The following is a 230,686-nucleotide window of genomic DNA, read 5'->3' on the forward strand; positions in this document are numbered from 1 at the left end:
CGCTGAGGATCGCGCCGTCGCCTGGGCTGTAACTCCGGTCGGGCTACGCCCTCCCTGCGTCACAGCCCAGGCGACAACTCTCTCATCCTGATTGACGCTCCACTGTCACCTTGATTGCCGCGCCGCACTGAAGAGATCGGACTGGCCGATTTCGGCAGACCAGGCAACTATTTCGCGCGTCAAGTCGATCGCTGGACCAAGCAGTATCGAGCCTCCGAGACGCAATTTATTCCCGAAGTCGAGAAGCTGATCGAGTGGCTGCCGAAGAACCTACCCGAGGAGAAACGCCACTCGATCGTCCATGGCGATTACCGAGCCGCGGGTGATTGCCGTGCTCGACTGGGAATTGTCGACGCTTGGCGATCCCATGGCAGACTTCACGTACCTTTTGATGCAGTGGATCATGCCCGGTCTGGAGGGCGTGGATTTGAGGCGGCTCAATATCCCGAGCATGGAAGAGGCTGCGCGTATTTATTGCAATTGCGCTGGGACTCAGCTTCCGGATCTGAACTGGTACTTCGCCTACAATCTCTTCCGACTCGCCGGCATCACCCAGGGCATAGCGGGGCGCATCCGAGACGGCACCGCGGCGAGCGCCAAAGTCGTCGAATACGCCAGGCGCACAGTCCCACTTGCCAAAGCATCGTGGGATTATGCGCAGAAGGCGGGGGCGGCGTAAACAAGTAAGCTGTCCGACTGCGAAGTCCAACGACCAGAGCGGGTTGTTTTGGCGCGAAATACTGGATTTTGCTCTGCGCGCGGCGCCACTCCCGCTGTTGATGCCGCGATTGATCCAGACCGCATTGATCCTGCCCGATACCATCACCCAAGTACACGTTCTCGGATGGCCCAAACGCGCATCCCAACGAATCGGCCTACCACATGACAGGAGAAGAAGATGACATTGTTTGACATGACTGGAAAAGTGGCCGTTATCACTGGCTCCTCGCGTGGCCACGGTCGCGCGATCTCTGAGCGCATGGCCGAACTCGGCGCGAAAGTCGTCATCTCCTCGCGGAAAAAGCAGGCCTGCGACGAAGTGGCGAACGCAATCAATGCCAGGGCTGGCAAGCGGGTGGCGTTGTCGATCGCGGGGAATATCTCGGTCAAAGAAGATCTGAAGAACTTGGTCGAGGAAACCAACCGCAGTTTTGGCAAAATCGACGCGCTGGTGTGCAATGCTGCTTCCAATCCCTATTACGGACCGCAAGCAGAAATCTCCGACGGGCAGTTCCGAAAAATTTTGGATAACAACATTGTTGCCAGCACTAGGCTGATCAATCTAGTTGTGCCGCAGATGATTGAGCGTGAGGACGGCAGCATCATCATGATCTCATCGATTTGTGGGTTTGTGGGCTCGACTGTCCTCGGCGCGTATGCGATCTCCAAAGCCGCAGACATGCAGCTCGCGCGCAATCTTGCTTGCGAATACGGCCAGCACAACATTCGCGTAAACTGCATTGCTCCCGGTCTGATCAGAACCGATTTTGCGAGGGCGTTGTGGGACAATCCAGAGCAGCTGAAAGCATTCACTGAACGCACGCCCCTGCTTCGCATTGGCGAGCCTGACGAGATCGCGGGTGCTGCGGTGTTTCTCGCGTCAAAGGCCGGCAGCTTCATCACCGGCCAGACTATCGTCATCGACGGCGGTGCGACGATCGGCTGATGTGCTCTCTTAGGGCGGGTGGGTGCAAGCATCGCTCGCCGCGGCGACTTAACCTATCGAAGGTCGTCCGTTAGGGAGCGCAGTCAAGCGGCTTCGAGTCAAATAGCCGGACCCGCACGGGCGCTACTCCTGAGAGCGGATTCGGTTACGCTCGAAGGCCACCTCAAGCTTCGGCCAGCCTGTGGTCCTGTGGCGCAAGTCACGAATCAAGCGGCCGAGCCGTCGGCAAGCGAAGCTTCCTGCGACCTGCGATTGAACTGCTTGGCGGGGACTTTCTCAAGCTTTCGGCCAGCAAAAGCTCCAGCTTGTACCCGAGCCGCTTGCGACCATGGATGCTGGAAAAGTCAAAGCCGGCGAAGTGCGAGAAATATGGGTCGTACACCCAGCGCTCCCCGACGCCCTCGTCGGACAAGCAGTAGATGCTCGGCAACAGCAGCGTGAGGACAAAACGGCTCTCGATCCTTGGCCGGGGCCTTCGCGGTGTAGAGCGGGCGATCTCGAAAACGATCCAGTGCCATTTGATCTTGGCGCCGAACTGCGACTGCTTCGAATTGATGATCTGCTTCAGCTTGGCGCGAAACAGATCGCCTTCCTCCGTTGCCTCAGGCCTCTTTGGTCACATCGCTCGCCTCTGCTACGACGAGGAATAGCAACCGGCGATTCGATCAAGATTGCGAGCTTTCGGGGCCTCGCCCCTCGAAAGATCGCGACTAAAACCGCAGCGGTGCTCCTTGATGATGCCCGACCGAAGTGGCCTATAATAGCCCCTCAACAGGGCTAGCCCATCCGTTTGTCTCGGTTGCATGCCAATTTGCGATGGTCCGCTTCGCCGCGAGTATCTCTTTGACCTCTAGACCGCTTAGGTCGCAGTAATCCCATTCATGCTGCGGCCATTGTCCAAGTTTTACGGAGCCCTTGCCGAGCTTCTGCTCGAGCATCTCATAGTCAGGTGACGTGTCGCGCTTGAGAAGCTCGACAAAGCTCATGCCGGGTTTGTCCGCCTTCGGAAGCATGCGTAGCAGGTAGTGCGGCGCAAGCTTAAGAGGCGTTTGCAGCGATACGGGCACATCTCCCGGCTTCCAGGCCAGTGTCATGATTTCCTGACGACCCAGAGTCACCTTGACGTCGGCCGAACCGTCATCCTGCATGTCAAAGGAAATGTCTGCGACCAGCTTTGGGTAGCCCCACTTTTCGCGACCACCCAGGACCAGCCGATTACTGGTTTCGAATTCAATGAGCGGATGCCCGCCCAGTTGCCCATTATATTCAACCGGAGCAATCACCATAACGTCGATGAACGGCACAACCTTGTTTTTCCTGAAGTCAGTCGCGGAAATCTGAATCCGGTCGCCGACGGGGCGAAAAGGTGTATCGGCCAAGTTCTTTGCCAACCAGGTCGGATCCACCCGGCAGTCGAAGCTGATGTCGGTTTGCCCAAGACATTGGCTGGGCACAGTCGTCCCGTATGGTAAACGTTGGTATAGGCGAGCCGGGTCAAATTTTTCGGGCATTCTCCGCTCCATTGGAAGGCCTTCCGATAAGCAAATTCCCGCAGATTGGCTTCACTTGAGCTCGATCTCTGCGCGCACCTTCCGCTTCATCCGCTTAAGGGTGCCAGAAAAAGTGAACAGCAGCCGCTCGCCGGACTTTAGCTGTCCACGGACGAAGATGAGGGAACTCCCGGCGCGAGTGACCTCGCCGGTTCCCTCGATCAACTCACCATCGCGCGCCGCATCAACGAAGTCGCCCGTGATCGAGATGGTAACCGCGTCGCAATCCAGCACCGGGCTAGCGATGGCAAACAGGCAGTAGTCGGCGAACGTCATCAAGCAGCCGCCATGGACATAACCGGCACCGTTAAGGTGCTGCTGCTCGACGCGAAACGCGCATTGCACTGGTACATCAGGCTCTACACGGTGCCAAAACGGGCCGGAATAGGTCGCGAAACGGTCAAGCATCCAAGTGTACCAGCCCTTGAACTCCCCCTCGGTTGCTTGACGCCGGTCAGGACGACTGAGCAGGGCTGATCTGCTGAAGTCTACCAAGGAAATACACCTCCAGTTGCGGGGACTAAGCCCATAGAGCGGTGTCTCCACACGACAGCCTTCGCTCGCGTGATGATCATCAAGACTACTTTGTTCCAGCAATGCGCAATGTAGTGTACCCCAACGGCATTGATAGTCGGAAAGCGAATCTAGCCGCCGACCGGATAAGGCCCAACATTTGCATTCTGCGAATGGTTACCCGACATGAGATCTTATCGACCAAGTGTCGTCGCAAACTGAATCACTCGAAGCTGTTTCCGTGCTTGGCGAATTTCTCAAACCTTCGCGATTGGCGGTTACGCCAATCCCCAAAGAAGCTCTAGCTAAAACTTAGCTGCCTTCCATGTCGGATGTCAATACGATATATTACGATGAGATATATATCCCAAGATTAGCGGTCTTGCTGACCCTTCCCGCCTTCTCGACGTAACGTCGGTCTGGATCACTGCGGGAGGACCCGCCAGCTTATGCCGGCAGTCACGAGAAGATCTTTTCGTTCTGGAAGTCCAGCCTCAAATTAGCAGGATACTCCAATGTCGTGGTCAAGCTCGGAGGGAGCCCGCGCTTCGATTGCTTTCGCGCTGCTGCGTTCGCTGGAGATCGGGCTTTTCCAAAACTCGCGGCGCCTCCGCTCTATCGGATGTCACCGATCAGCGCTTGCGAGCTTTCCAAGCTTCTCTCTGGCTAAGGCAAACGCACCTAGCTGAATTGACGGAGAAGCATCCCTTCGCGCCCGGGCCCTTCTCAATCCAGGGGGATACGTTTGCTTGCAAGTCGACCGGCAATATGTAATATTACAATGAAATATATTGTTCTGTAAGGGGGTGGAGCGTGAATCGTCGAGATGTTTTGAAGGGCGCTTTGAAGGCCAGTGCGGCCGTCTCTCTGGCGGCTCCGTTTATCGCGCCTCGTGGTGCTCAAGCCGCTACAACAATTTCGTACGTGGGTTGGGGCGGACCTTACGGAGACTTCGTGAAGGAGTATTGGATCAACCCCTTTACGGCTGAAACCGGAATTTCCGTGGAGTTAGTCAATGGTCCGGACTTGGCGAAAGTGAAGGCCCAAGTCGCAAATAGTGACGTTCAGTGGGATGTATTCGAGGCGAGCACCCAGATCTATGCGGGTGCGAAGGACGATCTTTGGGAGCCGATCGATCCCAAGATCATTGATCCAGCGCGATTTGCTAGGACGCCCCCCGCTTTTGCTGTGCCGACGTGCGTCTGGGTGGGCGGTGTCGCATACAATCCGAGCCGAACAGCGCGTCCGGCGCAGGATTTCTCGCAGCTTTGGGATGTCAAAAACTTCCCTGGCCGTCGCGCGCTTCTTTCCTACCACGCAGCCGAGTTGTTCGAGATTGCGTTGCTTGCGGAGGGGGTTGCGCCCCGCGAGCTGTACCCTCTGGATGTGGCCCGTGCGTTTAAGGCGTTAGATCGGATCAAGCCGGATATCAAGAAGTGGTTCGCTGAGCCTCAGCAGGGGGTGACGCTCATTCAAGCCAATGAGGTCGACTACAGCTACTCCTATGCGACCCGAGTTAAGAAGGCAAAAGACGCGGGCGTTCCGATCGGGTTCTCGTCGGCTCAGTGTTTTGCCGGACTGGTTTACTGGGCCGTGCCGAAAGGTAGCAAGCGGAAGGAAGCCGCGATGCGATTCCTTGAGTTTGTCACCAGGTCGGATCGCCAAGTCTTGCAGGCCAACAAATATGGGCTCGCGTCGCTGACAAAGGGTGTTGACGAACAGATAGACGAGAAAATGCGCCCTTGGATGTTCGATATCAAGAACCCAAAGAATGCATTGATAGACGATGAGTACTGGGCCAGTCACTACGTGGAGCTCGATAAGAAATTCAAGGAGTGGCTCCTCGCGTAGCGATATCGCCTGCAGCTTGCCTCCCGATCTGAGTGCTTCCATGGCAGTCGTGCAACGGAGAATGCCGGGGCAGAACATTCGTCGCGACCGCGAATATGCTCTTTGCCGACTTGGCCGATTTCGCAGACCGCAACGCCGATAGAATCGGGCGCTGGACAATGGTCATGGTGCTGACCGAGGCGGTTTGTTGTCGCTCTGGGTTCGCAGGGCGTGGTGGCTCTGGCGTGTCCCTTGCTGGAGCTCTTGGTGAGCCGAGGACATCGGCACGGCCTGGGAGCAGCAACCGCAGTATCGTGCGCGATCTCGTTGCCTCCGTCGAACACAAGGTTGGGGACCTCGAGACGTCGGCGAAATAGGTGTCGTTTGCGAATTAGGAGCGTAGCGAAATTGACCATCCGGGACGGCGCCCCTGAAGAGCTGAGGGCATCATTGTGCGCGATCTTGGACTGCATTGATTGAGATGAGAAACAGTGTGGCTGGACGGTACAACAGTCTGATCGCGGCTGCGAAAGAGTGGTGCCAGATTTCCGGCCGCAAAATCGGAGAGAATTAAGTGGACATTTATCAAAACTACATCGCAGGACGTTGGGTTCCCTCCGCAAAAACCTTGGACGTAATCAACCCGTCTGACGGTTCAAAGATCGCCGAGATAGCAAGGGGCGGAGCATCCGAGATCGACGCTGCAGTTGCGGCCGGGCATGCCGCGCGTAAAGGTTCGTGGGGAAAGATGGATGCCGTCTCGCGAGGTCGGCTCCTGTTCAAAATGGCCGAACTCATTCGTCGCGACGGCGAAAGACTTGCGAAGCTAGAGAGCGAAGACGTTGGAAAGCCGATGAAGGTAGCGCTCGCGGACGTCGCCGGCTGTGCTCGATATTTTGAATACTATGGCGGCGCGGTCGACAAGGTCTATGGTGAGACCATCCCACTGCAAAATGGCGTCATCGCGATGACTCTCTACGAACCGCATGGCGTGACCGCGCACATCGTTCCCTGGAACTACCCGCTGCAGATAACCGGCCGCTCGGTCGTGCCGTCGCTCGCTATGGGCAACTCGATTGTTCTCAAGCCAGCTGAGGACACGTCACTCACAGCACTGGCTTTGGCGAAGCTTGCCGAGGAGGCGGGTTTCCCGCCGGGTGTCTTCAACGTCGTTACGGGCCTCGGCGAAGAAGCTGGCGCAGCACTATCGACGCATCCCGGAATCGGTCATATCAGTTTCACCGGATCCCGTGACGTGGGCAGGCTAATTCAGGTCGCGGCCGCCAAGAACACCATTCCCGTCACGCTCGAACTGGGAGGGAAGTCACCCCAGGTGGTCTTCTCCGATGCGCCCCTCGATGAAGCAGGCGCCACGATTGTCAGGAGCATCGCTCATAATTCCGGTCAGACTTGTAGTGCAGGCTCGCGGGTGTTGATCCAAGACGAAATCTACGATCAATTTACGAGCCAGCTCGCCAAGCGATTCAACGCGCTGCGTGTCGGCTCCGCAAGTCAGGACCTCGATCTCGGCCCTGTAGTTAACGCCGCGCAGCAGAGTCGGATCGAGAGCTATCTCGATATGGCGCGACGAGACAGATTGCCGATTCTGGGAGAAGGTTCATTTGGGACCAATCTGCCTACGGGAGGATACTACGTCAAACCGACGTTCATTGCGGACGTTCCAGAGGACCACGCTTTGGCCCAGGAGGAGATCTTCGGACCCGTGCTGGTCGCGCTGCGGTTCCGTAACGAGGATGATGCCATACGGATCGCGAACGACACGCCTTACGGACTTTCAGCTGGCATTTGGACATCGGACCTCGGTCGATCCATGCGCCTTTCCCGCAGTATTGAGTCGGGTCAGGTATTCGTGAACAACTATGGCGTGGGCAGCGGCGTTGAGGTGCCGTTTGGGGGCGTGAAGGGATCAGGCTTCGGCCGCGAAAAAGCGATGGAAGCGCTCTACGGTTTTGGCGTTCTGAAGACAGTGGTGATTCGGCACGACTCTTAAACCGAGGCTGCCCGACATTTCGAACGCAAAGCGTGTAGATGACGTAATCTGAGGAAGATTGCGCAACTTTACCGAGTCGCTGGAATTTGCGCTCACGAAGCCTGTCGATGTCGTTCCCGAACGCAATCGCCCTGACGATCGTGCTGCGCGAGAACCATTGCTATTCCGCGAATATGAAAAGATATTGACATGCGAAATGATGTATTGTTATTCACTACGGTCAGCTCGGTTAAGGCTGTGGAAGCAGAAGGTAGGAAGTGGCGACACCAGCAAGCTCGCATTCAGTACGAGCTTTGTTCGGCGAGCCCCTTGCGACTCAGCGACGCGTCGCCATTGCACTCGAGATGACCAGCTTCCGCTTCGGTGAGCACACATGTGTCACCACCTCGATTCGAGACACGTCGTAATGACTTTTGACCGGAGAAGCTCATGTCACCGCCGCTCACCCGCATAGCAAGCGACGAACGCCTGCCGACACAGGTCGATGTCGTCGTCATCGGTGGTGGTGTCATCGGCGTTTCGGCGGCTTATCATTTAGCCAAAAAAGGGCATTCCGTTGCGTTGGTGGAGAAGGGGAATGTCGGTGCCGAGCAGTCGAGCCGAAACTGGGGTTGGTGCCGCCAGCAGGGCCGGCCGCGCGCCCAAATCCCACTTGCCCGCGAGGCGCTGCGGTTATGGGAGGACATGCAAAAGGAGGCCGGTGTCGACGCCGGGTTTCGGCGTACCGGCGTCCTGTTCTTGACCAAGAATCCGCAAGAGTTGGCGGAGTGGGAGAAATGGGTCGCTATCGCGCGCGAACAGCAGGTCCATTCGTCAATCCTGACACCTGCCGAGATTGCCGAACATGTGCCCAGCAACGTCGACACTTGGATCGGAGGTCTGCACACGCCCAGCGACGGTCGCGCGGAGCCGTCCATCGCGGTGCCTGCGCTTGCAGCGGCTGCCCGCAAGCAGGGCGTGACTATTCACCAGGGCTGCGCGGCTCGCGGGCTTGAGACCCAAGCCGGACGGGCGAACGCGGTCGTCACCGAGAAGGGGACCATTCGCGCGCAGTCCGTGCTCCTTGCAGGCGGGGCGTGGTCATCACTCTTCTGCCGTCGTCATGGGATCGAGTTGCCGATCGGGCTGGTCGACGGGACTGCATGCCGAACCACACCGGCACCAGAAATTACGGCCGGTGCTCTCGGGACGGAGAGCTATTGCATCCGCCGCCGCGACGATGGTGCCTTCACGCTTGCCTTCCGTGGTCGTGGCACCGTCGAACTGACGCCCGATCTTCTTCACTATGCACGGAATTTTTGGCCGAGTTACAAGTATCGTCGCAGCGGTGTGAAATTATCGTTCCGAAAGTCGTTCTTCAGCCAGTTGTTGCGTGGGACGAACTGGAGCTTCGACCAGCCGTCGCCGTTCGAGGCCGAACGCGTGCGCGACCCTGTTCCAGACATGTCGCTTGTCAATTTGGCGCTTGCCGCGCTTATCAAGTCAACCCCTGAGCTGAAGAACATCAAAATTGAAGAAGCTTGGGCCGGCACGATGGATTGCACGCCGGACAATCTTCCGGTGATCTCGTCCGTCGATGCCATGCCGGGTTTCTTCCTTGCCACTGGATTCAGTGGAACCGGTTTCGGCATCGGTCCGGCGGCCGGCAAGCTTGCCGCCGATATCATGACGGGCGCGACGCCGGAGGTCGAGCCCGCAGCCTACAGCTATGAGCGTCTCATCGATGGCCGGCAGCTTGTGCCCGTCGGTCTGCTATAAGCTTGTTGGGTCGAAGCATATGGCGCTTGGCCTCGACTACTCAAGTCAGAAACGAAAGATTAGATCCATACGCTTAATGAGCAGCCCATTTGGTGATTGAATATCTGCTTCCTGTTGCGCAGTTCTCCGATACTCCAGCACAGTGGGCGCGACCACCTCAGCCGCCCGGTTGCTCGCCCCTGTCATGGAGCACTTGAGCGCCTGCCTAAAGTAGGAGCAGGATTGGCGTAGCCAATAGCTCATGCAGCCGTAATCGTCGTTTGGCTAAGAGTAAAGCAAGGATCGGAGAAGCGAGAGCGTGTCACGTCTCTGCGCTCGCGCTCAGCGATGACATCGGGCTCGCTATTTCGGACCGGAGCTGGACATGAGGGGTCATCTCGTCAACCAGATCGTCCCTTCTTCCAAACAGAAACTTGGCGCGAGCGATCGCGTGCTTTCGGCGGATAGCAATTTCTCCCGAAGGAAAATTGACCAGGAAAGAAGAGATGAGATCCGACCGGTGGAGAGTGAATCTGAGAGAAGACTGTGTGGTTCCGGCCCAAGTAACTAGCGCGTCTCACGCAACAACCACAACAAGCAAGTGACATCATGAAGGCTATCGAGATGACGGCTTCGAAAGTTTCCACGGGTCCTCTGAAGGGCGTTCGAATCCTTGACCTAACGACTGTAGTTTTTGGCTCTCTCGCGACCCAAATACTGGGAGATTGGGGCGCCGACGTAGTTAAGGTCGAGACTCTGAGTGGCGATGTTTTTCGGTATCATGGCGTGGCTCGCAATCGTGGCATGAGCGGGCTATTCATGTCGATAAATAGGAACAAGCGAAGCGTTGCTGTTGATTTGAAGTCCGAGGCCGGCAAATCAATCGTGCACCGGTTGATGAGATCAGCTGACGTATTCGTCAGCAATATACGGCCAGCTGCCCTAAAGCGGCTGAAACTTGGCTACGACGAATGTAGAGCGGAAAACCCACGGCTGATCTATGCTGCGGCAACTGGCTATGGCCAGGATGGTCCTTGGGCTAGCCGACCGGCCTATGATGAAATTATACAAGCAGCCTCGGGGCTCGCGTCTTCGATCGGAACGGATGACCGGCCACAATTTGTACCTAGCCTGATTGGTGACAAGCTCTGCGGGCTTGTTCTAGCGTCCGCAATTTCGGCCGCGCTCTATGGACGGGAAAAAAGCGGAGAAGGTCAATACGTCGAGGTACCGATGCTAGAAACCATCGCCGCATTCAACAGCTTTGAGATGCTCGGCGGCCACAGCTTCGTTCCTCCGGAAGGAGTTCCTGGGTATCCGCGACTCAAGGCACGAAGACCTATTCAAACAAAGGACGGCTGGATTTCTCTGCTGCCATATTCAGGCGAAAGCTGGCGCCGGTTTCTCGAAGCGGTTGGCCGCTCGGAATGCTTTGAAAAGTATTCCGTCTCCGATCCGGTTGCGCGCGATAAGAATGTGGAGCAGCTATATGAGGTGATGCAAGAGGAGATCATCAAGCGTACCACGGCGGAATGGGAGAAGCTTCTTCTGGAAATAGACATTCCTCACGCGGCGTTTGCCAAGATGTCTGAAATATCCGAGCAGGAGCATCTTAAAGCGGTAAATGCGTTTCCGGAGGCAGATCACCCCTCCGAAGGAAGAATACGCTATGCAAAACCGATGGTTCGCTTTTCTGCCGATCCGGCGGGAGTTACTCGACTCGCTCCGCGGCTCGGGGAACACACGCGTGAAGTGCTTACGGACGCTGGGATAAGCCGCGCTGAAATCGACGGCCTGATAGCGCGTAAAGTTTTAGGGGCGGAGTGAGCGGCTTGGACACCGTCAGTTCGCAGAGTAGACGCGGTCATGCTGAACGCCGCGGTTGTGGTGTTGGCAGACGGACGAGCGCAATCCCGCGCTCACGCCTTGCTGATCGCGTGCTCGCCGCGACCGATCAAGAAATCAAATCATGATGCAGATCGGGCTCACCGGAACAGACGACTTCAAAGAAGACGTCAAAGCGATGACGGAACGGCGCATTGCGAACTTCGATGGGGTGAGACATTTGGCTATCCACTCCGTGATGCTAGAAAGGCGCGTGGCTCCGCAATACACAAGCCCTATCCTGCGTTGTTGCCTGTTTGTGGCTGGCCGGCGGCAACTGGAAGCTCGGGCGTGATGAGAATTCAGCAGGTGCGGCGCTCGAGCGCCTCTTGAGTATTGCCAACTGAAGCTGGATGCAGAGAAGTCTCCGGACCGTCACGCGCAAGCAGGTCAACTCGGGCAGTCATGTTTGTAAACACAACGTCGCATTTGGTCATATTGAGGACGCGTGTCGTCAAGGGCGCTTGGCCTGCTATGCGTAGGTGTGACTCAAGATCACCACCCGGCGCACAAGGATGGGCGATCGAACAATCGCCCAACTTCTTCAGCGCCGGGCGGAAATGGTTCGAGAGTTGAATCTGCACCATCTCATCCCATGGCGAACGGGCGCCCCAGGACGCGATGGCGAAAAGGCATGACGAAGAATCTGAACACACGTCTTTCTATTGACACGAGCATCGTTGAGATCTCCCGAGATTTCGTCCGCCTAATGCTCTCGGAGCAGATGAGGTGGAACGAGTACCACAGAGCTCTCATATTTGCGACTTTGTCTCAGTTCGCGTTACTGGATATGTCGAACGTTTCGACAACGTTAATTAACAACGGATGTCGAAGACGAGATTCTGTTGTATCAGGCGATCCTGTTTTGCCCGGTATGTTTGCCTCTACATCCACAATGGCGACGATTCAGGCTTCGGTTGCAAACGCGGCTGAGTTCTTCAACAGCCTGCTAGAACCGAGATTGCGGACTTGTCGGTGTTTTTGAGCCCGAGAACGTGTTAAAAGGTTTTAGGCCGCAGTCGTCTGGACCGCTAGACGGAGCTATTTTCGCCGTACGACAAGCGCATCGACAATGGTCACGCCCTGGCCTTCCGGATGAACTAGCACGGGGTTGAGCTCAATTTCGCCGATTTCGTTAGCGTGACGCGCCGCAAGCAGCGAAACCTGCGAGATGAGTTGCGCGAGCGCAGGGATGTCAGCTTTTGGAGCCGCTCGAAATCCTGTCAACAAAGGTGAGGCCCTGAGCTCATGCAGCATTCCCAATGCCTGGAGCGTGCTGACTGGTGCTGGTAAATAGATCACATCACGGAACAGCTCGGTAGTGAAGCCTCCGAGTCCAACCATAATTAGCGGCCCGAATGTCGCATCCTGCAGAGTACCGATGATAATCTCCACCCCTCGCTTGGCCATGGGGCCAACCAGGACACCCTGGATCGCAGCCTCGGGACGATGAATGCGCGCGTTCTTCAGCAACTCTTCATACGCGTGCAACGCATCTTCCTTGGTCGTGATGTTGAGCCGGACGCCTCCCACCTCGCTCTTATGCTCAATGTCAGGGGACTGAATCTTCATTGAGACTGGCAACCCGATACGTGCGATCGCTCCGTCGAGCCCGCTTTTGTCCTGGACCAGCGCTTCGTCGGGGAGGGCAATACCGGACTCGCGCAACAGCGCCTTGCTATCGGCCTCTGAGAGCGAGGGCGATTTCAAATAGGCAGACAAGTCGCGCGCGGGCTGCTCCTCTGCATTGGCAACGGGCGCAATTTTGAACTTCGCAAACTCGACCAGCCGACGCATAGCGATGCTGACATGAGTTATGCTTGATAGGATGACAATGCCAGATGCACCGAGCTCCCTGCGGGCGAAATCGGATGGTAGCGTGTACGAGCACAGCACGATCGGCTTCTTCTGAGCGTCGATTACAGGTTTCAGCTCGTCTTTCTTAAATGGCATCCAGGTTTCACTGGAGTGCGACGAAATAACCAGAATTGAATCGACCTCGTCAGACGCGCTGAGCAGCTCGATGCTGCGCTGCCAGACATCCTTCTGGCCCTGCGCGGTGACGTCGATCGGATTGCGCGCGGTCCCGTAAGACGGCAGGAATTTCTTGATCTCGGTCTGGATCGACGCCGATAGTTCCGGCACGCGCAGCCCCTGCAATGATACGGCGTCGGCGCCCCAGATGCCGGCGCCGCCCGACACGGTGAGCACCGCGACACGATCCCCCTTAGGCAGTGGGCTGGTAGTCAGGACCGCCGCAATTGTGATCGCTTCGTCGACGTCGTTGGAGACGATGAAGCCGTATTTCGCGAATACCGCATCGTAGGCGGCCGACCAGCCGGCCATGCTGGCGGTGTGAGACGCCGCGGCGCGCTCGCCTGCGCCGGTCCGCCCGACCTTCACGACGATGACAGGTTTGCGAAGCTCCGCGGCGCGCTGGGCTGCAATAAGGAATTTGCCGACATCGCGGATGGCTTCAACAAACAGCAGAATCGCATCGGTCGATGCGTCCTGCACCATGAAGTCCAAAAACTCGCCGATACCGAGGTCGCTTTCGTTGCCGGAAGTCACGACGTAGCTCGTCGCAATGCCGAGCGTCTTCGCGCGATCGTGAAATGCAAAACCGATCCCACCGCTTTGAGCGACGATGGCGATTCGGCGTGCTGTTGCTGCCAGTCGCGTCTGGCCCGGCTTGACATCGACGACCGGGCTAAACGTCGCGGCAACCCTCTGCACCTCACTATAGAAACCTTCGGCGTTGGGTCCAGAGATGCGCATTCCGGTTCGTTTGGCGAGCGCTGAAATTGTTTCCTGTTGGGCTGCGGAATGGCCCCCCTCTTCCGCGAAGCCCGAGGAGATGATCAATGCATTCTTCACGCACACGGTTGCGCATTCTTCAAGCGCTGCTAAGACCGTGCGCGCCGGAATAACAACGATGGCGAGATCGATGGGTGCGCTTATATCCTTGATCGACTTGTAGCACTTCAGGCCATCAATCTCGTCACAGTTCGGATTGACAGGATATATTTTGCCGGGGAACTCGTTGTTGCGTAGAAACGCGAGCAGCCGACCCGAAATCTTTCCTTGATCGCGCGAGGCGCCAATCACTGCGATGCTTGCCGGTTTGAAAAAGGAGTCGAGTGGATGTGGCACTTTGCCTCGCCTATTTGTTATTCCGAAAGACGTTCTATCTGGCCGTCACAACCCGTCGCCTGCACCGATCGCCGCCTCTAGCCTACGATCGAGTGATCCCACCAGATCAACCCAGAATCGCCATACCATTACTCACTACGGTAGCGCCGCGCGCTCTAACTTTGGCCTCAAACGAGATCAGGTTCCCATCCTTCCACATCTCAACTGTTAATGTCTCACCGGGATAAACTGGCGAGGAAAAGCGAGCTGCGTGTCGCCTGAAGGCCGTTGGATCGTGATCGGCATAGGTCTGCAGGATGGCGCGGCAGGTAATCCCATAGGTGCACATCCCGTGCAGGATCGGTTTTGGGAAGCCGGCGCGGCGGGCAAATTCGGGATCCGAGTGTAGCGGATTGCGGTCGCCACAGAGCCGGTAGACCAGTGCTTGGTCGGGCCGCGTTGTGATGTCGATGGTCCTGTCAGCGGCGCGCGTCGGTACCTGATGCGGTTTGGCCTGGCACCCGGACGGCCCGCCAAAGCCACCATCGCCCCGCGCAAAACGCGAGATAACCAGCGTTGCCAGCAGATCGCCTTCTGTATCCTTCAGCGCAGTCTGGTAGCGGATCACCGCGCCCTTGTCCTTGCCTTTATCAAACACCGCAAGAACGGAGGAATCCGCGACGACATGCGCCAGGGTCGACAGAGGCTTATGAAATGTGATGTCGCGCTCGCCGTCAACCGACATGACGCGGTTGATGTTCATCTCGCCGGGCGCCGCCCCGAGTGCCGCCACAGACGCAAACGTCGGCACGACTTTCAGAGGGCGTGGGGTCGCCGTGGCGTCGTTGACGAAGGCAAGTTCTCTTTCGTCCAGCGGATCGGCACCCATGCCGATACCGTAGGCGTACAGCATCACATCTCGTTCAGTGTAGCTATATTCCTGGCCGAACTTTTTGAGGGCCATCAGCTCTTCGTATTTGATTGGCATTCTCTCCGTATCCCCCGCCCCTAACATGCTTTGATGAGAAGCCAAATTGCTATGCGTTGTGCTCGCGACGAAGTCCCACGCAAGAGACCAGCCAGCGTCCCCTTCGGTAGTCCTGTCGTCCAGCAATAGGCATCCAATTCCCTTGCGCGCTGCACAATTCAAGCCGCGGGGCCGAGCGTTATGCAGATGCTCGTTAGTCAGACCGCGGCAATTCCGGGTTTGGTGGTCCCCTTCAATATAGCCCGATAAACCTAACGGAAATCTGGTGTCAATATAAAATATTGCATTCCAAGACATTATATCGTAGTCTACCGACGGAATGGCGTCGTCTCCTAGACTCATGCGGACGGACGGGTGTTCATTATCGGGTGCACGAGCCATATCGTTGCTGATTTGCTCCGACGTGCTGACTGAGGATGCATGCGAGTGGCGAAGAGAAAAAATCTTCCACTTGATGGTGTGACTGTCATCGACCTTGGCCAGGTCTATCAAGATCCGTACGCAACACTCCTGATGGCGAAGGCCGGTGCAAATGTCGTCAAGATTGGGCCCCTACGGCGAGCCGGTTCGGCAGCGCCAGTCGATCAGTAAGGGCGCCGCTGTGCCGTTCGCGATGCTCAATGCTAACAAACGCGGCGTCTCGTTGAACTTAAAGAGCGAGCGCGGCCGCGATCTCCTGAAACAACTAGCTGCCAAAGCCGATGTGTTGCTGGAAAATTATGCACCGGGTGCGATGGACAAGCTTGGAGTCGGTTGGTCGGTGTTGTCGGTCATCAACCCGAGGCTAATTTACGCATCTGGCTCCGGATATGGGATTTCGGGACCGGATTGGTACAATCTTGCCATGGACGTCACAGTTCAGGCGGCGTCGGGCATGATGAGCGTAACGGGATTTCCTGACGGGCCGTGGGTACGCTTATCACGAGCCTGGGCGATGACACTTCCTACGGTCTGCGGAGATGGTATCACGCGGGATCGGCGAACGAGGTTGGTGACGTCGGACTAGAAGTTTCCGGCGTCCCCGGGGCGCCCGCCGAATGCATTTCAAGTAAATGCGCGGCTTCCATCGATCTCACACGTGGTTCAATGTGAGTTTATGGATACCGCGTACTTGTCGGTGTTCTCGATGCATCCTGAAGCGGTCTCGCTCAGAAGGCCTGCGGTTGGGCGAGCCATAGGAGTCCAGTTTTCGTGCTGTTGTAGGGAAGCAACTATCACATCGACAGCCATACGGTGTATTCCAGAGTACTCATCTGATCTGCAGACAGCTGACACCCACCAACGGACCGGCGAATCTTCCAGAGGCTTCCAGACAAATTCTTTGGATCCGGTCTCGGCGCGCCACTCAAGGAGCCGCTCTGCGATGAGTATCACCGCTCCCTCTGTTTTGAGCAACGCGGCCGTCATTCTTCCCCCGCGCAAATGTAGAATTTCCGGTGGAGTGTAGCCTCCGGCACGGCAAGAATGTAGCAGTTCGTCGTAAAGACCGGGGGCGAAGTGGCGCTCAAAGAGCACGAGCGAATACGGGCTCAAGTCGGGAAGACGCACTTTCTTTAGTTTTGCGAGCGGATGTTCGGCGTCAATCATGACGCCCAAGGGCTCCGCAAGCGGCGTAGATACCCAAAGTCCCCTTTCATCGAACGGATGACGAAGAACGCCGACGTCTATGTCTCCGGCCGCTAGGAGCTGTTGTTGCTCAGGATTAGATCCCTCGATAACGTCTATACTCACTTGCTCCCGCTGCAGGCGTCTTACGACGTTCGACAGCGCATTGCGGGAAGTTTCGAGGGGGAGTGCGATCCGAAGACGTCTTGATTGGCTCGGCGACAGCAGCCGTGCTGCGCGCAGAGCATCGTCAAGCGCTTGCACCACGTTACAGGCTCTCGGCAGCAACGACTCGCCAGCTGACGTGAGCTCGACCTTCCTCTTAGTACGGTTGAACAATTTTAGACCCAACTCTCTTTCCAGGTCGGCAATGCGGATCGAAAGGGCGGGCTGGCTGATGTTCAGATTGCGAGCGGCTTTGGCGAAACCGAGGGCCTCTGCCACTGCCACAAAATAACGGAAGTGTCTGATCTCCATCTATCGTCCTTGAAGGTCCCAAAACCCGCCATCAACTACACGCTATCGGGCGAGAAAGGCACGGTCCCTTGCGATTGTCGGGCCGACGTATTCTGCGTCGCCAAAATCGCAGCGCAGCCTTTATGTGAACGGTACCAGATATCAGCCATCTGCCAAGCCATTTATTTAGGTTCGTTATTATTTCGGCGAGACTTGGTATTGGCGATCTTCGAAACGCGGAGGTAAGCGGGAGAACGCCAGCTTACCATTGGGAAATCAGGAAAGGGTCCATGCTCAGGGTTGGGATCGACATCGGCGGCACTTTCACCGACTTTGCCATCTGGCGCGACGAGGCCGACGGATACCGGCAGATCGAAGGAGAGAAGATTCCAACATCGCGTCCACAATTCGCGCGCTCGGTAATCGAAGGCTTGGAACGTATTATCAAGCGCCACGGCGTTCGGGCGGAGGACTCAATAGTAGTCGTGCATGGCACGACCGTCGGCACAAATGCAGTCATCGAACGATCCGAACCGCCGATAGCGCTGATCACAACGCAGGGACATCGGGACGTCCTGAACATCGCTAGGCTGCGTCTACCCAAGCCAGTGGATATGTTCAATTCCCGGCCGGCGCCTCTGGTGCCACGGGCGATGGTGTTTGAAGTTAATGAACGCTTGCGCGCCGACGGTGCCATCGAAACGCCACTGGATGGGGGCTCCGTCGAGACTGCCCTTGCGCAGGCACAGGAACGCGGCGCCGCCGCAATAGGCGTATGTCTTCTGCATAGCTACCGCAATCCGATCCACGAGGCGCGAGTGCTGGAGATTGCCCGCACCAAGTTCCCCGAGCTCGAGATCATGGCGTCGCACGAGATCTGGCCGCAGCAATCCGAATATGAGCGGGCGGTTCTCACGCTCCTGAATGTCTATGTGAAGCGGATCATGGCCGGTTATATCGGCGAAATCGACGATTTCCTTCGTCGCCGCTTGCCGAACGCGCGATTGCTAGTGACCAAATCGAATGGCGGTGTGATGTCCGCGGCCGAGGCCCGTCACCTTCCGGTGCACACCTTGTTGTCCGGTCCCGCCGCCGGCGTTACCGCCGCGCGCGCGCTCGCCGAATGGACGGAGAACACCAGCGTTCTGACCATGGATATGGGTGGCACATCGACCGACGTGGCGCTGGTCCAAGTCGGCCGACCAGCCCTTACCGCGCAAGCGGAAGTGGGCGATTTCCCGCTGATCTTGCCTGTGACCGCTATCGAGGCAATGGGCGCCGGCGGTGGCTCCATCGCTTGGCTCGACGGCGAGGTTCTGAAGATAGGACCCCGGAGTGCGGGTTCGAAACCGGGGCCCGCCTGCTACGGTGCCGGGGGCACCGCCCCGACGCTGACCGACGCGTATCTGCTCTGCAATTACCTATCGCCCCGGGGTCTTCTTGGTGGAAGTCTCCCTTTGTCGCGCGAACTGGCCGAGCAAGCGATGGCGCCCATTGCGAAAGCGGGCGCCGAGGATGCCGTTACTGCCGCGGAAAGCTGCATCGCGGTCGCCACAAGCAATATGCTGGCGAAGGTGCTGCCGTTTCTCGCGCGGGCCGGCGTTGCTCCCGCCGACCTGACGCTGATGATTTTCGGTGGCGCGGGCGGTATCCATGGCCCGCTCCTGGCTGAGGAGGTGGGCATTAAGCGTATGCTCGTGCCGCGTCTTTCTTCCGTTTTTTGCGCATTTGGCGGACTAGCTGCGGATTTAGTGCATGATTCGGTACGTAGTACGGCCGGCATGTCCGTCGACGCCGGCGCTATGGCGCGAGTCTTCGAGGAGCTGGCGCAGTCGGGGCGCGATTGGGTCGCAAATCAAGCAGCGCGCGGAGAGGTCGGACAAATCGATGCGTTATATCTGGCAGAAATGCGCTACGCAGCCCAATCCTTCACCATCACGGTCGATTTGACGGACGCCTTGCGGATCGGCAGCGGCATGACGGCGGTTGCTGACGCATTCCATGCCGAACATCAAAAGTTGTTCGGCTATGCCAGTCCTGGTGCGCCGATAGCGGTTAATGAACTCATGGTGCGTACCTTTGGCCGGCAAGCGAAGCCCAATGCGCTACCGGATTTGAAGCAGACGACCCGTTCAGTCAAACCCCGGTCTTACCGCGATTTGCGGTTCCAAAAGCGCTGGTGGCAGGACTGCCCCGTGTTTGCTCGCTCTGAGCTCGACGCGGGCTGGGCCCAAGTTGGCCCGGCTCTGATCGAGCACGATTTGGCAACCGTTCTGGTACCACCGAAATTCCGCGCGACGATTGGTGCGTTAGGTGACGTCATGCTGAACAACGAGGACTGAGATGGACCTTGCACGCACTGAAATCATGAAGAATCGTTTTTCTGCTATGGTAGAAGAAGCGGCGGTGCTCGCTCAGCGCACCGCGCACACCACGTTTATGAAGCAGACCCAGGACTTCGGGGTTGCGTTGGCGAGGACTGACGGCGAGAAGCTGGCCCTTCCAATGTTCACCGGCGTTACCGTGGGCGCTGAGAAGTCGATCGCTGGGCTTATTGAGCATTTTTCGGATTATGCACCCGGCGACGTGGTGATCTCTAACGATCCCTTCAATACCGGCGGGCTCATCACGCATCAGATGGACATCCATCTGGCGCAGCCATTGTTTTATCGCGGCGAGCTGATCGCGTTTGCCTGGTCGTTTGTGCACGCGACCGATATCGGGGGCGCCGTGCCCACTAGTATTTCGCCCGAGCTGCACGAATGCTTTCAGGAAGGATTTCGTATCCGCCCCACCAAGTTGAAGCGATCTGGAGACCTCAACCGGGACGTGGCGAATTTCGTGAAGGACAACTCCCGTGTCGGCGACGATGTGTGGGGTGATTTAGAGGCGATGATGGCGGCGATGCGTCTGCTTCAGGAGCGGGTTAGCACCTTGTGCGATCGTATCGGGATCAATGCGTTCTTTCAAGGAGTGGAGGACGTGATGGACTATGCGGAGGCAAAGGCACGTTCAGTAATCGCCGGATTGCGCGACGGAGAATATGAGTTCTCCGACTACCTCGAAGGCATCAGCGCGCCAGTGCACATTCACTGCCGGCTGCGCATTGCAGGTGACGAGGCGGACATTGACTTTGCCGGCAGCGATCCACAGGTGAACGCCGCCTTGAATTTTAATTGCGGCGAACACGGGTCCGGCGTGCTTTGCGTGGGGCTGATCAACTACATCCAGACGATGGAGCCCTCTACGCCCATGAATGGCGGTGTATTGCGGCCGATGCACGCTCGAGCGCCATACGGGACCGTGATGAACGCGGAATTTCCCGCGGCAATGGGCAATCGCTTCATGACAATGATGCGCTGCTACGATGCGCTCGTGGGCTGCTTGAACCAGGCGACCCCGGGCGGACTCACCGCCTGCGGTGCCGGGCAGGCGGGGATTATCGCCGTGTCGTGGCCCGATGCCGCTACGGGGCGCACGCGTGTGGCAACGGTTGAGCCCTTCTGCGGCGGTTCTGGAGGGAGGGTGCGGGCCGAGGGCGTGGATGCAATGGATACGTTGCTCGGCTCCTTGAAAAGTTCGCCCATTGAGCATGTGGAAACCGAAACCCCACTGCTGGTTTGGCAACATGCACTAGTGCCTTCTAGTTTCGGACATGGCCATCATCGTGGCGGCGCCTCCGTGTGCATCGAACTGGAATCGCTAGGCGCCGCCGAGGCAACAATGACCGTGCGCGGCCTAGAGCGGTTGCGCTTTCAGTCTTGGGGCGTGCTGGGCGGACAGCCGGGTCGTAGTGGCGAAACGTGGTTGCGCCGGGGCGGCGAGGAAACTGCCCTTGGCCGCGTTGGCCTGCTTACCATGCAGCGGGGTGACGTGCTGCGGATGATCTCTCCATCGGGAGGCGGTTTTGGCGATCCGTTGACGCGCCCAGCCGCGCTGGTGATGGAAGACGTAGTGAATGGAATGTTGGATAAGGCGGAAGCTGAAGAGAAATATGGTGTGGTTATCGTCGACGGGGTGCTCGACGTCGCTGCGACGGCCCGGCGGCGTACGGAAGTCACCGAGCATCGGCCTGGGACGCCGTTCATAATGCACGGAAAAGCGCGGATTGAGTACGAGGCGTTATGGCCGACCGAAGCCAGCGTTGCCTTTGCAAATGCCATACTGGAGGCGCCACGCGGATTGCGTGCCGCGGTGCAGCGGGAGGCCCGGGCGACGCTTACAGCAATGCGGGTACCGCTCAATTCTGCCATCGCAAGCGATACAGTTGCTTCCGTGGTCCGGCAGATGCAGGCGCCTAATGGCTTAATTGAAGCCTCTTCTGGGCGACAATCAAAACAGCAGGGGAAGAGCGTGCCGCAACAAGTTTGAGACAGCTGAACGGCCGGGAGGTTTTGATGAGGCCCCGCGGAGCCAGGCATGACGTTGCCTGTGTGCACGGTCCACCTGTGGACTTGATCTGCCGCAGCAATTGTGTGCGCGGGGTGGAAGCTTAAATGATCCTCCGAAGGGATTCTACGCCTTCGCGGGACCTGGCAGAAAAAGTGCCGAGCTCAATAGAGCTTAAAGGAAGCGATCCTGATGGAATGATTTGCTGCAGGATACAACTGCTTTCCTGTTGATGAGGATAATGAGGATGACTACTTGGACTTTGGGCGCCGTAGGCGATGTCTTCGTTAATCGCGACAATCCGACGGACGCCTTTTTGGGATCTGGCGATTTGCTGCGCAAGATCGACCTCGTGTTCGGCAATTGCGAGGGCGCCTTCACCGATCACCCGCATTTTGCACCGGGTCAGAACTGGCGGGTCGTTGCGCCGAAATTGAACGGAAGTGGGCTTGCCAAAGCCGGGTTCGATGTGATGTCGGTCGCGAACAATCATATCGTTGATGCAGGACATGAGGGGTTGATCGACACCTTGGACCTGCTGCGTTCGCAGGGAATTAAAACGGTCGGCGCTGGTGCCAGCCTCTCGGAAGCTACGGCAGCGGCGATCATCGAGCAGCAGGGCATGAAGGTGGGCTTTCTCGGCTTCGCTTCTGTCTATCTGCCGGGCTACGAGGCTCGCAGTTCGATACCGGGGCTCGCCGCCATGCGGGTCCATTCGCACTACTATATCCCTGAATGCTCCTATGGCCTTATTGAGCCAGGGTGCGCCCCTGCGGTTCGCACTTTCCCGTACCCCGAGGACGTAGAGCTTCTTGGGTCGTTAATCCGGAGCCTGCGCGGCAAAGCAGATGTCGTCGTGGTCAGTCATCATTGGGGAAAATGCAAGCCAGCCGATGTGACCGAATATGAGCGGGTTCTAGGGCATGTGTCGGTCGACGCCGGCGCCGACGTAGTTTTAGGCCATCATCATCATTTCATGCGCGGCATCGAAATTTACCGCGGGAAACCGATTTTTTATGGGCTCGGCCATTTTGTATTTGACCTGCCCTGGTTCGACGTCGTTCAAAACAGTGATCGGCTAAAGGAGCTTAAGGCGACCGGGGAATACGCGATCTACCCGCGCGACGGCTATCCGCTGTTGCCATTCCACGCCGACGCACGCATGACAATGATCGCCGCCTGCGATTTTGATGGAAGCGATATAAGGTCGGCCGGCTTCTTTCCGTGTCTCATCAACAAAGAGAACCACGCCCTTCCTTTGAAGGAGGGTGATCCTCGAGCTCAGGAAATCGTCGATTATATGTCGAGGATCAGCGCTGAAGCCGGCCTGCCAACCTCTTATGCCCCCGTCACGGAAAGACTCGGCTTCGCCTATTCGCGTGTGCGGATGACAGCGCGTGCCGAAGTCTAGAGCCGCAGCGAGCGACGATCCTACTTTTGTGACGACCGCAGAAGCACGCAAGCTGACAGAAGACCAGATAATGCGAGCTTCATGCGTTCGTGACTGGCTGTATAACGCGAGTGGTTGGCTATCGTTATAAGCGGATACTATGGGATACCATGGCAGAGGCGGCCGATAATATAGCGCTCTGCGGCTCCTGCCGCCTGCCGCAACCTGGGTGGGACCTGCTGGCATCGCCCAAGTAGGCGAGCAGGGAACCACGTCGTAAGTTCTGGAAGAGGCATTCGATCGAGCAGTATGCCCTTGCTTGGCCGCTTCGTGATTTGCAAGATCAGATCTGACGCAAGCTACTTCCGCCAAACCGCTTGACCTGCTCGAGACTTCCGAATGCGCGCATCACATTGCGAGCAGGCGTTGCCTGCGTGTGCAAAAGCGACGGATTACGACGTCTTAAAGCAACCACCAGCCGTCTAGGGCCTCAGGGAAGGTATTACGGCAATCGCCGAACGATGTCTGAATATAAGAAATTTCAATCGCGATAGGAACGCGTTTGATGCGGGAGTTGAGTTAATGTCTCGGCTTATTCAACAGTAAAATTCGGCTTTCGCTTTTCGAGGAAATGCGCCGCACCTTCCCTGAAGTCAGCCGTGCCTCGACATCTATTGATGTCTTCATCGGCGAGTTGGGTGGCCTGCTCGAGATCCTGAAAGGGTGGGAGTGCAAGTTGACGCTTGATGATGCGCATGGAGCGCGGGGAGGAAAGATTTGCAAGGTCGGATGCGATGGCGTGAACAGCGAATCTAAAGCCCTCGGCGGGAAGCACCTTGACCAAGCCCATGTACTCTGCCTCCTCCGCCGTAACGGGCCTTGCCGATAAAAGCAGATCGGAAGCGTTCATCGGACCAACAAGCCTGCTGAGCATCCACGCGCTGCCATGCTCGGCTACAAGACCGCGGCGTGCGAAGGAGGTCGAGAGTTTGGCACCGGCCAGCATGTAGCGGAGATCGCAGTAAAGCGCGATGCAGAGACCCACCCCAGCAACGGGGCCGTTGATCGCGGCAATGATGCTTTGGCGTCTCAAGCAGATAGCTATAGCGCTGGTTGAAATTGCCGGTGCGGCACTCAGGCGAGTCCGTGGCGGCGGATCTGTTTGAGCTTTCAGCTAATTTGTTTATCTGAGCGCCAACACAAAATCCGCGGCCCGAACCGGTCAATACAATTGCCCGGACGGAATCATCCGAAGCGGCTGCCATGACACAGTCGCGCAGAGCCACCTCTAACTCCGGGCTCCAAGCGTTCATACGATCGGGATGATTGAACGCCAGTGTCGCGACGCGGTCCCTAACTTCGAGCAGTATTTCGGTTTGCATCGACTCGTCCGGGAATGTTGCCAAATGGACTTATCAAATTCCACCTCGGCCGCAAAGTCCTTCACGCATGAATCTAACTGGGTTTGTTTCGCGTGGGGCAAACAGAGGAACAACAGTCCTGTCGGAGGAAGCGGATCTAATATTTCTATGCCTGAAACGAAACTGCAGCGTGATTGCAGCGGCGGGGAGGAGAACCTATGAATAGGAGGGACGTTTTGACCGGCGCGGTGAAGCTGGGTGCGGCCTTGTCTGCGCGATCGACGCAGGTGCGGACGTTGTGCTCGGTCATCATCATCATTACTTGCGCGCGGGGGAAATCTACCGTGGTTAGCCCATTTATTACGGTCTTGGCCATTTCGTGTTCGATCTACGCGGGTTGGAGGATGTGATGAAACTGCCTGATGATGCAAAAAAATGTTGAATGGAGAACAAGGCGCGGCGAAACAGCTTGCGATGGAGTCTCTCGTGAAATTTGGCGATGGCGGGGGAAGCGTTGACGGCCGCACGAGGCGCTATCCCAGCGGACGCGCCCGCCAAGCGCATGGCGCTGATCAATGGCGTGATCGGCCTTGAGAACGTCAGGGGGCGCCGACCTTATCGTCGAGGCGGCGTTTGAGGCCATGGCGGTCAAGAAGAAGATTTTCAAACAACTTGACATGTACGCCAAGCCGGATGCGGTCCTCGCGTCCAATACCTCCTATCTTAACATCGACGAGATCGCCGACCAAACAGAGCGTCCTCAAGACGTCTTGGGGATGCACTTCGTCTCGCCGGCCAATGTGATGAAGCTATGCGAGATCGTGCGCGGTCCGCGAACCGCACCGGATGCGTTGGCGACCGCAGCATCGATTTCGCGCAAGATCGGTAAAGTCCCTGTGGTCGTTGGTCTCTGTCATGGATTCGTCGGCAACCGCATGTGGGATCAGAGCGATAATCAGAGGCAAAGGTTGCTTCTGGAGGGTGCGCTGCCGCAGCAAATCGACGCAGTGGTGACGAAATTCGGGATGCCGATGGGACCGTTTGCGATGAGCGATATGGCTGGCATGGATGTGGGCTGGCTGTCGCCCAAGGACCAAGGGATCAAGTCGGAAATCGCGGACGCGTTGTGCGAAGCGGGACGCTTTGGCCAGAAGACCGGAAAGGGGTGGTACAGATATGAAGGCGGCTCGCGGACACCCATACCGGACCCCGAGGTCGAAAGACTGATCGATGAGACCTTGGCTCGGCTGGGGCGCAAGCGCCGCGTGATTGGCGACAAAGAGATTCTTGAGCGACTAAATTACCCGATGGTCAACGAGGGCGCTCGAATACTTGAGGAAAGAATCGCGTCGAGACCCTCCGATATCGACGTCGTTTGGCTCTATGGCTTTGGATGGCCAATCTACCGCGGTGGCCCGATGTATTGGGCCGACCAGGTGGGATTGAACCACATCGCCGATCGCTTGAACTTTTACGCCAAGGAAACCAACGATCGCTCACTCGAGCCGGTACCGCTGCTCACACGGCTGGTCGCGGAAGGAAAGGGTTTTGCCTCGCTGGCCGCAGCTACTTCAAAAGCGGGTTGATCGTGGCGGTACTTGAGCCCCTTTTATCGCAGGCCAGATCGGCCAATGGAGGGCGGAGGCAAGCCACTTGCCCTGCTCAGCGAGGTGTCTATGGCGCTACGCGCAACACTTCACGCTGTCGGACATTTCGTGCTGTTGGCTGCCGCTGACCTCATCATTTGCGTGGCTACCCAACCTGTGTACTTCAGGAAGGCGCGGATGCTGGCGCGTTGGCAAAGGCGACATTGGGCCAAGACCCGATGGAGAGCGTGGCGACGGTCTTCCGTGTGGAAAACTCATTCGCGCGATATCAGGGATTGCAGTGCGATACAACGATGCGATATAAGCTTTACCGCTCAAGCAGCTTTCGGGTCGGCGCCAGTGGCGCATTGCCGCCGCTTCATGATCGACTGAAGGCTCTCAATTCATAGAGGGAACTTGGTGATGGACTTGCTCCAATCTCTTGCTACGACAACACTCGGCAAGGGCGTTGTTTCGAAATGCTCTAGCGAGAATCTTCTCGGCGGCGACCCGACTTTTACCAGTTGGAATCAGGTTGAGAGCAAAGGTGGAAAAGTCTACTCGGGGGTATGGGAGAGCACGCCCGGCATCTTTAAAGTGAAAAAGGGGGAGCGCTTTGAATTCTGTTTCGTTCTGGAAGGCGAGATGGAGTTGACCGACGACGGCGGCGAGACCAAGCGCTATGTGGCAGGCGACGCCTTCGTCATGAAGCCTGGTTTTACAGGAACTTGGAAAACCATAAGAACGCTTCGCAAGGCGTACGTGACTGTCGACTGATTTGGCAAAACGTCCGACATATTTGTATTGTCGAACACGCTCACGAACCTTGAAAAAGGATCGAAGATGAAAACCGTTGATCGCGACGCGCTGGATTGCGTTCGGGGAGTGACGGGTTTTGCGCGGCGGGCGGTTGATGAGGTCGGATTGGGTTCAATGACCACAGCGGCGCACAACGTCCCCATGGTCAACCACGAGATTGTCATCCGCGATGCTCGTCCAATCGAAGAGGAGCTCTCTCTCGACCGCGAGGGCTTTGTGCTTGTCAAGCACGAAGCACGGTCGCTCTCTGAGGTTGATCGGGAGACTAAATGCGACAGGTATATCGAAGAATTGACGCCATTTATTAAAGAGTATCTAAAGGCTTCCTGGGTCGTTCCGCGCCGGCGCGGTGTTATCTTGCGCGACCGAAGTGTTGAAGCGATTCCGCGCGATTTCACTCGGGTCGGCGGCCCTGCTAACTACGCCCATATGGACTATTCGCCAATCGCCGGTCCGATGATGGCTGCGCTGGCAAATGAAGAGCAGGGAACCAAGACCCGCTCGTACTCTCGGCTTATGATCATTCAGACGTGGCGTGCCTTTTCGCCACCGCCTCAAGATTTCCCTCTCGCCCTATGCGATGCCTCCTCGGTATCGGGTGGCGATCTTTTGCAAACGGACTATCAAACTCGCGGGATCGTACAAAAGTATTGGCTGCCTTATTACAATCCCAATCATCGTTGGTACTATTTTCCAAACATGATGCCCAACGAGCTCTTGCTCTTTAAGGGATATGACTCGGAACGCCACTTTGAGCCCGCGACGGCTCACACGGCCTTCGATAATCGACCCGCATTTCCAAATGCGAATCCACGGGAGAGTATTGATGCCCGGTTCTTCGTTTACTTCGATTAGGATTGCTTCACAGAAGGCAGAGCGGTCATGCTAGGGGTGCAATTGAGGGCTGGATTTCGGCGAACGTGATCTCGCAAGATAACGTCGCGGCCGGCGATTAGAACCGATATGAGGTCAGCCGACTTCTTTCCGTGTCCCATCAACAAAGAGGACCACGCCCTTCCTTGAAGGAGGGTGTTCCTCGACTCAGGAAATCGTCGATTATATGTCGAACATCAGCGACGAAGCCGGCCTGCCAACCTCTTATGCTCCCGTCATCACCACGTGCTTTGGCCGCGTCTCATCGATGGCCGGCGGCTTGTGCCCGTCGGTCTGCTATAAGCCTGTGGGGTCGAAGCATGGCGCTTGGCCTCTGCTACTCGAGCCAGAAATGAAAAAGTAGATCCCCGAGGCGCAACTTAGAGAAGATGTGTCGTGACTCTGATTGCCTGTCGAGCTGTATTGAAGTTTTTTGAACCCGCAGAAGCGTGGTCTGATTTGAACACGCTACCCGACAATGCCTACGGCGCAGATGGATGAGCACTTCTTTGCGCCTTGCGACAGAGGTTTGGATTTGAATATCCACTCTATTGTCCATCGCCTCGGTTTGGCACTTGCGGTCGGCCGGCAGCCGGCTTTGCCAAACGGCTGATGCCGGTGAGCAAGGACAAGTTTTTTGCGCGCGTGGTCCGACGCCGCAGCCGTTCGCCCGTCGATCCTCTCGGGTCATCGGCATCGATAACTGGCCTGGCGGCCCAATCATTGCTGCTCCAGCATCACCTGCAATCTGGAAAGGCGCGGGGTCGTCAGCTTGCTGCCAGATCAAGAGCCAGCGACCGCGCAAGCCTGCCTGGTTGCTTATCCAACGATCCCGGTCGTCGCCCGCGGATCCTGGCGGGGATATCGCGAAGCGACAGCACAGGCGCTGCCGCACACGGTGGTGATCCGCGTTCCCGCATAAAGATATCCGCTATTGCCATGTCATTCCGACGCACGCATGACTTTGGTCGCAGCCTGCGGTTTCGAAGGGACGACGATGCCTCGGCTGGAGTTTCCTGTGCCTCATCAACGCGGAAAATCGTAAGCGCTTTGCCGCTACCCAATGGACGCAGGCTTGACGCTTTGCGGAATCGCCACGGCATGAGGTCTTCGATTCTGCTATGGGGATGGCCGTCGATAATGGCCTCGAGTGTTTCGGCGATGTAGGCGGCCGGGTTGACGTCGTTGAGCTTGCAGGTGGCAACGATCGACGCAAGCAAGGCCCAATTGTCAGCCCCGACCTCATGCCCGGCGAAGAGAGCAGTTTTTCTGGTCAGGCAGACTGGCCGGATGGCGTTCTCGACAGGGTTCGTGTCGAGCTCGAGGCGCCCGTCTTCGAGGAAGCGGGTCAGCCCTTGCCAGTGATTGAGCGCATAGCGGATATCCTCGGCGAGCGTCGAACCGCTGGAGATCATCGACAGCTGTTTCTCGAACCACGGCTTCAACGCCTTAACGATGGCCAGCGAATGCTCCTTGCGCGCGGCCAGCCGGATGTCCGGCGATGCGCCGCGTACCAGGCCCTTGCGGTCGAACGACTTCGGTCAGCCGGTCATAACCGTCAGCTTCTCGGACTTAGCGCCGAACTTCTCGCGGCGCAATTCGCCGAGGATGACCTCCAGCCGACGCCGCGCTTCCTCCGACGCCGCCAGCGCCCCTGATGCTCGCTCAAGGCCGCCTGCGTTTGCGCCAAAAGCGCTTTCAGTTGTTCATTTTCGTCGCGCAGCGCCGCGATGCTCATGCGCTATTTCGAGCACATCGCCGCCGCACGTGCCACGTTCAAAATAGCTTCCGAGTCATTCTGCCGCAGGTAGCCAGCCGCCTGGGGACGCCGCGCTGCTTCCGGGCGGACCAACCTCCAATCCAGTCCCTCGAACAGGGCTGCGAACATCGCCGGCGATATGCGCATCACGCCGTCTGCGATCGTTGGCCAGACGAACTTGCAACCTTCGAGACGCTTGTGCACTAACACCAGGCCCGTTCGATCCCAGACTAAAATCTTGATCCGGTCCGCACGTTTCGATCGGAACACGAAGGCTGCACCGCTGAACGGGTCGAGATGAAGCATCTCCTGCACCTTCGCCGCAAGCCCATCGTGGCCACAGCGGAAGTCGATCGGCCGCGTCGCGATGTAAATCTTCAGATCGGCACTGGCCGCGATCATCGTGACGCTCGCACTGCGCGGATCATCCGGGACAGCTGCTCGCCATCTATGGTTGTGTCCGTCCGCAGCACGACATCGCCGATCGCGATCTCAAGCTTGATCGCCGGAACGTGACGCTCCTCCAACGCGCTTTCCACGACCAGCGGTGCGAATGTTGACTGCGATGCCTCGCACGGCGCCAACATGCCTCGCTGTCGAAAGCGTCGTCGCCAATCGTAAATCTGCCAGCGCGTCGCTCCGTGCTTGCGTGCCACCTCGGACACCTGGGCACCGGGTTGCAGACTCTCGGCGACGATCCGGGCTCTCTCAGCCTCCGAACGCACACGGCGCCCCGACGGTCCTTCGAGGACCTCCAGCCGGCTCACCGGCCCTACCGGTGAGACGTCCAAATGGACGTCCTTTTTGCTGTCCAATCCCATCCAAACCTCCGTTCCAAGCCGGAGGCTTCTTCGCACATTTATTCTAACTCTGAAGCCAGGGTATCGGCTTCGCGCTTACGGAAAATCACGCCATGCCCTCGGATGCGGGTGATTCACGTGCTCAGGAAATCGTCGACTATATATGTCGCAGATCAGCGGCCAGGCCGTCCAGCAAACTTCGTACGGTCCGATTTCGGAGAAGCTCGGGTTCGCCTATTCTCGCGGGGCGGCGGCTTCTCGCGAAAACTGCTGACGTCAAGCGATTTGCACATCTTGCCGCGCCTGTCGACGCTTCGGCACTGAGTGGATTTGTGAACGTCAATTCGGCGCTCCGATTGTTGGCTTACCGCTCAAGGCCGAGCCCGAATGTAGGTGGACTTCGAGGCGTGCCTCCATGTGGGCGGATCTCGACGACACAGTGCCAAAAAGCAACCAGTCATGAACAAGGTGTTTGGGGTGGCTACACGAACAACGAATGCATCGACCAAACTGCCCTGGAACGAGCTCTGGCAGCTTTCAGGTGGCTCTCGGCAAGTTACCGATTGCGATTTGCCCTGGATCACTCGCCGGTGAAGTCCGGCGTTCGCTTTTCTAGGAAGTGCGCCACGCCTTCTTTGTAATCAGCCGTGCCAAGTGACTTGTTTAACTCCTCCTCCGCCAGTTGGGTGGCCTGCTCAAGGTTCTGAAAAGGGGCGAGCGCTAGTTGATGCTTGATAATCCGCGTCGAGCGCGGTGAACACAGATTTGCAAGGTCAGACGCAATCGCGTGAACTGCGAGTCTAAAGCCTTCCTCGGGCAAGACCTTTACGAGCCCCATGCATTCCGCCTCCTCCGCCGTAATGGTCCGTGCTGATAACAGAAGGTCGGAAGCGTTCATTGGACCGACAAGCCTGCTTAGCATCCACGCGCTACCGTGTTCGGCTACGAGGCCGCGCCGCGCGAAGGACGTTGATAGCTTGGCGCCAGCCAGCATGTAGCGCAGGTCGCAATAGAGCGCGATGCAGAGACCTATGCCTGCGACTGGACCGTTGATGGCGGCAATTATCGGCTTGGGTACGTTGAGCAGGTAACTGTAGCGTTGGTTGAAATTGCCAACGCGCCGCTCAGGGACGATCGCTCTCGTCGTTCCGCCCTTGTCATCAGCCGGCTTGTTCATCTGGGCGCCGACACAAAATCCGCGCCCTCCGCCAGTCAATACTATTGCTCGAACCGAGCTGTCCGAAGCCGCTGCCGTGACACTATCGCGCAGCGCGACCTCTAGCTCCGGGCTCCACGCGTTCAAGCGTTCGGGGTGGTTGAACGTCAGTGTCGCGACACGGTCCTTCGCCTCGACAAGTATCTCATTTTGCATCGCATCTCCTCCGACTGTGTTGGGATCAAGTATCAATCCCTGCCTAGATATCGATTCCTACGATTTGGGATGCAGTACGCCGCCATTAAGTGCAAGTGTGAAATTCTGATATCAAATGCGGGGCATCAAGATGGGCCGTTGTTGTCCAAGGTGCTTTGCTTGCGTAGGGATCGGCTCGGCTAATTCTGATCGGCGCGGCGATAAGATCGTTGAATTAATGGAGGACCATTAACGCCGAGATGAAACGCAGCCAGGGTCCAAGAGAGTGCGCTTATGGGGCGGAGGAGGACCGCCTGCGTTGCTGTCCGCAAGCAGGCCAGCGCGGCAGAGGTAAGTCGCCACGTCGCAATGTCGCATCTGGTCAAATTAGCGACGCATGCTGTCAAAGAGGCTTGGCCTGCTTTGCAATAGGTATGACGTCAGCTCACCCGCCCGGCCTAAAAGGTCTTGGATTTTGGCTCCAGGAAATACTGGGCGACTTGGCATCATCACGATTGGATTCTGTTGCCTCCCGCTGAAGCGGTTCGGGAACTGGATCTGCAACATCTCGTCCCTGTGGGGACCGGCGCCTGACGGCGAAAGGCACGACCGAGAATCTGAACACACCGTTTCTTCCCCTTGAGATGAACGTTTTACGGGTGTCACGCGAATGCCTTCGTCCCATACTTGAGCAGCAGATGAGGTGGAGCGAGTGCCACAGAACACTAATATTTACGACTTTGTCCCTGCTGGGGCTCTTGGACATGTCAAACGTTTCGACAACTCTGATCACCTCGCGCGGGTTACGCGTCAGTATCAAGCGGCCGAGTGTGGAACTAGAAATCCCTGTCGGGCGTATTTCGCAATAGCGAGAATGGGCTCGAATTGCAGTCTGAAATCTCTTACTCGCCTCTGGCCTGCAACAATTCGTAGCCACCGCCGGTAAAGTCATCACAACTAAGACAAACCAAACGCCGTGGCGCTTCGCTCATGGCTGAGAGCTTTCCAACCGGTCGATCGACTTCCCAGGGAATCAATCATGAGTGCTATCCTAATTGATGGAAAGGCCATCGCCAGCGAGCTTCGGGCTCGCGTTGCGCGTGATGTGGGCCTGCTCCAGGCCGAATTCGATGTCGTCCCGGGTTTGGCCGTGGTGCTGGTCGGCAAGGATCCGGCCAGCTCGGCTTACGTAAGGACAAAAGCCAGAGAGGCGCAAGCGATGGGGTTCAAGTCACAGCAACTATTGCTGCCAAGCAGTGTCAGCGAAGCCGAGCTGCTGAGATCGATCGAGGAGTTCAACGTCGACAATTCCATTGATGGCATCCTTGTTCAGCTTCCGCTTCCGGGACACATCGACCGTTGGCGGGTGCTGGAGGCCATCGATCCAGCCAAGGATGTGGACGGCTTCCACCCATATAATGTTGGACGATTAGCGGCAGGTCGGCCCGCTCTTACTCCCTGCACCCCGCTCGGCGTCGTCCATTTAATTAGGACTGTCGTGAGTGATTTGAACGGGCTCGACGTTGTTGTTGTTGGTCGCTCGAACATCGTTGGCAAACCCTTGGCGGTTCTTCTTGGAGATGCCGGATGTACCGTAACTGGCGCACAGATTCAGACGCGCAACCTGCCTGAACTCTGCCGAACAGCTGATATCATAGTTGCCGCCGCCGGCTGCGCGGGTTTGGTCCGTGGCGACTGGATCAAGTCAGGGGCGATCGTGATTGATGTAGGGATCAATAGAGTGATCGACTCGAGCGGCAATACAAAACTTGTGGGAGACGTCGCGTTCGCAGAAGCAAGCAAGCGCGCGGGCTACATCACGCCCGTGCCGGGCGGCGTTGGGCCAATGACCGTTGGCTATTTGCTAGCCAATACGATTGATGCGGCTGTCACTCGACGCGGGGTGTCCCTGACAAGGCGCTCAGACGAATATCCACGATTGCCACGTCTGGCCGTCGCCGAGGCGTCCCTCTAACGGCTGAGCCGGGGGCGGTGGATTAAGTCCACGCTAGCGAATACTACGATCATCGTCTCGCGGTACCTCCGACGTCTTGCATAACTGTCAGGCATGCGAAAGCTGCCCGGAGCGGGCTCGGAACGCGAGGCTAAGAAGTCATCCGCTAGGCCAGCACCAACGGGCGGCGCTTGTGCCAGTCGGTTTGCTGCTGATAAGCGTCGGCCACTCTGAGCAGGTCAGCCTCGGCGAAGGGGCGCCCGACGAAGGAGAGGCCTATGGACAGCCCATTTGGGTCGAAGCCGCAGTTCACGCTGATCGACGGCAACCCCAAGTAGTTGAAGAAAGCGGGTGTTGGTGCCCAACAACAACGTGGGCTCGGCCTCAACCAGAGTCGGTACGCAGGTCCGGATCGTAGGCGTGGCCAGCACGTCGACGCGGCCGAACACCTCTTTGACGAACTCGGCTAGGAGCGGTCCGCGCCGCGACAAGGCTTCGACATAGTACGTCGCGGGGATAGCGTAGCTCGCATAAAGCCGGCTCGAGATTTCCTGGCCGTAATCCTGCGGACGCTTGCGCATCCACTCGGCATGTATGGCAGCCGCTTCGACCCTGGCCACGAAGCCGGCATAGGACAGGATCCCGTCGACAAAGAGCAGCGCGATGGGTTCGACCTTGGCGCCCCGTTTGGCCAGCCCCCTGAGCGCCTCCTCAAACGCGAGCGCAACTGGCTGATCGGCATTCTCAAGGAAATGCCTCGTGGGTACGCCGATCTTGAGTCCCCCGACCTTACCGTTGAGGGCCGACGTTCGGCACCTTCTCGGTGGAGCTGGTGGGATCCAGAGGATCGTGCCCTGCGATGACTGAGAGAATGCGCGCGCAGTCGCGGGCAGTGCGGGCAAGAGGGCCAGCAGTGTCGATAGAGAAGGAGAGCGGCATGACGCCGGCGCGGCACCTGCGGTCCGCGAATCCGCAAGGATTTCGTGCCTGACGTGACTGCGACCGTTCTCGCACGCATGGAGGTGGCGGGCGCCTACAGTTTCGGCGGGCTCCACATGGGCGAGTTCGCGATGGGCGGGAGTGGGCACAACAGGGAATTCGGCGACTGTCGCAATCCGTGGGCGGAAAACTCACGGCTGATTTATGCTGCGGCAACTGGCTACGGTCAGGATGGTCCTTGGGCTGGACGACCCGCTTACGATAAAATTATCCAACCGGCCTCAGGGCTTGCGTCTTCGATCGGAACGGACGACCGGCCACAATTTATACCCAGCCTGATCGGTGATAAGCTCTGCGGACTGGTTCTGGCGTCCGCAATCTCAGCTGCGCTCTATCCGACAATCACGCGAATCCCGCTGAACTTGTCAGGGTCGATAAAGAGAGAATGGGTCTGCCGATGGCGTCTGCGGTTCGGTCAAGATGACATCGTGCGCGCTCACTCATCGCGCCTTTCCCTTGGCCTAGATGCGCGTGGGGGCAAGGGTCTACCCCCCCCCCGCTCGGTGGCGCGGCTTCAGTTTCTTCGAGCATGGCAAGCAGATTGCCTTGCTCAAGGCGGACATCACCGTGCACGCTTCCGGCCCCGTTCGCAATATTCACTGACGCGGCCCCCGTGATCGGCCGGTGCAGGGCCGTGCCAGAGTCTTCCTAACACAATGTCGTAGGTTTAGCGCCTCCCTGAACGGCGGTTGCCGCGGCTGTCCTCACTTGCCGCGATCCTGGGCCATCCTTTGTTCATTATTGAGCACCAACAGACGAGCTTCCGACGAATACCAGCGGAAACTGAGATTCGAGAGCTACAACATTGCAAATTCGGAAGCGAGCAGGAAGCCGGTATGAGCGATGGGCTTGCTAGGGCTGTCGTTTCCAGACAGTCGGAGGTCGCTAGCGATCATGCCGGAGAAGCTGTGCCGTTCAATGTGGCGCTAGACAAGCGGGACTTTCACGGTTGCTGCTACCATTTGGGCCCACCGATGCGCTATTCCATTTTCTCTCTGATTGCCCAAGCCGTGAAGGGGCATACTGGTTGGCAGCCCGCTTGGCGCGATGCTGCACCCAAACCCGCGTACGACGTCCTGATCATCGGGGGCGGCGGTCACGGTCTGGCCACAGCTCACTATCTTGCGAGCCGATACGGCATCAACAACGTCGCAGTGATCGAGAAGGGCTATATTGGTTCCGGTAACGTCGGCCGCAATACGACGATCATTCGCTCGAACTATCTCCTACCTGGAAACACCCCCTTCTACGAGTTGTCGATGAAGCTCTGGGAGGGCCTCGAGCAGGACCTGAACTACAACGCGATGGTCAGCCAGCGTGGGGTGCTCAACCTCTTTCATTCAGATCCGCAGCGTGACGCCTTCGCGCGTCGGGGCAACGCGATGTGCCTCGCTGGCGTCGATGCCGAACTCCTCGACCTTGATCGGGTGCGTACCATGCTGCCCTTCCTTGACTATGAGTCAGGTCGATTTCCCATTCAGGGCGGGTTGTTGCAGCGGCGGGGCGGCACTGCTCGCCATGACGCAGTTGCCTGGGGTTATGCGCGCGCAGCTGACAGTCGCGGTGTCGACATCGTCCAGAATTGTGAGGTGACCAGATTAGCCATCGCGGATGGCCACATCACCGGCGTTGAGACCACGCGTGGTCCAATCAAAGCCAAGAAGGTTGCGCTCGCGGTCGCCGGTAACTCGTCGCGTCTCGCCGCAATGGCCGGGATGCGGCTGCCGATCGAAAGTCATGTGCTGCAAGCATTCGTTTCTGAAGGGCTTAAGCCTCTGATCGATTGCGTCGTGACTTTTGGCGCAGGTCATTTGTACATCAGCCAGTCAGACAAGGGTGGCCTCGTCTTCGGTGGCGACCTCGATGGGTACAATTCCTATGCTCAACGCGGGAATCTCCCGGTAGTCGAGGATGTCATGGAGGCGGCGATGGGATTGTGGCCCAGCCTGGGCCGGGTGCGAATGCTGCGACACTGGGGTGGCATCATGGACATGTCGATGGATGGCTCGCCGATCATCGATCACACGCCGATTCAAGGACTCTATCTCAATGCCGGTTGGTGCTACGGGGGGTTCAAGGCGACGCCAGCCTCAGGCTTCTGCTTTGCACATTTGATAGCCAAGGACGAGCCGCATCCTATCGCGGCTGCCTACCGACTCAATCGCTTCGCCGCCGGTCGCCTGATTGACGAAAAGGGCGTAGGCGCCCAACCGAACCTGCACTGATAGCCCGCTGACCAAATGCGCATTCCATGTCCTCATTGCGGCCCACGCGACGTTCAGGAATTTGCCTATCTGGGCGATGCAAGCCGGCGTCGCCCCGATGGCCTCGCTGCGACTGAAACTGCGATGTTCGAATACGTTTATCTACGCGACAATCGGCGCGGTTTTCATGACGAGTTCTGGTATCATAGCGCCGGCTGCCACGCTTGGCTTGTTGTGCGCCGTGATACGTTGACCCACAGGATCGAGACGGTGCTACCGGCAAAGAATAGAATGGCCGGAGCAACAGCATGAGTACGCAACCCTTTCGTCTCGCCAGCGGAGGTCTAATCGATCGCGCCCGGACGCTCTCCTTCCGCTTCGACGGCAAGACCTACGAGGGGCACGCCGGCGACACGTTGGCCTCGGCACTGCTTGCCAATGGCGTGCGGCTCGTTGGTCGCTCTTTCAAATATCATCGACCTCGCGGCGTCCTCTCGGCTGGCTCTGAAGAGCCCAACGCGCTGGTCGAGCTGCGCGACGGCGCGCGCCGTGAACCAAACACGCGAGCGACCGCCGTCGAGCTGTTCGATGGGCTTGATGCAGCGAGCCAAAACCGCTGGCCGTCGCTCGCTTTCGATTTGCTGTCCGTGAATGGTCTCGCTGCGCCCATGTTGGTCGGCGGCTTTTACTACAAGACGTTTATGTGGCCTGCGGCATTTTGGGAAAAGCTCTATGAGCCGCTGATCCGCCGCGCCGCGGGCCTAGGACGCGCCGCGGCCGTCGAGGATCCCGACCACTATGAAAAAGCCTTTGCCTTCTGCGATGTCCTCGTGATCGGTGGCGGGCCAGCGGGCTTATCCGCAGCTCTCACAGCGGGCCGTAGCGGTGCGCGCGTCATTCTCTGTGATGATGATTTTCGGCTCGGCGGGCGTCTGCTCGCGCAGAGGCGCGAGATAAACGGAAATCCCGCCGCCGATTGGCTGGCCGATACCTCGGCCGAGCTCGCGAGTCTTTCCGAAGTCCGCATCATGCCGAGAACCAGCGTTTTCGGGCTCTACGACCACGGCATTTTTGGTGCGGTTGAACGTGTCAACGACCACCTGATCGTGCCACAAACACATCAGCCGCGCCAACGGAGCTGGCGAATCTACGCCAAACGCGCGATCCTCGCCTCTGGCGCGCTTGAGCGTCCGATCGTGTTCCCGGACAACGACCGCCCGGGCGTCATGCTCGCCGGTGCCGTAAGCGCATACGTTAACCGTTTTGGTGTCCTGCCCGGTCAGGAGGTGGCCGTCTTTACGGCCGGCGATAGCGGCTGGGCCACGGTCCGCGATCTCGTCGCGGCCGGCGGACGCGTGGCGGCGATCGTCGATTCTCGCAGCGAGATCCGTCCTGAGTTCAGAGCGCTCGCCCAGCGTATCGGCGCACCGCTGTTCGCCGGAGGCGCTGTACAGGCGACTCATGGCAGGCATCATCTGCGTGGCATAACCGTCCTTGATTGCTTCGGCAAACGCGCCGTCCTGGCCTGCGACCTCCTTGCGGTCTCAAACGGGTGGAACCCGACACTTCACCTCGCCTCCCACCAGAACGGCAGACCAGTTTGGGACGAGGCGATCCAAGCCTTCGCGCCTGGTGCTGTGCCTGAGGGACTCACTATCGCTGGCGGCGCTGCCGGCCATTTCACGCTTGCTGAGGCATTGGAAGATGGGGCGCGCCTCGGCCGCAATGCGGCGATCGAGGTTGGTTTCGCGCCGGCCGCGTCGGAGCCAGCGCCCGCGACTGATGCCGAGACGACCGGAATTAAGCCGATTTGGCGCGTGAACGGCAGAGGCAAAGCTTTCGTCGACTTGCAGAATGACGTTACCGTCAAGGATGTCGAGATTGCCGCCCGCGAAGGCTTCCGGTCGGTTGAACACCTCAAGCGCTACACCACGCTCGGCATGGCGACCGATCAGGGTAAGACCTCAAATCTTGCTGGGCTCGCCATCCTTGCTGAGCAAGCGGGCAGGGCGATTTTCGAGACCGGTACTACCATTTTTCGTCCGCCCTACACGCCGGTCGCCATCGGCGCGCTCGCGGGGCATCACCGGGGCAAGGATTTCCGCCCCGTACGTCTAGCGCCGACCCATAATTGGTCCCGCGAGCAGGGCGCGGTCTTCGTCGCCGTGGGCCAATGGTCGCGGGCGCAATACTACCCAAAAACTGGTGAGAAAGATTGGCTGACCACGGTCAATCGTGAGGTCATTGCCGTACGCACCAGCGTGGGCGTTTGCGATGTCTCGACCCTCGGTAAAATCGACATTCAGGGTGTAGACGCAGCCGAATTCCTCGAGCGCGTCTACATCAACGGCTGGAAGGCGCTACCTATTGGCAAAGCCCGGTACGGACTGATGCTGCGCGAGGACGGCTTTGTCATGGACGACGGCACGACGTCCCGGCTTGGCGAAAATCGCTTCCTAATGACCACGACGACCGCCAATGCAGGCAAGGTGATGCAGCATCTCGAATTCTGCCATCAAGTGCTTTGGCCGGAGCTCGACGTGCGGATGGTCTCGGTCTCCGAACAATGGGCGCAGGTCGCGATCGCAGGGCCGAAATCGCGAGATGTTCTGCGTGCTGTAGTTGACTCAGAGCACGATATTTCAAACCAGAGTTTCCCTTACCTTGCGGCGGGCGAACTTACAGTTGGGGGAGGGATTCCAGCGCGGCTGTTTAGGATTTCCTTTTCGGGCGAGCTGGCCTACGAGCTCGCGATCCCGGCCGATTATGGCGAGGCGATGATGCGCGCGCTTATGTCGGCGGGTGAACCTTACAATATCACTCCTTACGGAACTGAAGCACTCGGCGTTCTGCGTATCGAGAAGGGACATGTCGCCGGCAACGAGATCAATGGCCAGACAACGGCCCGCGATCTCGGCCTCGGTAGGATGATGTCATCCAAGAAGGATTTCGTTGGACGATTGATGGCCAAACGAGAAGCGCTGATTGAAGCCGATCGCCCGAGCTTTGTCGGATTTAGGCCAGTCAATTTCGAACAGCGCCTTCGGGCTGGTGCGCATCTCATAGGGATCGGTCGCGCGGTGAACACGGCGAACGACGAAGGCTACATCACGTCCGTAGCCTACTCACCCAACCTTAAGCACTGGATCGGTCTGGGTCTTCTTAAGGACGGGCCAAGCCGGATCGGCGAGCGCATCCGTGCCGCCGACCCTCTCCGTGGCTGCGAGGTCGAAGTGGAGGTTTGCTCTCCCGTCTTCCTCGATCCAGAAGGTGCCCGTCTGCATGGCTGAACAACCTACATCCGTTTGGCGTCCCTGTGGCGCCTGGGCTGGTGTCGCCAAAGCTGGCCAGTTCGGAGACCTTGGCAAGGCCGGTGTCACTACATTCATTTTGGACAATATGGGCTTTGCGACGCTAATCGCGAAAGCCAAATCGGCTGACCTGGACCGCGCTACCCAGCGCTTGCTCGGTCTCGATCTGCCGGGAGCAGGATCGGCAGTGCTGTCGAGCACTCATGGGGTGGTCTGGTCAGGACCGGATCAGTGGCTACTCCTTGCGCGACAACGAGCCGCCTTCTCAGATCTTCTCGCATTGTTTTCGGATCATGCTGCTGTCAGCGACCAGAGTCACGCTCGGGCGGCGCTACGCGTGTCAGGGGAGAAAGCGAGGAATGTTCTCGAGAAGGGAGCGATGGTGGATCTTCACCCTGCCGCCTTTCCGATCGGCGCGACCGCGTTAACGAGCTTCGCGCATGTCGGCGTGCAATTGTGGCGAGGCGAGGATGGGCCGAACGGCGCTGTCTTCGAAATCCTAGTGCCGCGCAGCATGGCGAGCAGCTTCTGGTCCTGGTTTACCGCTTCTGCAGCGGAGTTCGGCTGTCGCGTCATGGCTGGTCGAGCTTAACCGTATGCGTTGCGCTCCCTTCACCTGCTATTTTTCAAACGCAGCTTAAGAGGGCCGCCATCTGGCGGTGACTGATATGTCTGATCGTTCCATGATTCTGGTTCTTTCTTGTCCCGATCGTCCCGGTATTGTCTCCGCGGTTTCGAATCTTCTGTTCGAAGCTGGTTGCAACATTCTCGACGCTCAGCAGTTTGACGACACCGAAACCGATCGCTTCTTTATGCGCGTTGTGTTCGATCGCCTCGAGCAGGCGAAATCACAAGCTGAAGTCGCTGCTTCGATCGAGGACCTCGCCAAGCGCCTCGCCATGACATTCACTCTGCGGGTGGTTTCCGCAAAAAAGCGCGTAATGTTGTTGGTCTCAAAGTTCGACCATTGTCTGGCTGATTTGCTCTATCGCTGGCGTATCGGCGAATTGCCAATGGAGGTGACGGCGATCGTATCCAACCACGCACGGGATCACCTGGCCAGCACCGATCTTTGCGACCTGCCGTTCTACCATTTGCCCGTAACCAAGCAGACCAAGATGGAGCAAGAGGCGCGAATTTGGGAGCTCGTGCAGGAGACCAATACGGATCTCGTTGTTCTAGCGCGCTACATGCAAATCCTGTCAGACGGCTTTTCAGCCAAGCTGTCGGGGCGTTGCATCAACATTCACCACTCTTTTCTGCCTGGCTTTAAGGGCGCCAAACCATACCACCAGGCCCATGAGCGAGGTGTCAAATTGATCGGTGCGACAGCGCATTACGTGACCTCCGATCTCGATGAGGGACCCATCATTGAGCAGGATGTCGAAAGAATCTCCCATCGCGATACGCCGGACGATCTTGTTCGCAAAGGCCGCGACATTGAGCGGCGCGTACTCGCTCGCGCTGTGCGCCATCACTTGGAGGATCGCGTGGTTCTGAATGGCAAGAAAGCCGTCGTCTTTACCGGCTGAGTATGCTCCGATCGCAAGGTGGATTTGCTTTAGAGATCGGCGAGATCCACGATGCTCAAAGTGTTGGGCGGACCGAGCAATTGGCGAGCTACCCGATCCCTGAAGAGGTCGGAATGCCGCCAGGCAATCTGGTCCGCCTCGTCTGGGTTGCGCTGTTCGATCGCGGTGAAAAGATCACGATGGTCAGCCACGATCTGTGAAATATGCGCCTCGAACTGGTCGGTCGTATTGTCCCCAACTTCGAAGCATTGACGAGAGAGTCGCATCGCTTCGAGCTGGAGGTCCGAATAGGTCCGGTCCAGGAAGGCAGAATCGGCGGCGTGCGCAATCTCTCGATGGAAACGATAATTGGCTTCGTTCATGATCGCATCGTTTCCTGCCTGGATGCTCTTCTCAAACGTGAACATCTCCTTATGGATCTTCTCGAGCTGCGCAGGAGTCCGCCGAATGGCAGCCAAGCGATGCAATGCTCGAGACAGGAGGCGATTTGCTTCGAAAAATGGCCGAAGCTGGCCGACTTCGAATGATGAGACGCGAATTTGCCGACCATCGCGCCGCAGTAACCCTTCCGAGACCAACCGGATGACAGCTTCTCGCACCGGCGTGCGGGAGACACCGAGTTCGCTGACGATCCGGGCTTCATCAAAAATCGAACCGGGGATCAGCTCTAGGGACAGAATCCGCTGACGCAGATCCTCATAGACGCGGTCACCGTCACGGACCGCAGCATCTGCCCCAATCACCGGACCCATCGACACCTCCTGTCACTCGAATACTCGCCGAAATATCGAACCCATCCTCGGTTGACAATGTGTCCAATTTGGATATTTAATGTATCCAAATATTCGACGGGGCGTCGGTTGGAGGGCCGGCCTCAGGCGGGAGCTTATGCTCCAGCTGCAAAGCGGTCCTCCACATTTGATCGCCAATGTTCCCGGCTTGAGAAGACGTCCGGCGGCATTCGTCGCCGTGGCGACCAAAGCCGCAGGCATTTGAACGCCCCTCGAAGGCGGTTTGCGGAAAGCGCGATGGAGACCAAAGCATGAAGCCAGCGGCGAGGGCGTATCAGGGAATCGTCACGGCAACCCCAACGCCCTTGGACGAGCGAGGGGATGTAGACACCGCATCGGTGAAAAAGCTTGCCGAGCATCTCGTTTCGAACGGCGCCGCTGGAATTGCTCCCGTTGGGGGGACCGGCGAGTATGTGTCGCTCGCTCCCAAGCAGCGACGCCAGATGGTCGATGCGACGCTGGAGGCAGTCGGCGGACGGGTGCCGGTCATTCCGGGAGTGCTGTCGCCGGGATTTGGCGAGTCGGTGGCGACTTGCCGCGAGTTTGCTTCGGCCGGAGCTGACGCGCTGCTTGTCGTAACGCCTTACTATGCGCGCCCCTCGCAGGAGGGGATCGTCGACTATTTCAAGAAGCTTTCGGATGTCGTCGACGCCGACCTAATGCTCTACGAAATCCCATATCGGACGGGAGTATCGCTCAATCCCGAAACGGTTGACGTTCTGGCGCGTCAGACGCGCATCATTGCCATGAAGGCTTGCAATCAGGACCTATCGGCTCAGTTGCGCGCTGTAGAGCTGGCAGGGGCCGAGATCTCGATCCTCACAGGCGAAGAGAATGTGTTCCCGATTCACATCGCCATGGGAGCGCGTGGAGGTTTGTTAGCTACGTCATGCCTATTCCCGCGAATTTGGAACGAGCTATATCGGCTTGCTTCCGCGGGACAGCTTTCGCAAGCGAGGGCGCTGCATGCGGAGATTATGCCCACGATCAACTTGCTGTATCGAGAGCACAACCCGGGGCCACTTAAAGCGGCACTGGCCATGTCCGGTTTCCCCTCAGGCGAGGTGCTGGCGCCGCTCCTCCAGGTCAGTGATGAAACTCGACAGCTGTTGGTGAAAGCGCTGCCGGTCACTTTCGAGCGGGAAAAAGGATTGGCGACTCTAGACTTTAGGGAAACCAGCTTTTCATCCAAAACGTAATCGCGAGAAGGAGGGGGCATGTCTGGACTCAAGAACGGCCGAAGTGGAATCCATCTGTCGCGCCGTCGCTTGCTCGCCGGTATGGGCGGAGGCGCTGCACTCAGCCTAACCACTCCGTTCGTGCTCCGGCACGGCAGAGCAGAGGCCGCTTCTAAGAATCTGGTTTTCGTGACCTGGGGCGGCACCTACCGCAAGTCAATTGAAGAAGGGCTCGTCAAGCCTTTCGTGACTGAGACGGGCATCAACGTCACAGTGCTCGACACGCCGGACCTTGCCAAGGTCAAGGCTCAAATCATAAGCGGCAATGTCGAATGGGACGTGTTTGATGCGCCTGGAGCGTTGGGCACTTCGGGTTCGAAGGCAGGATATTGGGAGCCACTGAATTCGTCGCTGTTCGATACCTCCGACTTATCACTACCAGCGACGAAGGACCTCGTTCCCTTTTTGACTTTTGCAGGTGGAATCGCGTACGACCCGAAGCGCTATCCCGAGGGTAAGTATCCCAAAAACTTCGCTGAATATTTCGACGCAAAAGCCTTTCCGGGGCGTCGAACCTTTCGGGATCGTCCGAGCGAAACGCTTGAAGCTGCGCTCTTGGCCGATGGCGTGCCTCCTTCCAAAATCTATCCACTCGACGTCGATCGAGCCTTCAAGGCTCTCGATCGGATCAAGCCGAGTGTAGCCAAGTGGGTCGAAGCCACGCCACAGACAGTTACTCTGCTGCAGACGAACGAGGTCGACTTCAGCTATACTTACGCTTCGCGCGTGCGGACGGCTGCTGAAGCGGGCGCCAGCGTGGCCTTCTCTTCGGCCCAAACCCTGAATGGGCTGGAATATCTAGCGGTGTTGAAGAACTCGCCCAATAAGGACAATGCTCTAAAATTCGTCTCTTACGCTCTTCAGCCCGCGCGGCAGGCGGCAGTCATGGACCTGCTCGGTCTTATGCCGAACAGCAGGAAGGCGTATTCAATGCTCTCGCCCGAGACCCGCAAATGGTTGCCCGACATGACGTCCGACCAGAACGTCGTAATGGACGAGTGGTGGTGGTCGGAAAATTTCGAAAAGCTGAGCCGCCGCTTCAAGGAATGGATGCTCGGATGATGAACTAAGAAATCGCAATCGTATGTCAGTTTGAGCGGCGTGAAGAACCATGAGCGGTGATAGCCTACGTATCGCTTGCGACGAATGGTCGTTCGCGATCGCGGCGCTGCAGTTACCAGTCAATTGCTTCACCGGCTTGACCGGTCGAGGACGCTCGTCCGCGGCTCGCAAAAAGCTCCTGTCGAGCAGCGCGCGACCGGCCCCGTCTGACTTGGGATAGGGTCGACAATATCATTCTGATTGGTTGAGGGTCATGTCTGAGACATTTCTAAACGCCCTGCGCGTGATGACGGATTCGCTGCTCGTTGAGGAGCCGACGGCGATGGAGCCGCATCTGATTGATTGGCGCAAGCGTCATGCGGGCTCCGCATTGGCCGTTGCGTTGCCGGAGTCAACCGGGGCCGTTTCCGAGATCATCAAGCTTTGCGCCAATCACAGCGTGCCAATCTATCCGCAGGGCGGAAATACCAGCGTCTGTGGCGGATCTGTTCCGGATATGCGGAGCGGTGGGCTCGTCGTCAACTTGCGTCGAATGAATAAGATCCTGTCCCTCGATCCTCAAGACAATTCGATGACCGTTCAGGCCGGCTGCGTACTGGCCAACGTACAGGACGCCGCTCGGGCGGCGGACCGGCTCTTTCCGATGAGCCTGGGGGCCGAAGGCTCTTGCCAAATCGGCGGCAATATCGCGACAAATGCCGGAGGAACCGCCGTCCTCCGCTACGGAAACATGCGTGATCTCGTTCTGGGTATTGAGGCGGTGCTCCCGGATGGAACGATTTGGAATGGCCTGCGTACCCTGCGCAAGAACAACAGCGGCTATGATCTGAAGCACCTCTTCGTCGGCTCGGAGGGAACGCTAGGGATCGTCACGGGCGCTGCGCTCAAATTGTTTCCGCTGCCCCGACACACCGTTACCGCCCTCGTGGCGGTTGCATCTATCGAAGAAGCGGCGCGGTTATCCGCTGATGTTCAGACGCTATTCCCAGGTACGGTTTCCGCCGTCGAATTGATATCCGCCAGTGAATTTGAGCTGGTCATCACTCACATTCCAGGACCGGCCCGCCCCTTGTCCAATCAAGCGCCTTGGTATGTGCTGATAGAGCTGGCCGGGGCGGAAGGGCAGGACGTGGTTTCAGATCGACTGACTTCCCTCTTGGAAGCGTCGATGAACGCTGGGTCGCTAGCCGACGCGACCATTGCCACTAGCGACCGGCAGCGGCAGCAGCTCTGGCACATCCGCCATCATGTAACCGAAGCAAACGTCAAGGCAGGCATGGGACTCACACACGATATTGCGGTACCGCCTGCGAAAATTCCTCAATTCGTTCGCCGCGCTGAAGCCGCATTGGCATCGGCATTCCCGAAGGCGATTCCGGTCGTGGTTGGACATCTGGGAGACGGCAACCTACACTACATCGCTATGTTCAGCCATTCCGATTGGTCCGCCACAGCCGACAAATCCGGATGCGCGGCTGCAGTCGGCCACGTTCTTTACGATATCGCCTTTGAGCTTGGCGGTACTTTCAGCGCTGAGCACGGCATTGGTTCAATCCATTTGGAGGAAATGACGCGCTACAAGCCCGCCGTGGAGATCGCGCTGATGCAGAAAATAAAATCTCTGTTTGATCCAACTGCCATTATGAATCCCGGCAGGGTCCTTCCAGATGAGAGTGCTGGCTAAACTGCCGGGGTATCAAGAAATTCCATCTTTGAGTTGGGATGGCCGGCCAACCCGGCACCAAGAGCGGAAAAACACCTATCGTCTACCTAATCGTGGCCAGCCCGATCATGTTGCAGGAAGATCAAGAAAACTGGCGTCCGGAAACATCTCTCTGGCCAGTCTCACGCCACGGCTCATCATTCTCTTGATCAGCGTAATGTCTCTACCACGATTCATCGCGACTGCGCCCTGGAACGAGCCATTTTCGTCAGCGGAGATCAAGGTCCAACCGTTCTGATCTTTTCCCTCGACGATAAGGTGCGTGTTCCCTCGATTGGGAAGCCCGACCGACTGTAGGTTTAGGTGATATTGATCCGACCAAAGCCAAGGCAGTTCGTCATAAGATGCGCTCACGCCAGCCATGGTGCTCGCGGCCACGGCCGGCTGTTCGGACGCAACGCGCCAGGACTCAACCCGTGCAATGTGTCCGTCGGGCGTGGCTGGGTACGTTGTCACCTCCCCAGCAGCAAAGATCGCCTCGTCACTGGTTCTGCAACTACGATCGACTACAATGCCGTCTTGCACCGCGAGCCCAGCTGCAACGGCAAGTTCAACATTCGGCAGAATTCCAATCCCGACGACGACCAGGTCTACTTCGATCGATGTATTGGCGAACTGGACCAGGATACTATTGGGCGTATGATCGGCGCGAATTGGCTTTTGGCCGAGCAGAAACTCGACTCCATTTTGTTCATGAAGCTTTTGCACGCAATTACTTACATATGGCGGCATCGATCGTGCCAATATGCGATTGCCAGCCTCGATGATCGTCACTCGACATCCGACTTTGGCTGCAACGGACGCAACCTCCAACCCTACGAAGCCGCCGCCGATTACGGCGACCCGCTTTGACCCGGCGGCCAGAGCTGCTCTCAGATGGATCGCGTCTTCCAAAGATCGAAGGTAGCATATGCGCGAGGACGGCTCGAACCCATCAAGCCGGCGCGGGCGCGAACCAGTCGCGAGCAAGAGGCAATCATACGGGTAGGCGCGTCCATCAGAAGAATGAACCGTCCTATTACCACGATTAATCGTTGTCACAAACGTGCCAGACAGATATTCGACGCCGAGCGCTTCATAATCGGTCTCTTTGCTTAGGAATGGTCTCGTTCCGTCGAGACCGCTGAGCAAGAACTCTTTGCTCAGTGGTGGACGATCATAGGGTCGATGGATTTCATCTCCCAGCAGGATAATTTGATCATCCCTCGAGTGACTCCGAAGAGCGAGCGCCGCCCGATGACCTGCCAGACCTGCCCCCACGATGACATGTCTTCTCACGTTGTCGCCTCCGATATGGTGCCTTGCAGCACCAGAGCAGATCTGCGAGTGTCACAGCAGGCGCAGTTAATCAAAAAACCGATAGGAACAATTTCGAGGCTTTTGTAATGTACCGATACGAGGAGGTAGTTCGCCTCGTGCGTGAATGGCTGGACATGGGAGTGCTCAAGCCGGGAGACCGTCTGCCATCCATTCGACAAATGAGCGCTCAGTGCCGCGTCAGTCCGATTACCGTCCAGCATTCATACGGTTTACTGGAAAGCGAAGGGCTTATCCGGTCAACGTCGAGATCCGGATACTACGTGGCGGAAGGTCAACGGTTGCCGGTCCTATCCCCTGGACAATTGTTAGATGACCACACAATCAAGTCACCTGGAGTTGACACCTCACTGCAGGAACTGTTCGAAGCCTGGCAGCGGCGCAACCTGCACGGTTTCGGCTCGTTACATATCAGCCCTGATCTCTTGCCCACAAAGGACGTTACCGCTCGCTACTTAAGGGCTCTTAGAGAAGAAGTGCACCGCCCGTTGAAAGCGCCTGCCGTCTCCGACTATGCGCGCCTGCATGAAATAATATGCAAACGCGCATTTATGCGTGGCGAAATGGTACATCCGGACGATGTCCTTCTGACTAAGGATACTCAAGCAGCCCTGGAGCTCGGCCTATCGGCTATCACAGAACCAGACGACGTCGTCCTGGTAGAAACTCCGTCGTACCCTCCGCTGTACAGCGCAATGAAGCGACGGCGACTAAAGGCAATTGAGCTCTACTCGCATCCGGAGACAGGTATCGATCCAGCTCAGTTTGAGCACTTGATGTCGCACAATGATGTCAATGCATGTGTGCTTATGCCGCGGCACCATATTCCCACTGGCGTTTCCTACAAAGAGGAAACACTGCGTCGAATCGTTGACGTCGCGACTAAGCTTAAAGTCCCAGTATTGGAAATGACCGTCTATTCAGGGCTGCACTTCAATGATCGACATCATCGATCGCTGAAGTACTTCGATGAAGATGGTTACGTGGTACAGTACGTAAGCTTCGGAGAGACAATCGGACAACGCTACGGCTTGGGTTGGCTTGTTAGTGACCGATATCGAGCAAGGATTCGAGAATATATGTCGACGGTTTATCAGCCGTCGGTCGATTTTGCGCTCTTCTCTGCAGTCACATCTTATATGAGCCATCATAGCTATGATCGACACCTTCGACGCCTGCGGGACAGATTAGCGGAGCGCGTACGACGTGGCCTAAGCGTCATCAGCCAGAACTTTCCCGAATCGTGCTCGGTCTCGCGACCGGATGGCGGCTATTTTTGCTGGGTTCGATTGCCTGCCGCGGTCGATAGCATCGAGCTGGCAAAAGCTGCAATCGGTCGCGACGTAACCGTTCTTCCCGGGCCTCTTTTTTCCCTGAATGGATCGTTTCGAAATTTCCTCGCGCTAAATCTGTCTTATCCATGGGACCTTGCCAGTGAAGCCCAACTCAAGTGGATCGGCCGCTACATAACTGAGGCCGATAACTTCGGCTGAACTTCAGCTAATCAGCTGGTTGTACTGATCTTCTTGATCTAAATCTGCGCATTGTTTGGCCCGGCTGTGCGAGCAAATCTGCGTTCCGGATCTTGCCGTTTCGAGCAAAAGATCCGTCTTTGCAATAAATCGCTGACTCAAACTGGATGCTATGAACACAGATTCATCCCGGAACCCGCCGCCTTCGGAAGTGTCATCTGGAAATCGGCCCGCCGGTAAGTGGGTAGCGGTTTCGCCTTTAGCGAATTTGGCGTCGGGAAAGATGGCCGGCGTCGAAGTCGGCGACCTGCGAATCGCAATCTATAATGTCGAGGGCCAATACTTCGCCACCGACAACGTTTGCACGCACGCCTTTGCGATATTGACCGACGGATGGTTCGAGGACGGCATTATTGAATGCCCTTTGCATGCAGGCCAATTCGACGTCAGGACAGGTCAAGCTCTTGGTGATCCTGCGACTTGCGATTTAAGGGTGTTTGAGACTCGCGTTCGCGGGGAACAGCTTGAGGTCTTTGTGCCTTAAGGCATGAAGTGCGAAAATTTACGGGAGGCTGTGGTCAACATGGAATCTGAGCGCATCGACTACACTGTTGCTTTTTCGGATGGGGAAAGTGTCCCTGATGTCGGCTGCATAGACTGCGATGTTCATCCTGCAGTACCCAATTTAGGGTCCCTCCTTCCATACATGGATGAACATTGGAGGAGGCAAGTTGTCGAACGCGGAATGGAGCGCGACGGTCTTGATAGCTCCAGCTTTCCTCCCCATGCTCCAGCCTTGTGCCGGTCAGACTGGCGGCCAGAACATGGATTGCCCGGCTCGCGACCGGAGGATTTGATCAAGCACGCAGTCGCGCCGTTTCGGACGCGGGCTGCGATCTTAAACCCGCTGTTTGGCGTCCAATCCATTGGCGATGAGGGAATGGCGGTTGCCTTTACGAGGGCTCTAAACGAGTGGATTGCCAAAGAGTGGCTGCCATACGACAAGCGTCTCCACGCATCAATCGTCGTTTCGCCCCAGAATCCTGCTGCCGCTGCTCAGGAGATCGAAAGGTTGGCGCCGAACGGGCGTTTTGTCCAGGTTCTCATGCTGGCCGCTAATGAACTGCCGCTCGGAAGACAATTCTACTGGCCGATTTACGAGGCGGCAAACAAGTATAAATTGCCGATAGCGATCCATTGCGGCAGCAATTACCGACAGGCACCATCATCTCTTGGGTGGCAATCATACTTCGTGGCCGAATACGTTGATCATCCGAATATCTTTCAGTCGCAGATACTAAACATCATCACTCAAGGGGTATTCACCAGATTTCCAGAGCTGCGATTCGTCTGTTCGGAAGCAGGATTTTTATGGCTCCCTCACTTCTTGTGGCGCGCCCTGAAATCCTGGCGTGGTCTCCGGTTCGAGACTCCGTGGGTCGACAAGTCGCCCACCGAGATCATTCGCCAGAACTTTCGTTTTACGCTCCAGCCAACCGACGCGCCTCTTGCCCCAGGGGTCTTTGAACGCGTGTTCGACCAACTCCAATCTGATGAGATGATTCTCTTTTCGACCGATTACCCGCACTACCATTTCGATGGCATTCGAGCGTTGCCTGGAGGCATTTCGGCTGCGCTCGCCCAGAAGATCTGTGTCGATAATCCCTTAAAGACCTACCCTCGCCTGCAGGAGGTTCAACGATGAACAAACCAGTCGATCGCGGTGCTTTCGAAACGACCGGAAAGATCAAGCAACAGATTATTGATTGCGATATGCATCCGTCGCTCCGATCGTACAAGGATTTATATCCTTACCTCAGTCAGCGATGGCGGACGCATCTCGACAACTTCGGAGTGCGCTATCGCCAACCGTGGACCGAGGCCCCTAGATATCCGAAGGCAACGCCGGCCCTTTCCAGGCGAGACGCTTGGCCACCGGAAGGCGGCCCGCCTGGATCTTCATTGTCGTTCATGCAAGAACAATATCTAGATCCCTGCGGGGTCGAGTATGGCATCCTGTTCCTATTGCACCCAATGGGGATGATGGACCGAAATCTGGACTTCGGAACGGCGCTGTGCAGTGCCGTCAATGATTGGCAGTACAATGAGTGGACACAAAAAGATCGGCGGCTAAGAGCCAGCTTGGTCGTCAATGGCGAAGATGCGCAAGGCGCGGTAGCAGAGATTGAGCGTTGGGCCGGCAAGGCGGACTTTGTTCAGGTTTGCATGGCTGTCCGCGTCACCGAAGCCCTGGGCCGCAAACGCTACTGGCCCATTTTTGAAGCGGCCGTGCGACACAATCTGCCCCTAGGACTTCACACCAACGGCGAGAGCGGCGTGCCCGGCGGAATGGGTTGGCCCTCCTTTTACGAAGAGCATCACCACACGACAACCTTTCAGCATCGTGAGCTTCTCACAAGCTTGGTTTTCGAGGGTGCTCTCGAGCACTTTCCAACACTCAAAGTGGTACTCGTTGAGGGCGGATTCGCGTGGATCAACGCTTGGTGCTGGCGCGCGGATCGTCAATGGGCCCGCATGCGCGATGAGGTCCCGCATGTCAAGATGCCGCCGTCGGAATACGTCAAACGGGCCATCTATCTAACGACTCAGCCCATGGATGAGCCCGAGAGGGCGAAAGACCTCCGCGATGTAATATCCTGGTTCGGTTGGGATCGATTACTGTTCGCATCGGATTATCCACACTGGGATTGGGACGATCCCAGTCATGCGTTCAAGTGCGCCCTTTCAGAGGTGGAGCGACGCAAAATCTACTTCTCGAACGCAGCCAAATTGTACGGACTGGAGCGGCGCGATGCCTAAGCATGTTATTGCGGCCGTAGGCGATATTCCGGATGGTGGCCGGCTGGCTACAACGGTGAGAGGCCGTCCGGTCGTTGTTTTCAATCGCAACGGACAATTTTTCGCGCTGCTTGACCGGTGTCCTCACTCGGGAGCACGTCTGAGCCAGGGATTGCTTACAGGCTTGCTTCGGTCGGATGGACCGGGCTGCTTCAACTACTCACGACCGGGAGAAATCATCAAATGCCCCTGGCACGGCTGGGAGTTTGATATTCGCTCGGGGCAATCATACTGCAGTCCGGATTCGGTGAAGACGAAAGCTTACGATGTCAAAGTTCAGTCCGGCTCCGAGCTTGAAAAGGGACCGTTCGTCGCAGAGACATTTCCTATCTCCATTGAGAATGACTACATCGTCTTGGAAATGTAGGTACGCAAGATTCGATTGGGGATGCCCTGCTGGGCGCTCTTGGCCTTTCGCGACGCCGCAGTGACGAACTCGCTCGTCAATTGCAATCAAACCTAACAAGTCGTCCGTGAAGAGCGGCTAAGCGATTGAGCTGGAATCGCATTTGTCGTTGTTGACTGTTTTGCGATTGCAGGGTTTTGAAGCTTCGAACATCGGAACCTTGCAATTTCATTTTCGGGATTCCGTCGAATCGTCAGTCATGATTCCGTCGTCGCATCGGAGGTGGCGATGCGACCGAAGAAGCACAGGACGACGGGATCGAACGATCTGTTCCGGGCCAGGCTGGACCAGATCATCAATATGAAGCACGAGCTGGTTCAGCTCGCCGGCAAGGTCGATTGGGACTGGATCGACGGTGAGATCGCGCCGCTCTATAGCGAGAACGGTCGGCCCGGGATCGCGACCCGCTTCATGATCGGGCTGTTGCTGCTCAAGCACATTTACGGGCTGTCCGATGAGGGGGTGTGCGAGCGCTAAGTCCACGACCCATATTTCCAGTACTTCACCGGCGAAGAGTTCTTTCAGCACGCATTCCCGCACGAGCGCTCGGACCTGAGCCATTGGCGCAAGCGGCTCGGCGACAAGCTGGAGCTGTTGCTGGCCGAGAGCTTGCGGGTGGCGCACGAGGCCGGTGCGTTACGCGGCCAGGACCTCAAGCGGGTCACGGTCGATACCACCGTGCAGCCGAAGGCCATCACCTTCCCGACCGATGCCAAGCGTACGCATCCGGCCAGCACCCCGGCCAGGCGCGCCGGTCTGCCGTAGCGCTTAGGCGGCAGCCGCTTTGGACCTTCGGTCCGCGTTCCAAATCCACGGGAGCAGGTCGGCGACTCTGTTGATGGGGTAATCCGGAAGCCTGGCCAGCACGTCAGCGAGCCAGGCTTGCGGATCAACGTCGTTCATCTTGCAGGTTTATGCCGCCCGCCGAACTATGCCGAACGGGTTTGGTATGGCACGCCGTTGTCACGCTGGCACCGTCGATCGCGTGCAGGGCAGCCCCATTCCATTCGGCATAGTCCGGTCGTTCAGAGCGCCTCCAGAAAGGCGAGCAGGCGGTCGTTCGGTTGGAAGCGGGTTCGCTTGCCGCGCTCGTACGGCTTGAGCTTCGCCAGGGCAGCTTCCTTGAGGGCGAGGTGGGCGTGCAGGTACGTCTGCGTCGTCTCGACCGATTCATGACCGAGCCACAGCGCGATCACGGAGCAGTCGACGCCGGCTTGCAGCAGTTCCATCGCAGCGCTGTGCCTCAGCACGTGCGGTGACACGCTCTTGGCCTTCAAAGACGGGCAACTCTTGTGGGCGACGCGAACATGCTTTCCCAGGAGCGACTGGACGCTGTCGGCACTGAGCCGGCCCCCGTGCACGTTGGGGAACAACGCTGTTGCTCCTCTCCGTAACGGTTCCTTGAGCCATGCCTGGAGCGCGCACCGAGCGAGTGTGGTCAGCGGAGTGGTCCGCTCCTTCCGCCCTTTACCGACGCATCGTACGTGTGCGCCAGACCCGAGGTGGACGGCATCCCGGTCAAGGCCAGTCAGCTCGGAGAGGCGTAAGCCCGTCTGGGCCGCGACCAGCAGCAAGGTGTGATCGCGGCGGCCAAGCCACGTCGTTCGATCGGGTGCCGCGAGAACCGCCTCGATCTCGGGGCGCGTCAGGAAGTGCACCTGTCGCTTATCGTGGCACTTGCTCGGTATGGCGAGCACGCGCTGGATCAGCGCACTGTGTGCCGGCTCCTCGAAGGACACGAACGTGAAGAAGGATCGGATGGCGGTCAGACGCAGGTTACGCGTCTTCGCGCTGGCGCCGCGCTTTACTTCGAGATCGGTTAGGAACGCGCCGATGAACGCTGCGTCCAAATCGGTGAGCGTCAGGGCCGATGGGGGCTTCCGCAGCTGCACCTGTGCGAACATGAACAGCAGCCGGAACGTGTCCCTGTAGGAGGCGATCGTGTTGGCGCTAACATTGCGCTGGCGCATGAGACGCTCGGTGAAGAAGCGCTCGATCAATGTGGCGACATTGCAGGCGGGCTTCATGACGTCACCTCCCACCGCCGATCGAGGCGCCGCGCCGCTTCTTCCATCAACTCGGGGCAGGCCGAGAGATACCAGTAAGTATCGCGCACGCAGGCGTGGCCGAGGTAAGTGGAGAGCACTGGGAGTTGTTGCTCGACGTCCTTGCCTTCGCGATACCAGTCGAGCAGCGTCCGGATGGCGAAGCGATGACGGAAGTCGTGCACGCGTGGCCCGGTATGATCACCTGGGCGCCGCAGCCCAATCTCTCTCGACAAGCGCCAGAAGACGCGATGAACGTACTGGTGCAGCAAGCGGCCTCCCCGTTCGGCAACGAAGAAGGTCGAGCCGCAGCGTGATCCGAGCATCGCGTCGCGCCTGTGGGCGTAGTCGCGCAACGCGGTTGTCGTTGTCGGATGCAATGGCACGAGCCGCGACTTGCCGAACTTGGTCAGCCGGACCGTCAGCACGCCGGCGTCGAGGTCGACGTCATCACGCTCCAGGCCCATCGCCTCGGATATACGCATGCCCGTCACCGCGATCAGCCCGAACAGGGTATGGTAGGTCCATCGGCGCAGTCCGCCCGCTGGCGGCAGAGCCAGCGCTGCCGTCAGCAACGCATCGATCTCCGCGTCGCTGTAGACATAGGGCTTGGCGCGCTTCCATCCGGGCAGCATGCCGACGGGCGGCACCTCCGTTCTGGGATCGAAGTTGGCGACATGGCGCGCGAACCCGCGCACGTCGCTCAATCGCAGCGCCCAGGATGCATGACGATCGGGCGGCAGCGTTGCCCATTCCATTGCCAGCTTCGTCGTGATGATCCTGGCTTTGCGTTTCTCCATGAAGGCGACGAAGTCGGCGAGCCGACGGGTCTGGTGCTCGTACTTGTATCCAAACCCCTTGCGCATGCTCAGGTACTTATCGAATGCGGCGCGCAGATTGGTCATTGCGCACCTCCCGGCCAAGGCAGGCTCAATGTTCTCAACGCATCGATGTCGACCTTCGCGTAAATCCGGGTAGTGTCGTGGTTCTCGTGCCGCAGCAACTGTCCGATCTCCGACAAGGTCGCGCCAGATCGGAGAAGCTCGGTAGCGAGACTGTGTCGGAAGATATGGGCGCCGCGGTGTGCGCAACCTTCGATTCCAACGCGATCGAGGGCGGCCTTGGCGATCATGGTGATCGCACATCCGGAAGCAAACCCGATGTGCGGCGCGAGTGTGCGGACGAACAACCGTCGGCACGACGACTTTGGGCGGCCACTGCGCAGATATGCAACGATGGCCGCGCCAACATCTGGCGGTATCGGCATCCGTGCACGCTGTCGGCCCTTGGCGCGAACGAGTATCTCGCTGGCCCGCCAGTCGATATCATCGAGCGTGAGCGTCGCGACCTCGTCGGCCCGCAGGCCAAGCTTGGCAAGCAACAACAGAATGGCGTAGTCGCGCCGTCCGATCACCGTCTTTCGGTCGCAACCATCGAGAGCCTTCCGCACCTGTGCGGCAGGCAGATAGGTCGGCAGAGTTGCGAGCTTCCATCGCCGCATCGATGGAACGCAATCCGCCAACGCGCGCGCGTTCAGCCCCCGATGGTGGAGGTAACGGAGAAAGGCGCGCAACGACCAGCGCATCGCCTTGCCTGTTCCCGGGCTCCAATCCTGGGCGTGGCGCTCAATGTAGCGGATCACGTCCTCTTGGTTGATCTTGCACAGGGCGGCAGCGCCGCCGGAGCACACCTCGTGCAAAAACCTGCGGATGACCGGGAGATGGCGGACGATGGACCTCGGGGCCAAGCCGCGCTCTGATCGCAGGTAGGCATCGAACTCCTTGAAGATCCGTTCGTGCGGGGTGAGAGGCGGTAGCACCAACGGCGCGATTGCGCCTTCCTCGTGCAGCACCGACAACCATCGCTTGAGCGCTGCCCGGTCACCGGGTTGGATAGACTGCCTCCCGCCTCGATGTCGGAGGTACCGCTCAACGACCTGCTCATCGAGATCAATCAGCTTATAGCGACGGCCCGCGATCCAACTCAGGAGCCCGCCAACTACGTTGAGGCAACGCCACGCTCCGTGCCGAACGAGCCTCTCTTCGACGAGACGAACGGCGTAACACTCGACGAGCCGTCCGTGCGACCCGCTTCTGAGACGCCGGTACAGCCGGCTTCTGCCCAAGTACTCTTCAACTTCCATCTTCCTGTTCTCCGCTGTTGACAGCGGAGGCACAGAACGAACTATGCCGAACCGACCAAACGCCGGTCAGCCAGAAATCTGGGGAAAACGACCCAACTCGGCATAGTTCGGCGGGCGGCATAAACCTGCCTATGCCGCGCGCGGCATAGGCAGGTTTCGATCAGGGTATAGACGGCGGCGGCACGATTGCCGCCAGCATCTGAACCGGCGAAGGTCCAATTTCGTCTTCCGATAGCCACGCCGCGTAGCGCTCGTTCGGCAGCGTTGTTCGAGAGGCAGACGCGTCCGTCGTCCAGGAAGCGGGTAAACGCCGGCCAGCCGTTGAGCAGGTAGTTGATCGCCTTTGCAGTATCGTTGCCTGAGGAGAGCAACGTCCGCTGCTTGCGCATCCAGATCTCGAGATCAGCAACGATCGGCGCGGACTTTTCACGACGCACCGCAAGTCGCTGTTCCGGCGTTTTGCCGTTGATGGAGCGCTCGATCTCGAACAGGATATCGATGCGCCGGACGGCCTCGCTGGCAATCGGCGCCTCTCCAGACTTCGCCAGATCAAAGAACTTTCTTCGGCCATGGCTCCAGCAGGCCGCTTCAAGGATTGGAGCCGGCTTCCTTTGGGCCTTGTAGAGCTGGTTATATCCATCAAAGGCATCGGCCTGCATCAGGCCCACATAGCCGGCAAGATGGCTTCGCGGGTGCTCTCCAGCCCGGTTGCGCGAGTAATAGAACAGGGCCGCCGGCGGATCCGTGCCGCCAAACGGCCGGTCATCGCGAACATAGGTCCAGATCCGGCCGGTCACCGTCTTCAGCTTGGCCAGTACCGGCACCGTCGTATCGTCGGCGTGGATGCGTTCCGCGCTCATGACGTGGATCCGGAGGGCCTCAATAATGGGATCGAGTGCTACCACGCAGGCGCCGACCCGATCCGCTGACGATACACGTGTCACCTGTCCGACATTTAGTCGCGACAGCCGTGTTCCTGACGTGCTTCCAATGTTCTTAGCTTTTCACGGCGAGCTTGCGTTGCCTCTTTGTCAATCTCAAAATCGGTGTTTGTCAAAATGACCCCGTAGTCCGCTTCCGCTCTCTCGCAAGTGACCACTCCATCGAGAACATCATCTCGAACGTCTTCCGGACGTCGGTCAAGCGGCGAGCCATAACCCCCGCCGCCGCCCGTTTTGATCGTCAGCCTTAACGGAGGGAGTCGCTCAACGCCGAATCGAGGCGGGATATACGCCACCCCATCCTCGAAGCTGATCGAATAGCTCCCTGTGCCTCCAGCACGTCCGCCGAGCACCCCAAACGATGTTGGCTTGCCATTAGCGTCGCCACGGTATGAGTACTCGGCGGGGTACTTGACATGGATTGTTGCTATTGCGCCCGTCCCGCCTCGATACCGACCCGCGCCACCGCCATCCGCGACGAGCTCCTGACGTTCCACCAAGAAAGGATAGCTCGTCTCGAAATCCTCGACATCTGGTAGCGCGAGGCCACCCAGCGTGGGCAGCATTCCCATGACATTGAATCCATCTCGGCCTTTGACCGCGCCCGTCCCAGGTTGCGAAATCCATTGATAGGCGACGTAGTATCTTCCATTGCCGTCTGTCCCTGACGTGTTGCAATCTGAGATTCGGCTCCAGCCTGCACAGCTCAATTCGGGATCGGCGGGGCTCAAGGCCTTCCAGATCGCGTGTACGATCTGTTGCATCACGTAGGCTGTTACCGGCGCGGGCGCCTTTGCGTTCACGAGTGATCCCTCGGGGGCCTCGATGCGAACGCGACGGAAGATACCGTCGTTGCGCGGAATGTGCCCGCCGAGGAAGGCGATCAGCGCCATAAGCACCGATGTTAGTGTGCCCTCCAGTGGGGCGTTTTTGAAGCCGCGCACCTGAGGACTCGTTCCCGCAAAGTCGACGAAAAGATCATCCGCGCCAACAGTGATCGCAACCTTGATCCGGGCATCTATGGGGTCGAAGCAATCGTGATCGAGAAAGTCCTCGCCATTGTAAGTCCCCGGCTTCAGCTTGCGTATTGCATCGACAAAACACTCCTCTCCCCAATCGAGAAGAGACTCGAACAAGCGGCCCAATCCTTCGGCCCCCATCCGGGTAGCCATGTCTTGGAGGCGTTTGGCGCCGATCTCGGTCGACCCTAGCATAGCGCGGAGATCACCGTCGAGCAGGTCGGGAGCTCTGGAGTTCAGCAGGATCAACCGCCAAATATCATCCTGCACCTCGCCCTGCGAGACGAGCTTTATGGTTGGAATGCGCAGGCCCTCGTGAAATATCTCCTCCGCCTTGCAATTGTATGTTCCCGCAGCACCGCCTCCTATATCCGACTGGTGTCCACGGTTGCAGGTGAACGCAACCAGCACTCCATTCAGGAACACCGGTCGCATAATCGTGAAGTCGGGCAAATGATTGCCACCAGCGACATACGGATCGTTAGCTAAGAAGCAATCGCCGGGATGAATACGGTCTGCGAAGGTTTCAAGCAGCCGTGACAGCGCTGCCCTGCCGCCACCGGTATGAGCTGGCACACCATCAGCTTGCGCGATAACGTTTCCGCGGCCGCTTCCAATGAAGCACGAGAAGTCGTGAGACTGGCTGAAGATCGGGCTTCGCGCCGTCCCCATGGTAACCCAGCCCATTGTTCGGCAAATATGATCGAGCTGCTTCTGGCCTAGAGCCAAGCTGATCGGATCCACCAGCCTCATGCCGCTTCTCCTCGAGCAGGGACTTGAAGCCGAACAACAAGGTTGTTCGAACTATCAACTTCCAATTTCTCGCCCAGTCTAATGAATACCGTCGTGGTCACATCATTTATAATTGCCGGCCCAACAAGGCGCGCGCCTGGCCTGAGATCGGCGCCGTCATAGACATTCACGTCGACGGCTCCAATATCGCGGCTTACAACGACGCGACGCTGTCCTGTTGCTGCAGGGACGTAGCAATGACCCGGAACTTTCTGGATCGAAACACCAGGAAAATGTCGGGAGCCACTTATACGCAGCGCACACGTCATCACGGGAGAGTGCTCGTGAGTATGACCATACAGAACCCTGTAGCGCTCTTCGTATTCTGCGACGATGTTTTCGATATTGTTGTCCCTCCATTCTACGGAGAGCTGAGATTGCTGATCCAAATAGTTGAGATCGATGTGGCGGTTGAAGAGCGGCCCGCTTCCGGTGTCACCGTACGCCATAAGGCGTGCATGAACCTTCGCCTCTAGCTCACGGGCGACATCCTCGAAATGTGCGAGTGCGTTCTGATCGAAGAGGCGCCGGATCGGTCGGACCACATCCAGACGAACATCTGAATTGAGCATGCCAAACGCGCAAAAAACGCCGGCGAGCCGCGGGATATATACCGTTGAGCAGCCGAGGCCTCGCGCCACAGTTGTCGCGTGCAATGCACCCGCCCCGCCCACAGCAACCAGCGTGAAGTCTCGAACATCGAAGCCACGCTCCGCACTTACATGCTCAACGGCATTGCGTAAGTTCTGATCCATCAAGTCGATAATCCCGAGCGCAGCCGCTTCTGGCGCTAGTCCAATGGTATCACCAAAGACACGCTGAAGCGCCCGCCGAGCCGCTCGATCGTCAAGATCTAGCGTGCCGCCGGCGAACGGCCCTGGAGCGAGCCTGCCAAGGACCAGCTGAGCATCCGTGTTCGTTGGATCCTCTCCACCCCGTCGATAGCACACCGGGCCCGGCACTGATCCGGCGCCTTCAGGCCCCAGTTTCACCATTCCGCCAGCACCGAGCCGCGCAATGCTGCCGCCCCCGGCACTCACAGAATGAATGTCCACGCTCGGCACAAGGGCACAGTATCCCGCGATATCAATGCGGTCTGTCGAATGAACGCGGCCACGTTCCATCAAGGCAAGGTCGCAACTCGTACCGCCCATCTCCAGAGAGATCAGGTTGTCGCTTCCCGTCATAGCCGCAACATGTTTTAGGGCGCCGACCTGGGCCGCGGGTCCTGAAAGAAGTAAGCAGGCGGGATTGCTGGCGATTTCGTCTACTGACGCCATACCACCATTGCTTTGCATTAGGAGCAGAGGGCCATGCAGCTCGTTGTGGCGCAGAATACCCTCTAAAGATCGCAAATAAGGAACGACACGCTGCGACACGTAGGCGGCGAGGACAGTTGAGGACGTGCGGCCATACTCACCGGCGTAAGGTGAGATTTCATGGGAGCAAAAGATTGTATCCCTACCCCAGTCCTCCAGAAGGATTTCCTTCGCCCGATGCTCGTGCGCGCCGTTGGCATAGCTATGAAGAAAACACACGGCAACGCACTCAATGCCAGCCGCCCGAAATGCCGCCGACGCGGCCCGGACGTCCCCCTCCTCCAAAGCGGCAAGCTCTACGCCGTCCTTGTCCACTCGTCCGCCCGCTGGCAAACGCCAACGACGCGGCACAAGCACACGGGGAAAAGGAGGGCGATGGTTCCAAGGGTCCTCCCGGAAGCCACGGCGGATTTCAAGGCTATCGCGAAATCCCTTGGTCGTGAGGAGTCCAACCCCGGCGCCCTTACTCTCAAGGACAGTGTTTGTTGCAATTGTCGCGCCATGCACGAGCATTGAGCAGTCAGCAAGCAGTTGCTTGCTGGTCAGCCCAATCCGCCGCGCGAGAGCATTAAGGCCCGCCATTATGCCAGCTATGGGATCGTCTGGCATGGACGGTGACTTGATGACTTGAATTTGGCCATTGGTATCTATTGCAACGACATCAGTGAAGGTACCGCCGATATCGATGCCGATCCGCCAAGGTGCAGTGAGCATTCGCCGCCTTGTTTCAAGAGGTCTAGGTTAGCTTTGTAAAAACTGCGGCTGGTTTGAATCCGCCGAGGAGCGGATCTCGGTTTGCCTCGGCGGATCAGCGGATCGTGTGCTGTTAAAACTGTTTATAGCGCCTACAAGCATCCCACACCGCCGTCATACACCTCGTCGACTTGATACGCGTGAAGAGACAACTTGTTACCGCTCAGATGTGCACATGTATGGGCTCGCCCAACAGTTCCATCGTTGCAGACGCGGGCGGCTCGCATTGTGGCGACATAGGCTCTCCCGCAAGTCGCGATGATCCGGCGTCCAGCAAAGCCTGGAACGCCTTAACGTTATGATGAAACTCGGTAGGCGTATTTGAAAAACCGAACTTGGCCAACTGGCGGCGGTTGCGAGACCGAACGCTTATCTCGGTCTCAGCCAGCGAGCCACCATTCCATGAAACGACGGGATACCGTGTCAAAGTTATGCGCCCAATACTCGGCGTCGATAAAGAGGCAGTTTGGGTTGCTCAGATCTGGTTGCCACTTACGAGCCTCGGCGGACAACATGGGCGCGGCTTTCTTGGACACAGGCACGTATCCGAGTCGATCCATCACCCGCGCTTGAACTTCTGGGCGCAGAAAGAAAGCGACGAATTTCAGCGCGCCCTCCTTGTTCGGCGCGCCCTTGAGCACTGCAAGGCCTTCGGTGTCGAACAGCGTCTGTTCAAAGGAGAAAGCCAAGGGTGTCGCGCTGCCCCCCTCATTGGTCGCCTTGACGCGATTGCTGTAAGTGTAGGTGAAATCGACTTCGCCTGACTGCGCAAGAGTAACCAATTCAGTAGACGCAGATGCCCACTTAGCAATGCTCGGCTTCATCCGGTCGAGCGCCTTGAAGGCACGATCGAGATCAAGGGGATAGACGTCCTTCGGCGCCACGCCATCTGCGAGAAGCGCCAAGCTTAGCGTTTCCGGAGCGTATTTAAAGAAAGCTCGACGGCCCGGGAACTTCTTTTGATCGAAAAACTCGGGAAAGTTAGTCGGATGCTTTCCGGCGCCGAATTGCTTCGGATTCCATGCTATGCCGCCGGCATATATGGCGAACGGGACATAGTCGTTTCTCGGTGGGATCGCCATATCCGCCAGGTCAAACATCGAGTGATCCAGCGTCTCCCACAAGCCCTGCTTCGAGCCAGCAGCAGCTTCTGCGCTTGCCCTGTCAGCAACATCCCATTCGACGTTGCCCGTCAGCAATTGAGCCTTGATTTTTGCCAGGTCCGGCGCGGCGACGATGTTGACCCCGATCTCCGTTTCCTTGGTGAAGGGATTGATCACGGTCTCTACCAGAATCTCTTGATAAGTCCCGCCATAAGTGGCGAACGTGATGGAATTAGACTTGGCGACCGCGCGCGAAAGCCCCATCACCTTCGGGGCCGCAAGTGCACCTGCTACCCCTGCCAGGAAGTGGCGACGAGAAACTGCGGAATTACGTTTCCTCATAACTGCCCCTTTTTCTTTCGTTTAAGGCTCTCTGTCTAGACGCACGAAACAAGCCGCGCACGCGGTGCCTCACGGTCGAAAGACTGAAACCAACGCTGTAGTTATCCGCAGCAGCGGAGGGCGCCAACGACTAGGCAGCTCCCTTGCACCTTGGCGACCTCCCTTCGATCTCACTCCCTGATCTGCACGCGGCGGCGAAGTCATTCGCTGGATGCGCGGGCGATGGGCCACGCTGATCCAGCGCATTCCCGTTGTAGACAATATCACGATATATTGCGTAGCGCTATTATATATTTCTAGCGCATGACGCCTTTCATTTTTGACAAACTCAAGTAGAGCGGTCGAATAGACCAGCGGTGCTAGTCGTCGGCTTAGACCGCCGCTCAAAATTGATCTTGCCGCGCCTAGGGTCAGCGTCTCCTCGACAATCTGGGCCTTGTTATCCTTGGAGAGCCAACGGCGTCGTCCCGTCTCCGTGACCACTTCCAGGCGGCCCGTCGTCACGTCCGACTTAAGTGTATGGTCAAGCATAGATCCGAGCCGATCCCTTCAAAGAGATCGTGAATCTCGCCTATCTCACCAACCGCAAGAAGGTGCGATCAAAACCGCGCTTAGTGGGCGTCGCCGGAATGCCTATGTGGTGATCAAGCAGAGCCTGACTGAGTTTCGCTGCTCGGTTTAATCCTAATGAATTAACGCCGCCTGTCATCTATCTCGCGCAATCGCTGTGTCCGCGGTGCCTGGCCGAAGCGCGCGCGATAAGTGCGAGAGAAGTGGCTTGCACTCGTAAAGCCGCAGGCCAGCGCGATTTCAAGTACAGAAAGGCTAGTTTGGCGGACCAGATCGCGAGCACGATCGAGCCTTATCGTGAGATAGTGCTCGCCGAGCGAGCAACCGAGATGCTGACGGAAGAGCCGTTCGAGATGTCGCAGAGAGACGCCGGCAAGCCGCGCCAGTTCCTCTCGGGATACCGGATCTTCCACCGTTTGCTCCATCCGGCCGACCACGCGGAGCAGGGGGGCATGGGCGATCCCGAGACGCTCCCTTAATGGCATTCGCTGAGGACCTGTCCCTTCCCGAACATGTGTCTGCAAAAACCACTCGCTAACACCCATCGCCAATGCAGTGCCATGTTCGCGAGCGATCATCGCATGCATCATGTCAAGCGGTGCAGCACCACCGCTCGATGTCAGTCGATCGCGATCGATTTCGTAAAGAGAGCGTCGCAGATCGAGTTCGGGATAGTCCTCGACGAAAGCTGGCGCGTGCTCCCAGTGGATCGTGAACCGATAACCAGTGAGCAAATTCGCCCGCGCGAGAATGTAAGGCCCTCCCGACACCCCGGCTATCTTGACGCTGCGCCGCGCGAGTTGCCTCAGCCATGAGAAGGTCGGCGGGTGTTGAAACAAGGCGGGATTGCCACCGGCGCAGACAAACACATAATCGAAATGCGTGTCCGTCCCGACGCAAAACTCCGTTTGAATTCGTACTCCGTTGGAGGCTGCAGCGGCCTCTCCGTCGATGGAGATATGGCTCCAGCGATAGAGCGATTGGCCAGACAGACGGTTCGCAGCGCGCAGCGGCTCCACTACTGATGCGTAAGAGAGCAATGCGAAATCAGGAATGAGCAGAAAGCCGACATGAGCGGTTGGCTTGCCAGAGCTGTTGTCTTCAGATGATTGGCGCCCGCGAGCGTTCATATCGGCAAGACTACGCCCATCAGTCTGCGTCAGACAAGCAGGACTTCTACGATCGTTCGTGCCCACTTCCAGAAACGTTTATGCGCCCAGACCTGACCGGCCCGCAAACTAGCAGCCTGCTTGCCGCGAGGCGCATCTGGATCGTTGACTACCTAGGTCACGATCTTGTCGGACTCACGTTATTTATGGATCTCCACCAAAGCGCTCGCTTGGCGGGCGCCAAATGGGGAAACAATCTGGTCATTGACCAGTGTCGTCGAGGCGCAAGAACAGAAACATCCGCAACTGCATCGTTGTTTCCTGTACGATTCGTACCGATCTGACGCGATTGCAACACACCTTTCAAAGTGCAGCGCGGATCGGTCCGTTCCGTACAAAGTTTGTTCACCGATAATTAGCGCAGTCTGTCAACTTAATCATGCGAGTGACGGATGATCCGCACCGCGACGCTTGCTGGTTCGATCTATCAGTTTGCGTTCGAGGAAGGCCCTGCAGGTCGAGAATGATTGGGGGCGAAGGTGGCTGGTCTCTGCGAGAGCGTGAGTGGCCACCTTTGAGGTGAAACAATTCGGAGGACTACTATGAAGTTGGCGAAGAGCCTTTTGCTCGGTTCGGCCGCGGGTCTGATTGCTGTAGGGGGAGCGCAAGCTGCTGATCTGCCCGTCAAAGCAAAGGCGATCGAGTATGTGAAGGTCTGCTCCCTCTATGGAGCTGGATTCTACTACATTCCGGGCACTGACACGTGTATCAGGCTTTCAGGTTATCTGCGCGCCGAAACCGCGCTGAATACCAGCTACCATTATGACCCGGCCGACAATGGCGTAGGTGGTGCTCACAACCGGCTGAGCGACTACTACAGCACGCGCTCTCGTCAATCCATCGATATCGATACACGCACCGCGACTGAATACGGCGTGCTCCGTACATTCGCTGAGTTGGCCTTTACCTGGACCACGGGCGCCTACAGTGGTTCTGGTACTGGCGGGACGGCCTACACTACATCGACCGGTTCTCAGATCGGCGGTGGTCTTCTTGGCGTCTACTACGCCTTCATTCAGTTCGCTGGCTTCACCATCGGTAAGGCGCAGTCACAGTTCAGCACACCTTGGACCTCGTATCCAGGGAACATTCTCGAAATGCCGGGCGGCGGCGGCTGGGACCCTGTGAATCAATTCACCTATACTGCCGATTTTGGTCAGGGCATTACTGCATCGTTTTCTGCGCAGGATCAGGTAGCGGCGTACACGACGAACATCTGGAATGTGAGTGCCGCGACAGCTGCAGGTCTCGCCACCGGCGCCTATGGTGCCAACGACATCGGCGGCTCGCGAGCTCCAGACCTCGTGGCCATGCTTCGTGTCGACCAGGCTTGGGGCCTCTTCCAGGCATCGTTCGCCGCTCATGACAATCATGCTGCCTATTACGGTGCGACCGAGACGAGTGATCATCCGGGCGACAAGTGGGGTTGGGCTGGTCAGTTGGGATTGTCGATCAAGAACATCCCGACCGGCGCGAATGACTCGATCAACGTGCAAGGTGTGTATACGAACGGCGCAAGCCGTTACAATTTCGAAGACTATATGTCCGGAACCACGTTTGCCATCTATGGTAACACGGGTCTCGCGACCGCTTACCAGAGTGTCGGTCTCGCCGGCTTGTCTGACTCCGTGTTCGTGACTGGGTCCGGCCAGCAGCTGACGACGACCTATGGCTTGAATGGTGCCTATAACCACAACTGGGATCCACACTGGAGCACCAGCCTCTATGGCGCGTGGGCCGCGGTAAGGTACAACAACACGGCCAAGGGCTACGTCTGCGGCGCCTTCGTCGCGACCTTGGCGCTCTCAAGCGGCACCGCAGGCTGTAATCCCGACTTCAATTATGCGGTTGTCGGTACGAAGACGAGCTGGACTCCAGTCAAGAACCTGACCTTCTCGGGTGAATTGGCTTACACCATGCTCGACCAAAAATACGCGGGCGGAAGTACTGTGACGTTGCCGGCTCAATCTGGTGTCGCCAAGCCAGGCGCTGTCTATGAGCTGAAAGATCAGAACAGCCTAACGCTCTTGCTGCGCGCTCAGCGCGTTTGGTGAGTTTCTATCAAACTAGAAGGAGAAAAGAACAGGCTCTATACATCTAAGTTTGACCTCCAAGAAGGCCTCCGGCATGCCCGCCGGAGGCCTTCTGCTCTTTGACTAATATTGTTCAAGTAGCTAGCCATACGGCTGTTACGTGTTGCCAAAGTTGCACGTGGTCGTCGGCGCTGCTCGAACTCCACATCACAAGCAGTTTCGACAAAGTGAAGGCGCGCTACTTCATTCTGCGCGCAACTTGAGGGATTTTCTTATGATGACACGAAAGCGATAACGAGCGGCCGCAGCTTCCGAGCAACTTGGCCCCGCTTCTCACATCCCGGTACAATCCGTCTGCAATGCAATTCTCCTCGGCTGCAGAGGTCGCGATTGCAGGAGGATCCGATCGTCAACGCGATGACACTGAATAATTGGATAATTCTTAGTCTAAGAGTGATCAACGTATGATAGCGATGGCGCGTGCAATGTTTGAGGCGCTCATTGTGCGGGCGACAGGGGGAACTCGATGACACGCAGGATTGTGGTGACAGCGACTGATGCCGGGATCGGAAAAACGGTTTTTTCTGCTGGGCTCGCACATCTCTTCAACGCAAAATATTGGAAGCCGGTTCAAACCCACGTCGAAACGGAAACCGATAGCCAAGTCGTCGCACGGCTCGGTCGCCTCTCAGCGGATCATGTCGTACCGGAGGGCCTTCGAACGTTTGGCTCGCCTTATCATGCCGCCGAAATCGACGGAGTTCGCATCGACCCTGATCTACTTGGCGTTCCCGACGCCGGGGAACGGCAGTTAGTAATCGAAGGCGCCGGCGGCCTGATGATGCCACTAAATCGCGGCACAGTTTTCATCGATATCCTCGAGCGATGGCAAATTCCCGTCGTGCTTTATGTGCCCACAGCGCTCAGCATGATCAATCAGTCGCTGCTGTCGATCGAGGCCCTTCGAAAGGGTCACCTTAGCATGCTCGGGATTGCATTCGTTGGCGACCGAAATGCCCAAACTGAGAGCGCAATTTGCGAAATCGGTCGGGCGCGGTGGTTGGGGCGATTGCCTTGGCTTTCTCCTCTCACACCAGACACGCTGCAGGACACTTTCAAAGCCTCATTCCTCCCTGGGGATTTCGCGCCGTGAGGCCCAAAATGGGATCGTCAACAAGACGCCGTTCTATAGATCGCTATTTCAAAGCAACGCAGAGGACCTAATTCGTGATTGCGCGTACTCTCGCGCGGAACGAGATAGCTCCTCGGCTCTGGTGATTGCGCGCTTTTGTCCGGCCGATTGGCTTATGTTAGTCGAGGAGACCGGGCACACGACGAACGGTGAAACGAAATTGTGAGCGTAAGAAAAATGATGGCACCGCAAAGCGTGCAATGCTTAGCGTATTTGGTATGGCTGTCCTCGGCGATGCATTCCAGGCGACTTCATTGCAACGACATAGTTTCGCATTCAACTTAAGGAGCCAACGTGACCGCATACGGTGGACCAGTGTTTGACATGGCCGCAAGGCAGTTCGAGGTGATCGCGGACTACCTATGCATACCGGAAGACGTGAGAGCGCGCCTATTGATGCCGAACCGCACCGTCACGGTCTCCTGTCCGATTCACTGTGACCATGGCACGACGGCGGTTTTTGAAGGTTATCGCGTACAGCATCACCTCACCCTTGGCCCGACTAAAGGTGGTACACGGTTTGCCACCAGCGTCGATCTTGGCGAGGTTGCGGCGCTAGCAATCTGGATGAGCTGGAAGTGTGCCCTCGTCGGACTTCCCTACGGCTGCTAAGGCGGTATCAATGTCGAGCATCGGCCTTGTCGAAGCGCGAACTCGAAGCGCTTCCGCGTCGATACATGCAGGAAATGATCCCTTTTGTTGGGCCGCATACAGAAGTCATGGCGCCCGACATGGGAACGAACGAGCGGACTATGGCCTGGTTCATGGATACGTACTCTATGCATCAAGGGCAAACAGTCGCTGAGATTGTGACCGGCAAGCCAGTCAGCGCCGGTGGAACGCTAGGACGTTGCGAAGCTACTGGGAGAGGCGTCGCTCATTTGGTGGCCCGTGTCGCGGATAAGCTCAAGATCAGGATCGATGGCACCACAGCGGTTGTTCAAGGGTTCGGAAATGTCGGTTCGATTGCCGCACAAGAGTTGCACAATATGGGTGTCAAGGTGATCGCGGCGAGCGATCACACGGGCTGGCTCTACCGACCCGCCGGTCTCGATATCCCGCAGCTAATTGGGCACGTGGCGTCACGAGGCAGCTTGGACGGTTACTCCAACGAACTCGTGTGGGACACGGCCGAAATGCTAGCTATTCCTTGCGACATACTTGTTCCCGCTGCAGTCGAGCGGGTCATCGACGCGAAACTGGCTGGCAAGCTGCGCTGTCGCATACTCGCGGAGGGCGCGAATGGTCCCACCACACCAGAAGCCGATCGAATTCTGGAAACGCGTCAGGAAGAAATCTTTCTCATCCCCGATATTTTGTGCAATTCTGGAGGTGTGGTTGTAAGCTACTCCGAGTGGGTGCAAGACCTCCAGCGTTTGTTCTGGGAGGAGCGAGAGGTAGTGCGACGGGAGTATCAAGTGTTGGATCACGCCTTTGAGCGCGTGTTGGCGCGAAGCAGGAGTGACAATGTGTCCAACCGCACCGCCGCTATGGCTATCGGCGTGGAGCGCGTACGTCGTGCAAAGGAAACGCGTGGGCTGTTTCCTTAGCATGCTCGAGTGAGCCGAGATTCGACTGCCCACACCAAAATGACATAAGGCCTGTTCGTTGGAGAAGATAGATGAAACAAGCAGACACGAACGACCAATCGGCTACCGAGGCCGACACGTTGCCCGTCAGAACACGCAGTGGTTCGAAAACCGAAGAACTGACCGCAATGATGAAGCGACGTGCTCTGAAAGGTCAAAAGATTAGGCGAGCACATTCATCGTCAACGACGCTCGACCGATCGCTGGCCGGTTCTCAGGAACCCGGGAGCCAGATCATCTGACAACCCACCTGAACCGGGTCTCGCGGACTTTGTGGCTGGTTTCCGTGATCGGATTTTCAGCATGAGATGCCCGGTCTAGCAGCGCGCTGAGCCCAAATAGCTAAGTTAAGTCGAAAAGTCTTTGGCTCGGTTAGCCAGTACCGAGCACTGGCTAGCGTCGGGAAATCTCCGACAGAATGCGCCGACCGACCTCATTTATCCGCAGCTCTCGCGCGGGAGCAAGGTATTCCTCCGTTGAGGGCCGTCTTGTTTGAGGGACGCGAGGGCTGCAGGTCCTAGGGGTAATCCTAGGAGAAGCGCTATGACGATTTCGAGGGCGGAGGTGATCACATCGGTCGAGCGGCGGCGCCGGTGGTCGCAGGATGAGAAGGAACGGCTTGTTGCAGCATCGCTCGAGCCCGGAGCCAGTGTTTCCGAGGTGGCTCGCATGGCCGGCCTTCATGTGAGCCAGCTGTTCAGGTGGCGCAAAGAGCTTTGCAAGCACGGTGAAGCGAGTATAGCGCCGTTCGTGCCGGTCGAGATTGGGCCGTCTATGCCGCCGCGGGAGGTGGCCGAAGCGCCATTGACGACGACGGCGGCGCGTCGACGGAAGAACGTGGGCATCATCGAGATTGATCTTGGTAGCGGACACCGCATCCGGGTCGATGGCGACGTTGATGGAGACGCGCTACGTCGCGTTCTCGATGCTTTGGTACGCCGATGATCCCGGTTCCGACGGGCGCGCGAGTGTGGCTCGCGACAGGCTACACGGACATGCGCCGAGGCTTTCCGTCGTTGGCACTCCAGGTGCAGGAGGTGCTGCGCAAGGACCCGCTCAGCGGTCATCTGTTCGTCTTCCGCGGTCGCCGAAGCGATCTTGTGAAGGTGATCTGGCACGATGGCCAGGGAGCATGCTTGTTACCAAAAAGAGAGAGGAAGGTTCATCTGGCCATCGGTTGCAGGCGAAGCAGTGACGATCTCGCCGGCACAGATGAGCTACCTGTTGTCCGGAATCGATTGGCGCAACCCGCAAGAAACCCAGCGTCCGACGCGGGTCGGATAACCGTTTTGGGTTTGAGTTTGCTGCTTGATCTGATTCAATGGCTTCATGACATCGAAGCCGGGCGCTCTTCCTTCGGACCTCGCGAGTGCCTACCTGGCGCTGCTGGCCGAGCGCGAGGCTTTGCAGGCAAAATGTGATGTGGCCGTCGCGGACGCTGCCAGTGCGCGGGCGGAGCTGTCGGCCAACGAGGCGCTGATCGCGCACCTTGAGCTGCGGATCGAGAAGCTCAAGCGCGAACTGTACGGACAGCGCTCCCGAGCGCACGGCGCGGCTGATTGAGCAATTGGAATTGGAACTCGAAGAACTCGTTACCACGGCGAGCGAGGATGAGCTTGCCGCGCGGGCTGCCGCGGCGAAAACCCAGAGCGTGCGTGCCTTCACGCGCAAGCGGCCGGTGCGCAAGCCCTGGCCGGACGACATCGAACGCGAGCGCGTCGTCATTGAGGCGCCAACGACCTGCGCCTGTTGCGGTGGGACGCGCCTGGCGAAGCTGGGCGAGGATGTGACCGAGACGTTGGAGGAGATCCCGCGCCGGTTCAAACTGATCGAGACAGTGCGCGAGAAGTTCACTTGCCGCGATTGCGAGAAGATCAGCCAGCCACCGGCACCGTTCCATGCCACGCCGCGCGGCTTCATCGGTCCGCAATTGCTGGCGACGATCCTGTTCGACAAGTTCGGCATGCATATCCCGCTCAACCGCCAGAGCGCGCGCTTCAAGTGCGAGGGGATCGACCTGCCGTTGTCGACGCTGGCCGACCAGGTCGGCCACGGGACCTTCGCCGTCATGCCGCTGTTCCAGCTGATCGAGCGTCATGTGCTCGCGGCCGAGCGCCTTCATGGCGATGACACCACGATCCGCATCCTGGCCAAGAGCAAGTGCACGACCGGCCGGATCTGGACCTATGTGCGGGATGACCGGCCCTACGGTGGGCCTGCGCCGCCGGCGGCGGTCTATTACGCCTCGAGCGACCGACGGGGCGAGCATCCCCAGAAGCATCTGGCCGCCTTCGCCGGCATCCTGCAAGCCGACTGCTACAACGGCTTCGAGCCGCTGTTCGACCCGCAAAAGAAAGCGATGCCGATCACGCCGGCATTCTGCTTCGCCCATGCGCGGCGGGGCTTCTTCGAGCTGGCCGATATCGAGAAGAACGCCAGGGAAGGCAGCAAGGGCAAACCGGTCTCCTCGATCGCGCTGGAGGCGGTCAGACGCATCGATGCGTTGTTCGAGATCGAGCGCGCCATCAACGGCCGCAGCGCCGACGAGCGGCGAGCCGTGCGCCAGGAGAGAAGCAAGCCGCTGCTCGACGACATGCACGCCTGGCTGCTGCGCGAGCGAGAAACCCTCTCCCGCTCCTCCGAGGTCCTGAAGCCCATGAATTACATGCTCAGGCGTTGGGCCGACTTTGCCCGCTTCCTCGACGATGGCAGGATCTGCTTGACCAACAATTGCGCTGAGCGCGCATTGAGAGGCATCGCCTTGGGAAGGCGCAACTGGACCTTCGCCGGCAGCCTGCGCGGCGCCGACCGCGCCGCCATCATGCTGACGATGATCACGACCTGTCGCCTGAACGACGTCGACCCCAAAGCCTGGCTCGCCGACATCCTTGCCCGCATCGCCGATCTTCCCGCGTCGCGTCTGCACGAGCTGCTACCCTGGGAATGGAAGCTCCTGCGCCAAGCCGACAAGCCCGCCGATCAGCAAGCCGCCTGACCTTCACGCAGCGCTATCATAGAGCTGTCCGTGCCCGCGCGCATGCGTCAATGAGGCGGTCTTCGTCGTATGCGTACGGAGCAAGCGTCGAGTGCACGTTTTGTTGCCGAGTTGAAGTGATCGAGCCGAAGCTCGCAAATGATAAGGGCGCTCAGCAGCAGAAGAAAAAGTTCGCTGTTCGCCTCCCCCCGCGATGACTGAAGGCACCTTGCTCGTTAGCACCTCAGTCGATGCAAAGAAAAGATCCACAAAAGGGTTATCGACTGTTTCCCCATAGCTTGCTCGCCCTAACGCAAGTCAAAAGTGAAGGCAATCCGCCAGTTATCGCAAGTTAAACTGTCAGTACGTTTGGACGAAGCGACTGAGCTAGAGGTCTCGGTTCGTGCCGACGTATTCTCGCAATAGACCAGACCTGGTAGACGCCTTCGGTGCCGCGGATATCACAGTCGCTCGGCTGAGTTCGTACTCAAGTTTAACGCACGCAAGTGAGGTTAAACGACGTGTGGGCGTGTACGACGACCTTCGCTTGCCAATCTCATCACCAGCATGGCCAAAGCAATGCGCTTGCCGGCTGCCGGGCAGTTCGATGTCATCCAGCCTCGTCGCCTTGCTTGGATGAGATCGGCTAACTCTGACTTGAACGGTCGCAGAGAGCATGCGAAAGCGATACAGTCGACAGGGAGCGGCGATGTGGGGTGCTTGGGTGCATCATCATTCGAATGTGAGAAAAGCGGCTGCGCAGGACGGAGAGCCGGCCGGGATTGTCAATCTCCGCAAATAGGCCTTACGAGGGATCGTATAGTAATCGCAATGTCGCATAGGGTCATGTCAGCGACGTACACCGTCAAGAGACCTTGTCCTCCTTTGCACTAGGCTGGCTAGCCAAGCAGCTGCTGGTGAGGGCTTTGCCGGTCACTTTCGACGCGAGAGAAGCCAGCCCAATCTCGAGTCCAATGCACCTGAGTTTTTGACACAACAATGTGTATGCGGGAGGGGTGGTCTCGTGTCCAAATACGATAACAGCTCAGGCGTAGTCGGTCTGTCACGTCGCCGATTGCTTGCCAAGATCCGCGGCGGCTTTGCGTTTAGCGCCGCCGCTCCATTTGTGCTGCGGCTCCGCGGTGCGCAGGCAGCCTCGAAGAGTCTGGTGTTCGTGACTTGGGGGGGCACCTATCGCAAGTCGGTTGAGGAAGGACTGATCAAGCCTTTCATGGCTGAGACGGGTATCAATGTGTCAGTGATTGACACCCCGGACCTCGCGAAGGTTAAGGCCCAGGTCACCACCGGCAACATCGAATGGGACATCTTTGACGCGCCTGGCGCGTTGGGCACCGCTGGTTCGAAGGCGGGATACTGGGAGCCGCTGAGCTCTTCGCTTTTTGACGCCTCGGACCTGTCGATGGCGGCGACGAAGGATCTCATACCCTTCTACACTTTTACGGGTGGAATCGGATATGATCCGAAGCGCTATCCAGACGGCAAGCATCCCAGGAACTTCGCCGAGTTCTTCGACGCGAGCGCCTTTCCGGGTCGTCGAGCCTTCCGAAACCGTCCAAGCGAAACGCTCGAAGCCGCGCTCTTGGCCGATGGCGTTCCTCCTTCCAAAATCTACCCGATCGATGTCGATCGCGCCTTTAAGGTTCTCGAACACATCAAGCCGAGTGTAGCCAAATGGGTCGATGCGACGCCGCAGACTGTCACTCTGCTCCAGACGAATGAGGTCGATTTCAGCTATACCTATCCCTCGCGGGTGCGGGCGGTTGCTCAAGCAGGGGCCAGCGTCGCGTTCTCTTTCGCCCAAACCCTGAGTGGGTTGGAATATCTCGCCGTTTTGAAAAACGCGCCGAACAAGGACAATGCGCTGAAATTCCTCTCTTACGCCTTGCAGCCAGCGCGGCAGGCGGCCGTCATGGATCTGCTTGGCCTTACGCCAAATAGCAAGAAGGCGCTGTCCTTGCTCTCGGCCCAGACCCGCAAATGGCTGCCTGACATGACGTCCGACCGAAGCGTGATAATGGACGAGTGGTGGTGGTCGGACCATTTTGAGGAGCTGAACCGACGCTTCAAGGAGTGGGTGCTGGGATAACGATTTGGGAAATCGTGATCGGACGCTTTTGAACCTCAGGAGAATCCACGGGCTGCTGCTGCCTATGTCTCGCCAACACGAGGAGTTGTCGATGGACCTCAGCATTGGCCATATCAGCTTTACCGGGTCTCACGAAATCGGCCGACGAGGAGCCATGAGTGCCTAACAGAAGGAATCTGCCGCTCGACGGCGTGATCGTCATCGATCTCGGTCAAGTTTACCAGGGGCCATATGCGACGTTATTGATGGCCAAAGCGGGCGCTGACGTCATCAAGGTTGAGCCGTTGACCGGTGAACCAGTCAGGCTTCGCGTCGCTGTGAGCAAAGGGTCCGCTGTTCCGTTCGCAATGTTGAACGCCAATAAGCGCGACATCAGCTTAAATCTCAAGAGCGAGCATGGTCGTGAAATTCTCAAGAGATTAGTGGCGCGTGCAGACGTTCTATTGGAGAATTATGCCCCGGGCGTAATGGACAAGCTTGGCGTAGGTTGGTCCGTCCTTTCCGCCATCAATCCACGCCTGATCTACGCCTCGGGCTCGGGGTACGGACTCTCTGGCCCCGATCGCGACAATCTCGCCATGGATATCACCGTCCAGGCCGCATCGGGAATGATGAGTGTAACGGGGTTCCCCGATGGCCCGCCGGTCAAATGCGGCCCTGCGGTCGTCGACTTCCTTAGCGGCGTTCATCTCTATGCCGGCATCGTAACAGCGCTGTACGAGCGGACTTTTACAGACAAGGGTCGGCTCGTCGAAGTCGCGATGCAAGATACGGTCTATCCGACGCTGGCTTCGAACTTAGCGTTTGTCTACGACAAGGGCATTGCATCACCACGCACAGGAAATCGCCACGGCGGTTTGGCGGCCGCGCCATACAACGTGTACCCCACCTCCGACGGCTTCATCGCAGTTATCGGCATCAACGAGATCCACTGGAAAAATCTCACTGCGGCGATGGGCCGTGAAGATCTCGCTAGCGACCCGCGCTTCGCGGACAAGCCTTCGCGTGTCAAAAATATCGAAGAGACTGACCGTCTGATCTCCGAGTGGACAAGCAAGCATACTAAAGCAGAAGCGAGAAGGATCTTCATGAAATACAAGGTGCCGGCGGCACCTGTGCGAGATCTTCTTGAGGTAACCAACGACCCGCATATGCACCAGCGTGGGATGCTAGAATGGATTGATCATCCCCAATTTGGTCGTATCGTCGTTCCCAATAGTCCTCTCCGCCTTCATGGTAGCGATCAAGTGCCGAGCAAGCCCTCTCCGCGTCTCGGTGAGCACAATCTCGAAATACTTTCCGGCATGCTCAATATGTCGGACGATGATATCGCCAGTCTGGAGGCCGAGGGCGCGATAGGCAAGCCGCAAGCCGAATAGGCGACTTATGCGATCGCTGCCATGAGATGTTAGAGCGTCTATGTCGCTTGACGAAAACATCGTTGTGGATCCTGCGGAGCTCATCTTCGCCGATTTTGCGGGTTGCAGGACATCACACGCGAAATACCAATCGCGGAGAGAGCCTCGCTGACAGGCATTGACGAAGGCGTGCCTTACGCTGGCCTGGGTGCCCGACGATCTCGGTGGCATAGGCGCCGCGCTGGCAGACGGAGTTGGTGTTTTGAGATCTCCGAGACGGTTCCTGCGCTCGCGGTGCCTCTTGCCCAAACAATGTTGGCATTGGCTCCTTTCCCAGGTGGAGTCGCCTCGTCGGAAGGCAAGCCATTGGCCCGGGCCGCGATCCGTACTTCGTCATATGGAGCCGCTTCCACCGTCAGCAACGGGTCCGCATCGAGCGCATCCGCGTAACTTCCCCACGAATATGCCTGCAGGTCGACCAGAGAGTCGTCCCACATGCTGTGAAATGTCGATGCTTTCGTATACGACGTGCCGTCGGAGCGTTTTGCGTGCAGGACGACGTGCGGCTTGTTGCCGCCTTGATCGCCACTGCGTTCGCCCGCGTGCAACGGCTGTTCCAGGTCGCCTGCAAGATGAATCACGAGTTTCAGCGCGCGCGATCTGTCGTCCTTGGAGCGCCAAACGCCATGGCACGCTCAGCCTGTTGGCCGGGATTGATCTGCTCACCGGCAAGGTCCATGCGCTCGTCAGGGACCGCCACCGCAGCCGCGAGTTCATCGAATTCCTCAAGCTGCTCGACGCCGCCTATCCGTCCCGCACTGCGATCAAGTTGATCCTCGACAATCATTCCGCACACATCTCGAGAGAAACCAGAGCCTGGCTCGATACACGACCGGCGGGCCGCTTCGAATTTACGTTCACGCCCAAGCACGGCTCCTGGCTCAACCTCATTGAGGGCTTCTTTTCCAAGTTCACCCGTTCGGTTCTGCGCCACATCCGGGTGACCTCCAAGCACGAGCTTAAGGAGCGCATCATCTCGGGTATTGACGACGTCAATCGCCATCCCGTCATCCACACTTGGTCCTACAAACTCGCCGAGGCCGCTTGATATGATTCAAAACACCACGTCCGCCCGATCACCCAAGCCGGTCTGATTACCGCGTTCATGCCTTCCGGCCAGACCATCGCTACGGGCGACGATGAACTTGCGGCGATGTGGATGATGGAACAGCTTGAGGCGCACAAGAAGAAGCCTGCGGAATGAGGACCGCCGCCGGTTGGCCTCAAGCGCCGGGACCCGCCGCCGCGTCCGGATATTCCTTCTCATCAATCTGTGACTGCTGTCCGACGAAGAATTGGCCTTCCTGCCGTATGGCTTCGGCTTTGGCCAAATCCTCGGCGGTCCATTCGTACGTATCCATCAGGATGAAATCCTCGGAGCTTCCTTTCACGTCGCGCGCATCAAGCGCCATTCCCAGAATCATGCGACGCTCAGGATGCACCGCCTTGGCCGCGTACATGCGCTCGGCGAGTCGCTTCTTCCGATCCTCCCGATAGCTTGCATGGTCCTTGCCTCCGTCCCTAGGACCAATCACCAATACGTAAAGGACGTCCGTTTGCTCCGAGGGAAGCAGGCTGCCGACATAGCCCTTTTTGGCAAGCTCGGCCCTTTCCAGGATCCATTTGCTCGTCACGGTCGCATGAAGCGAGCTTCGGCCGCCATGATGCGCACCATGCGTGTCAATCGGCGTTTGACTGGGACACAGCTTGCTGGGTCCGAAGTCCAGACGGCATGTCGCAGGCGAGAATATCGAGTTCAATTTCGCACGAGACCTCGAAGATCGTTTCTGGATGACGGCCGTTCTCGGACAGTGCATATTTGAAGGCTTGCGCGCGCGTTACGAATAGGCCGCCAAAAATGCCGTTCTGTTCTCAGGCGACCCAGTCTCCACGACGATTCCTGGCAACAAAAACGATCGACGCTTCGGGGCTACGCGACGGAGGTTCGAAGAGATTCATGTTCATATTCCTCCTTGACCTTCAAAGGGCAGTCAATCAAGGCAAGCTGCGTTGGCAACTCCTAACGCGAATCCCAAGGCCTTAGCAGTGGCGCTTGCTCTCACCCAGCAATCGGCGTGCAAGTATCTGACGCCCCTTTCTCGATGAACGAGACATCGTGTGCCTGACTACGTCGTAGTGAGTGGCCGCGCCGCTTTGGACAGCTTTCTGATACATCTACGGTTCTTCACTCGGACATGGACCGCAGATTGCAGTAATTTCCCCTGTTGCTCTTCAACTGGGAACATCCTGTCAAGGCGGCGTAAGAGAAATATCACTTCGTCGCGACTACGAATTATCGACGAAATGATCACAAGGACATCTGCTTCGCAGTGGAAAGTTTCGAGGATGATCAGAGCCGCCGCTCGATAACGCGCGGATCAAGAAGAACTATGCCCCAAATCGGCGGGTCCCGGCCGCGCTCGCTCATAAGCGCGAATACGTTGCGGTGGGCGCAGACGAATGACGCGAGTACGGCGTGGGTAAGGAAATCCTCGTTGCTATCGAAGCCGCGGTGATGGCCCGTCGCGAAGTAAATTGAATCGGCTGGCGTGTGTATGCCGTGGCCTGACCGTCTAAAACCAGACACGCCTAGTGTCTAAAACCCGCCAAGCTGTATGAAGGGCGACATTGCGCTCTCAAAAATTGTGGACCTTCCGCCGCGACGTACTGGCATAAATCCTGCTCCACCCTCTTTGGGAGAAAGCCAGGAGGACGCCATGCAAGTCGATAGTCCTATCGTCGTCAGTCACGCGAGAATATGTGTATCGTTTTACTGCAATCTTCATTGCGAGCACTGCTATGTTCCCGAAGAGTATCGGGATCAATACAAGCGGCTTTTGGAGCCATCACAACTATCTATCGAGGAGATGACGGAGTTCGTCGACCTTCTCGTCGACAAATATTCGCTGAGAAAAGTCTCATTGACGGGTGGCGAGCCGCTTCTGAAATTGGTGTTTCCGCGCACGGCAGCCCTCATGGCCCATGCGAACAAGCGAGGCCTTCAGGTGCAATTGAACACAGGAGGGCTCGGCCAGGTGCCAATTCCTGATGTCGTTTCGATCTTCGACGATCCCAAGAAGCTAGCGTTCCAGTTCAGTTTTGACGGTGCAAAGCGGGAGAGCGTGGACCGCTTCCGGGGCAAGGCGGGCGTTTACGACTCCGCACTCCGGCAGATGGCCGAGGCGGTCAATTGCGGGGTCCTGGTGCAAGCCAGGATGACGGCTAACCGGCACAATATCAGTGAGGCGCTCGACGCCTACCGGCTCCTGTCGTCAATCGGCGTCTACTCCTTCAGGGTCAAGCCGATGTTCGCCTCGGGCGTTGCCCTCGGCAATGAGGATGCGCTCTTGGGCTCGGCTGACGAAATTCGAGAGCTGCAGGAAGCCCTGATGGGTATTGCTGCGCAGCCCAGCTCAGCACGCCTCGAACTGCCGCCGCCGATTTTCGTCGATACGTCGCAGCCGCGGCCAAACGTCAGATCTACCGAATGCGACTGTGGTACCACCGCAGTCTACCTCTCTACAAATGGCGATTTGTATCCCTGCTCCTTCGTCGTCGGGGATCCCGATAGCCAGGAGTTCCTCCTTGGCAACATCCGATCGCCGGAATTCGACCTGGAGGAGGTTTGGCGTACCTCGCCGGCTCTCAAGAAATTTCGGGCGAACAGCGGCTGCGGCCAATGCCCGAGCCAGGTCGCACTCCTCAAGAATATTGAGAACCGTGCGCTTGCCTGCGCATGACGAAGCGATCGATCAACGGAAGGCGTCTCCATATCGGCGGTTCTCCGTGCGCCAGGAGGCAGTATCCCACCTTGTCAGCGTCCGTCAGGTCGACCCAGTGTCTGTCCTCATCGCGCCCGAAGTTCTGATTGAGGCAAAAGTGAGAGAGTGTCAGAAGGCATGCGAGGAGATATCATTCTCGTCGGTCTCGGTGCTTATGCCCGGGCGAAATACATTCCTCTAATCGAGGATGCCGTCTCCAGCGGTCGAGCATCGGCCTTCCATGTCGTCGAGCTCGACAGTGCGCGAGACGATGTGGATGCCTTTTTCCGGACCCGCACCTGCAAGCCGGCGAGCGTCTCATCGGTACCCGATCTCCGGCGACGGAGGATATGGTATTCCGGCCATGGGGAGGACGTCCTGACCGCTCTGGCACGTCCGGGGACGAAAGTGATCGTCGCGACCGAACCCAAGGCTCATTTGGGCTACCTTCGCGCGGCTCTTGGACTTGGCCTTGATTGCCTGGTCGACAAGCCCGTCATTCTTCCCATGGGAGCGAATGGACTCCCTGCAGCGGACCGTCTGATTGGTGCGGTAGCCGAGCTCAAGGAGATCTGCGATCGGACTGGCGGCCGTTGCGTGGTCATGGCGCCGCGCCGCTACAACGCAGTGTACGAATTGATAGGCCGGTATGCGCGGCGCGCCTCCCGAAACCTTGGCACGCCAGTCACCTATATTGGTATCGAGCATCACGCGGGAGTGTGGAACACGGAGGAGGAGATCCTGTCCCGGGAGGACCATCCTTACCGCTACGGCTACGGAATGCTTTGCCATTCCGGCTATCACTACATCGATATTCTCTCCGGTCTCCTGGCTCACAATGAGGACCACTTCGGCAGTCTTGCGCTCGAGCTGGATGTCCACCGGGCGAGCGCCGCCGACCAGGTCGGGCAGATTGGCCCGGATCCGGTGCGCAGGCTTAGCGGCGATGCGCCAGTCGCTCGACTGTTTCCCGCGCCGCTGTTCTGGGGTGAGACGGATATTGTCTCGTCCGGAGCCGCAAGGCGTCCAGGAAGCCGCGATACCGTCTGCCTGTTTCGGCTCGACCTTCTGCAGACCAGCGTGTCGCTTCGCAACTGGCGGCAACTGCCAGCCAATGTTTACAACAAGAACGGACGATACGGGACCGAGACGATTCGCTTGAATATCGGTCCCTTCGCAGCAATCGAGGCCAGGATCTTCAAGCGCCCACACATGAGCACGGAAGCTCATCCGCAACTGACCAGGGAGGCGCACATCACGCTTTGGCGCAATGCCGGTTTCCTCGGCGGCGCAGTCTTACACGAACGGCATTATCCCGCGCGGGACACGTTTGCCCGAAACGCTGATCTTGGCGCTGGCCGTAAAAGGTTGTTTGACGATTGGCTGGCGGCACGGACCGACAAGAGTTCCCTCGAGTCGCATACCCGGACGATATCGCTCTTTGCTCAGTATTTGGCGGCGCTCACCACAGACGGAGCGAACAGAGATCAAGCGACCGGATTACGCGCCGTCAGCAAAGTGCCGGCATGAATGTCGTCGCTTCGACTTCAACGCGCCCTCGGCATTCTGGGCGTGCCTTGTTCGCCGGAAACGGCGCGAGATTGGCCATCGTTGGTCGTGACCGGGATGGTGAGGTATTTGGCCGTGCGTACGGCATGCCAGATGTATTTTCTGTCCAACTGCGAGACGATTGATGAATGGTGACCGTCACGACGTCCTGTTTGACGGGAGCCATCCTCTGCCCAGCAACTACCGGGCGTACAGGCAGTCGGTTCATGCACGCCTAGTGAAGATCCTTCGACAAAATCCGCGGCGCCGCTTTCTCGAGATCGGCATAGGGCCGACCTTCAGGCAGGAGCGGTTCAGGGCCATCAACGACCTCGGCATCCACCATGTAGGCTTGGACTTCGAACATGTTTGCGCCGAACGCCGGGCCGACATGGGCACGGCTGGCATCGCTGACCAAAACATCACCTTTCTGGGAAATCCGTCGGGAACATACCTGTTCAACCTGAACAGGCTGGCCAGGAATCGAGAGACTTTCGATATCTCTCGATGGTAGCCATTCGATTTATGTCGATCTGGCGGCTGCGATTGCAGCAGTGCGGCTGTTGAAACCTGGCGCCTTGTTCCTTTTCGATAATGTCAGGTTTTCCTTCGGGAAGCGACATTTGATCCAGTCAACAACTCAATATGCGGATGCCAATGAGCCCAACCAATTGACCGAGGATGAGGCCAACGAAGCTCACGAAACGATCATCATCCGGGACTATCTGATCCCTCTGTTCAGCTTTGAGGTGGAGCGGTCGTGGTCGGATCCTGATTGGATCGCGCTCCGAGCGCCCGATTCCGCTCCGTGGATGCGGATTTGACGGTTCTCCCACGATCGGGCTCCTCCATCGACGTCTGCACCTCTGTCACGAAGGAAGCACGGCAGGGTTCGCCCTCTTGGCACGCCTGAAGTTGCTGCCATGGTCGTTCGAAGCCTTGAACTTGCAAACGTTCCCGACTGCCGTGTCGTCGTTCTTTCCAAATCGATGATGGATCTATGATCAAGGAGCGGCCGGCAAATTAGCTGCCAGCTCGACACGACGCGCTTCGCGCTCCAGGCGCCGGCTGAGGGCCGGTATCGCGCGGCGCTGCAGGCAAGTTGCGCCCCGATGTGCTCGATCATGGCCTTTGGTTTCTGGTTCACAGCTTCAATTTTTGGAAACTGTCACCCTGCGTCCGTCGCTAGAGTGAACGACGCTATGCTGTTTCGTGTCGACGGCCTTGATGTCCTGAGCCCAGTCAGGATGGCGTTGCTAGTGAATTCGCTGCTCTTATAGCTGACCACTATCTTCGACTTTCCACGCTCAATCGCGGGCCGCTCCAGTTCCTGTGGCCATCCAGCTGCCGGAAAGCGAAGGGTATGCGCTCTTGCACTATCACTCGTGTGCGCAATTCATCGATCATGCGGAAAGTGTTGTCCTCAGGAGTCCTGCGTAATGACACAAAAAAGAGCCGGATTTATGCGCGATTTTGATCCTGCGCTGCGAGCTTGCAGCAAAAGGAACTGCTATCGGATCAAAAATGGGGCTTAGGCGGGATTGGGAAGCGAGTTCGGTGTGACCAAAGACTCACGCCTACGACGCGAATGTCGCCTGGACCTTACGCGCTTGAGGCCGACCGCAAGCCCGTGGCAGCGGCTGGTCGCAGCGTGGTAATCGAGACAAATGCCGGCCGCTGTTATCAGTCGAAGGATGACGATTATACGCATGGCGCTGCGAACGATTTTGGATTTCGCTCGTGAGGGTAGTTGCATCGCGCGAAACGATCAGAAGGGGCAAAGAGCCGGACCTTCCGAATGGCGTTACTGCAAGAGAACCGAATTGTCTTGTTTGCATCCCGTATCTGTTTTCCGCAACGAGAGTTACATTTGTCGGCCAAATGACCAAGAAGAGCATCTGCATCGCGCCCTCATCTGAGTGGCTTGAGGAACGCGTCCCCGACGAGGGCGCCGAGGGCGGATCCTTGGCGAGACGCCTGCCGCCCTCTACCGACTTTCGATGTCTTGAGACCTGTATACCTGCCGAAATGATCAAATGAGCATCGTCCATCGGAGCACGCTTCCTGCTGAACGAGTTTTCGCTCAATGAGCCAGCAGATCGAGACGGCCCATCAAAGCTTTCTGAGAACCCACCGCGCAGTCGGCGTAGAATCACTGGAGCGAATAGCAAGCTGCACCGCGTAGATTGGCTATCGATGCACAAATGCAGACTACGGGTGGAGGTTATCTCTTGAGGGTTGAATGACATGTCTGATCGATTTCCGATCTTCGAAATTACCTTGGAACAGCGAAGACGAAGGTGGGTGTGGTCGGTCAGTACGACCGAAGGCATGTTGGTCATCACGGGTTCAAGAAGCAGCCGATCCGCTGCTCGCTATGAAGCTCACAGGGCGCTGTTTCTGATGCTGCTGAGCGCGCCGTACCATTCTCGGCCCTCGGGACGAGAGATCCAGGCCAGCCCAAAGGCTCCCGCGCAGCGCTCGCTTCCGCGCGGTTCGCTCGGCGGCCGCGAAACTGGGTGTCGCTAACCTTACGATCTGGTCCGGCGCGGAATTCGAGGAGGACCACCGGCTAGGAGCCGAATTCCTCCTCCGGTGCGTGGTCGAGGGCGTCCCGGTTCCCAACGGCGAAAGCGAGCTTCGCAATCTCGTCGATAAGTTTCAGGACGTCGACGACGAGCGAACGCTTTGCAATGTTCGCCCGCGTCTTCGACCGGCCGGCGTTCCTCATGCCATTTCAGCAAGAGAGCAGTCTTCCCGCTTTCTTCGATTCAGCGCGTGAAGCGGAGAGCGCGGCACGGGCGTTTCTTTCCGAACTTTCCTTGAAGCTGAGGTGAGCCAGTGACGACGTGATCGGAGCGATCCGCGGACACGAAAATCCTTTCGTCGTTTGTCGGCACGACGGCGCGGGGCTGAGAGCGTAGCCCGCTGGGCTTACTGCAGCACGAGGTGCAGCCGGCGCAACGGTACACGGTTAGGTGAACCAACGCCCGGGCAGCAGCCAAAACAAAAGACGTTGGTGCGACACCCGCCGGACCAGCCACGGTGGAAGGGACCACTAAACCATTTCATCGCCAGCCGTGGGGAGATTGATCGCTTTCGAAACTGGAGCCGTGTCAACTACCACGGCTGGTCATTGCCGCCCATGATGGATTTGTGTCAATCAGCAATTGACAAAAGCGGTGGCGGTAAGTCACTCGAAAAGGAGCTTCAATATAACGCGCTTGCTGGGTCAACGCTGTCCGGCGGTGTCGCCTTGGAGGACAAGGGATTTCCGAAGATGAATTGGTTTGTCGTCGTAACAAACACCCTCTCGCCGACGCCAGCGAGTTTTGAGGCCGGTGCCAGATACAGCGGGCGACGGGCTGATTCTAGTCGTCAGGATTGAGGCGCTGGTCGCCACGCATGACATAGACGACGAGCTGATGCGCGCACATGTCTCTCGCAGCAATCCTGATATCATTTCAATCAACAAGGAAAAAGCGCGCCATGATCGCTCACAAGGTCATCCTGGAAGACACCACGCTGCGCGACGGCGAGCAGACACCAGGCGTTGCCTTCTCGATCGACCAGAAGCTCGCCATCTTCGATGCGCTCGTCAAGATCGGTGTTCGCTACATCGAGCCGGGCATCCCGGCTATGGGAGGGGACGAGGTCACCGCGCTCAAGACGATGCTCGAACGCAAGGACGAAGCGCTCCTAGTCGCATGGAATCGGGGTGTTCGAGCGGACATCGAGGCCAGCCTCGCGCTGGGCTTTCAGGCCATTCACATCGGCCTGCCGACATCACAGACGCATTTGGAGAACAGTCTTGGGCGCGACCGGACTTGGCTTTTCAAGCGGGCGACGGATCTGATCAAGTTCGCCAAGGATCATGGTGTATTCGTCTCGATCAGTGCGGAAGATGTCGGCAGGACCGAAATCCGATTCTTGCAGGATTACGCCGCCGCGGTCACAGCCGCAGGCGCGGACCGACTGCGGCTGTCCGACACGATCGGCATCATGACGCCCGAGAAATATGCCGAACGCGTCAGGAGCGTCCGGACCGTGTCGGATATCGACACGCAGTGCCATTGTCACAACGATTTCGGACTGTCGATCGCGAACACGCTCGCCGGACTCGAAGCAGGCGCGACCTATTTCCATGTCTGTGTCAACGGCATCGGCGAAAGGGCGGGCATGCCCGATTTGGCACAGATGACGATGGCGCTGAAGAAATTCCACAATATCGATCTCGGCATCGATACGACATCACTCGTGTCGCTTGCGATGCTGGTGAGCGAGGCGTCGCACCAGCCGCTAGCGATCTGGCAGCCGATCGTCGGTCGCAACATCTTCGCGCACGAGTCCGGGATACACGCCAAAGGCATGCTGAAGGATGCTGGCACATTCGAGCCATTCCAGGCACATGAGGTCGGTGGCGAGCGGCGCTATGTCATCGGCAAGCATTCGGGCAGGGCCGTCGTAAAACATGTCCTCGAACAGTGCGGCATCCAAGTGAACGAAGGGCTGCTGCCAGCCTGCCTCGAGACGGTTCGGGCAGAGTCAGTTCGTATCGGCGGGCCGGTCGAAGCCGATGCACTGCTTGCGATCTACCATGCGTTGGAGCAGCCAGCGCACGCGGCGTTAGACTGACATCGGCTCGCGGCCCGAAAGCCGGTGCCCTAAAAATGCTGAACCCAACAACAGAGGCTTTGATGTCCGATACGTCCTTGAAGCCGCTCGATCAGGCCGAGCATGGCTCGCCCGCACCATATGACAGTGTCTCCAACGGATATGATGTGACACGCCGGCCGGATGCGCGCCTCACGGAAGCGATCAAGGAACTGCTTCGCCCGGAGCGTGGAAAAAGGTATCTCGATCTTGGATGCGGTACCGGAAACTACCTCGCGGAATTCGCGGCGCGCGGCTACGCGATGACTGGACTCGATCTTTCCGAGGGCATGCTGCGGGTCGCGCGTGAGAAATCGCCCAGCTCCGATTTCATCTGCGCACCGGCGGAAAAGATGCCCGTACCCAGCGAGAGCATGGCCGGTGCGTTCTCGTGTCTAGCGGTTCATCATTTCGAGAATCTCGAGGCCATGGCACGTGAAGTCCATCGCGTGCTGGAACACGATTCGCGATTTGTCATCTTCACAACCGAGCCGTCGCAGACCCAGACCTTCTGGCTCAACGAATATTTCGGTGAGCTTATGGGATCCGGTGACTCCCTGATGCCGCCTGTGACACGGCTCGTGACGGTGCTGCAGCGTGCCGGATTTCATCCCGTGAACGTCTCGACCTGGGATATTCCGGAGGACATGGTCGATCTGTTTCTCTACGGCGCCAAGCACCGGCCGGCTCTCTATTTGCGGGATGATGTGCGCCAGGGCATCACGCGCTTCCGTCGGGCAGGGCAGAGCCGATCAGTTCAGGAGGGCTGTCGGCGACTGGAGCAGGACATTCTTGCCGGCCGCATCTGGAGCGTGCTGGACCGGCATCCTTCCACCTGCGGCGACTACACCTTTGTCACGGCCTGTAAGGCTCAATGAATTCGATTCGCCGGCCGCAGTTGGAGCGAAAGAGCTTTGCTTGATGCGACCGGTCTCATATCGCCGAATACAAGCCGCAGGCACGATCCTCGCACAGTGCATCTCATGGAACACGATGGGACGGGGCTGCGCGTCAACGTCGATCGCTTCCACCAGCAGCACAGGCTGGGATTCTGATTGCTTCAGACGGCGCGGCATCTTGTCTGGATGGCATGTCCGTGACGCATCGCGTCGCGTGCGGGAAGTCGTCCGGGACGAGGAGCGACTTCAGCGAGGCCGTCACTGACACAGTCTTGCAGATTTCGTCAAATCCGGCAAAGCGGCTGGCAGGAAGCCAGGTCTTGGCAGTGCTGATCGGGCAAATCGGCGGGCTTGTTCCATCAGATGCAGGAACAAGGCAACTTCAACGTTGTGGCGAGCTGTCCATGGATCGGGCGCACGCCTGCAGCCGGCAAGGTGTGGCTAGGCACTTTTCCGCGCAGACCGATGTTGGTGCTAAAAGGCGTCTGCGAGCTGATCTGATAACCGATCAGCTCGGAACGAGATAGGATCCGTCCCTGCCACTCAAGGTGCCGCCGCGCGGGATGATGCTCACTGGAATGGCTTGTCCGCTTCTTGCGACGAGCGACATGTCGCGGCTCACACGCAGCGCGGGTCGCCTCGACGCGCATGTCCGCATTCGCTCCACGCCGATCACATTGCATGCTTCCGGCTGCGTCTCTGTGAAGGTGCGGTCGATATGCCGTCGCCGCATCCGACATCGGCCAGGAGAGGGCACCCCCGTCCGCAACGCCGTGCGAGTCCCGCCGCGTAGCTCGCGGCGAGCGGTCCGGAATTTCGCACTAGGCCGTTAGTGCCGCCGCCGACGTTGATGTTGTCGCTTGCGTCTTGGTTCCTCGAGAATGGGTACGGGTCGTCATCCCACGCGTCCGGCTCGCGCCAGCCGCGGCCATAGGTCGATTGAAGCGGATGGGCGTTTAGCCTGTCCGGCTTGGCCCAGCCAGCGTGTCCAGTGTTCGACCGACAACACTGCTCTGCTTGTCAGCGCTGGCACGGGCCGAACCCGGCTCCTGAGCGAATTCAGCCGCGAGCGATCGGCTACCTCGTTCGTCCGCAAAGGAATGCCGTGATCGTCCAGCCGTAGCTCAATTGGCGCGATTATCGCTCACTCGCGAGGTTCGGGGACGCCGTTGCCACTATCCAAGTTGGTAGCTGCACAATGGGCAGCATCTGGTGGTGTGATGAATGTGGCCAGGGGATGCGACCGAAGCACTCCCGCGACCAAGAGCGTCTCCCAACGACATTGCCAAGGAGCGCAGGGCCGAAAGGCCTCAGCAGGAGCACACGCCCCGATGCAAGAGATTGTTTCGCAGCCTTCCGTTCGGAGTGTCAGATCCGTGCTCGACAGCATTGCTTTCGCGGCCTTTGCAGCATCGCTCTCGACGCGGGCGCTTGATCCAGTGCTGCCGATTGTAGCAGACGAGTTTGCCATCAGGATTGCGACTGCAGCAAGCATAGCCGCCAGTTACATGCTGACCTTCGGAGCTGTTCAACCACTGATTGGACCTATGGCGGACCTGCTAGGCAAGGCGCGTCTGATGGTCGGTTGTCTTGCCCTGTTGGCTGTGACAAACATTCTTACCGCCTTCGCAAACTCGTTCTTCTTGTTGTCGGCTGCGCGCATTCTAGCCGGCGTCGCGTCTGGCGGCGTGGTTCCGGTAGCGTTGAGCTTCGTCAGCGATCTGGTCGCTCCAGAGCAACGCCAGGTCGCCATCGGCCGAATAACGGCGGGCGTTATGATCGGCACCTTTCTCGGCGCCTCAATGACCGGATTGATCGGTGATCTTCAAGGCTGGCGGGGGCGCTGGTCGTTCTGGGTATCCTGGGACTGCTGGCTTCGGTGGCGGTGGCCGTGGGGCTCGGTCCCAAGGCGTTCATGCAGCCGCCAAAAGCGGACCTTTCGGCGGTGAAGAGGAGCTACGGGATGATCTTCGCCAACCCGAATGCCCGCATCTGCTATTTGGCAGTCTTTGTCGAGGGCTGTTGTATATTCGGCCTGTTTCCTTTTATCGCCTCGTTCATGTTCGATCGAGGCCAGACCTCGTCATCAACCGCCGGCGTGGTGATCGCCGGCTTTGCGCTCGGCGGCTTAATATACACCGCCACGATTTCGCGCGCGCTGCCCAGGCTTGGTGCGAGAGGGGCCATGATCACTGGCGCCGGTCTCGCCGGATTTCCGTTGATGGCTATGGCATTAGGTTCTGCTTGGAAGCTCCAATTCGCGATCCTCCTCTTGATGGGCTGGGGCTTCAGCTTGCTCCACGGCTGCCTCCAGGTCTTCGCCAGCGATTTGTCGGTCGATACGCGTGCGGTCGCGATGTCCTTCCACGTGTTCTTCTACAGCATGGGCCAGACGATCGGGCCGATTATCTATGGCTTCGGCCTGGACCATCTCGGCAAAGTGCCGACATTGCTCGTCGCGGGCAGCACCATGACAGCGCTCGGACTTGCATGTGCGCTGCTACTCGAGCCTTCCGATGTTGCCGATCGTCACAAGTCCGTCGTGTAACCCGTCTGGACGACCCTCATGGCCAATGACGCGTATTTCCCGAGCGAGTTGACGGAGCAAACACATGGTCAGCCCAGCGCCAACCGGTGTGGAAGCAATTTTTTCGGCGCATGCCGGACGAGCCGTCAAAGCAGGCGATTTTTGTGTCGTCGACGTCGACCTGGTGATGGCAACAGACGGAAATGGTCCTCTCGCTATCCGCATCCTGAAAGAAGAGCTCGGCGCGAACATGGTGTTCGACCCTCATCGGATCGTGCTTGTGATTGATCATTGCGGGCCAAGCCCGGGTGAAGGCGCGGCAAACCTGCAAAAGGGCATGTTTGCTTTTGCTAGGCAGACCGGCGCGCGCATTTTCGGCCCGGGCGAAGGGGTCTCCCATGTATTGCTCCCTGAGCAGCGGCTTGTGCGCCCAGGGATGCTCGTGCTCGGCTCTGATTCGCACACAATAACTTATGGCGCCGTGAACTGTGTAGGCCTCGGTATGGGCTCAACTGACATTGCAGTGGCGATGAGGACCGGGCGCGCCTGGGTCCGGTTACCCGGAACCGTTCGTGTCGAGTTGACCGGGCAGCTTCGTCCGGGCGTGTCAGGCAAGGATTTGGCTCTGTGGCTGATGAAACTGCTTGGCGTCGATGGGGTAACCTATTGTTCACTCGAGATCGCTGGAGAAGGGCTTGCCGGATTGACCATGGATGCGAGGCTGACCGTCGCCAACATGGCGATAGAGGCGGGGGCGAAATGCACGCTCATGCCTTGCGATGCAGTCTGCCGAAGCTTTGTCGGTGAGGCAGCGGCAGGAAACGCTGTTCCGCTGCCAAGCGATGCGCGCTTTCTGGCAAGGTACGAAATCTGCCTGGACGAGGTCGAGCCGCTTGTGGCGCCGCCGCATGACCTCACGCGGATAAGCGCAATCGACAGTTTCGTGGGCACGGCAATCGACATGGCATTTATCGGCACTTGTACGAACGGACGACTGGACGATCTTCGCGTTGCGGCGCGAGTTCTTAAGGGGCGCAAAGTTGCGCCAGGGCTGCGGCTTGTGGTTTCACCGGGTTCGCGAGAGGTTTATCTCTATGCTTTACGTGAGGGGCTGATCGACGTTTTCATCGAAGCGGGCGCGATCGTAACCCCGCCGGGCTGCGGGCCTTGCGTCGGGACGCATATGGGTATTCCCGCAGATGGCGATGTCGTGATCTCTACGGCCAATCGTAACTTCAAGGGTCGCATGGGCAACGCGCGAGCCTCCGTGTTCCTGGCTTCGCCGTCCGTCGTCGCCGCATCGGCGATCGTGGGCGCCATCGCGGCGTCGAAGGAGGTCGGCGCATGAGGGGGCGTGTTTGGCGCTTCGGCGACAATATCTCAACTGATGACGTCATTGCCGGCAAGTATAAGCAGTCATCCATCGATCCCGAAAAGCTCTCAAAGCACCTCATGGAGAATATCCGTCCGGGATTTGCCTCCGCCGTTGGCCCGGGAGATTTTATCGTCGCAGGCAAGAATTTCGGATGTGGCTCCTCGCGCGAGCAGGCGCCTCAGATCATTCGCTATTCCGGCATCCAGGCGGTCATTGCAATCTCCTTCGCTCGTATTTTCTATCGCAACGCAATCAACATCGGCCTGCGGCTCATCGAAGCAGATTTGACAGGCCTGAGCGAGGGAGAGTTCCTGACGTTGGAAGGCCACCGACTGGTAAGCCAGACTCGCGGTGAGATATTGGAGATATCTGATCTGGATCCGGCTCTCGACCGGATCATTGCCGCGGGTGGGCTCCTGAACCTGGTGCGTCAGGAGGGGACGCTGCGGTGACGGCCGCCGCGCAGCGAATGTGGCCGGATTTGTCTCGTCCATCCATTGCCATGCCTGAACCGCATGAACCACAACGAAGCAGGGCAGAGAGCGCTCGACGGAGCCGGCGTTGATGACCGGGATGGGCGTGACTGCGTTCCTCCTTGAGTGTTCTTTGCAACGGAGAACAGCTTTGAACTGATAACTGCAAGCTTCGACACTCCGGCAGTCTGCCAGTCGCTCTTTCGATTTGCTCGTGAGAGGGCTCTTCCCCAGCCCGGATCTTTCAACATCCTGACATTGTTCCAGGCCAGGCGACGGACACCAAGATCGTTCCGAAAATGCCCGCCGCACGTGCGGGTGCCATTGATTGTTGAGGCAGTCTACGCCCGGACCCAGGAGGTCTGTATCGCTGCTTTCTAAAGATTGTGCGCAAAATTGCGGGGTGTACGACCATCCATGAATTTCGTGAAGTTACGCCGGGCCAATTTCCTCGGCCTCGACGATGGTCCGCTCGTCGCTATCAGAAACAGCGCTATATCCGTATGTCAGGCCGCGTCTTGCCGAACCCTTGTGTCACTCGTTCCGCTTAGAGCCGCCCGGATAGTTTAAACCTATTTTTCCGATCCTGCTCTGCAATCCACATGTCATGCTGACCGACGAGCCGACGATGGCGGGTGCCCCTGATCCGCTCAAGCGCAACATCGATGCAGCGGCGCTGGCTCGAAGCACACCGGATCAAGCACCTGACGCAACCACTTCTGTCGCGCGATGGAGCGCGCCACTCGCGTAAGCCTACGCATCACCCTCGTTCCATGGATGCAATATGAAGCTTTGATGACAATTGTGTTTTGCTCCTGCGTTTCTAGGCCGTTTTTGCGATTCCGGATTTCATTGCTTGTAGACACACAAGAAGAATTGTGGCGCGGCAATCCCCTACTCAATCTAATAGTTGAACATCACGAACGCCGAGGGGGAGAAGGACTATTTCCAGAATTGCAGATTGGCGGGACCACAAAGCTCTGAGTTCGCCTCTCATCAGCCGGCGGGGCATCGTTCTCGGCGTGGGCGCAGCCGCCTGCACGGGATTGCTCACTGCGAAAGCCCGCGCTCAATCGTCGCCTTCGGCCCTCATCAAGACCGCGCAGACCGAGGGCAAAGTGGTCGTCTACAGCACGACAGACTCGCAATATTCTCAGCCGATGTTCAAAGCGTTCACACGCAAATTCGGCGTGGTGGTGGAGGAGAACGCTCTCGCGACCAGTAATCTGTACAGCCTGGTGATTTCAGAGGCGGCGGCAAACCAGGTCGGATCGGACGTGGTATGGAGCGCAGCAACGGACCTGCAGATGGCCCTACAGGTCGCCGGTCATGCGCAGGTTTATGTGTCCGAGGAGACCAGCGCGCTACCGGACTGGGCCCGCTACAGGGATGCCCTCTTCGCGACGTCGATCGAGCCAGTCGGATTTGCCTACAACACCCGCACTTTGCAAGTTGACGAGGTGCCCCACACCTATGCCGATCTGATCCGCTTCGTCTCGGAGTCGCCCAAACTACAGGGGCGAGTTGCCACGACCGATGCCGAGAAGAGCGGGTTGGCCTACATGCTCCACGCCAACGATGCAAAGCGTCACCCGCAGGCCTATTGGAAGCTGGCCGCAGCCATAGGGAAGGCAGGTGCGAAGACCTATGTCAGCTCCGCCAATGTCATGGAGTCCGTGACATCAGGCGAGAACGTCCTCGCCACTCATGTCAACGGTTCATATGCGCTGGAGATCCAGGCCAAGAACCCGAATTTGCGGGCGCATTTCCTCAGCGACTTTACCGCCTGCCTCCTGCGCGTGTCGTTCATCAACGTGCGTGCGCCGCGGCCCAATGCGGCCAAGCTTCTTCAGGACTTCATGCTGTCGCACGAGGGCCAGTCCATCCTGGCGGCCAATGGCCTGCCTGCGGCCCGCGGCGGGGAGGGCTCGTCGCCCCTTCGAAAGCTGAAAGACATCACTGGCGTGGAGGTCGAGCCGATCAAGCTCGACGAGACGCTTCTCGAGAACATCGACAAGGGCAAGCGCCTGGCATTTGTCCGTGATTGGAAAAAGGCGATCGGAAGGTGACCGCCGCATATACAGATTCCGGTATCTCGTCTCTCGGGCCACGGTGGGGTGTGCGATGGCGCCTGCCGGAAGGGCTATATGAGCGGCTGTTCCGCCGCGGAGTGACGGTTGTGTTGGCGGTCGTCATTTTGGCGCCCGTGCTGCTCGTCTTGTATCAGAGCGTGCTCGACGGAGCCTTCTTTTCGGAGCATGCGCACCTCAGCCTGGACGCGTATCGGTACGTGCTGTCCGATCCTGATTTCTACTCTGCTCTGAAAACGACCGCGATATTCACCGCCGGCATGGTGCTGATTTCCCTGCCGCTGGGTGCGGTGCTGGCGTTCCTGATGACGCGCTTCGACATGAGGTTCAAGGCCGTCCTGGAAATCCTGATCCTAATGCCAATGTTCCTGTCCTCGCTGATTCTGGCATTTGGCTACGTCGTGACCATCGGTCCGCAAGGATTTCTTACGATCGCCTGGCGCGCCTTCTTCGGTAAGGAGATCTGGAACGTCTACAGCCTGGCTGGCATGACCGTCGTGGCCGGATTGAGTCACGTTCCGCATGTCTACCTGTATGTCTCCTCCGCGATGAGCAATCTCCCGACAGAGCTCGAAGAGGCGGCGCAAACCTGCGGCTCCAGCCCGTGGCGTGTCCTTGTGGACGTAACCCTGCCGCTGGTCACGCCCGCGCTCGTGTTCGCGACGATGCTCAACGTGCTGCTCGGTGTCGAGGTCTTTGGCATCCCGCTGATCCTGGGTGACCCCCAGGGAATCACGGTGCTCACCACCTACATCTATAAGCTGTCGACCATGATGGGCACTCCGTCTTATGAATTGATGGCGGTCGTTGCTGTCTGCCTGCTTTTTATGACTTTGCCCATGGTGTGGTTGCAGCGTCGCCTGCTGCGCCGTTCACAGCGCTTCGCGGTGGTTGGTGGCAAGGGCGCTCGCGCCAGCAGCCTGAGCCTTGGCGTAAGAGGGCAAATGCTCGCGATGTCGATCATCTGCGGATGGCTGTTGGTTTCCGTCGTCTTGCCGATCAGCGGCATCGCGATTCGCGCCTTCGTCACGGCCTGGGGCGCCGGCACCGATCTGTGGCAGCAGGTCTCTCTGCAAAGCTTCCGCGACGTTCTTGCCACGCCCGCGCTGGTACGCAGCATCGGCAATACCATCCTGTTGTCTGTGGGGGGCGGCGGGATCGCAGTTGCTGTGTATCTTATGATAGCGCTCGCCTCTCACCGCAATCGCAGCCGCTCCGCCGTGGTGCTCGATTATCTGGTGCTACTGCCGCGGGCGCTGCCCGGCATCATTGTCGGGCTCGCGTTTCTCTGGCTGTTTCTCTTTGTTCCTTTCTTGGCTCCAATTCGCGGCACGCTGCTGTGTATCCTGCTGGCCTATATGGTCGTCGGACTTTCGTATGGACTTCGCATCATTCAAAGCACGCTGCTTCAGGTGTCTCCCGAACTCGAGGAGGCGGCGCGCGTTGCGGGGGCCTCAATCGGCCGCGCGTGGATGGACGTTGTCGTCCCCATTATTCGGCCGGGATTGGTGGGAGCCTTTGTGTTGATCATGATCGTATTCATACGGGAATACTCGACCGGCCTCTATCTCATGGGAAGCGGTACTGAAATCGTCGGCCCGCTGATCATCACGCTGACGCAGAGCGGTGACCTCAATCCCGGCGCAGTCCTCGCCTTGTTGAACATTCTGATGATCGTCGCCGCACTCGGTTTGGCCCTGCGATTAGGAGCACGCATCCGTGACTGAACTCGTTGTCGAAGCTGTCCGGAAAACCCTCGGTCAACAGCAGGTTCTCAAGGACGCGAGCTTCTCCGCCGAAAAAGGGACCATCACCGCGTTGCTGGGCGCATCGGGATCTGGAAAGTCCACGCTACTCAGATGCATCGCGGGTCTGGAGCGGCCGGAGTCCGGCCGGATCGCAATCGCCGGGCAATTGGTATTCGATTGCGATGCGCATGTCTCGGTCCCCCCGGAACGCCGGCAGGTTGGATTCGTATTTCAGTCCTATGCGCTGTGGCCGCACCGCACGGTCCAGGACAATGTTGCCTACGGACTGCGGTTGCGCGGCGTTCCTGCCTCCGAGCGGCAGCAACAGATCGGTGAGATATTGGCGCAGATGGATCTGGCGCATCTGGCCCAACGCTATCCGGCCCAACTCTCCGGCGGCCAGCAGCAGCGCGTCGCGATCTGCCGCGCGCTGGTCTACAAGCCCAAGGTCCTGCTTCTGGACGAACCTCTCTCCAATCTGGATCAGAAATTGCGTGATGAGGCCAGATACTGGATCCGCAAGCTCATCCTCGATCTACAGATCTGCGCCATCCTCGTGACGCACGACCAGAATGAGGCGCTGGCTGTGGCCGACACGATCATGCTCCTCCAGGAAGGCGCCATTGTCGAGCGGGGTGCGCCACAGGCGCTCTACGCCAATCCCAGCACGTTCTATGCCGCAAGGTTCATCGGCACCAGCAACGTGGTCGAGGGCCGGTTCGAGCGTGCTCCCGATGGCTCGCATGTCATAGTCGGCGACGGATTCGAACTGCGGGGCATCCTCCAGGGAAGCGTCGGCCGGGAAGGAGACTGCAAGGCAAAGGCAGTTATCCGCAGCGAAGAGGTTTGTCTCGTGCCACGGGGGGCGCCGGACGCGGTCGAGATGGAGCTCGTCGATTCGATATTTCTCGGCGACCGCTGGGAGTACAGGCTCGCCAGAGGCGGACTGCAGCTCAAGGCGTATGGAGGCGGAGGCTTGCCCCCAGGCAGCACAATGGTCAGGATTCCGCGAAACAAGGTATGGATATTCGCTTGAGGCGAACGAGATCCGGTAAGGGGGCAGCTGTGCTCAAGAGAGATCAGCGTATCCGCGTGTTGTATGCGGTGGCCACCTGCGGCAGCTTCACCAATGCCGCCGAGATGCTGCACCTGACCCAGCAGGCCGTTTCCTTCCAGATCAAATCGCTCGAAGACGAGTTGGGTACGAGATTGATACGCCGCGACGTCAAGTCCGTCGAGCTCACCGAGGAGGGCCAGATCCTGGTGCGCTATGCCAAGCAAATCCTGGATCTGTACAGCGCGGCCGAAGACGAGATTTCGCATAGCAAGGGACTTCACGAGGGCCTGCTTCGCATCGGATGCACTGGTACGCTTGCACGCGTCGCGGTTCCGGGCGCCATCCGCCTGTTTCGCGAATCTCATCCGGCTGTTTCCTTCACCGTCTCGATCAGCAACAGTGAGGGTGTGCTGGACTTGCTGTCGCGGAACATCGTCGATATGGGGATCGTTAGCGCCGGCCCAGTCGATCTTGAGCAATACAGCATCGAGAAGCTGTTCGACGATGAAGTGCTGTTCATTGCGCCGGCTGACCATCAATTTGCGCAACGAGAGCTGGTTGCGCCAGACGAGTTGATGTCGGAGCCGTTCGTGCTACGGGAGGTGGGCTCGGGCACGCGGCGCGTTGTGGCCCAATATCTCAAATCGTTGGGAGTGGAGGTCGCCGACTTCAAGGTCACGACCGAGCTTGGCAGTTCGGAGGCGCTCAAGGCTGCGGTCGCGGCTGGGATCGGTCTGTCGGCGACATCAAGCATATCGCTGCTGGACAATCCATTCAGGCCGCCGCTCGTGCCAATCAATCTGGATGGTCCGCCCCTCAATCGAAGCTTTTATCTGGTTATGCCGGTGGCCACGGGCAAGCGACGGGTGGTCGGCGCTTTCGAGAAAGCATTGCGCGCGGCAAACGCGGTCGCGTTTGGCGCCTCGGGACGTGAAAGGGAGGCCGAAGAATCGCTCGATCTGCGAGGGATAGCTCTTCCGCCGACGAGCCGCGAACCTGATGTAAGAGCACCCTGCGCACGGCTCTCACGACAAAGGTAAGCCGGCATTGCGGCGGATGACGCTCTATTGAAGGCGCAGGAGTCGCTTCCTAGCGTCCTCATGCGCGCAATTGAAGGTGCGTGCTCGGGCAATGACGTGATCGAGCGCGGTCATACGTCTCGCATCCCACCTGGAACGCGCCTCGCTTCGACGGAAGAGGGTCTTTCGAATTCGCAGCTGATGTGTTCACAAGAAATTTGTGTTTCTCAGCCTGCCTTGCGGTGCCCTACAACGTCGACAGAGCGTGATCTTTCACGCCGCACCAATCGTAAGCGCTTCTGCGTCCAACTGGATCCTCATGACAGCCTCCGTATCGCTTCCGCTTGAAGGAATTCGCGTCCTTGATCTGTCACGACTCGTTGCCGGCAACATGGCAACGTTGCAACTGGCGGATTTCGGTGCTGACGTGATCAAGGTGGAGCAGCCTGGCAAGGGCGATCCCCTGCGGGCATGGCGCAACGGCGGCATGGATCTCTGGTGGCGAGAATATTCCCGCAACAAGCGCAGCATGACACTGAATCTCGCACGCCCGGACGGTCGCGCGCTGCTCGACCGCCTGCTTGCGTCGTCGGACGTCCTGGTTGAAAATTTCGTTCCAGGCGCGCTTGCCAAATGGGGCCTGAGCCACGATGACATGCTCAAGCATCATCCTCGTCTCGTCATTCTAAGCATCTCCGCCTGGGGACAGAATGGCCCCTATCGGCACCGACCCGGCTTCGGCACGCTGGTCGAAGCCATGAGCGGTCTTGCCGCGATGACGGGATTCCCGGACAGGCCGCCGACGTTACCACCGATCCCGATCGCTGACATGATTTCCGGTCTGTACGGCGCGCTTTCGGTCCTGATGGCGCTGCGCCATCGGGACCGTGCGGGCCAGGGGCAGGTGATCGACCTGTCTTTGCTGGAGCCGATATTCTCGGTTCTCGGACCGGTCGCGGCGGTCCAGCGGCTCACTGGCAAAGTGGCGGGGCGCAACGGAAACAGGTCTTCCAACTCGGCGCCCCGCAACACCTACAGGACCAAGGATGGGAAGTGGATTGCCCTGTCGGCATCGACGCCGGCAATGGCCGAAAAGCTGTTCCATCTCATCGGCCTTGGGGGTCTGCTCAAGGATGAGAAATTTCAGACCAACGAAGCGCGCGTCCGTCACGGAGACGAAACAGACGCCATCGTGGCGGAAGCATTGTCGCGCTTCGAGTTGATGCACCTTTTAAAGATGTTCGACGAAGCCGGCGTCGCCGGCGCACCGGTCTATGACGTCGCCGAATTGCTGGACGACGCGCATGCGATCGCGCGCGGTGTCGTCGAACAGGTAAGCGATTCGAGTATCGGTAGCTACCCCATGCACGCGCCGCTGCCGCGGATGTCGGTAACGCCGGGCCGGATCCGGAATGTCGGTCCTGCGCTAGGCGAGCACACTAGCGAAGTGCTGGGCAGCGTGGGATTCAAGGAGGACGAGATTTTGAAATTGCGGCGGGATGGGGTGATCTGATGCACACCAGCGGAACTGAAATGGGGGCCTGGCGCAGCGCGATAACTGGATTCGACCGCGAGCGCATCTTCACCAAGGGCGTCCCGGTCGAAGAGCTGATGCGGTGTGGGAACTTCGGCGATGTCGCGTTCCTGCTGTTCAAGGGGCGCCTGCCGCAACCATGGGAGTCTCGCCTGTTCAACGCCGCGTTGATCGCCTCCGCCGATCACGGGCCGACCTCGCCCTCCACCCTTGCGGCGCGCGTGATTGCCAGCGGCAATCGGCGCGCATTGGAGGCAGCCGTCGCCGGCGGCCTACTCGCGGTCGGTGACGCGCATGGCGGCGCCGGTGAAGAGGCGATGCAGGTGCTGCGCGAGGGGGTGGATGAGATGACCCGTACCGGGGCGGCACCATCGATGATCGCCCGGGCCATCGTGCAGCGCTATGCCGCGCAGGGCCGACGACTGCCAGGCCTTGGCCATCGCTTCCATGACGTGGATCCTCGCGCACCCGTGATATGGGCGATGGCCCGTGACGAACATCTACCAAGCGCTCCAGTCGAGCTGATGTTGGCGATCGAGGAACAGTTGCGGGCAGAAAAAGGCCGGCTGCTCCCCATCAACGTGGATGGGGCGATTGCGACTGTCCTGGTCGGCTTGGGATTCGAGCCCGCGATCGGGAGGCTCACGTTCCTGCTGGGTCGATGCGCGGGCATTGCCGCACATGCGCTGGAGGAGCTCACGCGAGAGAAGCCGATGCGCATCAAATTTTCATATGCTTACGACGGCCCCTTGCCACCCGATGCGGAGCCTGCACGGTGAGTTCTTCCGTCTTCAAAAGCAACAGCTTCGGGTCGCAATCAAGCCTTGAGGTCGACGGCATCAGCTATGTCATCCACGACTTGCGTGCGCTCAAGGCGCGCGGTTTCGACGCCGTCGACCGGCTGCCGTATTCCCAGCGCTTGCTCCTGGAAAATCTGCTTCGTCACGAGGACGGTCATTCGGTCACCGCAGATCATATCGCGACCGTGGCGTGCGGAACGGAATCCTGCGGCCTGAAACAGGAGCTTCTCTTTCACCCTGCGCGTGTGTTGATGCAGGATCATACGGGGCTGGCCGCGCTGGTTGACCTGGCGGCGATGCGGGATGCTGTCGCCAGGCTCGGCGGTGATCCTTCGCTCGTGAACCCGCTCCGTCCGACAACCGTCGTGATCGATCACTCGGTCCAAGTCGACAGTTTTGGCCAGGCGCGATCGCTGCAATACAATATCCTCAGGGAGATCGAGCGGAATCGCGAGCGCTATGAGTTCTTCAAGTGGGCTCAAGGCGAGATGGCAGGATTGAAAGTCGTGCCGCCCGGCACCGGTATCTGCCACCAGGTCAACCTGGAGCTGCTCGGGCAGGTGGTTTGGCATGAGCAAGCTGGCGGGAAGCGATGGGCCTTTCCCGATACTGTCGTCGGCACCGATTCCCACACGCCCATGATCAACGGGCTGTCCATTCTCGGTTGGGGCGTCGGTGGCATCGAGGCGGCCGCCGTCATGCTTGGCCAGCCAATATCAATGCTCATGCCTGATATCGTCGGTGTGCGCCTGTCCGGATCTCTAAGGCCCGGCGTCACCATGACGGATCTTGTCCTTACCGTGACGGAGCTGCTGCGCAAGATCAAGGTCGTGGGCAAGTTCGTTGAATTCTGCGGCTCTGGGCTCGACACTCTGTCGGTGCCGGATCGCGCGACGATCGCCAACATGTGCCCTGAGTACGGAGCGACGGTCGGCTATTTCCCCATCGACCAGCGAACCATCGACTACCTCAAAATGACCCACAGGCCCGCGCATGCGATTGGGCTGGTCGAAGCCTACGCAAAACGGCAGGGACTGTTTCGCGTACCGGGCCAGACGGAACCGGAATATTCGCAGCTTGTCGTGCTCGACCTCGGTACGGTCGAGCCGAGCATCGCAGGACCGCGGCTGCCGCAACAGCGCATTGCGCTGCGCGACGCCAAGCAACGCATTCAGGAGACGCTCGCGGGGCGGCCGCCCGCGCAGCCAGACAAGGCCGAGCCAGCCGATCCGCAGGCTCCGTCCCTGCGAGACGGCTCCATCGTGCTGGCCGCCATCACCAGTTGCACCAACACGTCCAACCCGTCGAGCATGCTTATGGCGGGTCTTTTCGCGCGTAACGCGGTGCGGCGTGGGATCGGCATCCGCCCTTGGGTTAAGGCCAGCCTCTCGCCCGGTTCGCGAGCAGTCTCCTCCTATTTGCAGGCGTCGGGATTGCTTCCCTATCTGGAGGCGCTCCGTTTCCACGTCGTTGGCTATGGATGTATGACGTGCATCGGCAACTCGGGCCCTCTGGTACAAGGCGTGGAAGAAACGTTGAGCGCCGCTGATATATGGGGCGCCGCGGTCCTCTCCGGCAATCGCAATTTCGAGAACCGTATTCACCCTGGCGTACGGATGAACTTCCTCGCATCGCCAGCGATGGTCATCGCATACGCGATCGCCGGTCACGTCGATATCGATTTCGAGCATGAGCCGCTGGCAGACGACGCTGACGGCGGACCGGTTTATTTGCGTGAGCTTTGGCCGGATGCGGCGAGCATGGACGCCGTGATGGGAGCGGCAGTGGATTCCTCGATTTATCGTCATGCTTCCGAGACGGTTTGGTTGGGCGAGCCTGGCTGGCAATCGCTACAAGCCGCCGGCGGCAAGCGTTTCGCCTGGCCGCAGTCTTCGACTTATCTAAAGCCGCCACCACATCTGGAGCATGTCGGCCTGCAGCCTTCCGCGCTGCAAGACATCAGGGGGGCTCGCGTTCTCGCACTGCTCGGAGATTCAGTCACCACCGACCACATTTCTCCGGCCGGAAGCATAGACCCGGCGGGCGAGGCTGGGCGTTACCTGCTTGCGCACGGTGTTTTGGAGCGGGACTTCAACACGTTCAGCACCCGGCGTGGAAACCACGAAGTGATGCTTCGCGGCGCTTTCGCCAATCCAGGTCTCGCCAATCGACTGGTGCCGGGCCGCCCGGGACCGTGGACGCGCCTTCTGCCTGACGGTGAGATCACCAGCATCTTCGAGGCATCCCGCCGTTACACCACCGCCGGAGTGCCATTGTTACTGATCGCAGGGCACGAGTACGGCACCGGCTCATCGCGCGACTGGGCGGCCAAGGTCACGCGATTGCTGGGCATAGGGGCCGTGCTGGCCCGGAGCTTCGAGCGCATTCATCGTTCGAACCTGATCGGCATGGGTGTGTTGCCGTTGCAGTTCGAAGGCGAGGCGTCGGCGGAAAGTCTGGGCCTGGATGGCAGTGAGGTATTCGATATTGAGAGTCTCGCTGATGGAATCACCGCGCAGCAGCGACTGCTGGTACGGGCCCGGCGAGCCGATGGCCGCGAAATCCTCTGCCGCGTGGTTTGCCGTGTGGACACGCCGGTCGAGGCCGAATACGTCGCTCACGGCGGAATTCTTCCCTTCATGTTGCGGCGTTTGACCGCCTCGGTGCCGTCGCAGCAGTAAAGAGGCCGTATCAATCGCCTGACGGCGGTTCGTTCAACACGGGAGATAGGACATGGACACACCGGCACGACGGCTGCGTCAGTCGGTCAAGACGAAGGGATTGGCGCATGTGATGGCAGCGCATTCGCCCCTCTCGGCCAAACTGGTCGAGGAAGCCGGCTTTGATGCCATCTGGGCCTCCGGCTTTGAGCTGTCCGCACTCTACGGCCTGCCCGATATGAGTCTGCTGACGATGACGCAACACCTCGACATGGTCAGAGCCATGGCCGGCGGCTGCAATCTTCCCATCGTGGCCGATGTGGACACCGGCTTCGGCAACGCCATCAATGTTCTGCATACTGTTCGCGAATACGAACGTGCGGGGGTCGCCGCTCTGGTGATGGAGGATAAGACATTCCCCAAAGTGACCAGCCTGGTCGCCGATGGGCGGCAGGAGCTCGTTCGCCTGGAAGAGTTTCAGGGAAAGCTCGATGCAGCGCGATCGGTGCGTGCCGATCCAGACCTTCTGCTGATTGCCCGGACCGAAGCGCTCATCGCGGGCCTTGGCAACGAGGAAGCGCTCCGCCGCGCACGCGCCTACGAGGAAGCCGGCGCGGACATGGTGCTGGTGCATTCCAAACAAAGCAAGCCGGACGAGATTGAGGCGTTCGTTCGGGCCTGGGACGGAACCGCACCCATCGTGCTCGTGCCCACGGCGTATCCGGAGATGAACCAGGAACGGATCCAGGCGCTGGGCGGCAAGGTCGGCTTGGTCATCTATGGGAATCACGCAATCCGCGCGGCGGTCGGCGCCATGCAGAAGATCTTTGCCATGATTCGGGCGGACGGAGGCATTCATCGCGCCGGCGGCGAGATTGCTTCGGTTGCAGAGATCTTCCGATTGCAGGGAATGGACTGCGTGAAGGCGAACGAGACGCGATACCTCCGATGAGCCCAAATCGGGACGGATCGCCTGCCGCGAATGGCTGGAACCTTGATGCGCGCTGGGAAGCCCGTATCTCCGGGACCTCATGCGAGTTTTGCCGTTGGGACGAAGCAACGCGCGCGACCTATCCAGTCGAAGTGGCACGGCTTCGCGTCTCGCGTTGGTGTCTTGGCGCCAATCAATACGTGCGTGGCTATAGTGTCCTGGTGCTTGATCGACACGCCGTAGAACTTTACGACCTGGACATCTCCGTGCGGCAGGCCCTCACCGAAGACATGGCCGATGCTGGGCAAGCGCTCGGGCGCGTGCTCAAGCCGATCAAGATGAATTTCGAGATGCTCGGCAACGTCATTCCACATCTCCACTGTCACCTCAAGCCGCGTCACCATCATGATCGGCCGGGTCACGCACGCATTTTCCAGAACGCGCAACTCTGGCAAGCGCCGCTGAAGCAATTAGAACAACTGGCCGGAGAGCTAAGATTTGAGCTACCGAAATAGCGCAGACGCCTGTGCTGGGTTGAAACGGCTCAACCTCGCGGCTCGACCTTTCGGCAGGGGGATCGAGAGTGATCTAATCTCCCGAGATTAGCAACGAGTTGCCCTTTCGTTTTGGGCATAGCCACCAAAGATGCGCGGGTCGTGGTGAATCGGGCAGCCAGGTTCGTGAGCACAGCTTCTCGCGCGAGGCGGTGCCACTGCGAACTCGCCTGGCCAAACTCTGATGCGCTCCAACTCTGCCCAAACGGGTGCTGCTCAGCCGACGTGACCAGCACTTTAGTCCGCTTGAGAAGGTGCAATCAAGCTGGCCCCTCAGGTCGGGTGTCTCCGAGCCTTATTTTGTGAGGTCAAGCGATTCGCCCGACTGGACTGGCGAAGACTCTTGCGAGTTGGTTCAGCCCGAAAGTCTCGCACAGGGTTGTGCTGACGTACGCGTCACACAGGCCAATCTTGCACAGAAATGGCACCGCGATGTCCTCGCTCTGTCGCGCGGTGATGATGGCTAGGTAGCGCATCAGGAGCCGAAACTGCTGCGCGACCTCATGATCGTATCGCGGAGATGGATGTCCGGCTTGCTCATCGGGTCTCTCTGTCGTGTCTCGCCGGATCGGGCTTTTTGTTAAAGAAGCCGCGGCCGGCAAAGACCTGCCGCTGAATCATACCGCCCGATCGAGCGGGCTTAACCGTGGGGGTGGAAATATCGCGCTTCCGCGCGGGCAAGCTCGTCGTACTTCAACAATTCGAAGACCTCGTCGAGCGTCGCAACGTCTGGCTCAATGCCGGCAATGCCTTCCTCGGCAAGAATGCGACCGCAGACATGTCGCATTGCCGCTATTGCAGCGCGCATGGAGTGGTTAGCCCAGATCACCGTGGAGATGCCGGCATCCCGGTACGCAGAGACAGGTGCCCGATAATACTTCGTCGGAACGATCACGACAGGCAGGCGGTTTCGCCAGGCAGCTGCAAAGGAGAGGATCTCCTCCGCGGTATTCTTGCGCGAATGAATGAGGATCGCGTCGGCACCCGCCGCGGCGTAGGCGCTGGCGCGCAAAATAGCGTCGTCCATGCCATGGCCGGCTATCAACGCTTCGGTCCGGGCCACCAGGACCAAGTCGTCCGCGACTGTATCTTTCACGGCCCGCAGGCGGCCGGAAAATTCATCGATGTCAGCCAGGGGATGCCGATCGCCAACAAAGGAGTTTATTTTCGGAAAACAGCTGTCCTCCAGCGCAATCCCGGCGGCGCCACGCTGATGGAGTTTGCGTGCCAGCAGGCGCGCATTGTTGAAATTCCCAAAACCGCCATCGCCGTCCACGAGCACAGGCAATTCGGTCGAGTCCACGATGCGCTCAACCACGTCGACGAGCTGGCTCCATGAAGCCTCGTTGGCATCGCGGTAGCCGAGAGAGCTGGCAATGGACAGGCCCGACGCCCACAGGCTCTTGAAGCCTGCGCGTTTGGCAATCGCGCCCGAAAGCGCATCATGAGCTTCCATCAAGAATGAGAGGGTGGTCTTGGAGCAGATTTCATCGCGCAGAATTTGTGAAAGTGAGGAGCCTGCGCTTCGCTCGGGGCGATTGATGACAGCCAAGTTTGGTTGATATTGCATGCCGATTCCTTGCAGGTGCGTTGACCTGTCGGGGGTACAGTGCGTCCTTGTCCAATTCTCGATGGCTAAGTCGTTTTGGCAAGCCCGCAGCTCAGTCGACAGGTGACATGCATCTGTCATCTTGATCAATCGCCAGCGTTGGTAGTTGACCGGCGCGTAAGCGAATTCCATCTCCCATACAGATAACCCGTGCGCTGCGCTAACCGCCGGGCGCAGGATATTGTCAGTTGATTGGCGGTAAGTCGAAGAGCGCACGCGTTTGACGACCAGCTAGCCTCATCAGCGCGTGGCTTCCTGGGTTGTTCGACCGGGGTAAATCCTGGCCGCTTGACTTCGCTCATGGTGTTGCAAGGCATGATCTAAGCCAAATCTGGCGGACCTTTTTATATCCCTGGTGAACACTGCGATCGTTGATTGTACGATGTGCCTCGCGCTCGCAGATCTGTCGCGAGCAAAGACATCCCCGGCCGCGTTCGTTCGATATCCACCAATACTCTCCGCTGCTGCAAACGGTGGTGTCCCATTTCCGACGTAGGTCGCGTTTGCTTCAATCGCGTGATACGCCGCAATCTCTCGTCGAGCTTCTCAAGCGCTTGTTTTTGCGCGGAGTGCGGCGGGTACCACAACTGGTACGAGACTTGCTGTTCTCATCCCAGCTCCTCTGAAAGGATGGAGGGCCGGGTGCGCGGTATCGTCTCCATCAAGCAGGTTGTCGACTCCTCGCAGATCTGCATGCGCTCGTCACCTATAGCTCGTAGACCGGAAGGAAGCGGACCATTACCAGCCTTACCCAACTGCAGTTCCAGCCTGGTGCAGTTCGTCTAAAGGCGCCGACTGATCCCCCGATCATGTCGAATGCTGCAATGATCCTTAACGTCGCGCATGTTGGCACTGGAAGCTACATAACCGGCCGCTGGTATCACGTGAGGTGCTTTCTCGCAGGGCGGGGTGCCTTCGCGCGACTGGATTTCAGCCAAGACGGCACAGGGTGCAACTGCAGGAGCCGGGCAAACGCCGCGCAGATCGGCCGCATTTGGTGCCGGCGAACCACTCGGAAAGATCGGCGGCTTTTCGAAAGGACGATGCGTGAGCAAAGACTGAAGCGCACAGCTCGATCGTCATAATTTGCCGCGGCGCCTCGATCATGAATATCAAGTGGGGTTGCAGCTGCGCTAGCGCCAGGGGCGACGAACACGACCTCAAGTCTTCCAATTTCCCAGAGCGTCGATGAGAACTGGCACCGATGATACTTATTAGAAACAAATCCGCTATCCTGAGATTCAACCTTGTAAGCAAGCTATGTGTTGTGGCCATTGCGATACTGGTCTCGTCACAAGCTGGCGCAGAAGATGATTTGATGAAGGCTGCTAAGCGGACGTTCAAGCCGATCCCCTCGGTCGTTCCTGCGGTGAAGGACAACCCGGTCACCCACGAGAAGATCGAACTCGGCAAGATGCTGTTTTTCGATCCGCGAATGTCGGCTAGCGGGATCATCAGTTGCAATAGCTGTCACAATCTTGGTACAGGCGGAGTCGATGCCGGTCCGACGTCGGTTGGTCACGGCTGGCAACTGGGGCCGCGTCGGGCCCCCACCGTCTATAACGCGGTCTTCAATGTGGCGCAGTTCTGGGATGGGCGGGCGCCGGATCTCAAGGCGCAAGCGAAGGGCCCCGTGCAGGCGAGTGGTGAAATGAACGCGACCCCAGAACATGTGATCAACACGCTGAACTCGATGAGCGACTACGGGGTCATGTTCAAAAGGGCGTTTCCAAACGAGGCATCGCCAGTCACCTTTGACAACTTCGCGAGGGCGATCGAAGCCTTTGAAGCGATTCTCATTACGCCCGCAGCCCCTTTCGACCAGTACCTTGAAGGCGATCCAGGCGCTCTCAACGATCAGCAGAAAGCAGGATTGAAGCTCTTCATGGAAACAGGATGCTCCTCCTGTCACAATGGAATCAATGTCGGCGGACAGGACTATTTTCCATTTGGCGCGGTCGAAAGGCCAAGCACAAGCCTGCTTCCGACCGCTGACAAAGGCCGATTCGCGGTCACAAAGGTCGCCAGCGACGAATACGTTTTTCGTGCAGCACCGTTGCGCAACGTCGCGTTGCGACCGCCATACTTCCATTCGGGTCAGGTTTGGAGCCTTAAGCAAGCCGTCGGCGTGATGGCTGAAGTTCAGCTTGGCGCCAAGCTGACCGATAAGGAAGAGAACGATATGGTCGCGTTTCTAAATTCGCTGACCGGGCGGCTGCCCAAAATCGAGTATCCGATACTGCCCACCCGAGCCGACACGACGCCACTGCCGTCTACAGGGAAATAGTAGGCTCCGTTTGTGGCGCTTTTTGTTTGATGAATGGATCGCGCACGCAGTCGGGTGTCAGTCAGCAGCCAAAGGCCGAACATATGGCCTTACCGCTATCTCTTTCAACCAGGGAGAGATCTCCCACCCCAGCCCGTTCGATATGAGCAGACGGATGCGTCGCGAGGTGTTCCGCGCCGCGCTTGATGAAAAGCACGATTGGCCCAACCTAACGGCATGCCGAATAAAGCAACTCGTGAGATCAATATAATGCACTACACGTTTTGATTGCGTATCTGGGAAGAGAAGTTTATAGGCAAAGCGCGATCTTTCTGAAGCGACATGGAGTCGGTGATGCATCGAGAAAACTGGAAACTCACAAGATGGACGGCTTTGGCTGGCCTTGCACTGCTATTGGCGGCACCCGCACGGGCGCAGCCCATCTGGACCTGGAACAACCAATACGGCTCGGTTCTGGCGGTCAACAGCTACGACCAGAGCACGGGCGCCATTTCCGGCACCTATACGAATAACGCAACGAATAGCTGCGACGAAGGAGCCCCTTAGCCGATGACAGGCTGGCTGGCCCAAACCAATAGTGGCACGGCGATCAGCTTTACAGTCAACTTCGGGGGCTGCGGCTCAACGACCGTGTGGACGGGGCAGCTCAATGCCGCATCCGGTTTTCAAGGGCTTTGGCTCCTCTCGCTCGCCGAGCCCGTGGTATGGAATGGGATCAGTGCCGGCGCTGACACTTTCACGTTCGGCAGCGGCAACAAGTCGAAATTGATATCCGCTGGTAAAGGGGAGGCCAAGGACGGGCCAGGCGAGAAACTCTCCAATACGAAAAACCGCAAATAGCATGATCTTGTCAGGTGACGACGTTGAACGTGGTCACCTGACATTGCCTGATGAACTCGCTTTTGCGCCGACGGCGTTGGCGGGAGTGCACTCATCGAATATTCGACAAAGTGCAGCCTGGACACCCGCCGGTGCTTTCGAAGATCGCGAGAACCCCTCTCGCAGAGCGGGGCTACTCGCACCGGCTCACGGTTGCAGGCTCCTGCTCATCTCAGATCGATTGCAAGGAGGAGCCTATTCCCTAAGCTACCATCTGCACTGGGAGGGCGGAATAACCGTACACGAAGTTAGATGCGACTCGTTCCGGCTCGCCGACCACCTTGATGTCGAGGCGCCTGTCCAGCATCTCCTCCCAAAGGACCTTCAGCTGCAGTTCCGCAAGGTGCCGTCCGACGCAGCGATGGATGCCGAACCCGAACGAAAGATGTTGCCGTGCATTGTTTCGATCAATGATGAAGCTGTCGGCCTGGTTGATAACCTCATCGTCCCGGTTCCCGGAAATGTACCACATGACGACCTTATCGCCTTGTCTGATATGCTTGTTACCTATCACGATATCGACCACGGCGGTGCGGCGCATGTGTGCGATTGGCGTCTGGTAGCGTATGATCTCGGAGACGGCGCTCGACATGAGCCGAGGGGTCTCGCGTAGTTTTCGCAGCTCGGCCGGATTTTGGTTCATGAACAATACACTTCCACTGATCGAATTGCGCGTGGTGTCATTCCCGCCCACGATCAGCAGGATGAGGTTGCCCAGGAACTCGCGTGGCTCCATATTCCGGGTCGCCGGTGAGTGCGCCATCATCGAAATCAAGTCCGCGCGGGGCTCGGCATTTTTGCGATCGTTCCAAAGTCTTGTGAAATAGTCCAGGCACCCGGACAAGACTGCCCGTCGCTTCTCCCAGGTGTCGATCTCGTGGCCAGTTCGCGGAGTTGTGGCGGCGACGTCGGACCAATAGGTCAGCAGCCGCCGATCCTCAAATGGAAAATCAAACAGCGTGGCCAACATTTGCGTCGTCAACTCGATCGAGACCTTATCGACCCAGTCGAAGGTTTCATTGCGCGGCAAGCCATCCAGAATGGTCTTCACCCGCTGGCGGATCAAGCCCTCGAGCTTGGCCAGATTCTCCGGGGCCACGATCGGACTGATCGTGTTGCGCTGCTCGCCATGTTTCGGAGGGCTCATCTTAATGAAGCTCGGAGTCCAATACTCCTGCGGCAAATCGACGATCGTGACGCCTTGCTCTGACGAGAACACTCCGTGATTCAAGTCCACGCCAATGATGTCGTGGTATTTAGTTATGGACCAATACGGACCGTAGGGACTAGCCCTGCAGTAGTGGATGGGATCTTCCCTTCGTAACCGCTCGAAGTAGGGCCAAATGCTGTCATCCTGAAAGCGCTTGACCTCGCTGACATCCAGATCGCTCAGCAGGATATCATATGCCGCCTCGCGCGCGTGACCTGCCAGTGTTGTATTCATGATCGCCCTCCGGCCTGAACCCCTCATCTTGCTTTCGCTTACCTGGGCGAATTCCCACGGCTGCCCCGACAGCTTCTCGCAAATTTTCAATGTACCGACCTATCTTCCCCGCCTGCTGCAGCGCCCTCGGTTACGAGCGATTTATCGGGTCGAATAGTCGAACAATATCTCAAGCTGGAGCGCAGCTCCCCTATCAGAATTGGGAGGAGGGTGAGCTGGCGTTCACCTTCATAATGGTTCCTCGGTATAACCGCTCAGCCGGTCGCATGGTTATCGCGAGCTATCGCTCAATTTGGTGTCGGCTTGGCAGGTCAGGCCGCGGCGGCTGTGGGCGGACTGACGTCGGTCTCCTCGCGGATCGCCAGACCGAGTACGAGTTTGGGCGCGGATTGTGGGCCATCGAGGTGATGCCAGCCGTTCTGCGCGGCGCGAGGGCCGCACTTGGACAGGCGACCCTTCAATCGGATCCTGCGACGGCTAGCGAAGGTGCTTTCAATGGGAGGCGCCGTCCGCAGGCGCTTCCAGTGCGGGGCCGGGAAGTCGCAGAATGTCAATCGGGTGTCGCAGCGCTTGTTCAGGCCGTCGGCCGCCTTTATCGCAATTGGGCGTGGAGCTCCCTCGATGAAGTGGGGCCCTCGATGAGGTCACACGCCAGCTTGGCAACGACCATGATCTCGGACATCCAGCATCCTGCTCAGTCCAATCCACGTGATTGATCCGATATTCGCAGCTGGTCTGCGATCGATCTGTTCTTCAGCGAGCGGAGCGACGTATCGCGGCGTCGTAAGCAGCGGCCAGTTCGGTGGCCCCTGGCAGCATGCTCTCGACATCCATCTTTGCATCGATGGCAGCAAACAGGCTGGCTGCGGTGTTGTGACGAATGGCGACGGGATTGCGCTCATACCCGCCGCGCTGGAAGAAGTTCGAAGTTGGAACTTGCTCACGCGTGTCGGGCGGCATGCTAACCAGGTCGTATCCGTTACCATCGCCAGTCAGGTTCATCATCTCCAGCTCGGACGCGGACAGTTCGTGGAGCAATCCCTTAGTTCTTGCGAAGATCAACGAGTCCAGTATTTTTTGCGTCTGCAGCAAGGGCCCTACGTCAACGTCGAGGTTCATTGCGTGGATGCCCAGGCCCTGCGGCGTGGTTGCAAGAGTCTCGTGCTGGCTCCAATCGTCGGGCACGGAGCGCGCGAATTCGATCATTCGGCGCAGAACTTCGATTTTGCTGTCCAGCGCCTTTCGGTCCTCGCCGCGGCGGGATGCAGACCTCCTTCTGAGTGCTGTTAGAAACTGGTCGCCTTTCTCCGCCAGCAGTTCGACGCTGTTGGTGTTGAGCAATTGATTGTAACCCAGGGCCGTTGAAATGGGGCGGGCGTCCGGCCTGTCATATTCGAGACCAGCTTGGACGTCGTACCTTCCGTTGCCTCCCGATTCGAATGCATAGACCCTGACGATCTGGCTCCGTGTTAGACTAGCCTCGGCTGCGACCCCGGCATAGCTGGCTTTGAATTCGAGCTCGGACGTGGGGCGCTCGGGCACAAAGTGAAACTCTGTCAAGGCGTTGCTGAGAAAGTCCGCAACAGTAGCTATGGCTGCCCGCGTTACTGGCACCTTAGCCGTTGGGGCAGTGGGGTCTACCGGCCTTGGCAGCCCCGTATAGACAGGCGGCTGGGTGAGGACATAATCGTCGACGACAACAGGCTCGCCGTTGCGGCGCTTGGTGTTGCGGAGCTGGCGTTTGTCGCTGACGGACTTCCAATAGGGGGCTGCCAGCGTCTCATATTGCTGCCGTGCAGCGTCGTACTCCGCAAGCGCCCTTAGGTAGTCGGCCTTAGCTTGCTCGAGCGATGCCGGCCCGATCTGGGCGAATGCCGCGTGCCGGGTGACCGGCGGGGCAGTCGTTCCGACCGCGAGCGCAAGCCAGAAACAGCAGCATGCTCGGCCCCCGCGGCCTATGCGATTTATGAACATGCTATTTCTCTCAAGGGAAACGAATGCGACACGTTGGTCTTGATCGTCAGTGGTCGAAAAGTTTCTCGCGCTCAACGGAACGTCTCGACAAAGCATTGACACTACTATAGGTGTTTCTGCATCAATATACCCGTTTCTGGAGAGTGTGCTTCCAAGACATTTTCATCGGCCGCCTCGGTTTTGAGGAGTTTTACGCTCGGTTGCAGCGATTATAGCTAAAATTCGCAGCCGATCATCGCGTTACTATTGATAGTGATATCAGCCGCCTTCGGTGCGCGGGAGGGGATTCTATGACTGGGCGGGAGCACCTTTTTGCGTTGATGCGCGATCTGCGGTGGATCATCGTTCTGTCCGTGCTGCTTTCGTGCTTGCTATTTGCGCCTGGTCAGATTCAAGAACTATATCGAATTGCGGCCGACGATTATGGCTGGGTGACCCTCAAGGAATTTATCGCCTTTGGTGTGATCGCGACAACTATCTGGCTGTGCGCATTTCAATTGACCACCGAGTCGCTCCTGCGAACACCAACCGCCAGCGGCTATCCTGTCATGTACAGGCTTGCTCCGGTCGTCCTTGGTGCGCTGCCCTTGGCGGCTGCGATACTAGGTCAGTTCCTGTCGCGGCCAGCATATCCGCCGGGCGCGGAGGAGGTCGGCAGCATCTTTCGCATCGAGAACCAGGCGCTGGCGTTCGAGCGGAATGTGCTCGCGCTGCTTGCGGGCGGGATCGTCATTTTATTGATCTCTTTCGTATTGTGCGCGTGGTGGCTGGGCGGGAAAAAGCGCCTTCTTGAGCTATCGAGAAGGGCCAACGAGACTTATTTCCACCGCCCCAGATTTTTCGCGCTCACGATTTGCGGCACAGCTCTGCTGACAGCCGTCTTCGTTCTCTTTCCGGATCGGCTCGCACAGTTTGTCGGTGCGTTCGGCGTCATAGCTCTGTTTACGATCTGCGTGGTTGGAGTCATGAGCCACCTTGCACTTTTGACCATCAGGCGAGGCTTTCCATATATACCACTGGTATTCGGCTCCTTATTCGCAGTTGCTTCCTTCTCCGGAAGCGACGACCACGAACTTCGTCCGGCCGTCGAGGCAAAAGCAGGCGATAGGCGTATCTCTGCTGCGACTGCCTTTCATGACTGGTTGTTACAGCCGGCCCGCCTGGCCGAGGCCGAGAGGCTCGGCGAATACCCTGTCTTCATTGTGACTGCTCAGGGTGGCGGCATTTACGCCGCCCACAATGCGGCGCGTTTTCTTGCACGCATGCAGGACCTCTGTCCGGCATTCCGACAGCATTTGTTTGCAATCAGCGCTGTGTCGGGCGGCAGTGTCGGCGCCGCCACCTTCGCTGCTGCACTTCATGCCGAGAATGTGCCGCAGAATGCCAACGCTCCTGCCGGACAGGCCTGCGACAAAATTGCGGCGTTTCTGGCCGGCGTCACGCGGGCTCAAGATCTTGATGTCCCTGGCGCGGTTGAGCAACGCGTAGCGAGCGTTTTGGCCACGGACTTTATTTCGCCTTTGGTCGCCGGCGTTCTGTTTTCCGATTTCACACAGTTGTTCTCTCCGATCTCCTTCAGGTTCTTCGATCGCGCGCGCTTTCTGGAATATACCTTTGAGAACGCCGGCGATCGCATGCTCAAAAGCCAGAAGAGCAGCGGCGATGGATCGAATTTGCTGAGGGCCGACTTCCAATCCCATTGGGCGCCTGACAACAATATGCCGGCGCTGCTCCTGAACACGACAGATGTTGGCAGCGGCAAGCGGGTCGTTATTTCGCCCTTTGACATCGATCCGTCTCACCCAAGAGATAGCGACCTGTGCATTCTCGCGAACCTTAAGCGCGATACCAACGGAACGAGCCAAATCGTCACAAGCCAGTCGCTGCATATTCCGCTGAGTGCTGCGGCTTTTGCGAGTGCGCGGTTTCCTTGGGTGACCCCGGCAGCGACGATAACCCTGAAGAACGACTGCATTACGGCCAATCCACGCGCGCGGTTGGTCGACGGCGGCTATGTGGAGAATTCCGGCATCGAAACGGCGCTCGATCTGATTGCGAAGCTGAAGAGTATCCAGGGGACGTCGGACGCGCCAAAATTCCGAATTTATCTGCTTTCTCTGGCCAACGGTGATTTCGCGGACCATGGTTCGTTTGGGTTCGGCGAGCTCATGGAGCCGGTACGAGCGCTGTTTAGCACGCAAGGTTCGCGAACCTATATTGCGCTGAACCGTGCCGCTGATGTCGATCGCTTAACGGTCGAGGACACCGCGCCGAGCCCGGCCCGGTTCTCAACATTCGGCCGAACTGAAATCGCAGGCCTATTCTATAGCTTGCCGCTTGGCTGGACGTTATCGGAGGAAACTGGAAACATCATTTCGCTCAGCAGCGGTCGATTCTGGGATTGCGTACCGAATGACAGCTTTGATCAATCTCGCGCAAAGCAAAGCAATGCAGATTGCCTGCAAGTGAAGGTCTTCCATCTTTTGAATGGAGACGTCGCAACTGCGTTTCAGACGCTGAAAGACTCCAGACTTGCCGAGGCAGCGTACGCGGATCAGCTCGCCAAAGAGAAGCAGCCGGCCGTAAAAATCGCACCTCAGCCGCTCCTTGCTTGTTATGAAAAGAACTGGCTGCAAGAGCGCGGCTACCAAAAATATCTGGAAAGAGTCGAGGCGCACGAGAAGCAGCTGGCGAAGGCGTCCAAAAACGATCTGCCCGTGCCGGCGCCCGTCCCGCCCTATCGAAAGAGCTATCTGGCGTATTTTCAGACCGAACAGGTCAAGGCTTTGTTGCAGGAGTGGGATCGCGTCGACGAAACCGACCCTCGCATGCTTGCTTACATTCTGGGTTCTGTTTCTTACGATAGTGCGGACTTTACCCACACCAGTGAGAACTTCTGGTTTGGCGCTGCTTCGCAAATGCCAAAAAATTGGAGTCAGCGCATCGATCAAAGCAACGTGGCGCTTGTTGCTGCCGGCAAGCCGCCGGTTGAGATGGCCTCACTGCTGGCTCATCCCAAGGAGTTGGCGAACGCTGTTCTCGGCTACGAGGGCAATCAATTTGGCAACCGGCCAGGGACAGACGACGGTTGGGTTTTCAGGCTGCGCGGCATGTACCAGTTGGTCGGGCGTGAACAGTACCAGGAAGCTCAGGTTCAGATGCAGCAACTCGGTCAAATTCCGGGGCTCGATTTGATGACGTTCCCCGATGCGCTCTGGGATGCGAAGATCTCTGCCAAGGTGACCTTCGCTCACTTCAGGAGCCATCCTTACGGCCACCGAACACTGTTTGAAATGCTCAAGGACAACGCGCTCGATTGGAAAGCCGTGCGCTCGCTGCAGGTGGATATGGATCATGGTCCCGCCGACCAAAATAATGTCGAAGCGCGAAGCGAGATGTTCCTCAGCTGCATTAAGGCGGTCCTGCATCCGTCTCAGCTGGAGACCTGGGCGCGCGGGTTCAGAGGCGAAGAATGAGGGGAGCAATCTGGCTTTGTACGTGACCAAGGCTGCCCGAAGGGGCCGCGGGCGGCTAATGCGGTCCCGGTGCAACTGCCTGCCCCCGTCATCACGATTAAGGACGGGAAATCTCAGAGCTTTCGCTTAATTTGTGACGTGCCCACTTACGAGGACATAACCGATGGAACTATGGCGCGATGTTTGGAGGTTGCCCTTGTTGTCACTCACGCTGATGGCAACAGGCTTGGCGATAGCTGTTGCGACGGATGCTGAAACGGTTGCGGCGCAAACGGTATCGAAGCCGCTTTCGGCCAACGATCTCACCATCCTTTTCCCGCCACCGCAAAATGCGGCCGACATGGCCAATCTCATTGCGCTGTCAGATCTGGCAGGCCCGACTGGATCGCCTCAGCGGCTCTGGTCGGATGAAGATTTTTCACGCTTTCTAGCGAACGCGGAAAATGCCGAGCGTCCTGGCGCGCCAGATTCCGGTGTAGCCAGAATTGCCCTGCCTGACAGCGTAAAAAACATCAAGGCTTGGTTCGTTGCCGGTATCCGGATCGATCCAGGGGCGCCCGGTCTGTCGAATGACATCATCGCGCAGTTCGGCCGACAGCCGCAGATCCGTCTCATCGTCCAGCCAGTGACCAATGGACCGGATGGGTTCAAAGTCCACGATATCGCTGGGCATCTGATCTTCAGTTTCACTCTCTCGCCACCTGACCCTCCGCTCAATGGTTGTGCACCGTTTCCCCGATCGAAGCCGGACGATGAGACCTTCAAAGCCATCATTCGCGATGTGGCCGCGTTCCGTGATCAGCTGGCAGCCGGGACGTTCGGTGGCGTGAAGGTTGTGACCACGGGTGACATGAACGTCCATCCGGGCTTGCGCGGCGCCTCGGCCAAGCCATTCCGGGTCGCATTGAAGGCGATGCTCGAGAAGCATCTGTCTCCGCAGCGCCTCCAGACCATGGCCGTTATGGGCACCCGCCCGCCAGAGCCGTGGATTTTCGTATCGATGCTGAAGGTTCCTCAGGCAGGCCTCATAACCGTACCCGGCCCTACGCTTGATGGGATGCATGTTGCCCAGATGCTCAGTTTCTCTGGAGCAAAACAGGTCGTTCCCCAGCCGTCGACGAACAATCAAAACCCGATCACGTGCCGCCACGCCTCGCTTCAAAGCCCGCCCCAGTCCATCGCCGATCGCAAGGGCGTGTCAACGGCTGCGTTCCTCGACGCCAAGGTCGACGACAGTCGCATCATAGAGATTGTCAAGATTATCGCCGATCCAAAGCAGAGCCATTTCTTCAACACCGACTGTGTGAGCTGCCACACCGAGACGGCGCAACCCCTGGCCAGGAAAGTCAAGAATTTCACGGTGCCCGGCGTCAGCACTGCCGTGTGGCCAAAGGAAAACTGGAACGTTCGCAATTTCGGATGGTTCCCCTCGTTTTTGCACGGTGGGGTCGCGCCAACGATCACGCGGCGCACAGCAGCTGAAACGGCGGACGTGGTGTCCTTCGTCAACAACCAGTTGCTCAACAAGTAGTGGGCAGTCGCTGCAAGCCGCGTTTTCAGCGCAGTTGAAAGTCGGGGGACGATGATGAGGTGGTTGCTTACGAAGCTGCGTTTTATCTTCTGTGGTCTTTATTCTTGGATGAGGCGCTGGCCTTGTTTGGCGGGGCTGCTGATCGTGACCGGCATTACCGCTGCTGCAGCGGCCGGAATGGCATACTTCGTGCCGGAAAAGCTCCGCGACGTTGCGCTCTCGATTGAAGGCAAGGCCAGCTTTGTCGCTAAATTGCTGCCGGCCACCTTGCCGCAGCCGTCGAAGATCGAGCAAGCCTACTGGTTACCGCAAAACTGGAGCGCACAGCAGCGCTACTGGTTTCACCATACGTCGCAGGGGACCGCCACAATTCCTGTTCCTTATCAATGGTTCATGGCGTTGGAGCGACCGGAGCTGTCCGTATTCTACACCAGTTTGACAGACGACGATTACCTGCGTCGCCTCGGATTTATCCCCAGTCCCAGCTCGAGGGGCTTTACCGGCAACGCACCCAAATATGGCTATCAAGATGATGCGCCAAAGGCAGACGCGGCTCAGCACGGCTGGGCTCCAAACCTGCCGAACAATCCGAATGGATTGCCCGTCGGCTTCGCAATTCTTAAGGCAGGTGTCGACCCGACGACGGGCGAGCCGTATGAAGACCAGATCGGGCTAACCTGCGCTGCCTGTCATACCGGGCATCTTGAGTACAAGAATGTGAGCATCCGGTTCGATGGCGGGCCGTCGATGGTCAATCTCGGCGAGGTCGAACGCGTAGTCGGATTGTCGATCGGCTACACACTGCTGTTCCCCTGGCGATTTGAGCATTTTGCCAGCAAGCTGGAGGAAATCAGAGGTCAAAGCGTCGATAGGGAAAAGCTTAAGGAAGGCCTGAAGCTCGCGCTCGAAAAAATCAAGACTCAGAAAGCGCAGACAGATGGTCTTTTGGTGGCGCAGGGCGTTGGCGATCTCGACGAAGGCTTCGGTCGGCTGGATGCACTGAACCGGATCGGCAACCAAGTCTTCTACACCAATTTTCTCGATCAGAAGACCGGCAAGCTCCCGGATCCGCTGCTAAAAGGCAATTTCGTGCGCAACGACGCGCCCGTGAGCTTTCCACCGATCTGGGACACTCCGTATTTCCTATGGGCACAATACGACGCCTCCGTGCTCAGTGAACTTGTTCGCAATGCGGGTGAGACGCTCGGTGTCGCTGCCAAGATTAACATGACAGCGGCCGCGCCCGATCGTCCGCTCTTTGGTTCGTCCGTTCATCTATCGGACGTTGCGCGGTTCGAAGAGCTTTTGCGCGGCACTGACCCCTTCTCAGTGACCAACCCGGGTGACAGGAAGTTCAATGGACTGATCGCTCCGCGATGGAGGGATGCGCAGGAAAAATTTCGAGGTGACCCGGCTTGGGCCGTCGACCAAAAACTCGTCGAAAAAGGCCGCGACCTTTATCGAGCGCACTGCTTTGAATGCCATCGAGGCCCAGTCAACGATCCCGAGTTCGACAAGAAGTGGCCGGAGGATTCGTTCTGGAAGCCGGAGAACCCGGATCGCACCGCGAAGAACGAGAAAAATTGGGTCGAAATCGGTGGACGGCATTACTTCAACGTCGTCCAGCTGCCGGTGACCGAGATCGGCACTGACCGTCAACAGTCCCGCGTCCTTACAGAACGTCGGGTTCATCTGCCGGAGTCGCTTGGCGTGAAACCCGTTGATGATCTCAACAAAGCGTGGGGTTGTGGCTTGTTGCCGGACGAGGCAGATCCGCTGTTCGTGCTCGCACTGATGGATGTGGTCGGTAAGACGATCGACCAGTGGAACGTCGCGAACGGCACTCCCGACAAGATCAAGCAGCAGATGTGGGGGCCGAGGAAAAATTGCCAAAACCAGCGCGTCTTTGTTGGAGCACGCGCCAATGTTAATGGGAAGGACAAAGATGTTCTTTCTCTCGAACCTCGCTATCGGGCACGTCCGCTGGACGGGGTCTGGGCGACGGCGCCGTATTTACACAACGGATCAGTCCCGACATTGAGAGATATGTTGCTGCCCCAACGCGAGCGGCCAACTTCGTTCTGCGTTGGCAGTCGCCAATTCGATCCAGTCAATGTCGGGCTTGTTACGAAGGCGCATGTGAACGAGGCTTGTGCGGCCGGCTTGACCAATTTCGACGTATCGCTACTTGGAAACAGCAACCGTGGGCACTCCTTCGAGGGTAAAGAGATTGACGTAACGAAGCTACCGCCGGGCGTCATCGGTCCAGAACTGAACGAGGATGAGCGGCGGTCGCTTGTCGAATATCTGAAAACGCTGTGAGACAAGCGTATTGAAGCGAGGAAATCGATTCTATCTCGACCAAGCAATGGCATAATGGTGCCCGGCTTCATCCTGCCGGGCGCGCGATTTCGTTACGCGTCATACGCGACGAGAGAGCGCGTGGGCGATTGGAATAATCACATCGGACCGAAGCAGGCCCGAGACCTCCGAAATCTTGGATACATGCTTGCTCGATCGTCGCGATCGGCGCGGGCGGGTTCGGCACGGCTTGAGACAGCGGCGGCAAACCTCCCTGGATCGCCTGTTCGCTGCCGAGCGATCGAACTAGACGCGGATCGCTGGCTTCACCTATCTCTGGACGGTGGAGGGCCGGCTCTATGCTCTATGTGAGGGCAGTGACCGATCTGTTTTTGCGCAGCCGGTGGACCGGTCGATTGATGCCGCAACCGCTGTGGGTGCTGGTGCTGCGAAACCCCGGCGCGTGCTCCTAAAATAAGCAGAAAATCAGCGTGTGGGAGTTCGAATCGTGCTTCGGCGTACGTGAGTGACTATGTGGAGCTTAGTTAGGCCGCGTGCAAGGTACACAATCGCGCCAGGCCCTGCTCAATTAGCGATGTGGGGAGATAGCTAAAACACAGGCGTACATGATCGCCACTTCGTGGGCCATAATTGCGACCATTTATGAGGTGAACGGCGTGCTCGCGACGCGCCGCCTCAATAAAAGTCTCAACCTCGACGCCAACGGCCAACCGCACCCAAAACGAGAAACCACCGCTTGGTACGATATACTCTGGCTCGCAAAAGCGGCTGAACTGCAAGAGCGTATGCAGGATATCCCGCTTGGCGCGATAATGCTGGCGCAGGCGCGCAATGTGCGCATCAATGGCGCCCGACTGCAACAACGCCAGAACGATATTACTGACGATGGGGCTTACGCCGCCATCGCATTTTAGCCCTGCAAACCTGTTGATGATGTCCGACTCCGCAAGCACCCAGCCTACCCGTAACCCCGGTCCGGCGATCTTGGAGACGCTATGGATGTTGATCACGTTGCCGCCTGGTGCCAACCAATCAACCGCGCTGTTATAGGGCAGCTCCGCATACACAAGATCCTGTACCAACGCCACGCCATAGTGGTCCAGCAGCGCTGCGACCCGGGCCATATGGGTGCGCGACATCTGGCGCCCAGTCGGGTTATGAAATGCTGGCGTCGTATAGAAAAGCTTGGCGCGGGTATGACTACGCAACATTGCTTCGAGTTCATTCAGATCGACTCCTTCTGCGCACATACCGAGCTGGAGGACGTTCGCACCCACGATCGAAAACGTGCGCAGTGCGCCCAAATAGCACGGGTCCTCGGTCAGGACGACATCGCCTGGGTCGATCCAAGCGTCGGCAATCAATTGTAAAGCCTGCGAAGCGCCACCCGTAAGGATAACTTGGTCATCGCGCACACCGTAGCGCTCTGCTAGCTTGGTACGGAGCTCGGGTAAACCCAGCGCATCCGTATACTGCGGCAGATCGGCGGATGCGACTCCGGTATCCCGGTTATATGCATCCGGCCAGGCCAGCTCTGTAAACATCACCGGATCGGGCAGGCCGTAACCGAAATTGATGGCGTGCTTCGCACCTGAGTAGGAGAACGGGGCAAAGCCCTGAGCGAGAGCGCTGCGGTTGGAGGTCCGCGAAGTCATGGTTTCGTCTCTCAAACAGATTGCCTCACCTGTTCTGTGCGAAAACGCGTGTTGTACGCTGCAATGAAGTTCGCAGATACCGCCGCACTGAAATGCGGGAAGTCCACCCTTGCGCCCGGCAGGGCAGCTACTGCAGCAGGTGTCTTGAGGGACGGCTGCCAGGCTGCGCCGAAGAAATGCTGACCGTAGCGTATCGCTAGCTCAGGTACCACGGGGTAAAGCAGACTCAGGAACGATGATACCTTCGCGGCATTCCACATAGCATTATCCTCGCGCGCAAAGTCGGCCACCTCGAGGTACATATCGATGATATCAAGCGCGTCCCAGAAGCGCAGTGACTCGATCGCATCGGCGTAACGCTGAACCAGGCTGCGGAGAGTAGGGCAGAGGTGCTTGCTGTCCACTGTGTGTGCGTTGTTGGCTGAGTGGCGTAACGCATCCTCCCAGATCCGAAGGCGTGACGCTGCCATGATCAGGCTGTCAACATCGAAGTCGTTCTTCTTGTTGTCGAATGGCTTGGCCACGCGCGCCAGCGCGTAGCGGAGTACACTGGCGTCCACCTCTCGCGTCACTTCATCGGCCCAAAGGGCATGGTCACGACTGGTCGAGAACTTTTCGCCCTCGAGCTTGTAGAAATCCTGGACGGAATGATTTTGGGGAATTGGGTAGCCGCGCGCGAGCAGGGTGCCTGCCACACCTACCGTGTAGTAAAAACGGTTATCTTGGCCCATGAAAAACAAAAGCTGGGTGTTCGGATCGTGCAATACCGAGTCGGCGTCCAGATTGTCACGGGCGCATAGCTCGCGAATCCCAGTGTCGAAACTCCACAGGCCCTCAAACCATGTGAGGAGGGTTTGGCCAATCAAATGTTCAGGCTGTGTCAGCCTGACACCATGACTGAAGTGGCGTGACATCGGCAAGCCATGTACGGCGCCGGCTAACCAAGTGCGCGCCTTGTCGCGGATAACCTCGGGCCAGCCGCTTTGTCCAATGGCTTTGTCCAGCACCCGAGCCAGCCGGGGTACATCAAACACGGCCTGCTTGATCGGCCTTAGCCCAAGTGTGCTGCCGCACGTGGTGTGCCGCGCGTCGCGTAGGGTGTCGTGCTGAACAGCTAGGCCACAGTTTTCGCACAAATTACTGTCGGTCGTCGCATCGCATGCCGGACAGGTGCCAACTGCCAGCGAGTCGGCCACGAATTCGTCGCAGTGTTCGCAATAGAGCTGGACACCGTCGCGCACGTCGACATAGCCGGCCTCCTGCAGCTCGCGGAAAATCGCCAGCGCATTCTCTTTGTGGACCTCGCTAGATGTACGCACAAACGCATCTGGCGTGATTTGCACCGCGCGCAAGCACTGCAAGATCTCGTGAATGTGCTTCTGTGCGACGTCGCTAACCGGTTGGCGTAGTTTTCGTGCTTTCACCAGCGTGTACGTGCCGTGCTCATCCGCACCCGTAATATAGTACGCGCGATGGCCAACCATACGCTGAAAGCGGGTAAACATATCGGCGAGTAAGTATACGCCGCCGACGTGACCGAGATGCAGCTTGCCGTTGGGGCAGGGGGGAGCGGGACAGACAAAATAGGTGCGCATGTCAATCCCACCAAATGGATAGAAATTTGAGAGAACCGTCCTGACTGACGTTGCGGATAGTGTGCTGCTGGTTTGGTCGCATGTAGCACAACGTCGTCTCACTCACCGGCCTCATCTGGCCGTCAGCTTCGAACTCTCCACGCCCGGAAATCAGCACCCACAGTTCGTGCTCGTGGTGCCCGTGCAGATCGACCGCACTGCCGGGTGCGACCTCCACCACCGAGGCGCCGAACCCGGGGCTGAGACCATCCGGAAGATGCTCCAACAGACGGCAGACCAGCACGCCATATTCTGTTCGCATCAATGAATGATCGATCTGCTTGGTGTACACGACGGTCCTTCCTTCCGAATCGGCACTCAATCGCGATAGAATATGCCGTTAGGCGTGTTCAGGTTTTCCAGATCCGATAGCTTGCCTTCCGGTGGGTTGTAGGCGCGCTTCATGCGCATATACTCGGCACGCGTTGGACCTCCAGTAGATGCGCGCTGGAATACCAGATAAAGCGCGCGGCGGGGCCGATTGCTCTTATTAGGCAGTGAATAGTGGGGGGCGTAATCGTCGAAAATAAACACATCGCCGGCTGTCCATGACACCGGTTCCCATGTGAAGGTCTCGGCGACCTCAGGATTGATCACGCCGCCGGCATCCATTGGAAACACTCCCTCCTTATGACGACCTGGCGTGAAGAAAAGACCGCCGTTGTCAGGCTCCGAATCGTCGATGGCAATGGCTGCCACTGCATGCACCATGCGTTCCGGTATCTTGTGTGGAATATGATAAATGTCCTGGTGCGGGCGGTAGCCGCCGCTATCAGGATACTTGAAGATCAGCAGTTCCTTTAACATCCGCGTGTCTTCATCGAGTAGCGTCTCGACGCTCGTGCGAATGCGGCCGTCGGCCAACAGCGCGGCGCGCAGGGCGTCATGGTAATCCAAGAAATTCTCCACCTTTGAGATAATCTTGCGATTGCCGGACGTCTTCTCGAACCACATCATCCATTTGTCGGCGCTTACATCCCAGCGCGCGACGTCGTCCACGAAATTGGAAATCCCGTCGCGAGCGGCCGGATCGAAAAAGCCTCCGAGCCGGAGATATCCGTCCTGTTGCCATTTCTCTTTTTGCGCCTCGGTCAGCATAGGCGAGCTCCTTTCCCAAAATTACAGGTCACCAGTTGTAGCCTTCACGCGAAGCGCAGCTACCAGCAGCGCATTCAAGGCCGTCGCGCCCAATAGCGTCAGCAACATCACGTCGGGACCAAATCCGCGGATTAACTGCCCGCCGACCAACGGAAAGCCGAACAATCCGAGGAAATATGCCAGCGTGAAGATTTGTGAGGTGACGGGCACGGACACCCCGTGGTCGCCAGCAAGATTGACGGCCATTCCGTTGAGGGTGGAGTAGGTGAGCCCGTAGCCTGTCGCGAAAATTGCCGTGGCCACGATATAGAGTGGGGTGCTGCCGGCATTGACAATGAACAGTACCAGTGACGCACCAGTAGCTGCGAAGAGCATGATCGCAAGTCGGTGTACAGGTAGGCGGCCCATCATGTGGGCGAGTGAGAAGCGCAGGGCCACGCTGGACGCGGTAAATATCAAAAAGAACAAATCGGAGTTCAGGTGACGGGATGCGGCATAGGCGCTCTGATACGTCGACAGTCCCGAGAAAGTGCAGGCGGCAATCGCAATCATAGCGATGGGGACAGCTGTGGATTTTCGAACGAGCGCTACGGTCGCAGTTACCGTGATTTCGATATGCGGCATCGGTACTGCGGGCAGGCCCAACATGGCACGTCGTGCGACTTCTACGCAGATGGTCGCGATGACGCATGCTATCGCGAACAGTACATAGACCATGGCCAAAGAGCCGGTGACGTTTGCCAAGAAGTGGCCGAGTGGGGCGGCTAAACCGAGCCCGGCCATTTGTGAGCCGGACAAAATGGTTAAATATTGGATACGTGCGGCGGGCCGTAGATGGCGAATGATCTGCAACGGCGACAAGATGAAGGCCACCGACCATCCCGCGCCCATCAGCATAGCGCCAGCATAAGCTGCTCGCCCGTCGAGGACTGCGCCGGCAATGAGCAGCATGGCCAGCGCCATGGTGATCGAGGCGGCCGCCACCGTCGGCATAATGCCGATGCGCTGCGCGACCCAGCCTGCCGAGCAGCAGCACACGATCGTCACAACCATGGCGCTGGAGAGCAGAAAGCCCGCGGTTTCACTGCTCTTACCGAGCGCCTGCATGTAGTCCGGCAACAGGAAGCTCGTGCCGTAAGCTGCTGCAATAACAATCGATGCGACCAGAAATGGTCCAAAGGCGCGGTGATGTAGCCTGACAGATAGCTCGTCCGCAGCTTTAGCCGGGGCATCAACACGACGGCCGTGAAGGGGGGAGAACGACGCTTGGCTCATGTGATTGCGGCCATGTGTTGCGCGGACGGCATCGCATCCCGACCGCCTCGTTCGGGCATGTCTGATGTGTCATAATTGTCCAAGATCTGCCGATCTGACGTATCCAGATAGAACGGGTGTCCGAGCAGGCTATTGATGATGAGGCTGCTGCGGTATGCGACCAGTGATAAATTGACGCTCTGCAGCCCATGCTGCAGGCGGCTTTGGTTCTGCAAATATACCGGCCCTGGCATGTGCTGATCGAAGCGGACCGCGTAGTCCGGGCCGACGACAGGCACGCTATCCTCCATGCGCGCGCCGCGGAGGAGCGTTTGCAAGAAGGGCGGGGTGCGCGGCTGGAAGCCTGTGGCGAGCACTATGCGATCAACCAGGATGCTGTGATTTCGCTGCGCCGCGATCTCACTCAGATCGACTTGCCAACGTTTGTTGTGGGACGTGATGCCCGTTAGGACAACGCTGGACAACAAACGAAAACTGTCGTCCAGCGCGCCCTCCACGCCGCGTTCGTACAATATGTCATAGAGGCGATTGCACAACTCGACGGAAATGCCGTCGCTTGTCAGCTTCTCTTGCTCCACGATGACACGACGTTGCTGGAGCGGGAGAGCGTGAAAACGCCGGCTGTACCCCGGCATGTAAGCCTCGTTTACGAAACTGTTGTCGTCCATTGCAAACAGGTTTGTCCGCGACGTCACCCACGTGATCCGGGCCGCTATGGGACGACTAAGCATGTGCTCAACAATCTCAGCGCCGCTCTGACCACCCCCCCACCACGAGCACATGCTCGCCGACGTAAGCTGGATCCCGCTCGAGATAGTCGGCCGCATGATAGACGGCGTTGCCGATCAAGGGCCTGGCACACGCGGGAATCTTTGGCTCTACGCCAACTCCTATCACCACAGCGCGCGCGAGGTATGTGGTTGTGCTCGTGGTGACGCGGTAGCCGTCCCTGAAGGGCGCAACGTCGACCACCTCTTCGCCAAAGCGGAGCGTCTTGAGCCGTCGTGCGACCCACTGGTAATAGTCGGTAAATTCCCGCCGCGAGGTCGGGGCGTCGCGTCTGTTGACGAAGCTGTAGAGCCGTCCGTGTCGTGCCAGGTAGTTGAGGAAAGAATAGGGGCTGGTAGGGTCTACCAGGGTCACGCAATCCTTAAGTGGCGACACTTGGAGCCGGCTGTTCGGCAGCGCCAGTCCCGGATGCCAACAAAATCCCTCGCGTTTCTCTAAAAAGAGCGCGCGCAGCGGGGTAGGTTCAATCAGTGCCGCCAGGCTGAGGTTGAACGGGCCGATCCCGATGCCAACGACATCAAGCATATCCACAGAGGCCTCTGTCACGCTCGTGTAAAACCTATCCGGAGGACGAAGGAAGTCGCCTACTCGAATTGGCAGCCTACAACCTGACGTCACGTGCGATACAAGCGCCTTCACTGATCCAGCTGGACCGCATGCCATTCTGCCGTGCGTAGAGTGGCCGCAACAAAGACGCGTCGTGAAGCCGGCGGCCACAGCCACGGTCATCTGGTGTCGCCGCCCCAGATCGGGCAAGCTCGTGATTTGTATGGATCTCTCAACATCTACCGGCACCCGGACGCGCAAGCGCTATTTGCGCAACTTCGTCACGGACGAGGTGCGTGAGCGCGGCCGGGCGAACGGGGGGCGCACCGAGGTGATCACATCATACTCAAATCGACATTAGAAAGCGGAGTCCTCGTGCGACTCCGACGATTGTCGCCGGCGGCCTCGAGTTCTCCATGGATATCCACACCATGCGAACTGCGCCAAGAGCGCGAGCTGCTCGATGTTCATGCGCTGCGGCTGCCTGACACACATACCGATCGGAGGGTGTCGATCGGAGGGTTGTGCTGAGGAGTTGGCTATGGCATAATATGCCATAATTGTTCCATGCTCTCGACCGGCCAGAGAGGACGCCGATGCCAACCAAAAACGTTGTGCTGACGAAACGGCAAGAAGAACTCATTGAAACCCTCGTCGAGTCCGGGCGCTACCAGAACGCCAGCGAGGTGTTGCGCGACGGGTTGCGACTGGTGGAACAACGTGCAGCCGAGGATGCGAGCAAACTGAAGGCCCTGCGGGCAGCCGCTCGCGTCGGCGTCGCGGCATTGGAGAAAGGCGAGTTCAAGGAATTTGAAACCGCAGGAGACCTGCACGTATATTTGAATGATCTCTCGGAGAAGATTATTTCCCGAACATCGGAATAGTCGCCTCATGGCCGAGCAGAAATGGCGTATTCGTCTCGGCGGAGCCGCAGAGCTCGATTTTGCGAATATCCTGAAATGGACCACTGAGAATTTCGGCCCCCGACAGTCTCGAATCTATCGGGACACGCTCGTTCAGGCGATCGCCGAACTTGCGAACGGTCCTGACGTTGCGGGGGCCAGGGCCCGCGACGAAATCATGCGAAATCTTCACACGCTCCACGTCGCGCGACACGGACGTCGCGGAAGTCACATCCTGATGTACCGAGTTGCAACCAAAACGACCATCGAAATTGTCCGCATCCTGCACGACAGAATGGACCTTCAACACCACGTTACGTCGGCCTCCGACGAGAGCGGGAAATAGCTCGCGCGCAAAGCGGCCGCGCGAGGCTTGGCGCAAATCCGGATATTGCCGGGTCGAACGCCATATCATCCCGCTTTCTCGGCACGCGGCGCGTGAAGGACCTGACCAAGGCCGACATCAACAAGGTCCTGAAGGACATTACGGCGGAGGGCTCATTATCCCTCGGAATTCACTATATCAAATCCTGCAAGAGCACATCAGCCAGACTCTCTTCGGCGATAGATAATTGATGTTCCTGCATAGCCGCGGTCAGAGCGCCATCCCATGATGCGTCGGCTTCCGGGCCGGTGAGTGCAAGTCCCGGGCGTGGCGCTTGCGCAACTGCGGCCAAATAGTCGGCAGCCTCAAAGCGCCATGGCCGAGCGCCGTATTCGCGCATCACATGGTTGCCAATGCGCACGCCCGCCCAATCGAAGTCTCCATGATATCGCAATCGACCACCAGCAGCTGTCAGTTGCTGCAACAGGACGCGTTGTGCAGCCGCAGGCATACCATCAGTGCACACCATTGGCACGCAGGTGTTTCCACATTGATCGGCTGCAATGGCAAGGAGATTTGCGTTCTCGCAGACATAAACGTCCAGCCCGCTCACATCCCATGAAGGATTGGACCGTAGAAGGAGGCGAAGCGATGCATAGGTTGGCTCGCCCGCGGCATTTGGCAGTATCGAGCGGCCCTTCATTTTGAGGTTCAAGAATAAAGCTGGCCGCGCCAACTCGTTGACCAACACGCCTGCCTTGGCCCAGACGTCCCGAACCCGCTCGTCGCCGTTTTCGTTCTCGACGTTGAGTGAGCCCTCCTCATGAGGACTGAGCTTTGGCACCACTTTCGCTCGCCAGACGGCAAGAACGAGAGCAGCTGCAGGTCGCCCATTGTCGAGTGCGTGTGCGTCACCCAACGTGTTCGCTGCCAACTGGGCCCGAGTCATTCCGCGGGCAGGCAGAGCATCCAGGACGATTTCGACACTGCGGCACAATCGCATGGCAGTGTCGGGACGACCGTTCGATAAGCGTTTCAAAAGACCGAGTCCCGTGGGCGCCTGAAGATAGGCGGAAAACTCTGCATGGCCCACATGCGAGACAACTCTCAACCATTCTGCCTGCAATTCGGCGCGAGCAGTCTCGGCATGAACAATAGGACCGTCGATGAGCTCGAGCGCCTCACGGAGTGATCGGGCAATGCCTGCTCGGTTCAGGGCTTCGTCAATTAGCGGAACATCAATCTGCATTGAACTCGAAAAACGCACGCTCCGACCCATGAGTCCCGCAAGGGCCGCGTGCTCATCCACGCCAAGATTTGCGATACGGAGGCGCTCAAGCTTGCCATCCGCTGGACCTCGCTCAAAACGCTGCCGAAGCCGTTTTCTGAGCGAGGAAAGCGAATCTCCCCCTAGCAGCCGATGCAGACGACCGTCTTCTTGAGTCATGCGTTGGCAAACCGGCGGTTGGGATCGCTCTCGCGTTGCTTGGCACGGCCATCCCATGTCCAACGAGACACGTGGATTGCGTCGATGTTCTCAAGCCTCTGAAGGTGGCAGATGGATACGCCAGGCAGCTCAGCGTAACAGCCCCATTCACGTTCGCTGGTTACGACGAAGTCCAGGTCGAATTCCCGGATCAACGCCATGCAGTGCGCCCGCGCGGCATCGTCGATGCCGGCAAATACTTCGTCCAGCAAGACGAGGCGCGGCGAGTGCGGAGTGCCGCTCTGGCTATAGAAGCTAGCGACCGCTGCGAATAGGGGGACAGTAAGGCCAAGCGCCCGCTCACCGCTCGAAGCCGGCCCTGACAATTTGACCCATTGTTTGTCCTGCCAGCGCTGCACCGTGAACCTATGCCAGTGACGATAGTCAAGAGCTCGGCTTAGCTGGTCAAGCAGGCTTCCCCCTGCGGCGTCAGCATTTGCTCGCTCAATGTTTATTCGTTCCTGCAGCATTGCGCCGACAACGCTGCGATCTTCCGGGCTCCAAAGATCCGCATTCGTGTTCAGCAACCGCTTTCGCGCCGCGGCCAGTCCGATTGGCGCGCCGCCAATGCCCTCGGGAAGTGGTTGCCATTCCAGACGAAAGCGAACGCCTGTCGAAGTCGGCCGCTTGTACAGTTCCACATTGATGGCTTCGACCTTCCGATCGGCATCCTGCAGCAGCCTTTGAATGGCCGCGGCAATTTCTGCCTGAAGATGGTTCTCCAAGACTTCACGTTCGCGGGCCGTGAGCAACTCGCGGCGCTGAACAATCTCCGCGTCGAGCCGTTCCGTCAAACGATCCGGCCGTTCTGCGCGGTTCTGATAAATAACCGTTACGACCAAACCGTAATCGGCGGTCTGATCCATCTGGGCCTGATGACCGAGCGCGCTCAGAGCACGGCCAAGATCGGTATAGTCGTGTGAAAGCTGAGTCTGAATTCGCTTCCAAACGTCATCGTCGTGCGGAACATCTGAAAGCAACTGTTCGGCACGACGTGCAAGCGTCAGCGCCGGCTCAATCGTCCAGATTGTGCGCAGATCCGGAAGCTCCATCTCGGGCAGGGCAACTGAAAGGAGATCCGTCGCTGCGAAACCTTGAAGCCGAGCTATTGCTTGCTGCCGCGCTGCCGTTCGCTCCTGCAGGACCTCATCAGCGGAGGTTACCTTCTGGTCGGCCCGCGCGCGCCGCTCGCCGGCGAGACTTGCTGCCCTTTCTTTTGTCTCCAGCTCTGCGTCGCTAGATTTGACGATGGCCCGAGCCGCAGCCAGTTTCGCCTGCAATTCCGCGACCTTCGCGCCGACCGATTCCTGCAGCGTCTCCAAACGGACCTTCGCTTCGCTAGCCTGCCGGGCTCGATTCTCCGCGTGCGCAACACTCCTTTCCATATCAGCTCGAGCATCTTGCTCGCGTTGTTGCTGCCCCAGCAGCTCGGACTGCGCCTGGCGCAGATCTCGCCCTGCATGGACAAGCGCCAACACCTTCTCGATCAGTTGCGACAGCGCCGCATCGACCATGTCCAAGCCCGTGTTGGTCTCCGGTAGGCGTAGGTCTTGCGCATCACGCGTAAGCACCGAGCATGTCTCATTGACGGTCTCAACGGCGCTTGCCAACTGTTGCGCGGCCTGCTCGTGCCGGTCGGATGCCGCACGAAACTCGCGCGCGGCTGCTGCCGCGTTAGCGTGCGACGCGCGTAGTCGGTCATCCGTGGGAGCGTTGCGCCACTCTGCTGCGGCGCAATCTTGGTTGCGCGCATATTCCTCGAAGCGCGCCTCGAGATTTTCATGTACTTCGGTCAGTTCCGCGAGCCGAACGGAAATAGCCTTGAGCCTGCGCGCGCGGGCGTCAGCGCGAGCGGCGTAGCCGATATAGAGCGCAACTGGCTTTGCCCACGCGCCGACCAGAGCGCCAATTCGGAACTCGCCAGCCGGCGAAAGCCAGGTTTCTGCTTGGCCTCCATCTTTGGCGGTGCAGCTCATGCCTTGGAGCAGTTTCGTAACAATGCGACCAGCAACCTGGCTCCCTGAAGGCTTCAGCCACCCTGCCAGGGTCTCCGACTGTGGGGCTCGTTCGACCAGAGTCGCATCGTGAAGAGGTGGAGTGCCGTCGGGCATTTGCATCCGCCCATCGGGATCGACCCACGCGTCGAGCAACCCCGATGCCTCGAGGGCGGCTTCCAGACCGGCACGTTGAGCGGCGTCGAGACCGTCGTGAAAATCGACAACCTGCCACAGGGGTGCGCCGGCCCGATCGATGCGGGCATCGGGCGCTCGGAATGACGGCACTGGCGGAGTGCCATCCTCACCTTTCTCAAGGCGCTCGCGTTCAGCCGTTAGGTCCGCTTCTTCAGTCGCAAGTGTCTCTCGCTCGGATGTAAGCGCCGACTGCAGCCGAGCAAGACGCTCGCTGGCCAGCTGCTGCGCGATCTGCAACGCACCGCGCGCCGGATTCTCTCCCTGGAGTGTTAGGACCCAAGACGCTAGCTCGCGCAGCGGCTGTTCCGCACTCGGCAGGATCAACTGTTGCAATGAGCAAAAATGCGCTTCCCATGCTTCGAGGATTGCCCTTCCTTCCTGCTCGACCGCCAGATCCGCAGCATCGCGACGCGTTTGGGCCGCTTTCGCTTCGTCATGTCGCTCCTGGTGCGCGCGACCCTTGATATCGTGCTCTCGTTCAGCTTCATCGACCGCCTTGCGTCGTTGTCGCACAAGCATGGCTTGCTCGCGGCGCCGATCGATGATGAAGCGTAAGTGGTCCCTTGCGAACTCGTAGCTCTTCTCATCGAGCGCGATGAGGTCGGAAGCGCCCGCTGCGGTGATTGGGCTATCGCTCCATTGGCGATCGAGTCCGCTCGTATCGGCGAGAGGAACGGCGGTCTTTCTGATGCCGAACAGCAAACGTTCGATCTCCGCGACGCGTTTTCCGCGTTCGGCCGTCGCGGTCGATTCTTTAGACAGGCGGCTCCGCGAGTCGATCGCGGCGGTCTCCGCCTGCTCGGCATCGCGTCGCCGATCTTCAGCATCCTTGGATGCGATATCCAACCGGTTCGCATCCTGATTGATCGGATCGGATTGCAGAACCTCAAGACGGGTGCGGGCCGTTGCCAACGTCTCCTTCGCTGCCTGGTGAGCGACCTTCGCCTCTTCTTCTGCCGCCTGCGCGTCTTCAAGCTCTGAGCATGCATCGTTCAGGGCGCGGCTGGCGTTGTCGAAGCCAGTCTGGGCTCCGCGAAGCCCTCTAGCCTGTCGACGTGTTTGAGTTCTTGCATAGATTCTGTATCGATCGGAAAAATGGCCAACGCTTCGGGCGAGATCCTGATATTCCTGCAACTGACGGCGGTCTTCCTCAAGCTGGTTGAAGGCATCGGCTACGTCGGTAAGTAAATCGGTCGAAAGCGGCGGGAGCGCCTCAGTCAGCGCGGCGGACAAGCTGGCCTCATCCGGCTTCTTAGAGAGCTGCGGCTGCCTGAGCTGGATCAAGGTGTCCATTAAAGCCGCGTAGCGCGCGCTTCCCAGTTGGAAGAAATGTTCGTCGACGGCGCGGCGGTAGCTCGCAGCAGTTTCAAAGACCTGACCATGATCCGCCAATACCTCTTTCAACTTTTCCTTTGAAAGCACGATCCTTTGCTGGTTCGTGAGCCATACGTCTTCGCCAACACGCCAGCCCTCAAGGATAAAGAACCAACTGTCGACGTTGCTACGGGCGGCGGTGGCAGACAAACCGCTGCCTAATGTCAGAAATTGAGGTTGCCCGTCAGCGCCAAGACGCCCGAATTCGATCCATGCGTATCCCATCCGGCGTTCGTGTTTGCCCAATAGCAAATTCCACGACATTTTCTTCGAGGCATCGCCATCGGGCTCTATCCGCGATGACTTGATTTGTGCATCAAATAGAAATGGCAACGTTAGCGATAGAACCTTGGATTTTCCGGTCCCGTTGTTCCCACGAAGCAACAAGTGGCCATCCCTGAACCAGAATTCCTCGCTGTCGTAGTGGAACAGGTCAACCAAGCCCAGCCGAAGCGGCTGCCATCGTTCGCGGCTAGGACCCGGCAAGCCTGGCTTTCGTCCGTTAGCGCGCATCGGAGTTCCGTCCAGACGCCGCCTTGCGCGCACTGCCTGCTTCACGAACTTCCGCCGGCCCGACAGCGAAGCGGCTGATTGCGGGCAAAGGTTGAATTCCGTCCTGCGACAGTGTGATCAAGCGAAGCTTGCGCAATCGTTCTATCGCGATCTGAGCCAATTCACGCTGTGTGCCAGGCTCTCGGGCAGACCGGCGCCAGTAGCGACCATATCGCTCCCGGGCTTCGTCAATGAAGCTTGCGATATCGGCCTCAAACAGTCGATCGATAGGCTCTCCGCCTTCCTGCAGGTTGTTGGAAAGAAGTTCAGCGACCAATAGAGTAATATGTGCCTCGGTGCCCTCAGCCGGCATCGAAATGTCGGTAAGTGTGCCTGTTTCATCGGCGAGCGCCAAGCCTTCCGCGCGTTGCTCAGCAACGAGCCCGGCTGCCTCCGAGAGGCGGGCAGCCATTGGGCCACGTTGATTCAGAAAGTAGGCGCGGGTGCTTGCATCGAGCGAGTCGGCATAAACGACTGGGTCATCAAGGAGACGACGCGACAAATCGCGGCGCATTGCAGTCCGACGACCGTCGTCGCTGTCTGGAACATGTTCAGCGGTGAGGGCTTGTAGCCGCTGCTCAATGTCGGCCGGCGCTTCGTCTGCGGCCCATGTGGATGGCCCTCGTACGGCCGCGAGGACTCCTGCAAGCACACGGCGGTGCACGTCATACAGCGCATCATGCAGGTGTTCACCCGTCTCGGACGCGTGATGAACGAATCCTTCCTCTTCTCCTGCAACTCGAACCAGAATGCCGAGGTCGAGAAGATGATGGCAAACGGCGACGAGCTCGCGCCTTTCGTGATGTGATTCAAGTCTGAAACTGAAGCCCAGTGCATTCAAAGTAGGTTCGGTCGCCAGAGCCAGCAGGCGGTCGCCCAGAACGCGAAGCGTGATCTGCGCGTCGGCGCGTTCAAGGACGGCACACGCCAAGCAGAACAGCACATAGCGACGCCGATCATAATCCGGGAACCCACGCGTCGAATCTAGAAGATCGGCGGGTCGTTTGAAAAGTCGCGCACAATCCCGTTCCACGTGAAGAACCCATCCGGTCTCACGAGCAAACCATTCTCTAAGATCCTCGGAATGCCGCCGCACCGCCGCAAACTCGGCATGCGCGGAGGTCATCAGCGGGGTCATCAGCAGCGCGCGCAGTGCGGCTGACAGCTCCTCCCGCAAGTGCTGAGCCTGATGCAATCCAAGGTGTTGAGGCTCAACGCGAGCCGCTCTTCCGTCGATCTTCTCACTTCGCGCAGTGTCATCGCCGCGCATCCGGAGCCCACTACTCATCTCTCACCTCCATCGAGGTCACGGTGAGAAGATGATCACGACCCGCGAATAAACCTGTGTCCGTCAGGATCTCAGCGGTAGAGTCGGCGCCAAGTGGTTCTAGACGCACACGCAGAAGACCATCCCCGGTTTGCCGCTCAACGGCGTCATCAGGATTTGTCTGTGCTGGAAGCGTTTCACCCAGCAAATGCAGAAACAGCTGGAAACCGTGTCGATCGAGCTGGCCAAGATCAGACAGACGTTTTGGCTCGCCATTCGCAAGCCGCGCGCGAGCGGCCTGGATTTCACGATCTTCCTCCGTCAACTGCGCTTCAAGCTGATCGCGCTCGGCTTGGCGATCCTGCACGCGCGGTAGCGGACCACGTGGAGCGACCTCGCCATATTCGCGCAGACGTGGATGAATTCGAACCGGGGGCGCATCGGCCCACGGCGTCGTCGCTGGCAGCTCCGGTATTTCCGCCCCAATTAGGAAATGGCGAGCGGGATTGAGGGCGAAGGCCGCGCGCGCAAGACGGTGCGCATCGCCGTCGTTCTGGCAACCAGCAAACCAGTGGGCAAGTGTCCGAAAGTCGGCCGAACGATCACTGCGGCCACTGCGCCGTTCATTTAATGCAGCAATAACTGCAAGCAGATGCGGAATAGCGGACCTGGCTCTTGATCTCAGAACTTCGGCCTGTGGCGGCTCATGCCCGGCGCTGACAAACCAACCCCGCAGGCCTTTCCATCGCTCTGTCCAGGCCTGATGAGCTCGAGAGAGCGCATCGTCTTGCTCGTCCTTCTGATCGGGGGCAACGTCACGCGACTCGCGCTGAGACGCCTGAAGTAGAAGCGGCTGAATCACGGGATCAAGCGCGACAATATGCTGGGCAATGCCGCCCGAGCGGCTGACGAGGTCGCCGATGAACCTGTCTAGGTAGTCGATCAATCGTCTTTTGTAGGCGATGATCGATGTCGTATCTGAATGCTGAAGCTCGATGCTGCGGCCGATGTTCACCATGAACGCCTGAGCGTTCTCCGCCAAGCCTTCGAAGACGCGAACCAAATCTCTCAGAGTTTCGTGAATCTTGGCTGCGTCGGAAATAGGCACTTCCGCTAGATGGCGGAGAACCTGGAGCTGCTTTGCGATGTCTTCGAGCGCAACACTCTGCAACTCGGCACGTCGCTTCAACGCCTGACTAAAAACGCTCAGCGCGGATTCGACCGCTTCTCCGCCTTCGGACAGTCGATAAAGAAAGCGCGCACGATAGAAATCGCTAATACTGGCAACACGCGCCGTATCGGGTTGCGACTGCAGGTTTCCCCACTCGTTCAGTTGCGCGAGAGCAGCTTGTAGCTCTTCGATCTTTGGCGGGGAACCTTCCCATTGCGCCTCGGCAAGAACCTCATCAGGCCTCAGGTGCAGGCGGAACTGCCGCTTGGCCGCAGCAAATGCATCCATGATGTCACGGTAGAGGCCGGATTTCTCGGCACTGACGTGCCGGAAGAGCTCGCGCGCATCAATTCGCATGGGATCGTCCCAGGATTGGGAGGGTTAGCCGCGGTAGACAGCAAGGAACAATTGGTGAACATTCAACCTTGCGGCGTACGTGGCGTCAAGGCTTGGCTCAAAGTCGGCCCAAAGTGCGCAAATCCGTCGATTGCCGTGTTCCGTTTCTGTTATGTCGCATGATAGTGATCATTTTCGATAGCCTTAGCGATGTCACAATCGGAAAATAAGTTAACTCTTGGGACAAAAAGGCTAGCGGACGGTGGCAGAATCGCTCATTTTGGCGTTGACGCTTGCTGGCGGCTCCCGCTAGTAACGAAACTGATACACAATCCAGCCATAGTTCGCCTCAGATCGAGAAGCCGATGGGTGCGTTAAGGGAAGCCGTGAGAGATCCCGTCGTTGAGCGACTGCGCAAACGAAAGCGCGCTGGCGTCACCGTCGTCGCGGTTAAGAAAGTGCGTTCAAAATTGGGTCCCGTCGCTTCCGCTCAGGTGGAAGTCGCGCTGAAGTACATGCGCGCCAAGAGGATCCAAGCCCACAAAGGCGAAGTCCGCGCGCGAACGTTCACGAATGCGCAGCTTCGGAACGCCGGCCTGGGCCATTTGGCAGAGCTCAATGAGGCCCTCGGGGTCAAAGAGTCCTGATACTCCAATAATTCCCCTAATACTCCAATAATTCCAGCGATTTTCATCGGTTCGTTGTTATGGCCGCGGCCCCGTCGCTTGGCGACCAGATCAGGCGCCTGTTTCCTGACGGTACGGGAAATCTGTCGGCCGAGAAGCCGGCTCGTAGGACTTGGGACAAGCTGCCTTGGCTCCCAGTGGATGTCTTCGCGGCAGCGGCCCATCTGCTCGAGGCATCGGGCGCGTACCAGTTTATCGTCGCCCCGTTCGTCGGCATAGCTCCGCCGCCCGACGTCAGATACGCGGGATCCTCGACACGTTCTGCGACGAAGCAAGATGTCGACCGTTGGCGTGCAATAGGCCGGCGTTGGGCCAAGGATTGGAGGGTCGGCCAACGAGAGATTCAACCGATATGGGATGAGCTTTGGCTCAGCCGTCGCTCACGATTTGTCGTCAGGCTTACCGAGTTCGATGAGCCGCCGTCCTGGTGGTATGCTGCCCATGCGCTCCTCATAATCGCGGACGAGTGCAGCAGCGATCTCGGATACACGCTCTCGAATGCGAGCCTTGAGACCGCCTCGAAGGGCTTATTTTGGGCAAACGCACTTGCCTACAGTTTCGCGCAGAGCGCAAACCGTCCCGACGACCTCATCGTATCTTCGGATGATCCGACCGACGATCGGCACATTCGCAAACACATTACGGTGGACACGCTCGACTACGTTGTGGATCCCAACGTCGCCCGGGTCCTTCCGAAAGGAAGGACCCCCGAATTTGGCTGCTCGATGCGAACGATGAGCCATAACCTGACGCTGCTGCCACCAAGGGGGTTCACGAGCGCTTATTGGCATCAGCCGGTCGCGGATCAGAAAAACCAAGACACAAAGCTTAATCTGTTACTTCTGCCATTTCCCTTCGTGATTCCGCCTAAATCGTTTCGCGGCCGCGAGAACAAGAACAAGAAGCACGGGCGCTGGGGTCGTTTCAGGATCGATCAGCGCTGGCTGCGGCCTGATGGCAAGTCCCCAGCAGCAGGCACAGAGTGGAGCACACCGGAGGGCAGCAAGAGCTTCGTCGAATTCGTCGATCGATTGCTGGCTGAGGCGAAACGCAACGGCAAGTGCATAAACGGGCTGATCTTGCCTGAGTATGCGCTAGACTGGACGACATACGACAAATTGGTGCGACACGTTCGCGACCGCTGGAAGGACGTCGAACTCGTCATCTCCGGAGTCTCTCGCGACTGCAATAAGTCCGAGGGAAATTTCGTGGTCGTCTCCACGATCTATAGAGACGGTATGGGCAATCGAGTTGCAGCCACGCATTCGCGCAGGAAGCATCACCGCTGGCAGCTCGACGGAGCCCAAATTCGTGGCTATGGCCTGGAAAAGGATCTCAGCCCGAAGGCGGTGTGGTGGGAATACCTCGAGATCGGTCATCGCATGGTCCACATGGACATCTTCAGGAATCGCTCGGCTCTTACTGCGGTGATCTGTGAGGATTTGGCTCGTGTCGATCCTGCGCTGTCGCTGATTCGATCAATCGGTCCCAACCTGGTGTTCGCACTTCTCATGGACGGTCCACAGCTCGCAAAGCGGTGGCCTGGCACTTACGCGACGAGCCTGTCTGACGATCCGGGATCATCTGTCATGACGATCACGTCGGCAGCGCTAGTCGACCGCTCCAACATCACTTTCGCGCGGAACGGCGGCAAGGGTCAACGCAGCATCGCGCTTTGGCGTCATCACGTCAGGATGCCGGGAGGGAAATCCTCCGACAATGATACGGTCGCGATCGAACTGGACAAGAACGCGCAGGCAGTCGTCTTGCAGCTCAACAGCAAGCCGGCGCCAGAAACGACCATCGATGGACGATCCAACTCGGATACGACGGCGTGGTACTACGTAGGTTATTCACAGGTGAAGATTCCAGCGAGCGAAGTTCGCAAGAAGGGATGGGAGTGGATTCTGTCGGGGCCGGTCGCCTGAACACGGTCAGATTTTGCGCCTTGATCGATCGCCGACTACGCTAGAGAGATACTTCGAATGCTGGATGACCGAACTCGGGTAGGACCTGTTCGCCGCGATAGGCGTCTTGTTTGCCGTCTTGGGTTTTTGCTACGGCGCTACATTCAACAACATGCGCCGCTGTCAAGGGTGCGGCTTCGGCTGTGTCGATGGTTGATCTCAACCGTTCACCGCGATGGGCTGGACTATCTCTGCCGCGTGGATGAGTCTGCAGCCCATACTGCGGCAATTGCAGCTGTCTTTAACTTCAGACAGCGGCAACCCTGTTCCACTGTTCGCGACTTCATTCTAATGGCTCTTTGGCAAGATTGTTCGTGCTGACGCATACGCGCGGTCGTCTACGCATTGACGCTCCAACCGCCCAGACGTGTGTCCGATCAGGTTTTCATTCAAGCTTGCGCGGCAGTTCCTATATCGCTGTGCAAACTCAGCCATCAGGGTGGACGAGCCGTCCTCTATTCACTGCGGTGGAAATGTCATAGCCAGATAAAGACGCGTAATACGGGCCTGCGGCAGAATCTGTAACGATCTCAACGGACGAATGGCCGTGAACTGTCAGAACGCGCATTGAAAATTCAAAGCAGGCTCGAAGGCTCCGCTACCACCGTCACATTCGGAATACGCCGTAATGCGGCGAGGTGATTGGGCTATTGAGCGAAGCACTCAGAACGATTGCAAGCGCATTTCTGGTATCGACGGGATCAAGGATACCATCGTCCCACAACTCGGATGTCGCATAATACGCGCTCGACCGCTCTCGATATTCGTCCAGAATCGGCTGGCGAATGGCTGCCAACTCCTCCATGGAGAGGTGCCCATCGTGCCGGGCCAGCTGTCTTGCCTTGACGTGTGTGAGCACGCCCGCTGCCTGCTCGGCGCCCATCGCCGAAATCTGAGACTGCGGCCAAGTGAACACAAAACGCGGATCGAAAGCCCGTCCCGCCATAGCGTAGGTTCCCGCTCCGTGGGAGGCGTTACAGACGATCGTGAATTTTGGCACAGATGCCCCGGAGACGGCCATGATCAGCTTGGCCCCGTCCTTGGTTATGCCACGCCGTTCGTAGTCGCGGCCGACCATGAAGCCGGTCGTATTCTGCAAAAAGAGCAGAGGCGTTCGAGACTTGTCGCACAATTGGATGAAGTGAGCGCCTTTCAGTGCGCTTTCGCTCAACAGCACACCGTTGTTTGCGAGAATACCAACCTGATAGCCATGCAGACGCGCGAAGCCGCACACAAGAGTCTCGCCATAGCGTGGCTTATATTCGTGGAACCGGCTGCCATCAACCAGACGGGCAATGATCTCCCGCATATCGAATTGCGTCCGGGGATCCCTCGGAAGAATGCCGTACAGTTCGGATGCACTATAGGCGGGCGGCTCCGGAGCGGCTCGGCTGATCGGGGCTTTTACAGGATCATTGAAGCGAGCGACGATGTCCCGGGCAATCGCAATCGCATGCAGCTCCGAACTTGCAAGATAGTCGCTCGTCCCCGATACGCTGGTATGCAAGTGGGCGCCGCCGAGTTCTTCGGCGGAAATCTCTGCGCCGGTGGCAGCTTTGACGACCGGAGGACCGCCCAGAAAGATCGCTCCCGTGCCCTCAACAATGATGTTGTAGTCGCTAAGCGCCGGGACATATGCCCCGCCGGCGCTGCAATGGCCCATGGCGATACCGACCTGCGGTACTCCCATCTTTGAGAGAATGGATTGATTGCGAAGGATTCGACCCGCGTGATAGCGATCTGCGAAGAACTCCGCCTGTAAGGGCAAGAAGCCGCCGGCACAGTCACACAAGTGAACGACGGGCAGACAATTCTCGATCGCGATATCCAAGGCCCGCACGATCTTCTTGACCGATAGCGGATACCACGCCCCGCCCTTGACGCTAGCGTCATCTGCGTGAATGACGACCTCTCGACCCGCGACAATGCCGATCCCAACGACCTGAGCGGCGCCGGGCACCTCACCATCATAGGCTTTGTTAGCCGCCAGTGTCGAAAGCTCGAGGAACGGAGTGTCTGGATCAAGCAAAGCCTCGATCCGATCCCGCACAAACAGCTTGCTTTGCCGCTTGAGACGCTCAAGGTCCCGTTCCGGACGCGCGAAGCGGGCGGCATGCTGGCGGTCCTCCAATTCTTTTGCAAGTCGCCTGTTATGAAGTTCGTTGAGCCGATAGTCTTCCGACCTGACATCCACCAGAGACGAGAGCTGCTGCATTTCAGGTCCTCTCCTTCAGGAGCGTAACCAGTACAGCATCCTCCTCAAAGCTCTCGCCCTCCTTGACGTGAATACGCTCGACAATGCCATCTTGTGGAGAGCGTATGACGGTCTCCAACTTCATGCTCTCGATCGTCATCAGGGCCGTCCCGGCGCAAACAGTCTGACCAGGCGAAACCCGGGTGACAATGACGACGCCCGGCATTGGCGCGCGAGCGACGGCTTGGCTTGTCTCCTGCTTCGACGTCGCAAGCGTTCGCAATGGGTCGCGGTAATGCAAACTGCGCGTTTCGCCACTCATGTGCACGTGAATGGTTTCGCCATCAATGGCGAACCTGACGGGCTGGCTTTCACCCGCAATAATAACAACACCGCAGCCGTCACCGCGATGGGAGAACGCGACCGGGGCAATCACCCTGTCATGCAAGCAGAGACGGTAGTCCTGTCGGCATCGCGACAGCCATAGCTGGTAGTCGACGCCATCGACCTCAAAGGAGTGATTCACGTTAGTTTCTCCAACTGCCCAGCGCCGCGTGAAGGTCGGACACGGCATCTGCCGATTCGCGGACCGGTCCGGTCAGGAGGGCGCCTGCTGCCAGGAAGGCCGACAAGTCGGCCTGGGGGTCGCCGGCGGCGATATGCGGATGTTCCTCAAGATAACCCGTGTGGATGTGTCCATGCAGAAATCCGTCGTCCGCGAGGATCCGGGCAAGGAAGCTTGCGTTGGTTGCGCAACCGAGAAGCACCAAGTCCCGCATCGCGCGATGCGCCTTTTGCGCAGTCTCGGTACGCGAGGGCGAATGCACAATGATCTTGGCGAGCAAGGGGTCGAATGCTGTCGTGATCTTCTGACCTTGCGAAAGGCCACTGTCGATACGCATACCGTCGCCGCTGGGATATTCGAGCACAAGGACCTTGCCCGTTGTTGGCGCATATCCGCGCTCCGGCGCTTCGGCACACAACCTGGCTTCGATCGCATGTCCGCTCGGCACAAGGTCGGACTGCGCTAATCTCAGTGGGCGGCGCGCGGCGATGTGGATCTGTTCGGCAACAAGATCGACGCCGGTGATCATCTCGGTCACGGGATGCTCAACTTGCAAACGCGTATTCATTTCCAGAAAATGGAACTCTCCTCCGTCGAGGATGAATTCGACAGTGCCTGCACTGCGATAGTTGGCTGCCCGGGCGATGCCGACGGCGGCATCGCAGATCCGTTGACGCAACTCCGACGACAGCCCCGCCGCGGGCGCCTCTTCGATGACCTTCTGAAACCGACGCTGGATCGAGCACTCCCGCTCGAACAGGTGAATAATGTTTCCGAAGGCGTCGCCGAGCACCTGGACTTCGATATGGCGAGGGCGTTCGATATATCGTTCGACATAAAGCCGCCCATCTCCGAAGTAGCGCTGCGCCTCGCTGCGCGCCTGGGCAATTGCGTCCTCCAGGAGGCCGATGTCGCGCACAATCTGCATGCCCTTGCCGCCACCGGCCGCGGAAGGTTTTACGACCAAAGGGGGGCCCAAGGTTCGGGCTCTGCGCACGAAGGTCGTTGGATCATCTTCCTCGATGGCGCAAGGAGCGACTGGAAACCTGTGCCGCTGTACGAAGTTCCGAGCCCGGATTTTGTCGCCCATCAGTTCGATGCTTTCGGGAGCAGGTCCGATGAACGTGATGCCGGCGCTCGTAACGGCCCTGGCGAACTCCGCGTTCTCCGACAGAAATCCATAACCTGGATGCAGTGCACCAGCGTTCGCTTTTCGGGCGGCGGCGATCATCTGCGGGATGTCGAGATAGGCAGCAATCGGCGTGCGTCCGTCGATCGCGATGGCTACATCGGCCATAGAGACCGCAAGCGTGCGGGCATCAACGTCGTGGTAGACGATCGCAGAACGAAGCCCCAGCTTGCGAAGGGTCTTGATGATACGAACGGCAATCTCCCCCCTATTGGCGATCAGTACCGTGTCAAAAGGCAGTTCGTGCATGTCCGTACCTTCCGCTGCTTGGTGTGCCCGGCGACAGATGCTGGGCTTGGGGCGACGATCGTCCTGTCAGCCCCGCGTCACGTGTCACAATTGTTGATCGGATTGGTCTAAGGCGGCGGCACGCACACATGTCGCGGCACGAATACGATCAAGCGAAACCAGCTGTCGCGCATACCTCATCTCGGGCCGCCATTTCCTGTGGCAGCATCCCGAACTGAGATGATTTGGCGACATGGCGCGCTCAAGCGGTGGATATTTGCTTTGAGACAGGCCGCGACGGCGTCCTCATCAGGTATGTGGGCGCCGCAGAGGCGAAACGCATCCGGTGTGCACGCCTGTCGCGCCTCCGCTGAGACAGGCCGATCTCGCGCACCTGCACTTGCACAGCACAGAGCTGTCGTCATCGCAACGCCAAAGAGAGCGATTGTATAGCGACGCGCTGTGGGGCGCGACGACCCGTTGGTTCGCTGCTTGTGGTTCACTTTTATCCTCTGTCGGTGTGATCTATGACCTTGTTCATGCTGTCGGAAACGACACCCGCGCGTAAGAGACGCCGACGTCATTAACCGCACGAGCAGTTGGCGTGCTTCCGATGTCACGTCCTCACATCGGACATCGTGCGACGGGCGAGCTTGCGTTCAAGCGCCGCCGTGATGCGAGAATGCCGCGCTCCGATCTCAAATGCCCGATTCGCCCGAGCGGTCGTCGGACCGGCGGTCCGCGCGTGGTGACCCCTTGGCCGTGTGGGAAGTGCACGGGCATCAGAACAGAGTGCCGCGATGCAGGTTCGAGAGTCTGTGAGGTTCACTATTCTCATCATACGCCAGGAAGTGACCGACGGTCGGACGTGGTCCGCCGCCTTACCCGTATGATGATACAAACTCACGTTACGTGCGATTCAAGCCCCTTGAGAGCCGCTCGTGAGAATAGGTCCCGTCGCGCTGCCAGAAGGGTCCGTGCCCAACAAAGTACCTGCCCAATGCGCGAGCGGTCCGCACTCGCCGCTACCCCGAGCTCATGGATATGCAGAGCGAGAGCGCCCTTGCACGGGACAGGCGAATGAAGGCGTGTTGGGTCTCGCCATACGCCTCAATCGCAAAATCGGCCCGGGGATTACAGTGAGGCCTGGACAGGATGAGGGCCAGTCTCCTCACGCTGCTCGATGCACGCCTACCCTCCGGACCCGCTACCGCCGTGCATGGCGGAAACGCTTGTCGCAGCCGCGCAGTCAGGCCTCATCATGCTCCAAACTCGAAAGGAGGGAGCATGATCCACTTCGGTGTGCCTGCGGGGGACGCACGCGCGGCTATCCTCGCAAAGACGAACGTCAAGGCTCAAGTGCGACCTGCAAACCCTCGTGGCCTCCAACGTGAACGTAACGCGGCCCGATTGGCCGACCTCGACCGCTGGCGACGGTGACAATGTCGTCCAGGGGAGCGGCGCGTGCATCCGATTCAGGGCGGGACAAGACCAGATCGGCGTGGAACAGACCTTCCGATTCCAGTCCGGTCGCATCGATGCCAAGAGCCGCCAGCGTGGCCAAACTCCTTTCAAATTCTTCAGCATCGCGAAATCGACGTTGAATAAATGTCGCGCCAGTAAGGCGTTCCGTCACAAGACCACGTTTTGCGAACGTCGCAGCCAAGGCATCATACGGGAACATCCGCAGCACGAAAGAGATGATCCATGGACGCTTCCCTGTCGCGTCCAGAATTTTGCTGAACGTCTTCTCGGTCACGTAGCCGATGCAGCCCGTCGACATGACGACATCGACCGAGCGGAGGATACGCGCGCTTTCTGTCGAGAGCGCTTCCTTTTCAAGGTCGGCGACAATACCTTGCTCAAGGAGGCCAACGGCCGTTGCATAGCGGATTGCCGGTGCCGATACATCGAGACCGATAAACCGCGCTAGACCAACATCAGGCCAAGCCGAATAAAACTTGCGATCGAGATCCACCAGTGTCTCGGAACTAATCGCCCTCATCTCGCGCCGGGCATAGCGGTGACGCAAGCCGCCGAAGGTCAGTGGAAACCGATGCACCGCCGCGTTGATGCCGTATGAACAGCCGACATCAAGCACCATCGGCTTAACGCTGGTTGCCGATGCTTTCGCTGCCAGAATCTGACGGACGACCGGCTCAGCCACATCCGGGATCATATAATCCAAGCCTCCCAGAACGGAGAAATACGCTCTTGGATCATCCAAAGCATAAATGTCATCGAAGACAGCTTTATCCTGATTGATACGCGAAAAATCTGTTCGCAACCCCACGTCTCCACATTTCAATTTGCATGTAAGCCCGAGGCTCTTGCCTCGACCGGTACTCTCTTATTGCAGATGTTGGCCGATCTATGAACCTCTCGGTGCTTTGCGTTCTGCCTGCCCCCAATTCCTTGAAAGATGGGCCAGTCATTCTCCCTCCGTAAGGCTTGCAGCTTCTCGCATTGATGCTGACGCTGGACATTGAGGCGGGGTGAAGACGTAGGGCGATGGCCAATCCGTGGCGACAAGCTGCGCAGAAGGACGCTTCCAAGATGCTGGGGCGGATTCAAGGCGGGCTGCGAGCATCTTCTCGACATAGCTCCCACTGCAATAGTCGTTCCACTCAGCTTCGCCCTCCGCCTAGGTCTCTCTATATGTAGAGGAGCCGGATGCGCTAAAGCTCAAGCGCATGACGATGTCATGGATCAATCGGACCGCAGAGACGATCTCTATAAGAGTGGCCGCGATCTTCCCTTCGCAACCGCTCGAAGCAAGGTCATTGCTGCCATCTTGTACTGGCTTGACCTCGCTTGCATCCAGACCGTTCAGCAGGACATCAGATGTCCCCGCGCGCACATGACCTGTCAATGCTGTATTCATGATCGCCCTCCGGTCTTTACCTCTCATCTCGCTTCCGCTCGCCTGGGCGAAGTCCTTCGGCGGGTCGGTTCGAAGAATGGCGAGACGCTCTCAGAGCCGCGTCATTCTCCACCCGCTGCGGCGGCTTCGGTTACGAGCGATTCATCGGTCCCAATGGATGAATATCGGAAGCCGGATCGCGGCTCCCTACCATAATTGGGAGGAGCGTGAGCTCGGTTCACTTCTATAATCCCTCCTCGCACAAGCACTCAGGCTTGTTGCAGCTTCATCGCGAGAGATCGGACAAATCTCCCGACCGCGCTGCACAGAACAGCGCGCTCAAGATGACGCTCTGCCCTTCGACAGGTTCAAAATGAAGTCTGGGCGATGTCAGGCCCGGACTGGAGGCGACTTCGAGACAAGCATGTCAGAGATCACGCGTCGTAATGTGTTAGCCCTTGGAGTTTCAGCGTGGCTTCCGGTGATGTCCAGAAGCCCGGCGCGATTCGCGGGCCCGGACCGAATTCCGGTTCTTGACCGCAAGTGGAATATCTATTTGAGCGAAGGAGAGACGGACCCTCGAAGCCTCCCAGCTATTGGGGCGCTGAGAGCGATGATGGTGTTTGTGGACTTCGCTGACGCACCCGGCGATGTTAGCAGCACGGAAGGGATAGCCGATCATCTCACCGGACACGGTAAGGCCGAGAAATGGTTTAGGGACCAATCGTACGGGCGCCTCACCTTCGAGATTGCCAGAATTCCTGGCTGGCGGCGCATGCCTAAGCCCTCAACCAGCTACACCGGCGCCAACAAACGTTTCACGTTCCAGCAGCACAAAGACTATATATCAGACGCTGCAGCACTGTTCCCAGAACTCGATGTCCGAACCCCCCCCCTGTTGCTTGTCGTTGGCGCGAAGACCGACGGGATTGCTATTTCACCAACATTTATCGCCACGCCGATCACTGCACCGGTGACTCCAACCGGGCCGGTTCGTTGGGGCGTGACCTTCGGCAAGGACAGCTATACCAACAACCACATGAACCTGTGTCATGAGGTGTGCCACACCCTCGGGTTGCCTGATCTCTATAACTTCGAGCCACCGCGATTTACGGCCGTCTCCTGGGACATCATGGGCGATATCTTTCGGGGGACTTCGCTGATCGGCTGGCATCGCCACAAACTTGGCTGGCTTGCAGACGAGCGCAAGGCGTACCTGGCGCACGGTGAGTGTGAGACTGTCCTCACACCATTGCCAGGAAGCACAGGAACCTCGATGATTGTGGTACCAGACGACGGTGCGTTGAATCCATCGAAAGTGTACGCGATCGAGCTTGCACAGCCGATTCGAGGCCACGATGGCAAAACCACCGGCGACGGTGTCCTTGTCTATAGCGTTGATGCCGTCATCCCGACTGGACAGAGCCCGGTGAGAATCGTGCCGGCCAAAACGACGGCGAACTTCAACTACGGGGAATTGTTCGAAGCGCCGTTCTCCGCAGGATCAATCCTCGACGACCCGGCGTTGCCGTTCAGTCTTTCGATTAAAGCCAAACGCGAGGAGGGCTACGTTGTCGGCCTGAAGGTGCGCTAGCCAGAGTTTTCGCAATGCTATTTCTAAGCGACGACGAGGTGCGTCCGTATGACTGTTGCCGATGAAATATTGGCACCTCGGGAGAGCTTTTGGCGACAGCGACTTGAGCGGTTCAAGTCATTGCAGCTTCCCTTTGTGTCGTCGTCACAAGAGGCATCGCCCCGACGGCAGTCGAGCGCTTGGCTGTCTCCTGATGCTTTGGTCGAATTGCTGCCGATCGATCGCACGGAGTGCGTACTAGCGGCTTTCCTGATCTATCTTGCCCGCATCACAGGTGAATCTGAGCTTCAACTCGGCTGGGAGCCCGCACCCAAGCGGCCGCAAGCGGGCCTGAAGGCGGGTGAGGCGTTGGTCGCCTCCGTCGTGCCAATGGAGGTGGCCATTGATCTTGCTCATGACTTTGCGCAAGTGCACAGGGTCGTAGCGGCCGAATGCGCCGTCCTGAGAGCGCACGATAGTTTTGCCCTGGACCTGATCGCGCGCTGCCCGGCCTTGCGGGAGATTGGGACGCTACGGTCCTGCCGACCCTGGCCGATTGGCATCACCATCAGTGACATCGGCTCTCCCGCTGCCGGAGATCTGGCTTCGCGCGCCAGTTCGGACGCGGCTCCATGTGGTGATTTGCTGACGTTGGAAATCCGCGTGCTCGATGGAAGCTTTCGATGGCACTTTGATGCAAGTCGGCTGCCATCCACGCAAATCGAGCGGATGACGACGCATCTGAACAATCTCTTGCACGCCGTGATGGCCGATACAGGGCAGCCGCTGGGACGGCTTGCGCTGGTGTCAGGTGACGAGCGCACCTACCTTTTGGAGGAACTGAACCGAACGGCTGAGCCCTATCCGTCGCATAAGTGCATCCATGAACTGTTCGAGACCGAGGTCCGAAAAGCGCCGCATGCGGTAGCGGTGGTCGATGCGGAGACAGACTTAAGTTATGGCGAGCTCAACAGCCGGGCGAACCGGCTGGCGCATCATCTCATTGGGCTTGGGCTCAAGCCGGGGGATCGCGTCGCGACGATGTTGGATCGCTCCATCGCTCTTGTCGTAGCGCAGCTGGCCATTCTGAAGGCAGGCGCGGTCTACGTACCGATCGATCGGGGGCTTCCATCCGCGCGACAGAGCTGGATGATGATCGATTGTGCTGTGCGTCTGGTGCTCACGGCAACTGACAGTAACGACGAGGTCGAGGCTGCCATTCCTGTTCACGCCATTGAGCCAATCATCGCTGGAGAGGGATGTGATGCCGATCCAGGCTTGATATTGGCCGCCGAAGCCACCGCTTACGTGATGTACACGTCGGGGTCGACTGGCGTTCCCAAGGCGGTTGCTGTTCCTCATCATGCCGTCAACCGGCTTGTCATCAACAATGGATATGCGGAGTTTAGCTGGAGTGATCGGGTAGCTTGGGTGGGCAATCCCGCCTTTAGTATCAGTACGCTGGAAGTCTGGGCGCCACTGCTCCACGGCGGGCGCCTGATCGTCGTTCCATACACTGCCGTTCTGCAGCCGGACATCCTGTGCGAGCTGATTCAGCAGAACAGCGTCACCGTGCTGCATTTGACAGCCGGACTCTTCAACCGGAGCGCCGATCATTTGGCACCGGTGCTGGCGAGTTTGCAATTGCTATTGGTTGGTGGCGGCGCAGTCGATGTGGCGGTGGTCGCGCGGGTGTTGCGCCGGTGTAGGCCGCGACGTCTGTTGCACTGCTATGGCGCAACCGAGACATCGACCTTTGCGACGGTCTGCGAGATCACCGCGATCGACGAAACAGCCGGTCGGCTGCCGATCGGCCGGCCGATCGCCAATACGCGGATCTACCTGCTGGACGCTGATGGCGCGCCCGTTCCGTTCGGGGCGGTGGGGGAGATCCATATCGGCGGCGCCGGCGTTGCCCGCGGCTATCTGAACCGGCCCGAGCTGACCGCGGAGCGGTTCGTGGCCGATCCGTTCAGCGGCGAGACCGGCGACCGGCTGTACAAGACCGGCGATCTCGGCCGTTACTTGCCCGACGGCAATCTGGACTTCCTGGGCCGCAACGACGATCAGGTCAAGATCCGCGGCTTCCGGATCGAGCTGGGCGAGATCGCGGCGCGGCTTGCCGAGCACCCGCTGGCGCGCGAGGCGGTGGTGGTGGCGCAACAGGATGGTCGTGGCGAGCCGCGACTGGTTGGCTATGTCGTTCCGGCGGGGCACGGGGCCGAGGCCGATCTGGCCGCCACGCTGCGCAGGCACCTCAGTGCGCGGCTGCCGCACCATATGGTGCCGTCGGCGCTCGTGCGGGTCGCGGCGCTGCCGCTGACGCCGAACGGCAAGCTGGACCGCAACGCGCTGCCAGCTCCGGACGATGAGGCCTTTGCGAGGGCCAGCTACTCAGCGCCGCAGGGCGAGATCGAGACCGCGCTCGCGCAGATCTGGGCCGAACTGCTCGGCGTCGAGCGGGTCGGACGCCACGACCACTTCTTCGAGCTCGGCGGCCACTCGCTGTTGGCGGTGCAGCTGATGGCGCGTCTGCGGCAGCTGTCGCTGGGAGTGGAGGTGCGCACCCTGTTCGCAAGGCCCGTGCTGGCCGATCTGGCGGCGAGCCTGGGCAGTCATCAGGAAGTGACGGTCCCGGCCAACCTGATCACTGAACAGAGTGCGGCGATCACGCGGCAGATGCTGCCGCTGATCGCGCTGGCGCGGGACGAGTCTGCAGGATCGACTGGCGCGGCTTGAGGCCTATTGAACACGGCTGGTCGCCTGAACCGACCGGTTCGGGTGGTCTCTGACTTTCGCGCATCTGAAATGCGGGGAAGTCCGTGATCCTCCTGGTCGGTGAGACCATTGACAGGCGACGGGCCCATGTCCAGGCATCGGCAGGCGAGCTAATTCAGCTCGTCCGCGGGGTCTATGCCCAAGCCAATGCCGATGTCGACACGGCGGTCTTGGCCCACGCCGTGCGCACCGCACATTATCTCTACCCGGCCGCTTATCTCTCGTCCGCCTCGGCGGCACTCCTGCGGCAAACCTCTGACGGTCGGCTTTTCCTCAGCGGACGTCGCAATCAGCGCACCCGAATTCGCACTCTCGAAATCGTCCAGAACGAGGCGCCGGCACATCCGTTGACAGCGCCTGCGATCATAGGCGACGATCAGGGCGAGATCAGGATCGAGGTGTCGTCGCCGCGCCAGCGGTTCCTGGAAGCTTTCCGCCTCCGAAGCGAGCACGCCAGCGCCATCACCGACGAGCTTCGCGGACATGGCCACGCGGCTGGTCGAGGAGTTTGGATCACCACGAGCGGCGGACGCGCTCTGGGCTTTGGCTCGCGAGAACGGATGGTATCGCGAGGGCGAGGGCGCCGAGCGCTACCTGACGACATGCCCGACGGTCGGAAAGGCCGTTGCGAACAAGGCGGCGCTTGAGCGGATCGTGGCCTGGCATGGCGAGCCCCTCGGCCGCCTGACGCATGACGGCTTCGAATGGCGCTGGAAGGCCGCGACAAATACGGCGCCGCCGCTCGTCCGCCAGACGGCGCCCGGCAAGCTGCCAGCCTTTGTGGAGTCGCTCTTGCCGGAAAGCTGGCTCGCCCAGGTTCTTCACGAGCGCGATGATCGCGACGCCATTCGGCGCGGCAAGCGGTTCATGTCGAACATCGCGGTCGTTGCCACCAAGAAGGAGCTCGACGCCCTGCCGCTCGACGTCCTGCAGGCGCCGCTCGCGAAGTTTGCCAAGCGCGGGCAATTCATAGGACACTATGTCGGCCCGTCGAGGGGTGAGCTGGAGCAGAGCTTCGAGGAGAATCTTGCGCAACTATTTGAGCGCGCGGAAACGCCTCGTCTGTCCGGCGTGCAAATCAAGGCGCCGATGTGCCTGATGTCCGACGGCGCGCTGCTCGCGGCGATCGACGCGCCGTTCACTCACATCCTCAAGCCCGCGGGGACGGCCGGCTTCGAGGCGCTGCCAATCGTCGAATGGATATGCCTGGAGCTCGGTCGCGCAGCGGGGTTCGTCGTTCCCGACGCGGCGCTCGTCGGCATGCCCGACGGCATGGCGCCCGCGCTGGTCGTCGAGCGGTTCGACATCAGGCGAGATAAGGCTGACAAGCGCCGCCTTGCGCTCGAGGACTTTTGCTCGGTGCTCGACCTGCCCGCGTCGGCCAAGTACGACGGCACCATCGAGAGCGTGGCGCGCGGGCTTCGACCGCTGTCCACCGATCCCGCCGACGATCTCGATATTCTATTCCGGCGCGCACTGTTCGCGTGGTTGATAGCCGACGGGAACATGCACCTCAAAAACCTGGCGCTGCTGAGGGTCGCCGCGCCCGGCGCGCGGCAATTTGAAAGCGTCCGGTTCGCGCCGCTCTATGATGCCGCTACCACGCGGGTCTTTCCCGGCCTCGCCAGCAATCGCATGGCGCTAAAGCTGAGCGGGAAGGACGAACGGCTCACACCGCGTGTTTTTCTGACGCTCGCCCGCACGATCGAGCTTTCCATCGCGCGAGCGGAAGAGGCGATGGCAAGCATCACGGCGGCGCCGCGCAAAGCCGCGGGCGCCATCTCGCTGCCGGAAATGGCGCGGGACGGCGAAGGCGCCAAGTCCATAGAGGAGCGCGTCAAGGCGATCGTCGCCGAGCGATGCGGCGCGTTCGCATGAACCTTCATATACTTGCGGCTCGTTGATATCTGCCTGCGTCGGCGGAAGCCACTACTGACTCCACAACACACACGCGTAAGAGCAATTTGGAGCAGCGCATGTCCCCATTCTTCGGCGAGAATAAATCTAACTAGACGGATATGTCGGACTACGTGGTCCACTTCGCTCCCCGCATACGCCTGAGAATATTGCTGCCCGCTCCAGACTTCCAGGTGCCGTCAGATTGACGATCCTTTCCTCATCCGCTTCAGCTGCGCACGAGCGTCAGCTTGTCGTCAGCTTGACTGACTATGGAGGCGAACACGGTGCGAAAACTACGACCCAAGCGATAGGCGAAATATCCATGCATATCCAAATCAGCGCCTCATCCACAGGTGCTCATCAAGCCGACGAATCGAGCCAGTCGATGGACGATGGCAACTTTGCGGGAAGACTTGCTGACCTAGCACTTCAGGGCAATCTGTCACCTGGCGGTGCGTGCGACAAAATGGGGCTCTGCTGCAGCAAACCACATACCTCTGATGCGCATATTCCTACCCCAAGCTCCTTCAGCTCGACCCCACCCTCTTCGTCGCCCGGCTCCAGCCCATCCCCTTCGGAAAGACCGGTCATTCCCCTTTTTGAATACCGAACTGCTGCATTGCGTGGTGCGAACGTAGACGGCATGTGCGCTGGTCTGGCGGCAGAGTGGCTCCTCAATCTTCCGAGCAGTCCGCCATCACGAATGAGCGCGCTGCGGCCTGGCTCGCAAACTTACGCCTCAGCGGCCATGCGGCAGCAGCGGTATGAAGAACTCAAGGATCGATTGCAAAGTGATGAGGCGGAGGGTCTTCAACCAAAAGACATAATGTTGCAGGAGGCGGGCTTGCACCCCTCCGAACGACGGATAAGATATGATTTTAGCAGGGCGTCGGAGATCGCCGGGATCGTGAATGAAGTCACCGAAAACCCATCTGTCTATTTGCTCAGCTTGCGCTTCCCCGAAGGATGGCCCGGACACCTGGTCGCAACGTCCACTTCCAATGGAATGACCACTCTGTTCGATCCCAACTATGGAGAATTCGCTGTCGCATCAGACCAGATGGGTGACTTGCTCAGAAGTCGCGCCGACGATTACACAAACGACAGCGGCCGTTATGTCGTGACAGTCGTCACACAAAGAATGAGCTGAAATACAGACCGCAGGCGGCCCGCAGAGAGCGCCTTATCGGAAGGTGCAGCGAGCTGCTCGATCTGGCACTTTGTGTTTTTCCAAATGGCGGCAACTGCCGAAGTCGATCCCGCAACAACCTCACGCGCTTGGAATGCAGAGTTCACGCTCCCGCGCAGGGCCCTGTCTCCGGTTCAGCCTCTCGGAGAAGCGCGTCGTTCTGTCGCGCCGGCCAAAGGTGGGTGGCAGGGTGCAATTCGAGTTCGCCTGACGGAACGTGCACGCGTTCACAAATCACCTTGAGCTCTCGCAAATTGAAGCCGGCTGTTGCTGTCGCAGATGCGACATGCCGTCAGCGCGGTCTGATGCCAATGGGACAGCAAGCGAGTCGCACAGAGGAGGCCGTAAAATCGCGGCCCGTCGACCAAGGCCTGCGGGTTGGTCGCGATCGAGATGAGTGGAGTGCGCATCCGCGACAAGCTGGAAATGGAGCTGGCGGCGCTTTCGAGGGGGGCTGTCGGCGCTTCGGGGCGTGCCGTGATTGCACTACGTTCTTCCTCAAGGTGGTGCTGGCGGCACAGCCGATCGACTTTCGCAAGTCGGTGTACACGCAGTGTCGCCGTGTCGAAAGCATCGGCATCGATAGCGAGCAGATCCAGTCGAACGGGCTCATTTACCCCGGTCCGGCCACGATTGCGGCGACGCTGCCGTCGCGCACGGCGAGACTGGAGGCGGCAGGATGCTGGTCCACATAAGTCTGCAGCCATTGCTCGAGTCCCTCAGCGGCATCGCCGCTGCCGCCATCAACGACGATGATGAGGCGACGCCCGCAGGCTCTTTAGCGACCAGGCGGCACGCTTCACCTAGCCGGCGAGTGCCGCAACGGTCAAGATGGATGGCTTCGCCGGCCATGATCTACGCCTGCCGGTACAGCGGCAGATGGAAGGCAAACTTCGCGATCACCTCGTGGGTCACCAGGAACATTAAAAAGAGCCCCGGCCTGGGGCCGGGGCACTCGATCCGTCGCTCTAGCGCGATGAAGTCAGTATTTGAGAACGATCGGGCCCCAGAACTTGTAGTTCAGCCGCGCGGTCAGCAGGTCGAAATCCTGCCCGATGCGCTCGCTACCGACCGCACCTGCGGAGGTGCTGAAGTTCACGTTAGCGTCGTGCCGGAAAATATGGTCGTACTCGACGCCGACCGACCAATTCGGCGCGAAGCCGAGTTCGATGCCCGCCCCGACCACGCCGCCCCAGCGGGTATTGTCGGTGCTCGCCAGCGGCGCGCCGGCGAGTGTGTTGATCTGATAGCTATTGCCGGTCACCGCGGCACCGCCCTTGGCGTAAAGCAATACGTTGTTGATGGCGTAGCCGACCTGGCCTGTAAGCAGGCCGAACGACCCGGTCTTCGTCTGATTGATGTCGCCCGGGAAGGCGGCGCTGACATTGGAGCCGCTGAAATCGGCCCAGTTGCCTTGGCCTTCGACACCGAAAACCACCTGGCCCGTCTGCCAGCGATAGCCGAGCTGGCCACCAACGGTTCCGCCGCTCGCGTCGTGAGAGCCCTCGGGCGTGACGCCTCCAAAATCCCAGGAGCTATGGGTCGAACCCCAGCCGCCATTGGCACCAAGATAGAAGCCGCTCCAGTCATAGATTGCGGCCGCGACCGGTGCTGGCGGCGGCGGTGCCTTGGTGTAGATGGGCTGCTGAGCGAGATCGGCGGCGAATGCGGGTGCTGCCCCGATCAACGCGACGATGCTGGCAGTCACAAGCAACAACTTCTTCATTTCGAATACGCTCCTTCACATGTCCCCTGCGCCACGCGCGTCTTAACAGTGCTGTCGCGAATTGCTGTAGCTGTCGCGCAACATTCTCACTTCCAGAAGCGCCTGAATCTAACGCCGCGTCAGGTTGCGCGCTCGTCAAGCATAATCAAACCGGCACAACACGTAGTGGTCCATCGTGCATCAAATTCAAGGGCGTGCGCGTCAACTCCAATATGGACGTGATGGCGTCGTCGTTGCACGCGAACCAGAGCGATCACGACAGGCGCGTGCACTGAAGCAGCGACGATCGTAGAGAATCGAGCGAGCGCTATCATGTCGTTCCATTTCCTCTGATCGTCACGACCCGGAAACCGGAAACAGCCACTATGTGGTCCCTCATGACGGATCACGTCACGGTCCGTGACTGGGCTGAAGGTTTAAATGATCAAGGCCGCACTGCATCAAACGCGGCACGCACGCTGCTCGTCGACCTCGTTCACAACATCATCGGGAAAAGCCAGTTCAAACATAGTCGCCAGATAATGGCCGGTTCTCAACACGATGTGTTTCGTTCGAGACAAAGTGCGCGCGCGACGGCCACGTCGCTGCACATTCACGATGAGCTGTTGCGATCGAGAGCCAGCAGCTGTGGCCCGCCTCTTGCTTCGATGGCGCTTAAAGGATTTGGCGCGATTTGATAGGAGGCGGTGAATGCCGGCCTGTCGGCGGATCTTACAAGGGAGCGTGCTTTGATACTGCGCCGTCCTGATGTGCGACCAATCTTGATGAGGCGCACGCAACGCAGGTGGTTCTGGTGCGAAGGAGCGAACCTATTTCATTTAGAACAAGGAGGCGACCTACGAAAACGACGCGCATCGATTAGGCCCATCCGAACCGCACCTGGTGCCCTTCCCTCCGGCCAGGCCGAACACAATCTCAAAAGAAGGAAGCAATGAAGTACCTGGAGGACAGCAAGGACCTGGACATCGAGACCCGGCTTTCTCGTCTCGGCCGTGCGCCCGCCGAACATTCCGGGATGGTCAACATGCCCGTCTACCGGGGCTCCACAATTGTTTCGGATACTCTGGAGGAATACGAATCGCGGAAGAAAAGCGATCCGACGGCGAACTACGGCCGCTTTGGCTCGCCTCTGTCCCGCGCACTCGAGCTTGCCGTTTGCGAACTGGAGGGCGGCTATCGCTCGCTCCTGTTTCCGTCGGGGCTCTCTGCCTGCACGCATTCTCTTCTCGGCGTTCTGCGCGCAGGCGACCACGTTCTGATTAGCGACGGCGTCTATACACCTCTCAGGACATTTGCAGACGAGGTTCTCTCAAGACTTCAGATCATGGTCCAGTACTTCTCTCCAACCCAGCCTGCAGAGCTTGCAGCCAAAATCACCCAGAAGACCCGGGCGATCTATCTGGAATCACCTTCGTCCCTCACGTTCGAGGTGCAAAACATTCCTGCGCTTGTTGCCATCGCCCATCGCTCCGATGCGGTCGTGATCATGGATAACACATGGGCAACGCCTCTGTATTTCAAGCCGTTTGTGCACGGCATCGACATCGCGATCCAAGCGGCGACCAAATATATCGTCGGCCATTCAGACGCGCTGCTTGGTATCGCCACTGCCAACGAATCGGCGTGGCCGGCGCTGCGGTCGAGTGCCCACGATTTCGGGGAGATCGCTGGGCCGGATGACATCTATATGGCGCTGCGGGGACTGCGTACCCTGGCCGTCCGCATGAAGCGTCATTGGGACAATGGCCTGAAGCTGGCCCAAAGCCTTCAGTCGCATCCAGCTGTCGACAACATCTTGCACCCGGCGTGTCCGAACGACCCTGGCCATGCGCTTTGGAAGCGAGACTTTTCGGGGGCGAGCGGCCTCTTCGGCCTTGCGCTGAAACCGATGTCGCAGCCGCAGCTTTCGACTTTCTTCAATAAGCTGCGGCTTTCTGGCATCGGTTGGTCCTGGGGCGGATTTGAAAGTCTCGTGATGCACGTCGACCCATTGAATCGCGCGGAACCATCGCTCGCTCTCGCTGGACCGTTGATTCGGGTTCACGCGGGCTTGGAGGACGCGAGCGACCTGATTGCGGATATGTATCAGGCGCTCGATGCTGCTTGGGAGACAAAAGGCAGTCGCCTTGATCCGGACAATGATGATGCGCTTATCGCTGAGCTCTCCAAACGAGCTTAAGCGCAATCAACTCGAAGCCGAACCTTGGCTTGACCAAGACAGAAGTCGGCAGTGAACGAGTAGGAAGGGACCGTCATCGGCGCTTGTTGATGAAGAGCGAGAGACACGCTCGTCATCGAGATGCTCTGGCCCACGATACCTCGGTCAGAGGTTCGCTCGCGGGATGGTGTCGGAGCAGTTCCGATACCCCGGCAAGCGGGACCGCCGCCAAACCTGGGAGGAGCGTTATGACAACCATTACAGCTGCGCCGACCGCGCGGGCGTCTCGGTCATGGTATAAGGTCCTCTACGTCCAGGTGTTGTTGGCAATCCTATTCGGCATCATCGTCGGCTGGGGCTGGCCGTCGCTTGCGACCTCTGACTGGATGAGGGCGCTCGGCGACGGCTTCATCAAGCTGATCAAGATGGTGATCGCGCCGATCATCTTCTGCACCGTGGTTTCCGGCATCGCTCATATCCAGGATGCGAAGAAGGTCGGCAGGGTGGGGATCAAGGCGCTGGTCTATTTCGAGATCGTCTCCACCCTCGCGCTCGTGATTGGTCTCGTCATGGGCAATCTGTTCCAGATTGGTCGCGGCCTTGCCGCCAAGCCCGATGCGGCCGCAGTCGCCAACTATGTCGAGCAGGCAAAGGCGACCAGGTTCGTCGACTTTGTTCTTGGCATCATTCCAGACAGCGTGGTCGGCGCGCTCGCGCGCGGTGACGTTCTGCAGGTGCTGCTGTTTGCGATTCTGCTCGGCTTTTCACTGATGGCGCTTGGAGAGCGCGGCGAGAGGCTGCGCAGCACGATCGACGACGCCGCGCAGGCCGTGTTCGGCGTGATCGCCATCATTATGAAGGCCGCGCCGATCGGAGCGTTCGCCGCCATGGCATTTACAATCGGCAAATTCGGACCCTCGGCGCTGGCCAATCTGATCGGATTGATCGCGCTGTTCTACGCGACCGCCGCGCTATTCGTGATCGTCGTTCTCGGGCTCATCGCGCGGTTCGTCGGCTTCTCCATCTTCAAGTTCATCGCCTATCTCAAAGACGAACTCTTGATCGTGCTCGGCACATCGTCCTCAGAGAGTGCGCTGCCACAGTTGATGGAGAAGCTCGAGCGGCTGGGCTGCTCGAAGCCCGTCGTCGGCCTCGTGGTGCCGACCGGCTATTCCTTCAATCTCGACGGCACCAACATCTATATGACGCTCGCGACATTGTTCATCGCGCGCGCCCTCGGGCTCGATCTCACTTTCGACCAGCAACTCACGATTTTGATCGTGGCGATGCTGACCTCAAAAGGGGCGAGCGGCGTCACTGGAGCTGGCTTCATCACGCTGGCAGCGACCGTGTCCGCGGTCAACCCGGCTCTGGTGCCAGGGATGGCGATCGTGTTCTCGATCGACAAGTTTATGAGCGAGGTGCGTGCACTCACCAATATCATAGGCAATGGCGTTGCTGTTGTGTTCGTGTCCTGGTGGGAAGGCGAGCTCGACCGGATCGCGCTGCATGCGCGCCTTGGCCGCCAGGCCGATCTGCCGGATGTGGAAACGGCGATCGCGCCGGCCGACGCCGTTCCTGCCTCGGAGGACACGCGCAATTCAAAGATTGCGCGCGCAAGAGAAGGAAGTTGGACTGAACGCGCGCGTTGCAGACGCGGACGAACGCATTCGTCATGATGCTGTTCCAACGCGGCCAACGCCTGGTGGAGTAGGCGAAGGTCGAGGTCGTAGCTGGTTCCGGGCATTGACGATACGCGAACGAACATTGAAGGCGAGCTGCTGTTGAAACGGCGTAAATCCTGACTCAGGATTGATCGAGCAACTCGGATTGGATCGTGCTCGCGGTGTAGAGGGAAGCATCTAGCGGCAAATTACCAAATGCGAGCTGACAAAGCAGGTAATTTGCGCCTGCCTCCTCCAGCTGATGAAGCAGAACGTTTCGAACGGAGCTCGGCGTTCCGACGACGCACAATTCGCTCTCGATTGCTGCATGGAATGTCAGCGGAAGGGGTTGTGGCGTCGGGATGTCGTTACGCTCGTAAAGGAATTTGAAGCTCCGCAGCCATTGCTCGTAAGCGGATCTGGCGAGCGAATAAGCGTCCGCCTCAGATCGCCCAATCACGATCATGCGCAGCAATCCAACGAATGGCCCACGATCAGGGGCGCTGGGGCTGCGCTCTCGATGGGTGTGGTAGGCATCGGTAATTTGGCGGACGGCGGCGGCGGGCCCAACGCAGGCGAGGTTTGCGCCATTGCCCGCGGCCCAGATGGCCGTCTCGGGCCGATTGGTAGTCACCCATATCGGGGGAGATGGACGCTGGTGAGTCGTTAATGTCAGAGGAACCTCATTCAACTGGAAATGTCGGCCTTGGTAGGACAGAACTCCACCCTTCATGGCCTTCAGGAGAATGTTGTTGGCTTCATCATACCGGCTTGGCGCCGCATCCTCGCAAATTCCAAAGTAGCCTAACTCGACCGGCAGGGCGCCCCGTCCGAGACCCAGCTCGAGCCTGCCGCCGCTCAATTGATCGAGCATGCAGATCTCTTCAAAAGCGCGGAGCGGATGATAGAGGTTAAGCAGCATCACCAATGGGCCGAGACGGAGGTGCCGCGTACGCTGCGCGACACTCGACAGGAAAAGACTGGGCGAAGGGCCTCTTCCATGGGGCGTGCAATGGTGCTCTGCCACGTGATACGCATAGAATCCAAGGCGGTCGTATGCCTCCGCCAACATGAGCCGATCTTCGTATTGATGGCCAATATCGCGGCCGTCGTCGTCAAGGTGATCGAAAATGCCGCAGGTGAGTTTTGACGAAGGCTGGCGTGTCATTAGAATATATCCTTGCTGAGGGGGAAGGCCTGCTCGTTTTCAGGGCGGGACTTAAGGGCCGTATTTGTTTTGGCCGCATTTCGCGAGCGTCGGTCTGAGCTTTGATAGGTGCCGTGGGGTCGAGCGATGAGGTCGTTGTTCCATTCCGCCTCCGTGACGCTGGTGTAAGCGCTCGATGCGCGGCCAGTTGGTCGTCAGCTGTAATAGGTCAATGCTTGGCTTGAGCCGCTATCATCGCCTTCTCGTTCCATCAGTGGCATAACGAAATGAGTGGGCATCGACGCGCGGTTGGCTGTCCACTTCGCTTTGGGCATTCTGAGATCGCGGCAACTGCAGCTATTGCCAATGCTGATGCGGATGCAGTGGTCAAGGCCGTCATCAGGAAAAACGGCAACGAGTAACGGTGCCTTGGTGGGCCAAATGACGACTTAGGGATGGCCCAGCACCTCGGATTGGATGATTCTTGCGGCGTATAGGGATGCATCTAGTGGTAAATTCCCAAATGCGAGCTGGCAAAGCAGGTAATTTGCGCCTGCCTCCTCCAGCTGATTGAGCAGAAGGCGTCGGACGGGCGTTGGTGTTCCGACGACGCACAATTCGCTCTCGATTGCCGCATCGAATGTCAGCGGAACGGCCGGTGGCGTCGGGATATCATTGAGCTCGTAGAGGAATTTGAAGCTCCGCAGCCATTGCTCGTAGGCGGATCTGGCCAGCGAATAAGCGTCCGTCTCGGATCGCCCGATCACGACCATACGCAGCAATCCAACAAATGGCCCGCGATCAGGGGCGCAGGGACTGCGCTCTCGATGTGTGCGGTAAGCATCGGAAATTTTGCGAACACCGACGGAGGGACCCACGCAGGCGAGATTCGCGCCATTGCCGGCGGCCCAAATTGCCGTGTCGAGCCGATTGGTTGTCACCCATATCGGGGGAGATGGACGCTGATGAGTCGTTAATGTCAGAGGAACCTCGTTCAACTGGAAATGTCGGCCTTGGTACGACAAGGCTCCGCCCGTCATGGCCTTTAAGAAAATGTCATTGGCTTCCTCGTACCGGCTCGGCGCCGCGTCCTCGCAAATCCCGAAACAGCTTAACTCGACTGGAAGGCCCCCCCGTCCGAGACCCAGCTCGAGCCTGCCGCCGCTTAATTGATCAAGCATGCAGATCTCCTCAAAAGCGCGGAGCGGATGATAGAAGTTGAGCAGCATTACAAATGGGCCGAGACGAAGCTGCCGCGTACGCTGCGCGACACTCGACAGGAAAAGACCCGGCGAAGGACCTCTTCCATGGGGCGTACAATGCTCTGCCACGTGATACGCATAGAAGCCGAGGCGATCGTATGCCTCCGCCAAGATAAGGCGATCGTCGTATTGACGACCAGTATCGCGGCCGTCGTCGTCCAGGTGATCGAAAATGCCGCAGGTGAGGTTTGACGAAGGCTGTTGTGTCACTTGCATAGATCCTTGTTGGTGCGGAATGCCTGCTCGTTCCCCAGGAGGGCTTGAGGGCGCATTTATTCTGGTCACATCTCACGACCGTCGGGTCTGAACTTCGATGGGTGCCCGTGCGTCAAGCGCACGAGAGCGTTATCTCGCTTCAGCCCTGCAAAACGCGCAGGGGTAACAACTCGCAGGGGTAACAACTCAATGCGCGGTCACTAGGTCGTCACCTGCATGGGTCTTTGCTTGGCTCGAGCCGCTATCATCGGCTTCCTATTTCATCAGCGTTATGTCGAAGAGAGTGGACATCGACGCGCGGTTGGCTATCCACCTCGCTTCAGGCGTTCTGAAATCGCGGCAACTGCAGCTAAAAACGAATCCATTTGTTCGTTTGTGCCAATGCTGATGCGGATGCAGTGGTCGAGTCCGTCATCTGGAAAAACGGCAACAAGTATTCCTTCCCTCTCCAGTGCGGCGTGCCACCATCTGCCGTCCTGTCCGTTCGGGACACGCCCCAGCAAGAAATTGGTATGAGAGGGCGCGACGCGGAACCCGAACTGGCGCAGAGCGGCCGCAACTCGTTCTCTCTGGTGCCTGATATGTCTATGGTTCTCTTCGTAGGCTGCGCGATGTGAAAGGATGCTGACGCCGACTGCATGCGCTATGACATTCATGTTGAAGACGTTCTGGATGTTCCGCAGTCTTCCAATCAGCTCTGGATGGCCAAGACCAAAGCCGACGCGAATGCCTGCGGCCGCGTAGCTCTTTGAAAGCGTTCTGAGGAGCAGCAGATTGGGGTGGCGGTGGACGAGCCGTAGGCCGTTATCAGGTGCGAAGTCGACATAGGCTTCGTCCAACACGACCAAGCGGTCAGATTGTGCCACGAGGCGTTCGATGTCAGCGATGGGGGCGAACGTCCCAGTCGGATTGTTGGGATTGGCTAACAAGATGAACTTGGCGTCCTTTGCCGGACCGCAGAGCAGCTGATCAATCGGAATCGAATGCGAGTCGCTCCATGAAACTTCGAGAAACTTGGCGCTCTGCAACACAGCTAGCTTACGATTGAACGAAAACCCGGGAGACATCATTGCAACGCTGTCGCCCGGCTCGAGAAAGGCCCTGTAGATCAGGCCGAGAAGCTCCGACGATCCGTTACCGGCGATCACATGTTCCTTTGAGAGGCCGTAGGCATTGGCGGCAGCCTCCCTCAAACCGATATTATCGTCTTCCGGATACAGATACTGACGCTCGAGCGCCGAGATCGCACTTCGCCATACCATTGTTGGTAGTGGAAATGGGTTCTCATTGGTGTTTAGTTTCACGTAACGCGCATCTGCAGCCCGCTGGCCGGACGACTGGGCTTCCAAATCTCTAGCCGGTTGCGCCAGAGAAGAGAGCACACTTTGCAGTTTTTCATCGACCATATGCCTGTCCCTCTTGATACGCAGACGGTAGTCGCCATTAGGAGTGCGCTTGACGGCCCAGCGAGAAATTTTCCTCGCATACCTGGGCGCCTGGCTCGTTGGCGGTGCACGAGCCAAAAGGCGACGATTAAAATGCAGCGCATCGTAAGAACGACCTGGTTGTTGGTTCGCGACGTTGCCATCGCTCTATCCATCTCAGTCGCGACTTCATGCGGCCGCGTCGCGTCGCTAAGCCAGCCCTTGCAGGCCCGGCACGATCGAGCCGCAAGCCTCGATTTGAAAGTCGGCGCGTTGGCAACGTCATGCGATGCTCCCCGGCGAGGCACTGACCGGTGCCGGCTTTTCTCAAGGTCGTGGTGACCTGTTTGCCGAACCTACAATTTGACGCTACGTGCGAATCAAGTCCTGTCGACGTGCTCGGCGCACGAATTCGCGCTAGCTTGTGGCTGGACGCTCGTAGGGCTTGTGTTGGAATTCTACCCTTTTGTCACAAAGCAACTCAGACGAAATCCTGAGTCCGCGCCCCTTCGGGAGACGACATTTGGCTGCGAATTCCCACGTTGTTGATCGCCGGGCCCAGATCGTGTAACGCACTCAAGGGGTGGCGTTAGGGGACTGAGGTGTGCGTTTGTGCCGCGATCTTGGCGCAGAACGTCGGACATTCAGTCGGCCGGAGCCGACGACTGGCGCCCAACGGCCTCAGGCTTTCAAACGCAACATCCCGGAGCTAGGACGCAAGACGCTGGTTTCGGCCAGCGGCCACGCACAATCCCGAGTGTCTCACTGGAGCGCCCTCTCGGGCAGCCGGCTAGCCGACGGCCCTCTGCACACCTCCGTCGCTTCAACGTGAGCGATCCAGGTGCGAGCTTGCGACCAGTGGCAGAATCGAGGTCAATCGCAGCAGATATCGGGAGCTATTATTCGCCACTCTTGGCGTCGATGAATGGCTCGCGGGCGCAATCGCATGGGTCGATCGGCACTGGCGGCATTCCTGCGACGGCGCCGGACGTCACCAAGCGCGCGGTTTGCGAGTTCAGTAATGACTTCGCTCGGCCTATTCCACTTGAATCGGGGACCCGACGTGAACCGCGAGTTCCTGTTCGCCAGCTAAGAGCAATGCCGACATCGATACTGTGATCGCCGGCGTTTGCGCGTTCGCCCGCCTTTGCAAGCAGCGATCAGCCTCCTTGCAAGACGAGGTGACCCGAGTCTCACGAGCGAATCGCACGCATCAACACACCGCGTCAGATTCCGGGCGATGCGATAGCATCCGCGAGCAGGCGTTTTGTCGCATGCGACGATTAAGCATCCCTGCAAAACATCGGCGCTCTTCGCGTGGGACTGCACGAGAAGAGATCGCTTGCATCGCATTCCAATGTTTGCCGGGAAAAAATCCCATTCTGATCGGGAAAAAGATGACCCATGCGCCAAGTTGTTATTCAAAGGTTGCCGACGGCTCGCGGTCGGCTACAGATGGAGTCGAAAAATCGTTGATGCAGGTCCATGGAACTCGTGCAGTGCACTGTGAACGCAGGGCGACCTCATAACAAGGACGTTAGGAGCACGATGCGTTTATAGCAGTGCCATGAAAGAGCGCTATCTCTAGCTGGCGACCTGAATTGCGCACGAGCATCAGGCGCAGCATCAAACTCGCAAAATCCAAACTAGATGGTAGGGAGGATGCTGAAAATAACGGAGACGTCGTCATGTTGAACATCGCTTCCGCACACGAAAGGTCTGACCCAGTGTCGGAGACGAACCAAACTGTTCCCATTGTGACGCTGCACGAAAGTGCCGTCGTCGGGATCTTCGAAATCTCGAAGATACTCACCGCACCCTGCCGGCTCGAGCTCACGTTGGCCAATGTCGTGGATATTCTGCACTCATTTGTTCAGATGCGGCACGGCATCGTCTCGCTTTTCGATCATGATGGCCAGCCAGACGTTACGGTCGGCGTCGGCTGGACCGAAGGCAGCGACGAGCGGTACCGGACGCGCCTGCCACCGAAAGCGATCGATCAGATCGTGGCGACGGACATGCCGCTCGTGGCCGAGGACATCGCCGTCCATTCGGCGTTCACGACGGCCGACCTCGAGGTGCTCGCTGCCACCGACAACGCACGGGTGTCGTTCATCGGCGTTCCCATTCGGATCGACGCGAAAGCAGTCGGCGCGCTGACCATCGACCGTGTTCTGGATGACAGTTCAAGCGTACGGCTCGAATACGACGTGAGACTTCTTGCCATGATCGCCAATCTGGTCGGGCAGACCGTGAAGCTGCATCGGCTCTTTTCGACAGACCGCGAACGACTGATGGCGGAAAAGGATCGATTGCAAAAGCAGTTGGCCGAAATCCAGCAACCCGCGCGCGAGCGCAAGAAGGTCGATGTGGAAGGCATCATTGGCGATAGCCCGGCGCTGCGCGCGCTGCTCGACAAGATCGCGGTGGTTGCCAAATCGAATAGCACGGTTCTGCTGCGCGGCGAATCCGGTACCGGGAAGGAACTGGTGGCCAAGGCTATTCACGCCCTCTCGGCGCGCTCCAAGCGGCCGTTCATCAAGCTCAACTGTGCGGCGCTCCCCGAGACCGTTCTGGAATCTGAATTGTTCGGCCATGAGAAAGGTGCCTTTACCGGCGCCTTCAGTTCCCGCAAGGGGCGCTTTGAGCTGGCTGACAAGGGTACGCTGTTTCTCGACGAGATCGGAGAGATCTCGCCCTCGTTTCAGGCAAAGCTGCTGCGCGTCCTGCAGGAGCAGGAATTTGAGCGTGTCGGCAGCAATCAGACCATGAAAGTCGACGTTCGCGTCATTGCCGCTACGAACAGAAACCTGGAGGAAGCGGTCGCTAATAACGGGTTCCGCGCCGACCTCTATTACCGCGTGAGCGTGGTTCCCTTGCTGCTGCCACCCCTGCGCGAACGGCGCAGCGATATTCCACTGCTCGCCGCCGAGTTTCTCAGGACTTTCAACAGCGAAAACGGCCGCACGTTGACTTTCGATCAAAGTGCGACGGACGTGCTGATGAATTGCGGATTTCCGGGTAACGTCCGTGAACTCGAAAATTGCGTGCAGCGGACAGCGACCCTCGCCCCGGGACCTTCGATCCGAAGAGACGACTTCGCCTGCTGCCACGGCCAGTGCCTTTCGGCGATGCTGTGGAAGGGGGGATCTGAAGACGTGGCGCCGCCCGCGCGCCCAACTTACGCAGAGGTGCCGAAGCCGAAAAGCGCCGGCGTTGAAGCTGGTCGGTCGGCCGCCGGCGCCGTTCCGCCTGTCGGTGACGCGCAGGCTGGGCTGGGTCCAGCCGGCGCCGCGCTCGTAAGTAACGGACAGATGACCGATCCCGAGCGCGTCATCGCGGCCATGGAGCGATCGGGTTGGGTTCAGGCAAAGGCGGCCCGCCTGCTTGGCGTTACTCCCCGCCAGATTGGCTACGCGCTGCGGAAATACGGCATCGAGATCAAGCGTTTCTGATCGGTGGGGTGTCGGTGCGACCGTAGCGCTGTCGCGATGACGACGAATGTCCGAAATGCGTCTGCACGTGTTGGTGCATGTCAGGCCTTCAGAACTCGTTGTTGTCATCGACGCATGCCTTAAACCGCAATTGGTACGCCATTTGCTGTGCTTTCTCCGGATTTCGAAAGTCTCTGGAGAAGCACATGCACAATGTCGTCTGCATCAAGCAGGTCCCTGATTCCGCACAGATCCGCGTGCATCCTGTGACCAACACGATCATGCGCCAGGGCGTACCAACCATCATCAATCCTTATGACCTGTTCGCGCTCGAAGCTGCGCTCGATCTGCGCGACAAGTTTGGTGGTGAGATCACCGTCCTTACAATGGGCCCACCCTCGGCCGAGGACACTCTACGGAAAGCCCTCACCTTTGGCGCCGATCGCGCGGTGCTGCTGACCGACCGTTGCTTCGCGGGTGCGGACACGCTGGCAACCACCTATGCGCTCGCGACCGCCATTCGCAAGATCGGCAAGGATTATGGCCAGCCTGACCTCATATTCACGGGCAAGCAGACGATCGATGGCGACACCGCGCAGGTCGGGCCAGGTATCGCAAGGCGGCTTGCTGTCCAACAGCTAACCTATGTTGCCAAGATCATGACTATCGATCTCACCGCGCGCACAATCGAAGCGGAGCGGCGCTCCGAGGGGGGCACCCAGGTGCTGCGCGCGAGCCTGCCGTCGCTCATCACCATGATGGAGGCGACCAACCAGATTCGGCGTGGCGCAATGGCAGATGCTTTGCGTGCCGCACGAGCTGCAATTGTAAAATGGAACGCCCAGGAGGCTGGCGTCGAGGATATCTCCAAATGCGGTCTCAGGGGCTCGCCTACTGTTGTTAAACGTGTCTTCGCGCCCTCAGCGCGCGCTGAAAAGGCAGCCATCGTGGATGCTCCCGAGCAGCCGGCGCAAGCCTTGATCGACAGCATTTTCAAGCAGAAGCCCAAGCTTGAAAGCGAGCTTGCCGCTCTGGCCCGAGACTCATGACCCGGGGAGAGGTTCGGGCGATCGGCAAGGCCGAGCAGCGGCCGTCGACGAACTTGCGCCGGGGCAGAGTAGGTGGGTGGACAGAGCGTTAAGCCGAAAGTTGCAGGCTCCGAGCGGCGATGATCCTGCGATTCCATTGCGCCGTCGAGCATTTGGACGTGTGGAGTGCAAGCGGAGATGGCTTCTCCTTTGTGATCGCTTACGCGAGCCGCGCAGGCCAAGGCTTTCACGGACGTCCCGGCTATGTGGCGTCATGGCGCCCGCTTCATCGAAGTCGTAGCGCAATCAAGATCGCCGGCTCGCCCTTCCCAACGTTCGCCGATGCCGAGCAGGCCTGCAACTCGATGCTGAAGCATCTGACAGCGTGAGGCTCGGAGCCGATGCGCTGCACTGAACGGGAGCGTCAACGGCATCTGGTGATTGGCCCCACCAGGTCGGTGAGAAGACGGTCCGCTCATTTGCGGCCGAGACGTTCGGTTTCTGGCGTTGCCTCCTGGTTTCCAGATCGAGCCGATTGGCCGCGGGCTCCCGCCCGACCAACGGGGAGCGTCATGTCTCTGGCAGCCGATTGGGTCGCAGAATGAGTGGCGGTATTGTCTTATCAGTCCGCCGGGTCGAAGACGTCCATGTCGGGGGGCGAACGCGACGACGTATCAAATCCGCACGAGCAGCGCAAAGCCCATGGCCTCTTTCGGGCAACCTGGCGCAGCGTCGTATCCGGCATGCTGATTGCTTGAGATGAGAAGACCCATTTCAACAATTTCGGTCCTCGCAGCGGCCAGCCCAGGAGTTCATCTCAGATGTATCGATTTGTGAAAATTGAAAAGCGTGCGCCTGCGCCGCTGGCGAGCGTCCGGTCTTTGAAGTGCTCTCAATCGCAGCTTATGCCCCAAGTGCCATTTCTCCAGGCGGCCATTCCTCAACTCTTTCGGCCGACGGATCAGATGTGGTAGGCGGATCACGCGATCGGACCGCGGATCAGTGCTCAGCGGAAACAGGGCAAAGTGTCAGGCAGGAAGTTTTGATAAGCTCAACGCAGGCAATTCGTAAACGCCTCCTCGAAGCTGGCGTTTCGTTTGCGCCAAACGCCAACATCGCAAAACACCTGCTGCCTGGCGACATTGAGGTGATACAGGCGGAGGTCGAGCGGCACATGCAGGGCGTATTGGATGCCCTGGTCATCGATGGCAGCCGCGACCATAATACGCAGGGGACCGCGAAGCGAATTGCCAAGATGTACGTGCGCGAGGTGTTTGCCGGCCGATTTGAGGCCGCGCCCGAGGTCACGGAGCTTCACAACGACAGCGGTCTGGATGAGGTCTATTCGCTTGGCCCTATCGCAGTGCGTTCGGCGTGCGCCCACCACCTTGTCCCCATCACCGGCCGCATGTGGGTCGGCTTTCTGCCCGGTGACAAACTGATCGGTATCAGCAAGTTTGTACGCCTCGCCAACTGGATCTTGTCGCGACCGCACCTGCAAGAGGAAGCGACCGTCATGCTGGCGGACGAACTCGAGGGCCGTCTCAAGCCGAAGGGATTGGCCGTCGTCCTCAAGGCACAGCACCAGTGCATGGTCTGGCGCGGTGTTCGCGAAACCGGAACCATCATGACGACCAGCATCATGCGCGGAGCCTTCCGCGACCGCAAGTCAATGCGTAGCGAGTTTCTGGCGCAGATCAAGGACTAGGTGTGGCATACCTATCGACGAAGACATACGGCCATGAGGTCGGTCTATCTGCCACGTTCCGCCAATGGCGCGCAAAGTCGCATTGTCGGCTGCTGCACGGCTACTCGCTGTCGTTTCGTTTCGAATTCGAAGCCGACACCCTGGACGACAAGAATTGGGTCGTCGATTTTGGCGGCCTCAAAGAGCTGAGAGCGATCCTCGAAGGCACGTTCGACCACAAGACAGTCGTGGCCGCTGACGATCCCCAGCTTGAATGGTTCCGCGAAGCTGCACGGCGCGGCTTAGCGGACATCGTTGTTCTGCCGGCAGTTGGCTGTGAAAAATTTGCCGAACACGTCTATCGCGTCGGCAGCAGCTGGCTGCTGGAAAATGGACTTGCTCCACGTTGCCGGCTGGTGTCAGTCGAGGTGAGGGAGCACGGCGCGAACAGCGCCATCTATCGGGAGGCGGGCCGTGCTGCCGATTAACGAAATATTTGAAACCATCCAAGGGGAGGCCTGCAAGGCGGGCACACCGTCCGTGTTCGTACGGTTGCAGGCATGCCCGGTCAGGTGTCCGTGGTGCGACACTAAGCACACTTGGTTCGTCGATTCAGAGCGGCGGGTGTCGATAGCCGACATGATGATCAAGACCGGGGACAGCAACACCTGGGCCATGATGTCGCCGGAGGACGTCCTGCTCGCTGTGCAGGCGTTCAGCGCCCGGCATGTCGTGATTACGGGCGGCGAACCCGCGCTGTACGATCTGCGGCCACTGACCACGCTGCTTGTCGGTTCCGGATTCTCGGTGCAGTTGGAGACATCGGGCACCCAAGCCATTCAGGCGAATCCCTACACATGGGTCACCGTTAGTCCGAAAGTTGGCATGCCGGGTCGGCGATCCGTTCTGGGTGAGGCCTTGCTGCGTGCCAATGAGATCAAACACCCGGTGGGCAAGCCTGCCGACATCCAAAACCTGCTGAGCCTGCCTATCGAGTATGCGCTCAAGCCAGAGATATGGCTACAACCATTGAGCCAAAGCCGGAAAGCGACGGTGCTGTGCATCCGAGAAGCAACCGTACGCAACTGGCGCGTCAGCATCCAAATGCAGAAGTATATCGGCGTGCGGTGAAGCCCGCTAAAGCAGCTGTCGCAAAGTCCACGTTTGCTACCGCGGAAATGGTTGTGAATTCGGACGACTTCACCGAAAAGCCGGGCTCTTTCGGCAAACCGAGCAGGAGCCGGGCGACGCAAGCCGCTTATTTGCTCCTCACAGGAGCCTTGAAGTATCCTTCCTTTGCCAGGCGAAGATGTCTGTCCAGTGTCGTGTGCAGCGACGCACGAAGCTCAAGCGGGATCGAGTCGTCTGTGTCGATCAGTTCCCGAATCTTCAAAAACATGCGGTCGATTGAGGTGAGCGTTGTCGTCATCCGCCCCGGTGTCATCGATTCTTCCTTAGCAACAGCCGCCGGCGTCAAGCGAATGGCCAGATATTCTGGCGGCACAATAATCTCGGCGGTGGAAAGCCAAGCCAGCTTTCGCCGCAACCGCAAGCCTACAATCTCACGCAGCGTAAGGTTCAAGCCCTTTCGATGGCCGCGTGGAGCTTATTGCACTCTGAAACAACGAAATGTTGCCTCGTCGCAATAACCGGCATTGAGGAGACAAGCAGCTCCATCGTCATGGCTAACGGTCGAGATCACGTCTGCGGGCACTTCCATACGCCCCGTCAAGATCCGATGGGCCGGGCTTCAGTATTGCGACCGATCATCGAGGCTTGACAGACATCAACCCGTCGCGGACGCCGGTGTGCCGGGTATCGGACATCCTCAGTGTCCCAACCGTTTAGAACCTTAGGTGAGACCCCGATCGTGTCTGATTCCGAGGGGACGGAATGAGGTAGGGTCGAGGGAAATCGCGTCAGGAGCGGCTGAATGCCAGACCGGCATTCTCTAGCGCCCGGAGAATGTTGCTCGCAATGGCCCGCGCGTCGGCCTGCCCCTCACCGACCAAGTCAGCCGCCAGCGTCCGGGCTATCACATCGTGCGCAGTCTCACGTCTGAGCGCCTCGAACTCAGCATATTCGCCGCAGATCTTGCAGGCGATCACCGGCCGACCGCTCCAGGGATCGTGCGTTGCAACTTCGTACCATTTGTCGGCCTCACATTTTGGGCAACGCATAGGTGAACTCTCCTGGTACGGTTCAGCGTGATCGATCCGCTTGATCTGCGTTCCGCTCCAAACCACGCCTCTCGTCTGCGACCCACAACAGCCCGTCGGGGCTGAGAAGCCGATCTCCTCGAAATCAGCCGGGGATACGATGCGGGGGCGCGGTGATAGCGAATCTTTTCCTTCAATTTGGTGGAGGACCACCGACGGCACTGCAAATAGCGGTCCGTGAGCGCGTCCGATCGGCCCTGATGTTCAGTCATTGTGATCACCCATTACTCCCCAGCGCGGCCAAGAGAGGCGTGATGTCCGCCGGCTCTGCTTACGAAGCTCCGCAGATCCCAGACGCGCGACCACGCCAGGCAAATATCCAAGAAACAGGGAGAATGAACCAATTAAAACGGGGCCTTGGGAGAGCGATCTCACCAGCGCGCGATGCTGGTCTGATTGCAGGCGATATCGTCTTAGCTGACGGCGGCCGGTCAGAGCGCGGGACCACAGATCAGTTACGGCGCCGGTCGGAGACCGGCCGGTGGCGCGCTGAACGAGGTCAAAGGGTTTGATCATCTGCAGGGCGGCCGTGGCGCTCGCCGGGAACATTTCCGATCTCCCCCGTGAGGCGCTTACTCGCCGCGCTGCGCGATAGTACGCCAATATCGCGGATCGCCTGGCGACTGAACTCGAACCCAGCGATAGGGAGCGCGCGACCACGATCGGATCTGCGGGGTCAGATTGTCCAGCACGAGGTCGCCGCTCTTAGTCCGTACCACCAGAACCAGATGATGTTGGCCCGAGGCGATCGCGACCTCGGCGAGCAGTAGCGTTCGCGGCGGCCATCCACGCTGTAGAAGCTTGTGGCGCTTGCTGACGGCGTAGTCGTTGCAGTCGCCGCGCTCCGGATCAATGAGCCAGGATTCCACCGGGGAACCGGGTTCACTGGCTTCCGGGATAATGGCGCGGTTCACGGTCTGGTTGGCTTCCTTCAAATCTGCCCACCGCGCCTCGGTCAGGAGGACCGGACCGCCGCGAAAAAGGAGGTGGGCGCGGCATTCATCCTGATAGCGCAGGCAGAACATGGTGTATGCCATGGGAGCGAGCGACGGACGGTCGAGCTTGATGTGCGCAGACGCCGACACTGCGATCGCCGGCATACCCGACGATCTCTGATCGGTAGATCGAGCAGTCGTCATCATTTGGGAGATGATTGTGGCAGCTGCGACTGCAGCCAAGACTAACGTCCAGCGCATGCTGTAGCTGACGGACGACCGATCAGACTCGAGGTCACGAGCACGAAACGACAGATCCACTGCGGCGGAGCTACGAGGCGCATTGACCCGAGAAACGTCCCCATCCAAAGGGTCTGTCGTCTGCAGCACGTCGGTGACGCCGCGGTCTGCCCGTCATGCGCAGGTCCACTCCGTACCGGCAGCCCGCGCGCCGTTCCCCCGAAACCGCAAGACATGTGCAACCCCCTGTGACTGCGCGGGAAGAAATCGAGGGCGAGCAATGGCTCGCCCGCCTGATCCGAAGACCGTACAATCTGACGCCACGTGCGATTCAAGCCCCCATGAAGGTCGTGCGAGCGTGTTCGAACTCACGCGCGGACAATTCGCTGCGCAGAAGTCGTCACCAGATCCTGGGTCCGCAGGGCGGCTCACCCGCCGACGGCTCTTCACTTGCCAGCGCGGAGAGTCCGTTCAGACATCCGCCCACGCCCATAATCCGCACGTTGCCTTCGATGTCTGGAATTCGAAGGAGGTCTCACCGACTCGAATTCGATGGATCTTTTAAGTGGATCTAGCAATGCGACGACAACACGTGCTATCGCCCAGCGGCATCGAACCAGACGTTCGGATAGGATCGCGTAACTGGAGATGAGCACGCGCGTCGCCTCCGCCCATCCTGAGACGCCACGGATCATCGCGGCAGCCTTCAGGCTGGCACGTGTTTTGCTGAAGCGTTCTGAGAGGAAAGGCTCTCCAGTGCCTATGCCTCGCCGGCCCGACGCGCCTTCTTACCCGGCGAGGCGCGTCGGGCTTTTTCGTGCTGCTCAGCCGGGAAACGGACAATGAGCTGTATCAACCAGCATGCGACGTCCCTGGCCGTGTTGAACATCGATGCACGTCGTATCGGGTTCGCAGAATATCGGACGTTGTCGGGCGGGCGAGACATAGACCTTCATGCAGGAGTGCCGACGACACCTCACGGCAACACATTCAATGATCGTCACGAAACCTCTCGGCCACCTTCCTCGGCACATCATTTGCAACAATCATCGTGGGCATGGACGTGGGCTCCCTCAGCGGCACGTCGATGCCCCCAACCTCGCCAGGTTGGGCCCGACGCACCTCCAGCCTGCTCCGAGGGCGTCGGGCTTTTTGAGGCTGAGACACTGCGATCGCTTTCATCCTTGCTATCGACCGCCGACATCGCTCTTGGGACCAGGGCTCGGCACGAACCGAGCAGCGCTGCGACTCAGAATCCATCTTCCAATAGTGGGGCTGAATATCTCAAGACGATAGTCGTCGTCGCGAAGCGAAGATGAACGCGGACAAGCCCGATGCAGGTGAGGCGGCCCAACCCGAAGTCGCAAAAGAGCCTCGTGCGCAACTGGCGTCGGAAGATTTGCGTCATTCTCCTGGTGCTTGGCTAGCCCAAGAGTCGGCACAGGCTTATCGCTGTGGCAAGACTCGCCGCGATGAACGCTTCAGGACTGTCAGCACAGTAAGCGATAAGCATGGCCCATAAGCTTACCGAAAACGCGATGGCCCACTTCACTTGTATCTGTCTTTGGCGCGGGCGGGGCTCGGCGAGCCGGGTCGTCGGCGCATTAGGCGCAGCGCGCACCTGTGGCGGGTTGCAGCCGCCCATCGAAAAGCCCCGGCAAGCCCGTAGATGCTCATCCAGACAAGCGCGGCGAAAATTGCCGCAGGCGACCAAAGTTGTGGCGTGCCCGACTTCAGGGGGAGATCACAACGCGCCGCTCGCAGCGCGTCCTGCGCGTCGATCAGGCGTCGTCTTGATTCACGCCAGTGCATCATCAGCACTCATCTATCCCTTGTGAATTGAGGCGAGCGTCGCATCCGCGCGAAACCGGATGTCGCCATGGCCTGGCGAAACGGCCCGATGCTCCCAAATTGAAGATCGGAACGGCCACCGCCCGGCCGGCCTCATCGACAGCCGATCGGGACGTTAAGCCAGGCCCTGGCCAATCTCCGGATTGGTCGATGCAGGTATCGGTTCGATCGTGATCGCGACGACCGTCGAGTGCATCTCGGGCAATTGCCAAGCCGCGATTCGTCCGCGTGTCGATTTGCGTGGGTTGACCAAATCTCATCGAGAGATCTCGCGTTGATGGGTTGTGCGCAAACGTTCGCTGCCATCTATTCCGCTCAGCAATTGGCATGCCGCAGGAAGCTGTGCTGTAGGCGTTCGTTGACGCAAGAAAGCCTAGTGTTTGGCGTCGCCGCGGCAAATGGTGTCGCGCTTAGGGTCCGGTTTCCGACATCTTCGTCCCGAACCGGACCTGAATGCTAAGTGGTGCGCAGGCGATCTTTTCCGGATGGGTCAACCAAACTCGTGCAAGGCAAGATCGAAGTTGCGCGAATCCCGCGGTTTGGAGTCCACGACATCTTGGATTGACGCGCTCGCAGCACATGATTCGGTACTTGCTCGCGCGTCCCAGCGGGGATATTCGAATCTGCAACTGGCCAAGCTGTTTCGGAATGCGTCACTGAACGCGACTTTCCCGCAGACTGATCATTCGAGGGAGAGTGATGCAGTGACGAATGCGAGCGCGAGCCCGATTGACCCGACGAACTCAACGGCTGCGGCCACATAGATGACGTATTGGGATTGTTTCAGGCTGACTTATGTGCGGTAGCATCTGGCAGAGCCGATGAAGCACTGGCGGAGCATTCGTGTGCGCCGACTTCAGAAGAGTTGAAAAGCCAAGGAGGTCGCGTGAGAGCGCAGATCATAGATAGATTGGAGGCCGGCCGCGTACAGCATGGGCAGTTCGCCAGCGCGCCAGGGTCAGGTCCTTGTGGTCTCTTTTTTGTTCAAGGACCTTGCGGCTGTAAACTGCAGATCGCAGCATTGGTCCGTCCGGGATGGGAGCACGTCTCCGTCTCGACGCCGCGGCGTTGTCCGAACTGGGAAGAGATGTGCTTCGTCAAGGACCTGTTGTGGGATGAAGAGGAATGCGTCATGCAGCTGCACCCGCCATACTCGCAATATGTGAACAACAGCAGGTACTGCCTGCACCTCTGGAAGCCCACTCGTGAGGATATTCCAAGGCCACCGGCATCCTTCATAGGCGTCGTCGGCCTCGGACCGTCCGAGGCCGCATCGCTGTTGGCACAAATGAGAGCACGATCGTGATCGGATGTATGCGTGGCCGGCACCCGGCCCAGTACACTCGGACGCTGGACCTCGTCGGTCCACGTCTCCTGCGGTATTTCAAGATGGAGAGGGCCCATCGACCGCATGGGTCAGCGATTCATCGCTTGGCCTCAAAATGAGCGCGCCGGCATGAGGCTCAATTCGAGGTCTCGGAAGAGGGTGTAATTCCGCCGAATCCATTGGTGCAGCTCCGTGGTTGAATCCTTCTCGTGGCGCAAATACCCCGTAAAGGAAAACGTCAGGCGATCGATATAGGTCTTCAGAAATTGCGGCAGTGCGAAGATGCGCAACACAGGAGCGCGGTCCATTGCTTCGGGCAACTCGCTGCGCAGCACGAACTGATTATGGACGGTGATCAGCGCTGGTGCCCGGATCTGGTGCCGCAACACCTCATAACTCCGTGAGGAGACGCGATCGGCGCCCCCAACAAAGAGGATGATCGGTGCAATCTGGTTGCGTACCGCCTCCCTCATGAACCCAATCTCGATGCACATTTTGAAGAATTCGTCGAATGCGTGGAAACCGAGATCAATCACCTTCGCGACTCCGTCGTCCAGGATGAGCCGGTCCATCAACTGCATCTTGCCCCAAGTGTCGGTCACATTTGCCGTCTCGGTAATTGTGGGCAGGTAATCGACCAGCGACGGCTCCCTCAAGCTGATGTCGAAGGAAAGCACGGATCCGTTCTTGAGTAACAAGAATTCGCTCAAGAGCCGCGCGATCAGAGTCTTGCCGACCTGCAGACTGGGAGAGCAGATGATGTAGACCGGCGTGGGTGGCATCTCCAGCGACATCAAACGACTTCGTATATTCCCCAAGGTGCATACCAAAAGGGCTACGTTTCACTGTTGCGGGGCCTTGATGTGGCGCCAGTCACATCGGTCAAATTGATGCGATCATACTCGGACCAGACGTTGGCCAGCCAATGCCGAACATAGCCCCGCAGCACAAAGGAGTAGTTCGCGATCTCATCGAGCGGTCCCTTGTTTGCGACGAAATTCACGAACGAAACGGAAGCGACCTCGACCTGCTCATAGGCCATCTCGTTGAGTTTCGGAATCGTCAGTTCGGTGGCGCCCTTGATGCGGCGAAAATACGAATCGTAAGTCGACTGATCCCATTGAAAGAACTGGGTATCATTTATGAAATTTTTGACGAGGAAGTATTTCGCGCCGTTCATGAAATTGGACGTTTCGGCGATCTCGTCCAGAGAGGCGATCGAAGGGCCAAGGATATGAAAGACGGCAAAAGTGATCTGACCAGACTTTACTGAATCCAAGAACCCGATGTCCCGCAACGAGTTCAGAGCGACCGATAGCAAACCTGCGCGGACGTCGATCACGGTGACCGACAGCCCGGCGTTCAGGGTGTCGAAGATCCTCATCTGGTCTGCCGTCGTCGTCATATCGACGATTTCAGTGATGTCGGAATGAAAGCGCTTCAGCGTGCCTCGCGGTGACTCCGTGTCAAAGGCGCGGGTCTGCACCTTGTTCACACTGAAATAGTCCAGAAGCGTGCGACATACGGTCGTCTTGCCGACCCCACCTTTGTCCGCGCCCACCACAATCACAACCGGCTTCGCCATCGCATTCCCTTTAACACACGCGCTACGCCAACCGCGACGCGCGATCGACAGGCTTTGCTTTGGACGTGAACATGGCAGAAAGAAGAGGTTGTCGAAGTTTTGCAAATTTATGCGAGCAAGGTCCGACGTGGCCGCACTCTACGTCAGGTTTGCGACCAACTAACAGCTCGGAGAATCCGGACTGCGGCCTTCGTCGCCAATCCGACGTCACGTCAGGTTTGAGCTCGGAACGCCAAGCACAGTCGGCGTCTGTCGCATATCGGCAGTACAGAGCCAACGGTGCGGCGTCACATGCCGCCTGCTCGCTTGCAGGCGAGGGGACCACACAGAGACATCTTGGGCAAAACGAGAGCGGTCGCGAATGCTAGACAAACTGGATCGGCGGCAGGGCCAGCTTCGGCCGAAGGAGCGCATTGCGCGCCGTGCCTCGGTCGAATCAAGAGAGCGATCTTTCGACTGAAGTGTTGCCTTGATGGACGTGTCGACGGCTTTGCAGTTGAACGGCATTGCGCAGCCAAGTGTGCAGCATGAGCGTCGACATAAGCCACCACGGGGTTGTGCCATGAGCGCACATCATGCTAGGGCCGTCGCGAGGCCGGTGCCGCCGCAGGACGGTTCGCTGTTTTGTCGGTCATAACTTGGCCGTCAATTCGCGAGATGACGTTTGCAGGCGGGCCAACCGCTAAAGAAGGAAGAGGGGTGATTCAGTCGGAAATGGATGTCGTCGGGCACAGGCTCGCCTCGCTAACGACATGCGCGCTTCAGACCTGGGTTGCCTCCATTAACGAATAGGTTGCGCATCAATTCGAGCTCGTTGCAGAAGAATTGGGCTCCTTGTTACGCCGGCGTCTGCCATTCGAAGTTGCAAGCGCCTCGCGCACGAGGTTCAGAAGGCAGAGTCGATTCTGGAATTCGTCGGTCCTAGGACCGGTGAGTTGCCATGAATGAACCAATACAGTTGATACGAGTTTGCGAGCGGACTCACTGTCCGTGCACGCAAAAGCCCTCGGCGTACGTCGGATGTAAACGGCGCCGAGGGTGTTGCTCGGGGGGCGCGCGTTTGGGTGGTGGCACATTCCCGTTTGGCGCGAGGTAACGTTCCAGGACGACGCGATGATGCTGGTCCGCGGCACAATCCCCGTCGTCACACTTTCTGTGTCTGGTGCAACGCGACTGGGCCTGCTGGCAGTAACCATTGCGTCGCCTGGTCCACCGCGTGACACACGATCGCGGCTTGATCAGCCCAGTCGAGGAGTCGTGCTTCAGACAGTCAGCCCGTCACAAAATTGTCGAAAAACGCGCAGGTCGGCGGCAGCTCAATCCTCGTGCGATGAGCACCGGTCTATCGTACGGATCTTGAAGGAAGCGGCCATTCAGCCGCGTGTGTCGTCCAGCATCCAGTCAAGGTGAGCTGGCCGACGATCCGCAAGTCGACCAGCCAACGGCTGAGTATGCAGTGCCATCGAGGGGCAGCGCGATCGCTGATCGCAACGCAGAGCATTGGTGCCGGACCGGGATGTTCGATGGTTGTTGGCTGGAACTGAAACGGCGCCCGCTCCGGCGGTCGGCCGCGCTCAGCAGCTCTCGACCCGACGCTTCGCCGCGCATGGGACTACTGGGGCGCCCCTTGTGCGCCTGCCTTGTGCCGCAGACGGGTTACGTATCTTGTTGTTGTCAGCTTTGCTGACCTGCAAATGTCGCTTCTCGCGCAAAGCGCAGTGTCGCATTCGGACGAATGTCGGAGTTGCGTCGATCCTCCGGCCCGCCGAACGATCGACGAGAGGCTCAACACGCGGGCTCTCAGACGTGAGTTCATGACTGCCGGGAATTGGTACGACACTTGCTGTCCTAAGGCCAGCTCGGAAGTTCCGGAGTCCCGCATGCGTCGTTTCGTCTCGATGAAGCAAAGTTGCGACTGCGCGCGGGTCCGCGCGCGACGAGCTGAGACGCTTGGTCATTGGCGCGTGCGATGGCATGCGGTTCTTGTGCGAGGTTCTCGTCGTCGGCAACGACCATCTCGTGCGGCTCACCGAGCGCGTCGTCGCCAGCATCGAACAAAGAGAGCGGATGCACTTTACGCTACCCTGGATCCGGGTTGCGGTAGCGCAAACAGGCATCCCGAGGCTCCGCCACCGCTATGGCGCCTGCGATTGCACAACCGCACTCGTCGTCTAGAAGTCGGTCATCCTCAAATCGGCGAGGAGCTCGCCGGCGGTCCGATAGCGGCCGCTCTCGCTGTTCATGATAGCCGGCCCTGCGCGCTGAGACGAGCCGAATGGCAGCTGTCCACACGACAGTTAAGACGTGGTGGCCAAACCGTCGACACGCGTCCGCGGCCTTCTCGACTCGTCGCTGCTTCGAGGCGCCTATCCCTTCCGAGCGTGTTTCGGGAGAGCTTACCCAGCTCTGGAACTGCATGCTGCAGCGCTCGAGCGCTCGCATTGCAAAGACGCGAAGCCCAACGGTGAGGGCTGGTGAACGACGCCCGCGCTCACCAAGCTCTGCGCGCAATGACGCAGTACGACTTTTGGGCCGTGGGGCCTCGTGAGGCGCTACATGGATCTTTTCAATTTCATCGAATGTGCCAAGGCAACTCACTCTATCAAGGTCTTATTCGACCTTCTCGTAAGCTGTGCGAGCGAGAAAGGCTTCAGTGAAGTCGCTTATGGAGCCCTCACTTTCGCGGAGGCATGTGGTCTGCCTGAATATCTGCCCTCTGGGGTCACTGTAACCTTCCCGCCCGATTGGTGCGGCCGGTACGTTGAACGCAAGTACCGTGTCATCGATCCGGTGGTACGACGGGCACCAACGCTTTCGCGGCCGTTCCTGTGGGATCAACTTGCCAAAAAATATCAATTGCAACCCAGCGAGCAGCGCGTACTCGCAGAAGCCAAAGAGGCAGGTCTGAAGCACGGTATGAGCGTGCCGTTGTACGGACCATTGGGCCAGGTGGCTCTGGCATCCTTTGCATCCCCGTTCGACGATGCTGATCCGCAGTGCCAGATGAGTCACCTCAACGTACTGGCCTGGCACTTCCACATTGCCCTTGCCGAGATCTCGCGCCCCTCCGCTCGCGGCTCAAATTGCGAAGTTGCCCTGTCTGAGCGGGAAAAAGATTGCTTGCGATGGGTGGGAGAGGGCAAGTCCTCCTGGGAAATAGGCAGGATACTCGAGGTGAGCGAGAATACAGTCAACTTCCATCTCAAGAACGCGATACGAAAGCTCGGGACTTCAAACCGGACCCACGGAACTGCAAAGGCCATTCGCCAAAACCTCATTTGAAGGCCCGCCCCTGCACCGACCGTATCATTCGCTAAGGGACGACCGTCCTGGCAGCGATGCGCAACCGACCAGGGTGGACATCGCCTAGAGTCGCGTCGCCGTGGCGAGCGGTGCCCGTGGAGGGGTAATTTCGCAGCTTCCTTACCGCCAAGGAAGGTTGGGCCGACGCCGAGTATTTCAGTAAGCAGGAGCCAAGGTTCGCGCAGGCAGTGACGAATGGTCCTGATCGTGCCTGCGCAGACAAGGCTGGGTGGTGGCGCAAACTGCTGTCATTTCTTGGGTGGCGGCAAGGTCATTCCCGCGTTGGTCCAGCTACCAAATACCGGTCCTGACAGATCCTTCGGCAGACCGATCAGCACGCCAATGGGACCTGCGTGGCCGTGTCGATAGGCCATGACCACAGACCGATCCTCGCTAGAGGTGAACTGGAATGTCCCGGTAAAATGTCGACTTCGCAACACCGCAATGTTTGTGCTCCGACACAATGGGCAGCTGGTTGGCGGAGGACCAGCGGCCTTGCGGCCAGAAATCGGTGCAGTCGATTCGATCAACTCAGATCGCTTGGAGTATTTGTCGAGTTCCCCTTGTTCGGGAGCGCTGATCGTACCGGCGGCGGCCTTCACGTTGAGGGCGTACATCCGATCGATCTCCGCGTCGCGCTGCTGACGCGTCTGTATCGCCGCACCATACGCGGCTTGTGCTTGCCGTTGCTCCTCGCTGAGTTTGGCCAGGCGCGAGTTGTCGCCGTTATCCGCGGCTCGCTGAATCTCATCTGCCAGAAAGCCTTGACTGGCATGATAACGTCGATCCGCATCCTGGCGGCGCATCATCTCATCCAGGAGCTCGGGGGCGAGATCGTTCATCTGCCGGACTTTGCTCTCGCTAACATACGTCTCGTTGCCTTCTGCATCTACATAGATGAGGCTGGAATAGACCGGTGCCGCTTCAATCGTCCACACGGGAGGATACGGTCCGTCAACGAACCCGAATACTGTGTCGTTTAAGGTCCCGCCGCCCACGTAGTAGTGAGCCGGTGTCTCCCGATACTCGAGTTCGTGTTGCGGTCCTAAGTTGTTCGCGCCACGATGATCGATGACGTCTTCAATGAACAGCACGCCAGGCGTACCCGTATGCGCGTCAATATATCTCTTGGCTTGCTCATAACGAAGAGTGCGACGCTGCGACGTTTGTGGTGCGGGTCCATATACGTCCGCCAGAAACGTGACGGTCGCGTCAATGGACCCAAACTCCGCAGTATCAGTCGGAACGGGGTTTGGAGCAGCTGGCCTTTCAAATGGCTTCCTTGCAGACATTCCTTGGGGCGATCGATCGTCAGCCTCATCTGGCGCGGCATGTTCCTCCACCGCGGCAAGCAGGTGGGAATGCTGAGCATTGGCTTGAGCTTCGGCGAAAACAAGCATGCTGCAGGCGACAAGTATCTTACGCATTGGAGAGCCTCCGTTTGGTGTGGTGCAGCCCAGGTCAAGAAGCGCGGAGGACCGCACCAATTGACCAGCGGGCTCGACTATTGAGAGTTCCGGGGAAGTCCCGTTACGGGGTACGAAAATCACGAGCAGTGCGCTCGTCCCCTTGTCATATGCATCGCTGCATCGGACGGCTGAATGAACCCATTGAACCGTGCTGAGTTGCGATCAATTCACTCGGCCTGTTCGACGATGTTGTCTTGCCATCGGTAGACAATGAAGCCGGGAGCCGAATTGTCGCCCTTGGCGTCGAACCGGACGGCACCGATCACCGTGTCAATTGGCTGCGAACGAAGCGCAGCTGCCACTTTCGATGAATCGAAAGTGCCGGCGCGCTTTGCGGCCTTCGCCCATGCCTGCACAGCCGCATAGGCGTAAAGCGAATAACCTTCCGAAGACCGGTTGAAGGCCTTGAGACGTGCCACGACGCTCGCCGCCTCAGCATTCTTGGTGGGATCCGGCATAAAGGTGAACAGTGTTCCGTTTCCGGCTTTGCCCGCGATCATCGAAAAATCGTGGGTCATCAGAGGATCATTGGCCATCACGGTCATACCTGCACCTGCGTCTGAGGCCTGACGCACGATCAGCCCGATCTCATTGTAGTAGCCGCCGATGTAAGCAAGTTTGATTCCGTCCGCCTTCATCCGCGAAACCAGGGCCATGTAATCCTTCTCCCCGGCCACGTAACTTTGTCGCTTCACATCCGATATCCCAACCTCCCGAAGATGGGTCGCAACGACATCGGCGATGCCTTTGCCTGCGGTGCTCCTGTCGTCAAGGACTGCAATCTTGGTGTTGGGGAAATGCCGTCGGATATATTCGGCCGCCACGACACCCTGCTGGTCGTCGCGCCCACAGATACGAAACACGGATTTGATGCCACGCTCTGTGAGCGCGGGATTGGTGGATCCTGGCGATATCTGAATAAGTTGCGCCTCGTCGTAAACGTTGGAAGCCGGTATCGACGAGGAAGAACAAAAGTGGCCAACGACCAACTTGACCTGATCTGATGCAAGCCGATTGGCGACTACGACCGCCTGCTTGGGATCGCACGCGTCGTCGGCGACGCTCAATACGACCTTCGATCCTGGAAGGAGGCCTGACGCATTCAAGTCATCGACGGCGGCAGCAGCACCGTCACGCATCTGCGCTCCAAGCGCAGCATTGCTTCCGGTCATCGGTCCTGCCACAGCAATATTGACGTCGGCCGCAGATGCAACGGACATCAAAGCAACGAGTGGAATAGCTGCGAGAGAAATGGCGCCATGGATTGACATTATGGGAGTCCATGCGGGCTTGAATTTGTGGTTGGTTTTGCCTTGAAAAACGTTTGTTGAGGCGTCGAACAATGACAGCCCTCGGACCGGCGGCCATTGCCGTGAGCCGTTCTCTGCCCGGTGCTCGCGCGCGTGCCGTGGTATGCGAAAGATGGGCCGAAGGATGCCCCAGAGTTTCCTTCTTCCGGCAGGTACTCGGGCAGAGGCAGACGAAAGGTGGCTCGAACCGCACTTGCGGTCGGCGCAAACGCGCTGATCAAACTCTGGTAGCGCCATAACGATCCTTCATTGCTTGTCGAACGCCGAGAACGCAGCTTGGAAAACCAGGCATACGGGGCCAGGGCAATCCTCGCCCGTGAGAGCGTTTCGCGCGTTAACCCGGTATCAGCCAGATTCCATCGTACAATCTGACGTTACGTCCGTTTCAAGCCTGTTCGAGACAAGCCTGTTCGAGAGACGCATCCCTCGAGGTCGCGAGCGGATCTCGTGGAAGGAGCGACAGCAACTAGGTTGATGGGGAGGCACGGAATGAAGAGGCCGAGCCGGAACCGCAACATTCGCGACCTGCGGGTCGCCAATCATTTAGACGAAGGACGCATCTGAATCGGCGGCTGCGTCAGTGCCTGTCTTGCAATGCGGCCATTGCGAGATCAAGGTACTGCATCAAGCCGTGGTTCCAGCCGGCCAGGTTGCGTGGCGTGCTCAGTCGCGTAAGAACTTTCAGCATAGTTGAGGCCGCCGGGTCGGTCCCCACAATTTCTGTGATGAGCGCGCGCGCCTTAAGCGCCACGGCAGCGGCCCGCTCGCTGCAAGGGTGCTCGCCACGATCGACACAATCGCGCAACCCATCCCGGATCTTTCGCCAGCGGTCTTCTCGATCAACGCCGAGCGCGCACGTGCATCGCGGAGTCTGGGGGCGCGCCTCAGCGCGCGAAGCTGCATTCAGAGCAGCAGGCAGCTCATGCATGCTGACTTGCGTGTCAGAGTCCGTCGTCATGTTACGCAACCGATCCCGCAACTGGGTCGTACGCGTGACCTGAAGTTCAATTTGCTCCAAATGCTTGCGCAGGAGGTCAGTAAGTGACGTCTTGCCTCCCATTGCCGTGCGAATGTCATTCAGCGAGAAACCTAGCTCGCGCAGCGCGCGAATTTGCGAAACTCGTTGAATGCTCTCGCGTTCGTACATTCGATGACCGCCGTCCGTGCGTTCGGACGCACTGAGCAGACCCGTGTGCTCGTAGTGATGCAGCGTGCGTACCGTTACCCCGGTAGCCTCCGCAAGTTCTCCAATGCGCCATCGACGCCTTCGTGGTGTAGCTTTGATCATGATGTTCAATTGGCAAGCCTACAACCTGACGTCACGTGAGAATCAAGCTGCTTGAATCAGCTGGTTGAGCAGTCGTTCGTTCTGGCGCAAGCTGGCTGGCTCTGCTCCGATCGCCGCTCAACCGGGGCAGATGGAAGAGCGTCCAGCAAGAGCATAAGCGACGCCAGGCCGGATTGGCTTGCCGCTGTGCGCTCCAAAACAAGTTTGGCGATTGTGATCCGGTTTTCAGGCGTTCGCATAGATGCCGGCAACGACGCGATGGCTTTATCAAAGATCGCGCCGAGGGCCGTGAGATCTTCCGGATCGTAGACACCACTGTATTGCAGCAATATTCCGCTCCCCGTTTGTGGTCGTTAGCTGACCGAGGCGCTTGACTGCGCCGTTGGGCGAAAAGACGACAGATTGGCGACGTTCAGCGAGGAAGGCGCGATGCGGTCTCAGGTGACGCGGTGGAGCAACAGCGACAGACTTGCCTTGCCTGAAATCCAGGCAGCCGATGCCAGGCGGATCTGGACAATCGAATGCTCTGCGGAATCGCCAGCTGGCTGATGCGCGAGACTGACGGCGAACTGTTCGGGTCAGAGCATCGCGACGCCTGAACGATCACCGCCAGGCGCCGGCGGAGCACGGTGATGGCAAGCAGAACGAGCGACGAGGGCGGGTGGCTTGCGGCCTGTCATTGAGGAAGAGCAGGCGCTCTTTCGCGCGAGGGGCCAAGGACTTTCCAACTATCATTCCCTTGCCCATGCGGATACCGGAGCCGGATGACTGGCTAATATCGGCGCGGTGGCGAGTTCAGGGGGGACACCGGCTGGCGCAGGCGCGAGGCGGTTTCCGCATGATCTGGAACGAGATCAACTTGCGCGTCCGTCGAGCCCTTGGCGTGTTCGACATCTGGATCGGATGCAAATCGCGCCTCGCCAGTCGCACCAACTGATTCGCAATTTCGTCGTTGATCGACATCGATCAGCACTGTCAGAGACCAATGACATGTTGGCTCCATTCCTAGAGGCGATCACAAGCGACACATTGCATGTCGATGAGAACGGCGGGACTGCGCGGCTATCACCAAAGAGGGGCGTCGTCAAATTGTCGCGGCGACTAAGTGATGTCGACGGAACACGCTTGGCGCCATCAGCAGCCCGGGGTGTGTTGCGTCTGCGTAGCCCTTCGCTCGCGACTGGGCGTCATGCGCCGGCTCAGATGGCGAGGCCAAACAGTTGAATGCGAAGATGCGACAAGAGAACGCTTGGCTCCTTCTGCCGCCGTTCACTAGCAGGTCGCTTTCAGCTCACAGCCGAATTGTGCAATAGTGTTCCATTCACTTGGAAGGCGAATACTCTTCCAAGGCCTTTCGGGTTGCTGCAGTCGCGCGCACCGATGGCACGCGCGAAGCCTGCTCCAACAATATTGTCCGCATCCAGATGCTTGCCGGATCGGTATTGTGAAGGGCCGGCCATTGAACGGCCTCTGTGAAAGACGGAATTGGCAGCGGAAGATCGACGATCCGCAGGGGCGTCGTCTTTCCGAAATGCCTGGCCAGCAACGAGGGCATCGTGCCTATACGACCAGTGCCCAGGAGCATGGGTGGAATCATGCTGAAGCTCTGCACGACAACCTCGATGCGTCGCTTGAGACCGTGCTCAATCAAGAACCATTCCTCGATCGAAGGCCTTCGGGTACGCCCGAATTTGGCCGCGACGTGTCCCATCGACATGTACTTCTCGAACGTAAGCCCGCGTGAGAGCTGCTTGTTGCTCCGGCACCCCACGCACACGAGTTTTTCCGCGAACAGCGTCGCTCTTGGATGGGAACGCGACATGTACATTTCCGGCAAGACAAGGAAGTCAATCTCACCGCGCTGGAGAAGCTCATCGGGGTCGTCGGCGAGGGGCAGAAAGTCGAACGCAACGCCGGGAGCTTCCCGTGCGACCCTCTCCACGATGGCCTGAAAAAACACGACCATGACGAAGTCAGAAACGCCGATCCTGAACCTGCGGTCCGATTGAGCTGGATTAAACGCGTCCCGCGAAATAATGGACAGCTGGATGTGCAGCAGGGCTTCGCGAATTGGGCCGGCGAGTCCTTCTGCGCGCGGTGTCGGGACGAGTTCTCGGCCCCTCATCGCGAATAGGTCGTCGCGAAAGTAGGAGCGCAACCGGCCAACCGCCGCGCTCATGGCCGGCTGACTCAAGTTGATTCTTCGCGCTGCCGCCGTGAGATTGCGCTCCGTCATCAGAGCGTCGAGCGCGACGAGAAGGTTCAGATCAAGCCCTTTGAAACGCATGGCGGGAAGTATCCAGACCGTGGATGTCTACCATAGAAACAATCGATTTTACCAATTTGATGCAGTGCGAGATACCAAAAACGTCGGATCGGAGTGAGGCGTACCACAATGATTACTAATCGTTGGACCAGCCCCGAGAGGGATTTTCTAGCGTCCTCTAAGCATCCATCGCGGCCCATGTCGACCGCGACCCTGTCGTTCCTCGGTCCGCGTAGGGATGTCAAGCACGCTGGCAACGCGTCCAATCGGATCGCGGCTCGAAGGCGATCTGCCCAAAGCGCTGCTGGAATCTCCCCCCGGTCTCATGCGAATGGCGCCGCGCCTCGATGTCATCTTCATGTCATCTCCATCGTGAACGCGGCTTCTCCGAACGGTGAGTACCGGATCCAGGCAACGCGCGCCAACCTCTCCCGTTGGCGCATGAATGCGCCCGGCGAGAGTGAGTGACGCACGTGCACAAAGTGCCAGATCAGATCTCGAACGCCGCAACGGGGACCACCATGAACATTGCCATACCCAACGATACAGGAGTGTTCTCCACGCACTCCAAAGTGCGGTGGAGGGTGTGCTGGGAAAACGAGTTGCAACTTGCTGAACACATCGAACTGTCCGAGTTTTTTCGCAAGACCTACGGGCCGACCGGTGAATTCAACGCAAAACCGTTCGAAGGCGGACGAAGCTGGGCCGGCGCGAGGCCTGAGATTCGTGTCATCGGCTACGATGCGAACGGCATAGCAGCTCATATCGGCGCACTGCGCCGCTTCATCAAAGTCGGAGACGTCGACCTGCTCGTGGCTGAGCTAGGATTGTACGGTGTTCGTCCGGATCTGGAGGGGCTGGGGATCACGCACTCAATGCGGGTGATGTATCCGGCGCTGCAGCAGCTCGCGGTCCCGTTTGGCTTTGGTGCGGTACGGCAGGCGTTGCAGAAGCATGTGACCAAGCTGGTCGGCCGTCAGGGTCTCGCGACGATTTTGCCGGGAGTGAGCGTGCGTTCAACGCGGCCGGATATTCATCTGGACTTGCCGCCGACCCGTACCGACGACGACTTGGTCGTTCTGGTCTTCCCAATCGGACGTCCGATAAGCGAATGGCCGGTCGGGACCATGATCGATCGGAACGGGCCAGAGCTGTGACCTGTCTCGACCGCTTGTCGGAAGCGCGAAGCGAGTACGTTAGCGCCACCGGAGATCGTAACGTTTACCTGACCTTTGACGACGGTCCGGATCCAAGTTGGACGGGGTCTATCCTTGACGTTCTCGCGGAGCACGAGGTGCCGGCGACTTTCTTCGTCATCGGGGCGTGCGCGGCAGCTTACCCAAAGCTGATCCAACGAATAATCGCAGAAGGGCATGAAGTCGGAAACCACACGATGACGCATCCCGATCTCTCCAGATGCGAACCAGCTGAGGTGCAACATGAGATTCAGTCGGCGAGCGACGTCATCAGGACGGTTTGTCCCGAGGCGTCACTGCGGCACGTGCGTGCTCCGTATGGCATCTGGACTGACCAGGTACTCGCGATGTCAACCAGAGCTGGACTGGTTCCCTTGCACTGGTCCGTAGACCCGAGAGACTGGTCTCGTCCAGGCGTTCCGGCGATTGTTGACGCAGTGCTGGCGTCGGTCCGGCCCGGTGCTGTTGTACTCTTGCACGACGGATGTCCTCCCGTCGAGCGCGAACAAGCCATCGATTGCGGTCGCGATCAGACCCTCGAGGCGCTTTCCCGGCTTATTCCGGCATTGGGCGAGCAAGGATTCGCCATCTGCTCACTTCCTCAGTCTCATTGAAAAAGAGCCGCCCCCATGCATCTGCTTGCCACAACAAGCGTTGTCGCCGTGTCGTCCTATGCCCTGCTGTCCGCCATCTACAGGAGCATGCAGACGCTCAACGCGCTCCGAACACAGATACCGTCCCCGACTGAGGGCGCTTCCGAGACCGGCCCGCTGCCGAGCGTCGATGTGATCGTGCCTTGCTTTAACGAGGACCAGCGCACGCTGTCGGCGTGCCTGGAGTCGATCGCAAGCCAAGACTACGAAGGGCAAGTGCGGGTGTACGTGGTAGATGACGGCTCGGAAAATCGTAGGTACCTGTGGCCGGTACAGGACGCCTACACAGATGATCCGCGGTTCAACTTTATGTGGCTGGGAAAGAATGTTGGCAAGCGCAAGGCGCAAATTGCAGCGCTGCGCCGCTCGTCCGGAGATTTGGTTCTTAACGTCGATTCAGATACGACAATCGCCGCCGACGTGGTGACCAAGCTTGTCCGGAAGATGCAAAATCCAGCGGTTGGCGCTGTTATGGGGCAGCTCACAGCCAGCAATCGAAGTGGCACTTGGCTGACCAGGCTGATAGATATGGAGTACTGGCTGGCCTGTAATGAAGAGCGTTTGGCGGAAGCTCGCTTCGGAGCCGTCTTGTGTTGCTGTGGCCCGTGCGCCATGTATCGCCGATCGGCGCTCGATTTGGTCCTCCACGAGTACGAGACGCAGTTTTTTCGAGGAAAGCCAAGCGACTTCGGTGAGGATCGTCATCTCACGATCCTGATGCTCGCGGCCGGATTTCGAACTGAGTACGTTCCTGACGCGATCGCAGCAACCGTCGTTCCGGATAGGCTGGTGCCATATCTGCGTCAACAATTGCGGTGGGCACGGAGTACCTTCCGGGATACAGCACTTGCGCTACCCCTGCTGCCAAGCCTCGACTTCTATATCACGCTGGACATTGTCGGGCAGAACCTCCTTCCGCTTCTGCTCGGCGTTTCAATACTGACCGCGATTGCGCAAATCGCACTGACGAGCGAGTTGCCGTGGCCGACGGTACTGATCATCGCGGCAATGACCATGGTTCGCTGCAGCTTGGCAGCATTTCGTGCCCGACAGCTTCGCTTTCTCGCTTTCGCTCTACACAAACCGATCAGCATGTTCCTGTTACTTCCTGTGAAGGTATATGCGTTGTGCACATTGAGCAACAGTGACTGGTTGTCGCGCAAGTCCGCCAATATGCCAGATTCAGGTGAAGGCCAGGCCAGCACGCCGGGGCAGAGCGCCAGGTTAGATGCCACAGGCCATTCGGGTATTGCACCGTCGATGGGCGAAACGGCTACACGTGCACATGCTTTTGACGTTGACGGTACCTGACAGGCCTGGAGGCGACGCGTAACTGTGCGCGTCAAAAAGGTGAAAAGCTCGTGAGCCTAGACAAGAACTATCAGTTGCTGGAGCGAGAAATAATCGCCGATGATCCGTGGCGTCTGGACGCGAATCCGTTTGAGCGGGAGCGATACACGCAAATACTTCGGATGTCGCTCTCCCGCCAAAACATCACAAGCGCGTTGGAGGTCGGGTGCGCTGCCGGCGCATTCACCGAGATGCTCGCGCCTCACTGCAGGCGGCTCACGGTCGTCGATGTCGTGCCGCAAGCCATTAGCCGCGCACGGAGCCGGACGGAGCGATGGTCACACATCGGCTGGAAAGTCGCCGACCTCCAACACTTTTCACCACCAGAGCGGTTCGACCTTATCGTGGTGGCAGAAGTCCTCTATTACCTCAGCGATACGCTCGAGATGCGCACAGCGGTCGACAACTTGGTCGGAATGCTCGCGCCAGACGGGCTTCTGGTTTTCGGATCGGCGCGCGACCACATCTGCCGACGCTGGGGACACGTGGCCGGTGCGGAGACAGTCATCGCCATGTTGAACGAAGCGTTGGTCGAGGTCGAGCGTGTCCACTACCAAGGTGAGTCGGTTAACGAAGATTGCTTGATCGCCAGCTTTCGGAGGCCGTCCGCATAAGCAATAGTCTTCGGAGGCTGACATACCACTATGTCGGAGTTGCCGTATCGCGGACGGACCGCATTGCGGTTGTTGAAGGCGAGATCAGAGAGTGGTCCCACCGACAAATTGTAGCAGAAGGGAATAGAGAAAATGCTCGGCGGCGTCGAAGCAGCGCCAATCTCAAGGCGGACAATCGCGATGGCGCCGGCGCCGGTCACGCCGGCTGACAGGGAATCCGAGCGTGTGCCGATCGTGGCGATCGATTTCGCTGCCGTAAAAAAGTCCTATGGCGAGAAGGTGGTCGTCGACCAACTTTCGTTCACGGTGGCATCGGGAGAGTGCTTCGGCCTGTTGGGACCGAACGGCGCGGGCAAGAGCACGATTACGCGTTTGATTCTCGGGATGTCCACACCCGAGGCTGGCAAGATAACGGTGCTCGGCGAGAAAGTGCCGGCGCGCGCTCGGCTGGCGCGTAAGCGCATCGGCGTCGTTCCGCAGTCTGACAATCTTGATCTCGAGTTCACCGTACGCGAAAACCTGCTGGTGTTCGGACGCTATTTCGGGATGACTGCAAAGGATGTCGAGAACATCACGCCGTCCCTTCTCGAGTTCGCCCGCCTTGAGAGCAAGGCGGACGCCCGGGTGACCGAATTGTCCGGTGGCATGAAGCGCCGTCTGACGCTGGCGCGGGCGCTCATCAACGATCCAGAGATCCTTATCTTGGATGAGCCGACCACCGGGCTCGATCCGCATGCGCGGCATTTGATTTGGGAGCGGCTGCGCGCGCTGCTGTCGCGCGGCAAGACCATTCTGTTGACGACGCACTTCATGGAGGAGGCGGAGCGATTGTGCGATCGCCTGTGCGTCCTCGAGGCAGGACGCAAGATAGCCGAAGGGCCGCCACACACGTTGATCGACGAACAGATCGGTTGCCCAGTCATTGAGGTCTACGGTGGTGATCCGAACGAGCTCTGCGCACTCGTCAAGCCAGTCGCTCAGCGCACCGAAATCAGCGGCGAGACACTCTTCTGCTATGCGCCCAATCCAGAGCAGGTGCTCGTGCGGCTGCGCGGGCGGACCGGTCTTCGCCTCCTTCAACGGCCACCGAACCTTGAGGACGTCTTCTTACGGTTGACCGGACGGGAGATGAGGGACTGAACGATGTGGGAGCAGTATGCGGCGGCTCTACCCGCCAATGCGTGGAACTGGAGCGCCGTGTGGCGCCGGAATTATATGGCGTGGCGCAAAGCGGCGCTGGCATCGCTTCTGGGAAACCTCGCCGAGCCCATGAGCGCCTTGTTCGGTCTCGGCTTCGGTCTGGGACTGATGATCGGCCAAGTCGATGGCATTTCATACGTCGCCTTTCTGGCGGCTGGGATGGTCGCGACAAGCGCGATGATTTCGGCGACCTTTGAAACCGTCTATGGGGCCTTCGCTCGGATGAATGCCCAGCGCACCTGGGATGCCATCCTTTGCACGGAGCTCACGCTTGGCGACGTCGTTCTCGGTGAATTGGCGTGGGCAGCGACAAAGGCCGTTCTGGCAGGGACTGGAATCACGATTGTAGCCGCCGCGCTGGGCTATGCGGCTTGGCCGTCCATCCCTTACGCGCTGCCAGCCATCGCGCTCACTGGTGTTGCCTTTGCCAGCCTCGCCATGGTTGTGATCGCGCTTGCGCCCAGTTACGACTACTTCGTGTTTTATCAGACGCTCTTTCTCACACCCATGATGTACTTGTGCGGCGCGATCTTTCCCGTTGCTCAATTGCCAATTGCGCTGCAGCGCGTGGCAGAGGCGTTGCCGCTAGCACATTCGATTGACCTCATTCGGCCAGCAATGCTGGACCGGGACGCCAGTAGCGTCGGCCTGCATGTTGGTGTGCTTTGCATATACACTGTAGTCGCATTCGTCGCATCGGCTTTGCTGCTTCGCCGTCGGCTGATGCGTTGAACAAACAATGCCCAACAGAAACTGTCTCCACCGAGAGAATCAAGAGCTGTCACAATGTTGAAATCGGTACGATCGCCTGAGCCATTCGTCATCCTCGCGATGCCGAGGAGCGGCACCCACTATCTGGAAGAATTGCTCAATGAACATCCGAACGTAGTGAGCAACGGGGAATTGCTCAATGAGTATGATCCAAATTGGCCCGACAAGGCGCGGCTCCTACGTAGCGATCATGAGCTTCTGGAGCGCGCCTACTTGGGCTATCCAACGCCGAGCGACAAAATCGACGTGACTCACGTTGGCTGCAAGATCAACGAGCCGCAGTTTCATGACCGTCCGGGGATGATGGCTGAGCTGGGCGGTTGGCCGCGCCTTAAGGTCATCGTGTGTCGTAGAAATCCGCTGGAATCGCTCCGCTCACTCGTGCAGGCGAGGCAAACCGGTGAATGGCTGAAATACAGCTCTGATAGCGACGACTCGCAACCGCCGCTCGTTAGCCTAAGCGTCAGCACCTGCGAAACCTACTTCAAGACCACCGCTGAGTTCCACGATAGGATCAGGCAGTCCTTCGCGTCGACCAACATCCTCGAGCTGGAATATGAGACGCTTCTTCGCGAGCCGCACCTGTGCTTGGAGTTGGTTTGGGAATTTCTCGGGGTTCGTATGCGGAATGTTTCCGGTCGCGTCAAACTTCAGCGCCAGGAAGTGCGGCCGCTCGACCAAACCGTAGAAGATTTTGATGAGTTGCGTCGCCAATTCAAAGAAGGACCTTACGCCAGGTACTTTGAGGCTGCTGACGGCTGAGGATGGCCTTCTATTCCGCGGCGCTCGCGTTCGAATGCCCCTTGGTGGGTTGGGGCAAGAGCAGCGGTATGAACTGCTGGGGTTGCTAGCGAGCGGGCGTCTTGAATTGGCAAGCACTATTGGATGGCCGGATGGGTGCCATCCCTCCTGTTGCTGATAGCTGCGCGGAGATCGGAACGAGCCGCGTGCGGCGGCATTCAACATTGGCAGGACCTTCACTCACGCATTCAGCCCAGATCTTCTGAACGAAGTGTTGCGCAGCTGTGCGCGACAAGAGTGAAGGTTAGTTGCCGCGGTCCTCGCGTTGCCGCTGTCGGAAAGCCAACGGACTTGATGTCTAGAATTCGCCAAGCAGGTCGTAAACCATAGGAGCTGGCTTCGCAACACACGTGAATCACTCTGTCGGTAGAGATGGCCCAAATCCTGCACTAAGAAGGTTGAGCGTAACCTGATAGGAGGCGTGTTTGAGGGCCGATCTGCCGAACAAGGATGCGGTCGCCAGACGAATGTCGGTTGACAACGAGGGCGGTTCATTCAAATCGGACAAGGCGCGCGGCCGGCGGAGAGACCGAAAGACGCTGCTGCTGACCGGAGCATCGCGTGGGATAGGTTACGCCACCGGAAAGCTGTTTTCGGAGGCAGGCTGGCGGATCATCTCCTGCGCGCGGCAACCGATCGATGCCCGGCGGTGTCCTTGGGAGGCCGCTTCCGACAATCATATCCAGCTCGACCTCAGCGAGCATCGGTTGCTGCCGCGCGCTATCGCTGAGGTGAAAGAGCGCCTCGCGGGCGCGCCGTTGCACGCCTTGGTCAACAACGCAGCGATGTCACCGAAGACAACGAGCGGCGCTCGACTAACATCGTTGGCGACATCGATCGAGACCTGGATGGACGTATTCCATCTCAATTTGGTGGCTCCAATTCTGCTTGCTCAGGGGCTCTTTGGCGAATTGAAAGCCGCGTCTGGCTCGATCGTCAACGTGACCTCAATTGCAGGCTCGCGGGTGCACCCCTTCGCCGGCAGTGCCTACGCGACTTCGAAAGCCGCTCTCGCGTGTCTCACGCGCGAGATGGCTCACGACTACGCGCCGCATGGAATTCGTGTGAATGCAATCGCCCCGGGCGAGATCAAGACGGACATTTTGTCACCGGATACGGAAGCACGGGTCGTACCGAACATTCCGCTGCGCCGGGTGGGGACCCCTGAAGAGGTCGCTAAGGTCATCTTCTTCCTGTGCTCGGATGACGCCAGTTATATCACCGGTGTCGAAGTTCCGATCAATGGTGGCCAACACCTCTGATCGGTTGAATATGGACCGATGGTGCACGAGACAAGCCTGTCTCTCTAGCCGACATCTGCGACCGTCAATCGAAACTGCGACGAAGCGACACAGAAAAGAATTCATGTCTGCAATCTGGCCAAGAGATCCGTTGCCCCGGACGAAGGTGCACCACATTTGGTCGTGCGGTCGCGTTGCCGAAGAGCGCCGTTTGCGATCAGGAGTCGTCAACGCAAATCTTGCCTGTTCAGATGCAAATTGGCTCCCGTCATTCAACGCAACACCTTGGACCAGCGAAAGACTTCGCTGCAACGCATTGTGGTACCAATGAGCACGATCAAAACCGTCTGTGTCTATTGCGGCTCCGGTCCCGGGACGAATTCCCACTTCATCGAAGGCGCCAAGGCATTCGGCAAGACGCTCGCCGAGAACAATATCCGCCTGGTATATGGCGGCGGCTCGCTTGGCCTGATGGGCTCGGTCGCCACCTCCGTGCTCGATCACGGCGGCTTGGTAACCGGCATCATTCCCGAATTCCTGCGTGAGCGCGAGAATGCGCTGACCCGCGTGCAGGAAATGATCGTCACGCCCGACATGCACGAGCGCAAGCGGCTGATGTTCGAGCGCTCCGACGCCTTCGTGGCACTGCCGGGCGGCGTCGGCACGCTGGAGGAGCTGGTCGAACAACTGACCTGGAAACAGCTCGGTCGTCACGCCAAGCCGGTGCTCCTCGCCAATATCGCCAATTTCTGGGAGCCACTGTTCTTGCTGCTGTCGCACATGCGCCAGATCGAGTTCATCCGCACCGGCTTTTCCGTCGATATCCTCAAGGCCGATCGCGTCGAGGACATCCTGCCGAAGCTGAAATCCGCTGCGGCCCAGATCGCCGAGGCGGAAAAGCAGCTCGAGCCGGACATCGTGCGGAAGCTCTAAGATGTGTCAGCCCGAAACGTCGCCGTTTCGATCCGGTTGCCATCGGGATCGAAGGCAAAGGCTGCGTAATAACGCACGCGGTCGTGCGGGCGGATGCCCGGCGCGCTGTCAGATGCGCCGCCACTCGCAAGGGCCGCAGCGTGGAACGCATCGACCGCGTCTGTCGCTGGCAGATGTGCACGCTGCTCTCCGGTGCCACGTACGGCATCGCCTCGCGCAGATTGATCCATGACTCCGGATAGGCCTTGCGGAAGCCAATTGTGCGATGCCGTGTGAACAGGCGCGGGAGCCCGCGGGCAACAGCGTGGCGTCGCTCGCGGAGCGTTTGAGATCGCTGACGCCGACTGAGATGTGGTCGATCATTGCTAGTGCTCCCCCTCTCTCCTCCTCGTCATTGCGAGCGAAGCGAAGCAATCCGGACTGTTCCCGCGGAAAGACTTTTGGATTGGGTTCGCTTTGCTCGGTGTTTGTCGTGCCGCCGGTACGTCCGCCGCCGCAGCCTGCGCCGGCGCACTGACTTCACACGGTAGCGGGCCGCGTTCACCCAATGTCACTGTAGAGACTTGCCGCCATGGGGCATCCGGCGGATTTCCTCGTAGTGCAAAATTGCGAGCCTAAGGTCCGGTGTTCTTTCAACGCATTTAGCAAACGAAATGTGCCGAGCAGGCTGATCACGTGGTGGCTCTATGCAAAAGGCCTGCCGCTGAAATCTCCTGATACTGACTATTGCACCTCAAGACTGATGGAACTCGAAGGCCAAATGCGCGCGTATCGCCAGCGGATTAGTTTTAGGCGGCGCCGTACTTCAGCCGCTCTTTGAGGACGCGCTGTCATTCGTCTTCCTGCCTAGCAGCCTTCCGGTCTTGCAATCTACGAAGTGCAGCTGGGAACAGGCGGGGCAAAACACGCCTTGAAACTGGTGTTCGGCAGCTTCGTCGTCGATTAGCCGATGCTGAACCACAACTCGTGTGATCGGGCAGAGGAAAGTGATAGTGCGCATATCTGCCCCATGCTGCAAGGCTCGGATGAACAGGAAAACGGCCCGGCAGTGCGTGACCTCGCAACCAGCGCAGGTCCCGGCGTGCCACTCGGATTAATCCGAACTACGACACCCGAACCGGGGCCGCCTTGTTCTCGCGCAAAACGGCATCACCGATTTTTCAGATCGATGATCAATGCGTCGATGGCACGACTAATGTCTCGCGATCTTCTTCAATCGGAGTGAACCGAACTCCAAAGCTGCGGCATCTCGATGGTGCATGGCACAAACACAGATAGAGGTCGGTGAGGAGCGGGCGTCTGACAAAATGTGCTTCAGGAGCTCCAAGCGCTGCGCAAGCTTCCGAGAAAAGTCGGGTTGGACATCGCGTGCGCTCGCTGCCAGCTCCAGCGACAGGCTGCATGAACATGGTCGCCGCCCGCAGGCGCTAAATGAGTCCGGATGACGGTCATGCGGGAACTTGCGCCTTTGGCGTTAGAGAGCGCTAGCAGGCGCTGCTGCATGATCGTTCACGAGAGTTTCGCTCTCGGCAGTTTCCGTATGCGGCCCGGTCCGACCAACCGCATCGGCGCAGCTGGCGACCTTGGTCGCGCCCATGGCGGGACGAGCTTGGCTCGATCGCGCCTAGCTGCGATTCGTACTGCCAACGGCAGCGACCAGCACGAGGCAGTCCTGGAACCAACGATTGCTTGTGAAACGCACATAGCTTTTTCGGTCCGGAAGAGGGCGTGTCGCCGAACTCGAAACCTGGCTGATATCTCGATCCATCGAGGATGCTTGCTCGTGCAAGTCGCTCGGGAGCGCCGGAGCCGGTGAGTGGCATGGCGCTCACGAGAAGGTGGCGAAGAGCAAGAGAGCGCCCCAAAGCACCAAGCTGAGAAGAAGTGCCGCGAGTGGCCACCAAGCCCAGGTCCTTAGGGGTTGGGGGGCATCAGGAGAAAAATAGCCATCGTTCTCGTTCAGGTGTAGTTTTGGTGTGCGCCAGTGCATCATTCATCTCCTATTTCGTGTGCTTCAATTGTCGACGAGGGGGCCGATCTCGTCGACCAGGTTGAACGCGCCCGCCACCGAGCGGTTACGATCTTGGCGTGGACAAGCTTCGATCATCAGCCGTCACATGCCGCCGGGAAGTCTCGTGCGGCGCAGCGCGGCTCGTTCCCGCTCCTCAGTGGCCGAGGTCGCGCGCAGCCAGACGATCAGGCTTTTGCAGCACGAGGCAGGAAGTGAGCTCGGCTCATGTCGAGAAACTCGGAACATCACGGAACGGGCTCGTCATAGTGAACTCCGCTGTCGACCAAGATGATGTTCTAGCTGGACATAATGCGGCTCGTCGCCAGATTAATGTAGGATCGCTTTGGCTGCTTCGGAGACCTCTGACAGCTTTGCATTGCAAGGAGGCGCTCTACCTTGGTCCGATCCGGTTCCGTTCGTCGGAATCGCCCTGCGGACAATCTCGGGTTACATCGCCGGCGCGCCATCTAAGGTCGAAGTATCGGTCGGTTCGGCGGTCCATATGGATCAGGTTCCTCTCCGTGAATCGTCTACAGCGCCCAAGGCTGGTCAAGCCGGTGAGGGGTCATAGTCAGCGTAGCTGACCGCCAGCTGACGGACTTGAGGGCTTATGCGAGTGCGAGCCGCTTTAAGGGCACGCGTTGGCTCGCCGCGATGGCGGGCCTCCCGCACGCCAAGGTGATCTTCGCGACCAGCGGCCAGGATTGGGCCGGAGGCCAGGCACCGGCTTCGCACATTCCCAATCTGACATTTTTTCATGAGCGCTGATCGAGCGTGCGAACCGCGGGTGCTGCACAACCGAAAACGGACGCGCCGTATCGGAGAGTATGGAAGCTGGTCGCAGGGATTCAACCCAGCGGTAGAAAAAGCGCAACCTGAGTGCTCCAGACTTTGCCCATCGCTTCTTGCCGCGTTGACTCACTACGGTCCGCGCGTACGCCGTCAGCGCTGGCGTGTCGTCTGCGAACAGCGGCGAATGTCTTCGAGCGGTACTGAATTTGCGCTGATAGTGAGAACGCTTTCGACTGGGAAAAGTCGTTTGCGCCCGCGCTCCCGACCCGAAGGCGGCCCGCGGTCGTCCGCTCGCCTTCACACCCCAGCTTGAAATCAAGCCGATTCAACTGAGTGCAAATGCACCGCCTCCTGAATGATCTGATCCTGACACCGCTGCTGGCGAAGAAGTGCGGATGACTGATGGCCATTACGGAAATCAGACGGTTTGCATCGGCGTATTTCCTGCCCAAACGACCGTGCTCTATCCATCAGGTCAGCAAGGAAATGGCCGTTCCGCACCACCCCTCTTGTCACTTTGGGGCTCAATATTTCACGCAAATGGGGTAAAAGTCGTGGGTTTCATGGAAAATTATGCCTTTCATGCCAAGCTGTGCTCAAGACCAAGTTCGCTACGGCCGCTTCATCGCTATCTGATCCATTACGTTCTGGCGGAACGAGGCTTCAATCCGCCGGGCATGGTGTTTTCGGTCTCCGCGGCCATTTTGGATAACATCAACGCTTATCTGCGGATTCTTGAAAGCTATTCTGTCCGCCTGCTCCCCTTCATCAAATGGAAGGCGACGGGCGAACGGATTGTTTCGCGGCCTCAACGAGACGGCAGATTTCTAACGCTTTTTCGATGGCACGCCTCACGCCGAATTTCTTTATCAATGGCGTGGCAAGGACAATCGATACAGATCTTCCGGCGGAGGCGAGATGCCTGGTATCTTAGGATACGTTCAGGCATAGCGTGACGGAGATCGTCGACATGCGGGGCGGCACTGTCGATCTATTATTTCGCTTCTCCACCAGAACAAGGATGTTCTGTCGATGCGTGGCCGGGAAAAGGAAGTTGCCAAACTGACCGACAACGAGGCCGCCGAAATCGAGGTGAGCTAGGAATTCGTTTCCTGAGTGACTGCATCCGAGGGCAGGCGCACACCGAGATGACTCAGCGCCGCGCAACCAGGTCCCAGTGCCACATCGCTCCTATCGCATGCAAGTCACACTTGACGGCGCCCCTATGGCGCGCGTCCGAACATCGGGCCGCCATTGCGTCCGGAAAACCCTTCAGTATTTCAATTCTAGTTGACTGAATAGAAGGCTGCGCTTTTGCAGATATCAGGACGGAAGTGACTTCGCAAAAGCGGTTCATAAATTACACGAAATGCGACGCGTCGCAACATTGCTAATTTGATCTTTCGTGCTAGAAGCCCCGCTCAACAACAGTGGAGATTTCCGATGGCGAAGAACGTGAAGAAGGTAGTCCGCCGCGAGTACACGAAGGCGGACGTCAAAGAACTTCGCGCGCACTCCAGGGCTAGGGTGCCCGTAGCGAAGATCGCGAAGTCTATGAAAAGGACGGAAGGTTCTCTCCGTCAAAAGGCAATCAAGCTCGGCATCTCTCTAGGGCATCGCCGGTAGGAGAGAGGGGATCAGCTTTGTGCTTCGGTCCCGACGCCACCAGTATTCGCGGGCCCTGAGTATCGTTTAGAGGTGACCTGTCGGCGCGAGTGTTACGAAGTTTGAAATAGAATGAGGCTCGCTCTGCGATCATCACTCGTCTGCGTGAACCAAGATGATTGGCTCTGAGTGCTGCGCTGACTAATGCATCGGCCGATTTCAAACATTGAGCTGTATACCGAATAAAGCATGCGCCGTCCACCTGTGACGAGTGAGCGATGCTGGAAACAGAGACCGAGCCGATAGTTGTGTTTTTGCTTCCGATAGGTTTTAAGCCCGTCGACTTCACCACCTCAGTGAACGAAAGCAATTTCGTGTCGTTTTGCCGTGATCGAACAAGAGCAAACAGAGCCGGCGCACTTCACACACTTTATCGTTTCGCGATACAAAGGAATTCATCGTGACCAAGATGACCAAGAACCAGCTCATTGACGCAATTGCGCAAGGAACCCAGGTTTCCAAAGCTGACGTCAAGGCCGTCATCGAGCAGTTGGCGACCGTCGGCTACAAGGAGTTGAACGAGTCTGGCGAGTTCGTCATCCCGGGCTTCGTCAAGATGTCGGTCGTGAACAAGCCTGCTACTGAAGCCCGCAGCGGAGTTAATCCTTTCACGAAGGAGCCGATGGAATTCGCAGCCAAGCCAGCCAGCAAGTCGGTCAAGGCGTCGCCGCTCAAGGTTGCAAAAGACGCAGTCGCGACATCATGAGGTCCGCTGCCGTGGATCGCGCTACGTGGCGTTGGTGCGAGGACGGATGGCGGACCGAGTTACCACTGCCGGCGTAGGGATGCCTTAAGCAGCTCACCGGCCAATAGCTGGCTGTCAGCCGAGTGAGTGCTGATCCGCCTAGCAGGCCGCCGCCAGTTGGGAAACGTGGTCCGGGACGACGGTCACAACCAGACGTGCGGATCGTTGGCGAAGTCGAAGCGGATCTCGCTCCTCTTGCCGCCAGTCGAGGCGCCGGCGAGGCATGGACGTCGGCGGCAGACGTCAAAATCGTCGCGATCGGTCACGCCAAAAGTAAAGGCAAACCCGAGTGGCTGCCGTGGCGCGCGAATTGGTGCGATCCGAATGTTGCTTACACCGAGCCCGAGGAAAGAGGCCATTCGTTCCGGCGATGTGACGATTGTGGCCTTTGCGCTTCCAGCCGTAGAACTGCGCCGAAACGGAAACTAAGCCGGAAAACGGCCGCAGCCTTGGTGTGGCGGATGGCGCCTCTAGCCGTTGTGATGCTGCTGTCCAACGACATGTCGATGATGATGATGGTTATCATGATGGCGCCGGATCGGCAGCTGCATCATCATTTGGGGTAATCGGCGGCAATCGGCAGCCGCCTGGATCCCGCGAACTCATGCCGACGTTGATGATCGGCGCCGATCGGCAGGCGGTTCCTGACGTCTTGAGGCAGCGGCCTGTCATCGGCAGCATTGCTATGGTAGGATTCGGCACTGCGCCGAACAAGACGGCGGCATACGGCGTTAGAACCCGATGTCGCCCGGACGTGGTCTGCACCCCAGTCGGTGAGTTGCATTCGGTATGGCTCCTCGAACCATGCAGGTATCGTCGAGGGGCCGTTGCAGCTTGCGATCGCGAGGCATAGTTTGGTTTCAGCCTATTCTATTTATACCGGCATAGTCCCATTATTCTAGTTTAAGGACATTTAGGTGGTCATTCTTGTTCGGATGCGCACGGTTGTTGACGAGACCTGCGAGTATGTGTCGCGGTACGACGCTTGCGGTCGGACCAATGTCACCTCAAAAATCCTGGAAGCAACCGCTGGGGGAGAGACGTCGACCGACTGTGTACGGCAGGTTCGCCGCGAAGCGCTCTCGAGGGCGCCGACGATGTGGCGATAGTCACAAGAGGGCGCAGCGTGAACTTCCAGGTCACGGTTCTTAAGATCCTGGTGAGCTATCGGGACGGGTTTGCCGTGATGGCGGACTTGAAGCGCGACATGGCGATCCTGGCGACCAGTGGTAGCGATTGGGCCGAACGCACCCGACGACTGGGTTCGCTTGTTCCCGACCTTGACATCTTCTCGCAAGCCTTGATCGAACGTATCAACGGCGGGTGGCGCATAACGGAAAAGGGACGCGCCGTCTTGGAGTTCATGGAAGCGCGCCCCAGCCGCCCGGAGCCCGCAAAAGATCCGCCCGAGTGCTCCATCCCCGCGGCCCCGCTGCCGGTGCTCGCGCGCTCAGTTCGGCGCGAGCGGCGGCTGCGCCGCCGCTCCGACCACGTGCGAAGAAGCGCAAACGCTTCCTGACCCGCTCGCACAAACGGGACGTTCGGCCGGACCGCAGCTTCCGAGGATCAAGGCAGGCATTAACCCGCACAGATAATCCAGTCTACTCGCTTGGTCCCGCGTGCTCTAGAGACTTGATTGGGCAACACTCCATCGCAGGCGAGCAAAAGACGACCCCGATCAGGAAACGCGCGCTATTTGCATACCATTGAAGCGCGGCCGTCTTCTCGAATTACACAACCGGGCCAATCCACAAATCTGCTGGGTCAAGCACGAACGGCTCTCGTGTTTGCCCTGGATCAATTCAACCTGCCCGCGTGCCGATATGATTCGGCACATGCCGAACTGCGCGTCCATTGAGCTGTCGCAGCTGCGTGGCTTGGGAGGTCCGGACACCTCCTTGCCACGCTCCTCGTGAAAGGGTGGAAGAAGTGCAAAATCCAATCGGAAACCAAAACTGGCGTCCTCAAATCTTCCTTGTTGATGAGACAAGCGCGCGCACGATTGCGGCAGCGCAAGTGATCTCAACTGACGAATGGCTTGAGGCATGGCTTGCCCGCTTGCTGCAGGTCCTCAGACATCTTGGAAAGCGAGACCCCGCCTAATGCAAACCGGTCCGAGCTTCCAGAGAGACGGAAGCACATTGTGCGCAATCCGCGCTGTTCGGGCCAACCCTTCGGCGTTAGGGCACATTGACCGGTGGCATGGATGCGGTTGGGCGCGGCACAAAACCAAACTTAATGCTGGCTGCGCGCTGCCAGCATAATCACAAAGAGAATCAGTAGGCCATGCATCAAAAAAGGCTCCAAATATCTGTAGCCGACTAATGAATTCGCTGACGTGAGTGCCATAACGGGGCTGCTGCGCGCGGAGTCCGTCGCTATCGACACGACCGTACGGTTAGGAGGCCGATGTCATCGGCCTGGGGCTCTCGGTGAACACTATGGGAAAAGTCGCCGCTCGCAAGCTTTCGAGCGCGCACTGTTCCTCCGACAGGCGTCTGCAGACGTACTGCCGGTCGTGTTCGGTGAGCTTGGTCTTCAGCAGTCTTCGGTGGCGCTGGATGGCGCTCAGATGTGTGCGCATCCGAGCCAAATTCTCGTCCATCATGGCCGTCACCCTTCCAATGCTCGTCGATAATGCTTTTCGCTTGCCTGATCGGCCTGAACTTCCGGTCAATTCAAGAAGGTCGGTCGGCTCAAGCGGCGCAACCGAGAGCGAGAGCGCTTGGTTTCGTGCTCGACAACTAGTCGAGTCCCAATTCCGTGCTCGGCCGGCCTCACAAAGGAACTGGCCATTGGTTGGGCTCGATGCCGCCAGCGATCGCTTGCGTGTCGCGGCTTCCGGATCAGTGAACGGGTGGCCTGCATCGAAGTTCATCCAGCTTCGCCTGGACCTGAAAAGATCGATGCGGGCGGCGCGGTACGCGGAAGCGGACGCTCCGTCGGGCGTGGTGCCCGCGCGAGATTTTCGCCCTTCACGTCGTAGCTGCCGGCCAGCTTCAGCAGCCGCTGCCTGGTGAACGGATCGGCCCGCTCGGCGAGATCACGCGCCTGCTGCGCCAGTTTTCTGTAGAATTCATGCCCCATAACGCACTCTTACTGGCCGCCCGGGATCCTGGGCGCGGCGTCAAGCCGTCGCTCCGGAAGACTGCTGATCCAAGTTACTCATGATAGCCCTCTCAAATCTGAGATATTCCTTTATTTGCGCCGCAAGAGCGCTAAATGTCCCGCATTCACGATGGAAAAATGCGTTCTTTGGTGGCAGCAGCAGGAATAGGGCACGGCATCCGAAAGTCTTTTTGCGTTAGCCCATTGAAGCAGCGCGGCGCAGCAAGAGCTGCTTTCGTCGGCACAAGCCGGGCATTTTGTTTTGAACCGATCGCAGCTGCCGATGAGGTCTCAATCAGTTCGGAGAATATCGTGTTTCGTGGACGGAGACTTGGGCGAGCAGGAGGCTGAACGAGACCCGCCAAAGCTTCGAGGCAGTTGCGCTCCTGCAAAAAAAATCGATGCGTCTCGGAGTGAGGATCGACTGGCCTGAACGCTCAAGGCGTTCTTTGAGGCGCAGCCGCCACGGACCGGCAATTGATCTGCCGGAAGAGGAGAATTCCTCAGCACTTCGATCGGATGCGTGCGCGTGGTCGCAGCTTCGCTGGATCCTATCGGAAAAATCAAATGTGGCCGGGACCTGCGTTGGCGGTGACCAATGCCGGGACATCATCCGCCTGGAAGGGACGATGAATAGCCGCCTTCGGAAGAGCGCCAAAAGATCTAACGACGCTTTCATCCAGCCGGAATCCGTTGATCCGCGGCGCGGGCCTCGCGATGTTGCCCGCACACATGCGTCCAAGCATGGCCAGGCAGAGGTCTTGCATTTCCCGATTTACGCCTCCCAGCGCGCCAAAGACATGCCCACTCTCGGCCTTGATCGGGGTTTCAATGTTGTCGAAGTAGTTCCCCTCAATCAGGCCTTGAACAGATGGTCCAGCATCCAGGGCGTGGAAAAAACCATTGTGCTGCAGCAGCTCGGTGTTGTGGAAGTAGTTGTTCACCAGGTGAATGACCGATCGTAGACCGTCAATGTGCGGAGCCCGTCCGGAGACTTCATGGAAGTAGTTGTTGGCAACCGTAATCGACTGAGGACTGCCAAGAAAAAGCAGGTTCCAGTAATGCGCTCCGTTGCAATAAGAGGAGTAGTTATCCCTGCCATCAAAATCGTTCCATGAGACCGTGATATTCGTCGTCGCCCCAAGGCCGCCGGCAATCATCTGGCGCCCGATGTTATGAAAACGGTTATGATCGATCCAAACCAGGTTCGCCCGCGAAATCGCAATCGCATCGCCCGCGAAGACAATACCGGGATTGATGTCAACGATGGTCAGGTTGCGGACAATGACGTTGCTCACACCATTCAGTCGCAGTCCCTTGCCCTTGATTGTAGCGTTTGATCCGAGGCCAATCACGGTCTTGTTTGATCCGACCTCCAAGGGATGCTTGCCCGCTTTATCGAAGCTGACTTTCATTTTGAGCTTGCCGTCGCAGTGCGTGTCGAGCCCATCCAAGAGGAGAAGCGATTCGCCCTTGTAGGGCGTCTGGCAGGTGTTGCTATATTGGCAACCCGGACCCTCGCCGCGTCCTTCCGTTCCCGTGAAGTCTATGGTCCCGACGATCTGGACAACGCGCGGACTATCGTCGTTACAGATTCCAGAGCTATACGACCGACACAATTGATAAGTCAGATCTTTGAGTGAGCTGACCTGAACCACTTCGCCTCCCAGGCCGCCCGTGGTTCCAGCACCAAATCCCAGTGAGCTGTCCCATCTCGGATTTCTCGCTGCGATAGCACCGGAGATCCCGACAATGCCGGCGAGTCCAGCGAGCATTCCCAATAGCCTTTTCAGCTGACTCATGGCACGCGTAGACATCGACTCTCCATCGACAAATGAAAGAAACGTTGAAACGACCCGTCGTCTGATCAACGGCCAGCCGCGGATCGGGTTTTTGTGGCATTGTCTGCATCCCGGCTCGACGGTACCGGTCCTTTGAGCCATCTAGATACACCCGCCTAGCATGCCACAAGATGGAAGGTAGCGCACGCGTCCCGTGCTTTGGCGGTGGATGGCCCATTCTCATAAGATTCAAGTCTGCCAATGATCGGGCGGCTCGCCCAGCCGCGGAGATCCGCTGGTCAATTGGACCGCTGCCGAACGTTAGTCGCACGAGCTTCAACGTCACTTGGATCAGACGATCCAGCGAATCTCGTGACGTGATCTGCACAGGACGATGAGTACAGGAGAGAGCGGCCGAAGTCGTCGCCCTCGGTAGTTTGTCGTACCAATGTTGTCGCGTTGAAGACATTTGCTACGTGGCACTCAAGAGCGACCAGACAAAGAATCCCAGCAAATTCGCGCCAAACACCCAGTCTCTTCTACACCTATCCATAGCGCGTTGGGAGCGGCACGCGAGTTGCTGAGGTGAGCAACGCGGCCGCTACATCGTAGCGCGAGTCAGTGTCGTTTTTAGGGAGCAAAGACAGTGGCGACTGGGACTGTGAGATGGTTCAATTCGACAAAAGGCTACGGCTACATCGCGCCGGACGATGGCGGCCGTGACGTGTTTGTTCATATCTCTGCAGTGCAGAAGGCTAGCTTGGTCCTACTCCCACAAGGAGACAAGATCAGCTATGAACCAAAGATCGGGCGCTCGGGGAAAATATCAGCCGAAAACCTGCGCCTCATCTAGCTTCTGCTTTGTCAAGCGGGGGGCTGAGGTCTTTGGCGACGCTTATCCCCATCGGGATATCGATCATCGTTTTCGAACTGAAGGGCTGGTTCCCAGCCGGCGTCAACACAGTTGCCAGTTGGGAAGCTTCACCAGCTGATATCGTTCGACGGCCTTTGTTCTTTGTCCGGCCGTGCTCGAGGCGCAGCCGAAGCCGGGTCAGCATGTCGGGTTGGCGATGGTAATGTCGCGGGACTACCCGGAGCAGAGTGGACCAGCGTGGGCGCCGAGTATTAGCAAGTATGCATATCAATAACGCGGCGTCACTGACGTCGATGGCCGGGACAAGCCCGGCCATCGACGTACGCCAATCAGTCTGATTTTGGCGCCGGCACGCCGGCAGGCATCGCCGCGGCTTGCGGTGCGCGACCGACCATGATGGTGAGGAGGCCCTGGCCCCACAGTCGCTTGGCAGCCGCCTTGGCGTCGTCCAGCGTGACCGCATCGACAATGGCGTTGCGCTTCTCGATATAGTCGATCGGCAGCTGATCATGCTGATCTTGCAGCAGCGCATAGGCCAGCTTGGAGGAGGTGTCGAGCGACAGCATCTGCGAGCCCTTGAGGTACGACTTGGCTTCGTCGAGCTCTTTCTGCGTCGGGCCCGCCTCGGCGATGCGGCGTACCTCCATCTCGACGACGTCGATGGTGTCGGCGGCGCGGTCGGCGCGGGTGCCGGTGTTGCCGATGAACAGGGCCGAATGCTGCATCCAGTGCAGCGAGTTGAACGCCGAATAGGCGAGGCCCCGCTTCTCGCGGACCTCGCGATAGAGCCGTGAGGACATCCCGCCGCCGAGGATGTGACTGACGGCATAAGCTGCCATGAAGTGCGGGGCGTTGCGCTTCACGCCGGGACCACCGAAGGTGATCACGGTCTGCGGCACGTCCAGCGGCACGAAGGCGCGCTGCGGCGGGTTTGCCACCGCGATGTCGGGGACCGGCACCAGATTGGCCTTGGCGGGCAGGGCGCCGAAGGTGTGGTCGAGCAGTTTGCCGAGCGTGTCCGGATCGACGTCGCCGACGACGGCGACCTTCAGCGTGTCCTTGGCCAGCACGCGGCCGACATAGTCCTTCATGTCGGCGATCGTGATGGTCGGCACGCTCTCCAGCGTGCCGGTGGTCTGCCGTCCGTAGGGATGATCGCCGAAGGCGACCTCCAGGAACTTGCGGTTTGCCAGCGACGTCGGGTCGGTGGTCTGGTGGCGCAGACCGGCGATCACGTGCGAGCGAACGCGCTCGACATCGGCGGTGTCGAAATGCGGCGAGGTCAACGCGGACCGCAGCAGGTCGAAGGCCTCATCCTTGTTGTCGCGCAGCATGCGCAGGCTGCCGCCGAAGGCGTCACGGGTGGCGCTGAAGCGGAGCTCGATGGCGCGGCGGGCGAGCCGCTCGTGGAAGGTCTTGGAGTCGAGATCACCGGAGCCTTCGTCGAGCAGGTCGCCGACGAGATTGGCGACGCCGGACTTGTCCTTGGGGTCCTGCGCCGAGCCGCCGGCGAAGGAATATTCCATGGCGATTAGCGGTACCGTTGCGTCCTGGACGAACCAGGCTTCTATGCCGCCCGGTGAGATCAGGCGCTGAATCGTTGCTGCGGCCTCGGAGGGGAGGACCTGAGTGAAAGTGAGCGCTGCGCTGGCGGCCAAGGACAGAACGATGCGTCGGGAGTGAAGGAAGGGATGGGTCACGAACGTTTCTCCTCGTGCTTGGTGGTAGTCTTTGCGCCAGTCTTGGCTGTGCTGGTGTCCTTGATCAGATAGCCGGTGACCGAGCGCTTCTTATCGAGCCATTTTTGCGCAGCTGCACGGACCTGTACGTCGGTGACGCCACGAATTCGGTCCGGCCAGCTTCGGATGTCCTCGACGGAGAGCCCGGTGCTCAGCGCGCCGCCATACCAGCCCGCCAGCGCCGCCTGGTCGTCCTGGGCGTAGATCGCATCCGCAATGAGCCGGGTCTTGACCCGCTCGAGGTCCTCGGCGCGGATCGGGTTCTGCGCGACGTCGGCGATGACGCCGTCGATGACCTGCTCGACCTCGGCAAAGCTGACGCCGGGTTTCGGCGAGGCCGAGACCGCAAATTGTGTCGGGTCGAGCGAAATGCTGGAATAGCTGGCGCTGGCGGAGACCGCGAGCGGTTTGTCGACGACGAGGGCGCGGTAGAGATAGGAGTTGCTGCCGCTGCCCATCAATTGCGCCAGCACGTCGAGCGCCGCACTCTCGCCGGCCGCAGCCGTCGTTGCCGAGGGCACGAGATAATAGCGTTGCACGCTGGGTTGCTCGACGAGCGGGTCGGACAGCGTGACGGTGCGCGGTGCGGCCGGGTCCGGCTCCTGCGGGCGAATACGCCGCGTCGGGATCGCGGGCTGGGTTGGGATCGAGCCGAAATTGTGTTCGACCAGCGGACGTATGTCGGCGGCCTCGACGTCGCCTGCGATCACCAGGATCGCGTTGTTCGGTGCGTAGAAGCGGCGATAGAAGGCGAGCGCGTCCTCGCGATTGAGCTTTTCGATCTCCTGGTGCCACCCGATGATCGGGCGCCCATAGGGATGGTTGAGATAGAGCGTGGCCATAATCTGCTCGTTGAGCCGCGCGTCGGGGCTGTTGGCGACGCGCATGTTGTACTCTTCCAGCACGACGTCGCGCTCGAGCAGCACGTTCTCGTCCTTGAGGATGAGGCCGTTCATACGGTCGGCCTCGAACTCCATCACCGTCGGCAGTTGCTCGCGCGGGACGCGCTGAAAGTAACTGGTGTAATCAAGTGAGGTGAAAGCGTTTTCGTTGCCGCCGACGCGAAACACGGTCTTGGAAAATTCGCCGATCGGGTGCTTTTCGGTGCCCTTGAACATCAGATGCTCGAGAAAGTGGGCAAGCCCGGATTTACCGGGCGGCTCGTCGGCGGAGCCGACCTTGTACCAGATCATCTCCGTGACCACGGGCGTGCGATGGTCCGGGATCACCACGACCTGGAGCCCGTTGCTGAGCGTGAAGCTGGCGGGGGGCGCCGACGTGAGCGTCGTCTGGGCAATTGCGCTGCCGGTAGAAAGACTGCAAGTGCTGAGCAGTGCAGCAAGAAGGCAAGCCGCCGATCGGCATGAGGGTGTTGGGATTCGTGTCAACATCCGAACCCAAAGATCCCAGGAGAAAGCACGATAAAGCGCTCGGCATTTGGCTCTATTATAGCCATCGACATAGTTCGTCAGCTGTTGGGTCGGCATAGCTGTTCAAAAACTCCATTGCGGTTCGTCAGGAATGCGGATGAGTGATGAACAAATTTCATCTCTCAGTGGCTCCATACTCTCGATCATCCAATCGAGAGTCTTTGCGTTTCGGCAGGACCTTGTCGGTCCAACGCAATGCCCACCACCAAAGCATTAGCCGTGCCAAAGAAGAAACGTCGAAAATACAAGGAGCAGCTCGAACAAGCGATGTTGCGTCTCTGACATGGTCGTATATCGGACAATGCCAATCTTCATCCCGAAACGGTTCAGGGAAGTGGACGCCTTCAGACCCACCACTGCGTTATCGATCATGAGACTGATTGTGCAGGCCGAATCTTGACGCAAGCGAATTGCCGTCGCACAGCGCCCGCCTCAGTGTCACGGTACTGGAAACGATAATGATTGTCCGTCACCGAAGCGGGCTGGTACATCCGGATCGTGGTAAGCCGCGCTATCGGACTTTCGCGCTAGTGATCCGGTGTTACGTTTACGGATGGGTCGCCCGCGACGTCATGTGATGCGCTCATCGTTTGTTGTATGGACTGGGCGAAGGTGCGCAGTAGAACTCTTTGATAGGCGTGACGCGAAGATTGCTCTGGAACAGCCGCGCGAGCCTGCCGTAGAGGTCATTGGCAACGGCGTAGTGTTATCGGGTTCATTTACGAATGTTGGTAGTTGCGGCGCAGAATGCCGCGCGCGTCACGCTTTTGTGCACACATCCATTTGCAGCCTAGGGCTTGGGGCGGCTGTCCTCGTAGCTTCTTCGCCGAAATCCCTCCACTGCGTGCGTGTGCGGCGTTCACTTCGAAAGAATGAACTTGAATCGCATGCCGCGTTAGGTTGTAGGCTTCGTGTCTCGATCAAACCACATCATCCAAACCGCGATCGCGCATCGAAAGTTCGCGACAACGCCAGCCTGGGAGTGAACGGTGTCTAAAGCAAGCCCGCCGACAAAGTTGCAAGCTGGAACGCCAACGCTCTCCGCTCCCGATGATGATCCGCATCTCTGGCTGGAGGAGATAGAGGGCCGGCGCGCGCTAAACTTTGTCGAGCGGCAGAACGGCAAAACGTTGCGAGCTTTTGGCGGAGCGGCCTTCGAGCGGGATCGCGACGCGCTGGCGTCGATCTACGATCGGCCGGACAATATTCCCTATATTGCGCGGCGTGGTGGCTATCTCTACAATGTCTGGAAGGACGCCAGCAACCTACGTGGCCTCTGGCGACGGACCACGCTAGATGAATTTCGCAAGCCGAATCCTTCCTGGCAAATCTTGCTCGATGTCGACGAGCTCGCGGCAAAGGAAGGCGAGGACTGGCTTCTGAAATCGACGGCTTCACTGCCAGGAGATCATCCGCGTATCATTGTAAGCCTGTCGCGCGGCGGCAGCGATGCCGTCGTCTTGCGCGAATTCGACCTCAATGCGAAAAGCTTTGTGGCCGACGGCTTCACCCTGCCGGAAGCGAAGGGCGGCGCCACATGGGTAGATCCGGATACGCTGCTGTTGTCCAGCGCGTATGGCGACGGCATGGCAACGACATCGGGCTATCCGAGGACCGCGAGATTGTGGCGCCGCGGTGAGTCTGTGGAGCGTGCGGCCGTGGTGTTCGAGACCACGCCCGACCGATTGAGAGCCTCATGCGGAGTCGATCGGACCGGACAGGCGTCGCGGGCTTGGTTCGTTGATCAGCTGGATTTCTTCAACCTTGAGGTCTGGCTCGGAACCGAATATGGCGCGAGCGTGAAGCTCGATCTTCCCTCCGACATCTGGTTCCAAGCGCACCGGGACTGGTTGATCGTCAAATTGCGCTCGGCATGGAGGATTGCCGGCGTCACCCACGCGCCCGACACCGCGCTTGGCATATCGCTGTCGGCCTTTCTCGCCGGCGATCGCAACTTCAGGGTTGTTTTTGCACCGGGTCCGCGCCGCGCGCTGCAGGGATTTTTCTGGGCCGATGACAAGCTCGTGCTTTCCATCCTCGACGAGCTACGTCCGGCATTCGAGACTTGGACGCCCTCGCCCAGCGGCTGGAGCCATGAGGAGCTGCGCGGCCTTCCCGGCATCGGCGTCGTCGACGTTTGGCCCTTCGATTGCGAACCGTCCGAAAGCAACGGCGACCGGCTCGCCTGTGTCCAGGATCCGCTCACGTCGCCTTCGCTGGTGCTGATCGAACAGGGCGTCTCGAGCCCAATCGTGCTGAAGCAGGCGCCAAAGACGTTCAACGCCGAGGGCCTAGTGGTCACGCAGCACGAGGCCATCTCGATCGATGGCGAGCGGATTCCATATGTGCAGACCGGTCCCGCCGCGGAGAGCGGCAACGCGCCGGTCCATATGAGCGGCTACGGCGGATTCGGACTTTCCATGAGGCCGTACTACAATTCAGCCCTCGGCAAGCTCTGGTTGGAGCGTGGTGGCACGACCGTACAGGCGAACCTGCGCGGTGGGGGCGAGTTCGGCACACGTTGGCACGACGCCGGACGGCTTGCCGGCAAGAAACTGTCGCATGATGACTTCGCGGCCGTGGCCGCCGATCTGGTGCGCCGCGGCGTGACTGAGCCGAGGCGGATAGCCGCCGAAAGTGGGTCGAACGGCGGCATCCTCATCAGCAACATGCTCACGCGCTATCCGGCGCGGTTCGGAGCATTGTTTTGCACGATTCCTTTGATCGACATGCGTCGCTACACAAAGCTCCTTGCGGGTGCGAGCTGGATCGCGGAATTTGGTGATCCCGACAAGCCTGCGGAGTGGGAATGGCTCAAGACGTATTCCGCTTATCATGCGGCAAGACCGAGTCAAAACTATCCGCCGATCCTGATTGCCACCACGCGGCGCGACGATCGGGTTCATCCGGCGCACGCCCGCAAGATGGTCGCGAAACTGCAGGTGATGGGCTACGAGGCTTATTTCTACGAGGCAGCCGCGGGGGGCCACGGCTATGGCAGGGACAATAAGGAGCGTGCCAGCTTTCAGGTGCTTGGTTATCGGTTCCTAAAGAGCAAGATCGGCTGGTTGGACGAAGAGGCCTGAGCGAGCTTTGCCCTTGACCTGTGGCGAGTGCAGACCGGGCGGGAGAGAAATCTTGGGCGCAGACGAGGGAAGCAGTGCCGTCACTGCTCAGCCCTGGCGAAGATGAGAACGCCGTGAGAGTGGCGGAGGTAGCCGACAGCGATCGCCGAAATGACCGCGGCGAGGACATGCTCCGCCGTTTAGGCCTTGACGACTGGGCGGAGGTGGATTGGTCGAGTCGAGCCGCAAACATGGCACGGCCCACGGAACGCCTTCGCGGCATTTGGCTCAAGGGGGCGCGTCCTGCTTCGACAGTCCGAAACGAGCGCGTCCGCATCATCGCCGTGCCTTGCGCAGGTCTGTGTGCTTCCTGGTCGGCAAGTTCGCCGCCGAACTTCCAGAGTTCGTCGGGCGCAACGCCGCCGTGGCCCTCACTGCGGCACGTCACAGCTGGTCGCCCTCGCAGCGGCTCGGTGAGCAGCTTCCAGCAAGGAATGGCTTCGACCGGAGACAGGACCGATGAGATGGCCCAAAATGGTGCTCCCTCGGCACCTTCTTCAACTTCCTCCAGATTCGAGGCATGCCTGCAACCGCCGAGGACGAACTTGTTTGAGGTTCGATTGATACAGTTGCTCTGGTCGCAGACACATCCGCCGGCGCAGGTGATGATATTCTCGCGCAGCAACAAACGATCCGTTCGTCGCAAATATAAGTAGGCTGGTTTTCCAACCACGACAAAAAAGAGTGCGTCTTCGACTCGCGCTGGAGTCCATTATCTGAGACCATTGGTGGCCAACGGTTCCTTCATAGCGATGTACGGATGAGATCGAATGATGTCTTCGACGAAAACTCGACAGCTCGGATCCACACAGCACCATCCGACGAGCGCGTCGTGTCGTTGACCTAACTCACATCGCGTCCGCGTGCTGACACCGCCGATCGCGAAACACCTCCATTGGCGATCGTTTGGCGTCGTATTAAACAACCGCGGACTGCGAATGGAGCAAAACGCCGCCTGCGTCAATCGGTCGCCAGGTTGATCGAGCTCTCGCTCGCCAAGCAAAAGCAGAATGACCACGAATAACGACTCATAGGATCGCCCATCGGATGCGGAATGTGTCTGACGACCTTGTCGTTCGGTTGGTCGAACCACGCTTTAGCCGTGAGACCGGCTACAATGGAAAGCTCACCTAGATCGCCGAGAAGGCAGGTTTCGATGATGCCTTGAGCCAGAACCATCAGTTAAGAGCGAAGTGAAGATCCCGCGACCTCTCAATGGTGTGAACGTAGGCGTCATTGGACTTTCAATATAGCAGCATATCTACTTCGGGTTGATGGTGCAGCAGCTCCCGTTTTCCTTGCTGCCGCTGAATGACGTGGTGGAGGATGTGACATGGTGACGACGCGTGAGGTGTCCGTCGGTGATGCCACGACGGTGGCCCAGATGGTCAGTGCCCTGCTTTGCGAACTTGGGGCCGGTCACGTACAGGCCGGACTAGATACTCAGCTTGTTGCCGACCTGCTGGCCAAGAAAGAGCGCATCTCGGGGTTTCTCGCTTTTACCGAGGAAAGCCCTGTCGGCGTCATCATGTTATCGGAAAGCGCCGCTCTCTTTGCGCGCGGAACCTATGGCATTATCACCGAGCTCTACGTGGTACCGGACCAGCGATCGTCTGGTGTCGCGATGGTCCTCATTGATGCGGCCGTTACCCTCGGGACAACAAAAGGCTGGGGCCAACTTGAAGTGGGGGCGCCCAGGCAACCGATGTGGAGCCGCAGCCCAAACTCAGCATTGTACCTAAAGCTCGGCTTCGCAGAGATTGGCCCACGCCTCAAATTGCCGTTGCATGGCCTAGCCGGCTCGCGAGAGCAGGGTAGCCCTGCGGCCCCGTCAGGGCCAGATTCTCGGCGACGACGCACACCGCGGCGCCGTATCCTGAATTCATCCGATGCAAAGGTTGCATAAAAGTTTTGGTAGCACATCCGTTGGATTGTGGCGGCCGTGCCGCGCCGCCAGGCGAGGTTGATCTCTCACGGGGAAGGCGCACATGCGCATTGGCGTTCTAGCCGACCAAATAGAGGGGCTTAGCTAAGCATATGCTCGAGACTAGGTTTAAGGCCTGCGCTTTTCTGTTCACGATGCAGCATTTGTGCGTGATACCGCGTTTTGCGCAAAGAAAGCGTTGAACGAGCGAGCAGCTAACGCGGGGCACTGGAAGAGCAATCCCAAATCTCTTCCGCACCTGGCGATTCTCGGGTCAAAGCGCAAGCGGAAAGCTGCATTTAACTGTCCGGGAAAATTACGGCATCTCGCGACAACGCGCTGAACTCGACCGCCTTCGCGCAAGACCATGATTGATTATCTAAATATCGGATAGCGAGTATAGAGCCCCCGGGTGTTGGTTCGCTCTTGAACAGCTCCGAACCGCTTGGCGGCGAAGAAGCGCGGGAGCCAGACAGGCGCTCCCAATAACTCTTGTGCAAGGAGATCACTGGAGTTCGACGAGAGCGAACTTGCCGAGATGGCAAGTCCCTCTTGCACAGCTCACGCTGTGGATCACAACTTCGGATCGTTCAGTTTCAAGGAAGTATGGATACGGAGCCCCGCCGCCCCGGCTTATGAATGCGCCTCGTGGGATGAAACCAAGCGATTCAGCTAAAGTTGCGCCAGGATGCGCGCTTGGATTCGGGAGCTCTTGACCATCGCGCTTTATCGCGTCACGAGAAAAGCCAACACGGATGAGACTAGCAGGCTGAGGGATGACGAATGTGATTGATCAAGTGAGCAGCTTGGAACAACCCTCTGTCTTGCAGGGGTCGTCAAGACGTTTTGCGTCGGTCTTCGCGCTCGTGGCATTATCCATCGGCCTGTGCGCCGGAGCAGCCTATTATTGGATCGGTGTCGAAGAATTGCTTGAGAAGCCGACGGCTCGTGAAGTCGTCCCAACGGCTGACCTGTCACCTGAAGATAAGGAGGCACTTTTGGAGATTCGGACCGAGCAGCAGAAGGCAAGTGATCAAATTGAAGAGATCAATCGTAACATCGGTGCGCAACAAGACGATTTGAAACGCATGGCGGATCAAATCGAGGCACTGACATCAAGAATTGACTCGTTGCAGAAACCGGCCGTCCCAGCCCCCATTCTTCTCGCGCCGTCTTCTCCGCCCCCAGCCCCGCCCGTTTCGAGGCCGGCCAAGCGAGCCGTCCAGCCCGCTAAACCAGAAGGGCCAGTCTCGGTTGGGGGCGCGCCATTGATCTCCGAACCAAGCACGAATCAGCGTTGAGGTTCAGGCATGGCTTTCTCCTGACGCTGTCGCGTTTCGGCGAAACGAAGATTGTCTGCGGGACGTTGGCCGATGAAATGGAGATCGAGGACGGCGCCATCGGATTACATGTCTTTGGAGAAGAGGGTGTCGCAGCCCCCACCGAATTCGGTATGGACAACCTGGTCGAGGGTCGGCCGGATAGACAATGAAACATCCTACCCGGCTCAAGCACCGCAGCCAAATAATCCAATCAGCCTACCGCTCATGCGGATGCGCTCAAGTCAGTGACTTGATAGATCGTGTATCACCACGTGCTGCAGTTAATTACGCCGCGCATTCAAGTTCAGGCGAACTCATGCGATGCGGGAGGCCTCCTGCACAAAAATGTTGCGCATCCAAATGCTCGCCGGATCAGCGTTGTGAAGAGCAGGCCACTGGACCGATTCGGTGAACGCAAAGTCCGGCAAAGGAGCTTGGATCGTTCGCAAGGGCATCGTGTTCTTGAAATGCTTGAACATCCTCGATGGCATTGTCGCTATCCGATCAGTTCCCAATATCAGGGGTGGGATCAGGCTAAAGCCCGGCACAGCGACTTCGACGCGAATCTTGAGATCATGCTCCAGCAAAAGCCATTCAGCGAACGAAGGTCTGATCGTCGGCCCAAATCTGGCCGTAATCTGTCCAATCGATAAGTATCGCTCCAATGTAAGCGGCTCAGCTAGCTGCTTGCTCTTGGGGCAGCCGACGTACACGAATCTTTCGTCAAACAGCGGCATTTTAGGATGCGTGTGCGACATGAACAATTCCGGACAAACCAGGAAGTCGATCTCACCCCGCCGGAGAAGTTGATCGGGGTCCTCTTCGGGTGGCAGCAATTCGAAGGTGACGGTCGGAGCTTCCTGCGCGACGCGATCCACGACCTTTCGAAGAAACACGGTCATCATGAAATCGGACAGGATAATCCTGAAGCGACGAGTCGACTGCGCCGGCCTGAATCCGCCGGGGGAGATAATGGAGAGTTGGATGTGCGACAGAGCCTCCCGAACCGGGGCAGCAAGCGCTTCGGCTCGCGGCGTGGGCACAAGCTTGCGGCCCATCATCGTAAAGAGCTCATCGCGGAAATAGGCGCGCAACCGGGCCACGGCCGCGCTCATGGCCGGCTGACTCAGGTTGATTCGCCGCGCCGCCGCGGTGAGGTTCGGCTCCGTCATGAGAGCGTCGAACGCGACGAGAAGATTTAGATCAAGACCGTTGAAACGCATGGTGCGAATTTATCCATCGTGTGGATGTGCTTCATCTGAACAATCGATTTTACCTGCTCACGGGAGTGCGGCAAAATTTTAGATGGAGAGTTAGAGTTAAGACATAGCAGGACGATGACGAACTGCTGCATGCAAAGGGTTGGAAAAGCTATACCAAGGTTTGCCGTATGCGATCCGGCGAACGCCTGCCGCTTCTATATCAGCTACTTGCTTCCGTAGAATCGAAGGACCTTCCGACTTCGCTTTGGGTTTGCCGCGAAACGCGAGCAGGCGACTGCAGCTATCAACCCAAACTGCAAACCGGCGAAGGAATCGCGAACCAGTCCAGAGTGGAGAATCGTGTTTGAAATCCACATGCAATGGCGGGTAGTTGCAAGGCATGTGAAAAACTGAAAGCCCTGTCTCATCGCGACCGCCGCAGACAGAGCGGCCACACGCGGCCACTACGAACCACATAAACGTCGGACAACTCGGCATGCTATGTGCTTTCCTCCGTCGGTTCAGCCGGTCACGTCCTCGGGGCGAGCGCCCACGAGCTTCTCATAGAGCGCTGAATCAGTTGCGCCCTCGGTATTGATCAGGAAGACACAGGCATTTGAGCCGAGCCCGATCTTCGAACGACACGCTGGATCTCCCGCCACTTTCGCCAATCCAGCGAGACCTACTGCGCCACTTTCGCCGGCGACGATCGCCGGATCCCCGTCGACGGGATAGGCAAGCGCCTTCATCATCGTAACCGCCTCGTCGTCCTCGACGGTCATAAAGGCATCGGCAACGCGCGAGAGAATGCGCCAAGCCACAAGTGATGGCTCGTAGCATTCGAGCATCGCCATGACGGTTGGTCTGTCGTGCGGCACCTTCACGATCTGGCCGGCCTTGGCGCTCTCGAGAAGGCAGGCGGCTCGATCCGGCTCCACCACAGTGAAGAAGGGTCTGTCCTTTCCGAATACAAGCGCAAAATGAGCGGCCGTCGCCGCAGCGATGCCGCCGACACCGGCCTGGACAAACACGTGGGTAGGAGGCTTTGGCAGCGCACCAAGAGCCTCACGAAGCAATGCTGTATAACCTTGCATAACGAGGTGAGGGATTCGTTCGTAACCTGGCCAAGATGTGTCGGAGACCAAAATCCACCCCCGTTCGCTGGCGATTTTAGATGCCGACGCAACGGAATCATCGTAGTTGCCCTGAACACGTTCGATACGGGCACCATACCGCGCGATCGCTTGGCAGCGCTCATCACTTACTTTAGCATGAACAAAGACAACGCAGTTTGCGCCCACGAGTTGAGCGCCTTGTGCAACGGATCGGCCGTGGTTGCCGTCCGTGGCGCACGTCAAGGTTATTCCAGCGGCGACTGTGGCGACTTCCGGTGAGCGCCACTCAGAAATGTCGACTGGACGGCCCCATCGTTGCGACGCGAGCCCAAGGACAAGCTGTATGACCGCATAGGCTCCCCCCAGTGCTTTGAAGCTGCCGAGACCCAGTCGTTGTCCTTCGTCCTTGACGTGGATGGATCCGACATCCAGACGACTGGCAAGGGCAGGAAGCGAAACCATCGGGGTAGGGGCGGTCCCCTGCCTATGCTGGAGGAAGCGCTCCACTGCGCGGGCCCCCTCGATGCCGAGAGCATCGGCATCTGAGGAATCGAGCGGCAAGCGATAGTTACTGTGCGTATTGCGGACCAGCATGGCGTTGTGTTGTGTTGATCAAATTCATCGGCATACATACGACAGGGCATTGGCGAGGCCGCAGAGTAGGGCGGTTCATTCCATTCCAGGCGCTTGATGTCAGGCTGCCTTCTCCGACCAATACCGATTACGCAACTCCTGCTTCATGAGCTTGCCCGTCTGTGAACGCGGGACTTCAGGCACAAAATCGATGCTGCGCGGCGCCTTGTAGCCGGCAACACGATTCTTCACGAAGGCGATGATTTCTTCCGCCAAGTTGTCGCTGCCTTCCGTGCCAGGCAGCAATTGCACTATGGCTTTGACCTGTTCGCCCATATCAGGATCGGGGATTCCGATGACGGCTACGTCCGCGATGGCAGGATGAAGCACCAGAACGTTCTCAATCTCTTGAGGATAGATGTTGACCCCGCCTGAGATGATCATGAACGCCTTGCGATCGGTCAAGAAGAGGTAGCCGCCTGCATCGACGTGTCCGATGTCGCCGACGGTGGTCCAACACGGATGCGCCGGATGTTGCGCGGTCCGCGTCTTTTCCGGCTCATGATGGTAGTCGAACGGCATCCTGTCGCGTTCGAAATAAATCGTACCCGTCTGACCGGCTGGAAGTTCGCTGCCGTCCTCATCGCAGATGTGGATCTTCCCTAGCACGGCGCGACCGACGGAGCCGGGCTTCTGGAGCCACTCGTCGGGGCCGATCACGGTCATCCCGTTCATTTCGGTGGCGGAGTAGTACTCCCACAATATCGGCCCCCACCACTTCATCATCACTTGCTTGACTTCAACGGGACATGGTGCGGCAGCGTGAATTGCGATCTGCAAACTGCTCACGTCATATCGATTCCGAACTAACTCGGGCAATTTGAGCATCCGCACAAACATGGTCGGCACCCACTGGCTGTGGGTCACCTTGTAGTCTTGGATGGCAGCCAAAGCGGCTTCGGCATCGAATTTGTCCATAACGAGTGCGGTGCCACCCAGCGCCTGGACGGTCGCGCAGGTTCGTAGCGGCGCTGCATGATAGAGAGGCGCAGGGGACAGATAGATTGTCCTCGCATCAAAGCCAAAATTCGACGAAAACATCTGTACCATTGTGTCGCCAGGGTCGGAAACCTGTCGCTCCGGCAACGCATGTCTGACGCCTTTTGGCCTCCCGGTTGTGCCGGAAGAGTACAGCATGTCGGCGCCGCGCGGTTGAGACGCCGGGATCGTGGCGCGAGCGGTTTCCAGTATCTGCTGGTACGGTTCGTAACCTGCCAGATTTCCCTCAGAACAAACGCGGTGCCTTAGTTTTTCGTGGGCGTCGATTTTTGATGCCGTCTCGAATCCACCGCGTCCGACGAACAACGCCGCCGCGCCGGAATTTTCGAGCATATAGTCGACTTCACTGGGGCTCAGCCGATAATTGATCGGCATCAGATATAGGCCGGAGCGCTGAGTGGCCCAGTAGATATCGAAAATCCAAGGGCTGTTGTCAGAGAGTACGCCCACAACGTCGCCGGGCCGCAAGCCGGCGTCGAAGAGCCAGTTTGCAGCCCGTCGAGACCGATCCTCCAATTCGGCGTATGTCACGATCTCACCGGTTGCCGTCATGATAAGGGCAGGGCGGTCCGGATTTGTTAGTGCGTGAGTGCCCGGATACATCAACACACATCCCTGAATGTCGCCTTCCCTACAGTGAGGCGAAATTTCGATTTCGAATGGAATTGCCGCGACCGAGCACCCGAGGGCGCCCCCCTCTCGGGGTGACTGGCTGATCGACGGGCCGGGCGAGCTTTTCAGCTCCCAGCCCTTGAACTGATTACGATTCGAGCCTAGTCAATAACTGACATTGACGTCATGTTATCGGGTTTCGAGCTGGTGGTCAAGCGGCCGCGGTGCTATGGGTGGCAAATGCTGGAGACCGATTCTGCGTTGGAGCCGTTAGCCCCTGCCACCGCGAAGGGGGCGGCGATGCGTCAGCGCCTGCTGAACGCCTCGGCACGCGTATTCGCGCGCAAAGGATACGAGGCCACCCGGGTCCAGGACATCGTCAAGATCGCTCGAACGTCTTACGGCAACTTCTACCGGCACTTTCGAAATAAGGACGAGATTCTGCTCGCCGTATTGCAGCCATTGGTCGACGAGATCTATGTCGCGAGTAAGCGAAGGTCCGGCCGCTCATTGAAGGCAACCGAAGCCGAGTTCGTTGAGAATACCATCGCTTATCTCAAGATCTATGCCCGACATCGCAAGCTGTTGCGCGTCATGCGCGAGGCGGCAGCTCGCGGAGAAAAAGCAACATTCCTCTCTCTCTATGTCAGCGAACGTAGCCGCTTCGTAAGGCGCACCGCGACTTGGCTGACCCGTCTTCAGGGATTGGGCGAACTAAGCCGTGAACTCGATCCTGAAATGGCTGCTGAAGTGCTCGGCGCCACGATGGAGCAGGTTGCCTATATGAAATTTGATCTCGCGTCGGAAGATCCAAGCGACGCGGAGATTGAGCACATAGGGACACACTGCGCAAAGGTCTGGTATCGCGGCGTGTTTGGTACCACCAAAGACGATCCCGCGGCTCCCAACTAGCATCCGTTCTGCCATTGATGCGAGCGCGTGTCGCGGCCGAACAGGCGTGATGCTGCTCGTTCATGAAATCTGCTCGCTGATCGCGAACAGCGTTCGAGCGCTGACAATCATCAATAAAAGCCAGGTGGACGGCCTTGGCTCTGCGCTCCACGGAGTCGGCTTGACGCGGCGGCCCGGCAGTAATATGACATCAATATCACTTTTAAGCGCCGGGATAGAAGCGCGGAAATTCAGCAGGGAGGAGCCGATCATTTCGGCGCAAAATGTAATGAAGCCAGGTACTTCATTGTCTTTCCCTTTACTGTTTGGCGCAGTCGCGCTCCCCGTCCTGGGCTCGTCTGCGCCGAAAATCGACAGGCGCGTGTCGTGATCCTGACTGAAACGCAAGCCGCTATTCGCGACGAGGTGCGCAAGTTCGCGCAGGCGCGCGTTGCGCCCTTCGCTCGCGATTACGAACAAGCCAAGGAATACCCCGCGCGGTTGTTTGAGGAGCTCGCCAGCCTTGGACTTATGGGAATGACAGCGCCCGAAGCGGCCGGAGGAGCCGGCGCCGACTACGTATCCTATGCACTCTCGCTTGTTGAAATCGCCGCGGCCGACGGTGCGCTGTCTACCATTTTGAGCATTCAAAACAGTCTGGTCGTTTCAGGGTTACTCAAGGACGGTACGCCGGAGCAGCAAGCAAAATTTCTGCCCTCCCTCATCTCTGGACGAATGATTGGCGCATTCGCGCTGACCGAGGCGGAGGCGGGTTCGGATGCCTCCGCGTTGAGGACGCGCGCCGTTCGTGCAGGAGGCGGATATAAGCTAAACGGAGCGAAGCAATTTATCTCGTCGGGCCGAACTGCCGGCCTTGCGATCGTGTTCGCCGTAACCGATCCTGCTGCAGGCAAGCGCGGCATCTCGGCTTTTCTGGTCCGCACCGACAGTCCTGGCTACAGCGTCGAGAGAATCGAACGCAAGCTAGGGCAGGCCGCATCCGACACCTGTGCCATTCGGTTCGACAACGTTTTCGTCGAAGATGCAATGCGGCTCGGTTCGGAAGGTGCTGGCTACTCCATCGCGCTCTCCAATCTTGAAGCCGGCCGCATCGGCATTGCGGCGCAATGTGTGGGAATGGCACGCGCCGCGCTCGACGCGGCGGTAAAGTACGCTGGCGAGCGAACGAGTTTCGGGTCGCCAATCATCGCGCATCAGGCCGTCGGGTTTCGTCTTGCGGATCTCGCCGCAAGACTGGAGGCCGCTCATCAGCTCGTGTTGCATGCCGCCGCGATGAAGGATGCAGCTCTTCCATGTCTCAAGGAAGCGTCTATGGCGAAGCTCGTCGCTTCCGAAACGGCCGAGGCGGTGGTTTCCGGTTCGCTGCAGACCTTCGGCGGCTACGGCTATCTGGAAGATTTTGCCATCGCGAAGATCTATCGAGATGTGCGCGTCTGTCAGATCTACGAGGGCACATCGGATATCCAGCGAATGGTCATCGCGCGCGACCTCGCGAGGGCCGCGGCAGCGCGCGACTAACAACGAAGTGCACTAAGGAGCCTCCGTGTCCGATCCGGCCGTCATCGCAAGCTACGCAGGTACACTCATCGGCGGAGGCGAAGCGATGGCAATGACCATCAAAATTTGAACCTCGAGAAAACGGAAAAGGTGCATGCATATAAAGGGAACAGCCGCAATCGTCACGGGCGGCGCTTCCGGTCTCGGAGGCGCCACGGCCGAGCGACTCGCGTCCGCGGGCGCCAGGGTGACCATCTTGGATCTCAACGCCGAATTGGGGGAGGCTCACGCTAAGACGATCGGCGGTCACTTCATCAAGGTCGACGTCACCGACGAGGACGGCCTCGACCAGGCGCTGGAGTCAGCAGAGCGCATACACGGTAAGGGGCGCATCCTGGTCAGCTGCGCCGGTCTCGGCCCGCCAGGTAAGGCAATCGGTCGAGATGGCAGGGCGCTGCCGCTGCGAGACTTCGCCAGGACCATCAACATCAATCTGATTGGCAGCTTCAACGTGCTGTCGAAGTTTGCCGCCCGCCTGCATACGGCCGAGCCGGACGGTGAGGAACGGGGCGTCATCATAAACACTGCTAGCGTTGCTGCATTCGATGGCCAGATCGGCCAAGCCGCCTATTCAGCATCGAAGGGGGGAATCGTCGGCATGACGCTGCCTCTTGCGCGTGAGTTCGCACGCTATGGCATTCGGGTGATGACGATTGCGCCAGGTATCTTTCTCACACCACTGCTGATGTCGCTTCCTGAAGAAGCACAGACGTCGCTGGGCAAACAGGTGCCCTTTCCGAGCCGGCTCGGTCATCCCTCCGAGTTCGCTCAGATGGTCGAGTCCATCGTCACCAATCCAATGCTCAACGGCGAAACCATCCGCCTCGACGGCGCAATCCGAATGGCCCCCAAATGAGCGGGGTCGGCGCGGAGCGCATTCAAGAGATTGCCGATCGCGTTGAGCGCTTCGTTCGGGATGTCGTGGTCCCGTTCGAGCGTGATCCTCGCCGTGATCATCATGACTGTCCCAAGGACGAATTGGTCACCGAGTTGCGAGAACTGGCGCGGGTGGCGGGTGTATTGACGCCACACGTCCTGGCCGATGGGTCGCATCTCTCGCAGAGGGAAACCGCAATCGTCCTGGCCAAGACAGGCCTATCGCCCCTTGGCCCGCTCGCATGCAACACGGCGGCTCCCGACGAAGGCAATATGTACCTTCTGGGCAAAATCGGCTCACCGGAGATCAAGGAGCGCTTTCTAAAACCGCTCATCGAGGGGCGCGCGCGGTCGGCCTTCTTCATGACCGAGCCGGCCGAAGAGGGGGGAGCAGGATCCGACCCATCGATGATGACCACGACCTGCCGTCCGGACGGCAACCAGTGGGTTGTGAACGGGCGCAAGGCGTTCATCACAGGTGCTCGCGGAGCCAAGGTCGGCATCGTGATGGCAAAGGCCGAGGAAGGCGCTTGCATGTTCCTGGTCGATTTGCCTGATCCGGCGATCACCATCGATCACGTGCCCAACACGATCGACAGTTCCATGCCGGGCGGGCACGCTGTCGTGACCATCCGCAATCTGCGAATCCCGGCCGATCAAATGCTCGGACACCCGGGGGAGGGGTTCAAGTACGCGCAGGTCCGGCTTGCACCGGCCAGGTTGTCCCATTGCATGCGATGGCTGGGCGCCTGCATTCGCGCCAACGAGATCGCGACCGGCTACGCGAACCGCCGGCAGGCGTTCGGCAAGACGCTTATCGATCACGAGGGCGTTGGCTTCATGCTTGCCGACAATCTGATCGACCTCAAACAAGCCGAGTTGATGATCTCTTGGTGTGCGAGCGTCCTGGACACGGGATCGCTCGGAACAAACGAGAGCTCGATGGCCAAGGTCGCCGTAAGTGAGGCGCTCATGCGGGTCGCGGATCGCTGCGTCCAGGTCATGGGCGGGACGGGTGTCACCAACGAAACCATCGTCGAACAGGTATTCCGCGAGGTTCGTGCTTTTCGCATCTACGACGGTCCGACCGAGGTGCACAAATGGTCGCTGGCGAAAAAGATCAAGCGCGACTGGCAGAAGGCCAACCCGTGAGCGCTCTGGACGATATTGCGAATTCTGGACTGACGGAGCCCTCCGAGGGGCACCGTCTGGACGAGAACGCCTTGTCACGATGGATGACGGCCAACGTTAAGGGATTTCGAGGACCTCTCAACGTCTCAAAATTCAAGGGAGGTCAGTCGAACCCGACCTACCGTCTTCAATCCGCAGACGGCGTGTACGTACTCCGGAGGAAACCGCCGGGCCCATTGATATCTGGTGCACACGCGGTTGACCGTGAAGCGCGCGTACAGCGCGCGTTGTCGCAAGTCGGCTTTCCCGTGGCGCGGATTTACGGCTACTGCGCCGACAAGTCGGTCATCGGAAGCGAATTCTATGTGATGCAGCTGGTCGAGGGCCGAATCTTCTGGGACGCCACCTTCCCGGAGGTCAACCGGGAAGAGCGTCCTTCCTATTTCCACGCCATGTGCGACGTCATCGCGCAACTGCATTCCGTTGATCCGGCTTCGATCGGTTTGGGCGACTATGGAAAGCCGGGCAGTTACTTCGCGCGGCAGATCAGTCGCTGGTCGCGTCAGTATCAGGAAGACCCGGCGGCCGGACGCGACGCAAACATGGATCGCCTCGTCACAGAACTCCCGGAACGAGTTCCCGAAGGTGACGAGGTCGTCATCGTCCATGGCGATTTTCGTTGCGACAATCTCATCTTTCATCCCCACGAGCCTCGGGTGATCGCGGTACTCGATTGGGAGCTTTCGACCCTTGGACATCCGCTTGCGGACTTCGCTTACCACGCGATGATGTATCGCATGCCTGCCCATATCGTCGCCGGTCTTGCGGGAGCCGATCTGGCCGCGCTCAACATTCCGGGAGAGGCGGAGTACATCGTCAGGTATTGCCGAACGACCGGTCGCCAAGGGATTCCGGACTGGCACTTCTACGTTGCCTTCAACTTCTTCCGGCTTGCGGCGATCATGCACGGCATAGCCGGCCGTGCGCCGCGGGGCACAGCTTCATCGACGCAGGCTATCGAGCGCGGCAAGACCTTTCCGGAGCTGGCGGCGTTGGCCGTTCGGGCCCTGGGGGAGCTGTCATGAGCGGTCCGGTCGAATTCTCCTGCGCCGAAAAAGTCGCGACGTTGACCTTGTCGCGGCCGGACCACGGCAACACGATTGACCCTGCTATGGCCCTCGCGCTCTTGCAGGCCGCCGAGCGCTGCGATGACGACGACGACATTCGATGCGTCATACTGACGGGGCGCGGCAAGCTCTTTTGCGGAGGAGGCGACGTCGGTGCCTTCGCAGCAGCCGGCGCCGACGTATCGGCCTTCTTGCAAGGTCTGGCAGGAACGCTTCATGCCGCGATCCTGCGTCTCATGCGCATGCGCAAGCCGCTGATCACGCTCGTGAACGGGCCCGCGGCTGGAGCCGGTATGAGCCTCGCAATGATCGGCGACTTCGCGTTGGCGGCCCGGTCAGCGCACTTTAGCGCTGCCTATACCGCTTTGGGTCTGAGCCCGGACGGTGGAATGAGCTGGCTGCTACCGAGGATGGTTGGCCTCAGGCGAGCTCAGGAGATCATCCTGTCCAATCGACGCGTGTCGAGCGACGAGGCAGAGCGTATCGGCATCGTGACGCGGATCGTCGATGGCGAGCAGCTGCTCGCCGCCGCCGGCGTCGAACTGGCAGCGAAACTCGCAGGCGAGCCGGTTTCAGCGCTCGGTGCCGCTCGGCGTCTGCTGCTCGAAAGCTTCGATAGTACGCTGGAGACGCAACTCGAGCGAGAGATGTGCAGCATTGCCGCGCTGGGTGGCTCGGAAGAGTCGCGCCGTCGCGTTGCGGCATTCGCCGCTCGTCGAAATTCAAACGGATGAAGGAATAATGCCATGGCTGAAGCTTACATCATCGAAGCGGTACGGACGGCGGGTGGCAGGCGGAACGGCAAGCTGGCTGGCTGGCACCCCGCCAACATGGCGGCAGAACCACTCAATGCCATCGTCGATCGCTCGGGGATTGACCCTGCCGCCGTTGACGACGTGATCCTGGGTTGCGTGACGCAGGCGGGTGAGCAGGCGTTCGCCTTCGGAAGGAATGCGGTGCTTGCCTCCAAGCTTCCGGTATCCGTTCCGGCCGTGACGATTGATCGGCAATGTGGCAGCTCGCAGCAGGCGGTGCAGTTCGCCGCGCAAGCGGTGATGTCAGGCACGCAGGATGTCGTAATAGCTGCCGGCGCGGAGAGCATGACGCGCGTGCCGATGTTCTCGAACATTTCGTTGCACCAGAAGGAAGGCCTTGGGACGGGTCCAATCAGCGACCACATTCAAAAACGGTTTGGTGTGGCGTCCTTCAGCCAGTTTGAGGGCGCCGAGATGATCGCAAAGAAATACGGGTTTGATCGGCTGACCTTGGACCAGTTCGCTCTCGAAAGTCACCGGCGCGCCGCAGAGGCAACCAAATCCGGGGCCTTCAAGACCGAGATCGTCCCCCTGAAGATCGAAGGGGGCGAGCACACAGTGGATGAAGGAATTCGGTTCGACGCTTCCCTTGAGTCGATCGGGTCGGTGAAGCTTCTAAAGGAGGGTGGCGTCGTCAGCGCCGCCAATGCAAGCCAAATCTGCGACGGTGCCTCCGCGGCACTGGTCGTCAGCGAAAAGGCTCTAAAGGACCACAATCTGAAGCCGATCGCCCGCATCGTTGGTCTCACGGTGACCGCTGGCGATCCCGTCATCATGCTCGAGGAGCCGATCAACGCGACCCGTCGAGCCCTCGCGAGGGCCGGGCTGAAAATCGGCGACATCGACCTCTACGAAGTCAACGAAGCCTTCGCACCAGTACCGCTCGCATGGCTTCAAGCAACTGAAGCCGACCCTGCAAAGCTGAATGTCAACGGCGGCGCGATTGCGCTCGGTCACCCGCTCGGTGCCTCGGGTACGAAGCTCCTGTCAACTCTGGTCCATGCTCTGAGGGCTCGAGGCAAGCGATATGGCCTTCAGACGATGTGTGAGGGCGGAGGCATCGCCAACGTGACCATCATTGAGGCTTTGGGATGACCTACTGGACCCGCTGGCAGGTCGCGATCAAGAGCCAAGAGTGGAACGCCAAAAAAAGCAGAAGCGAAACTCAACAAGGAGAGATTATATGTTTGCAAGGATTGTAGGGACGGCCGCTATGGCGACAGCGGCAATCGCGCTCGCCTCGGGCGTCGCGCTCGCGCAGAAAAAATACGACACCGGGGCCACCGACGCCGAGATCAAAGTCGGTAATCTCATGCCTTACAGTGGCCCAGGATCCGCCTACGGCGTCATCGGGAAGGTGCAGGCCGCATACTTCAAGATGATCAACGATAAGGGTGGCATCAACGGACGCAAGATCGACTTCATCAGCTATGACGATGCGTACTCGCCTCCGAAGGCTGTCGAGCAGACGCGCAAGTTGGTGGAGGGCGATGAAGTGCTGCTCATGTTTGATCCGCTAGGCACTGCGAACAACACAGCCATCCAGAAATACCTGAATTCCAAGAAGATCCCGCAGCTCTTCGTCGCGTCCGGCGCTACCAAATTCAACGACCCCAAGAACTTCCCCTGGACCACGGGTTGGCAGCCGTCCTACCAGAGCGAGGCGCACGCTTACGCTAAGTATATCTTGAAGGAAAAACCGAACGCCAAAGTCGCGGTATTCTTCCAAAATGACGATCTTGGAAAGGATTATCTGAAGGGCCTCAAGGACAGGCTCGGTGCGAGGATCGTCGCCGAGGAAAGCTACGAAACATCGGAGCCGACGATCGACAGTCACATCGTCAAGCTCAAGGCGACGGGTGCCGATACCCTGGTCAACATCAGCTCTCCCAAATTTGCTGCTCAGGCAATCAAGAAGATCGCCGAAGTCGACTGGAAGCCGCTGCATATCCTCAGTAACGTTTCGGCGTCTGTCGGCAGCGTCATCAAGCCTGCCGGCTTCGAGAACGCACAAGGCATCATTTCCGCCACATACTTGAAGGATCCGGCAGATCCCCAGTGGGACAATGATCCCGGCATGAAGGAATTTCAGAGCTTTCTGAGCAAGTACTATCCGGAAGGCAATAAGCGCGACATTTTGCTGATTACCGGCTACGCGCTTGGAGAGACTCTGGCGCAAACCCTGAAGCAATGCGGTGACGATCTCACCCGCGAGAACGTCATGAAGCAGGCTGCGAACCTGAAAGACTGGCGCACCGAGGCGCTGTTACCGGGAATCTACGTGGACACCTCGCCGACCGACTTTGCTCCGATCACCCAACTTCAGCTGATGCGCTTTAGCGGCGAAAAATGGGAGCTGTTCGGAGACGTGATCAACGGAGACACGGCCGACTAAACCATTCGCAGAGAACCGCAGCGCAGGCCTTCGGCAGAGAAAAGAGCTTGCGCGGCGGTTGCAATCGGCAGCGTTCGGTCAAGATAAGCCCGAACGACCCGGCCGCCGCCATCTAGTCGCACACCATCGGCATGTTTTGCGAGTTCAAGCGGCCGCGAACGCAATGGTTGCGTTCGCAGAAAGGATGAGTAAGGCGCATGATTAGCTATCGGCCCTCTTGGCTCGATTCTGACCTCGAGATCTACCGAAACACGGTCTGTCGCTTCATCGACAAGGAAATGGCGCCGTTGGACGAAGAGGCGCGCGAACGAGGCAATGTGGGGCACGAACTCTGGCTGAAGGCGGGAGCGCTTGGGCTCCTCTGTTCGGACATTCCGGCCGAATATGGCGGCGGCGGGGACGATTTTCGCCATGAGGCGATCTTTTACGACGCCATGGCACGCCGCGGCCTGACGGGAATGAACCCGTCTGTCCACACGATCGTAGCCCACTATCTGCTGAACCACGGGACGGAGGCGCAAAAGCGCGAGTATTTGCCGCGCCTGGCAAGCGGAGAACTCGTCGGAGCTATTGCGATGACCGAGCCGGGCGCAGGGTCGGATCTTCAATCCATTCGAACCCGCGCCGAAAAGCGCGCCGACAGCTATGTGATTAACGGTTCCAAGACCTTCATATCGAACGGCCTCCTTGCAGGTTTGGTGCTCGTCGTCGTGAAGACCAATCCGGCCGCGCGAGCGAGCGGGATGTCGATCATTTTGGTCGAGACGGCAAAAGCTCCGGGCTTTCGGGTCGGTCGTGTACTCGATAAGATCGGACTGAAGGCGCAGGATACTGCCGAACTATTCTTCGATGATGTTCACGTGCCGGCCGCAAATCTGCTTGGCGGAGCGGAAGGGCGTGGCTTCCATCAGTTGATGTCGGATTTGCCTTATGAGCGCACCATCATCGGCGTTATGGCTGTGGCGGCAATGGAGGGCGCTCTCGAGGCCACGCTTGCTTTTGTCCGAGATCGCTGGGCGTTCGGAATGCCGATCGCTGAATTCCAGAACACCAAGTTCAGGCTGGCTGAATTGGCGACGATCACGAAGGTCACGCGCAGCTTCGTCGACGAGTGCGTCGAAGCACTGGTTTCCGGCACGCTCGATGCAGCCACGGCCTCGATGGCCAAACTCTGGGCGTCAGAGCAGCAGGGCAAGGTCGTCGACGAGTGTTTGCAGCTGCATGGCGGATACGGCTTCATGAACGAGTATCTCATCGCACGCATGTATGCCGACGCACGCGTGCAGCGCATTTATGGTGGGACCAGCGAAATGATGAAGGAAGTGATCTCCAGGGCTCTCTAGGATTTCGGAATCGTCATTTAACGCGTGAACTCGATGGCCGACCCCGATAGGCCGGCTCGTTCAAGAGGATGTCATGAAAGCAGTCCTGGTCGAAAATTACGATCATATCGAAAATATCGCGATCAAGGATGTGGCTAAGCCGGACTTATCGGCGGGAACCGTCCGCGTTCGCATCCAGGCCGCTGCCGTCGGTT

Annotated in this window: 164 protein-coding genes and 15 pseudogenes (1 of these 179 cut by a window edge); 108 read left to right on the forward strand and 71 right to left on the reverse strand. The window is 58.7% G+C overall.

The window, feature by feature from the left end:
- Positions 1–135 precede the first annotated feature (135 nt).
- Positions 136–679: pseudogene (locus ACYCVF_RS30650) on the forward strand (phosphotransferase family protein); the annotation flags it as partial.
- A 219-nt stretch (positions 680–898) separates the two neighbouring features.
- Positions 899–1,666: an SDR family NAD(P)-dependent oxidoreductase gene (locus ACYCVF_RS30655; protein ID WP_459606826.1), complete on the forward strand. Its 768-nt coding sequence runs from the start codon at positions 899–901 to the stop codon at positions 1,664–1,666.
- 755 nt (positions 1,667–2,421) lie between these two features.
- Here the strand turns inward: ACYCVF_RS30655 and ACYCVF_RS30660 are convergent.
- A complete protein-coding gene (locus tag ACYCVF_RS30660; protein ID WP_459606827.1) occupies positions 2,422–3,177 on the reverse strand; it encodes an acetoacetate decarboxylase family protein in 756 nt (251 codons plus the stop codon).
- A gap of 51 nt (positions 3,178–3,228) precedes the next feature.
- The gene (locus ACYCVF_RS30665; RefSeq protein ID WP_459606828.1) at positions 3,229–3,711 is read right to left on the reverse strand and encodes a PaaI family thioesterase; all 483 of its coding nucleotides are present in this window, start codon (positions 3,709–3,711) and stop codon (positions 3,229–3,231) included.
- An 831-nt stretch (positions 3,712–4,542) separates the two neighbouring features.
- Here ACYCVF_RS30665 and ACYCVF_RS30670 point away from each other — a divergent pair.
- The 4 genes from ACYCVF_RS30670 to ACYCVF_RS30685 all read left to right on the forward strand — a co-directional run bounded on the left by ACYCVF_RS30670 (position 4,543) and on the right by ACYCVF_RS30685 (position 11,134).
- Entirely contained in the window at positions 4,543–5,580 is a 1,038-nt protein-coding gene (locus tag ACYCVF_RS30670) for an extracellular solute-binding protein (RefSeq protein WP_459606829.1), read from the forward strand.
- 553 nt (positions 5,581–6,133) lie between these two features.
- Positions 6,134–7,570: an aldehyde dehydrogenase family protein gene (locus tag ACYCVF_RS30675; RefSeq protein WP_459606830.1), complete on the forward strand. Its 1,437-nt coding sequence runs from the start codon at positions 6,134–6,136 to the stop codon at positions 7,568–7,570.
- A gap of 429 nt (positions 7,571–7,999) precedes the next feature.
- The gene (locus ACYCVF_RS30680) at positions 8,000–9,328 is read left to right on the forward strand and encodes an NAD(P)/FAD-dependent oxidoreductase (protein WP_459606831.1); all 1,329 of its coding nucleotides are present in this window, start codon (positions 8,000–8,002) and stop codon (positions 9,326–9,328) included.
- Positions 9,329–9,916: 588 nt separating this feature from the next.
- A complete protein-coding gene (locus tag ACYCVF_RS30685) occupies positions 9,917–11,134 on the forward strand; it encodes a CaiB/BaiF CoA transferase family protein (protein ID WP_459606832.1) in 1,218 nt (405 codons plus the stop codon).
- A 1,098-nt stretch (positions 11,135–12,232) separates the two neighbouring features.
- On the opposite strand, the gene ACYCVF_RS30690 is transcribed toward ACYCVF_RS30685, so the two are convergent.
- Both ACYCVF_RS30690 and ACYCVF_RS30695 read right to left on the reverse strand, forming a co-directional pair.
- Positions 12,233–14,344: an acetate--CoA ligase family protein gene (locus ACYCVF_RS30690; RefSeq protein WP_459606833.1), complete on the reverse strand. Its 2,112-nt coding sequence runs from the start codon at positions 14,342–14,344 to the stop codon at positions 12,233–12,235.
- Between the two features lie 106 nt (positions 14,345–14,450).
- Positions 14,451–15,311 carry a MaoC family dehydratase gene (locus ACYCVF_RS30695; protein ID WP_459606834.1) on the reverse strand — a complete coding sequence of 287 codons (861 nt, stop codon included), beginning with the start codon at positions 15,309–15,311 and terminating at the stop codon, positions 14,451–14,453.
- Between the two features lie 420 nt (positions 15,312–15,731).
- Between ACYCVF_RS30695 and ACYCVF_RS30700 the strand changes: the two are divergent.
- Positions 15,732–16,317: pseudogene (locus ACYCVF_RS30700) on the forward strand (CoA transferase).
- 77 nt (positions 16,318–16,394) lie between these two features.
- Here the strand turns inward: ACYCVF_RS30700 and ACYCVF_RS30705 are convergent.
- Positions 16,395–17,393, reverse strand: a complete 999-nt coding sequence (locus ACYCVF_RS30705; protein WP_459606835.1) for a LysR family transcriptional regulator — start codon at positions 17,391–17,393, stop codon at positions 16,395–16,397.
- Between the two features lie 269 nt (positions 17,394–17,662).
- Between ACYCVF_RS30705 and ACYCVF_RS30710 the strand changes: the two genes are divergently transcribed.
- From ACYCVF_RS30710 to ACYCVF_RS30720, 3 genes are all read left to right on the forward strand, one after another.
- Complete coding sequence (locus ACYCVF_RS30710) at positions 17,663–19,714, forward strand: hydantoinase/oxoprolinase family protein (protein WP_459606836.1); 2,052 nt, start codon at positions 17,663–17,665, stop codon at positions 19,712–19,714.
- Between the two features lies 1 nt (position 19,715).
- A complete protein-coding gene (locus ACYCVF_RS30715) occupies positions 19,716–21,743 on the forward strand; it encodes a hydantoinase B/oxoprolinase family protein (protein ID WP_459606837.1) in 2,028 nt (675 codons plus the stop codon).
- A 265-nt stretch (positions 21,744–22,008) separates the two neighbouring features.
- Entirely contained in the window at positions 22,009–23,172 is a 1,164-nt protein-coding gene (locus tag ACYCVF_RS30720; RefSeq protein ID WP_459606838.1) for a CapA family protein, read from the forward strand.
- 571 nt (positions 23,173–23,743) lie between these two features.
- Here the strand turns inward: ACYCVF_RS30720 and ACYCVF_RS30725 are convergent.
- Both ACYCVF_RS30725 and ACYCVF_RS30730 read right to left on the reverse strand, forming a co-directional pair.
- Complete coding sequence (locus tag ACYCVF_RS30725; protein WP_459606839.1) at positions 23,744–24,244, reverse strand: enoyl-CoA hydratase-related protein; 501 nt, start codon at positions 24,242–24,244, stop codon at positions 23,744–23,746.
- Positions 24,245–24,353: 109 nt separating this feature from the next.
- A pseudogene (locus ACYCVF_RS30730) lies at positions 24,354–24,533 on the reverse strand (enoyl-CoA hydratase); the annotation flags it as partial.
- Positions 24,534–25,029: 496 nt separating this feature from the next.
- On the opposite strand from ACYCVF_RS30730, the pseudogene ACYCVF_RS30735 reads away from it, so the two are divergent.
- The 3 genes and pseudogenes from ACYCVF_RS30735 to ACYCVF_RS30745 all read left to right on the forward strand — a co-directional run.
- Positions 25,030–26,098: pseudogene (locus ACYCVF_RS30735) on the forward strand (3-hydroxyacyl-CoA dehydrogenase); the annotation flags it as partial.
- A 423-nt stretch (positions 26,099–26,521) separates the two neighbouring features.
- Complete coding sequence (locus ACYCVF_RS30740; RefSeq protein WP_459606840.1) at positions 26,522–26,875, forward strand: cupin domain-containing protein; 354 nt, start codon at positions 26,522–26,524, stop codon at positions 26,873–26,875.
- Between the two features lie 66 nt (positions 26,876–26,941).
- Positions 26,942–27,772, forward strand: a complete 831-nt coding sequence (locus ACYCVF_RS30745) for a CmcJ/NvfI family oxidoreductase (RefSeq protein ID WP_459606841.1) — start codon at positions 26,942–26,944, stop codon at positions 27,770–27,772.
- A 785-nt stretch (positions 27,773–28,557) separates the two neighbouring features.
- Here ACYCVF_RS30745 and ACYCVF_RS30750 read toward each other — a convergent pair.
- The 4 genes from ACYCVF_RS30750 to ACYCVF_RS30765 form a co-directional block, all read right to left on the reverse strand.
- Entirely contained in the window at positions 28,558–29,307 is a 750-nt protein-coding gene (locus ACYCVF_RS30750; RefSeq protein ID WP_459607005.1) for an IS66 family transposase, read from the reverse strand.
- A 224-nt stretch (positions 29,308–29,531) separates the two neighbouring features.
- Positions 29,532–29,951: an IS66 family insertion sequence element accessory protein TnpB gene (tnpB, locus tag ACYCVF_RS30755; RefSeq protein ID WP_459606842.1), complete on the reverse strand. Its 420-nt coding sequence runs from the start codon at positions 29,949–29,951 to the stop codon at positions 29,532–29,534.
- Entirely contained in the window at positions 29,948–30,370 is a 423-nt protein-coding gene (tnpA, locus tag ACYCVF_RS30760; protein ID WP_459606843.1) for an IS66-like element accessory protein TnpA, read from the reverse strand. Before tnpA (ACYCVF_RS30760) ends, tnpB (ACYCVF_RS30755) begins: the two co-directional genes overlap by 4 nt.
- A 559-nt stretch (positions 30,371–30,929) precedes the next feature.
- Complete coding sequence (locus tag ACYCVF_RS30765; protein WP_459606844.1) at positions 30,930–31,721, reverse strand: enoyl-CoA hydratase-related protein; 792 nt, start codon at positions 31,719–31,721, stop codon at positions 30,930–30,932.
- A gap of 1,018 nt (positions 31,722–32,739) precedes the next feature.
- Here ACYCVF_RS30765 and folD point away from each other — a divergent pair.
- Positions 32,740–33,675 (forward strand): bifunctional methylenetetrahydrofolate dehydrogenase/methenyltetrahydrofolate cyclohydrolase FolD, encoded by a 936-nt coding sequence (gene folD / locus ACYCVF_RS30770; RefSeq protein ID WP_459606845.1) that lies wholly within the window; start codon positions 32,740–32,742, stop codon positions 33,673–33,675.
- 218 nt (positions 33,676–33,893) lie between these two features.
- Here the strand turns inward: folD and ACYCVF_RS30775 are convergent.
- A pseudogene (locus tag ACYCVF_RS30775) lies at positions 33,894–34,593 on the reverse strand (amidase family protein).
- Between the two features lie 26 nt (positions 34,594–34,619).
- Between ACYCVF_RS30775 and ACYCVF_RS30780 the strand changes: the two are divergent.
- From ACYCVF_RS30780 to purU, 6 genes and pseudogenes are all read left to right on the forward strand, one after another.
- Positions 34,620–35,270, forward strand: a pseudogene (locus ACYCVF_RS30780) (CoA transferase); the annotation flags it as partial.
- Between the two features lie 357 nt (positions 35,271–35,627).
- Complete coding sequence (locus ACYCVF_RS30785) at positions 35,628–36,878, forward strand: sarcosine oxidase subunit beta family protein (RefSeq protein WP_459606846.1); 1,251 nt, start codon at positions 35,628–35,630, stop codon at positions 36,876–36,878.
- A gap of 15 nt (positions 36,879–36,893) precedes the next feature.
- Positions 36,894–37,169, forward strand: coding sequence for a sarcosine oxidase subunit delta (locus tag ACYCVF_RS30790; protein ID WP_459606847.1), 276 nt, complete (start codon positions 36,894–36,896; stop codon positions 37,167–37,169).
- Entirely contained in the window at positions 37,166–40,147 is a 2,982-nt protein-coding gene (locus ACYCVF_RS30795; RefSeq protein ID WP_459606848.1) for a sarcosine oxidase subunit alpha family protein, read from the forward strand. The genes ACYCVF_RS30790 and ACYCVF_RS30795 overlap by 4 nt, the downstream gene beginning before the upstream one ends.
- Entirely contained in the window at positions 40,140–40,760 is a 621-nt protein-coding gene (locus ACYCVF_RS30800; RefSeq protein ID WP_459606849.1) for a sarcosine oxidase subunit gamma, read from the forward strand. The genes ACYCVF_RS30795 and ACYCVF_RS30800 overlap by 8 nt, the downstream gene beginning before the upstream one ends.
- Positions 40,761–40,836: 76 nt before the next feature.
- Positions 40,837–41,700: a formyltetrahydrofolate deformylase gene (gene purU / locus ACYCVF_RS30805; protein WP_459606850.1), complete on the forward strand. Its 864-nt coding sequence runs from the start codon at positions 40,837–40,839 to the stop codon at positions 41,698–41,700.
- 29 nt (positions 41,701–41,729) lie between these two features.
- On the opposite strand, the gene ACYCVF_RS30810 is transcribed toward purU, so the two are convergent.
- On the reverse strand, positions 41,730–42,452 hold the full coding sequence (locus tag ACYCVF_RS30810) for a GntR family transcriptional regulator (protein ID WP_459606851.1): 723 nt from the start codon (positions 42,450–42,452) through the stop codon (positions 41,730–41,732).
- A gap of 290 nt (positions 42,453–42,742) precedes the next feature.
- Between ACYCVF_RS30810 and dapA the strand changes: the two genes are divergently transcribed.
- From dapA to ACYCVF_RS30825, 3 genes are all read left to right on the forward strand, one after another.
- Positions 42,743–43,690 carry a 4-hydroxy-tetrahydrodipicolinate synthase gene (gene dapA, locus ACYCVF_RS30815; RefSeq protein ID WP_459606852.1) on the forward strand — a complete coding sequence of 316 codons (948 nt, stop codon included), beginning with the start codon at positions 42,743–42,745 and terminating at the stop codon, positions 43,688–43,690.
- Positions 43,691–43,708: 18 nt separating this feature from the next.
- Positions 43,709–44,791, forward strand: coding sequence for an ABC transporter substrate-binding protein (locus ACYCVF_RS30820; RefSeq protein WP_459606853.1), 1,083 nt, complete (start codon positions 43,709–43,711; stop codon positions 44,789–44,791).
- Between the two features lie 253 nt (positions 44,792–45,044).
- Positions 45,045–46,475: an FAD-binding oxidoreductase gene (locus ACYCVF_RS30825; protein WP_459606854.1), complete on the forward strand. Its 1,431-nt coding sequence runs from the start codon at positions 45,045–45,047 to the stop codon at positions 46,473–46,475.
- 105 nt (positions 46,476–46,580) lie between these two features.
- Here ACYCVF_RS30825 and ACYCVF_RS30830 read toward each other — a convergent pair whose 3' ends face one another.
- Complete coding sequence (locus ACYCVF_RS30830; RefSeq protein WP_459606855.1) at positions 46,581–47,792, reverse strand: NAD(P)/FAD-dependent oxidoreductase; 1,212 nt, start codon at positions 47,790–47,792, stop codon at positions 46,581–46,583.
- 107 nt (positions 47,793–47,899) lie between these two features.
- Here ACYCVF_RS30830 and ACYCVF_RS30835 point away from each other — a divergent pair, with 107 nt between their 5' ends.
- The 6 genes and pseudogenes from ACYCVF_RS30835 to ACYCVF_RS30860 form a co-directional block, all read left to right on the forward strand.
- Entirely contained in the window at positions 47,900–49,324 is a 1,425-nt protein-coding gene (locus tag ACYCVF_RS30835; RefSeq protein WP_459606856.1) for an aminotransferase-like domain-containing protein, read from the forward strand.
- Between the two features lie 190 nt (positions 49,325–49,514).
- Complete coding sequence (locus ACYCVF_RS30840) at positions 49,515–49,847, forward strand: non-heme iron oxygenase ferredoxin subunit (RefSeq protein WP_459607007.1); 333 nt, start codon at positions 49,515–49,517, stop codon at positions 49,845–49,847.
- A gap of 39 nt (positions 49,848–49,886) precedes the next feature.
- Complete coding sequence (locus ACYCVF_RS30845) at positions 49,887–51,008, forward strand: amidohydrolase family protein (protein ID WP_459606857.1); 1,122 nt, start codon at positions 49,887–49,889, stop codon at positions 51,006–51,008.
- Complete coding sequence (locus tag ACYCVF_RS30850) at positions 51,005–52,123, forward strand: amidohydrolase family protein (protein WP_459606858.1); 1,119 nt, start codon at positions 51,005–51,007, stop codon at positions 52,121–52,123. The genes ACYCVF_RS30845 and ACYCVF_RS30850 overlap by 4 nt, the downstream gene beginning before the upstream one ends.
- Complete coding sequence (locus ACYCVF_RS30855; RefSeq protein WP_459606859.1) at positions 52,116–52,529, forward strand: Rieske (2Fe-2S) protein; 414 nt, start codon at positions 52,116–52,118, stop codon at positions 52,527–52,529. The genes ACYCVF_RS30850 and ACYCVF_RS30855 overlap by 8 nt, the downstream gene beginning before the upstream one ends.
- A 267-nt stretch (positions 52,530–52,796) precedes the next feature.
- Positions 52,797–53,300, forward strand: a pseudogene (locus ACYCVF_RS30860) (transposase); the annotation flags it as partial.
- Positions 53,301–53,336: 36 nt separating this feature from the next.
- Here the strand turns inward: ACYCVF_RS30860 and ACYCVF_RS30865 are convergent.
- From ACYCVF_RS30865 to ACYCVF_RS30905, 9 genes and pseudogenes are all read right to left on the reverse strand, one after another.
- Positions 53,337–53,480 (reverse strand): annotated as a pseudogene (locus tag ACYCVF_RS30865) (transposase domain-containing protein); the annotation flags it as partial.
- 113 nt (positions 53,481–53,593) lie between these two features.
- A complete protein-coding gene (locus ACYCVF_RS30870) occupies positions 53,594–54,595 on the reverse strand; it encodes a tyrosine-type recombinase/integrase (RefSeq protein ID WP_459606860.1) in 1,002 nt (333 codons plus the stop codon).
- A complete protein-coding gene (locus ACYCVF_RS30875; protein WP_459606861.1) occupies positions 54,592–55,518 on the reverse strand; it encodes a tyrosine-type recombinase/integrase in 927 nt (308 codons plus the stop codon). The genes ACYCVF_RS30870 and ACYCVF_RS30875 overlap by 4 nt, the downstream gene beginning before the upstream one ends.
- Positions 55,515–56,465, reverse strand: coding sequence for a tyrosine-type recombinase/integrase (locus ACYCVF_RS30880; RefSeq protein WP_459607009.1), 951 nt, complete (start codon positions 56,463–56,465; stop codon positions 55,515–55,517). The genes ACYCVF_RS30875 and ACYCVF_RS30880 overlap by 4 nt, the downstream gene beginning before the upstream one ends.
- 404 nt (positions 56,466–56,869) lie before the next feature.
- Positions 56,870–57,682, reverse strand: a pseudogene (gene tnpC / locus ACYCVF_RS30885) (IS66 family transposase); the annotation flags it as partial.
- 29 nt (positions 57,683–57,711) lie between these two features.
- A complete protein-coding gene (locus ACYCVF_RS30890; RefSeq protein WP_459606862.1) occupies positions 57,712–59,469 on the reverse strand; it encodes a hydantoinase B/oxoprolinase family protein in 1,758 nt (585 codons plus the stop codon).
- Positions 59,466–61,541, reverse strand: coding sequence for a hydantoinase/oxoprolinase family protein (locus ACYCVF_RS30895; protein ID WP_459606863.1), 2,076 nt, complete (start codon positions 61,539–61,541; stop codon positions 59,466–59,468). Before ACYCVF_RS30895 ends, ACYCVF_RS30890 begins: the two co-directional genes overlap by 4 nt.
- A gap of 419 nt (positions 61,542–61,960) precedes the next feature.
- On the reverse strand, positions 61,961–63,025 hold the full coding sequence (locus ACYCVF_RS30900; protein ID WP_459606864.1) for an ABC transporter substrate-binding protein: 1,065 nt from the start codon (positions 63,023–63,025) through the stop codon (positions 61,961–61,963).
- Positions 63,026–63,717: 692 nt separating this feature from the next.
- Complete coding sequence (locus ACYCVF_RS30905; RefSeq protein ID WP_459606865.1) at positions 63,718–64,725, reverse strand: GlxA family transcriptional regulator; 1,008 nt, start codon at positions 64,723–64,725, stop codon at positions 63,718–63,720.
- A gap of 581 nt (positions 64,726–65,306) precedes the next feature.
- Here ACYCVF_RS30905 and ACYCVF_RS30910 point away from each other — a divergent pair.
- From ACYCVF_RS30910 to ACYCVF_RS30950, 9 genes and pseudogenes are all read left to right on the forward strand, one after another.
- On the forward strand, positions 65,307–66,818 hold the full coding sequence (locus tag ACYCVF_RS30910; RefSeq protein WP_459606866.1) for a porin: 1,512 nt from the start codon (positions 65,307–65,309) through the stop codon (positions 66,816–66,818).
- A 505-nt stretch (positions 66,819–67,323) separates the two neighbouring features.
- Positions 67,324–67,950: a dethiobiotin synthase gene (locus ACYCVF_RS30915; protein WP_459606867.1), complete on the forward strand. Its 627-nt coding sequence runs from the start codon at positions 67,324–67,326 to the stop codon at positions 67,948–67,950.
- Positions 67,951–68,283: 333 nt separating this feature from the next.
- Positions 68,284–69,539 (forward strand): annotated as a pseudogene (locus ACYCVF_RS30920) (Glu/Leu/Phe/Val family dehydrogenase).
- 71 nt (positions 69,540–69,610) lie between these two features.
- Positions 69,611–69,820 (forward strand): hypothetical protein, encoded by a 210-nt coding sequence (locus tag ACYCVF_RS30925; protein WP_459606868.1) that lies wholly within the window; start codon positions 69,611–69,613, stop codon positions 69,818–69,820.
- A 301-nt stretch (positions 69,821–70,121) separates the two neighbouring features.
- On the forward strand, positions 70,122–70,523 hold the full coding sequence (tnpA, locus tag ACYCVF_RS30930; protein ID WP_459606869.1) for an IS66-like element accessory protein TnpA: 402 nt from the start codon (positions 70,122–70,124) through the stop codon (positions 70,521–70,523).
- Positions 70,520–70,862, forward strand: a pseudogene (gene tnpB, locus ACYCVF_RS30935) (IS66 family insertion sequence element accessory protein TnpB). Before tnpA (ACYCVF_RS30930) ends, tnpB (ACYCVF_RS30935) begins: the two are co-directional and overlap by 4 nt.
- 45 nt (positions 70,863–70,907) lie before the next feature.
- A protein-coding gene (gene tnpC, locus ACYCVF_RS30940; protein ID WP_459606870.1) for an IS66 family transposase occupies positions 70,908–72,573 on the forward strand; the annotation gives its coding sequence in 2 pieces (ribosomal slippage) (positions 70,908–71,117 and positions 71,119–72,573; 1,665 coding nt in all).
- A gap of 1,003 nt (positions 72,574–73,576) precedes the next feature.
- The gene (locus tag ACYCVF_RS30945) at positions 73,577–74,659 is read left to right on the forward strand and encodes an ABC transporter substrate-binding protein (RefSeq protein WP_459606871.1); all 1,083 of its coding nucleotides are present in this window, start codon (positions 73,577–73,579) and stop codon (positions 74,657–74,659) included.
- A gap of 158 nt (positions 74,660–74,817) precedes the next feature.
- On the forward strand, positions 74,818–76,038 hold the full coding sequence (locus ACYCVF_RS30950; protein ID WP_459606872.1) for a CaiB/BaiF CoA transferase family protein: 1,221 nt from the start codon (positions 74,818–74,820) through the stop codon (positions 76,036–76,038).
- 173 nt (positions 76,039–76,211) lie between these two features.
- Here the strand turns inward: ACYCVF_RS30950 and ACYCVF_RS30955 are convergent, their stop codons facing one another.
- A complete protein-coding gene (locus tag ACYCVF_RS30955; protein WP_459606873.1) occupies positions 76,212–76,658 on the reverse strand; it encodes a S1/P1 nuclease in 447 nt (148 codons plus the stop codon).
- Between the two features lie 41 nt (positions 76,659–76,699).
- Here ACYCVF_RS30955 and ACYCVF_RS30960 point away from each other — a divergent pair.
- Positions 76,700–77,125, forward strand: a pseudogene (locus tag ACYCVF_RS30960) (IS630 family transposase); the annotation flags it as partial.
- 175 nt (positions 77,126–77,300) lie between these two features.
- On the opposite strand, the gene ACYCVF_RS30965 reads toward ACYCVF_RS30960, so the two are convergent.
- Positions 77,301–77,711: a hypothetical protein gene (locus tag ACYCVF_RS30965; protein ID WP_459606874.1), complete on the reverse strand. Its 411-nt coding sequence runs from the start codon at positions 77,709–77,711 to the stop codon at positions 77,301–77,303.
- 1,083 nt (positions 77,712–78,794) lie between these two features.
- Here ACYCVF_RS30965 and ACYCVF_RS30970 point away from each other — a divergent pair.
- Positions 78,795–79,817, forward strand: coding sequence for a radical SAM protein (locus tag ACYCVF_RS30970; RefSeq protein WP_459606875.1), 1,023 nt, complete (start codon positions 78,795–78,797; stop codon positions 79,815–79,817).
- A 159-nt stretch (positions 79,818–79,976) separates the two neighbouring features.
- Positions 79,977–81,368, forward strand: coding sequence for a Gfo/Idh/MocA family oxidoreductase (locus ACYCVF_RS30975; protein ID WP_459612946.1), 1,392 nt, complete (start codon positions 79,977–79,979; stop codon positions 81,366–81,368).
- Between the two features lie 253 nt (positions 81,369–81,621).
- Here the strand turns inward: ACYCVF_RS30975 and ACYCVF_RS30980 are convergent, their stop codons facing one another.
- On the reverse strand, positions 81,622–81,804 hold the full coding sequence (locus ACYCVF_RS30980) for a hypothetical protein (protein ID WP_459606877.1): 183 nt from the start codon (positions 81,802–81,804) through the stop codon (positions 81,622–81,624).
- Positions 81,805–82,009: 205 nt separating this feature from the next.
- On the opposite strand from ACYCVF_RS30980, the gene ACYCVF_RS30985 reads away from it, so the two are divergent.
- Positions 82,010–82,210 (forward strand): hypothetical protein, encoded by a 201-nt coding sequence (locus ACYCVF_RS30985; protein ID WP_459606878.1) that lies wholly within the window; start codon positions 82,010–82,012, stop codon positions 82,208–82,210.
- A 1,748-nt stretch (positions 82,211–83,958) separates the two neighbouring features.
- On the opposite strand, the gene ACYCVF_RS30990 is transcribed toward ACYCVF_RS30985, so the two are convergent.
- Positions 83,959–84,117: a hypothetical protein gene (locus tag ACYCVF_RS30990; protein ID WP_459606879.1), complete on the reverse strand. Its 159-nt coding sequence runs from the start codon at positions 84,115–84,117 to the stop codon at positions 83,959–83,961.
- Between the two features lie 758 nt (positions 84,118–84,875).
- Between ACYCVF_RS30990 and ACYCVF_RS30995 the strand changes: the two genes are divergently transcribed.
- The 14 genes and pseudogenes from ACYCVF_RS30995 to ACYCVF_RS31060 all read left to right on the forward strand — a co-directional run bounded on the left by ACYCVF_RS30995 (position 84,876) and on the right by ACYCVF_RS31060 (position 103,667).
- Positions 84,876–86,021, forward strand: coding sequence for a homocitrate synthase/isopropylmalate synthase family protein (locus tag ACYCVF_RS30995; protein ID WP_459606880.1), 1,146 nt, complete (start codon positions 84,876–84,878; stop codon positions 86,019–86,021).
- Positions 86,022–86,098: 77 nt separating this feature from the next.
- Positions 86,099–86,917, forward strand: coding sequence for a class I SAM-dependent methyltransferase (locus ACYCVF_RS31000; RefSeq protein ID WP_459606881.1), 819 nt, complete (start codon positions 86,099–86,101; stop codon positions 86,915–86,917).
- A gap of 1,352 nt (positions 86,918–88,269) precedes the next feature.
- Positions 88,270–89,486: pseudogene (locus tag ACYCVF_RS31005) on the forward strand (MFS transporter).
- Positions 89,487–89,550: 64 nt separating this feature from the next.
- Positions 89,551–90,813, forward strand: coding sequence for an aconitase/3-isopropylmalate dehydratase large subunit family protein (locus tag ACYCVF_RS31010; RefSeq protein WP_459606882.1), 1,263 nt, complete (start codon positions 89,551–89,553; stop codon positions 90,811–90,813).
- Positions 90,810–91,292, forward strand: coding sequence for a LeuD/DmdB family oxidoreductase small subunit (locus tag ACYCVF_RS31015; protein WP_459606883.1), 483 nt, complete (start codon positions 90,810–90,812; stop codon positions 91,290–91,292). The genes ACYCVF_RS31010 and ACYCVF_RS31015 overlap by 4 nt, the downstream gene beginning before the upstream one ends.
- Positions 91,293–92,335: 1,043 nt before the next feature.
- Positions 92,336–93,382, forward strand: coding sequence for an ABC transporter substrate-binding protein (locus ACYCVF_RS31020; RefSeq protein ID WP_459606884.1), 1,047 nt, complete (start codon positions 92,336–92,338; stop codon positions 93,380–93,382).
- Between the two features lie 110 nt (positions 93,383–93,492).
- Complete coding sequence (locus ACYCVF_RS31025) at positions 93,493–95,130, forward strand: ABC transporter permease (RefSeq protein WP_459606885.1); 1,638 nt, start codon at positions 93,493–93,495, stop codon at positions 95,128–95,130.
- Positions 95,123–96,187, forward strand: a complete 1,065-nt coding sequence (locus tag ACYCVF_RS31030; RefSeq protein WP_459606886.1) for an ABC transporter ATP-binding protein — start codon at positions 95,123–95,125, stop codon at positions 96,185–96,187. The genes ACYCVF_RS31025 and ACYCVF_RS31030 overlap by 8 nt, the downstream gene beginning before the upstream one ends.
- A gap of 29 nt (positions 96,188–96,216) precedes the next feature.
- On the forward strand, positions 96,217–97,248 hold the full coding sequence (locus tag ACYCVF_RS31035) for a LysR substrate-binding domain-containing protein (protein WP_459606887.1): 1,032 nt from the start codon (positions 96,217–96,219) through the stop codon (positions 97,246–97,248).
- Positions 97,249–97,546: 298 nt separating this feature from the next.
- Positions 97,547–98,740, forward strand: a complete 1,194-nt coding sequence (locus ACYCVF_RS31040) for a CaiB/BaiF CoA transferase family protein (RefSeq protein ID WP_459606888.1) — start codon at positions 97,547–97,549, stop codon at positions 98,738–98,740.
- Positions 98,740–99,540, forward strand: a complete 801-nt coding sequence (locus ACYCVF_RS31045; protein ID WP_459606889.1) for a citryl-CoA lyase — start codon at positions 98,740–98,742, stop codon at positions 99,538–99,540. Before ACYCVF_RS31040 ends, ACYCVF_RS31045 begins: the two co-directional genes overlap by 1 nt.
- Positions 99,537–102,242: an aconitate hydratase AcnA gene (gene acnA, locus ACYCVF_RS31050; RefSeq protein WP_459606890.1), complete on the forward strand. Its 2,706-nt coding sequence runs from the start codon at positions 99,537–99,539 to the stop codon at positions 102,240–102,242. The genes ACYCVF_RS31045 and acnA overlap by 4 nt, the downstream gene beginning before the upstream one ends.
- Positions 102,243–102,294: 52 nt before the next feature.
- The gene (locus ACYCVF_RS31055; RefSeq protein WP_459606891.1) at positions 102,295–103,173 is read left to right on the forward strand and encodes a phosphonopyruvate hydrolase; all 879 of its coding nucleotides are present in this window, start codon (positions 102,295–102,297) and stop codon (positions 103,171–103,173) included.
- Positions 103,170–103,667, forward strand: a complete 498-nt coding sequence (locus ACYCVF_RS31060; protein WP_459606892.1) for an HIT family protein — start codon at positions 103,170–103,172, stop codon at positions 103,665–103,667. The genes ACYCVF_RS31055 and ACYCVF_RS31060 overlap by 4 nt, the downstream gene beginning before the upstream one ends.
- 679 nt (positions 103,668–104,346) lie before the next feature.
- On the opposite strand, the gene aepX is transcribed toward ACYCVF_RS31060, so the two are convergent.
- On the reverse strand, positions 104,347–105,276 hold the full coding sequence (aepX, locus tag ACYCVF_RS31065; RefSeq protein ID WP_459606893.1) for a phosphoenolpyruvate mutase: 930 nt from the start codon (positions 105,274–105,276) through the stop codon (positions 104,347–104,349).
- 1,243 nt (positions 105,277–106,519) lie between these two features.
- Between aepX and ACYCVF_RS31070 the strand changes: the two genes are divergently transcribed.
- Both ACYCVF_RS31070 and ACYCVF_RS31075 read left to right on the forward strand, forming a co-directional pair.
- Positions 106,520–107,602 (forward strand): cytochrome-c peroxidase, encoded by a 1,083-nt coding sequence (locus ACYCVF_RS31070; protein WP_459606894.1) that lies wholly within the window; start codon positions 106,520–106,522, stop codon positions 107,600–107,602.
- A 333-nt stretch (positions 107,603–107,935) separates the two neighbouring features.
- Positions 107,936–108,442: pseudogene (locus tag ACYCVF_RS31075) on the forward strand (avidin/streptavidin family protein).
- Between the two features lie 241 nt (positions 108,443–108,683).
- Here the strand turns inward: ACYCVF_RS31075 and ACYCVF_RS31080 are convergent.
- Both ACYCVF_RS31080 and ACYCVF_RS31085 read right to left on the reverse strand, forming a co-directional pair.
- Complete coding sequence (locus ACYCVF_RS31080) at positions 108,684–109,925, reverse strand: cytochrome P450 (RefSeq protein WP_459606895.1); 1,242 nt, start codon at positions 109,923–109,925, stop codon at positions 108,684–108,686.
- A 753-nt stretch (positions 109,926–110,678) separates the two neighbouring features.
- Positions 110,679–111,899: a hypothetical protein gene (locus tag ACYCVF_RS31085; RefSeq protein WP_459606896.1), complete on the reverse strand. Its 1,221-nt coding sequence runs from the start codon at positions 111,897–111,899 to the stop codon at positions 110,679–110,681.
- A gap of 290 nt (positions 111,900–112,189) precedes the next feature.
- Between ACYCVF_RS31085 and ACYCVF_RS31090 the strand changes: the two genes are divergently transcribed.
- The 3 genes from ACYCVF_RS31090 to ACYCVF_RS31100 all read left to right on the forward strand — a co-directional run bounded on the left by ACYCVF_RS31090 (position 112,190) and on the right by ACYCVF_RS31100 (position 119,228).
- Positions 112,190–115,375, forward strand: a complete 3,186-nt coding sequence (locus ACYCVF_RS31090; RefSeq protein ID WP_459606897.1) for a hypothetical protein — start codon at positions 112,190–112,192, stop codon at positions 115,373–115,375.
- A gap of 196 nt (positions 115,376–115,571) precedes the next feature.
- On the forward strand, positions 115,572–116,906 hold the full coding sequence (locus ACYCVF_RS31095) for a hypothetical protein (RefSeq protein ID WP_459606898.1): 1,335 nt from the start codon (positions 115,572–115,574) through the stop codon (positions 116,904–116,906).
- 126 nt (positions 116,907–117,032) lie between these two features.
- Positions 117,033–119,228, forward strand: coding sequence for a di-heme-cytochrome C peroxidase (locus tag ACYCVF_RS31100; protein WP_459606899.1), 2,196 nt, complete (start codon positions 117,033–117,035; stop codon positions 119,226–119,228).
- Between the two features lie 524 nt (positions 119,229–119,752).
- Here the strand turns inward: ACYCVF_RS31100 and ACYCVF_RS31105 are convergent.
- The 7 genes from ACYCVF_RS31105 to ACYCVF_RS31135 are packed head-to-tail and all read right to left on the reverse strand — an operon-like array spanning position 119,753 to position 126,204.
- The gene (locus ACYCVF_RS31105) at positions 119,753–120,883 is read right to left on the reverse strand and encodes an aminotransferase-like domain-containing protein (protein WP_459606900.1); all 1,131 of its coding nucleotides are present in this window, start codon (positions 120,881–120,883) and stop codon (positions 119,753–119,755) included.
- 11 nt (positions 120,884–120,894) lie between these two features.
- Positions 120,895–122,478: a class I tRNA ligase family protein gene (locus ACYCVF_RS31110; RefSeq protein WP_459606901.1), complete on the reverse strand. Its 1,584-nt coding sequence runs from the start codon at positions 122,476–122,478 to the stop codon at positions 120,895–120,897.
- A 1-nt stretch (position 122,479) separates the two neighbouring features.
- Complete coding sequence (locus ACYCVF_RS31115) at positions 122,480–122,809, reverse strand: cupin domain-containing protein (protein ID WP_459606902.1); 330 nt, start codon at positions 122,807–122,809, stop codon at positions 122,480–122,482.
- A 26-nt stretch (positions 122,810–122,835) separates the two neighbouring features.
- On the reverse strand, positions 122,836–123,615 hold the full coding sequence (locus tag ACYCVF_RS31120) for a phytanoyl-CoA dioxygenase family protein (protein ID WP_459606903.1): 780 nt from the start codon (positions 123,613–123,615) through the stop codon (positions 122,836–122,838).
- Between the two features lie 21 nt (positions 123,616–123,636).
- On the reverse strand, positions 123,637–124,890 hold the full coding sequence (locus ACYCVF_RS31125) for an MFS transporter (protein WP_459606904.1): 1,254 nt from the start codon (positions 124,888–124,890) through the stop codon (positions 123,637–123,639).
- A complete protein-coding gene (locus ACYCVF_RS31130; protein ID WP_459606905.1) occupies positions 124,887–125,717 on the reverse strand; it encodes a SidA/IucD/PvdA family monooxygenase in 831 nt (276 codons plus the stop codon). Before ACYCVF_RS31130 ends, ACYCVF_RS31125 begins: the two co-directional genes overlap by 4 nt.
- Entirely contained in the window at positions 125,635–126,204 is a 570-nt protein-coding gene (locus ACYCVF_RS31135) for a SidA/IucD/PvdA family monooxygenase (RefSeq protein ID WP_459607011.1), read from the reverse strand. Before ACYCVF_RS31135 ends, ACYCVF_RS31130 begins: the two co-directional genes overlap by 83 nt.
- A 617-nt stretch (positions 126,205–126,821) precedes the next feature.
- Between ACYCVF_RS31135 and ACYCVF_RS31140 the strand changes: the two genes are divergently transcribed.
- A complete protein-coding gene (locus ACYCVF_RS31140) occupies positions 126,822–127,109 on the forward strand; it encodes a type II toxin-antitoxin system ParD family antitoxin (RefSeq protein ID WP_459606906.1) in 288 nt (95 codons plus the stop codon).
- 7 nt (positions 127,110–127,116) lie between these two features.
- Positions 127,117–127,473, forward strand: a complete 357-nt coding sequence (locus ACYCVF_RS31145) for a type II toxin-antitoxin system RelE/ParE family toxin (RefSeq protein ID WP_459606907.1) — start codon at positions 127,117–127,119, stop codon at positions 127,471–127,473.
- Positions 127,474–127,645: 172 nt separating this feature from the next.
- Here the strand turns inward: ACYCVF_RS31145 and ACYCVF_RS31150 are convergent, their stop codons facing one another.
- The 4 genes from ACYCVF_RS31150 to ACYCVF_RS31165 form a co-directional block, all read right to left on the reverse strand.
- Positions 127,646–128,899, reverse strand: a complete 1,254-nt coding sequence (locus tag ACYCVF_RS31150) for a TIGR02679 family protein (RefSeq protein ID WP_459606908.1) — start codon at positions 128,897–128,899, stop codon at positions 127,646–127,648.
- Entirely contained in the window at positions 128,896–132,945 is a 4,050-nt protein-coding gene (locus ACYCVF_RS31155; protein ID WP_459606909.1) for a TIGR02680 family protein, read from the reverse strand. The genes ACYCVF_RS31150 and ACYCVF_RS31155 overlap by 4 nt, the downstream gene beginning before the upstream one ends.
- A 61-nt stretch (positions 132,946–133,006) precedes the next feature.
- Positions 133,007–134,344 carry a TIGR02678 family protein gene (locus ACYCVF_RS31160; protein WP_459606910.1) on the reverse strand — a complete coding sequence of 446 codons (1,338 nt, stop codon included), beginning with the start codon at positions 134,342–134,344 and terminating at the stop codon, positions 133,007–133,009.
- A complete protein-coding gene (locus ACYCVF_RS31165; RefSeq protein ID WP_459606911.1) occupies positions 134,337–135,851 on the reverse strand; it encodes a TIGR02677 family protein in 1,515 nt (504 codons plus the stop codon). The genes ACYCVF_RS31160 and ACYCVF_RS31165 overlap by 8 nt, the downstream gene beginning before the upstream one ends.
- A gap of 344 nt (positions 135,852–136,195) precedes the next feature.
- On the opposite strand from ACYCVF_RS31165, the gene ACYCVF_RS31170 reads away from it, so the two are divergent.
- Together ACYCVF_RS31170 and ACYCVF_RS31175 are read left to right on the forward strand one after the other, a co-directional pair.
- Positions 136,196–136,477, forward strand: coding sequence for a hypothetical protein (locus tag ACYCVF_RS31170; RefSeq protein ID WP_459606912.1), 282 nt, complete (start codon positions 136,196–136,198; stop codon positions 136,475–136,477).
- Between the two features lie 59 nt (positions 136,478–136,536).
- Complete coding sequence (locus tag ACYCVF_RS31175) at positions 136,537–138,444, forward strand: hypothetical protein (RefSeq protein WP_459606913.1); 1,908 nt, start codon at positions 136,537–136,539, stop codon at positions 138,442–138,444.
- 646 nt (positions 138,445–139,090) lie between these two features.
- Here ACYCVF_RS31175 and ACYCVF_RS31180 read toward each other — a convergent pair.
- The 5 genes from ACYCVF_RS31180 to ACYCVF_RS31200 all read right to left on the reverse strand — a co-directional run bounded on the left by ACYCVF_RS31180 (position 139,091) and on the right by ACYCVF_RS31200 (position 145,543).
- Complete coding sequence (locus tag ACYCVF_RS31180) at positions 139,091–140,698, reverse strand: acyl-CoA carboxylase subunit beta (RefSeq protein WP_459606914.1); 1,608 nt, start codon at positions 140,696–140,698, stop codon at positions 139,091–139,093.
- 1 nt (position 140,699) lies between these two features.
- Positions 140,700–141,203: an acyl-CoA carboxylase biotin carboxyl carrier protein subunit gene (locus tag ACYCVF_RS31185; protein WP_459606915.1), complete on the reverse strand. Its 504-nt coding sequence runs from the start codon at positions 141,201–141,203 to the stop codon at positions 140,700–140,702.
- 1 nt (position 141,204) lies between these two features.
- A complete protein-coding gene (locus ACYCVF_RS31190; RefSeq protein WP_459606916.1) occupies positions 141,205–142,680 on the reverse strand; it encodes an acetyl-CoA carboxylase biotin carboxylase subunit in 1,476 nt (491 codons plus the stop codon).
- Positions 142,681–144,007: 1,327 nt separating this feature from the next.
- The gene (locus ACYCVF_RS31195; protein WP_459606917.1) at positions 144,008–144,946 is read right to left on the reverse strand and encodes a class I SAM-dependent methyltransferase; all 939 of its coding nucleotides are present in this window, start codon (positions 144,944–144,946) and stop codon (positions 144,008–144,010) included.
- A gap of 357 nt (positions 144,947–145,303) precedes the next feature.
- Positions 145,304–145,543, reverse strand: a complete 240-nt coding sequence (locus ACYCVF_RS31200; RefSeq protein WP_459606918.1) for a hypothetical protein — start codon at positions 145,541–145,543, stop codon at positions 145,304–145,306.
- Between the two features lie 403 nt (positions 145,544–145,946).
- On the opposite strand from ACYCVF_RS31200, the gene ACYCVF_RS31205 reads away from it, so the two are divergent.
- Both ACYCVF_RS31205 and ACYCVF_RS31210 read left to right on the forward strand, forming a co-directional pair.
- Positions 145,947–147,116 (forward strand): metallopeptidase domain-containing protein, encoded by a 1,170-nt coding sequence (locus tag ACYCVF_RS31205; RefSeq protein ID WP_459606919.1) that lies wholly within the window; start codon positions 145,947–145,949, stop codon positions 147,114–147,116.
- A 48-nt stretch (positions 147,117–147,164) separates the two neighbouring features.
- Positions 147,165–149,834 carry a non-ribosomal peptide synthetase gene (locus ACYCVF_RS31210; protein WP_459606920.1) on the forward strand — a complete coding sequence of 890 codons (2,670 nt, stop codon included), beginning with the start codon at positions 147,165–147,167 and terminating at the stop codon, positions 149,832–149,834.
- 149 nt (positions 149,835–149,983) lie between these two features.
- On the opposite strand, the gene ACYCVF_RS31215 is transcribed toward ACYCVF_RS31210, so the two are convergent.
- Positions 149,984–150,358 carry a hypothetical protein gene (locus tag ACYCVF_RS31215; RefSeq protein WP_459606922.1) on the reverse strand — a complete coding sequence of 125 codons (375 nt, stop codon included), beginning with the start codon at positions 150,356–150,358 and terminating at the stop codon, positions 149,984–149,986.
- On the opposite strand from ACYCVF_RS31215, the gene ACYCVF_RS31220 reads away from it, so the two are divergent.
- Positions 150,357–151,751, forward strand: a complete 1,395-nt coding sequence (locus tag ACYCVF_RS31220) for a HipA domain-containing protein (RefSeq protein WP_459606924.1) — start codon at positions 150,357–150,359, stop codon at positions 151,749–151,751. The genes ACYCVF_RS31215 and ACYCVF_RS31220 overlap by 2 nt on opposite strands.
- 343 nt (positions 151,752–152,094) lie before the next feature.
- Positions 152,095–152,922: a YopT-type cysteine protease domain-containing protein gene (locus tag ACYCVF_RS31225; protein WP_459606926.1), complete on the forward strand. Its 828-nt coding sequence runs from the start codon at positions 152,095–152,097 to the stop codon at positions 152,920–152,922.
- 1,021 nt (positions 152,923–153,943) lie between these two features.
- On the opposite strand, the gene ACYCVF_RS31230 is transcribed toward ACYCVF_RS31225, so the two are convergent.
- Positions 153,944–154,687: an outer membrane protein gene (locus ACYCVF_RS31230; protein WP_459606928.1), complete on the reverse strand. Its 744-nt coding sequence runs from the start codon at positions 154,685–154,687 to the stop codon at positions 153,944–153,946.
- 377 nt (positions 154,688–155,064) lie between these two features.
- Between ACYCVF_RS31230 and ACYCVF_RS31235 the strand changes: the two genes are divergently transcribed.
- The 3 genes from ACYCVF_RS31235 to dctA all read left to right on the forward strand — a co-directional run bounded on the left by ACYCVF_RS31235 (position 155,065) and on the right by dctA (position 158,524).
- Positions 155,065–155,364 (forward strand): hypothetical protein, encoded by a 300-nt coding sequence (locus tag ACYCVF_RS31235; protein WP_459606930.1) that lies wholly within the window; start codon positions 155,065–155,067, stop codon positions 155,362–155,364.
- A gap of 254 nt (positions 155,365–155,618) precedes the next feature.
- Positions 155,619–156,866 (forward strand): cystathionine beta-lyase, encoded by a 1,248-nt coding sequence (metC, locus tag ACYCVF_RS31240; RefSeq protein WP_459606932.1) that lies wholly within the window; start codon positions 155,619–155,621, stop codon positions 156,864–156,866.
- A 227-nt stretch (positions 156,867–157,093) separates the two neighbouring features.
- A complete protein-coding gene (gene dctA / locus ACYCVF_RS31245) occupies positions 157,094–158,524 on the forward strand; it encodes a C4-dicarboxylate transporter DctA (protein WP_459606934.1) in 1,431 nt (476 codons plus the stop codon).
- Between the two features lie 127 nt (positions 158,525–158,651).
- On the opposite strand, the gene ACYCVF_RS31250 is transcribed toward dctA, so the two are convergent.
- From ACYCVF_RS31250 to hisC, 3 genes are all read right to left on the reverse strand, one after another.
- Positions 158,652–159,677: an LLM class flavin-dependent oxidoreductase gene (locus ACYCVF_RS31250; protein WP_459606936.1), complete on the reverse strand. Its 1,026-nt coding sequence runs from the start codon at positions 159,675–159,677 to the stop codon at positions 158,652–158,654.
- A gap of 428 nt (positions 159,678–160,105) precedes the next feature.
- Complete coding sequence (locus tag ACYCVF_RS31255) at positions 160,106–161,128, reverse strand: LLM class flavin-dependent oxidoreductase (protein WP_459606938.1); 1,023 nt, start codon at positions 161,126–161,128, stop codon at positions 160,106–160,108.
- A 311-nt stretch (positions 161,129–161,439) separates the two neighbouring features.
- Entirely contained in the window at positions 161,440–162,540 is a 1,101-nt protein-coding gene (gene hisC, locus ACYCVF_RS31260; protein WP_459606940.1) for a histidinol-phosphate transaminase, read from the reverse strand.
- A gap of 1,706 nt (positions 162,541–164,246) precedes the next feature.
- Here hisC and nifA point away from each other — a divergent pair.
- From nifA to queE, 6 genes are all read left to right on the forward strand, one after another.
- Complete coding sequence (nifA, locus tag ACYCVF_RS31265; RefSeq protein WP_459606942.1) at positions 164,247–166,013, forward strand: nif-specific transcriptional activator NifA; 1,767 nt, start codon at positions 164,247–164,249, stop codon at positions 166,011–166,013.
- Between the two features lie 185 nt (positions 166,014–166,198).
- A complete protein-coding gene (locus ACYCVF_RS31270) occupies positions 166,199–167,041 on the forward strand; it encodes an electron transfer flavoprotein subunit beta/FixA family protein (RefSeq protein WP_459606944.1) in 843 nt (280 codons plus the stop codon).
- Positions 167,042–167,160: 119 nt separating this feature from the next.
- Positions 167,161–167,409: a hypothetical protein gene (locus ACYCVF_RS31275; RefSeq protein ID WP_459606946.1), complete on the forward strand. Its 249-nt coding sequence runs from the start codon at positions 167,161–167,163 to the stop codon at positions 167,407–167,409.
- A gap of 653 nt (positions 167,410–168,062) precedes the next feature.
- Positions 168,063–168,728 carry a GTP cyclohydrolase I gene (gene folE, locus ACYCVF_RS31280; RefSeq protein ID WP_459606947.1) on the forward strand — a complete coding sequence of 222 codons (666 nt, stop codon included), beginning with the start codon at positions 168,063–168,065 and terminating at the stop codon, positions 168,726–168,728.
- A gap of 2 nt (positions 168,729–168,730) precedes the next feature.
- Positions 168,731–169,195: a 6-pyruvoyl trahydropterin synthase family protein gene (locus tag ACYCVF_RS31285; RefSeq protein WP_459606949.1), complete on the forward strand. Its 465-nt coding sequence runs from the start codon at positions 168,731–168,733 to the stop codon at positions 169,193–169,195.
- Positions 169,182–169,838, forward strand: a complete 657-nt coding sequence (gene queE / locus ACYCVF_RS31290) for a 7-carboxy-7-deazaguanine synthase QueE (RefSeq protein WP_459606950.1) — start codon at positions 169,182–169,184, stop codon at positions 169,836–169,838. The genes ACYCVF_RS31285 and queE overlap by 14 nt, the downstream gene beginning before the upstream one ends.
- 127 nt (positions 169,839–169,965) lie before the next feature.
- Here queE and ACYCVF_RS31295 read toward each other — a convergent pair whose 3' ends face one another.
- From ACYCVF_RS31295 to ACYCVF_RS31305, 3 genes are all read right to left on the reverse strand, one after another.
- The gene (locus tag ACYCVF_RS31295) at positions 169,966–170,289 is read right to left on the reverse strand and encodes a hypothetical protein (RefSeq protein WP_459606952.1); all 324 of its coding nucleotides are present in this window, start codon (positions 170,287–170,289) and stop codon (positions 169,966–169,968) included.
- A 337-nt stretch (positions 170,290–170,626) separates the two neighbouring features.
- Positions 170,627–170,815 carry a hypothetical protein gene (locus ACYCVF_RS31300; RefSeq protein WP_459606954.1) on the reverse strand — a complete coding sequence of 63 codons (189 nt, stop codon included), beginning with the start codon at positions 170,813–170,815 and terminating at the stop codon, positions 170,627–170,629.
- 683 nt (positions 170,816–171,498) lie between these two features.
- Entirely contained in the window at positions 171,499–172,026 is a 528-nt protein-coding gene (locus tag ACYCVF_RS31305; protein WP_459606955.1) for a transglutaminase-like cysteine peptidase, read from the reverse strand.
- Positions 172,027–174,838: 2,812 nt separating this feature from the next.
- On the opposite strand from ACYCVF_RS31305, the gene ACYCVF_RS31310 reads away from it, so the two are divergent.
- A complete protein-coding gene (locus ACYCVF_RS31310; RefSeq protein WP_459606957.1) occupies positions 174,839–175,258 on the forward strand; it encodes a DUF7694 domain-containing protein in 420 nt (139 codons plus the stop codon).
- 131 nt (positions 175,259–175,389) lie between these two features.
- Here the strand turns inward: ACYCVF_RS31310 and ACYCVF_RS31315 are convergent, their stop codons facing one another.
- Both ACYCVF_RS31315 and ACYCVF_RS31320 read right to left on the reverse strand, forming a co-directional pair.
- On the reverse strand, positions 175,390–176,061 hold the full coding sequence (locus ACYCVF_RS31315) for a hypothetical protein (RefSeq protein WP_459607013.1): 672 nt from the start codon (positions 176,059–176,061) through the stop codon (positions 175,390–175,392).
- Between the two features lie 53 nt (positions 176,062–176,114).
- On the reverse strand, positions 176,115–176,864 hold the full coding sequence (locus tag ACYCVF_RS31320; RefSeq protein ID WP_459606959.1) for a P-loop NTPase family protein: 750 nt from the start codon (positions 176,862–176,864) through the stop codon (positions 176,115–176,117).
- A 2,556-nt stretch (positions 176,865–179,420) separates the two neighbouring features.
- On the opposite strand from ACYCVF_RS31320, the gene ACYCVF_RS31325 reads away from it, so the two are divergent.
- Complete coding sequence (locus tag ACYCVF_RS31325) at positions 179,421–180,146, forward strand: autoinducer binding domain-containing protein (RefSeq protein ID WP_459606961.1); 726 nt, start codon at positions 179,421–179,423, stop codon at positions 180,144–180,146.
- Positions 180,147–180,415: 269 nt separating this feature from the next.
- Here ACYCVF_RS31325 and ACYCVF_RS31330 read toward each other — a convergent pair whose 3' ends face one another.
- The 5 genes from ACYCVF_RS31330 to ACYCVF_RS31350 form a co-directional block, all read right to left on the reverse strand.
- Positions 180,416–181,594, reverse strand: coding sequence for a hypothetical protein (locus tag ACYCVF_RS31330; protein WP_459606963.1), 1,179 nt, complete (start codon positions 181,592–181,594; stop codon positions 180,416–180,418).
- 209 nt (positions 181,595–181,803) lie between these two features.
- On the reverse strand, positions 181,804–182,979 hold the full coding sequence (locus ACYCVF_RS31335) for a branched-chain amino acid ABC transporter substrate-binding protein (protein ID WP_459606965.1): 1,176 nt from the start codon (positions 182,977–182,979) through the stop codon (positions 181,804–181,806).
- A 544-nt stretch (positions 182,980–183,523) separates the two neighbouring features.
- Positions 183,524–184,234 carry a MerR family transcriptional regulator gene (locus ACYCVF_RS31340; RefSeq protein ID WP_459607015.1) on the reverse strand — a complete coding sequence of 237 codons (711 nt, stop codon included), beginning with the start codon at positions 184,232–184,234 and terminating at the stop codon, positions 183,524–183,526.
- A 56-nt stretch (positions 184,235–184,290) separates the two neighbouring features.
- Positions 184,291–184,563, reverse strand: coding sequence for a hypothetical protein (locus ACYCVF_RS31345; RefSeq protein WP_459606966.1), 273 nt, complete (start codon positions 184,561–184,563; stop codon positions 184,291–184,293).
- 992 nt (positions 184,564–185,555) lie between these two features.
- The gene (locus ACYCVF_RS31350) at positions 185,556–186,521 is read right to left on the reverse strand and encodes a LysR family transcriptional regulator (protein WP_459606968.1); all 966 of its coding nucleotides are present in this window, start codon (positions 186,519–186,521) and stop codon (positions 185,556–185,558) included.
- A 500-nt stretch (positions 186,522–187,021) separates the two neighbouring features.
- Between ACYCVF_RS31350 and ACYCVF_RS31355 the strand changes: the two genes are divergently transcribed.
- From ACYCVF_RS31355 to ACYCVF_RS31395, 9 genes are all read left to right on the forward strand, one after another.
- Complete coding sequence (locus tag ACYCVF_RS31355; protein ID WP_459606970.1) at positions 187,022–187,657, forward strand: NodA family N-acyltransferase; 636 nt, start codon at positions 187,022–187,024, stop codon at positions 187,655–187,657.
- Positions 187,612–188,310: a chitooligosaccharide deacetylase NodB gene (gene nodB / locus ACYCVF_RS31360; RefSeq protein ID WP_459606972.1), complete on the forward strand. Its 699-nt coding sequence runs from the start codon at positions 187,612–187,614 to the stop codon at positions 188,308–188,310. Before ACYCVF_RS31355 ends, nodB begins: the two co-directional genes overlap by 46 nt.
- Positions 188,311–188,325: 15 nt before the next feature.
- On the forward strand, positions 188,326–189,660 hold the full coding sequence (gene nodC / locus ACYCVF_RS31365) for a chitooligosaccharide synthase NodC (RefSeq protein WP_459606974.1): 1,335 nt from the start codon (positions 188,326–188,328) through the stop codon (positions 189,658–189,660).
- A 50-nt stretch (positions 189,661–189,710) separates the two neighbouring features.
- Positions 189,711–190,313, forward strand: a complete 603-nt coding sequence (nodS, locus tag ACYCVF_RS31370; protein ID WP_459606976.1) for a nodulation methyltransferase NodS — start codon at positions 189,711–189,713, stop codon at positions 190,311–190,313.
- A gap of 180 nt (positions 190,314–190,493) precedes the next feature.
- Positions 190,494–191,453 (forward strand): nodulation factor ABC transporter ATP-binding protein NodI, encoded by a 960-nt coding sequence (gene nodI / locus ACYCVF_RS31375; protein ID WP_459607017.1) that lies wholly within the window; start codon positions 190,494–190,496, stop codon positions 191,451–191,453.
- A gap of 3 nt (positions 191,454–191,456) precedes the next feature.
- Positions 191,457–192,245 carry an ABC transporter permease gene (locus ACYCVF_RS31380; protein ID WP_459606978.1) on the forward strand — a complete coding sequence of 263 codons (789 nt, stop codon included), beginning with the start codon at positions 191,457–191,459 and terminating at the stop codon, positions 192,243–192,245.
- Between the two features lie 54 nt (positions 192,246–192,299).
- The gene (locus ACYCVF_RS31385) at positions 192,300–193,046 is read left to right on the forward strand and encodes a sulfotransferase (protein WP_459606980.1); all 747 of its coding nucleotides are present in this window, start codon (positions 192,300–192,302) and stop codon (positions 193,044–193,046) included.
- Between the two features lie 506 nt (positions 193,047–193,552).
- Positions 193,553–194,347, forward strand: a complete 795-nt coding sequence (locus ACYCVF_RS31390) for an SDR family NAD(P)-dependent oxidoreductase (protein WP_459607018.1) — start codon at positions 193,553–193,555, stop codon at positions 194,345–194,347.
- A gap of 306 nt (positions 194,348–194,653) precedes the next feature.
- On the forward strand, positions 194,654–195,259 hold the full coding sequence (locus ACYCVF_RS31395; RefSeq protein WP_459606982.1) for an LOG family protein: 606 nt from the start codon (positions 194,654–194,656) through the stop codon (positions 195,257–195,259).
- On the opposite strand, the pseudogene ACYCVF_RS31400 reads toward ACYCVF_RS31395, so the two are convergent.
- Positions 195,256–195,622, reverse strand: a pseudogene (locus ACYCVF_RS31400) (VOC family protein). The gene ACYCVF_RS31395 and the pseudogene ACYCVF_RS31400 overlap by 4 nt on opposite strands.
- Positions 195,623–198,457: 2,835 nt before the next feature.
- Here ACYCVF_RS31400 and ACYCVF_RS31405 point away from each other — a divergent pair.
- From ACYCVF_RS31405 to ACYCVF_RS31420, 4 genes are all read left to right on the forward strand, one after another.
- Entirely contained in the window at positions 198,458–199,018 is a 561-nt protein-coding gene (locus tag ACYCVF_RS31405) for a hypothetical protein (RefSeq protein ID WP_459606984.1), read from the forward strand.
- A gap of 1,109 nt (positions 199,019–200,127) precedes the next feature.
- The gene (locus ACYCVF_RS31410) at positions 200,128–200,433 is read left to right on the forward strand and encodes an HU family DNA-binding protein (protein ID WP_459606986.1); all 306 of its coding nucleotides are present in this window, start codon (positions 200,128–200,130) and stop codon (positions 200,431–200,433) included.
- Positions 200,434–200,627: 194 nt separating this feature from the next.
- Entirely contained in the window at positions 200,628–201,038 is a 411-nt protein-coding gene (locus ACYCVF_RS31415) for a hypothetical protein (protein WP_459606987.1), read from the forward strand.
- 560 nt (positions 201,039–201,598) lie between these two features.
- Entirely contained in the window at positions 201,599–201,991 is a 393-nt protein-coding gene (locus ACYCVF_RS31420) for a hypothetical protein (protein WP_459612947.1), read from the forward strand.
- Between the two features lie 879 nt (positions 201,992–202,870).
- Here the strand turns inward: ACYCVF_RS31420 and ACYCVF_RS31425 are convergent.
- The 3 genes from ACYCVF_RS31425 to ACYCVF_RS31435 form a co-directional block, all read right to left on the reverse strand.
- Positions 202,871–203,350, reverse strand: coding sequence for a hypothetical protein (locus tag ACYCVF_RS31425; protein WP_459606822.1), 480 nt, complete (start codon positions 203,348–203,350; stop codon positions 202,871–202,873).
- On the reverse strand, positions 203,347–203,559 hold the full coding sequence (locus tag ACYCVF_RS31430; protein ID WP_459606821.1) for a hypothetical protein: 213 nt from the start codon (positions 203,557–203,559) through the stop codon (positions 203,347–203,349). Before ACYCVF_RS31430 ends, ACYCVF_RS31425 begins: the two co-directional genes overlap by 4 nt.
- A gap of 584 nt (positions 203,560–204,143) precedes the next feature.
- Positions 204,144–205,397 (reverse strand): pectate lyase family protein, encoded by a 1,254-nt coding sequence (locus tag ACYCVF_RS31435; RefSeq protein ID WP_459606820.1) that lies wholly within the window; start codon positions 205,395–205,397, stop codon positions 204,144–204,146.
- A 610-nt stretch (positions 205,398–206,007) separates the two neighbouring features.
- On the opposite strand from ACYCVF_RS31435, the gene ACYCVF_RS31440 reads away from it, so the two are divergent.
- Positions 206,008–206,214, forward strand: coding sequence for a cold-shock protein (locus ACYCVF_RS31440; RefSeq protein WP_459606819.1), 207 nt, complete (start codon positions 206,008–206,010; stop codon positions 206,212–206,214).
- 350 nt (positions 206,215–206,564) lie between these two features.
- Here the strand turns inward: ACYCVF_RS31440 and ACYCVF_RS31445 are convergent, their stop codons facing one another.
- Positions 206,565–207,935, reverse strand: coding sequence for a M16 family metallopeptidase (locus ACYCVF_RS31445; protein ID WP_459606818.1), 1,371 nt, complete (start codon positions 207,933–207,935; stop codon positions 206,565–206,567).
- Entirely contained in the window at positions 207,932–209,365 is a 1,434-nt protein-coding gene (locus tag ACYCVF_RS31450; RefSeq protein WP_459606817.1) for a M16 family metallopeptidase, read from the reverse strand. Before ACYCVF_RS31450 ends, ACYCVF_RS31445 begins: the two co-directional genes overlap by 4 nt.
- Before the next feature lie 1,028 nt (positions 209,366–210,393).
- Here ACYCVF_RS31450 and ACYCVF_RS31455 point away from each other — a divergent pair.
- The 4 genes from ACYCVF_RS31455 (at position 210,394) to ACYCVF_RS31470 (ending at position 215,945) form a co-directional block, all read left to right on the forward strand.
- Complete coding sequence (locus ACYCVF_RS31455) at positions 210,394–212,490, forward strand: prolyl oligopeptidase family serine peptidase (RefSeq protein ID WP_459606816.1); 2,097 nt, start codon at positions 210,394–210,396, stop codon at positions 212,488–212,490.
- A gap of 1,372 nt (positions 212,491–213,862) precedes the next feature.
- Positions 213,863–214,435 (forward strand): GNAT family N-acetyltransferase, encoded by a 573-nt coding sequence (locus tag ACYCVF_RS31460; RefSeq protein WP_459606815.1) that lies wholly within the window; start codon positions 213,863–213,865, stop codon positions 214,433–214,435.
- 794 nt (positions 214,436–215,229) lie between these two features.
- The gene (locus ACYCVF_RS31465) at positions 215,230–215,754 is read left to right on the forward strand and encodes a hypothetical protein (RefSeq protein WP_459606814.1); all 525 of its coding nucleotides are present in this window, start codon (positions 215,230–215,232) and stop codon (positions 215,752–215,754) included.
- Positions 215,751–215,945, forward strand: a complete 195-nt coding sequence (locus tag ACYCVF_RS31470) for a hypothetical protein (protein WP_459606813.1) — start codon at positions 215,751–215,753, stop codon at positions 215,943–215,945. The genes ACYCVF_RS31465 and ACYCVF_RS31470 overlap by 4 nt, the downstream gene beginning before the upstream one ends.
- A 144-nt stretch (positions 215,946–216,089) precedes the next feature.
- On the opposite strand, the gene ACYCVF_RS31475 is transcribed toward ACYCVF_RS31470, so the two are convergent.
- The 3 genes from ACYCVF_RS31475 to ACYCVF_RS31485 form a co-directional block, all read right to left on the reverse strand.
- Entirely contained in the window at positions 216,090–216,998 is a 909-nt protein-coding gene (locus ACYCVF_RS31475) for a LysR family transcriptional regulator (protein WP_459606812.1), read from the reverse strand.
- Positions 216,999–217,498: 500 nt separating this feature from the next.
- Complete coding sequence (locus tag ACYCVF_RS31480) at positions 217,499–218,686, reverse strand: diaminopropionate ammonia-lyase (RefSeq protein ID WP_459606811.1); 1,188 nt, start codon at positions 218,684–218,686, stop codon at positions 217,499–217,501.
- A 99-nt stretch (positions 218,687–218,785) separates the two neighbouring features.
- Positions 218,786–220,327 carry an acyl-CoA synthetase gene (locus tag ACYCVF_RS31485; RefSeq protein WP_459606810.1) on the reverse strand — a complete coding sequence of 514 codons (1,542 nt, stop codon included), beginning with the start codon at positions 220,325–220,327 and terminating at the stop codon, positions 218,786–218,788.
- Between the two features lie 249 nt (positions 220,328–220,576).
- Between ACYCVF_RS31485 and ACYCVF_RS31490 the strand changes: the two genes are divergently transcribed.
- Entirely contained in the window at positions 220,577–221,248 is a 672-nt protein-coding gene (locus ACYCVF_RS31490; RefSeq protein WP_459606809.1) for a TetR/AcrR family transcriptional regulator, read from the forward strand.
- A 60-nt stretch (positions 221,249–221,308) separates the two neighbouring features.
- Here the strand turns inward: ACYCVF_RS31490 and ACYCVF_RS31495 are convergent, their stop codons facing one another.
- The gene (locus ACYCVF_RS31495; protein ID WP_459606808.1) at positions 221,309–221,635 is read right to left on the reverse strand and encodes a hypothetical protein; all 327 of its coding nucleotides are present in this window, start codon (positions 221,633–221,635) and stop codon (positions 221,309–221,311) included.
- Here ACYCVF_RS31495 and ACYCVF_RS31500 point away from each other — a divergent pair.
- The 9 genes from ACYCVF_RS31500 to ACYCVF_RS31540 all read left to right on the forward strand — a co-directional run.
- Positions 221,615–222,766, forward strand: coding sequence for an acyl-CoA dehydrogenase family protein (locus ACYCVF_RS31500; RefSeq protein ID WP_459606807.1), 1,152 nt, complete (start codon positions 221,615–221,617; stop codon positions 222,764–222,766). The genes ACYCVF_RS31495 and ACYCVF_RS31500 overlap by 21 nt on opposite strands.
- A 133-nt stretch (positions 222,767–222,899) precedes the next feature.
- Entirely contained in the window at positions 222,900–223,661 is a 762-nt protein-coding gene (locus tag ACYCVF_RS31505) for a 3-hydroxyacyl-CoA dehydrogenase (protein WP_459606806.1), read from the forward strand.
- Positions 223,658–224,833, forward strand: coding sequence for an acyl-CoA dehydrogenase family protein (locus ACYCVF_RS31510; protein ID WP_459606805.1), 1,176 nt, complete (start codon positions 223,658–223,660; stop codon positions 224,831–224,833). The genes ACYCVF_RS31505 and ACYCVF_RS31510 overlap by 4 nt, the downstream gene beginning before the upstream one ends.
- Positions 224,834–224,916: 83 nt before the next feature.
- The gene (locus ACYCVF_RS31515; RefSeq protein WP_459607003.1) at positions 224,917–225,897 is read left to right on the forward strand and encodes a phosphotransferase family protein; all 981 of its coding nucleotides are present in this window, start codon (positions 224,917–224,919) and stop codon (positions 225,895–225,897) included.
- Positions 225,894–226,673 (forward strand): enoyl-CoA hydratase/isomerase family protein, encoded by a 780-nt coding sequence (locus ACYCVF_RS31520; RefSeq protein WP_459606804.1) that lies wholly within the window; start codon positions 225,894–225,896, stop codon positions 226,671–226,673. The genes ACYCVF_RS31515 and ACYCVF_RS31520 overlap by 4 nt, the downstream gene beginning before the upstream one ends.
- 12 nt (positions 226,674–226,685) lie before the next feature.
- The gene (locus ACYCVF_RS31525) at positions 226,686–227,849 is read left to right on the forward strand and encodes an acetyl-CoA C-acetyltransferase (protein ID WP_459606803.1); all 1,164 of its coding nucleotides are present in this window, start codon (positions 226,686–226,688) and stop codon (positions 227,847–227,849) included.
- An 88-nt stretch (positions 227,850–227,937) separates the two neighbouring features.
- Positions 227,938–229,149 carry an ABC transporter substrate-binding protein gene (locus tag ACYCVF_RS31530; protein ID WP_459606802.1) on the forward strand — a complete coding sequence of 404 codons (1,212 nt, stop codon included), beginning with the start codon at positions 227,938–227,940 and terminating at the stop codon, positions 229,147–229,149.
- 197 nt (positions 229,150–229,346) lie between these two features.
- On the forward strand, positions 229,347–230,492 hold the full coding sequence (locus tag ACYCVF_RS31535) for an acyl-CoA dehydrogenase family protein (protein ID WP_459606801.1): 1,146 nt from the start codon (positions 229,347–229,349) through the stop codon (positions 230,490–230,492).
- A gap of 73 nt (positions 230,493–230,565) precedes the next feature.
- A protein-coding gene (locus ACYCVF_RS31540; RefSeq protein WP_459606800.1) for an NADPH:quinone oxidoreductase family protein crosses the window boundary here: on the forward strand, positions 230,566–230,686 show its 5' portion. It continues 857 nt past the right edge of the window; only the first 121 of its 978 coding nucleotides appear in the window; the start codon lies at positions 230,566–230,568; its stop codon lies off the right edge, out of view.

The organism is Bradyrhizobium cedriense (genome assembly GCF_054602315.1).

Excerpts from the sequence above, each read along its gene's own strand:
- ACYCVF_RS30655 (WP_459606826.1), top strand. The coding sequence starts at position 899 with ATGACATTGTTTGACATGACTGGAAAAGTGGCCGTTATCACTGGCTCC.
- ACYCVF_RS30660 (WP_459606827.1), bottom strand. The coding sequence starts at position 3,177 with ATGCCCGAAAAATTTGACCCGGCTCGCCTATACCAACGTTTACCATAC.
- ACYCVF_RS30680 (WP_459606831.1), top strand. The coding sequence starts at position 8,000 with ATGTCACCGCCGCTCACCCGCATAGCAAGCGACGAACGCCTGCCGACA.
- ACYCVF_RS30685 (WP_459606832.1), top strand. The coding sequence starts at position 9,917 with ATGAAGGCTATCGAGATGACGGCTTCGAAAGTTTCCACGGGTCCTCTG.
- ACYCVF_RS30695 (WP_459606834.1), bottom strand. The coding sequence starts at position 15,311 with ATGCCAATCAAATACGAAGAGCTGATGGCCCTCAAAAAGTTCGGCCAG.
- ACYCVF_RS30705 (WP_459606835.1), bottom strand. The coding sequence starts at position 17,393 with ATGGAGATCAGACACTTCCGTTATTTTGTGGCAGTGGCAGAGGCCCTC.
- ACYCVF_RS30710 (WP_459606836.1), top strand. The coding sequence starts at position 17,663 with ATGCTCAGGGTTGGGATCGACATCGGCGGCACTTTCACCGACTTTGCC.
- ACYCVF_RS30715 (WP_459606837.1), top strand. The coding sequence starts at position 19,716 with ATGGACCTTGCACGCACTGAAATCATGAAGAATCGTTTTTCTGCTATG.
- ACYCVF_RS30720 (WP_459606838.1), top strand. The coding sequence starts at position 22,009 with ATGACTACTTGGACTTTGGGCGCCGTAGGCGATGTCTTCGTTAATCGC.
- ACYCVF_RS30740 (WP_459606840.1), top strand. The coding sequence starts at position 26,522 with ATGGACTTGCTCCAATCTCTTGCTACGACAACACTCGGCAAGGGCGTT.
- ACYCVF_RS30745 (WP_459606841.1), top strand. The coding sequence starts at position 26,942 with ATGAAAACCGTTGATCGCGACGCGCTGGATTGCGTTCGGGGAGTGACG.
- tnpB (WP_459606842.1), bottom strand. The coding sequence starts at position 29,951 with ATGATCGCGGCCAGTGCCGATCTGAAGATTTACATCGCGACGCGGCCG.
- tnpA (WP_459606843.1), bottom strand. The coding sequence starts at position 30,370 with ATGGGATTGGACAGCAAAAAGGACGTCCATTTGGACGTCTCACCGGTA.
- ACYCVF_RS30765 (WP_459606844.1), bottom strand. The coding sequence starts at position 31,721 with ATGCAAAATGAGATACTTGTCGAGGCGAAGGACCGTGTCGCGACACTG.
- folD (WP_459606845.1), top strand. The coding sequence starts at position 32,740 with ATGAGTGCTATCCTAATTGATGGAAAGGCCATCGCCAGCGAGCTTCGG.
- ACYCVF_RS30785 (WP_459606846.1), top strand. The coding sequence starts at position 35,628 with ATGCGCTATTCCATTTTCTCTCTGATTGCCCAAGCCGTGAAGGGGCAT.
- ACYCVF_RS30790 (WP_459606847.1), top strand. The coding sequence starts at position 36,894 with ATGCGCATTCCATGTCCTCATTGCGGCCCACGCGACGTTCAGGAATTT.
- ACYCVF_RS30795 (WP_459606848.1), top strand. The coding sequence starts at position 37,166 with ATGAGTACGCAACCCTTTCGTCTCGCCAGCGGAGGTCTAATCGATCGC.
- ACYCVF_RS30800 (WP_459606849.1), top strand. The coding sequence starts at position 40,140 with ATGGCTGAACAACCTACATCCGTTTGGCGTCCCTGTGGCGCCTGGGCT.
- purU (WP_459606850.1), top strand. The coding sequence starts at position 40,837 with ATGTCTGATCGTTCCATGATTCTGGTTCTTTCTTGTCCCGATCGTCCC.
- ACYCVF_RS30810 (WP_459606851.1), bottom strand. The coding sequence starts at position 42,452 with ATGGGTCCGGTGATTGGGGCAGATGCTGCGGTCCGTGACGGTGACCGC.
- dapA (WP_459606852.1), top strand. The coding sequence starts at position 42,743 with ATGAAGCCAGCGGCGAGGGCGTATCAGGGAATCGTCACGGCAACCCCA.
- ACYCVF_RS30820 (WP_459606853.1), top strand. The coding sequence starts at position 43,709 with ATGTCTGGACTCAAGAACGGCCGAAGTGGAATCCATCTGTCGCGCCGT.
- ACYCVF_RS30825 (WP_459606854.1), top strand. The coding sequence starts at position 45,045 with ATGTCTGAGACATTTCTAAACGCCCTGCGCGTGATGACGGATTCGCTG.
- ACYCVF_RS30835 (WP_459606856.1), top strand. The coding sequence starts at position 47,900 with ATGTACCGATACGAGGAGGTAGTTCGCCTCGTGCGTGAATGGCTGGAC.
- ACYCVF_RS30845 (WP_459606857.1), top strand. The coding sequence starts at position 49,887 with ATGGAATCTGAGCGCATCGACTACACTGTTGCTTTTTCGGATGGGGAA.
- ACYCVF_RS30850 (WP_459606858.1), top strand. The coding sequence starts at position 51,005 with ATGAACAAACCAGTCGATCGCGGTGCTTTCGAAACGACCGGAAAGATC.
- ACYCVF_RS30855 (WP_459606859.1), top strand. The coding sequence starts at position 52,116 with ATGCCTAAGCATGTTATTGCGGCCGTAGGCGATATTCCGGATGGTGGC.
- ACYCVF_RS30870 (WP_459606860.1), bottom strand. The coding sequence starts at position 54,595 with ATGAAGCCCGCCTGCAATGTCGCCACATTGATCGAGCGCTTCTTCACC.
- ACYCVF_RS30875 (WP_459606861.1), bottom strand. The coding sequence starts at position 55,518 with ATGACCAATCTGCGCGCCGCATTCGATAAGTACCTGAGCATGCGCAAG.
- ACYCVF_RS30890 (WP_459606862.1), bottom strand. The coding sequence starts at position 59,469 with ATGAGGCTGGTGGATCCGATCAGCTTGGCTCTAGGCCAGAAGCAGCTC.
- ACYCVF_RS30895 (WP_459606863.1), bottom strand. The coding sequence starts at position 61,541 with ATGCTCACTGCACCTTGGCGGATCGGCATCGATATCGGCGGTACCTTC.
- ACYCVF_RS30900 (WP_459606864.1), bottom strand. The coding sequence starts at position 63,025 with ATGAGGAAACGTAATTCCGCAGTTTCTCGTCGCCACTTCCTGGCAGGG.
- ACYCVF_RS30905 (WP_459606865.1), bottom strand. The coding sequence starts at position 64,725 with ATGAACGCTCGCGGGCGCCAATCATCTGAAGACAACAGCTCTGGCAAG.
- ACYCVF_RS30910 (WP_459606866.1), top strand. The coding sequence starts at position 65,307 with ATGAAGTTGGCGAAGAGCCTTTTGCTCGGTTCGGCCGCGGGTCTGATT.
- ACYCVF_RS30915 (WP_459606867.1), top strand. The coding sequence starts at position 67,324 with ATGACACGCAGGATTGTGGTGACAGCGACTGATGCCGGGATCGGAAAA.
- ACYCVF_RS30925 (WP_459606868.1), top strand. The coding sequence starts at position 69,611 with ATGAAACAAGCAGACACGAACGACCAATCGGCTACCGAGGCCGACACG.
- tnpA (WP_459606869.1), top strand. The coding sequence starts at position 70,122 with ATGACGATTTCGAGGGCGGAGGTGATCACATCGGTCGAGCGGCGGCGC.
- ACYCVF_RS30970 (WP_459606875.1), top strand. The coding sequence starts at position 78,795 with ATGCAAGTCGATAGTCCTATCGTCGTCAGTCACGCGAGAATATGTGTA.
- ACYCVF_RS30975 (WP_459612946.1), top strand. The coding sequence starts at position 79,977 with ATGCGAGGAGATATCATTCTCGTCGGTCTCGGTGCTTATGCCCGGGCG.
- ACYCVF_RS30990 (WP_459606879.1), bottom strand. The coding sequence starts at position 84,117 with ATGAGGAACGCCGGCCGGTCGAAGACGCGGGCGAACATTGCAAAGCGT.
- ACYCVF_RS30995 (WP_459606880.1), top strand. The coding sequence starts at position 84,876 with ATGATCGCTCACAAGGTCATCCTGGAAGACACCACGCTGCGCGACGGC.
- ACYCVF_RS31010 (WP_459606882.1), top strand. The coding sequence starts at position 89,551 with ATGGTCAGCCCAGCGCCAACCGGTGTGGAAGCAATTTTTTCGGCGCAT.
- ACYCVF_RS31015 (WP_459606883.1), top strand. The coding sequence starts at position 90,810 with ATGAGGGGGCGTGTTTGGCGCTTCGGCGACAATATCTCAACTGATGAC.
- ACYCVF_RS31040 (WP_459606888.1), top strand. The coding sequence starts at position 97,547 with ATGACAGCCTCCGTATCGCTTCCGCTTGAAGGAATTCGCGTCCTTGAT.
- ACYCVF_RS31045 (WP_459606889.1), top strand. The coding sequence starts at position 98,740 with ATGCACACCAGCGGAACTGAAATGGGGGCCTGGCGCAGCGCGATAACT.
- ACYCVF_RS31055 (WP_459606891.1), top strand. The coding sequence starts at position 102,295 with ATGGACACACCGGCACGACGGCTGCGTCAGTCGGTCAAGACGAAGGGA.
- ACYCVF_RS31060 (WP_459606892.1), top strand. The coding sequence starts at position 103,170 with ATGAGCCCAAATCGGGACGGATCGCCTGCCGCGAATGGCTGGAACCTT.
- aepX (WP_459606893.1), bottom strand. The coding sequence starts at position 105,276 with ATGCAATATCAACCAAACTTGGCTGTCATCAATCGCCCCGAGCGAAGC.
- ACYCVF_RS31070 (WP_459606894.1), top strand. The coding sequence starts at position 106,520 with ATGATACTTATTAGAAACAAATCCGCTATCCTGAGATTCAACCTTGTA.
- ACYCVF_RS31080 (WP_459606895.1), bottom strand. The coding sequence starts at position 109,925 with ATGAATACAACACTGGCAGGTCACGCGCGCGAGGCGGCATATGATATC.
- ACYCVF_RS31085 (WP_459606896.1), bottom strand. The coding sequence starts at position 111,899 with ATGTTCATAAATCGCATAGGCCGCGGGGGCCGAGCATGCTGCTGTTTC.
- ACYCVF_RS31090 (WP_459606897.1), top strand. The coding sequence starts at position 112,190 with ATGACTGGGCGGGAGCACCTTTTTGCGTTGATGCGCGATCTGCGGTGG.
- ACYCVF_RS31105 (WP_459606900.1), bottom strand. The coding sequence starts at position 120,883 with ATGACTTCGCGGACCTCCAACCGCAGCGCTCTCGCTCAGGGCTTTGCC.
- ACYCVF_RS31110 (WP_459606901.1), bottom strand. The coding sequence starts at position 122,478 with ATGCGCACCTATTTTGTCTGTCCCGCTCCCCCCTGCCCCAACGGCAAG.
- ACYCVF_RS31120 (WP_459606903.1), bottom strand. The coding sequence starts at position 123,615 with ATGCTGACCGAGGCGCAAAAAGAGAAATGGCAACAGGACGGATATCTC.
- ACYCVF_RS31125 (WP_459606904.1), bottom strand. The coding sequence starts at position 124,890 with ATGAGCCAAGCGTCGTTCTCCCCCCTTCACGGCCGTCGTGTTGATGCC.
- ACYCVF_RS31130 (WP_459606905.1), bottom strand. The coding sequence starts at position 125,717 with ATGCGGCCGACTATCTCGAGCGGGATCCAGCTTACGTCGGCGAGCATG.
- ACYCVF_RS31135 (WP_459607011.1), bottom strand. The coding sequence starts at position 126,204 with ATGCTTGATGTCGTTGGCATCGGGATCGGCCCGTTCAACCTCAGCCTG.
- ACYCVF_RS31140 (WP_459606906.1), top strand. The coding sequence starts at position 126,822 with ATGCCAACCAAAAACGTTGTGCTGACGAAACGGCAAGAAGAACTCATT.
- ACYCVF_RS31145 (WP_459606907.1), top strand. The coding sequence starts at position 127,117 with ATGGCCGAGCAGAAATGGCGTATTCGTCTCGGCGGAGCCGCAGAGCTC.
- ACYCVF_RS31150 (WP_459606908.1), bottom strand. The coding sequence starts at position 128,899 with ATGACTCAAGAAGACGGTCGTCTGCATCGGCTGCTAGGGGGAGATTCG.
- ACYCVF_RS31160 (WP_459606910.1), bottom strand. The coding sequence starts at position 134,344 with ATGAGTAGTGGGCTCCGGATGCGCGGCGATGACACTGCGCGAAGTGAG.
- ACYCVF_RS31165 (WP_459606911.1), bottom strand. The coding sequence starts at position 135,851 with ATGCGAATTGATGCGCGCGAGCTCTTCCGGCACGTCAGTGCCGAGAAA.
- ACYCVF_RS31170 (WP_459606912.1), top strand. The coding sequence starts at position 136,196 with ATGGGTGCGTTAAGGGAAGCCGTGAGAGATCCCGTCGTTGAGCGACTG.
- ACYCVF_RS31175 (WP_459606913.1), top strand. The coding sequence starts at position 136,537 with ATGGCCGCGGCCCCGTCGCTTGGCGACCAGATCAGGCGCCTGTTTCCT.
- ACYCVF_RS31180 (WP_459606914.1), bottom strand. The coding sequence starts at position 140,698 with ATGCAGCAGCTCTCGTCTCTGGTGGATGTCAGGTCGGAAGACTATCGG.
- ACYCVF_RS31190 (WP_459606916.1), bottom strand. The coding sequence starts at position 142,680 with ATGCACGAACTGCCTTTTGACACGGTACTGATCGCCAATAGGGGGGAG.
- ACYCVF_RS31200 (WP_459606918.1), bottom strand. The coding sequence starts at position 145,543 with ATGAATACAGCATTGACAGGTCATGTGCGCGCGGGGACATCTGATGTC.
- ACYCVF_RS31205 (WP_459606919.1), top strand. The coding sequence starts at position 145,947 with ATGTCAGAGATCACGCGTCGTAATGTGTTAGCCCTTGGAGTTTCAGCG.
- ACYCVF_RS31210 (WP_459606920.1), top strand. The coding sequence starts at position 147,165 with ATGACTGTTGCCGATGAAATATTGGCACCTCGGGAGAGCTTTTGGCGA.
- ACYCVF_RS31220 (WP_459606924.1), top strand. The coding sequence starts at position 150,357 with ATGGCCACGCGGCTGGTCGAGGAGTTTGGATCACCACGAGCGGCGGAC.
- ACYCVF_RS31215 (WP_459606922.1), bottom strand. The coding sequence starts at position 150,358 with ATGTCCGCGAAGCTCGTCGGTGATGGCGCTGGCGTGCTCGCTTCGGAG.
- ACYCVF_RS31225 (WP_459606926.1), top strand. The coding sequence starts at position 152,095 with ATGCATATCCAAATCAGCGCCTCATCCACAGGTGCTCATCAAGCCGAC.
- ACYCVF_RS31230 (WP_459606928.1), bottom strand. The coding sequence starts at position 154,687 with ATGAAGAAGTTGTTGCTTGTGACTGCCAGCATCGTCGCGTTGATCGGG.
- ACYCVF_RS31235 (WP_459606930.1), top strand. The coding sequence starts at position 155,065 with ATGACGGATCACGTCACGGTCCGTGACTGGGCTGAAGGTTTAAATGAT.
- metC (WP_459606932.1), top strand. The coding sequence starts at position 155,619 with ATGAAGTACCTGGAGGACAGCAAGGACCTGGACATCGAGACCCGGCTT.
- dctA (WP_459606934.1), top strand. The coding sequence starts at position 157,094 with ATGACAACCATTACAGCTGCGCCGACCGCGCGGGCGTCTCGGTCATGG.
- ACYCVF_RS31250 (WP_459606936.1), bottom strand. The coding sequence starts at position 159,677 with ATGACACGCCAGCCTTCGTCAAAACTCACCTGCGGCATTTTCGATCAC.
- hisC (WP_459606940.1), bottom strand. The coding sequence starts at position 162,540 with ATGGTCGATGAAAAACTGCAAAGTGTGCTCTCTTCTCTGGCGCAACCG.
- nifA (WP_459606942.1), top strand. The coding sequence starts at position 164,247 with ATGTTGAACATCGCTTCCGCACACGAAAGGTCTGACCCAGTGTCGGAG.
- ACYCVF_RS31270 (WP_459606944.1), top strand. The coding sequence starts at position 166,199 with ATGCACAATGTCGTCTGCATCAAGCAGGTCCCTGATTCCGCACAGATC.
- ACYCVF_RS31275 (WP_459606946.1), top strand. The coding sequence starts at position 167,161 with ATGATCCTGCGATTCCATTGCGCCGTCGAGCATTTGGACGTGTGGAGT.
- ACYCVF_RS31305 (WP_459606955.1), bottom strand. The coding sequence starts at position 172,026 with ATGCCGGCGATCGCAGTGTCGGCGTCTGCGCACATCAAGCTCGACCGT.
- ACYCVF_RS31315 (WP_459607013.1), bottom strand. The coding sequence starts at position 176,061 with ATGCCACCCACGCCGGTCTACATCATCTGCTCTCCCAGTCTGCAGGTC.
- ACYCVF_RS31320 (WP_459606959.1), bottom strand. The coding sequence starts at position 176,864 with ATGGCGAAGCCGGTTGTGATTGTGGTGGGCGCGGACAAAGGTGGGGTC.
- ACYCVF_RS31325 (WP_459606961.1), top strand. The coding sequence starts at position 179,421 with ATGGATCTTTTCAATTTCATCGAATGTGCCAAGGCAACTCACTCTATC.
- ACYCVF_RS31330 (WP_459606963.1), bottom strand. The coding sequence starts at position 181,594 with ATGCGTAAGATACTTGTCGCCTGCAGCATGCTTGTTTTCGCCGAAGCT.
- ACYCVF_RS31340 (WP_459607015.1), bottom strand. The coding sequence starts at position 184,234 with ATGATCAAAGCTACACCACGAAGGCGTCGATGGCGCATTGGAGAACTT.
- ACYCVF_RS31350 (WP_459606968.1), bottom strand. The coding sequence starts at position 186,521 with ATGCGTTTCAAAGGGCTTGATCTGAACCTTCTCGTCGCGCTCGACGCT.
- ACYCVF_RS31355 (WP_459606970.1), top strand. The coding sequence starts at position 187,022 with ATGAACATTGCCATACCCAACGATACAGGAGTGTTCTCCACGCACTCC.
- nodB (WP_459606972.1), top strand. The coding sequence starts at position 187,612 with ATGGCCGGTCGGGACCATGATCGATCGGAACGGGCCAGAGCTGTGACC.
- nodC (WP_459606974.1), top strand. The coding sequence starts at position 188,326 with ATGCATCTGCTTGCCACAACAAGCGTTGTCGCCGTGTCGTCCTATGCC.
- nodI (WP_459607017.1), top strand. The coding sequence starts at position 190,494 with ATGGCGCCGGCGCCGGTCACGCCGGCTGACAGGGAATCCGAGCGTGTG.
- ACYCVF_RS31380 (WP_459606978.1), top strand. The coding sequence starts at position 191,457 with ATGTGGGAGCAGTATGCGGCGGCTCTACCCGCCAATGCGTGGAACTGG.
- ACYCVF_RS31385 (WP_459606980.1), top strand. The coding sequence starts at position 192,300 with ATGTTGAAATCGGTACGATCGCCTGAGCCATTCGTCATCCTCGCGATG.
- ACYCVF_RS31390 (WP_459607018.1), top strand. The coding sequence starts at position 193,553 with ATGTCGGTTGACAACGAGGGCGGTTCATTCAAATCGGACAAGGCGCGC.
- ACYCVF_RS31395 (WP_459606982.1), top strand. The coding sequence starts at position 194,654 with ATGAGCACGATCAAAACCGTCTGTGTCTATTGCGGCTCCGGTCCCGGG.
- ACYCVF_RS31405 (WP_459606984.1), top strand. The coding sequence starts at position 198,458 with ATGACTGATGGCCATTACGGAAATCAGACGGTTTGCATCGGCGTATTT.
- ACYCVF_RS31425 (WP_459606822.1), bottom strand. The coding sequence starts at position 203,350 with ATGAACTTCGATGCAGGCCACCCGTTCACTGATCCGGAAGCCGCGACA.
- ACYCVF_RS31430 (WP_459606821.1), bottom strand. The coding sequence starts at position 203,559 with ATGGGGCATGAATTCTACAGAAAACTGGCGCAGCAGGCGCGTGATCTC.
- ACYCVF_RS31435 (WP_459606820.1), bottom strand. The coding sequence starts at position 205,397 with ATGTCTACGCGTGCCATGAGTCAGCTGAAAAGGCTATTGGGAATGCTC.
- ACYCVF_RS31450 (WP_459606817.1), bottom strand. The coding sequence starts at position 209,365 with ATGTTGACACGAATCCCAACACCCTCATGCCGATCGGCGGCTTGCCTT.
- ACYCVF_RS31460 (WP_459606815.1), top strand. The coding sequence starts at position 213,863 with ATGGTGACGACGCGTGAGGTGTCCGTCGGTGATGCCACGACGGTGGCC.
- ACYCVF_RS31465 (WP_459606814.1), top strand. The coding sequence starts at position 215,230 with ATGACGAATGTGATTGATCAAGTGAGCAGCTTGGAACAACCCTCTGTC.
- ACYCVF_RS31475 (WP_459606812.1), bottom strand. The coding sequence starts at position 216,998 with ATGCGTTTCAACGGTCTTGATCTAAATCTTCTCGTCGCGTTCGACGCT.
- ACYCVF_RS31480 (WP_459606811.1), bottom strand. The coding sequence starts at position 218,686 with ATGCTGGTCCGCAATACGCACAGTAACTATCGCTTGCCGCTCGATTCC.
- ACYCVF_RS31485 (WP_459606810.1), bottom strand. The coding sequence starts at position 220,327 with ATGTATCCGGGCACTCACGCACTAACAAATCCGGACCGCCCTGCCCTT.
- ACYCVF_RS31490 (WP_459606809.1), top strand. The coding sequence starts at position 220,577 with ATGCTGGAGACCGATTCTGCGTTGGAGCCGTTAGCCCCTGCCACCGCG.
- ACYCVF_RS31505 (WP_459606806.1), top strand. The coding sequence starts at position 222,900 with ATGCATATAAAGGGAACAGCCGCAATCGTCACGGGCGGCGCTTCCGGT.
- ACYCVF_RS31510 (WP_459606805.1), top strand. The coding sequence starts at position 223,658 with ATGAGCGGGGTCGGCGCGGAGCGCATTCAAGAGATTGCCGATCGCGTT.
- ACYCVF_RS31515 (WP_459607003.1), top strand. The coding sequence starts at position 224,917 with ATGACGGCCAACGTTAAGGGATTTCGAGGACCTCTCAACGTCTCAAAA.
- ACYCVF_RS31520 (WP_459606804.1), top strand. The coding sequence starts at position 225,894 with ATGAGCGGTCCGGTCGAATTCTCCTGCGCCGAAAAAGTCGCGACGTTG.
- ACYCVF_RS31525 (WP_459606803.1), top strand. The coding sequence starts at position 226,686 with ATGGCTGAAGCTTACATCATCGAAGCGGTACGGACGGCGGGTGGCAGG.
- ACYCVF_RS31530 (WP_459606802.1), top strand. The coding sequence starts at position 227,938 with ATGTTTGCAAGGATTGTAGGGACGGCCGCTATGGCGACAGCGGCAATC.
- ACYCVF_RS31535 (WP_459606801.1), top strand. The coding sequence starts at position 229,347 with ATGATTAGCTATCGGCCCTCTTGGCTCGATTCTGACCTCGAGATCTAC.